We start from the raw sequence: 230686 nt of genomic DNA on the forward strand, positions 1-230686 counted from the left end.
CAGCACAGGGTATTTATTAAATAGTTCAATAAAAACGTCTTTCGTCTGAAGAGATCGATGATAATCGTGATAGCGCTCTTCCTTTGTCTCCCCTTGAATCTGTCCCGATTTCTTTTTTTCATACAGGTCCGTTATAAGCGTTTTTATCGATAGATTGATGAGCTCTTCCTTTAAAGAAATAAGGCAGCGGATCATGATTTTTTCGAAGTTAATAGCTAAATCAATGGAAGGAATGGAATGGAGCAAAGCGGATAGGTCTTGTTCAAAGGAGCGGATGAAGGGTGTATAAAAATCATCAAATAGACCCGTTTCATTAAAATGATTGGCATAAGGGGTGTTTTCATAGGTTTGATGGATTATTTTCTCCGCAAATCGCTGTTCAGGAGTTATAATGGTTTTCATAGCATCTGGTAACCTCTCACAATTAGATTCGTAAAAATTGGCATATGTATCGTAAAACAAGGGTATGATCATAGTGAACGGTTCCTTCGCTGGCCTGCAAACCGGAAGGAACCGAACCTGTCCTTACATCAACCGCATTTAGATGTACATTTGAATGTAGAACATACTGCGATAGAAAGTGCTACTGTAGCTCCGCAAGCCCAAGAAGAAGTCGTAATGGTTGCAGTACCTCCGGCAGGGTTTTCAGCAGAAAGCTTTTTAAGCTCGCTTTCAGGGATGAAACCTGCTGGATCTTCCGTTTTATAGATTTCGATAAGTTCAAGACCTTTTTTCATTATTTTCACCTCCCTTCAAGTTAGGTAAGATCCTTGCGATTCAGGAAATAGACGGCCAATGCTGCAAAGATCATTCCCGATAGAATAAGACCGGTCACCTCCGCCTGATTCCATGCAGGTTGATGAATGACATTGCTTGCTGAGTAAAAAGGGATGTACTCAACCGCTCTCACAAGCCCCGAGAATTTTGAGACGGCCATCCCGATTACCGCCGGCAGCAGAAAGAAAAATCCGATGGCAGAGAATAAAGATGCGATTGTATGAGAAGACAGGACTGTCCACAAAAGGACAAAGCTCCCCACACAAAAGGTATAAACCAAGTATCTGCCAATCACTCCTGTCAGTTCAAGCACTGCATGTAATGCAGTCAGCTCTCCCATTACTCCTAAAAAAATGACTCCAATCATGCCGCTTACAAGCCCCATCAGCAATCCAAGGCCAAGAAGACTCACAATCTTTGAAAAGAGAATCTCCATCCTTGAATAACGATTCGTAAAAAGAATGGCAGAGGTCTTAAACTGAAATTCATCTCCCAGTGATTTTGCTGCAAAAACGATCAGCACATACTGCGCTATATCCGCAAAAAATGCATATACATTTCGTTTTCCAAACGATTCAGGGTTGAGAAATGCTACATAGGCAATCGCGCATGAGAAAAGCGAGGCCAGGATTACACCAAGATAAATACTTGGTTTCCTCATCAGCTTTTTCGTTTCTAATACCGCTAAATTACCCATTCTTCTCACTTCTTTCTGTCAGTTCAAAGTATTGCGTTTCCAGACTTTCCTTCCATTCATACACACTCGAAAAACCAATCCCGCGCTCGGCAATTTTTGAAATCAGAGCTTGGACCTGTTCTTTTTTTATTTGGATTCTGATCCGGTTCTGTGACAGGACAGAAGGCTCGTACCCTTCTTCCTCTAGAAAGGCAGTCAGCAGCATTTCATCATTAGACTCAAATACATAGAACACGGTATCCTGCTCTGTTTCCGTTAAGTGCAGGGTTTTGACAACTTTCCCGTTATTAAGCACGATGACCCGCTCGCAGATTTTTTCGATTTCATCAAGTGAGTGGCTAGAAATCAGCATGGCGATTTTTTTTGTCTCCGCGATGACCTTTAAATAATTTCTCAGATTCCGCATACCGGAAGGATCCAGGCCGTTTGTCGGTTCATCCAGAACGAGAAGCTTCGGATCGCCGATGAGCGCCTGGGCGATTCCAAGTCTTTGTTTCATTCCCATGGAATAATGCTTCACCTTTTTGTTTAGCGCATCTTTAATTTCCGTAAGCTCAGCCGCCTCGAAAATTTCTTCCTTCGTAATGGACTTCGTTAAAGCGCCAAAGAATTGAAGATTTTCGTAGCCGGTCATATTCGGATAGTAGCCGGGGGACTCAATCACACAGCCGATTTCCTTGCGGGAAAACTTTTTACCCGTTTTTACACTCCTGTTATTTAAAAGGATTTCTCCTTCGTAATTTTTAATTAAACCCGTAATCATTCTCATTAATGTAGTTTTTCCTGCTCCGTTGGGACCAGCCAGTCCGACAATTTCTCCTGTACCGATGGAAAAGCTGACGTTGTCTGTAACAAGCTGATTTTTAATGCTTCTGCTCACCTGATCGACTACCAGAATATTGGACATATGATCCTCCTCCTGATGGTTATTCAAACCATAAAATATCCGGAACGATAGACGGTGCATACTGCTTTAGCAGGGAATATCCAAACCCAGTTAACCCGATCATGACACTCATTGAATCGGTTCCGCGGAAAACCCCTTCCTTCCATCGCTTTGATAAGACCTGATCAAAAATCTGCTGAAAGGTCGACAGCGCCTGGCTTTGCAGCTGCTGATCACCGAAGGTTTCGGCTGCGAGCTGAACAATTGAGAGATTCCCAAGATCCCCGTGGCAATAGGATGGATTATGTCCAAACCCATTGCTCAAAGTGGTTGAAAGAGCTGTGACAATTTCCGAGTCGATCTGGTCATCGGTGTAGCCGGAACGCTTCAGCAAGAGCCTGCTTAGAAGAATGCCGGGCGCGCCATGACACCAGCCAATGGACATTCTTGTTTTTTCCGGACTTGAGTACCAGTTCCCGTGCTCCTCTGAAAATAACTCTCTTTCATAGGCTAAGGCTTGCTGGATGGTGTTCAGCACTTCCTCATCCTTTGTCAGCTCATACAGTTTTCCTAGATATGCAGCAATCCCTGCATTGCCGTGAGAAAAACCGGATCCGGGATTGGTCACATCTGATTTCCATGCAATGGATGAGCCGAAGATTTGATGGTTTTTTCTCAAATGAAGGAAATGGGTATGAGCGCAATCAAGGATAACCTCACGATCTCCTGGAGTCAGCTCCTCTTTGTATAAGGAAAGAATAGCCCCTATGCTTCCGGCAGAACCCCCGACCACGTCGTAAACCTTGTCTCCTGATGCCAGGGATTTCAGCTTATTCATATGACGAATGGCGAATTCCTTCATTTCCGGGTCCTTCAACAGCTTTCCTGTATGATAAATGGCATATAAATAACCGCTTAAACCGTTATAGGCTCCAACCAGGTATGGATGCTTAAAATCCAGGCTCTTTATTTCCTGAATCGGAGAATAAATCGTTTGAGCTGCTGCCTTCTTATATTTTTCCATCCCGGTGATCTCACCTAGACAGGCAAGAAAGACAGCGATGCCGCTGTTGCCGTTATAAAGGTCATTTCCGACAGGACCAATCGACCACGTCTCTTCCTCTTTTCCTTCCAGCATCGTGCTGATCCAGGTCCGGTCCAAACCTTCTTCTTGATCCGCAACACTCGTTTCAAGCAGGTGATCGCCAATCCGGCATGCAAGCTCAAGCCACTTTTCCGGCTCCTTTTTATCTGGTTCAAAAGAAAATTGGATCCCTGTTACTTCAGATTCAGCACTGCTCGTCTTTGCTTTAAACGACATGTCAATGATACTCAGCTGTCTTTGCAAATCCGGATCTCCCATACTCCTGATTTTGTGGGCTGCTTCCATTAGCGGGGTCCGGTTAAACGCCTCATCCATCTGGATACGTCCATTCCAGGCAATTGCATTCATATCCGTTCTCGAAGTGAAATACGGAATCGATCCGGTCATGAGATCCATTATTTCTGCTTTCAGCAAAGGTTTTTTCAATCTGCTCGCATGAATGCCGATTCTGTGAAGGAGGATTTCTCTGCTCAATTCATCCCTTAGAAAATCCGGGTGCAGAGCCGTGCTCAGCAGCTGACTGTAAACATATGTAGGCCTCGCTATGTACCTGCTTTGATTTCCCGCGAACCGATTTGAAAGCTCGGCGATCACCAGTTCCTTATTCTCCGCAATCCATTCATAAAGGGCTGTAAATCCGTCTTTGATCTCTTTTGAAAATAGTTCGGAGCGCTGAACCTCTCCCTTTAAGCTCGGATTATTTTGTTCCGAATCAAGGGTGCCGGAATGTTTTTCAATTTTGATCTCATCGGTCAAATTACCGGAAACTGTCAATGAAACAAATGGGGATGCCTGTTCATCCTCTCCGCCAAGTCCGCTGATGTCCACACTGATTTCCTTGCCATCCACTCTTTTCACAATTTTCTGCGGCAGCAATCCAGCTGAATACACAGACCGCGCAAGCTGTTCATGGGCCATGACCTCTGATGTCGAAGCAAAAGGCAAATCGACAATCACGGAATGAAACAGGGATTCAAGATCAATCGGAACAGGGTGCTCGCCGCTGGCAATCAGATTCTCATGGTGAAAATCATTGGCATTAAGGATATAAAAAACGGCAAGCTGATGACCGATTCGTTTATAAAACCGCTCCGCTCCCTCTGTATCCGTGCACTCCTCGTAAGGAACAAATTCCATCCAGCCATACTCACCCCGGTCCATAATCAAAACCGTTTTCAAAGCGAGCATATCGCCTGCCTTCTGTTCGTTCAGCCAGTCAATAAAACGCTGATAAGCAAGCTCGATCTTTACACAGCGTGGTTTGTACACAGCCTTGAATCCTGATGTAAAGCGGACGATGGAAACCGTTTGGCCGCCATTATGGTCATCTCCCAAATTGTTATCAATTGAATCGATTTTTCCAATTCCATCCTTCAGTCCGAATGCTTCCTCCAGCAGAAGCTGATCCTTTTCCGTATGTGCAGCGATTTCCAGGACAAAATTCAAGTAGTTTGCAGAAGCAGAGTCCATCATACGGGTCAATACCGTATATTCCTCATACAAAGACCCGGTAAATTCAGGCTCTTTAAGAAGGGTGCCGGTAAAGTAGAGAAAACGAGCTTCAGAGGTTTCCCCTTCGAGCTTATTTTGAAGACGGGCAATATTCACCTCTAAAATCAGGGTGCGAATCGCAAGATTATGAAGGGTTTTAAAAAGCTCCGATGCAGCCCGTATGATAAAGGTTTGCAGGGACGAAATACTCGGATAGTTTTTTAGTTTCTCTTCAAACAAATCAAGGTGATGCTTCACTACCGGCTTAAAAAAGAAATAGAAAGGGACATGGCTGAATTTCTCGTCAATAAACCAGTCCTGATTTAAATTGGATTGGAAGGTTTGCATGAATTGAGGAATATTCTCTGAAGCTGGATGCGGGGTATGTAGTCGGCTATGCAAATCATTCAGGCTTGTCATACCCACATCACCGATTACCTGTTCAAAATCCTCTGCAGTTTTAATCTCCGGATAAAGAGTCATCCAGTATTGAAGCGTATCCTGAAATTGTTCGCTGTACATGTTTGCGCTCATCATCATTTGCTCCTAACCTTGATAGAGATAGTGGCGGATCCAACCACTATCTGCAGAAAATGTAAAAATTATTGGCATGAATTCTGGCACTCTTTCGTAGCTGTACACACATAACCTTTGTTGCCTAAGTATTTACTTGCAGTTGCACATAGAGAAATCGTAATGATTGTTCCCCCAACTTGAGACATCATATCCTGAGCAGAAATCTCTTCAAGTACGTTTCCAGCAGGATTTTCTACAGATAGGGATGATTTCATTCTTAAAACCGGGTTTTTAAGAAATGCTGCTTTGTTCATCGAATTCACCTCCTCTTTTGCTGTGTTGATTTTCCGTTTTCAGGAAAAGCACACTTTATTTTTAACATCGATAAATCCTCTCTGTCTAACTCTTTTTTTTTTCTGAAAAACAGAAAAATAAGACTATCTTCCTTAATAGAAGGCCCATTTGATTCACAAATGCAAACAATCGTTACTTCCGTACATGACAAATATATAAAAATATTTGTAATATCCTGTCAAAATGAGACAAACTATTTATTTTTATGATGATATGGGTCTGATTTTACAAAAAAGGGGAACTGCCATATAATATAAAAAATCCTTTTCACTTTGTCTAAAGCAACAGGATTTTTTCCAATTTCACTGTCGAACGGATGGATGGTGAAGGGGTATTTCTGATCATTGATTCTCCCTCAGTCGCTGCAGAATTTCACCGCTAGGAATCTTGCTTTAAGTAATCCATTTACCATCAAGGCTTTCTATAAAAAAATGATATAGCCGGACGAGCTTATTTTTCCCACAATTGGAAAAAATGACTTAAGTCACTCCGTCTTTTGATTGATGATTTTTAATCAATATCAGATTATCCTTAAGGTAAGAAAAAGAAGGAGGCGTCTTTTCATGTCATTAGAAATGTGGATCGCGATTGGATTAGCGCTGTTTAGCGGGGTTGCTGGAAGCGTTTATATGAACAACAAAAAAAAGCGATAAAAAAAGCCCGCTACTCTTCAAGCTCGAGTAATGGGCCGGCAAGCTAGTTAATTTCGAGATGTTTTGTGCAGTTATAAAGCCCGCATGACCACTTAGAGTCATCCAGCAGAAGATGGGTGATCGAAGTATTTTTTAGCGGTTCGCTTTCTTCATTCATCGGCGTTAATTCCTTTAGGAGATGTCTGATAAATGAACCATGTGTCACCATGAGAATGTTCTTGCCGGGATGCTTTTCCAAAAGCTCTTCAACAAATTCTACTCCTCTTTTTGTTACCTGGCCCGACTGCTCTCTGCCCAGGTCAAGTTCTCTCCACCCAGTTCCCCATTTTTCCACACGTTCAGCTTCTGTTGTGCCTTCAATTTCCCCGCCACCGGTTTCCCGGATGCGTTCATCTGTTACTACCTCTAGACCACCGAGCTTTTTACTGATAAAATCCGCCGTTTGTTTTGCACGGAGCAGCGGACTTGAATAAAGGAGATCCCAGTCCTCTTCCTTAAGCCGTTCTGCCAGCATTTCTGCTTCTTTAAGTCCTTGTTCATGAAGCGGAATATCGGAGCTGCCCTGCGCTCTTCCTTCCATATTCCATTCTGTTAGGCCATGTCTGACAATTCCTAGCTTAGTCATCATTTCACTCCATTCATTGATTTTCTTCCATGTTATAGACTATTTTATCCCTTTCGGACGGACAAGTCTTCATTGACACATTAAACAGGCCATGATAATATACACAAAACCAAGTAATTTTATAGGATTAATTAAATTATCAAGAGTGAACGAGAGAACTGGCTCTATGACTTCACAGCAACCTCCATTTGGAAAGGTGCTCCTACCAGCAAAGCGCAGTGCTTTGGCCGATAAAGAAATGTTGACCGTAAACTTTCTTAGCAGCCAATGCCAAAGAAGGTTTTTTTTATTTGGCTGGCTCTCAGCTGTGAAACAATCGTTTAAAGGAGGAAGGCAGTTATGAAAGAACTGAAAAGAGTGATTACCGGCGCTCAGTCCTTTTCCATCTATAGAAGTTCTGAACAGGCCATTCTTTTGTGCCATGGCTTCAACGGCACCCCCCAGAGCATGGAATCACTGGGAGAGAAATTTGCCTCATTAGGCTATTCTGTATATGCTCCAAGACTTGCGGGACATGGTACATGTCCGTCCGATATGGAGCTATGCTCAGTTCAAGACTGGTACCGCTCATTGGAAACTGCTTACTTAAAATTAAAGAGCCGATTCAGAAAAGTATTTGTTATTGGACAATCCATGGGCGGCAGTCTGACGATTAAGCTTGCCAGCCAATTCACGCAAATCGATGGAATAGGTCTTATTAATGCAGCACTTGAAGTTCCAGATTACGAAAAGATTGTCGGAGATACTGGTTTTATCAAGGAGGGACGGCCAGATATAAAGGATCCGTCTGTGGAGGAAATTGCTTATGAAAAAATACCTGTTAAAGCCATTTCCGAGCTGAGAAAGGCTATGAATGAAGCAAAAATCAGGCTTGCAGAAGTCTCGTGTCCAGTCGTTGTATTCTGTTCTCCGGAGGATCATGTTGTTCCTGCCTCCTGTTCTGAAAGGATCATGGAGTCCATTTCCGCCAATCGTAAAAAGATGATTAGCCTTCCAAATTCTTATCATGTAGCATCCATGGATTTTGACCAGGATTTGATCGTAAGGGAAGCCAATCAATTTTTCTCCATACAAAAAACAGCCCTTCCTGCCAATAGGAAGAGCATGAACGCCTGAATACTAGGCTGCTTGAATCTTTTGATTGAGCAGTTTCGCTTGAATAAGCCGTCTTCTTACAGCTATTCCAATCCAGCTCGCCAGGACCGCTTTTATAAGGCCAACTGCTACAAATGGCCAGACACCCACAGCGAGTGCCTTGTCCCAAGGCAAACCCAGGACGATTTTTAGCCACACCGTTCCGAAGAGCAGTGTAACCAGCATCCCAATCGTGTTTGCGGCGAGCGCGAACTTGAGCGTAAACTTTGTTTTTTCAAGGAAATATCCTGTTAAAAACGCCGCCGCAATGAAGCCGATTATGTATCCCCCAGTTGGTCCCGCCAATATGTGAAGACCGCCTTTCGCCTCCGCAAAGACAGGCAGACCAATCATTCCAAGACCAGCATATACAGTCATAGCCAACGCCCCGTACCGGCTTCCGAGAATAGTAGCTGCCATTCCTACGGCTAATGTCTGTCCGCTAATCGGAACGATTGGCAGTGGAATTTCAATTTGTGCAAATACAGCGGTAATCGCAGCAAACATTCCGGATAAGATCAGCATGCGCAGTTTTACCCTTTGTTTTTCCATCATTCTCCCCCTCTTTGTTAACTGTTATTTATTTAAAGTTAACATAAGGAATCGATTTCTGTAAAAGTTTTTACAGGATATAGGTTCCGCCATGCCACGTTTTTTCACGGGGCTCCCTATTATTTTTTTGATAGAAAGAAACCGCGTAGATTCCTTTTTCTTGATGATGTTCTGGTTTTCTAAAGCTGACATCTGCTTCTCCTACCTGTATTTTCACTTCTTCTCCGTGCGTTTCTGTTTTCTCAAGCTGAAGCCATTTAGACCATTGGTTCGCAAGCCTCACAGGATTTTCGGAAAGATAGATGACTTCCCGGATCGTGTTTATTCCATTTGGATGAGGCGCAATTGCCCCGGATCGTATCAAATCCTCTTTTCGCTCTTCATCCGAGCCGCTCCATTCAATGAAAAATGGCAAAGGCAGTTCGGATTCCGGGTGTTCGGCAAAAAGCATCCTCCAGGAGATTTCGGTCCCGTCAGCCCTAGTCCGGCTTCCTGAAAAAGGACCTGTCACCGTAAGCCCTGCACCCTTTAATTTTTCGGCTAAATCATCCATCTCGCTGGTTCGAATCGCCATTTGACAAAGGCCTTCATTTTCAAGGCGGCTGCACATTTGAATAAGCGGATTGTCCGACTTTTCAGCCTTGTCCTTATTCTCAATTGCGAGAAATTCAAGATATGCGAGATTAAAATAACTCAAACTGTTTGCTGTCCCCCAGTTCTCATGGCTTCCTCCCTGAACTGTGTGAAAACCGAGCATTTGAAATTCAGCACCCGCTTGCACGGGCGGCTGCTTTACATAATGAACAATATGATCGAGCTTCATCTGCTTCCCTCCCCATTATTTAGTTTAATAGTAGAGGGATTTGGGAGAAATAACAAGAAACCGGACTAGTCTCTATATTCATCTGTTTGGCGCTTCTCCTCAATGAGCAGTCCCCAGGAGCTTTTCCCGCGGTACTCCATTCCCCACCGATCCTTAAGCAAGCTTGCCGTTAGTCCAACAAATAGAAGACCCACTGCAGCTAAAAGAAATTCAATCATCGTTCTCCCCCTTTTAGGTACAAGTGTATGTGAGGGAGTAAGGGGTTATGTTAGGTCGGAGTTGACTTTTCATCCAAAATACTTCAGACAGAAAGAAACAAAAAACGAGCGATTCACTTCTTTTCCGACACCTTTTTTGAATAATAATACAAGTTTATATAAATTTATCTTTATAAAATAACATTAAATCAATAAATATATGCAAAATAACTAATAATCATTCGTTTTTCTCTTTTTCTCCTGCTTATCCTGTGATAACCTTTTCTTGTATTGTAATTTTTTGATAGATACATAGGAAGGAAGGGGAACTATGGGTAAAAAGAGCTTGTCTATTTTAATGGCAATGATGGTATTTTTCACATTCGGTTTCGCCCCCGTACAGGCTATAACAACAAGTGAGTCTGCATCGGCTGTGACGATGAAAGCAAGCCAGTCGCTGATCTCCATGACGGAGGAAAGAGAGATTGAAGTAACAGCCGATCTGGGCTATTCAGCAGATTTAAGTAAGCTCCAATGGACCTTTGGCGGAAAGCCGCTCGATCAGTGGAAGCAATGGGACCCTGCTGCAAAGAAATACTCCGGTTCACCTTACATTACGTTTTCAGAGCCGCCTGCCTACATAGATGGAACCACGAAGATTAAAGCGAAACTGAAGTTCAGCCTCCTCTATGGAACTGAGGATGTCTCCCCAAGAAGTCTTCGTACGCTTTACCCTGCCTTAATCGGAACCTATGAATTATCCGTAACAGATCCTGCAAAGGGTCAAACTGCAAACGTTCCTCTTAAATTGAACGTCTATGATGAATATTTAAAATGGGACGAAATCAAGCCTGCCATCGATAAAATCAGCAAGGAAGCCGTCAACGGCCGCTATGTTTCCTATCAAACGCTTGGGTCTTCATCTGAAGGAAGACCGATGCACTTTATGGTGCTGGCAAAAGATAAAGCCTCCGTTGATCAATATTTACATCAAATCGCCCAGCAAAAACTTGAAAAACCGGCAGAATTGAAGAAAAAAATCGCAAATGGACAGCTAAAGAATTATAAGGTGCCCATCTGGATCAACAACATCCATCCAGACGAGTCACCGGGAGTGGACGCCATTGTAGAGCTGTACCGCATTTTTGCCACAGAAAAGACCAAATCCTTTAAAACAGCCGACAACCAAGGCCGTGAAAAGGAAACAAATATCAATATTGACAAAGCATTAGACAATGTCATTTTCCTCTTCAACTTCACACAAAATCCGGATGGACGTGTGTACAATACCCGTCAAAATGCGAACGGATTTGATTTAAACCGCGACAATACGTACCAAACGCAAATCGAAACTCAAAATCTTGCAAAAGGGCTCTCAAAATGGCTTCCGGTATCCCTGCTTGATTTCCATGGATTTTATGATGAGTTTGTTATCGAACCATGTACCCCTCCCCATAATCAGAATTACGAGTACGATCTGCTCATGGACGGAATGGTCGAACAGGCAGAACAGATGGGAAAGGCGGGAATCGCCAACACAAAATATGATAGCTACTTGATTCCTTTAAAGGATTGGCCGAACAAATTCGATGATGCCACCCCTTCTTACACCTCCACCTACTCCATGTTCCATGGAGCAATGGGACATACGGTTGAGATTCCTGACCTTAATGCGGAATCCTACAAAGCTCTTGTGAATGCTGGTTTAGGTGCTGCCAAGTATGTATCGGAGAACAAACAGGAGCTATTTAGGAATCAGCTCGATATTTACGAGCGCGGCGTCATGGGCAGGGACGACCGGGCTACAGACAAATGGTTCGTCAATCCGGAAGGGGAAGAAATCGGACGTGACCGTAAAGGGAACAAAAGTTTCTTCCCGGATTACTATGTCATTCCTGTAGATAAGAAGCTTCAAAAAAACGTCCTGGAAGCTCATAAAATGGCCGACTATCTGATACGCAATGGCATCAAAGTCAGCCAATCCTCCAAGGCGGTTAAGGCTGGAAAACAAACGTATCCTAAAGGGTCTTACGTCATCGATATGAAACAGGCAAAACGCGGATTCGTCAATGCTGTCCTTTATGACGGCGAGGATCTATCCGATTGGGAAGAAATGTACGCGGAAGTGGTGAACAGCTTCCATGACCTCCGCGGGTTCACCCGAATGGAGGTCCGCTCTGCAAATGCTTTTGCAAAAGGATTGCAGCCAGTGAAAAAAGTGACGGCTCCCAAGACGGAGATAAAGGAAAAAGCGGACAGCTACATCGTTAAGAATTCCAGCAATGAAGCCGTAAAAGCTGTGAACAAGCTTCTCAGAATGAAGGCACCCGTTCAGCAGCTGACGGCTGCGGGCAAGGACTATTCAGCAGGAGATTATGTGATATCCCGCAAAGAATTGGGATTGGTTAAAGACAGCTACTATTTGGATCTCAAACCTTATAATAAAAAAGGAAAAACGAAAGCTCTCAAGCAGCCTAAAGTATTCAGCAGCGGATCGGCCGCTTCGAAATATGTACTAAAGGAACTGGGATTTGAATTTGCCCAAAGTGAAAGCGAAGCCGATGTTATCGTGGATGATTCCGGTCTTGCAGCCAAGGCGCTCATCCAGGCGGGCAAGCCCTATATCGGTATCGGAAGCAGCTCCCTGAACTTTGCTGAGAAAGAGAACCTGCTGCCGGGATTTGATTACTCCACCACAACCGGTTCCCGAGCATCCCATGAAGGCCTTTTGTGGACAGATGTATCAGCCGGCCAAATGATAACAAGCGGATATGCAAAAAAGGAAAAATTATATATTGCCACAGGCTCCTACATTAAAGCTGTACCAAAGGATGCAGCAATTCTTGCAAAAGTTGCAAATCATAAAGACTTTTTCATCAGCGGATGGTGGCCGAAGCATGAGGCTCTGCAAGGGCAAACCATTGCCTTCACGAAAGGAAATATCACTTTATTTGCAAACGACATCACCAATAAAGCACACCCGCAGTACAGCTATCGATTGCTTGCAAATTCTATTTATGCGGCGATGAAATAAATCTATTATAAACACGATAAAAACAAACGTAAAAACCCCCTGCGAGAGGGGGTTTTCCAATTAAAAGATTAAATTCAGGAGCAAGTACATAATTCCAGCAAGCAGGGCTGAAATTGGGAGCGTGATTACCCATGTGATGAGCATCGTTTTAGCCGTCCCCCATTTTACACCCTTTACCCTGTGAGAAGATCCAACTCCTAGAATGGAGGAGGAAATCACGTGTGTTGTACTTACCGGCAAATGGATCAATGTAGCACCAAAAATAATCGCTGCAGATGTTACGTCAGCTGCTACTCCATTAACAGGACGGATTTTCATAATCTTACCGCCGACTGTTTTAATAATCTTCCATCCGCCAACAGATGTTCCCAGTCCCATTACTAATGCACAGGACAATTGAACCCAGAATGGAATTTCTGATGGATCTGTATGAAAGCCATTAGCAATCAGGGCAAGTGTGATAATTCCCATCGCCTTTTGGGCGTCATTTGTTCCATGAGAATAGGCTTGCAGGGCTGCTGTTGCAATTTGAATTCTGCGGAAGCGGTTGTTTGTTTTTGAAAGCTGATGATTTTTTCTGAAAATAATTTTAAAAATACTATATATAATATATCCGATCACGAACGCAAGAATTGGAGATAGGATAAGTCCCTGAATAATTTTAATAAATCCAGCCCAGTTCAAGGCATTAAAACCAGAAGCTGCGATTACTGCCCCGGCAATTGAACCGATCAGGGCGTGCGATGAGCTGCTTGGAATTCCGTAATACCACGTAATCAGGTTCCATGCAATGGCAGCAAGCAAGGCAGCCAAAATAACAACAGAGCCATTCTGCAGGGTGAACGGATCCACGATATCTTTCGTAATGGTTTTTGCCACACCCGAGAAGGTTAAGGCTCCGACAAAGTTCATCACGGCAGCCAAGATTATGGCATGGCGCGGTTTTAATGCTTTAGTCGAGACAGAAGTTGCAATAGAGTTTGCCGTATCATGAAATCCGTTAATAAAATCAAAAGCCAGGGCACAGATGACAATTAGTATGGTAATAATGAGTGTCATTTCCATAATCAGTTATCCGCCTTACGCGTTTTTCATGATAATGGTTTCAAGTGTGTTTGCAACGCCCTGACAGCTGTCTGCAATCTCTTCAAGCGTTTCAAAGATTTCTTTGTGCTGGATGATTTTAATCGGATTTTCTTTTTCCATTGCAAACAAATTCTTCACAGATGTACGCAGCAGATTATCACAATTGGATTCTATTTCTTTAATACGGATTGCGCGTTCACGGACAAGATTGAGCTTGCGATCAGATAATAAATCAATTGCATTCGAAATTTCGATGACCGCTTCATTCAGCTGGACAACGAATTTCCTCATATGGTCAGTAGGCTGAGTGACAGAGTACATCTCAAACAGTGCAGCTGCCTGTTCAAAGCCATCAATCACGTCATCGAGAATCATCGCCAGCTGAAGAATGTCTTCACGCTCAATTGGCGTAATGAATGCCTGATTTAATTCTTTGATAATGTTATGAACCAGGGTATCCCCTTTATTTTCATACTCTTTTACCGTTTCAAAGAATTCTTTTAAATCATGAGCGTTGGAAATTTTATATGTGACGAAATATTCGGATGACTCTTTTATGTTATCCGCAATTTCAATCAGCATATCCGAAAACTTGTCCTTCTTCTTTGAGAAAACCATTTCTCTATCCCTCCATGGAGCCAATTATTTTTTATCTATTTATTTTGCATCCTTAGGCATTATATAAAAATTTGTCGAAACCCGAAACAGTCGCACCTCAACATTTACAAACTTGTAATATAAAACATTTAACCACTTTAACATTTGTTGGTTATAATTTTATCTTTTATCCAGTTATTCAGAACCTTTTTCTCACATACAGGAATACAAAATGCCAAAAAAACCCCGCTTTCATCCTGAAGCGGGGTTCAATACTTTTCTATTCTTTTACAGAGCCGGATGTTAAACCGGAAACGATTCTGCGCTGGAAAAAGAGAACGAGAATGACAAGCGGAACCGTTACTACAACGGTTGCAGCTGATATCTCTCCCCAGGGGATTGTGAATTGTCCTTGGAACAAGGCGATACCTACAGGAACCGTTTTATAAGCTACATCTGTATTAATCGTCAAGGCAAACAGGAACTCATTCCATGCAGCGATAAACACAAGGATGGCCGTTGTGAACAATCCTGGTGCTGCAAGCGGGAAGATGACTCTCCAGAACGTTTGCATAATCGTGGCACCGTCCATTCTTGCTGCTTCTTCAAGTTCGAATGGAATCTTCCTGAAGAACGTGACGAGCAGCCAGATCGATAATGGCAGTGCGATTGTTGTATATGGAATGATTAATCCCAGGTAGGAGTTTGTCAAACCAAGATTTTTCAAAATAATGTAGATCGGAGATATCGTTGCAATCTGCGGAAACATTGTGACGGATAAAACTAAACCGAGAATGACGGTTTTCCCTTTAAACTGCAGCCGCGCAATCGCATAGGCTGCAAAAGAAGCGACAAACACGGTATATAAAGTTGTGCTGATCGATACGATAAAACTGTTCTTTAAGTATGTTAAAAATGGATAATCCACAAAGACCGAAATATAGTTTTTAAAGGTGGGATTGTCAGTTAAGGGAGTAAATGCTTTTTCTCCAAAGAGTTCTGTCGCCGGTTTAATGGATGCAAGCAGGATCCATAAAAACGGAAACATGACGACAAAAACAAAGACTGCTAAAAATACGTAGAATAGGATACCTGGTTTTTTATTCATCTGCTTCTCCCTCCTACTTTCCTGGTCCGTCGTTTAATAAATCTCTTCCGAGGAAACGAATGAAAATCATCGAGATGATGGCGACACATATAAATACGATGACGGACAGGGCGGAACCAGTTCCAAAGTTCTGCTGATTGAACATGTATTTATACGCCAGCAAGGAAATGGTTTCTGTTGAGTTTGCCGGTCCCCCGCCAGTTAATACAAAGATTAAGTCGAATACACGGAAAGCATCAAGTGTTCGGAATAACAAAGCAACAAGCAGGCTTGATTTTAGGAGCGGCAGAGTGATTCTCGTAAACTGCTTCCATTTGCTCGCACCGTCGATGGATGCTGCTTCATATAAAGATCCCGGGATTGTCTGCAGGCCGGCAAGCAATAGCAGTGCCATGTATGGGGTCGTTTTCCATACATCCGTAAAGATTACCGAGAACATAGCTCCCGTATCCGTCGTTAGCAAGTAGGCCATCTTATTAACGATTCCTACCTCTTCAAACATCTTGGCGATGACTCCATTCTGGCCATCATAAAGGAATTTCCACATCAGGGCGGATACTGCGGTCGGGATCGCCCACGGGATAAGGATGGTTGCACGGATGAGTCCTCTTCCAAAGAATGCTTTGTTGATTAAAAGGGCAATGGCCAGTCCAATGACGAGTTCAAACCCTACTGACAAAACCGTGAATACTAATGTATTGCTTAGTGCTTTCCACATTCTCGCGTCAGTCAGCTGATCAGAGTAATGTTTGAATCCAATGAAGTTCGGCTGGCGTATGACATCTTTCAGTCCGTCTGCAAGCCCAGTAATTTTCTTTTCATCCTTAAGCTCCAGATCCTTTAGTGTTGCTTCTGCTTCTTGCGCCTTGCTGCTGATTTCCAGAGCAAGTTTTTTATCTATCTCCACAACGGCTGTTCCTTCATCTACCTTTTCGAAGTTGAGCAGTTTGTCGTTTACGAGGTCATAGTTTTCTTTTACTTTCGGATTATCCTGGAGCTGTTTATCCAAAGACTCCAAATCTTCTTTAATAGCCGTTAGCTCTGGTTGAGGATTTTCTTTTATTTCGCTATCTATCCCGCTTATGAGGAATGGATAGTTGTCCAAATATCTGGAGAGATCGATTTCATAGCCTAGATGGGTTTCCGATTTAGAGGGATCACTGAGTTTAAGATCAAACATACTGAAATAGAATGATTGCAATACAGGCCAGATAGCAATGGCCAGAATGAGAATCAGAGATGGTGCTATTAGTGAGTAGGCCATGAGCCGTTCGGGATTCTTTTTCTTTTTGCGCTTCGTATCTTTCGGTACATGGGCAGAAGTCGACGTTTTCGTTTCCATTTTCTCACTCCCTTAATTTAAATCAGGCGGCTGCTGAGCCAAAACAAAGCGATGGAGCTTGACGAAGATACTCCCAAATAAAACATAAAGCGACTGGCCCTTTGAAAGGGCCAGCGCGCTCTCAAACTAGCAATACACTTATTTGATTTGAGCTTTCATTTCTTTTTCCATTTCCTGAACAGCTTCTTCCACTGTCATGGATCCGGAAATTGCTTTGGAAACGTTAATTTGAATGATTTCAGAGATTTCCTGATAGTTTGCAGCAACCGGACGCGGTACAGCTGCCATTAGACCTTCCTGGAAGTTTTTATCTGCGAAGGTTGGATTCGCTTCAAGAACTTCTTTGTCTTCAAATAATTTGTTGATAGTAGGTGCATGGCCTCCGTGGATCGCATCAATTTTTTGTCCTTCTTCGCCTGCCATAAACTTAAGGAATTCCCATGCTTCTTTCGGATGCTCAGTGTTTTTGTTGATTCCAGCCTGCCAGCCTCCAAGTGTAGCCGCAGAACCTTTATCACCGGCAGGAAGCGGAGCAATCGCAACTTTTCCTGCAACTTTTGATTTTTCTTTATCGTTTGCACTTGCAAACTCATATGGCCAGTTGCGCAGGAAAGCGGTTTGACCTTCAATGAACGCCTGGTCTGATTCAATTTCAGTGAATGTTGTTACGTTCTCAGGGACAAAGCCTGATTTCGCCACTTCCACCATTTTGTTAAGACCTTTGATTGTCTCAGGGCTGTTTACGACAACTTCATTCTTCTCGTTAATGAATTGTCCCCCGTAAGCTGCTACGAATTCAATCGCGTTACAAACAAGTCCTTCATATTGCTTCGCCTGCATGACATATCCGAATTTTGTTCCGCCCTGTCCTTTTTTCGCATTTGCCTGTTTGATTAAGTCATCCCATGTTTTTGGCACTTCATCCTCTTTAACTAAATCGGTACGATAGAATAACAGACCCGCATCGACGAATTTAGGAAGAGCCCATTGTTTTCCGTTAAATTGGGAAGCTGCTAGTGCTCCTTCGTTGTACTCGCTCAAATCGACTTTATCCTGCTGAATGTAACGGTCAAGTGGAAGTACGTAGTCAGCCTGAGCAAATTCAGCCGGCCATACTACATCCATATCGAATACGTCAATTTCAGTAGAATTCGCATTGAACGCGGTTACATAAGCATCATGCTGAGCGCCTGTATCTGCAGGCATTTCACGGAACTCGACATCGATGTTCGGGTACTTTTCTTCGAATGCCTTGACCATTTCAGATGTACCCTTCGTTACGTCTTTACCGCGTGCATAAGTCAGAGTTACTTTTTCATCCTTGCTTCCTTCTTTTTCTTTAGAATCTGTGCTTGATGACTGATCAGAAGAACATCCTGCAAGTGCTAAAGAAAGTGATAGAGCTGTGACAGCTGCAAAACGCGTCTTTTTCATTTTCATTATAAATTCCCCTTTGTTTTTATATTTGTAAGCCCTTACAAAATTAAGGATTTAAGTAGATGATCTTTCTATTATTTCCAGTTTCAAAGGCTCTTCCGGCATAGGGGGGGCATCCTCCTCAGGAAGTACAAGATTAAGCATCAGCTTCATAGCCCGTTCGCCAATTTCGTGAGCCGGCTGACGAATGGTGGTCAGCTGCGGAAGAGTCATTTCAGCAATGGGCTGATCATCAAACCCAATAACCGCTAAATCTTCCGGTACGTTTATGCCCAAATGCCTGGCTTCATAGACAATCCCCGCTGCAACCTGATCGCTGCCTGTAAAAATAGCGGTCGGACGTTCAACCATAGCTGCAATCTTTTTCAAAACTTCTTTCCCATCGTGATAATCGGCTGCAATGCGAAAGGCATATTCATCTCTTATCTGAAGTCCGGCTTCCTTCATCGCTAGCCTGTAGCCTGCCTCTCTCGCTTTTGAGATAAAGCTTCGAAAGCTTCCTTGGCAAAAGGCAATCTTTTTATGTCCTTTATCAATCAGGTGCCTTGTTCCTATGTATCCCCCATACACCTGATCAAGGCGGACATTAGGCGTGTTTGATTCATGATCATACTCGTTGCACATGACAACAGGTCCGTATGACATATAATCCCGAACAGTACTCCAGTCGTTCTCGATGGAAGTAAGAATAATGCCGTCTACTTGCTTAGACTTTACTAAATTAAAAAACTGTCTTTCTGTTTTTCTGTCATATCTGGTCTGGCATACGAGCAGCCTGAAACCATTCTCAGTAGCAACTGCATCAATTCCCTCAAGTAAGTATGAAAAGAACGGGTTTGTCAGCATTGGAATAAATACAGCAATGGTATCTGTTTTCTGGCTTCTCAGCGTTTGAGCGGATGAATTCGGATAGTAATTGAGCTTTTTCATTGCTTCTTCTACTAATCTCTTCTTTTCCTCAGAAACGTAAGGATAGTTGTTCATCACCCTTGAAACAGTCGACCGTGATAAACCTGCAAGATTTGCAACATCTGTAATGGTCGCCAAGCAAGCTTCCCCCTTATCCATTCCCCCCTTGTTTATGAAATCGATTTTTGAAATCGTTTTCAAAATGATTTTATATGATAAAGGGAAAAATTACAACAGTAATTTCTTTGATTTTTTTCAAAATTATAATTTATCAAAAACCAGCTTTCGAGGAGAAGCCAGTTCAGCTTGATTCCTTCATTTATCTCACATATGTAAAGGCTTTCTAATACAGTCCCGTCTATGGGGATTTACAATAAAAACTTGAACCCCCGGGACGCTTTATTAAAGCATTCCGGGGGTTCAATAACGATCATCGTATTGTCGAATTGCAGCGAAAATCAGTCCAAACAATCCACTATCAGAAAGAGATGGCTGTTTTGAAAACTGATTTAATGAATAGTCTCATTGCCAGTCATGCTGCACCCGTCTGCTTAACGAGCGCGAATTTTTCCCATTTCCGGCTCCGCCAGCGGAAAAACATAATAATGGCCCGGGTCCATTCATCCGCTGCAATGGCAAGCCAGATTCCCGCAAGCCCCATGTCCAGCTGAAACACGAAAAGATATCCAAGCGGGACACTCATGCCGACCATTGAGATCATCCCCATCCAAACAGGGAATTGAGCATCTCCCGCTGCCCTCAGTGAATTAATCAAAACGATATTCATTGTTCTTCCCGTCTCAAGCACAGCGCTTAGCAGCAATACGTTTGCTCCGAGCTCAATGACTTCACGGTTATCCGTAAACATTTCCATAAGCGGGTAACGGAGCAAAATGATAACTCCCACCATAAAAAGAGTGACGGCACTTGCCCATTTTACACTTCTCCACACCTGGCCATAGGCTGATTGATTGTGGCCGCCGCCTACATAGCGCCCGACCATGATCGCAGTTCCCATCCCGATGGCAATGGCGAAGAGGAAAATGAACATGGAAAGATTGGAAGCGTACTGCCTTGCAGCAAGCGAAGCTGAGCCGAGAAAAGTAGCGTAAAAAAGAAAGACAATTTGGCATGCCTGATACATGACCTGTTCAAAAGCAGATGGAATACCGATCTTTAAAATTTTTCCGGCATACTCCTTTGAAAAGTTCAAATAATCTTGAAGCTTGATCCGAACCTCCATAATTCGATACAGGAGCCAGAAAAAGACGATTAACGCAGCAAATCGGCTGACAATGGAGGAAATAGCCGCTCCCTGAACGCCAAGCTCCAGAAATCCGAAGTTACCGAAAATGAGCAGATAATTACCTGCAATATGAATGATGTTCATGCCGAGCGAAACAAACATCGCTTCTTTTGTAAACCCATGAACACGGATAATTGCGGCAAGTGAATTAATAATGGCTTGAAGAAAAATTGCACCGCCGACTATATTCAAATAGCCTTGTGCATTGGCTAGAACTTCGCCCGTCAAGTTAAGCGATTGCAGCATCTGACTGCTGAAAAGCAAGAAGCATGCACTGATAACAAGACCAGCGGCCAAGTTCAGCACGACAGCGAGAGCAGATATTTTAGCTGCCTCCTGCATGCGTTTTGATCCGATATATTGTGCAACCACAATGGAAGCCCCGTTACCGATGACCTCAAGAACGAGTATGGCAATATGCAGGAACTGATTGGCTGCTCCGACCCCTGATACCGCATCGTCTGAAATGGCACTCAGCATAAAGGTATCCGCAATCCCCATTAGCATAAATAAAAAGACTTCCAGGAAGATCGGCCATGTGAGGAGAAATAGACTTAGCTCCTTTGCCGGCTTCCTTTCGGACATTAATTCAGGTTGTGTTTGAGCCATGCTGCACCTTCTTTTCAATGGAAAATTTGAACAAATAGTATCGTATCACAGTTCCCCTTTAACCGGCACTTCTTTTTTACGAATTTACAATTTTAATACAAATAACAATTTTATGATTGAGATTCTTGGCAGGCAGGAAAACGGCGGGAAAATTAGCGGGGAATACGATTGTTTGCAGTTTTCATTGGGTACATAGGGTCAGAGATCGGCGAACCATATTATCGGGATATCGACGAGATTAGAATATATAGGCGATTTTATCCAGATATCGACGAAAATTAAAATATATCGACGATTTTTAATCGATCGACGAATAAACCGACTTACACCAAACAAAAAGCGGAATCCGCATGCAATGGATCCCGCTCCAGCTTCTTATTTTCCTGCAAATACATCCTTCATCAGCTTTTCAATTCCAGCAAACATAGAGGATTCCTTTGTATCTGCTTCTTCCTTGTTCTTCTTATGCTTTTCCTTCACACCATTCAACTGGTTTACTGCTACAGTCCCACTCACTTCATGGCCTGCAAGAACAAGCGGGCGCTTCGTTGGGCTTGCTTCGGCAGGAATGAAATCAAGTCCTTCCGGTGATACATCTCCGGCAATATCATCTTCAAAGCTGCGGGTGTTCAGGTAGTTCGCAAACGTTGCTTTCTTCGGTTTTGAAATATCGTACGTCATAATTCCGCCGATTCGCTCAAGTCCAACGAATGCATAAACCTTGCCGTCGGCTTTGCCAATTTTAACATCCTCCGGCTCAGGACCTTTCTTGACGCTGCGCTTGTCCAATTCAATATCATCGTTAGATCCGTTAAAATTGGCAGGGAATCGTTCAGCCGTAACTTTCTCAAAATCGCTTCCGCTGTCATACACAAGCTCCATTGTGTCAGCTTTCCAGATGGAGAATGAACGGCCGCCTAATGTATAAATCGCATCGTTTCCTCTGTCTGTCAGCACTTCAAGCTTGTCATAAGCCGGATTTTTCTTCATTTCCTCAAGCTTTTCTTTCGCTTCCTTTTTGGACATACCCTTAAACAGCTTGCTGTCCAGGGAGATATCATCCTTCACGTCTTTAAAGTCTTTCACATTCTCGAATTCTTCCCATTCTGTAGCATCGCCTTCATTTCCAGTGATCAAATAGCTTGTCCCGTCAATCTTCACCTGGGAAATGGAATCAGGCATATAAGACCCCAGTACAGGAAGGTTTTTCATATTGATTTTACCGTCTTTCGCTGCATCCAGCTCATTGCCTTTTACGGAATGATCCTTGTACCCAAGGAATTTTACAGAAAGGATTTTCCCTTTCTTCACATCAACCGTTGCAATGGCGTTGTTTTCTTGAAGGGTAACGTATGCTTTGCTGCCGTCATCGGAAAGGGCCATGTATTCAGGCTCCAGATCCGCAGCCGCTCCGCCCTCTTTGTTACGGATGTGGACGTCTTTATCAATGACTTTTTGATTATCGAATTTCATGTGCTTCGTTTTTCCGGTTTTATAATCCACAACTGTTACAGAGCCTTCCGGGTCGGTTCCTTTTTCAAGGCCTGCTCTTGGTTCGCCTTCATCCGCAGTCAAAATGGATGAGCCGTCCTTGCTCATTTTAACCATGTCAGGCTGTACGCCTGCATCAAAGGTTTTCAAGATCTTGCCGCTGTAATCCATGACAACGATTTTGCCCGCTTTGGTATAATCCTTTTCCTGAACAGCCGCCACAACGACTTTTTTCTCTGTATTGACGTCAATACTCGTAATATCTCCATATGCAAATGACTCAGAGTTCACTGCCTTCCCCACATCAATGGATGTTTCTTTAGAAAGCTGCTGCTCCCCATTTGCTTTCAGTCCTTTAAGGCTGACGATGTCGATCGTTTGCGTTTTTCCATTTATTAAGTAAAACTTTTTATTACCGGGATTATATTTAATGATTTCTGCAACTCCGCCCTCTTCACTTGTTGCTCCTGTGCTGTAGCCGGCAATCTTCGAAAGATTGATCTTTTGCTCAAATTTATGCGAACTTTCTGCCCCTGCAGAAAAGGATGGAATCAGCAATGCTCCAGTCATTACAGCTGCTGCTAACGGTTTCGTGAATTTCAACTAAAATTCCTCCTTTAAATTAGCCTACTGATGTTCTATGTAAAATAGTGTAAGGAAGAAGTATGGATGTTCCTATACAGACAAGTTAAAGTTATGTAAATGAAAGATGACATTCATAAAAAAAGGATGCCGTGGAAAGGCATCCCAATTGATCAATTTACATATCTCCGGGCACCGGCAAATTCCTCTGCATACCCTTTTGTGCTTATAGGAATCATTTCTACCGTTCTCTCAGAATTAGGGGAATGAATCATCATCCCGTTACCTGCATACATGGATACGTGATGCACCTTGCCTTTTCCTTGATCATAAGCGTAAAACAGTAAATCTCCCGGCTGCAAATCCTCTGCTTTCACCGGGGTTCCTGACCGTGCCTGCACGGAAGAATCACGGGGAATCGATATTCCATGCGATTGATGCAATGTAAATGTAAATCCAGAACAATCAAAGCCAAACCCGCTCATACCAGCCCATAGATAAGGGAGTCCCAGAAACATTTTCCCCGCATTAACAAGGTCCGCACCCGTTGCCTTAGGAATAGCCTTCTCTGATGAATAAGCCTTTGCATCTAATTTGCTGATCCATGCTTTTTTCCCATCAGGAGTCATCACACGGTAGGCATTCTTTGTCTCTTTCAAAAAAGGGAGCCTTGTATTATAGCTGATTTCAAGCTTTTGTTTTCCTTTCAGAAAAGCAGTCGGCTTTGTTACAAGAACGAAAGGCTTATCCTCATGAAACGCAAACGCACGGCTGTAGACCAGCTGTTTAGCCGGCATCCAGCCAGGATAGCCGAGTTCGTTTCTTGGTGTGGACTGTCCTTTAACGGCAACCTTTACCCAATCTTCTTTTCTCTCTAAAATCGTGACTTTATTTCCATATAAGGCTTGAGTTTCAAGCATCCCGTCATCCGATAGCTGAAGCTTTTCCGAAAGTGTCATGGAGCGGGTCCATTTCCACAAGTCAACTGGAAGAGCAGCAGAAGGCTTATCAATTTCTCTTAAAATATTTGGTTCTGTCCAAAGTGTGGCTGCAGATACGTTCACATACGCAGTTTGCTGCTCTGCAGCACTTGCCGGAAAGTGTAAGGTACAAATAGTAAGAATTACACCAAGAATCATCAACCCGAGACGTTTCATTGTTCTCATCACTCCTTTTTTATTGTGAAAGCGAGGCTGTATGAACTCCCAGTCCAGGAGAATGAAACAGCTCCACTTTGCTTCCTTCATATCGCATTCCTTCAGGCTGCTCATTTAGCCAGAGCGGGGCATCCAAGTCAAAATAATGAACATTCGGATGAGCAGCAGCAAAATGTGCTGCAGCACTGACAGATAACGAGGATTCCATCATGCTTCCAATCATACAGGGGATACCATTAACTTCTGCGAGACTCGCAATCTTCCATGCTTCATTAATTCCGCCGCATTTCATCAGTTTAATATTCAGCAGATCGACATATTTTCCGGCAGTGAGTTTTAACGCATCCCTTGCAGAAAAAAGACTTTCGTCCGCCATAATAGGGAGCTCAACACGTTCGGTCACATATTTAAGGCCCTCCCAGTCACTTGCTTTAACCGGCTGCTCAATGAATTCAATTCCCCACCCCATCGTTTCCATTCTCCTGATCAAGCTCACAGCCTGCTTTGGTTTCCATCCTTGATTCGCATCCAAACGGAGACGCGTTTCTTTTGGAATGACAGATCGAATTGCCTCAATCCTTTCAAAATCCAATTCCGGATCACTTCCAACCTTCACTTTCAGGACATTAAACCCTCTGCCTGCCGCATGAGATGAATCCTTTGCCATTTTCTCAGGATGATCGACACTGATGGTCATACAGGTAGTAATGGATTTTCTTCCGCCGAGCAGTCCCCAAAGCGGAACGTTCAGCTGCTTGCTGCGGGCATCAAAAATGGCGATATCGGCTGCTGCTTTTGCACTGGAATTTCCGATGCAGGCGGCTTGTATTCTGCCAAGAGCGTCTTGAAAATCCATGATATTTATCCCTGTCAATGCATCTTTTATAGGACCGCATACCGCTGCCATTATGCTCTCAGCTGATTCTCCTGTAATCACCATTGTCGGGGATGCTGATCCACGTCCAATGATCCCGTTGTCTAAAATAATGGATACGTCGATGCTTTCAATTTCTGTAACCGAACGCAGCGCGGTTTTAAATGGGGCAAGAAGCGGTATTTTCCTTTTGACGGCTTTTATACTTTGAACATACATCGAAACATTCCTTTCTTCGTTATAGAACCGATAAGATTTTAGCGATGAGCATTCCAAAATACGTTCCTAGAAATGATCCCATCAATGCCATAATGACACCGACCGGAATCAGCGCACGGCTGTAAGCAGCAGCAAGCATCGGGGCAGAAGCCATTCCTCCTATATTTGCAAGACTCGCTACACCAAGGGTGAACAAGTCATAACGGAATAGTTTCCCTAGCAAAATCATGACAACCAGGTGGATGGCCATAATCGCAAAGCCGGATAGCAGATAGATCGGTGCCTGAGCGATATTCGAAAAATCTGAGTGAGCAGCAATCATAGCGATAATGATATACAGCATGACATTGGATATATCAAGCGCTCCGGGAATCTTTGACAAAGGTGTGAGGGCAAATACCAAGCCTGCCACTGAAGCAATCATGATGGTCCAGCTCGTCGCATTAATGACATCCCCTACTGCTGGAAGATTGTTTCCTGCGAGAGTTGATAAGGATGAAACAAGGAGGCCAATCCCTAAAAGATAAAGCAGATGCTCGAACTTAATAGACTGCTCTCCTGCCTCTGAAGCGGCCGCGGACTCGTCCATCCCCCTTTGAAAGAAACCAGTATCTGCTTTCGTCCATCTATTGAATCGATCTGCAAAAGGAACGAGCCAGAACATAAGCATGACCCAGACGGCATAATTAATCGTGTCCATCATCAAAGCATAGCCAAAAATATTCTCAGGAACTTCCAAGATCCCTTGAAGAGCAACCATATTCGCGGAACCGCCTGTCCAGCTTCCAGCCAGAGCTCCAAAGGCCTTCCATGTATCCTCCACATAAAATGACTGCAAAAGAAAATAAACAAACACAAAGCCTAGAGCAATACTGAGAACAGCGGCAAAGAATCCACCCAGCATCCGCGGGCCGAGCTGAATCACACTTCGAATATCACATTTTAACAGCATGAGAAAAAGCATGGCGGGCAGCAGCGCACCGCGCAAATTGTCATACGCTGCACCTGTAGATTCGTTGGCGGCAAACAGTCCAAATGTCTGCATCAATGCGGCACCAATGTAAATTAAAACAATACCTGGTATGAACTTAAAAAACTTAAGGTGCTTGAATTTCCTTTCCAATCCAACCATAAGTGCAGCAAAGGCTGTTAACACACTGACATACATAAATCCATCCTGAATCATTGGGAACCTCCTTGAATTCGTGCAGCGGCGTCTTTTAATCTAAAAAACGGCGGCGGCAAGTAAATAAAAAAATCCAGCCCAATGAATGATCATCAGGCTGGATTTTGTCTATGATTAGGTAGACAAAGCAGCAAATTGCTGTTTATATTTCCTTTGAGCATCCCGAAAAGCGACGATGAGCGCCTTTTGGGAAGAGCCAAAGTATCTTTTTTGGATACTCGTTATGATTTCTTCATCTTCTATTAACCGGCCAACAAATATAGACCGGACAAACCTCACAGTCAAATCAATCGTTGCCGAGCATTCTGCGTCGACAATTCGGCTATTTGATGTATCAACAACCACCCCAAGAAAAAACTGGCTGAATACTTTAGAAATAGGATTGTTTTGAGAGACCTGAGCGTCTCCTATTATAAAAACCGTCTCTTCATGGAACAACCGGAACATTCCCTTCCAAAAGAAATCTGCATGCAGGTAAATCAGAGGATCCTCTTGATTAATAGGAATTCTGATTTATGTATGCGGTTTCTTTCTGTTTTTATTATAGCATTTGTTTAATTGTATGAATAGTCGAAATCATTGAGAAAAAATGACCAGTTTGCCTGCTTTAAAGCAGGACAAAGAAAAAAGACCGCTCATTATTGCGATCTTCTTTCTTCCATTTCAACTCCAAGCGGCAGACCGATTGCTTCGAAACGTTCCATAACAGTCGGGAGATCCTCCCTGGCAATATAATTTAAGTGAATATTAAAAGCAGGAAAACCGGCACTTTTACTGATGTGAGCCATCCTCTTCACACGAGGCGAAACATTTTCGAGCCGTTCTTCCTCGTTTCTAAGCACGATCCCTATATACTTCTGGTTTTGCAGAACGTACGGGATAACACCATCAATATCCCGTATCAAAATCTTCATTGGCTGCTGGGGTAAAGGAAATATTGTGATAAATTCCCTTTCAAAAATTAAATAAGGAGACTTGCTTTGGATTCTTGCCAGGCATTTACTAATTGCCCATCCAGCTATTAAGACAACTGCTGCAGAAAGCAGCAGCATCGTTAAATCAATTGAGCCTTCCGGACCCAGGAAATACATACCAATAGGGATTAAAAAGCCTGCCTCAATCACTGCCATTAAGATAAATAACAGCCAAAGTTTTGTTTTGTTTTCATGAATCTCTACTCTGTTCATCAAGTAAATCTCCCGCCAATCTTCATATTCGTAAAATTATTCCAATCCTTCTTTTCCCTGTTTTTTTGTTTTATAATCTCAAACTAGCGGATATTTCCCTTTTTTTTGCTAACAAGTATGAATTCTCCATTAGAAAGCATTACTAATACTATCTAAAAGTCGAAAGAGATTGGGGCAATAACAATTGGATGTATTATACCGATCCATTATTATATTTCTGGCAGGGTACTTTGTACTAAGAGTGACAGGAAAAAAAGCGGTAGCCCAAATGCACAGCTTTGATTTGCTCTATATTCTCATTTTGGGAAACATTATTAGCCAGCCTTTACAAAAAGACCATGTGTGGATGGCAGTTCTCTACACAATCCTTCTAGCCATTTTTTATAAAATCTTCATGAGGCTGTCTCTGCATAACAAGCTGCGGTGGATTTTATATGAGAGTCCAACGGTTTTGATCCGCAATGGGGAGATTGACAGAAAAGGACTGAAAAAGGTACGGATGCCAATTGATGAACTGCTGGCCCAGCTTCGAATTAAAGGGTTTACCGAAACGAAAAACATTGCGATTGCCCTAATGGAGGATTCGGGAGAAATCAGTGTCATTCCAAAAGCCGACTACCGTCCCGTCAATCCGAAAGATTTAAAACTAAATGTAAGTCATGAATTTATCCCGATTCCTCTTATCATGGACGGGCAAGTGCTTGATCATAATTTAAAATACCTCCAGCATAACCGGGAGTGGCTCGATAAAAAAATAAGCCACAAAGGAGGCGCTATCGAAAACGTCCTCTTAGCTACCTATCAAAGCGATGGAAATCTTAATATTGATACGAAGACCTCCAAGGAACATAAACATGATCCGTTTTATTATCAGCCCGGTGAGGATAATTAAAAAGTTACATAAAAAAACTTGCCAAAAACCAGGCAAGTTTTCGAATATGAAGGTGCACATTTCGTTTCTATATTTAGCTTAAGCGGTTAATCGTCAAGAATGCACCTGTCGCTCCCCCGCCCAATAAAACAGCGGCCGCTAAAACTCCGAACAGTTGAAGAGTGATGGTATCTCCTGCGGCTAATGGCACAATAACTTCACTGCTTAAGCTTGTAACAGCAGCCGTTGGAGTAATGACTGATCCAGGAATTGGAGTCGTCTCGTTCAGTAATAGTCGAGATGACGCAAGCAATGCTGCCGTTGTATTCACCTGATAAGCTATACGATAGCGTCCCGTTTCAGGCACTGTAAACGTTTCGCTGGCAGCATCTGCAGCAAATCCATCTAGATCCTGGTTATCCGGAAGCGGTACATTCGTTCCACCCAACACAATGGCAATTACACTTCCGGAAGTATTCGAAGCATACATAGAAGCAGCAGTAACATTTGCTCCCGTTGCGCCTGTCGCTCCCGGCAATCCGTCTGCTCCCGTTGCTCCGGTCGCTCCTGGTGCTCCGTCTGCTCCTGTTGCTCCTGTCGCTCCCGGTAATCCGTCAGCTCCTGGTGCTCCTGGTGCTCCCGGTAATCCGTCTGCTCCCGTTGCGCCTGTCGCTCCCGGCAATCCGTCTGCTCCCGTTGCTCCGGTCGCTCCCGGCAATCCGTCTGCTCCCGTTGCTCCGGTCGCTCCCGGCAATCCGTCTGCTCCCGTTGCTCCGGTCGCTCCTGGTGCTCCTGGCAATCCTGGCTCACCTGCTGGTCCCTGTGGTCCTGCTGGTCCTATACTTCCTGTTGCTCCTCTCGGTCAGAGGATCACCATTACTTCTTCTAGTTCACTATAAATTAATCGATGTGCTGTAACTAGCTGTCCAATTTCGTTTTTACCCCAGACGGATACGGCTGTATCTTCTTCTGCATCTCCGCCAATTGTAAAAACAAACTCAAACAAATCCAGATCTGCAAAATATTCTTTATTAACAATTTGATTGGGGTTAATCATCAGGAGTTCGCTTACATATAGCGTCCTGATTCCATCTAAGTTGTAAAAACCTTGCAGCAAAAACCTGCATTTTTATCCTATTTTGTTCTGTTACCTTAAATCTGCATCACCCGGGTAATTTCGGTATTAATTGATTTGCTTTACCGATGTTCTGTTCATATTTACAAATAAACATTACGCCTGCAGATTTCCTATTGATTGGCCAAAAAACGTGACCGAACAACATTCAGTTATGATGAAGCAAATAAGTTTGATTTTAGTAAAAAAATAGAAACATCTCACTAAAAGTATTAAGAATAAAACCGTGCACATCGGCGGATATACAGGAAAAAACCCGAAAATGCTGAGAGCATTTCCGGGTTTTATTTACCATTCAGGATGTTTAGTTTTTTTCTAACCCATAGATGATCAAATGAATGAGTGCGGGTAACAACTACACAGCCTGACTACCCTTCTTTTTCTGCTGCTCTACAAACAGCAAACCAAGTTCATGATGCTCTCCTTCATACGTAGCCCTCTGTGCATAGCGGATTTCACCATTTAATCCAATGATCTCAAGCTTGCAGAGCGCTCTGTTTTTTTGAAGAGCTTCATAGAATTCATTTGTTGTTTTTACAAAAGAACCATTCACTTTTGTGATCGTTTCGCCTACTTTCAGTCCCATTTTCTCAGCTGGGGATTTAGGCAGGATTCCAAGAATCATTAAGCCTTTGTCTTTTTTTGAGAAAAAGAAAGCAGCGGATTGGTCGTTTATTTTCTGGCGAATGATTAAGAAAATCCGGCCTCCGATGGCGATGATCATTGCGGCAAATGCCAGAGGCAGCCACCATATGGATGCTCCTGCAATGAGTAAAGTGATCACTCCGAGCCATATGATCCGCTTTGCGGTCACCTGGATGCTTTCCTTCGGCAGGGACCCTCGAACCTCTTGATGGAATCCAATAAAAAACGGCACGATGAACAGTGAAAAGCTTTGTCCATTCATTTCGAATACAGGCCACCACGAAAATACAGAGGTTAATGTGCCTCCTGGAACGAATAGGATAAGCGGCAGCATCCAAAGGCGGTTCGCCAAATGTCTTCCGATTGGCAGCCCTCTGCTGCTTTTCAATATGGATGGAGATGTTCGAAGATGGCCTGAGCGGTACACCAACCACCCTTCAGCAATGAGCAGAATTCCTGTAAGGACAGCAAAAACAGCTGAATTCAGCTGATTGATCTCATTAAGGAAAGGCGGAAGGCTATTCTCTGCAAAAGTCATGAGAAGAACTGAGGCCGCAAATGCAAGTCCCATTATGAAGGCTGCAGAAAGCCATTGAAGTCTAAAAAAGGAGCTCAAGACGACGGTGGATGCCCCAATAAGAACAATCATTGGGATTGGAAGCGAAATCCCCGTCAAAATAACGGCTGCAGAAACAATCAGTCCTGCAAAAAGTCCCTTTGTATACGTGAAGATTAAGTCATCATAAATGACCTCTACCTTTGTATAAAAGGAGCTTCGTTCTTTTTTTATCCGAAAGTACCCTGCCAGCAGGGCATAGAGAACAAAATAATATGTAAGCGGGTGCTGCAGAAAATGCACGGCCCCTTCTAGCAGCTCCATGATCCAAGCCATTAAACCTTCACCATCCCGGCCGGAAAGGCTGAACAGATTGTTCAGCTCTGCTTCCAGCAGTATTCGACGCGTATATTCATCCTAGACAGATGTATCTATCATCCATTCTATCAAAAGATGCACGGATTGAATATCGGCCGGAACCGGTTTTAGGACGATTATTTAAGATTTCCCCATAAGGAAGAATTAGAAAGGGAGAAATCAAGCAGCGGTGCTTCAATTTTAATATTGAGTGTTTCTTCAAGCAGCTGCATAGACCGTTTGATATCACTGAGACCCAGGGACAGCCTTTTATAGTTGGATGTCAAGTAGGAAAAATATTCCTGAATGATCTCTTCATCAATTTCCTTCTTTTCCTTTACTTCCGTATAGTTGGCCAGATACATACAAAATAAGTGAAGCCATTTGGATGTTTTCGCATTAGAGACAAGCGATGGCTGTAACTGGCTCTTTAACTCTCCCATCAGCTTGCGGTATATTTGTTCTCTCATCACACTAGCCCTTTTCAATTGTAAACCCCCAATATAAAGTGTGTTGTAGAACAGTGTCTACTTTCATAGTAAATTTAAAAGAGATTAACAACAACTTCCTAAAGATTCATTTTTTATGGGAAATAGCAGAAGAAACCAGCTAAAAGGCATATCTAACTAGGAATTATTGGATTTATCACGATATTTGAGAATAAATTATTTCGTAAGTATGACGTTTTTTACGAATTTTACTTTAAATACAGGTCTTTGGAAGCCAGGCTCATTTTTCCTTCTGTTTTTTTAATCGAACCTGCTCTATGTAAAACCAATTTAAGAATCGTTTTGTAAGTCTTGTTTAATGGTTACCTATTCCTACTCATTCTATCTGATAACCCTCTTATTCGTGAACAAAAAAAAGAACAGACGCGGGTCTGCTCTTTTTTTCTGCCTATTAAAACAAAACTTTCATGGCTGCCTGAAGCTGGCGGTCTTCCTCTTTATTTAATCGCTTGCCTGCGGCTGTTTCATTAATCTTGGAGGAGGTTTTTTCATCCAGAATCCCTGAAGCCTTCATTCCATTTTTCTGCTGGAAAGCTTTAACGGCTTCCTTTGTCGAACTGCTGTAATATCCATCTGTTCGTCCGGGATCGTAACCAAGTGCTTTCAACAGTGCTTGAGCTGCTTTTACCTGCTCCCCGTTTGTATCGGGAGCGAGTGGTTTATCCGTTTGAATCGGGGCAGCGTAGTAATACTCCGGCTGTCTCACCTCAACCGTCGGTGTTACTCCTTTTTTATGAATCCAATTTCCATCAGGAGTGAGCCATTTGTATAGGGTTAATTTAATGTTGCTTCCATCCCCCATCGGTACAGCCTGCTGAACGGTTCCTTTGCCGAAGGAGGTTTCCCCAACAATCGGATACCCGCTCGCCTCTTTTAATGCTCCAGCCAGAATTTCCGAGGCGGAAGCGCTGCCTTTATCGATGATGACGCTGACAGGATATGCCTTCTCTTCTTTCAGAGTAGAAAAATACTTTGTTTTTTCTCCGGTCCGTTCAGCAATCTGAATATATGGGTGCCCTTTTGTTACAAACTGCTTAAGAATGTCTTCCACACTTTGAAGATAACCTCCGGGGTTTCCACGCACATCCAGGACCAGACCTTTAATATTTTGTTTTTCAAGCTCTTTTAAATTCTTCGTGAAATCCTCTGCAGTCTTTTCAGCAAAGGATGTGATCTCCATGTAGCCAACTTTTTTGCCTTCATAGGTTTTCACTTCACTGAATACGGTTTGAACCGGAATGGTATCCCGCTTAACAGAGAAGGTAAGATTCCCGCGTGTTCCAGGACGATTCACTTCAATAATGACATTCGTCCCTTTTTTACCGCGGATCTTGAGGACCGTTTCATTTAAATCCAGGTTTTTAATGGAAGCTCCGTCAATACGGAGAATTTCATCATTTGGCTGAAGCCCGGCCTTTGCAGCAGGAGATCCTTTAAATGGAGAAACGATGATGATATGGTCATCCCGTTTTCCTACCTCTGCTCCGATTCCTTCAAAAGAAGAATCCAGAGAATCGGAGAACTGCTTCGCTGTATCCGGGTCCATATAAACAGAATAAGGATCCTCCAGCTTAGAAAGCATTCCCTGAATGGCGCCCTCCATTAATTCCTCATCATCAATTTTTTCCACGTACTTAGATGAAATGAGCTCGTAAGCTTTCTTGATTTTGTCCATCCCTTGAGCGATTCTGGCACTATCATTTGGAGCGGGTACAGCTGCTGCCGGGAGGACATCCACCTGTTCAACGGCTGAAGGCCCGGTCTGCTTTTCCTTCTCCATAAGTTCAATTCCCGTATACATACTGCCTGCCCCTACCATCATGGCACCTGCAAGCATAAGGGCCGTCATCTTCTGATTCATCAAGCTCCTCCTTTTTGTCTGCCCTTAAACAAACGTTTGATTACAGCTTCGTATAAGGCTCCTACTAGTATATGCCGGGCTTGTACAAAACATGTAAATTTTGGGAGGTATCATGGGTGAACTGATAATCAGGAATAGGATTAGTTATTTGTTTCAATAACATAATGTTATGAGTACGCAGCGCTTAAGTGTCTCGTTACTTCGAGAGCAGGCGCTCGCTTTCTGCTCCAATCACCAGGTTTTAAAAATTATAAAATTAAAAAGAACGACCCGTGTCATTAGACGTTTGGGCCGTTCTTAGGGAGCTTCCTTTTTACGGAAGATATTTTCTCGGATTATCTGCACTGCCTTTACCGGTATATCCACCCGGATGCACCTCAAAGTGAAGGTGTGTTCCAGTAGATCCTCCAGTTGTACCCATGATTCCAATTTGCTGTCCCTGGCTGACAGATTGTCCGCTGTGAACACTGCTTGAATCCAGGTGAGCATAGATCGTTGTATAATTCTTACCATTGATTACGTGAGAAATGAATACGACATTTCCCCAGCTGCTTGAATAGCTTGAACGGATAACGGTACCGGATGCTGCTGCATGTACAGGAACATTTCCGTTGGCAATATCCACTCCGCCATGAAGCTTCTTCTGTCCAGTAATCGGGTGAACACGCATTCCGAATTCAGATGTATGAGCTCCTGAAGCAGGCCAGATGAAAATGGCATTTCCGCTTGGAGCCGGTGCCGGTGCAGGTGAAGGATTGGAGCTGCTGTCAGAAGAACTGCCTGATGGACTGCTTTGACGAGCCTGCTCTGCTTTTTGCTCAGCTGCTCTTGCTGCCGCTTCTGCCGCTTCACGCTGGCGTTTTTCTTCTGCTGCTTTTGCACGCTGCATTTCCTGCTGAACTGCTGCTTCCTGTTCTTTTAAGAATGCAGACTGATCTTCAAGTTCATGCATATCATGCTCTGCTTCTTCATTATCTTTCATTACCTGCTGCATCACGGTATTTTTTTCTGCTGATTTTTTGTTAAGATCTTCTTTAATTGCTTCAAGATCTGTCAGGGCATTTTCTAACTTTTGAAGTGTACTGTTTAGTTCCGCTTCTTTTTGCTCAAGTAGCTTTTTGTCGTCATCATGTGCTTTTAATATATCGTTGTCTGCTCCAATAATAGTAGATACAGCACCGATTCTTGAAATAAAGTCACCAAAGTCCTGAGCCCCAAGAAGCACATCTAAATAGCTTCCCATACCGCCGCTCTCCTGTAATGCACGCGCACGGTCTCTTACAATATCGTTTCTTTCTTTAATTCTTTGCTTCACTTCTTCAATTTGCTTTTTAAGAGAATCGATTTCTACTTTTGCGTTATCAATATCTGCCTGCTTTTCGCGGATTTTTGCATTGGCTGCAGAAATCTCTGTATCCAGACGTTTAATTTCCTCGTTCAGCTTTGCTTCTTTTTCCTTTAATTCCGCAATTTGCTTTTGCTTGCTGGACAGGTCGGATTGAACACCGGATTGCTCATTTTGAATGTTTCTCTGTTTTTCTTGTAATGTTTCTGCCATTACTTGATTACTGTTCAGTGGAATCAGAACGCCGTTTACACTGACAATGGCAGCGACCCCAAAAGTTAAAAGCTTTCTTCTCACCTGTTTTTCCTCCCCTGATATATCTCTATGTAAGGCTGCGGAAGACTGGCTGGATCAGCCAGTCTAAACCCTTTCGCCTTAAACCCTTAAGAATTTTCTAACGGACATCAAACTTCCCCATACCCCAATCAAGGCTCCGATCAGAAGCAGGATCAAGGATACCTGCCACACAAAAGGATTGAATGGGAGAAGCTGAGCAAATGAATCAGCCACTTGAGGTGCAGCCCACGTGTACAGGCTGTTATAGGCAAAAATCAGAATGACAATCGGGATGACCGCACCAAAGGTCCCAAGCATAAGCCCCTCCATAAAAAATGGCCAGCGTATGAACCAGTTGGTTGCGCCTACGAGTTTCATAATTTCAATCTCGTGGCGGCGTGCAAAAATCGTAATTTTAATTGTATTTGAGATAAGGAACATCGCTGTGAATATCAGTCCGATAATCAGGGCAATTCCTATGTTTCTAGCTATATTTAAGCCTTTGAAAAGCTTCTTCACTTCTTCTTTTCCATAGTTCACTTTATAAGCACTATCAAATTGATCAATTTGCTTTGCTATTTTAGCCGTGTCTTGAGGTTCTTTTGCTTTTACAACGAATACATCACGGAGCGGGTTGTCCTGGTCTCTCAGCTCCAGAGCCTCACCCTGTTCACCAAAGCCCTGCTGTATTTTATCAAGTTCTTTTTCTTTGGAAGAAAACTCGACGCTTGCTATATCAGATATTCCTTTAATATTGGTCTCAAGCTTAGACTGTTCCTCTTTGGAGGCTGTCTCATCCACCAGTACTTTAATAACTACATCATTCTCAATGTTATTGGCAAAGTGGTTGAGGTTCATCATAATAACAAGGAAGGTTCCTACCAGAATCAATGTAACGGCGACGGCGCTGACAGATGCAAAAGACATCCATGCGTTTCTGCCGAGGGATTTTAAGGTTTCGCGGAAGTGACGGCCGAGAGTCTTAATCATAGATCCCATACTCCCCTCTGGCCTCATCACGAACAATCTTTCCATCTTCGACTGCAATGACCCGTTTTTTCATCGTGTTAACAATTTCTCTGTTGTGTGTTGCCATAACCACTGTCGTACCGCGGTTATTGATCTCTTCGAACACATTCATGATTTCCCAGGACGTATCAGGATCAAGGTTTCCGGTGGGCTCATCTGCAATGACTACGCCAGGGTTATTGACAATGGAGCGTGCGAGCGAAATCCGCTGCTGCTCTCCTCCTGATAGCTCGTCCGGAAAACTTCTCGCTTTATGTTTAAGCTGAACGAGATCCAGCACTTCCATTACACGTTTTTTTATGTTTTTATTGCTTTCGCCGATTACTTCCATTGCGAATGCAACATTTTCATATACTGTCAGCCGGGGCAGAAGCTTGAAGTCCTGAAAGACAACACCGATGCTTCTTCTTAAGTAGGGAACCTTGCTCTCTTTGAGCTTCCCAAGATTGACGCCATTAATGACGATTTTTCCTGAGCTCGGCTTTTCTTCCCGGTACATCATTTTAATAAAGGTCGATTTACCGGCTCCGCTTGGTCCTACTACATAAACGAACTCACCCTGGTTAATCTTCACATCAATTCCGTTGATGGCGACTACACCATTTGGATAAGTTTTATATATCTTTTCCATTTCTATCATGCAAATCACCCAAAACTAGTTTTTTAGAATCATAAACGCGAATGCGATTTATGTAAGTAATTGTCGATTGTATAAACATAGTCCTATTACCAAATCTTTTCTCACAACGTCCATTATAACACCAACATTCGCCAAAAATAGACCCTTTTATATTACATTTTCATTTCATGTCTGTAAAAGAAGTAATGTTTTTCAATGGTTTAGGGTATATACAATTGCCTATCTGTCAAAATGTCTATGTCATTTTTTCGACATTTTCACACAAAAAAAAAGACTCCGTGAAGGAATCTCTTATTTTTTCTCTGAAAGCCATTCTGCTACTTTCTTAGCATCTTCCCCTTCAAGTATCCCCCGGGGCATGCTGCCTTTCCCGTTTTTAATGATTTGTTCAATTTCTGCCGCATCATGCTCCTCCCCGACACGGGTCAGGTTCGGGCCGGCTCCGCCTTTAAGGTCTACTCCATGGCAGCTGGCACAGTTTTGTTTAAAAAGCTTTTCTCCATCCATTGCCGAAGCTTCCTGTTTAGTTGATGAATCTCCGCCGCCGCATGCGGTTAATGTTAGTGAAGCTGTGAATATAAGGGCAAATGCTTTTCTTTTCAAGGCAGGTGCCTCCCTAATAGAATGATAAAATTATTATAACCTAGTCAGGCCCGCTTGAAACCCTCGCCAAGAACCTCCGAAGCATCCATAACAACGACAAAGGCAGACGGGTCAATCCCTTTTACCAATTGTTTCAGTTTTGTGAATTCGGTCTGGTCTACGACACACATTAAGATCGGCTTCTCCATATCTGTATAGCCCCCAAAAGCAGAGACCTTCGTTACGCCCCTGTCAATCGTCTGCAGAATTGCTTGTTTAACCTCATCTTCATGATTCGTAATGACCATCGCCATCTTGGATCGTCCCAAGCCGATTTGAACGATATCAATCGTTTTGCTCGTTACGTACAGACCAATTAAAGCATAAAGACCGCCTTCGATATCAAAGGCAAAAGTTGCAGCAAGCACGATCATTCCATCGATCATCGCAACACACGTCCCTAAGGTGAGGCCGGTATACTTATGAATAATTTGCGCTGCGAGATCCGTCCCGCCGGTGGATGCCTTCCCCCTAAATACTAATCCAAGGCCAAGCCCCACTCCAATTCCGCCAAATAAGGCTCCCAAAAGCGGATCCATTGTGACAGGGTCCGCGTCCTTTGTGAGAAAAACGACAAAGGGCAGAAATAAGGTCCCAATCAGTGTTTTAAAACCAAATTGACGCCCAAGCAGGATGACACCTGCAACAAACAAAGGGATATTAAAAGCCCATTGCACGTATGCGGGCTCCAGGCCAAAAGCGTCATTCAATATTGTGCTGATTCCGCTTACTCCCCCGGAAGCGACCCGGTTTGGAAGCAGAAAAAGATTAAAAGCAAGCGCCACAATAGCAGAGCCTGCGAGAATATAGACATATTCCAGAATTTTTGCAACGACTGGTTCCTGAGTAAATGACTGCTTCCGCTGTTTCATCTTAATAGTCCCTCCAATGGAATACTTAACCAGACAAGAGTATAGCACCGGAATCCGGCGGTGTAAATGAAGGTAAAATAACGTGGTAAAGGGGTAAAGTGCCAGAGTAGTTTTTCCATGATGCGGTGTGATTATGCTCGTTTTGGAAGGGCAATTGGGGGCAGAAGAATTCCCGCTGATGAGGAATTTGTTCCGGTTAAGCGGATTCTGCCCCTCATGCACCGGTATTCTTTTTTCACGCTATTGATCAATTGACCAACCATTTATCCACTGCAATTGATTAAAATGACCGTCCCCTCTCTGTAAACAACAAAAAACCGGCATCAGCCGGCTTGTCCATAATTTTTTCATATATTTTTCGGAGCTTTTCCTCTTAAACAGGCTAGAAGGGTGAAAACTGCCATGATAAGCATTCCCGTGTCAACGCAAAGGAATCCAATTCCCATTGCCCATTCTGAATCGCGAAAGCAGCGATAGACAATCACACTGAATAAGACTGAACCGCTCAAAGCGATAAAGGCAAGCCCCCATAAATAAATCGTTTTTTTAGCCCATAGCATGAAGATGGCTCCACCTGTACCGAATGCAATGGCTAAAGCATCGTATGACTGCTCAGGGATATCAGCGAGGAATATCCCCCCTGCTCCATATAAAAAACCAAAAAACAACAAAATCGACAAGATTGCTTTCATTACAGTTTTCATCCTCTTCACCTCCCGCAGCCCAGTTTTTACTCTTTTACCCGGTGTACACTCGTAAAAAAACATGTAAATTGTTTACATCCGGCTATCCCGTTCTGGTTTCTGAGCGAATCGTTCCTTTAGCAGGGCTATCACAATGAGTGCAGCTCCTATTGCGACGAGTCCGACAATTCCTCCGAGAGCCCATTCACCCTGCCGGAATGCTTCAATTGAACCAAGTCCTCCTCCTGAGGCAATGCTTGCGGTAAAAAAACCTCCTCCCCAATCCCCTGCTGTGCCATCACTCCATGTCATAAGAATAAATCCTAAACTGCCGAGAACCACCGAAATACAGTACACAAACATTTCCCAGCTGTCAGCCTGAAACATGGCAGCAAACGCCGCTATCCCTATTATTCCGCATAAAATTCCAATCAATGGTTTTTCTAAACATCCTAAACAGCCCATCTTCTTCCCCCTGCCATACAAAATCCCCGATTTAATTCCCTTTATTTTACTTATCCAAACAAAAAAGCACCCGGAATTATCCAGGTGCCAACATGCTTATAGCTTCGATCTCAAATATGAATCAATAAACGGATCAAGCTCTCCGTCCATAACTGCATGGACGTTGCCAATTTCCGTGCTTGTTCTGTGGTCTTTTACCATGGAATACGGGTGGAAGACGTAGGAACGGATTTGGCTTCCCCAGCCGATATCTTTTTGCTCTCCGCGAATTTCAGCAAGCTGTGCTTCCTGCTCTTCAATTTTCTTTTGATAGAGCTTAGCTTTCAGCATTTTCATTGCATGCTCGCGGTTTTTGATTTGGGAACGCTCGGTTTGGCATGATACAACGACGTTGGTCGGAAGATGGGTAATCCGGACGGCTGAGTCTGTCGTATTGATATGCTGTCCACCGGCTCCACTCGCGCGGTACGTATCGACCTTTAGGTCCTCTGTGCGGATTTCAATTTCAATTTCTTCATTGAATTCCGGCATAATTTCACAGGACACGAATGACGTGTGACGGCGTCCTGAGGAGTCAAATGGTGAAATACGGACGAGGCGGTGAACCCCTTTTTCGGCTTTTAAGTATCCGTAAGCGTTGTGCCCTTTGATTAAGAGAGTAACGGATTTAATTCCGGCTTCATCACCAGGAAGGTAATCAAGCGTCTCCACCTTGAAGCCTCTCTTCTCTGCCCAGCGTGTATACATGCGAAGAAGCATAGAGCCCCAGTCCTGAGACTCCGTTCCTCCGGCTCCGGGATGAAGTTCAAGAATCGCATTGCTCTTATCATACGGCTCGCTAAGCAGCAATTGAAGTTCAAAATCATTCATTTTTCCAGTGAGTTCCTTCAGTTCAGAAGCAAGCTCACTTTGAAGGTCATCATCCGGTTCCTCTTTTAAAAGCTCAAGCGTAATGGTCAGGTTCTCGTATGATTCACTCATATCCTGAAACTGATTTACGACATCCTTTAAACCGTTCGCTTCATTAATAACCACTTGTGCGGCATTTTGGTCGTTCCAGAATGCCGGATGAGCCATTTCCTCATCTAGCTCCTGAATGCGCGCTTCCTTTGAATCGAGGTCAAAGAGACCCCCTAAAAGCCGCTAATCTCTTAGCTGTTTTATCTAATTCCTGACGAATTTCTACTAAATCCATTTCAGTCACCTCGGTAAGTTTTTAAGCTACTGTTAAACATAAACCACAGGGGTCGAAAAGTCCAGTAAGGCCTGAAAAACAGCCATCTGGAAAAGTATCTAATAAGAGCATTCCCTCAAAAAAGAAATCACTCTCTCTTCATACTCCTGCTTATTTAATCTATATGCTTCGATGTGGCCGCCCATTTCCGGCTGCCACAAATCTATTCCCTCGTTAGCAAGCTTCATTCTCTCGCTTTCCGTACAAGAGATTGCCGGATCATTTTTCGCGTGGATGATCATCATTTTCTTATTCCTCGTCTCTCTCACGACCTCGATCGGTTTAACAAGATGAGGCTTAAAGCCAAGAAAATTAAGCTTTGTTACATAAGAAGAAACTCTTCCGATAAAACGCGGCAGCTTTGTCCAATATTGAAAGGAATCCAAAACATAGGAATCAAGACTTGCGAATGGACTGTCCGCAATAATCCCTTTCACATCCTCATTCATACAGCCTGCAAGAAGGGAGGTACTCGCCCCCATTGACCAGCCGATTAAGACGATGTGATCCATGTTTTTCTCTGCCTTTACAAATTCAATCGCTCCATTTAAATCAAGCTGTTCCTTCAAAGCGATCGTCGTTTCATTCCCATCAGATTCCCCAGCATTTCTGAAGTCGTACATTAATACGTTGTAGCCCTGGGACTGAAATACTTTTACGAGATCAAAAATCGGAAATGGCATATTATAACGGTTAAGACCGTAAGCATGCGAAAACACCACGACCTTTTTGCTATTCCCTGCTGGCATCCACCAGCCCTTTAAAGATAACCCATCTGAGCTTGAAAACTGAACCTCTTCCGTTCGAATTCCGTAATTCTCAGGATGCTTTTTCAGTGCAATTTTCGGAGGATGCATCGCTCTCCAAATAATATATGAACTCAATCCATAAAACGCGTTCGCTGCAACGATTCCTAAACCCGATCCCACAAAGGCCGCTTTTCTCCAGCGGTTTTGCCTTTGTCTCACCGGGAGTACTGCATGCTGTTCCACTTTCACATTATCCTTTCTACTATCGTTTACACGTTTATATCGCCAAAATCTATTAATTTTATAGGGTCATTGTAAATTTTTCGTAAAGAACATTAGTATACAACATGATTATGGATTTTGCCAATTTTCGACACAGATGGTGAGTTTGTCTGACTATTTTGTCTGACAACCCCTGGTTCCTCATGTTTGTCTGACAATTTCGTCTGACAAAATCCTGGTTCTGACTGTTCGTCTGACTATTTTGTCTGACAAAACCCGGTTCCGACCGTTCTTCTGACAATTTCGTCTGACAAACCCTGGTTCCGACCGTTCGTCTGACTATTTTGTCTGACAAAACCTGTTTCGACCGTTTGTCTGACTATTTTGTCTGACAAAACCTGTTTCGACCGTTTGTCTGACTATTTTGTCTGACAAACCACACTTCCACCCATTCTTCTGACTATTTTGTCTGACAAACCCTGGTTCCGACCGTTCTTCTGACTATTTTGTCTGACAAAACCCGGTTCCGACTGTTCGTCTGACTATTTTGTCTGACAAACCACAGTTCCACCCGTTCCTCAGACAATTTCGTCTGACAAACCCTGGTTCCGACCATACTTCTCACGATCCATAATCTCACTCTTTCGTTTGAAAACTTTAGCAGCCCAAACAAAAAAACAGGACCTATTCCAAAGAATAGGTCCTGGCTGATACTAATTTATTTCCCGCAGCAATTCTTATACTTTTTGCCGCTGCCGCATTCACACATTTCATTGCGTCCGATTTCAACGACTTTGCGGGTTGGTTTTTTCTTTGGGGCTTCGTCGCCTTCTTTAGGATGAACGGCAGTTTGGCCTTTAGCCACTTCTTCACGTTCAAGGTTGTTGCGGATTTCTGCTTTCATAACATATTTAGCGACGTCCTCTTCAATAGACGCGATCATCGCTTCGAACATAGCGAAACCTTCCATTTGATACTCGCGGAGAGGATCGTTTTGACCGTAGGCACGAAGATGGATTCCCTGACGCAGGTGATCCATTGCATCGATATGATCCATCCATTTGGAATCAACCGCACGAAGAACGATAACTTTTTCAAACTCACGCATTTGCTCAAGTCCGAACGCTTCTTCCTTCATATCGTACTTCGCTTTGATCTTAGCGAGGATGACTTCTTCAATTTCTTCGGTATCCTTGCCGCGGATCTCGTTCAGTTCGAGTACGCCTTCATCTAAATAAGTGGCATTTATGAATTCGACGAGTCCTTCGAAATCCCACTCTTCCTCCACAACCTCTTTCGGAGTATAAAGGGCAACCGTACGCTCGATTGTGGATTTGATCATTTCTTCTACAATGCCGCGTAGATTTTCGGAATCGAGCACATCAAAACGCTGTTTGTAGATGACTTCACGCTGCTGGCGCAAAACGTCATCATATTGAAGAAGCTGTTTACGGGCATCGAAGTTGTTGCCCTCAACACGTTTTTGTGCAGATTCGACTGCGCGTGAAACCATTTTACTTTGGATTGGCTGAGTATCATCCATTCCAAGACGGTCCATCATGTTCATCATATTTTCAGAGCCGAAACGGCGCATTAGTTCATCTTCCATGGAAAGATAGAATTGGGTAATACCAGGATCTCCCTGACGTCCGGAACGTCCGCGGAGCTGGTTATCAATCCGTCTTGATTCATGGCGCTCGGTGCCGACTACGGCCAATCCGCCAAGCTCTCTGACACCTTCACCAAGCTTAATATCGGTACCGCGTCCTGCCATGTTTGTCGCAATGGTTACCGCGCCTTTTTGACCGGCAAGCTCAATAATTTCCGCTTCGCTGGCATGGTTTTTCGCATTCAGGACACTGTGCGGCACGCCTTTTTTCTTCAAATGCTGGGAAATAAGCTCTGACGTTTCAACTGCCACAGTTCCGACAAGAACCGGCTGGCCAACAGCATGGCGCTGTGCCACTTCTTCCACAACAGCCAGGAATTTCCCTTGCATGGAGCGGTAAACAAGATCCGCACGGTCATCACGGACGATGTCGCGGTTTGTTGGAATCGCGACAACGTGCATGTTGTAAATGTTGCGGAACTCTTCTTCCTCCGTCTTCGCTGTACCTGTCATACCGGCAAGCTTTTTATACATACGGAAATAGTTTTGGAAGGTAATCGTTGCAAGCGTCATGCTTTCATTTTGAATATCAAGGCCTTCTTTTGCCTCAATCGCCTGATGAAGGCCCTCGCTGTAGCGGCGGCCCTTCATTAAACGCCCGGTAAAGGAGTCAACGATGACAACCTCACCATCCTGTACCACATAATCAACATCGTTTTGCATAACAACCTGGGCTTTCAGTGCCTGGTTAATATGGTGGTTCAGCGTAACATGGGAAATATCAAACAGATTTTCAATGCCAAACGCACGTTCAGCCTTTGTAATCCCATCCTCTGTAAGCTGTACACCCTTCGTTTTGATATCAAACGTATAATCATCTTCCAGCTTCAGCATGCGGACAAATGCATTAGCCTGCATGTAAAGCTTTGTTGATTTGGCAGCCTGTCCTGAGATAATCAGCGGAGTACGTGCTTCATCGACGAGAATGGAGTCGACCTCATCAATAATGGCATAGTTAAGCGGGCGCTGAACCATCTCTTCTTTATAAAGGACCATGTTGTCGCGCAAATAGTCAAAACCAAGCTCATTATTCGTTGAGTACGTAATATCGGCAGCATATGCTGCACGTTTCTCATCTTTCGTAAGCTGATTCAGGTTCAAGCCAACGGTCAGACCTAAAAATTCATAGATTCTTCCCATTTCGACGGCGTCACGGCTAGCCAGGTATTCATTGACTGTCACGATATGCACGCCTTCTCCTGATAACGCGTTTAAATAAACCGGCATGGTGGAAGTAAGTGTTTTACCTTCCCCGGTTTTCATTTCAGATATATTTCCTTCATGAAGGGCAATCCCCCCCATGAGCTGAACTTTAAATGGATACATGCCTGTTACGCGGCGTGAAGCCTCGCGAACGACAGCAAATGCTTCATTAAGGAGGCTGTCTAGCTTTTCTCCTTTTTCAATACGTTGCTTAAATTCAATTGTTTTAGCCTGAAGAGCCTCATCTGTGAGCTGTTCCATCTGAGTACCCAGCGCATCTATTTCATTCGCTATTTTTTCATAGCGGTTCACTGTGCGTTTATTTGGATCGAACACTTTATTCAAGATTCCAAGCATATAAAAACGCTCCTCTGCTGTTAAATATCTACCCGTTCTTTTACAAAATTTGAAAACACATAGAACTATCGTTAATTCTAACACTATTCAAGGCTGTGGACAACATTATCCGGGGGCATCAGTAAAGAATTGGAAGAGTAAAACGCTTCATTTTTTCTGCAGGTAAAAAAAAACTGCCGGCTCTGCATAAAGCCGGCAGTCGTTCTTATAAATTATCCCTTACAATCGGCATGCTCATACAGCGCGGGCCACCCCTGCCACGGGAAAGCTCGGAGCTTGGAATATCGATCACATCAATTCCATGCTCCCGCATAATCCGGTTAGACACATAGTTCCGGTTATAGGTCACCACAACACCGGGAGCGATTGCAAGCGTATTTGACCCATCATTCCACTGCTCTCTCGCTGCAACAATTGCGTCACCCCCGCCGCATGGAATGAGTGTGACATCGTCCAAATCAAGAACTTCCTTTAACGTTTCAATTAAATTTGTCCGGGTGGAAATAGCTACCCTGTTCGGATCTTCGTCATGCTTTTCCAGAATGTAAATGTTCATTTCACCCGCCGGCCCCTGAATCGCAGGATGAATCGTGAATTTATCATAATCCACCATTGTAAAGACCGTATCCAGATGCATGAATGCCCGGGATTTTGGAATTTCGATTGCAACTACCTTTTTCACCTGATCCTGTTTTTGAAACAAATTCACCGCTAACCGTTCAATTCCGCGTGCAGATGTTCTCGCACTCACTCCGATTGCAATCGTGTCTTTGCTTAAAACCAGCTCATCTCCGCCTTCTACCGGAAAATCATAGTCCCGATTCAGCCATACCGGAATTTCCTTTGATGCGAAGCGGGGATGATAGCGGATAATATATTCCATAAACAAGGACTCCCGTCTCCTTGCTCCTTCATGCATACGATTGATCGTCAATCCGTTTCCTATGACTGCTGCCGGATCTCTTGTAAAATACAGATTTGGCATGGGATCCAAGTAGAACGGATATTGGTCCGTCATAAATTCATATAAATGGCGTTTCCGTCCCTGATCAATTTCAGATGTCCGAACTCCTGACATGATTTTAGAAATTAGCTGCCCGCCAGGTAAATCAAGAAGAAACTCTTTTAAGCTTTCACTTGCACCATTAATATTCGACTTGCTCTCTTTTAATAGCTGATCAACAAAATCCTCTTTTGCATTACCAAAATGAAGAGCTTCTTCTGCAAGCTTTTCCAGATAGAGAACCTCCACTCCTTGATCTTTAAGGGTTTCAGCGAAAATATCATGCTCTTCCTGAATAACAGGCAAATAAGGAATATCATCAAACAGCAATTTATGTAAGAGCTCCGGTGTTAAGTTCTCCACTTCTCTTCCGGGCCGGTGAAGCATCACCGTTCTTAGTGTTCCGATCTCTGAAGTGACATTGAGTGTATCCGTACCGGCTGCATTCAGCATTTTACTCATCGTGTTTCTTCCCCCTTTTTCACCTTCATATCTGTACCCGGATTCTCCCTGAGAGTAACGCTAGTTATCCTTTATAAAGAGATGATATTCAGCTGCCCATCATTTGTAATGGAAAAAAAAGCTGAGTCTACAGTAAAAGAGGATGAATTACCCATATTTTTCTTAGTTAAATTTTATTTAAATTCGTGTACTATTTTCATAGAAAGCTAAACGGAGTGGATGAACATGCGTACGTTAAGGATCGTAATTGCAGATGATAAGCTTGAGTCTTTGAAAATCATTCAGCACTACATTGATCAATCAGAGGATTTTAAAGTGGAAGGCATCTGCAGAGACGGACTTGAGCTTATTGAAAAAATCCAGTATTCAAGTCCAGACCTGATCCTGGCTGATATTAACATGCCTAAAAAGAATGGAATTGACGCCATTAAAGAGTGTCTGCAAATCAATCCTGATTTGAAATTTATCTTCATCACAGGATACGATGATTATGCAGTTGAAGCTTTTAACTTATCTGCTGTGGACTATATCGTAAAGCCGGTTAAACCGGTCCGGCTGTTTACAGCTCTATATAAAGCGAAAAATTTGCTGGAACGCCAGGCTTCTTCCCTGCCATCCCCGCATAAACGGCTGAGTCTTAAATCTGCAGGCTCCATTTATTACATTCCCTTTAACGATATTATTTTCATAGAAAAGCTCGGGAAGAAATGCTTTGTTCATACGCCCAGCCAGGTTTATGAAACATATGAGGGCATTAAAACCCTCTATGAGCGGCTGGATCATTCATTTTTCCTCAGCCACCGCTCTTATGCGATTAATTTAAACCGTGTGTCTCATATTACTCCCAGAAATGAAACCTACCAGGTATTTTTCAGCGGGTACTTGCATCATGCTTATATTTCTAAATTAAAGATTAATGAATTCCATTCTAAATTATCTTTATTTATTTAAAGCTGCAAAGCTCTTGTCATCATTTCATACAGGGAAATTGCTGAACACATTTAGAGCATCGAGAGTTGACTATACTTTCGTGCTCTTATTTGTGCTTAAAATGTCTCTTTTTGGGAACAAACGGACGTTTATCCATCCCAATAAGCGTTATATCCCTCCTAAAATGCCTCCAGTCTAATCGACAGAATTTTCAGCTTCTCCTATTATAAAGAAGGAATGGGTATTTTTTACTAAGGGGATGAAACATGAGAAAAACATCATTAGAGCTGCTCCAACCAGGAATCATATTGGCAGAGGATATTTATGCAGACCAAACATTGATTGTTAAAAAAGGAACCTTGACGGACTCTTATTTAGTTGAAAAGCTGAAAAAACGGGGAGTAACTCAAGTTCTGGCATTACATCCGGCAAGTGAATTAAAACCTGCGCTTATGACCCTTATCCAGAGCATTCCTTCTGAAGGCAATACCCATTATGAACAAACCATTCAAGATCTATTTTTTGGATCGCTTTTGAAAATAACAGATGATAAACGCTATGGAATTTCACTGAATCTTAATGAATCCATTTATCTGCTTTTAACCTATTTTACAGAAATTATGAAAATAGATTCCATCTATTCAAAAATGCTTCAGCTGAAGAACAATGATATAAACACCTTCCTGCATTCAGTGGATGTATTTATCCTGTTTACCCTGCTGGCTAAAAAAATGAACCTGCCAGACCTCGAACAGCAAAGTAAGTCTGCCTTGGTCCATGATATTGGAAAAGCAGATTTGCCTGGCATGCTCCTTTTAAAACAAGACAAACTGACTAAACTGGAATTTGACATTATAAAGACTCACCCTTTGCTGGGGTACGATTATTTAAAAGGTCATCCTGAGACTGCCGGATATGCCGAACTTGCGAAAGTCCATCATGAAAGGATGGATGGAAGCGGATATCCTGACGGCTTGCTTGCTGATGATCTTTCTTTAGCTGCCAGAATTTTGATGATTGCAGACGTTTACTCTGCTCTTACCTTAAAAAGAATGTATCGGGCGCCTCTTCCAGCAGAGGAAGCGTTAGCTACTCTTTCCCGTGACGCTCACCTTTACGACCAAGAAGTCCTGAAGCAGTTTATGCATCTGCTCCATATTTACCCTGCTGGAACAGAGGTTGTCCTAACAAACGGATGGACCTGTGCGGTAAAAGGACATACACCCAATTTTCCGTATCTTTTATCTCTGGAAAATTTGGAGAGCGGAGAGCTTTTTCCCATTCCTCCTGACCTTTCACTGAAGGTCGAGAATATCCTCGATTGGAGCGGGGCTGAGAAAAGCGTTTCAAAAAAAATACGTTGGGAACATTTTATCTCTGAATTAGTATCCGGAAATAAGGAGATGGCTTTCACACATTTTGAAGCGCTGGCAGACGGGATGCGGGTAGAGGATATATACAGACTTATCTTGTGCAAGGCTGCCATGGAACTCGCCCAGTCCTATAAAGACCGTTTTCTCAGCCGAACAAGTCTTCACATCGCAGACGATATCCTTTGCCATATTCTGAATAAGAAAAGAGAATGCTACTCAAGCATGATATCCAACCGCCTGAAGGTGATGACCGTTTTCATTGAGAGTGAAACCTTTCATTTTCCCTGCATGATGTTTAACGACTTTTTTACAGCGAATGGCTGGGAGACGGTTAAGCATCTTGGATCTGAACCGCAGGAGATTGTGGATCTGGCTGAAAAAAGAAAGCTAAAATATATTTGCTTTACCGTTACTAATAAGTATTCTCTAGCGACTGTCACTGCACTTGCTGATGCATTAAAAGCAATCAATCCAAATGTAATTCTAATGATTTTCAAGGAATTTTATACGACTGAACCAATTGAAAAGGGAGCAGCCGACTTCCTTGCATCAAGTCCTGAGATGGCTGTGCAGAGACTTTCCCTTTTAGAAAACCCTGATTTTTGGCAGCGGCATTTTAGTGAGAAATTTACTGCTGCAGACGGAGAATAACATGTCCTTCCATATTGAAACCTTTGAAAAAAATGAGAATGAAGATGCATACATAAGCCTGGATCATTCATGGTGTATTCAATTTATCAATGCACAAGGAGCCAAATTATTTAGAGATACTCCGCACAATTGCATCGGCCGAAACGTGATGGATTATTTGAAACATGACGATGCCAGGACGTTTAAAGCTCTTTTTACAGAAGCGATCCAGCACAAAGAAAGCAGCCGCCTGAAGCTTACCTATCAAATCGATGATGTATTGAAAAGGGTCGAAATCTGTGTCTATCCTGCAGAAAGCGGAATCAGCCTTGTATTCAAAGACATGACAGCAGCATACAAAGTTGAGAAGGCCATTCATGCTAAAAATGAAAAACTAACACTGCTAAGCGAGACAGCGAGCGGCATGATTGAGAGCCAGAAACCAACTGAGCTCCTTGACACCCTGTTCAATAAACTTTCCGACTATCTCGACCTGGATGTTTATATTAACTATATGGCGAAGCCTTCTTCAGGAAATTTGGTCCTTGCGAATTATTCAGGAATTACAGCTAAAGAGGCAAAAGCTATTGCGGTAATTGACTTCGGACAGGCTGTTTGCGGAGCGGTAGCTGAGAGCAAGGATGCAATGATTATTGAAAACGTTCAAAGTTCACTTGAAAACAGAGTCCAGATCATCAAAGAATTTGGGATAAAAGCCTATGTGTCCCATCCGCTCGTATCTCATGGCAAATTGCTTGGCACCTTGTCATTCGGCTCGAAAACCCGATCCCAATTCAAAGCTTCGGAAATTGAGCTCATTCAGACTGCTTGTACCCAGCTATCCAATCTGCTTGAGCGGATTTGCATGATTGCCGAACTGAAGAAAAACAATATTGCCCTTACGGAAGCAAAAGATGCCGCTGAGAAAGCAAGCAAAGCGAAATCCCATTTTCTATCAATGATGAGCCATGAATTGAGAACACCGCTTCATACAATAATGGGATTCTCCGATATTCTACTTGATAAAAAGGACGAACCATTAACGAACCGCCAGAAAGAGAAAATCAGTAAAATATCCAACGCAGCGGACCATTTGCTCCACGTCATTAACGATATCCTTGATTTGGTCAGGCTGGAAAAAGGAAAGCCATTCATAAAAAATGAAATCACTCCTGTAAAAAAAATTGTGAAAGACAGCATCAAATGGATCCTTCCTTTTGCAGAAACAAAGGGGATTACAATTGAAACAAACCTTCATGGCCAGGGTGAAATATTTCTTACAGCCAACAAAGTCAGGTTAAAGCAAATCATGCTCAACCTGCTCTCAAATGCCGTCAAATACAATCGCGACCATGGCCGTATCGAGGTAATCGTATCTCAAGAAATAGACTTCGCTCTCATCCAAATAAAAGATACCGGATTTGGAATATCAAAGGAAGATGAACTTCGGATTTTCGATCCATTTTTCAGATCTGACAGCCATTATTGGGATGTGGAAGGTTCCGGTGTGGGATTATCGCTGACAAAGCAGCTTGCAGACGAAATGGGAGGATCTTTAGGAGTAAAAAGCACGCTTGGAGAAGGGAGCCTATTTTGGCTGAAACTCCCCCTTAAATAATCAGGGGGAGAACCCGTTCATCGCTCAGAAAGTAGTTGATTGGCCGCGCGAAGATATTGGACATAATCATTTTTTTCAGGAGCTTCAACCGTTTCCAGCGCTTTTTCAATCCGCTCGAAGTTGTCCATCAGATGCTCCTTTTTCATTCCTCTTGAGGTCAATACATTGTTAAGCCAAACAGCATAATCCGTAAAAATTTTAGGCATCTGCGCTTCATAAGCTGTAGCCAAATGCTTTAAATGATGCTCATTATCTTCCCGGCATTTCCGCTTCCCCGTCTCTCCATATTTTTCGAGCAGCTCAGGGTAATGCTCATATATGCCTTCCACCACTTGCTCTATAATTTCATCTTTAATTTGCGGATTCACGTCGCAACCACCTCATACTTTTTCACAGTCGGCACAATGGCTGCAAGCTCTTGATCAGGGTAGTTTTTCTCATGCTCATGCACCTTTTTAAAGGCGTCGCTTTGGACCCATTTCATATAATGATCTTTCGTTTCCCATTCAATTTGAACCGTAAGCTCTCCCTTTTTCTTTTCATTTTGAAGGAGCTGAAAGGAAAGGAAACCTTCATACTGATCAACCATTTTCGATCTTGTTTTATAAATGGAAATGACCTCATCTGCTTTATTCTCAGGTACGTTAAATGTAGAATGAACGATATACAACGATTTCATCTCCTCTTTTTGTATCCTCTTCAACCTAACATAAAATCAGGCTCGAGAATACAAACTTGACAGGAAAGATTTTTCCAATCTAACTTTCAGTATAAGGTATGAGCAACCAATTTTCTACATGAAAAAGAGGCGCAGACTAGTCGGCGCCTCTTTCTAGTTAAAGCTTATTCGTTCGGCTCAATGACGCCGTATTTTCCATCTTTTCTTTTGTAAACAACATTTGTGCGGTTTGATTCTGCATTCGTAAAGACGAAGAAATTATGCCCCAGCATATTCATCTGAAGAATCGCTTCTTCACTATCCATTGGTTTCAACGTGAAACGCTTCGTTCTCACGACTTCCATGGTGTCTTCATCTTCTTCCTGAGTCTGAACGGCAGTTGGCGTTTCAACCGGATTTCCATTCGCAAACATCAGTTTAGCTGAATCCTGGTCACGGAACTTGCGATTAACCTTTGTTTTGTGTTTTCGAATTTGGCGCTCAAGCTTGTTCGTCACAAGATCGATAGCCGCATACATATCCTCATTATGCTCTTCGCCGCGAAGGACGAGATTCGTCATTGGGATTGTAACCTCTACCTTGGATTCCATATCACTGTAGTAGCTGAGATTCACGTGAACATCTGCATCCACGGACTCCTGAAAGTACCTTTCAAGCTTCCCAATCTTCTTCTCCACGTAATCTCTTAAAGCTGGAGTTACCTCAATATTTTCCCCTCTGACACTGTATCTCATTAAAAACTCCTCCTTTGTAAAGGATATGTAAACTTATTTCTACTTTCCCCTCTTGGATTCCTGCTCAAACGTAAAATTAGTGTGAAGGAATCGTGAAATTTGTAAAATCATGCAGAATGGTTAGGGAATTTGACCTTTTTGAAGAGAAAGAGAGGGTGCGGCAGCGCGCTCCACCCTCCAATGCAGGCCGATATCGGCTGTTATCTGGATATATCGGCTATTATCAGAATATATCGACCGAAATAAAAATATATCGGCTATTTTAAAATTATATCGGCTATTATTTTTATATATCGACTTTTCGACAATTTTCAAGTCTCATCAAACAAAAAAACCGCCTGGATTCCAAGCGGCTACTGCAAAATATACGGCTGAAGTCTTTTTTGAATCCCATCTTTCCATAATACAAATACAGGAGCCAGGCGATCTTTTAAATACGTTTCATACGTCAGCGGCTGAAAAAACATAAATTCCAAATGATCCAGTTCATGAATGACCTCATCAAACCTTCTGATTTCAAGAAGCAGCAACGGATCCTCCTCCGCCACTGAATCCATAATCAGCACGTTTGAACTGTCAATGTGATAAAAAGCCCTCATAATATCAGAAAAAACCTTTTCTGCCTCTGTCAATTCAAGTTTATGAAAGCTCTCCAGCACATAATCCAGCCCTTCTTGAACTGTGTTCAGCAAGTGATAATAGAAATGATACAATTCAAAGCGCTCATATGCGTTCAAGTCATCCACCCTCGATATATAGGTCATTTATACTATATTTTATATCGGTCGCTAGGCGGAATTGTTGATAGTAGAGCGCACATTAAATTAACATTTTTAACCAAAAATAGGAATTTAAATAAATTTGTCAATTATCCAGTGACCCAGAAAGGCAATTTGCACAGGAATCATAATAAGCGGCATGCAGCCATCAAAGCTGCAGCATCTATCTGCACAGCCGTCGAGACAGCCATCTTTGGATTCTTTTTTCTTTTTTTCTTGGGCGATACAGGTTTTTTATATTTATTTTGATTTAGAAAATTCATAAGATCTCCTTTAAAGTGAATCTGGATCGACAAGTTAACCCGTTTTAATTGAATGAAAAACCCAAATACATTATAAGGAAAAATAAAGAAAATTAGCAGTCCAGAAAGACTCAAATCTTCAGTTTTACCAATTTATATTTTTTTGGAAAACAAGAAAACTCCCTGCCCACTATCGGGAAGAGAGTCTCACCTTATTTCCGTTTATCATAAAACATCCCATCCGCTTGAACAGACTGATAGGGATTTACGTATTTGTTCGCCCCATCCTTGGTTTTTTTCAAGCGCTGCATGTCTGCCTGGATGATGGTTTTTACCATGCTCATTTTCTGAACGATCTCTTTGTTCCACTCATTAATCTCATGAAGCTGTTCTTTTTCACGGTCTGTAAATGGTGCTGCAATGTTTTTCATGGCAGCTTCCCGCTCATTAAGCTTGTTGTCGATTTGCCCAATCAAGGTATCCCGTTCATCCTGTTTTGCAGGCTGGTCAAGCAAATTCAGGAGCTGCGCTGTAAGGGTGTGAACCTCAAATACAGAGCTCATTAAACAGAGCCGCCCTGCTTAAATTGCGCTTGGCGGTTCATCTGGATGACTTGCTTCCATGTATCGCGGAAATCGGTTACATACCCTTCTACTTCATCCAGAATGCTTGTATCATTTCCAAGGTTTGCTTCCATAAGACGGCGGTTCATATATTCATAAAGGGACATCATATTTTTAGAAACTTCAAGGTCCATGTTTAATGTCACCATAAGCTCTTGGATGATTTTTTGCGCTTTTAGAAGACTCGTATTTTTTGCTTCGATCTGCTTTTGTTCCATAGCCGTACGCGCTTGTTTAATAAATTTCAAACAGCCATTATACAGCATGAGGGTCAGTTCGCCAGGGGATGCGGTCGTCACAGAATTTTGCTGATAAGCCTGGTATGGGTTATTTACTGCCAAGTTGTTTCACTCCTCATTAATTTCCGCCGCCGAAGTTGGCTAGCTGTGCTGATTGTGCGTTGGCTCTTTGGATGGCTGATTCCATTGCCGAAAACTGGCGCCAATAGCGATCCTCGATTTGGACTAAACGGTCTTCAAACCGGTCAATTTGTGTATCAAGACTGTCTAGGTTTTTCCCGATGGAAAACTTTTGAGTCGTCATCAAGCTGTTTCCAGCCTTTGCTTCAACCTTCGTTATCGTATCTTTTATGGTAGCACGCAATCTCCCGGCGAGACCTGATGTCTCAGGAGTTGTACCCTTCGCGTTAAACAGCTCAAATACAGCACTCGGATTGGCCTGGATTTTTTCGCGCAGCTTTGTTTCATCGATAATGAGTTTGCCTTTTTCCATGTAATTGGACGTCGTTTTTATTCCGATATCCGAAAGCTGGGTATATCCGCTGACATTTCCTGCACCATTAACCGGTGAATAGAAATCCGTTCTCATTTTATTTAAACCAGATGCAAGAATGGAGTCGTTTTTCAGAAGCCCGCTCTTAGCCTTTTCTTCCCACTGCTCAACCTGCTTGTCTGAAAGGGATTCCCGCTCAGTATCTGTCAGCGGCTGATAGGAGCGATAGCGGTCTTCAGAAATCTCACCGTTGATTTTCCCGATAATTTCGTTGTATTTATCTACGAATTTAACGACTGAATCAACAATTCCATCTACGTCTGTTGTACTTGAGATGTTCACGGGCTCTGTTGTCTTTTGCTTTAAATTATATTCCACGCCGTTCATCGTAAACGTATTCGAGGCTTGATCCATTGCATATCCATTTAATTTGATCGTCGCGTTGCTTCCCAGTTTTGTCGGATCCTTCGCAAGGTCGTTTCCTGAAAAAGAAAATCCAAGGCTGTTCATAAAGGACTGTGTATTGGCATCTGTGGAAGAGATCGCCCCGCTCGCCCCTGTTTTGCTGCTTGTCATGATGATACTTTCAAAGGCATCTCCCGTCACTTTAGCCTTTATAGCAGATACACCTAGAGAGGACGAGTTGATTTTATTCAGTACTTGATCAAGTGTATCTCCTTCTGCAATGGAGATTTTTACATCTCTTGGAGTAGAAGTACCAGGATCGGTTACCTTGAATAGAAGCTCCTTTGCACCTGTTTCAACAACTGGAGCTTTCGTTCCCTTCCATGAAGCGGAGGTTGCCAGGTTGGTGACTTCAATAGAAGTAGAAAAATTAGCTCCCGCACTGATCGCTTTTGCACTAACCGCACCCTCATTTGAACTGCTGACTGCTTTCTTATTAAATGTGGATTGAAGCGTTAGTGAATTTTTATTGATTGGACTCAGCATATCGTCCAGTTCTTTAAGGAGCTTGTTCATGTCCCGATAGTTGTCGCGCTGCCACTCAAACGTCGTTTTCTTTTGCTTTAGCTTATCGACACCCATCCGTTCTGCTTTCATTAAATCACTGACCATCGTATCGATATCCATTCCGCTTGCCAATCCGCCGATTCTCATTGCCACTATTGCTCACCGTCCTTTTTAGCTTTTTTCATCTATAAACAATCCAACAAATTCTGTCATCGCTGCATACATATCGAGCACTTTTTTATTGGGGATCTCCCGAACAACTTCTCTTGTCACATCATCCACAACGGTCACATAATACTCGTTGAGCTTTTCGTGAAGCACAAATTCCGTATGAGTATTGGCCGGCGCCATAAATTCATTTAAACTTTCAACAATTTTCTCAAGCTTTTCTTTCGAAACCGGGGGAGTTTCCTTCACTTGATAAGCTGACTCTATATCTTGTACAGGATTTGTTCTTACCGCTTCAGTGTCTTGCATACGAGGCATTGCTTGAGTTGAAATCGAATTTACTGCCATAGTGGACACTCCTCAATTTAATCATCTAAAAGTTATATCGGAGAGTTTGGGGAGTTGTTGAGGGGAAATAGAAAAAACCTCCTATTAGCCCGGGAGGTTTTGCATATAGGGCATATTAAAATTCAGTTTGCTTGCCAGGGAAGCATTTTAAATTGGATTTGCAGCTGTCCTGAATAGGAATGATTTGTTCATCAGCTCTTTTCCCCAAGCCAAATCCTCCCTCTTGCATTTAAGATTCATTATTAACTGCTGAAGCGGAATGTATATAGGGCAGGATATAAGATTCCTTGTAGGGCTTAAACTCCTGTTCATCCAGCACGTTATATGTAGGTATTCTGATTTTATTATTTTGCTTATCCGTTATGACAATATCGTAATACAGCCATGATCTTAAAGTTAATCCTTTGTATTGGATACTTACATCCTTAATTTCTTTAAGGGGGATTGACTTTTTGTCAGATTCAACCCTGCCCTCAGGTCCCGTAATAATTTTGAGGAGAACCTTGTTTTTATTAAAAAACACTGGTGAAGATCGGATAAGAAAATAAAAACCAAAAAACAGACCGGCTAATCCGCCTAAAAACCCCAAAAGGCTGGTGGTCAAGCCTGATGTAACTGCATCAAATGCAAGCCATGCACAAAATAGAATGACAAAAATTGAAACTATCAATCCAATTCTAATTAACCTTGGATTTCCCTTCACTTCGATCTTATCCTGCTGATCCATGCTTCAAATTCATCTCCTTTCTAAATAACCCGTATTACTTGGAAATTGCTTGAATTTTCTCTTATACGCCTCCTGGGCATCAGGTGTCATGAACGGAAGTACGTACTGTTGAATCTGCTGATTGAATGTAAGATCATTCACCAAATTATATGTCTTCATTTGAACAACCTTCCCCTGGTGTGTGTAGATTACCAGATCTTCATAAAAAATGGATCTCACAGAAATCCCTCTCCGTCTAATCTCTAAATCTCTTATATCTTTTATAGCAACTGATTTTTTTCTTGATTGAACTCTTCCCTCTGGTTCTGGAACAATTTCAAATATGACCCTTCTATTTTTAAAAACACCCGGTGAGCTATGTAAAAATATATAAAGCCCCCAAATCATTCCAGCAAATCCACCCACAATTCCAGATAGACTATATTTAGATTCAAACTGAAGAGCATCCAGAAAAACCCATAAACAAAATATAAACACTCCTGCTGATGAAATGAAGAACCAAACTACAAACCTTGAAAAAGCTTTAACCTCTATAGTTGCTGGACTTTGATTGTCAATCAAATGGGTTCTCCCCTCAGAAAATGTAATTTAACCATCGTCTCCTGCACAGTCTTTTTTACTCCTTATCTCACTTCAACTTGCTGCATTCATTTAATATTCTTTTGTGCTAGTGCTTCCGAACCCGAACTTATATATGGAAGAAGATACTTCTTCAGATCATAAATCCTGATAGTGTAACAGGTTATAGGTTGGCATTTTCACCTTTTTATTGTCGAGGGTGTAGATAATTAAATCCTCAAAAACATGGCACGGGGGGTAAATCCGGTTTTTGCTATTTTATAGTCTCTAATGTTCTTTATATCCACCGCTTTCTTTTTAGATTCAATTTTTCCATCTGGTCCGGGAATAATCGTAAAGATGACTCTGCCTTTACTAAAAAGGCCCGGTGCAACATTTATAAACATATATAGTGAAAATACAGCTCCCATTCCTCCCCCAAATACTCCTACGACATCGTAAATAGAGGTAAATCTAATCGCAGTCAAAAATATATTGCAGAAAACAGCATATGAAACGACCGTTGCCATAAAACCGAATAGTAAACGTGTCTTATTGACCCTAATTTTAATTACATCTTGGTTACTCATCATATAACTCCTGTCATTCTATTTAAATAAAGCCGGGCCACTAATGCCTCTCCTTAGGAAACTTCCAAACAATCAAAGTCAAAATCCCAATCAGCACTTGGAAAAAGAGCCAAAATACAAGAAGGGGAAACCAGGTTTCCTCCACCCAGCTCTGGGAGTTTATGAAAAGGATGCCAATAACCAAAAGCAGGATGAGACTGCCTCTTTTGAAAAAAAGGGATGCTTTTATCTCCAATTTTGGCTCTCTTACCTCTTCTTTTTCCTCTTCTATTTCCATATCATTTTCCAATGGTCCATTCATATAAGCGTTCATTATGTAAGATAGATAGTCCGGGACAGAGGTTTGAACAAGCCGGATTTGTTCGCTTTTCGTAATTTCAATGCGCCAAACTCCAGTTTCAGCAGGGACAAATGCTGTTCCAAAGCTGAAAAAATCCTGATCTGTGTACAGGGTCATTGAATTGATTTCCCTATTGTTTGCTTGAAAATCTCTCAGAAATATCCGAAGTTCAGGCGTCGTCTCAGGATCCTCCATGATTTCCTTGTACTCTTCATCCCCTGCATAATGGAGGGAGTTGTAGTAGTCATCGGTCATCGGGATGATCTCATGGGAGCTAGTTGAACTGTTATGCTGATCCAATCCAAAAAATCCGGCAATAATGGATTCAGGTGTCTCACTTTCAGCTATATCCGTATATACATATGTTTTATCTTCAATCAGAGTTTCCATGATCCGATTATCAGAAACCGTAGCCTCCACCCCAGGTTTGTTCAGCTCCATCCACAAATCCGATGCTTGAAGGGATGTTAAATATCGGCTCAGTTCTGCATATTCCCCTTGCAGATCTGCCGTTTTGGCTGCTTTCTTTATTTCCTTCCGCCTCTTCCAGGATACGCTTAAAAATGCGTAGCTTTTATACATGGCTTTAAGCCCTAATGCTCTCGATACAATAAGTATGTCATCCAGCGAATATGTTTCCTGATTCATCATTTTTCACCTCTTAAAATGTAAAAAGCAGATCAATTAATACAACCTGAATAAATAACAAGCAAAAAAAGAGGATACTTAGCGGTCTGCTAAAATACCATGGAAGACGGTACAAAATATTTTGGACATAATAGTTGAGAGAGAAAAAAATAAGAGCACCAATTCTCGCTATATTCAGGTTAAGACTCCTTTCTTTGTGATAAACCATTCCCTCGTAAAAATAGAGTGTCAGCTTAGGCAAAAAGATGGCGGCCAATGCTGCGAGCATATTACTCACAAGCAGGATTGTAAACATTGAACTCGGAAAGGGGAGATTACTGTTCGAGATAGCAAGCCCCATATAAAGGGCAAATAAAACTCCGGTAATATAAGCAAAAATTCTTCTCATCCTTCACCCAACTTTTCTACAAATATTCTTCATTAAATTACCAGTAAAGCAAACCATTAGGAATAATCCATAGGACCTATTCCCTTTTATTACTAGTAAAGAAACCTAAAAAGCACCCGCTTTTTTAGTAGCGAATGCTTTCTAAAGCTATAGTGCTTGAAATACAATATTTTGGTATTTGCCAGCCCCGCCGCTTAAGCAGCCAAAGCCATACATGCCATGAGTAAAAAGGCCATCCTCCGCTATCAGCACCGATTGATTGTTAATGAAAAAATGAAATGAAGATCCGCTGCATTCAATACGAAACGTATACGTCACCCCATGCTCCCACTCAAACGAAACCGTTTTCATTTTTTTGTACCCAAAGTCATTGCGGATAAATGAAACTCTGCCTTCTCCATCAAAACCCGCAAGGTAATGGCGCATAATGCCCTGAGCGCGAAAGAGGAGCAGATGGCTCGTTCCCTCCATAGGGGTAACGTCAACAGAATAAGAGTAATCCGTAGAATAATAGTTCCCTGTATAGGAGGAGCAGCTGTCCGCAGATTTACAAATAAGGGCATCTCCCTCCAAACTCCACTCCCCCCTATGATGAGCAAACGGGGTAACGGATCCAAATTCCTTGCACTGCTTGGAGAATTCGATGGTGTAATCGGCGGCTCCATAAATGTGAAATTCATCGATAAACAGCTTGCCGAAGGCCCGGTTATAGGCTGGGGAGTCGCTGCTGATTTTGTAGCCGATTTCGTCGATGAGGGAGCCTTTTGTATCGGGAATGATGAATGTCACTTCATGCCAGGATTGGTTTTTCATTTGAATGGGGGCCAGGTCCTGTTCTTTTTTCGTATAGGTATCGCGTACGTAAGGGGTGAGAATGATTTTTTCGCCGCGCCATTGATCGAGGAAAATTTGGGCTGAAACGGTTTGACCGCTGTATGCTTTCGGTGAGAAGACCGGCTTGTATTTTTCATCGTTAAATTCTTCTCTTCGGTAAAATGGCTTCCAGAATACACGGCTGCTGTCGCCGGAAATCATACGATCGAAAAGAATTTCCAGACTTCCTTTGTTCTGAAATCCTTTCTCTCGTGAGTGCCTTAGGATGGCTTTGAACGGATTGTTTGTTCGAAACCCATGAGTGGAACCCGGGAGAAGAAAATCAAAGTAAACTTCTCCGTTCTTTACAGCCTCTTTCAAATGACGAGGCGGTTCTTCGCGGCCCACTTGATATTTAAGCAGGGCAAGTTCTTTTACAAATGTGGGGATGTCTAAACTATTCAAGTAGCCTGAAACGCTGGAGGTGATGATCGTGTCGTTGATCGGTTTTCTGTAATGGGGAGGAATTTCCTGTAAACCGCTAAATACTCCGCAGATGGTTCCCACGTTCCCGGCGTTGCAATCCGTATCCCAGCCGCACATTGTGGCGATTTCAACCGTCCTGGCGAGATTGCCGTTTCCGTATAGAAGGGAGAGAATGCATACGCCCGCATTCGGGATGATATGACATTCACCGGGGTACTTATGATAGCCCCACTCCTCCTCCACATAGTGATAACAAAGGCGGAAGTCCTCCGGGTTTCTTTTGTAAAAGGAAATAACCGCTTTTGAGAGCCTTGAATATTCGCATTCTTCCGGAATCTGTGACAGTCCGCAGTCTATAATTTCCTCCATAGAGTCAGCTGTAAAAGCACACGCGATGCACGCTGCAATAAACCGGGCGCCGTACAATCCGTTGCCGTCATGCGAGACGCTCGCCGCTTTCTCTGCGTACTCTGCAGCCTTTTCCGGATTGCCTGGAAAAATTAGACCCCATGTATCGATAAATATTTGCCCGCCAATCTGTTCGGCAAGGACCAGCCCATTGAGTTCAGCCGAACCGGATTGGGGAGCAGGAATTCCTTTTTTTAAATTCGAGTAGGCACGATGCTCGGTACTGACCTGCTCCCCGCCCCACCAAAGCATACCGATGCCTTCCCGGCAGTAATTAAGCCACGCTCTTCCCACATCCTGCGGCTCAAGCTCCCGATCGACGGCATCATCCAGTAATGCTCTTATAAAAAACACCGGTCCATTGGCATCGTCATCCGCTGAAAACATCTGGTAATCCTTTATATATCCCTTAATTTCACCGTAAACGTCCCGTATTTTCTCATACGTCCATTCCCGGGGTTCAACAGGAGCGCCGAGGCGAATCCCGATGTTCATTCCAAGAAATCCTGCATACACTTTTTCGAGGTATTGTTCTGTCTGCAATCAGACCCCTCCCTTTTACTAGGTCAGGTACTTCTTTCTATAGGTATGCAGCTCGAGATCTTTGGATATTATTTTTTTTGCTGTTTCGGCAAACCGGCTGGAAAGGCCGGCAAAATCCATTCGGTTTGCTTTCTCCAGAAGGACTTGATCCTCCTCTTTGATCACTTCATCCCCATGCAGAGCTCCAAGTATAGCGCCGATCATGACACCGATGGAATCCGTATCCCGGCCTGAGTTGATGCCGTCATACATGGAAGGATATAAGGCTCCGTCATTCAGAACGATAAAAGCCAATGCCATCGGAAGCTCTTCAATGGAAAAAAGGCGGCTTGGTGTATAGTGATTGGATGGCAGACCCGCTTTCCCTTCACTTCGGTGAACGTCATCACCCATCGGAGAATAGTCCTTCATCACATGCTGCAGCGAGTTGACCACTTCATCCATAGGTGCCTTTTTATCCCGCAAGCTCCTTGCCTCCCGGGTTACAGCGATAATCGCTTGCTTCGTGCCATCCTTAGCGAGACGAACTGCTGTATCCACAATATCTTCCACCGTTGCCCTATCTTCGAACGCCTTTGCTACACAGGCCGCGAGCACCCCTGCCGCCTCCAGTCCATAGCTGTTCTGATGACCCATAGCAAAAAGAATCGCTTCGTCATAGGCACCTTTAGGATTTCCGGCATTAACGATCCCGACCGGCGCGATATACATAGCCGCCCCGCAATTGACCATATTGCCGATGCCGCCTTCCCTCGGCTCACAATTGGCAAGTGCATGTCGGGTGAAGATGTATTTTTCCGGATAAAAGAGGCGCTCAATCATGAGTGCCTCTCGTCCAAATTCAGGAATATACGTTTTGCGGTAGGCGATCTCTTTTACAAATTCATTCGCGAGATCGTACGCATCCAAATGTCTCTCTTCTTTCATATAAACGCGCATCAAGGCGCCCATCATTAAAGTATCATCCGTGACAATGCTGAATCCTCTTCTCTTCCCCAGTGTCACCGCGGCATCTTCATTGGCTTTGTACCAGGGAATATTGAGGGACTCCACCCGTCCGTAAGCGGCCTTAATTTCCTCATAGGACAATTTTTCAACAGCGGCACCGAGGGCATCCCCAAGTGCTGCTGCATAAATAACGCCTTTCACGCGTGCCTGAAATGGAATCATGATGTTGGCTCCTTACTTCAGTTTTCCGTTCACGAACTTCGTGATCTCATCTCCGCCCGCTTTTTTCCACTCTTCCGCAAACTGATCAAAATCGCTGATTGGGCGTTTCCCTGTGATGACATCGGCTGAAAATTCCTTATACAGGTTTTCCGCTGCATCCCATTTTGCCGAAGACGCTTCATCCAGAATCACTTTGTTATCCTCGCTGTAATACTGCTGCACCAGCTTAGCCGATTCTTCAGCAGGCTTGGATAGAAGCGGCGTTTTCAGCGTTTTTTCCGGTTTAAAATCCGCGGGCTCCCAGAATCGGGCATACCATTCGCTGTAATATTTGTCGGTCAGTTCAATTTGGTTATCTGTAATTTTATAATGCTCATTTTCAAATCCGATGCGATCCAGCATTTGTCCTTTAGGACTGGCAAGGTAATCGAGAACCTTAAAGGCCAGCTCTTTATTTTTAGATTGGGAGGAAATCGCGATCCCGCGGGATTCCTTTGAAATATCCGTTGCACCGTAGCCCTGGAACTCTCCTTTTGCCGGAGGAAGCACGGTCAGCTCTGCCTCTTTGCCATTCACCTGCGTCATTTTCCCGTTATAAATGTCAATTACCTTCCCGTTCGTTCCGACAATTACCCCGGAATCTCCATCGTAAAAGGCTTTTTCCTTTGTATCCCACTGCTTTGTTGCAAACTGCTGATCGAGAAGGCCTTCCTTGTAAAGCTCACTGTAAAATTCAAGCTTCGCCTTTTCCTTCTCCGAGACCTTTGCATACTCAAATGTTCCATCGTTCTTTTTCAGCCATGTTTGGTTCAGCCCGAATGCCATGTTGAAAATATAATCCAGTTCCGCAATATCCCCGGCTGCCGTGATCGCATTTTTCGGCTTGCCTCCGCCAGGTGCCTTTTCAACAAGCTCTTTGAAAAAGGCTTTGTAATTTTCCGGTGTAGGATCTGCCATAAGAGCCTTTGAAGAAGACAACTGGTTGAACCAGTCGCTACGGATGACCGGTGTTTTTAAATCAAGCGGCTTGATCCACAATAGGTAAGGATAATTTTTCATCCTCTTTTCATTGTATGGCTCCATGATGGATTTTAGATTCTTTGATTTTTCAATATAAGGCGTCAGATCCTCCAGCAGGTCCTGATCCGCAATTTGCTGATCGCCTCCCTGAAAATAGATCATGTCCGGAATGTCCCCGCTGTAAAGAAGCAAATTCAGCTTTTCCGCATAATTCCCCTGCGGCATTTGAACAAGCTCAAATTTTACGTCCAGCTTCTCATCCTTTTTCAGCGCTTTCTCCAGGTTGCTGAAATACTTTTGTGTCGCCGGATTGGATGGATCCTCATCCTTTAGAACGAGCTTAATAGTCCCCTTCTTGCTTTCCGTCGTCGCTGCCTGATCATTTGAGCACGCGGCCATCGTAAACATCATGACGGCAGCTGCAAACAAAACTGCTAGTTTTTTCATCCCTGTTCCCCCCTGAAATGGTTTATGAAAGCCCGCCTTAATCCTTCACACCTCCTTCAAATGCACCCTTCGCGTAGAACTTCAAAATAAGTGGATAGAGAATGAGAATCGGCAGCATGGAAACGATGATCATGCCGGCCTGGAGTGAAGTAAAATCAAGACTCGCGATTTTGTCATACGATAATACATTCTGCGCACCAAGCAGGGAGGCATTGTCCTTTTGGACGACAAACTGCCGAAGGACGACCTGCAGCGGCCACTTATTCGGATCCGTGATGTAAATCGTGGCCCGGAAATATTCATTCCAGTGGTACACAGCGTAAAACAGGCCAAGTGTCGCAAGCCCTGGCTTGGAAAGAGGAAGCATGATTTTTGTAAAAATACGAAAGTGCCCGGCACCATCAATTCTGGCCGCCTCCAAAATGCTGTCCGGTACATCCTGAAAAAAGCGGATCAGGATGAACAAATAGTAAACATTGATGGCCTTGTAAAAGATTAGGGACATATACGTGTTTAGAAGACCAAGAACCTTTACAAGCAAATATTCCGGAATAAGTCCGGGTTCAAATACCATGATGATGATCAGCAGGAGGAGGACCGCTCTTTTGCCGACAAAGTGCGTCCTTGAAAGCACATAAGCAGCCATTGCTGTTAGGAAGAGATTCAGCGCCGTTCCTGCAACGGTAAGAAACACGGTATTAAAAATACTTCGGACAATAAGGGGATTTGAAAACAGCACCTGATAGTTAATCAAAGAAAAGCCCTTCGGCAAAATATCCAATCCGCCAAGCGCCTGTACCTTTAATGGATCTGAAAAGGACATCGCAAGAAGATTCAGGATGGGAATGAGCACCGAGACAGATAGCAGAAGCAGGAGCGTATACACCGTTACCGTGAAAGGCGTTAATTTCTTCATTTACCACACCCCTCTTCCGGTAAGCCGCTTCGATATGAAATGCGTTCCGAGAATAAGCACCGTACCGATGACCCCTTTAAACAAGCTCGCGGCCGTTGCATAGGAGTACTGGCCGTTTACGAGACCGATCCGGTATACATACGTGTCCAATATATCAATCACGGAAATCACCGAGTTGTTCATCAGGTTAAACACCTGATCAAATCCGGCATTCATGAAGAAGCCAAGATTCAGGATGAACACGGTGATAATCGTTCCGGACAGCTCAGGAATGGTGATGTACCTCAGCTGCTGGAGGTTTGAAGCTCCGTCAATCCGGGCGGCTTCATACAGGGCCGGACTGATTTTCATAATCGCTGCCAGGTAGATAATTGAATCCCACCCCGCACTTCTCCAGATTTCCGAGAAGACGAGCACCCAGCGGATATGATCCTTGCTTGTCATATAATCGAGCGACGGCATCTGAAAAAAGTTCCGGATCAGGTTAACCCCGCCATCCTCAGGATTCAGAAGGCTTATCCAAATTCCGGCGATGACAACCCATGAAAGGAAATGCGGGAGATAAATAATCGACTGAACCGAATTACGGAACTTCCCATGACGAACTTCGTTTATAAGAATGGATAAAAGAATTGGCACCGGGAAGAAGAAAATCATTTTCATGGAGCTGATGATGATCGTATTTTTCAAAACGGTAAAAAAAGCCGGGGAGCTGAAGAGCACCTCAAAGTGCTTAAGCCCCACCCACTGATGATTCCCAAGTATCCGATAGTCCTGAAACGCAAGCTTCATCCCGATAAGCGGGACGATATGAAAGGTAATGAAATAGATAAGTGCCGGAATCAGCATGACGTATAAAACCCAGTCTCGTTTAATCAGTTTCCATTTTGCTTGCAGCATCCAAATCCAGCTCCTTTTCAGGCAGAGAGTACGTGCACGGTAGAAAATCTGAATCTTTTAAGATCGTAAACCTGTAAAGGGTGATGCCTGTCAATCTATTTCAATGGAGAAAAGCGGAGCATGCTGCTGGGCTCCGTACACATCCCTGTCGCCGATTGTACCTGAGGAAACAGTCCGCGCCATCGTGATTTTTATGCCGAGTGCCTGATCAAAGAACACAAAATGATGGATTTGCGACTCATCCGTACCGTATAGCTTCGAAATGGCAGCAGGTGTAACTTTCCCTGATTTCTTTACTCTTTCGTACGTGCTGGCAGAATCGAATAGAATATCAAGCGTCAGTTCAAACGGACCGGAATTTTTGCTGCGGATCACTTTTGCCAGTTCATAAAGAGCAGCCATCTGTGACCTCCTCATAACGCACGGTAAAGAAATCCCCCGAAGCCTTCATTAAATGATAAATCGAAAATTCATAAACCGGCCCGAATTCAATGTCACTCGGCGCAAACGGGAATGCCAGGTTGCCGGCGGTTGATTTCCGGTTTTCATAGCCGTAATGCAAAAAGGTAGACCGGACCGTTGCACAAATACTGCTCGCAAGCTCCTGGGTTTGCGCCAGCACCTCAAACATCACGCCTACCTCGTGGCCGGAAAAAAGAAAAGGCTCTCTTTCGCCCAGAACCGCATTTTTTCCGTAATGATAGAAACGGATGTCATATTCTTCCGGATCAATTTCCGAGTAATATTCCGCAGTCTGCCGGACCACAAGTTCCTCTACACTTTCAAGCTGCCCTAACAGGAGGGGATCGCGGATACCCGCAAGGACGAAGGTGCGATAGGCTGCCTTCCTTGCTCCTTCAAGCTTAATCCAGTAATCTTCGGACGGGTGATACCGGCTGTTTTTCACCTCCACAACCCCTGGCTCTTTTTCTTCAAAAGTACACTTCTCTAAATCGAGCATGAAGCCCGGACCGTGAAGGATATACGGGTGTTCTTTTTCATAAAATGTATGGGCGGCCACACTGACGGGCGTGCATACTCTCTTTTCATTTAAAGACTGGACTGTAAAGGAATCCCTGGTAATCGTTCCAAGAATGCAATCCTTTGTTGTCCCAGGCTCCGCACAAAGCGCGCCGCATTCTAATATTTTTCCAAGGTGATAGCTCAGCCCTGGATCTTTTCCATGAAAAAGACCAATGGCTGCAAAGGGTGACGGATCATAGGCCCGTCCGCATACAATGATGTCACTGCGATTCTCTAATGCTTCTAAAATTGGTTCATGCCCCATTTGGGCAACGATGGAATGGGTTTGCAGGATCGTTTCTGCGTTTAAGGCAGGAATGTTTGGTGAGAGTGGCTGAATTTGCTGATGCTTATTCGCATTCAAAACAGTTTCTTGAGGAATATCTGCCGGGATAACGGCGAGTTTCGCTGCTAGCTTTTGTTCGGCTAAAATTTCATAAATGATGTCAAGCGTCCAATCAAGATGCGGCTTCGCTCCCGCTCCCCCCGCAGATCCGATAATAATTGGAATTTTTCTTGGGAGACCGTGAATAATCAGCAGCTCCAGATCCTTTTTCGCTGCCCTTCGGCTGACAATTGATACACCAGCGCCAAGCTTATGCGGCCCTGCATCAGTTGAACCGGCATCAACAACGATGCCGTGCAAATCATATTCGAGCCCCTTCAGAAAAGAAGAAGCAGGAAATCCGTACCCCAGCATCCCGCACGGTGAAAGAATCCTAACCAAATCGGCCATAGCTGCGGCCTCCTCATATAGTAATAGACTGCTGTACTACTATATGATATGTAATCGCTTACAAATAATAGTAGTTGTAATTCTTTTTCCAGTCAAGGCTGGGGGATGATTTTGTCGATTAAACGCTCATAATAACGAACAAACGTTCTTTTATTGTTACATATTTCTATATATAATAATTACAGGTAGGAAAAAGAAGGAAGGAAATTGAATATAGAGTCGAACACCATCCTTCTTTTCCAAAATAAAATAAAGGGAGTGTTATTGATGAAGAAGCAAGCTGCACCGTATTTATCTTTTAATGGAAACGCAAGAGAAGCCCTGGAATTTTACAAAGAACTATTCGAAGGTGAAATTTCTGAAATTCAAACCTTCGGCCAAGCCGACTTCCCGACTCCCCCAGAGGCTGATGACCGAATTATGCATGCCCGCTTTACGAAAGGCCCCCTATTTTTTATGGTTTCCGACTCTTTCCCAGGACAGTCCGTAACAAAGGGCTCCAACGTTGCTCTCGTAATCGAGCCTGAAAGCAGCGAAGAAATTGAAACGCTCTACGCAAGACTAAGCGAAAAAGGAACCGTACATATGGAGCTGCAGGACACGTTCTGGGGAGCAAGATATGCGAAGGTTGAGGATCCGTTTGGTGTGACATGGGACCTAAATTTTGAGAAGGCCTAAATATAAATGCAAAGGAAAAGCCAGCTGCCCTTTTTAAGGTGAGCTGGCTTTTTGCAGCATCTAAAAAAAATGTGAATCAGGATGGAGGTGCAAGCTTGGCCCGCCTGCCCACCGCCATTATCCGTTATACACACTTGCACAGGTTCTTGAACTGCCTGCCGTTTACAGTTATCGGCAGGCGGCTTCGAGTTCGAGGCTGATGTTCTCGACAAGTCCTGCTATCGGGTCATGGGTGACATTCACCATGCGCAGCACATCACCGTGGGTGACAACGCCGAGAATCTGTTCTCCAGCGACCTGTGTCGTCATCGTCGGTCCCCACATTGCGAGCACGTCCCGCTCCACGGCGATTCCGCTGGTTACCCCGAGGTTCGTGATCTCAATGTCTGCGTTGGTCGCGGCAAGCATCGCAAACTCCGCGTCATCAGCGGTCGATGGATCGAGCTGCGCAAGCATCAGAGCTGAATCCCGAATCGTCTCCAGATCGCGTGCTGCCTTAAGCTGGTCAGTTGCACACCGCGCGAGATCCCAGAACCTCGTGCCAGCCGAATGATCGAGGACGACCATGGTGGCAGCGAAACGGACGACGACATCTTGTAGTCCGGCAGCTTGGCGCAGATCAATTGGCACGTTGATGCGTATCTGGTTACGATTCGTCGCTTTAAACAACACCATAGCCGCTGCTGCGCATAACGCGGCCTGCACCGTGCAAGATTCAGCACGTGAGCGCTCGACGAGCTGTCGGGTGCCCGCAACGCCGAGGTCTTCGGCTTGAATGTGCGGGGCCAATCCATTGAATGGACGCAATCGTCCCGGAAGAGGCAAGGTCGCTTCCTGTTCCCCGGCCGGTTCCTCAACGCTTTGGGGTGCGCTCTCGACGGTGGCGGACGCCGGGATGAGGTCTGCTAATAAATTCTCCTGCGCCACAGGAAGGTTCGATGGAAGCAGGCTTTCCCCTGCGAGAATCGTCGCCAGGTCCTTTACGGTGCACAAGGCACCTCGTCCATCCGTAATCTGATGAGCGAACGTCATCATGACAGTTGCCCCAGCAACCCCTTTCCCGGGAGGAATCAGCACCGCGCGAGCCAGAGGGCCCGGAGCAGGCATGATTGGCGCCGTCTGCTCAAATGCTGCTTCGTGCTCCCACGTCGTCTCGCGCGCGACACGGACAGGAATCCCTCTGTCGGAGGATCGAAACATAGCGCCGGTGGCTCGGTGATCATCCTGGTCAGGGCGGCAGACTTCGACGGCTAGCAGCGGATGGACCCGCTGCAGCTTCTGCAACGCCTGAGTCAACTCCTCTTCAGAGACGTCACGAGTCAGCACGGCTGTCAGGGAGAATTGGACGGGGTTGCGATACATATACAGATCGATGATGCGTTCGAATGCGCCGAGTGGACGAAGGTACTGATCTGTGGTGTTTTCAAAAACTTGGGACATAGTGATCTACTCCTTTGATCCGTTTTTTATCGTTTCACGAACATACGGGATACTGACGGCCCTTCCAGTTTCAGTGATTCAATCTATAAAATCAGATTCGTTTCAGAAACATCTCTACTTTAATACACATCATAAAATCCGACCGTACCCCCGCCATCCATTAAATCTTGACTTTGTGCTTTCAAAGATGCCTTTGCTTTCTCGTTGCCATGCAGACTTGTATTCAGGTGCTACTTTCAAAATCGGTTCAAACTCTGATGTCAACTCTGATAGTTTCAGGAATCCATTTTCCAAGACGGCTGCTGTTTATAAGGGAATGGACCCAATCGCCGGTATCACTACTAACCATATTTTTTTCATCAAGATTACCTCCTAAATAATCTCATTTCTACTCCGTTACCCCTGTTCGGGATGCATTAACCGCTTTCTTTTCCGGTATTCATGGAGACCAGACAGACTTACGCTGGGCAAATGTAACAGCAAAAAGCCAGCTGACCTTTTTAAGGTAAGCTGGCTTTTTGCAGCATCTTAAGAAAATGTGAATCAGGCTGGAGGTGCAAGCTTTTCCTGACTGCCCACCGCTATTATCCGTTATATACACTGGCACAGGTTCCGGGTTTGGGTTCGTAATAACAGTGATTTTTGAATTGACCGGATTTCGGCTGGCTGTACCAGGTTGGGGGGCATGGTGCGTAGGGGTTAAAATACCATAAGGCATATTTGGCAGGATGATCCCGCCAATAATCCAAATTCTTCTTGGCCAGTCTTTTTTCCACCGACCTCGCCCTGTTATAAAAAACGTTTCCTTTTTGAACCGCCTCAAATGAGTAATTCCCGCCTTGCACCTGGAAGATGACCTGCCGGATCGTTCGGACATTTTTAAAATCCGAGCAGCTGGCTTTTGCACGGTTTACAATGACATTCCCCACATACAGCATCCCCTGCTGGCCTTCCCCTTCCGCCTCCGCTCTCATCATCCTTGCCATCAAGGCAACATCGGCATCTGTGTATTTCACTCTGGGCATTTTTTTCACCTCAGGATAGTTTATGAAGGGATTATGGAATGATGTCTGAATAGCTGGTGGACGGATTTGTCTATCCAATACTTCTGATATCGCCCGACTAAAATTGCAGATTCAAAAAATCCAGCCTGGAATTTGCTTGAGGTAAATTTTACCTTTACTATAAATGTATGAACCTGTCTTGGAGGAATTTATGAAACTACATAAAACTTTGTTAATCCTACTAACTTTATCTGTATTAGCAGGCTGCCGTTTGAACGAATCCTCCAGCATAACCAAGTCTGGTGCTGATCAGGCTGTAAAAGATGAATACACAAAAGGGTATTTGTCTTCTGCAAAAGCTGTTGAAGGAGGCTTTTATCAATTTGAATCGAAAACAGGCGGGTATTCCATGCTCTTTCCGGCGGACGCCGTTATTTCCGAACACTTCGCAAACGAGAAAAAGGAAAACTACTTTGAAGCGATTATGTATAGCGGAACTATTGAAAAAGGGGAAGTAAATACTCAAGTAATCTATGAAGATCTGCCAATCACAAAAGATATCGAAGCGAATTTGGACCTGCTTTCCACTTCCGTTTCTTATGATGGGGAATATAAGGAATCAAAAGTACATGCGAATACCATTTATCTAGGTGAAAAAACAACTGAGCAAGACGGGTTTATTAATTTTAATGATTTCGCATTTATAAAATCTAATAAAGGAAATCAAGCCGTCCGATTTATGTACAGTAGTACCTGCCATCGCGAAGACCAAGCCTGCATCTCCAATAAAGAACTCCAAAAAAAGATAGCACACAAATTGATTTATTCGGTTAAATTCCATTGAACAGGAGGCAGTTCACTTGAGACTGTTGTTAATATGCATCACCATCTGTTTCTTAGTAATGGGAGGATGCCAAAACGAAAAGAAGCCCGCAGAACCCAGTACAGCAGCATTAAAGGATGATTTTACAAAAAGCTATTTAACTTCTTCTAAAGAAGTGGAGAAAGGGTACTATCGGTTTAAATCTAAGACGGGCGGGTACACCATGCTCCTTCCCGTGCAGGCTGTTATATCGAAAGACTTCGGAAATGAAAGGGACGAGGATTTTTATGAAGCCATCATTTATGGAGCAGAAATCGATCAGGCAGATGTGGATACTCAAATTATTTATGAAAACAAACCGCTTACAGCACATATAGAAGAAAACCTCGACTTGTTATCTTCTTCTTCAGGCTATGATGGACCCTATTCAGAATCAGAGAGCAAAGAAATCATCCTCTATAAAGGTGAAGAAACCGATAAAACCGACGATTATCTAACCTACCAATACGTTGGATATATCAAAGCGAAAAAAACAAATCAGGCCGTTCATTTCATGTATGGAGCAACATGCAAAAAAGAAGAAACCGCCTGCCAAAACAAGGCAGAAAATCATAAGGATTCAGCAATGAAAATAATGAATTCCATCACTTTTAGCGAATAAGGAGGCTGAAATGTGAGAAATACACTCCGATATTCTGCAGCCGCCCTACTTCTTACTTTAGGCGGCTGCGAAATAAGCAATCAGCCAGCAGCTGTCCCTGAAGCCAACACAGCTGCATTAAACGATGAATTTACAAAGGATTACTTAACTACTTCAAAAGAAGTTGAAAAGGACTTTTATCTCTTTGAGTCAAAAACAGGCGGGTACACGATGATTTTCCCTGCGGATGCAGTCATCTCCAAGGAATTTAATGAAACAAGAGAAACCTTCTATGAAACCATTGTTTATGGAGCAGCACGGAAAGATGCTGACATCATGGCAGACGCAACGTTTGAAAACAAACCGCAAACACAGGACATTGAATCCAATCTGGACTTGCTCTCTACAGCAGTTGGATACACAGGCGAATATAAAGAATTTAAAGAAAAAGACAAACGGATTTATTATGCCAAAGAACGATCTGAAATAGATGGAGCAATCAGCTATACCTTCTTCAGCTTTATTAAATCTGAAGGAGATTATCAGGCTGTGGAATTCATTTACAATGCAACATGCGAAAAATCAGATGAATCCTGTCCATCAGCGGCAAAAGATCAAGAAAAAATCGCTCTAAAAATTATGAATTCTGTAACATTTAAATAAGACGGGTTTACATTGAGAGGGTGTTCAAGGTGAATTTGGAAAAAAGTATTTCTATGTTGATGGGGGTATTACTTTCCTTTGCCATTTTGGGGGGATGCGGAATGGCAGATCAAAATGAGAAACAGGTTCAAGGAGAAACGAATACGCCCCAACCCTCTGCATTGAAGGACGACTTCACTAAAGGCTATCTAACATCTGCAAAAGAAGTGGAAAAAGGTTATTTTGAATTTAAGTCCCAGACGGATGGGTATACCATGCTATTTCCAAGAGATGCGGTAATCTCTGATGATTTTGGGAACGAAAAGCGAGCGAATGAATTTGAGTCAATTATGTATGGCTATAATCTAAAAGGGGCGTCAATAAGCACACGTATTACATACGAAAATAAACCAAGCACCAGAGACATTGAAGAAAAACTGCGATTGCTGTCTGTGACAGCCGGCTACGATGAATCCTTCAAAAAGATTCATGCAAAGGGGAAAACCATCTATTATGCCAAAAAGACATCAGAATTAAAAAATTCGAATGCTTACGTCAATCTCAGCTTTATCAAAGCTGGAAACAGCAATCAAGCTGTTGAATTCATTTTTAATACAAGATGCAAGAAAAACGACCAAAGCTGTCAATCAAATGTGGAAGATCTAGAGAATGCTGCATTGAAGGTTATGACGTCCGTCCACTTTGAACAGTAGTAATAAGGATAGAATTAAAGAAAAGTTCATCTGAAAGTTCGAGTACCTTTACTATTTGATACAAATATTTTATTTTTCATCGCTTCCAGATCCTCACCTCCTCAAGACTATAAACCTACTTCCTTTATTAAACCTCGAAACAACTAAGTCTAAAAACCTGTGACAACCGATTCAAAAATACCCAATTTCCTGTTTTAGATTGTTGCACAGTGGGAATATGTGGTAGTAATTAGATGTAGAGATTTGTGACATTTGAGGGGGCTTATTATTGAAATTTTATTGCGGTATTTTTGTACTTATAAGTTTATTAGTTATTGGAGGCTGCGGAATGGAAGGAAATCAAAATGATAAACAGGTTCAAGGAGAAACGAATACACCTCAGCCAGCCGCATTGAAGGACGACTTCACTAAAGGCTATCTGACATCCCCAAAAGAAGTGGAAAAAGGTTATTTTGAATTTAAGTCCAAGACGAATGGATATACCATGCTATTTCCAAAAGATGCTATCATTTCAGATAACTTCGGCAATGAAAAGCACGGTAACGAGTATGAGTCAGTTTTATATGGTTCGGAAATAGATGGAGCTGTTATTGACACTCAAATTACGTATGAAAACAAATCAAATACTCAAAAAGTTGAACCCAATTTAAGTCTGTTATCCTCATCTATTGATTATAAAGGAACATATAATGAGTCAAAAGAAAATGGGAAAACAAACTATTTTGCGAAAGACACCATGGATATTGAAAAAGCTACAACCTACACTTACTTAAGCTTTATTAAAGCCGACAAAAGTGATCAAGCTGTGCGGATTGTATATACGGTAACGTGTCAAAAAGAGGATAAAAGCTGTATGTCAAAAGAAAATACCTTTGAAAAAGAAGCAACTAAAGTTATGAAATCTGTTTCCTTTAAACAGGAGTGAAAGTATGACAGACAAAAAGAGTACGAATTCAGAGTTATTATCTACCGAAATGCTGCGGGCGAGAATTGCCAAAATGGAATATAGTATACCTAAAAACCCGACTGAAGAGGATATAGCTAACTTCCAAGAAAAAATCAGGCAAATTTATATTGAAGAAACCGGAAATCCTCCTCCTGTAAATATTGATATTTATCATTCCGGTACAAAAAAATATCAGTCCATCACTGATTCAGGTTTTGATGGGACAGTCATCCACTTTTATGATCCGGAAAAAGGAATCAATCAATCATATACCCTTACCAGAGGAAGTGAAATGGGAGAAGATGCTGGTGAAGGAAAACCTTTGGATTGGCTATATAACGTCTTTGGCATTTATACTGGAAAAAATAAGGAACAATTTGACGATGCAAAGAAATTTGCAGAAGAAGTGAATAGCGAAATAACAGCAAAGACTTCAAAAGAAGGATTAACCAAACTGGATAATTACGGAATCGGGCATTCTCTTGGCGGGAACTTAATCCAGATGCTTCAGCTCAATTCGGGTTCTTTTAAAGAAGTTTATACATTTAATGATGCTCCTCCCAGTGCTTATCAGCTAGCATATATAGACACAAAATTCAGGCGTAATTTAGTACAGCATTTCGGGATCTCAGCTCTCGAATTTGACGAAATATACTCCATCCCAAGCGCCCAACTAGAAAAATTCGCCACCGACTACTACAAAGAACGCGGCAAAAACATCCACCACACAACATCTGCAGATGAAATTCTTTTTGCCATATCTAGTTTTCGAGGCTTTCTGTTTTTCGGAGATCGTAAAATAATTGAGACAAATCCGGATTTTGATGGACTTAAAAATGTGCTTGATAACGTATCCGATGAGGACCTTGCAGTCATTCAAAAGAAGCTGGCAGAGATCGCGCCATATTACGAAAAGGATGGAATTGACGGCATTGTTTTGGGGGTGACTGGCTTCAATAAGAAGTTTTGGGATCAATCTATTGAAACGCTTAAAGATCTTGACCTTACTACTCTAAACCCTGTCGAACGTGCAGAGAATGCGATAACCGTTGCGAAAACGCTTGTTGCAATGAAGGATCATGTCGGGCTGATGATTGATAAGGTGACAAGTCTGAAGGATGAATTGCCTGCCTTATTATCAATCGTCGGAACCGTTTCTGCTGAAGAAAGAGAAAAAATCGAATCGGTTATAGACGGGATGGTCGACAACCTGGAGACGATGAAGGCTGCGATTGAAAACATTGGGGATGTAGCTACTTTAGAAAAGCTTCGAAATGGAGACCTTAAAGGATTTTTAAAGCAGATCGAGGTATTAATGAACACATCGGATATCATTAAAACCGAGTTTAATGAATTTAAGGCCGGGTTTGGTTCCATAAAAACCATTCTTGAAGAACTGATGGAAAAGTTCGGAATGGCAACAGAAGCCCACCTTATGGATGCCGTAATCAGTGCACTTTCATTAGATGGATTTTCATATGAAGGCGACGATATGTTCAAAGCGAAAATGGTAGCCGGCAAACCCATTCTGATTAACCTTTCCTCCGCCCTCCGCCTTTATAAGGAAGGCCTAAACATTTATGAGGAAAAGAATACCCTCCTTAAGCAGATTAAAGAAGCGTATCATCGAGAGTATACAGATGATTATGCACTAAGAAAAGGTACGCTGATGAAGGCGATTGCCTCTACAGAGTCTGATACGGCCTGGGCCCAAAGCAGGCTTGGATACAGTACGACCGTCTATAAAGTAACAAAAATTGATGTCCAGGAAACCATTTATCCGATTCCTCCCGCCAACACCGCAACCTTCCAAGAGCTATTCCACTACCATGAAACCGAACAGGAAGCAGGAGTCAAACAAATCAATCAAATTAAAAATTCTGTTGAAAAATTCTTTCAAGAGGACCAAAAAGTAGCCTCAATGTTTAAGCTAATTTAAGAGAAGAGGGATGAAAATGCCGCAGCTGTCTTTCCTGCATCAGCTCGTTCCGGAACAGGATTTTACACATAAAGCCGGGACCTTCCAGAGTTTACTTGATGAACTAAACGCAGCCGGAACAAAACTCACCCAAACCGTTCAAACCGAAATGGAAGCCCAATCAGGCGAACTCGTCGATAAAATAAGCGAAAAAATCCAGCAGCACCAAAAAATTCAAGAGGATGCCATTTCCAAGCAAAAAGCCTCTATGACCGCTCTGGCCTACCAGTACAGCAGCTTCATCAACAGCATGAACCGGCAGATGACGACGATTTATTATGAAGAGGATAAGGAAGCGGTTGTGTCTGTTTGAATGGTTTTATTTGAGAGACTGTGTTTGTGCAGTCTTTTTTTAATTGAGCTAAGTCCACTAAATGTTTGATATTCGACGTGTTTGATCAGATTTTTCCTTCTATTAATCATCGCTACGATGGTGTTGTTATAGTCTATGAGAGCCTTGGCACGATTTTGTTTGTATAAAGTTAAAATCCTATAAAATGAGGGTTGCCAGAAAATCAGTGGGGCATTTGAAGAAAATTCTTCACTATCAAAAGAGACAGCATGATTACAGCGAAGGTTGCTGAATCTACAGTTAAACAGGAAGAAATTGAAGACCATGTATACCGTTTAACTTTATCTAAAATCTGGAAGAGTCGACTGCTAAATTTATTATTTAAAACTGGCTGTGGTGACACGCACAGCTATTTTAAATTCATATACCATCATTTTTTCCTGTTCCTTACTTCTGAAGAATCTATTTCCTTTTCTTCGATTCGGAATTTTAATACAATATAAGAAAAACTTAAACGCAATCAGAAAGGGGCTAACTCGAATTAATGATGAAAGAGCAAATTACTGACAAAGATCAAATCATCTACAACAACCTTATTGAATTGCACAACTCTATAAGAGATGAATACGGAATCAAATCCTCCGACATTGGAAGCAGACTAGGAAAGACTACATATGATGCCTCTGCATACCTCTCTCCAACTCTAAAAAAATTAATTAAAAATGGTGCCGTTGAAAAAGTGTGCCGCGGCCATTATAAGCCGATTACTTATTCTTGCATTAAACGGAAGCCTTTTTTGTAAATATTAGAGATCAATCGCTATAAGTTTCAGCTATCTTTTATATTTAAAAACTCCGGCTGCAGACCGGAGTTTGCTAGTATATTCATTCTCAAACATACAAAATTACTCCCCATACTCCTCTTTAATTGCTTTTTCAGCACAAAACTCAAAAAATCTGTTTAAAAGCTCATCTACATCTTCTTTCCTTGCAATTGCATCCCGCCAGTCGGCAGGGCTGGCATCCATGTGCTTGGATAAATGTTCATTAGGTTTAACTTTATGCCAAATTCCTGCCATGGTATACGTTATAGAAGCAACCGTATCCGTGTCATCTCCTAAGTTGACTGCCTTTAGAACGGCATCCTTTAAGGTTGAAGTGCTGCCGAGACACCAGATTGCGGCTTCGAGTGTGTGCACAACATAACCGTCAGAGCGGATTTCTTTTTCGGGGAGGCTGAAGAAATCCGGTTTGAAGAGCCGGGAGTAGTGCTTAAATTCCTTAATGTAAGGATGCTCTCTATCATAGTTTTCCCGGAAAAGCTTAGCGATTTGTTCCAAGGCTGTTTTAGGTGAATTGTTATATAATATTCTCAACAGAAATTCAATGTAAATAATAGAGCCTACGATTGCTCTTGGATGTGAATGTGTAAGCTCTGTATATTTTTTTATGGTTTGAACTTTCTCCCTAAAGTCAAAACTCCGATAAATAATAAAAGCCACTGGTCCGATTCTCATAAGAGCTCCATTTCCATTGTCATACGGATCAGAACCCCCGCATTTCTCCGGCGGTACTCCATTTTCAAATCTATGAATAGCCTCAATAGTCGTTCTTCCTATATCGAACATTTCATTGAATGGCGTCCAATAGCCTTTATTCTTATACAAAACAAACTTTCTCATTAAATCTTCGACAGGCTTCTCTTCTATTAGATTTTCGATGAGGCATAGAGTGAGTGAGGTATCATCAGACCACGTACCAGGAGGCTGATTGTAGGTACCATATCCTGTTACGTCTTCAATTTTAAACGATCCTCTTCCTTTAAACTCTGCGGGCACACCTAATAAATCTCCAACAATTCCTCCGTAGAGGGCTGGCATCATGTTCTTTTCAAGTGAATTTTTAAAAACTGTTTACTGTCTTCTCTCCACTTCTCTTCAAGCCTCATAAATTCCCCACTCTCTTTGTGAGACATTAAACTGGAACCTTCACTTACCAATAAACACTCTCTTAAGCTTCTCCACTTCCTCATTTGGAATAGAAACGTTCCAATTCTTAAAAAGCTGGTCAAACTTTTCGAGCAGCATGCTGAAATTATAGACAACCACCAGAGCACTGTTTAATGGGCGGCTTTTTGTTATGGAAACCCTGTCTCCTAGAGGAGATAAGTAGATGACGTGGTATTTATTGCTGTCTGCCATTAAGTTCACAGCTCCAGCCTTTTCCTTTTCTATTGAAAAATAGGACAGGTTCACTTGTTTCTCCAAGATCTCCTTTCCTTCTTTAATATCACTTTCTATATTTCGAAGCGACTGCTTTACTTCATCTTTAGCTTGCAGCGGGTTCATCTGTCCTTCAACTGCTGCCCATAAACTTAATAACCCAGATGTATCTCCCTTAAATTGTCCTAATTCAAAAATGCGGTCTCTTTCTATCTTATTTAGGATCCAAATTTGATTTTGATCATCATTGGTTAGTTTATAGCCGGCATCTTGATTCGGACTGCCATCACTATTCTTAGGGTATAGGATAATTTCAGTTTGTCCGTCATGATTCTCTTTTTGTACTGCGTATTTTTCTTCTAATTTTTTATAGATTTCTTGATTAATCATTGAGTTCCACCCTTTTTCATAGATACTTCTTCAATGAGTTCTTCTCGAATAAGTTCCTCCATTGAATAGGTTCTTCCATCTTCATGGTATTTAAGATATTGAGTTCCACCGCCGGGTCTGTCAAACCACGGAGCAATCTTTCCTCCTGTCACATCAAAATCCTCCAGAACCTTATAAACATAATAATCGGCTTCGTCACTATGAAGAGCAAGGGCTCTTTGTTCGTAGGGGATGCCTTCCGGAGAAAAGAAACCTCCATTAGGTGCGCCATATCGATCCAAAAGCTTCCCCTGCTTCAGTGTCATCTCTGCAGGTTCCCCATCAAAACCATTATTAGGAGGCCACTGGATATTTCCATCCTCCTGATTATAGTATTGAGGATTATCATAGGTCTCTTTATTTTTCATATATTTATCTTCATTAGGCGCAAATTTCCACTTATCCAGCTTCGCCCGATCCGCTTCACTAATTCTTTTAGGTACCGCACTTTCAATCGGGCGCCGGGTCAATGTATAGGGTGCATTTGCCGCCTTCAATTTATCATAATACTTTGTGCCTCCGCCAAGTACACCCATCGTTAAACCGTTGATCAACGCCTGATTGCGCTGCTCATCTGTCAACTTGTTTCCAAGCAAATCCGTTCCAAATACATATTCTCTGCCGCTGTTAAATGTATAAAGACCATAAATTCCTTTTTCCGTTTTATATAGCATATCCATGGCTTTTGTTCCCTGATAGGCATTCAATGCATGATTAATACCGTTGATTCCTTTTGCCGTTTTATAAATTGCGCTGCCGCCTTTGACTGCCCTGCCTGCCCATCCAACAACCGGGATAAAACCGGCTGCTGCCATGGATCCTGCAGCAATTCTTTCGGAGGTGCTAAGCTTCTTGCCTGTAACTGGATCTACACCCTCAGTGGCTCGTTTGTAGTCATAGTATCCGCTGAACTCACCAGTGAAGGTCTTTACGCCATCCCAGGCCTTTTCATACCATTCTTTATTCTTTTCCGCCTCAATTCTAGCTTTCTCTGCAGCAATCTCTTCCCGTATTTCCTTAGCTTTGGATTCCTGGTCTTTAAACGTCTTTACTTTTTCAGATACGGATTTCCGAACATCTTGTATTGCGTTCGCCTGATAGGCTTGTACATTAAAATTAATAGGCTGTATGGTACCGCCTTTTGAAGTTGCCTCCATTATAGCGATATAAGCCAGCTGAACAGCTGACTGTGCATCCATACTATCCATATAACGGCCAATCAGCATTCCTTCGTCCAAATTGTTCAAAGCTTCAGCCGTTTCCGTCCTTTTCTTATCCGCTTTCTTCGTATTTGTCTCAAATGATTCCTTAGAAAATGGAGTAAGTGAAATAATATCTTGTATACTATCAAGAATTGCTTTTAATTCACTATGCTGTGCATCAACCAGCGATTGACTATTTGTCGAACCAGTTTCCAGCTGCTCCTCTAAAAAAGGAAGCACTACCCGGGAGTCATCGGATAAGTTGGCATCGCCTGCATATCCTGGTACAGCCTGATAAAAAGCAAGCAAATGCTCAATCAGCTTTTTCCAGTCCCCTACCAAATCAATTTGAGCCTGATAAAAGCTTTTGATATTTTCAGCGCCAGTTCCCTGAAACTCAGCGTTATCTACCAATGCCTGAAATTTTTTCTCAAGAGAGTTCAGCTTGCCATTTAACGTATTATATTGACTGATTCTTGCATCGATGGCCGTGAACAATTTGCTTGAATCATAAACCTTCCCCATTTGCCACGCTGCCCTTCATCCTAATTTAAGAATGAGTAATTGCCTCATCCTGCTCTTTTAAAGATGTCACATTCACTTTCGTATCCTCAATATTCTTTAAAACTGCCTCTATGTACTCCTGGGCCATCCTGTGAATGGACTCCTCCCGCTGAAGCATGAGGTCGGTAAATAAAAGCTTAATATCCCCCAGTGAAGCAGCATCAAAAGGTTCAATTACAACCTCCTTCAACACGCTTTCCATCTCTTTAAGCTGATTCATTACTGTTGAATGATCAAGTTTAATAGTCGTCATTATTCCACCTGCCTATTTAAGATGTAACCATGCATCCCATAAATGTAACATTCTACTAATTTTATCATTTGTTTACTACATTCCCCAATTGGCAGATAGTCCTGCATTTTATTTAGATTCTTTTTAGTGTAAGGGAAATGGACTAGATTTCTCAAAACAAATTAGGACTATAGATGGTACACAAACAGCAAAAACACCTCTTAATCAACAAAGAGGTGTTTTTAGAGATTAAACCATATTCAGTTATAAACAACCATTAAAACAGGAGCAGATACAGCATCTTCCCCACCGTAGATTTCCAGTACACCACTTGTAAAATCTGCAACGGTGTAGGCTGTGAGCCGAAGCTGAGTTTTTCCTGATTTGTTGATATTTACGAAGGCTGTTGAAGGAAGACTAATTTCTGTGAATCCTTGCTTGGCAGCTGGTACCGGCAGTGAAGCCACAGAGGATGCAGAAGGAACTGAAGTATAATCTCCCTGTTCCAACAGACTGCCAGCTCCAAACACTCCATTTTTTATATCTACTTTAAGCGAGCTCACGGTTCCAGTAAGAGTTTTACGATAGACTTTTAGTTTTACTCCGGTGATGGCGGCTGAATCAGGAATCGTCCCTGTGCGAAGGAAACTTTACTTTGATTGGTTATTGAGAGCAAAATCAACAAAATAGAACTATCGTTCGTATATAATGAAGATGGAGGTGGTAAGAATGGTTACTTTTGAACAACTAACAAGTTATCAACAAAACGTATTACTAGCAAGTATTCTAGGTGATGGTGAAATTACAAAACTCTATAAAAATTCCAGAAGAATTAATAGAAGTTACAGAGAACATTTTTCTATAGAACAAGAAGAGTATAGACTTTGGAAATGCATGGTCTTACCTGGATTGTTGTATAAAAGACCAAAAGGAAATTATATTGTCTCAAAATCGCTTGAGTTATTTAATCATTTGAATGCTCACTTCTATCCTGAAAATACCGAAAAAAAAAGTACCCACTCAACTGTTCCATTACATCACCCATCCAATATTTTTAGCGGTTCTATATTTAGATGATGGATCTCTTTGTATTAGCAGAAGAATCAATCACAATAAAAAGAAAATTATATTGAATCCCATAATCGCTTTATACTTACAATGCTTTTTCGAAGACGAACTAATCATGTTGAAAAATCACGTTGCAAACACCTATGGATTTGAATTTATTCTTTCTAAGCGTAAGGATGGAAAGGGGACTATTTTAAAACTGCAAAAAACAGCGGACGTCTACCGCTTTCTTCAATTTACAGCGAACCAAATCAGCATGGAAAGTATGAGATATAAATTTGATTGGGATATCCGATTTAAGCAGGAATCAGAAAAATATAAAACACTTTATCCAGGATATGAAGTTGTGGCTGCCCATTCAAATAATGTACGTCCATATACTTCAGAAGAAATAGAAAGAATGCTTATTTTAAAAGATGAGGGCGAAACAGATCTTAGGATAGCAGAGGTACTAGGACGAAGTTATTGGTCGGTCGTATACAAACTGGCCGAACTTAGAAAAACAAAAAGAAGACCTCCGAAGAAGTCTTCTTAAATCTCCAATTAACGAAGCAATTGAAGAACACCTTGTGGTTGTTGGTTGGCTTGCTTTGCCGCCATGCTTTTCAGCGATGGAATAGACTATATCTTCATCCTTAAAAGTCTAAGGAGCTGGGCACTTCGAATGGCTGTTACCACCCTACGGATTTCATCGTCATGGTTTTCACTTTAGACGGTATATCCTAGTCGTTGAACCTTCTCCAGAGTTTCCTCACAGGAGCTTGGCTGCTGATTATCCAATCTTTCTTCTTTTCAGCCCTTCACGTCTGCCGTTTCCAGCTGCGTTGTGGGGAAGAAAGCTTAAGGAGGTTCCAGCAATTCACCCAGTTATAATCCAGCTCGTTACCAAGCGGGACGCCCTGCAATCATTATCTCAAAAGTTGTAATACACCTTGAGGCATCTGATTGGATTGAGCCAGCATTGCTTGTGCTGCTTGAGAAAGAATAGAGTTCTTTGTTTGGTTCATCATTTCTTTCGCCATCGTGCGAACATTTACTTTCATAAATGACCAGACTATATCTTCACCCTCCGGAATTCCAGTAGGGGTCGGGCACTTCGGATTCACAATGCTGATGATCATTGCTTCACCTACGGATTTCATCACCATAGCTTGCGCCTTAGATGGTATATCCTAGTCGTTGAACCTTCTCCACTCTTTCGAGACAGGAGCTTGGCTGCTGATTGCCCAATCTCTTCTTTTTTTAAAGCCCTCACGTCTGCCGTTTCCGGCTGCGTTGTGGCAAGAAAAGCTTAAGGGGTTTCCAGCAATTCACCCGATTATGATCTCTAGCCGTTACCAGCTAGGACGACTGTGCTTGTCGCTGCTTATGCAGCTAAAGCATAATCTACGTCGCGAATACGAGATTCTGCGGCAGTTAGGTTTTCTGAAGATGTGCTTAGATTATTAATTGTGTGCTCTAAGCGGTTTTGATTTGCACCAAGTTTGGAGCGCTCAGCAGAAACTTTTTCAATAGCACTTTGAATAGCTGTTACTGCATTTCCTGCTTTTGTAGCAGTACTTACATCTAATGCATTTTCATTAGCTGTGTTATTTGTACCATCTGTTACAGTTGCACTTCCAGTGAAATTAGCTCCAGTTCCAGTAATTCCAAGTGCCGCTGCACGCATATCAGTAAAATCAAGAGTCATTGTTTGGTTTTGGTTAGCCCCTATTTGTGAGCTAAATGATGATTTTGCAGACTCAGCTAATTTACCAGCAGTATTAGTACTTGGAGTTGCATTTGCAGTTGCACCAGTATCTGTCACAGAAGGTCCAGTCAATGATTCTTGGCCTGTTTTTTGCACTAATGTTAAGTTATTACCTGCTACTGTAACGGTGTATTTAGCAGAAAGTGTAGCATTTCCATCAATTACAGTTTTTAAGTTAGCTGCTTGTGCTGCTGTAGTGTCAGAAGAAAAAACACCAGTTGTTGCATTTGTCATTGCAGTTGTTGCCTCAGCAGTAAAGGTTTGACCATCAATAGTGATAGTTTCACCATCTCCAAAGGCTGCACTTAGAGTTAATGTATAGTTACCCGCTACTGCAGAATTAGCAGCTGTTACAGAACCAGCACTAGCATTAAGTAGTTTTTGGCTATTAAATTCAGTAGTATTACCAATACGGTTAACTTCAGAAGTTAATTGGTTAATTTCCTTTTGGATTTCTCCACGATCTGTACCAGTGTTTGTATCATTACCTGCTTGAACAGCTAATTCACGCATACGTTGAAGGATGTCATGAGTCTCGTTTAAAGCGCCTTCTGCAGTTTGGATCATAGAGATAGAATCTTGAGAGTTTCGAGCAGATTGATCTAAACCACGAATTTGTCCACGCATTTTTTCAGAAATAGCTAGACCTGCAGCATCATCACCGGCACGATTAATACGCTGACCAGAAGACAGTTTCTCCATTGATTTACCTTGCGCTGTATTAGCAGATGAAAGCTGACGATAAGTGTTAAGCGCAGCAATATTATGATTAATTCTCATTATTAAATTTCCTCCCTGATTTTCGGTTCCACATCCATGTGGTTATTTTAAGCAGTGTTTAAAGTCGGCCGCCTTTAGGTACTGCTTGTTACATATCTTATATCGACATTCCTTTGCAGGGTTTAATAGTTTTTTGGAAAAAAATAAAAAACCTTGAGTGCTTTTATCAAGGTTTAAGATTTCTTTAAGTTTTTCAGTAAATCCAGAGAAACAGAGGCAGCACTGCTGTTTTCTTCCTGAATCGATAAGTAGATTTCTTTGCGGTGGATGTCTATGTTTTTTGGCGCATTGATTCCTAATTTGACTTGTCCGTCCTGGATGCTGACGACGGTGATTTCGATGTCTTCTCCGATTTGGATGGCTTCGTTTAGTTTTCTTGTGAGTACGAGCATGTTCCTGCCTCCCTATTGCACGATGCTGTGCTTGGTTTTGTAGGATGGGTGGTTCAGGATGACTTGTTTGGCTTGTTTCGTTTGTTCGTTCACGATGATGGGCCCTTGCAGGTTGGCCGTAGATTTTTCGAATGGATCTTGAACTGTCAGGATGACCATGATTTGAACTTGATTAACGTCGTCGATTTTTAATGCTTCCACTGTATTTTCGTCCAGGTCAAACTCGTAGTCTTTGAAAAATAGAAAAGGGTTTGTTACGACGAATGCAAGTTCAGCTGTTGTGGCTGATTGCAGAATTAAGAAGGGAGAGCCTTCTTCTAACGGAAGAATGATAAACTCTTTTTCCGATGCAAATCCAGGGATGCCTGCTGCAAATTTTAGAATTTGAGAGTCATCGACTTCTACTTCCCCATGATATTTTGTCTTAAGCATGTTGTTCCACCTCTTTTTTCATTATACCTTGATGTCGATGGTTACGAAATCAATCGTTAGATTCGGATTTTCAAGCATATCTACTTGGACTTTCCCAGGTGTGTAATCCAGAATTGGTTTATTTTGCTGAACTTCAATGACCGGTTTGCGTGGCTCTATGTCTATTTTCACTTTAGCCGGTTCATAGCTTACTTTTACACTTCCGGCACTTGGAATGAAACCAATATTAAAATCATACATCGGAGATTCGCTGTTCTGTTTGGCCTGATCAGGAATTGGATTGCCTCCATATTCAATGCGCATAAGCTCGTCCCCTTGCGCTGAGACTCTCGCCATTCCATCGAGCCAGTCCTGATAGCCTTGCTGGGCAAACTCCTGAATACGTCTGGAAATGTGCTTTAAATCGACATCTACCCGAGCTTCCGTTGTGTCTATAGAGAGCTGTCCTTTTGTTGTTTCGATGGATAAATCGGCTTTCGGCTGCTGAATGGATAGATCAGCCTTGGGCTGCTGCTGTTCCATTTTTGCTGAAATTGTTGTTAAACCGATTCTGCCCTGTGTGCTTTGGATTCGAATTTGCGGGACCTGCATGTGTTTTCAGCTCCTAAACGAAAAGCTGTCTTAAGAAAGACAGCTCAAGTGTATTATCTTAGGAAATCCATAAGGGTAGGCTGAATGATTCTCGAGCTTACGCTTAGTGCGGCACGGTGGACGCTTTCCTGCATTTTAAGGTCTGTGATGACGCGTTCAATATCGGCGTCTTCGTTGTCTGAAAGAATACGGTTTGCCGTTACTTCCTGCTGGCCGATGCGGTCATCAATCAGTTCAAGGCGGTTGTAGCGCGCTCCGAGTTCTGCACGCTCAGCACTAATGTTATCAAAGTGCTTATCTAAATCTCCGAGAAGTTTTTCGCTGTTACTCATGTCCGCGCCATTAACTGCATCTTCCATGCTTTTCAATGTAGCAAAAAGATTCTTTCCATCCACATCACCGCCAAATGCTTTTAAAGCGTTGACGTTTACCGGCAACTGAACGCCATTGGAGACTGATACCTTAAATGGATTTGTATTTGGAGCAAACATTACGGTTCCATCCGCTGCCACGACCGCAGGCGGTTTATCCGTTGAATCCCCATTAAAAATATAGCTTCCGGCAACCTGTGTGTTAACAACTCCTGCCAAATCTTCCTTCAACTGACCGATCTCTACTCCAATTGCCTTCAGATCCTCAGGGCTGTTCGTTCCATTTTTCGCTTGCAGGAAAAGCTCACGGGCACGTTGGAACACTTGAGTTGCATGCTCCATTCCGCCTTCTGAGTTTTCCATCCATTGATACGCTTCTGACAGATTGCGTTTGTACTGCTCGACCTCGGTCAGTCCAGTCCGGTATTGCATCCCCTTCATGGCGACAACCGGATCCTGTGAAGGTCTAGTGATTTTCTTGCCTGTGGCCAGCTGGTCCTGCAGGTTTCCCATGCGGTCATAGCTGTTGCTGATGTGTCTCAGCGAGTTATTTGCGAGCATTCCTTGTGTTATGCGCATGCTTGGTCACCTACAATCCCATTTTATTAATAATCGTATCCAGCAGCTCGTCCTGCATCGTTATCATGCGGGCTGATGCATTGTATGCATGCTGGAATTGAATCATATTCGTCATTTCTTCATCTAATGAAACGGCACTGACCGACTGGCGGCGAAGTTCAACAGAATCCTTTAATGTGGTACTGTTTTTCAGCATCCGGTCTGATTCCTGGGCCTGAACGGCCATATTCCCGATCATACCTTCGTAAAAATTCTGGACACTTGTGCTTTTTCCGTCAATCGTTACGGATCCGGATTTCACTTTTCCCAGTGCAAGGGCGTTATCCCCATTTCCAATTTCGCCTTTAGAGGCTGCGATATAATCGGTGGATTCCATAATCTTATCCGAAATCCGAATACTATCGGCACCTTGGCCGGGTGTATATTCAAAAAATTTGACAGCAGACTTTCCAGGAGGCGAAGTTGCAAAATCCTTTAGATTCAGACCATCAGCATGAACCTTATTGAATTCTTCTGCAAAAGACTCAGCAAGGCTGTTCAGGTCATTCAGCATGTCGACATATTCGCCTTTTGCTGCTCCAGCGTCTTTATAGCCATGTGAGCTTGCAAGGCCTTGAATCTTACCAGTTTCTTGAATATCCGTTACAGCAACTGAGGTACCACCAATGTTCATTCCTGTAACTAAACCGTCCTCGTAGTCCATGGAAAAAGTAGAACTGTTTAATCCGTCTACAAGCTTGCCTGCTGATGTTCCGTCTTTTTTCAGAATTTCAACAACGGCCATTCCTTCAGCAATCGGAAGAGCATTTCCTCCGCTTTTGATCGGATCGCTTACTTTAATGGGAACTAAAGAAGACAGCTCATCAATAATCCGGTCCCGCTCGTCATACAAATCATTCGGAAGATAACCGTGCGGCTCAATTTCCGAGATTTGTTTGTTGACGTTTTTCAGTTGTGTGGCCAGGGATTGAACCTGAGTTGCCGAGAGGTCCATTTCACTTTTCAGGTTATCTTGAACCTTTTTTAACGAGGTGGAAAGATACTGGAATGTATCCGCAACAGCAATTCCGCGTTCCTTCACGACGGAACGTGCACCTGAGTTTCTTGGATTGGCTGCAAGGTCTTCTAACGACTGCCAGAAACGATCCATCGTTTTGGATAACCCCGTTTCAGAGGGCTCATTCATAATTTCTTCCATGCTTTCAAGCGCCTGAGCCCGAGCCCCATAATAGCCCGTTTTCGTGCTTTCGCCTCTGAACTGAACATCCAAAAAGCTGTCCCGGATCCGCTGAATGCTTCCTCCCTCTACTCCCGTTCCCTGCTGGCCCGGAATTTTCGGCATTTCAAGACCAGGATACGGATAAGCATCCGTTGCTTTGAAGTTTACACGCTGCCTCGTATACCCAGGCGTATTCGCATTCGATATATTCTGCCCCGTCGTATAAAGCGCCGACTGCTGAGCTGACATTCCGCGTTTTGATATCTCCAGTCCTGCAAAGGTTGAACCCATTTTCGATCTCCTCCAGATTTAAGCTTTCGAATCAAAGAGGGATCTTCGATTCGGTTCGATTTTTCTCATTGTATCAGGCCGCTGGTAGTTGGGCGTCTGCTCTCTTGGCATCAGCATATCGAGTGACATGGTGACAAACTGCAGCGCACTTTGAGTCATTTGCTGATTCAGCTGGTTGGCAGCCTTCAGTTTGTCCATGACCTCTTTAAACTCTTCCTTTAATTCAGCGAGGCGCGTCTTTTCAGCACCCTCCGCTTTTTCCGCGCATGCAGTGAGGGTCAAATCCGTATGTCGTCCGAGAAACATAGAGGCTTGAGTGATTCGCTCAGTCTCCGTCTGTTTAATGGACTGCACAAGAACCTGTTCATGCTGCAATACTTGCTTTAGCTCGTCCGTCTGATTGTGCTTCAGCTGATCTGTTTTTTTCAAAGCAGTCTGGTATAAATCCAGATGCAGCTCAAGGAGCCTGTCTAATGTAAGTATGAGCTTGCCAGCCTGCATGGCGGTTCCTCCTCTAAATTACTGTTTATAAAAATCCGCGAACTTGCGGGCGATTTCACTTGGGTTCACTTCATACGTACCATTCTCGATTTGTACTTTCAGCTGATCGATTTTCTCCTGGCGCGCTTCTGCCATTTTATTTGTAGACTGAAGCTGTTTCGCAGCACTTGAAATTTCGATTTTATCTTGTTTTTGCTGAACCGCTTCCTGCTTCATAATTTGCTCTGCATTTTTTTTATAAGGATTGATTCCGTTCACGCCGTAGTTATTGATTTTCATCTTAACGCCTCCATCTGCCAGAGTTAACGGGCTTATTTACCGTTCTTATCGTCGGCTTTCCCCGCTCTTTAATAGCCTTTTTACTTTTTGGGAGAAATGGAGTAGTAGGTTTTTTTCTCCTCATGGGCCATTAGACGCTGATGCTCCTCCTCACGTTGGAGTTGAGCAAGCTGGTCGTACAGGCCTTTAGTACAGGAAGAACATAGTTTCCCTTCCCGTATCATATTTCCGCATTTTTCACATGGATAACCTAGGTTCGGAAAATTAGAAAGCTGCAGTCTTCCAAGCCGGATAAACTTTAGGATTAGCTCTTCAGCCACTCCCGTCCCACTCACGACTTCCTCTATCCTCGCTTTGCGGTTTTCACGCTTTCTTAAAAAACTGTAAACTGTTTCAAATTGTTTTTCTTCTATTTTATAGCAATCCGCGCATACGGTGCGGAATTGTGTCTGAACAAAGAGAGCATTGCATTTCGGACAATTCGCTAGTTCATTCATCAAGGTATCTCCTCTTATCTTACTCTATTTCTAATATCGGCTGAAGGGGCAAAACCTTTAGCCTCTGATTAAAGTAAGCGACGAGACGTTTTTTGCTCCTGCTTCCTTTAGAAGCCTTGCTGCCTGGTAGATGGTATTGCCCGTTGTGTAGATATCGTCAACAATCATAATGGATAGACCCTGTAAATTTATCTCAGGATTACTTCTAAACAATGGCCCTCCGGAAAGGCGCTCTTTTCTGGATTTTTTGGACTGTTTTTCTGAAGCAATTCTTTCTAACGGATGCAGAATCTTGCGTCGGGTAATACGTGCGATCAGCTCAGCCTGATTAAACCCTCTTTCCATCAGGCGTTCAGATGACAACGGGATGGGAACTAAAATCGTTTTTCGGGGAATGCTCTTCGCAGCAGCCCGGATATCCTGTTCAAACAAACGGATGAGTTCCGCATCTCCCCGGAATTTGAATAGATTCATGACTTCTTTTACGGACTCTGTGTAGGAATAGATGGAATGGTTCTGAGTGAACACGTCTTTATACTCCGAGCTCTCGTTCCAGCGGAAACAATCCGGACAGAGTGACGCGTTTTCCATCGGCCTGCTGCATTTGGTGCATCTTGGGCCATAAATTTTTGTTAATTTTTCGATACATGGCACGCAGGCCAACGTATCCGGATCCGTACCAAGCAGGATTCCCCACGTGACCTGCTCCTTCATTTTATTGTGGCAAAGAATACACCAGGTCATCGAAAAGCCTCCCGGTTCATCTTTTTAATATGCAGTCTCGCCTGAATCATCGCATTCGTTTTGCCGTAGTGAAAAAACACGACGTCCCCCGCTGGGTAATCCTGATGGCGTCCCACCCTGCCGGCAATTTGAACAAGAGCGCTTTCCGTAAAAATATCCTCCTCCGCTCCAAATACAGCCACATCGGAATCTGGAACCGTCACTCCCCGCTCCAGAATGGTGGTCGTCACAATCAGTGGAGAAATCCTGTCCCGGAAACGCTGCACTTTTTCTTTTCTATCTGGATCTTCCGAATGGACTCCTTCTATTGAAGGATGGATATTCTGCAGAATGGCTGTGACATGATGAAGGGCCGGGATGTTGGGAACAAAAAGAAAAGCTGGCTTTTCTTCTTCAAGATGCTCCTGAATCCATTTTAGGAGGGGCTTAGGAAGCTTCTTCCGCTGAAGACGCCCTTTATAGCTGCCAATCCACTGAAAGCGCGGTATGGGAAGCGGATGCCCATGATAGCGTCCGGGGATTCGAACCGAGGGAAGCTTGTTTGAAAGAGCTCTTTTTTGCATTTCTTTAGAAGGGGTGGCGGTGAGGAAAATGAGGGAGCTCTCCGGTTTCCTAGCTTTCTGAACCGCTTCCTGCAGCGTTTGATCAGCTGAGAACGGAAACGCGTCGACCTCGTCAATAATGATGCAATCAAACGTTTGTTTAAACCGGAAAAGCTGATGGGCCGTGGATAGAACGAGACTGGAGGATTTGTAGCGGTCCCCACTTCCGCCGTATAAAGCAGCGGCATCGGCGTTTGGAAAGGCCTGTTGGAAACGCGGATACAGCTCAAGTACCACATCCGTTCTCGGTGTGGCGAGGCAGACACGCTTATTCTGCTTTAGTGCTTCTTCAATGCCTTGAAACAAAATTTCAGTTTTCCCCGCTCCGCACACAGCCCAGACGAGAAGCTCTGACTGATTCCCCATTGCATGCTTAATCCGATCAGATGCATGACTTTGAAGAGGAGAAAGCGTGCCGGTCCAGTCTAGACCTGAGGAAGATTGGGTTACCGGAGTGTCCCCCACCCAGCTATAAAGCGTTTCACACTCACTCACCCGCCCCATCATGATGCAGGACCGGCAATAGGTGCAGAGCTTGCCGCATTTGGCGCACTGGAAGGCAGCGAATAGGTGGCGCTGTTTATTGAGGCAGCGCGTGCATTGGAATTTTCCGTTTGTTCCTGTTACACCTTTCTCTTTTTGAATATCTTCGCTTTCGAGCATTTCTAAGGGGAATGGAATTTCAGAGGCCAGGAGGTGGCGGCCTGAGAGGTGGTGCTTTATATCAGTAAGCATAGACGGACTCCTTTTTGAGTCTATTATGAAGAAGGATTATTAGACTGTCTAAGCTGGAAAAGGATAAAATTCCAATTGAAAATTTACTATATCGGTCTCTTTCTTCATTAATTCTTATTTTTTCAAGCTCATTTACTCTTTTGATAAAATCAGAAAAGAATAGTGCGCATCCTTATAAGCATGCTGAAGTTCAATAATAGAGCCTGTTAACCTTGAGAGCGGGATAATAGCCATAATCGAAAGGAGGATTATTGCTGCGAGGAACATTTGTCTGGCCTTTTTGTAAAGGATTACAGCTGCTCCTATGAACAGCACAAGGTTAAACGAGTAAAGACCAATACCTAAACGGGAGAGCCCGATTTCTTGGATTGCATCACGGAAGTTTTGCAAATCAATAAGATTCTCCTTGCTTTCTTTTATCCTCCGAGTATCTCCCTTATGCCCGATCGTCCAAAACACGGTCTCCTTTTCTTTCATTATTTTCACATGGTACCCTCCTGCTTCTTCCTCCCCCATCCAAATAGATGAAACCGCAAATACTGTAGAGTGGCTAGTTATCATGAAAAGAAGCAAACATATTCCGAAGAAGGTTTTCAATCCAGCAGCCTCCAATCAATTTTACATTTATTTCTATATACCCCGATCAATAAAAAAACAACCAGCCAAAAAAGACTGATTGTTTTCCTTATTCCATATACCATCCGAGCCCCAGTGCACCTTCCCCTAAATGGGTTCCGATTACAGCACCAAAGTAGCTGAGGTAAAACTTGACGTGCGGGTATTTCGCTTCAAGCTCTGCCTTCATGGTCTGTGCTTCGTCCGGGCGATTGGCGTGAATCACTGCCGCTCTCATCGGAAGACCAAGCTTTGCGTCCTCTTCAAAAAGCTCATAGATCCGGTTGACCGCTCTTTTCCGGGTACGGATTTTTTCGTACGGTACAATCACTTTATTTTCAAAGTGAAGCAGCGGTTTAACTTGCAAAAGACTTCCAATCAATGCCTGAGCGCCATTTAAGCGGCCTCCGCGCTGAAGGTTGGAAAGGTCGTCCACCATGAAGTAGGCGCGGACGCTTTTTTTCATTTCTTCAAGCCGCTTCATGATCTCTTCCGGATCTTTGCCATCACGCGCCATTTCTGCTGCTTCGATGACGTAGAATCCCTGAACCATGCAGCTGATTTCAGAGTCGAAAGAAAAAACACGGATTTTTTCAGTCATGCTTCCAGCTGTAATGGAGCCGTTGTAGGTTCCGCTGATTCCGGAGGATAAGTGAATACAAATGACCGCGTCGTATTGCTTGGAAAACTCTTCGAAAAGGTCGAGGAATTTCCCGACTGGAGGCTGAGAAGTGGTCGGAAGCTGGTTACGGGATTTTACCTCTGTGTAAAAAGCCTCTGCAGTCAGTTCCAGCTCCTCCTGATATGTCTCGCTGCCAAAAATAACGCTGAGCGGAATAAGATGAATATCCAGCTCTTTCAGCAGCTCCTTAGGTATGTAAGCTGTACTATCGGTTAAAATTGCCGTTTTCATCGTCAAAAGAAACCTTCCTTATAACGTATTTAAATAAATGAGTTCAAATGGATTACTCTCTATTCTATAGAACTTTACGTAAAATTTCATTAAATGTTTCATTTAATTTTGGAAGGGAACGGAAATGGGACTTAATTCTTGGGTGGTTGATTTTCTATTTGTGGATCGAAAGCGGATTTAGAAGCGCGGGATTGTCGAATAGCAACGGGTTAATGTCGTTTATCAGCGGGAATTTGTCGGATAGCAACGAGAATTTGTCGATTATCAACACCAGCCTGTCGAATAGCGACTAGTCGACAAACACCGACTTTTTTCGCCCCAGCCATGCTCCATCCCGCCGCCCCCACGCGCGCAGTTCCACCCCAACCCACCGCAACCGCACCGCAAAAATACACAAAAAAAGCTGAACCCCATTAGGACCCTCGTCCGTCAGGTTTCAGCTTTCCAGTATAAATTCTATAATGGCTTACCTTAGCGTACTTCTACCCAGCCGTTTTTGATCGCTACAACTACCGCTTGTGTACGGTCGTTTACGTTCATTTTTTGAAGGATATTGGATACGTGATTCTTAACGGTTTTTTCACTGATGAATAGAGCTTCACCAATTCCACGATTGCTTTTACCGTCTGCAAGCATTTGAAGAACCTCGCACTCGCGTCGAGTCAGGATATGAAGCGGTCTGCGGATTTCAGGTTGTAGCTGCTGCCCGCTGCCGCCTGCACCTGTTGTAGCCAGTCTGCGGAATTCGTTTACAAGATTGTGCGTTACTTTTGGATGCAGGTATGATCCGCCGTCAGCAACGACTTTGACTGCTTCGATTAGTGTGTCCGCATCCATTTCTTTTAGAAGGTAGCCGCGAGCACCAGTTTTAAGCGCACGGGTTACATAGTTTTCATCATCATGGATGGATAGAATGATTACCTTCGTTTCCTGGTTGGCTTCAACGAGCTGCTTTGTCGCTTCCACTCCGTTTACGTTCGGCATATTTATATCCATAATGACAACGTCCGGCTTATGCTCGTCTACGATACGCATTGCCTCATCGCCGTCGTCACCTTCTGCTACTACTTCAAAGCTTGGTTCGAAATCAAGAATTCGTTTAACGCCTTCTCTGAATAACTGATGATCATCAATAATTACAATTCTAGTTTTCATGGTCAATAATACGCCTCCCAACTCACTTCATTCTAGTCCAATCCTCATACCTACCGTCAATGAGCCTTTTGTCGCTAGTTTTCCGCTTTGCCGCAGCGAAGGAATCCCGCAAGGTCATGACTTTTTGCTTAACGTTTTTCTAATTTCTTTCCTAATTCAATGGTAGAGCAGGATGCTTGCAAATGAAACATCTAAAATATGGAAGGAACTTTAATCATAATGGTCGTTCCTCCACCAATTTTCGACTCAATGTCCATCTTGCCGTCAAGCAGTTCGACCCGTTCCTTCATTCCGACAAGGCCGAAAGATTTATTCTTTTTCTCCTTCAGCTCACTGAAGTCAAAGCCGCTTCCGTCATCCTTGATCAGCAGGTTAACGTATTCCTTGGTAACCTCGACTTTAACCGAGATTTCTTTCGCCTGGGCATGCTTTAAAGCATTGGTGACGGCTTCCTGCGCCAGCCGGAAAAGCGCCACTTCAAATCGCGGCGGAAGTCTTCTCTCCTCCGCTTCGCCAAAGCTTTGAAAAAGCATTTTTGTTTTTCCGTTGTATTCTTCAATCGTATGTAAGTATTTTCTTAACGTTGGAATTAACCCAAGATCATCCAGTGCCATAGGCCTTAGGTCGTAAATAATTCTTCTTACCTCATAGAGAGCATTGCGGACATTTTGACGAAGATTGCGGATTTCCTTGAATCCTTCTTCGGTACCCCGATCCCTGAATATGCGTTCTAGCAATTCAGAGCGCATCATGACATTTGCGAGCATTTGCGCAGGCCCATCATGGATTTCACGCGATACCCGTTTGCGTTCTTCCTCTTGTGCTTCGATGATCCGCAGCCCGAAATCCTGTTTCGCCTGGGCATCCTCAAGCAGCATCCCTACCTGGCGCAGATCCTGGCTTAAGTAATTAAGGACAACCCCAATTTGAGTGACAAGCGCTTCAGACCGTTCGATGATCTCCTGCAGTCCGAGCAATCTTCTCTCCAGCTCGTCCCGGCGGTCGCGAAGCTGTTTTTCACGGTGCTGCATCGTCGTCAGTTCAACCTGCAGGGCATGAGCTCTCTCATACGCTTCCCGAATTTCATTTTCTGTAAACCGATTGAAATTTTTGCTTACTTCTGACAGCCGTTTTCTTGCATGCCTTGCCTGGATCTCAAGCTTGTCCCCCGCATCAATCACATCATTTACCTGTGTTTTAATGAGTGTCAGCTCTTCAACAAGCGACTCATATTGAGTACGCGACTGCTCGCCGATTGCAAAGATTTCCCCTTTGCTTCCGTCCACTGTGGAGATCATCTTATTGAGAATTTCATCCAGGACTACGCTGTCCAGCTTTTTGGTATTCACCAGAAATTACCTCCATTGCTGTAAATGTCATGATTATGTTATGAGATTGTGATTGAAGTCATATATGTGCCGCTATATAATGGAATAATGCAAGCGTAAAAAAACGCTCGCAATTGGCAGAAAAATCTGATGGAACAAGCATACCGGATTTTTTCCGTGTAAGCCAGGAGGTGTACAAACATGCTTTCTATTTATTATACAGCAAAAGGCAGCGGAGAGCATGAGATAACCATCCAAAAATCCCGATTTATCTGCCATATTAAGCGTGTTGAAACAGAAGAAGACGCTCAGGCGTTTATTCAGGAAATCAAGAAAAAGCATCACCATGCCAATCATAATTGTTCGGCCTATTTAATAGGGGAAAGAGATGAAATCCAAAAGGCGAACGATGATGGAGAGCCAAGCGGAACAGCTGGAGTTCCGATGCTTGAAGTACTGAAGAAACGCGGTCTTAAAGATACAGCTGCTGTTGTGACCAGATATTTTGGCGGCATCAAGCTCGGTGCAGGCGGCTTGATTCGCGCATATGGCCAGGCAGTTTCAGAAGGATTAAACCATACAGGTATAGTAGAGCGTAAATTAATGAAAATTATGCATACTAAAATCGACTATACATGGCTTGGGAAGCTTGAAAACGAGCTTCGGTCCTCAGAATACCTCATTAAAGAAATACATTATTTGAACGATGTAGAGATAGAGACTTTTGTTGCTTCAGATCAAACGGATACCTTCACCAAGTGGATGACAGAATTGACAAACGGCCAAAGCGAAATCACGCAAGGAGATGTCACGTATTTGGAAGAAGAGGTTAGTTAGGAGAGTATGGTATGGCAGAATACAGACGCGTAGTCAGAAAGAAGAAAAAGAAAAAATCGGTTTTTAAACGAATTATGTTTTTTTTACTGCTCCTGCTGTTACTTGTCGGCGGATACCTCGCCTTCATGTTCGTATCAGCATGGCAGGCAGCGGACAGATCTTACGAAAGCCTTGAACGGGGAGATAAATCCGCATTAAGGGAACAAGCGGTTGAGCTTGCTAAAGATCCTGTTTCCATTCTAATAATGGGTGTTGAAGATTACTCAACCGGCGGAGAAGGCGGACGAAGCGATACACTGATCGTCATGACGCTGAATCCTAAGGAAAAATCGATGAAAATGCTGAGTATTCCCCGTGATACACTCGTTGATGTAGAAGGTCACGGCGAAACGAAAATCACTCATGCTTATTCATATGGAGGAAAAGAGTTAACGGTCCAGACAGTTGAAGATTTCCTCGATATTCCAATTGACTATTATGCAACGGTAAACTTCAAAGCCTTTAAAAAGGTCATTGATGAGCTTGGCGGCGTAGAAGTGAACGTTCCATTTGATTTTTATGAAAAAAGTGATGTAACAAACAAGCGCATCTACTTTAAAGAGGGTAAGCAAACTCTTGATGGAGAAGAAGCCCTTGCCTATGCAAGAATGAGAAAACGCGATCCGCGCGGAGACTTTGGACGGAATGACAGACAAAAAGAAATCATTACCGCCATCATTAAGAAAGCAACCACTCCTCAAAATATTTTGAAGGTGGATGACATCGCGAATCAGATTTCAGAAAATGTTGAGACAAATCTTCGCATTTCAGAAGCGATGGGCTTCCAGCAATCCTACAGCGGATTTAAAACCGATAAGATTGATCAGCTGAAGATTGAAGGCGAAGATTTAAACTTAGACAGCGGCTATTACTACAAGCCAATTGAAGAAAAATTGGATCTCGTTAAAGAAGAACTCCAGGCGCATTTAGAACACAAAAAGGTTAGCATCCTTGAAGAGCAAAACGAAAATCCTCTTGCGGAAGAAGATTTGGATAGCGGAAACTAAAGACCCATGGCCTCCATTTTTAGGAGGCCCTTTCTATTTCAGCATAATAGTTATTTAGACCCTTATACCGACAAGTTCTTTTTACTCTTGTTTTTTCCTTATTATTCTATAAAAATTAAAACATTAAATTATAAGGTAAATTTCTTAACAAATAAAGACAAAAACTTTAACAATTTGTAAAAATGTGCGAATTTATACAGACATAGTATGACCTTTTTGTTAAAATAAAGACAAAAATAGCCTCTGATACCAATTCAGAGGCTATTTTTTTGGGAAAATACTCATGGGAGGGAATACCAATCAAACGTAATAAATTGGTTCGTTCGTTCGTCTGTCTTAGCGTTTTGGCTACTATGCCTATTCAGCCAGGTACTGCATCTGCAGCTGAATATCCTTATACAGGAGTAACAGTTTCTGGAAGCACCAGTATTCATCGAGGTGCAGAAAAAGATTACAAGATTACTAAGACCATCTCTTCATCTGAATCTGTAGCTGTTTTAAATGAGTTCACAAATAAAGCGAATGAAACATGGCTTCAAATCAATCATGAAGGAACGACCGGCTGGGTAATGGAATCCCAGATTAAAGAACTTGATAACCCTGTACCTTTCGCATTCATCGCAAGTGACGAAGCAGCGGTTCACCGCAGTGCAGAAAGCTCATCAACTGTGTCTGCCGAACCGGGAAAAAATACGATGGTTGAAATCTCAAGCAGTTTTGTAAATAAGGAGCAGGAAATTTGGTATCAAGTAAAAACCGCTGACTGGTCAGGATGGATCCATTCCGATCAAATCAAGTTTAAACCGGAAGCCTTTACCGCTTACAATACAAGCAAAAATCAGGAAGTAAGAAGCGGAGCTGCTCCCAATTACAGACTGCTGCAAACCTTAAAGCAAAATGAATCCATAAAAATTACGGATTTCTTTATTAACTCAGCCTCCGAGCCTTATTACGGAGTGGAGCTTTCCAACGGTACGAAAGGCTGGACGAAAGCCCAAACACTTACTTACTCTTACAAAGCTGCACCCGCTGCCATTCAAAAAACGGTTTATGCAAAACTGAACCCTACGAGCATTCACCGTTCAGCCGATTCTGCTGAGCGTAAAGTTTACGAGACTCCTATGAATGAAGAATTAGAGATTAAGAGTGAATTTACAAACAAAGCAAATGAAAAATGGTACCAGGTTGAATATCAGACCGGAAAATATGGCTGGGTAAACAGCGCACATACCTCCACATCTCAGACCATTAACGGCACCTTTTATGTACAGGTGACAGAAGCCAATGTCCGCTCTGGTGCGTCAACCGATTACCGAAAGCTCAGTGCTTTAACAAAGGGAACCGCAATAAAAGTGGTGGATCAATTCACTAACAAAAGCGGTGAAAAATGGTACAGAGTCCAGCTCGGCAGCAGCACCTACGGTTGGGTTTCCGCCTCCCTTTTAACTGAGAAAGCCGTATATCTTAATACAAGCATGTACATCGGTACATACAAATCAGAATTAAGAAGAGGCGCAGAATTCAGGTATGCTGTGACTGAAAAACCTGCATATGGAACTAAAGTTACCCTTCTGTCGCAAATAATAAACGGCAACGGGGAAACATGGCTGAACATCCAAACTTCCAGCGGAAAAAAAGGCTGGATACCGCAATGGGAAGTCTATAAATCTCTCACCGACCGGACCTTTGTTTATGCGAAGGCTTCCGACAGCGTGCGGTGGTCAGCATCTTCCTCCCAAAAAGCAGTAGCTTCCGTTCACACAGCCGACTCACTCGTCCTTCTTCGGGAATTGAACGGCTGGTACAACGTTGAGACGTCCAAAGGAGTGCGCGGATGGATTCCGGCTGCAAGCACAGTTGCGACACCGCCCGCAAATGTCCTCGTTCCCCGGGTAACAACGATAGGCAAAAGCACAGAACTGTCTTGGCTAAAATCGAAATCGGTAAAGGTTAACTTTGACTTCCTTTCAGATCGTACTGCTTACATCAGTACAAAAGGACTTGCACTAAGGGTTCCCGATACAAATGTAGAAGGAGTTACCATCACCCAGGTTGATGGCGCGATCAAAGTAACGCCTAAACCAGGCTATTCCATTACCGTTCATGATAAAAAGGACCGTTTTCAGCTTCTGATCCATGAAATTGGGGTAGCCGGGAAAACGATTGTCCTTGATGCGGGTCATGGCGGGAGCGATTCCGGTGCAGTAGGTCCTACCAAGCTGTACGAGAAAGATGTGACGCTTGCTGTCACAAGATATTTGGGCGATATTCTGAAAGCAAATGGAGCGAATGTCATTTACACGAGAACATCAGACATTTATCCTTCTCTGGATGATCGTGCGGAGCTTTCCAATAACTCAAGTTCAGATATTTTTCTGAGTATTCATGCCAATGCCAACGTAAACCGCAGTGCAAAAGGTACAGAAACCTATTTTAACGTTGCCACCAATCCGAATGGCCAAAAGAGCAAAACACTCTCTACGAACATTCAAAGAGAATTGGTAAATCAAATCAATACAACCAACCGGGGAGTTAAAGAAGCAGGCTTCGTTGTTATTAGAGAGAATGAAGTGCCAAGTGCTTTAGTGGAGCTCGCTTTCATCTCCAATCCAACTGAAGAAACGATGCTTCGGTCTGACGCGGTGAGAAGAAAAGCTGCACAAGGCATCTACAACGGAATTGAAGACTACTTTAATGGAGGCAACTGATCCCGATGAAAAAAATGAAAATTGCCTTAATTTTTGGCGCAGGAATCATTGCAGGGAGTATTTTTACTCCCCTTGCCACCTCACAAGCAAGCAGCAATCTTGTACTGGCAAGTGTAGAGTGGGTCACATCTCAGCTGACACCGATTAATAACCGGGTTGCGAGCCTTGAAAGAGAAGTTCAAACTCTAAAGCAAATGAATACAAATCCTGCATTGCCTTCAAAAGTGTATGTAAAAGCTGTAATCGCTGACGTCCACTCCGGTGCGATGGAGCATTACAGAGTACTCGCTAGTATTCCAGTTTCACAGATTCTAAACGTTTCTCAAGAAATCACTTCTGAGGACGGAAAGTATTACAGAGTGGAATACAGTACTGGCAATACCGGATGGATCCCTGCTTCTGAAGTCAGTACCGCTCCTGTTGCCAAACCAGCTTCCTTTATTGTCAAAACTCCAGGAGCTGTATATAGCGGAGCATCTGTTACAGGCTACAAAAAAGTAGGTTCGGTTTCTGAAGGACAAACCCTTAAGTATGTGAACGCCTTTAAAAACCGCTCCACAAAAGAAGTCTGGATCAACGTTCAGCTTTCAAACGGAACTAAAGGATGGGTCAAGCAGCAATCCGGCGAGGTGAAATAACGCCATGAATACGAAAACTCTTGTTGGAGGGGCGCTGCTGTCAGCAGCCCTCCTCTTCGGATTTAGCCCGGCCGGCCAAGCCTATGAAAAACAAACGTATGCAAATGAAACAAAAGTTCAGCTTAAGAAAGCCCCAGCTCTTCAAGTTCAGCTCAACGGACTTTTTGAAATGGAAAACCTGACCTCAAGAGAAAAAACACTTCTCGTTCCATCTGCAAATGTGACCCTTTCTGCGAGCAGCGGAACCGCTAAGCTTACTGCAGGGTCGGACTCCTATTCAGCCGGTGCAGGGTTTAGAATTTCAGAGATTGCGAACCCTCCTGAAAAATATGTGAAATTTACAAGTCCTACAGAAGTGCGGACGGGAGCTGGCGACAGTTTCGCCTCCCTTCGCACAATGAAAAAGGTTGAGGCGGCAGAATACCTTTCTGAAACCGACAGCTCAGGAGTAAAATGGTTCAATGTAAAGCTGCCAGACGGCAAACAAGGATGGGTTTCATCCAATACATCGATTGTTGAGTCTAGCCCGCTAAGCTTATCCTTATTCAAATACAGCACCCTGCAATACCGGGGAAGCTTTGAAGCAAAAGCGGACGGCAATTTGGCAGCACTCTACAACCTTTTAAGCCTTGAAGATTATCTGAAAGGCGTTGTTCCGAATGAAATGCCGGCAAGCTGGCATCCTGAAGCCCTTAAGGCCCAGGCTATCGTAGCACGAAGCTATGCCGTTAACAGTATGGGACTCTCCAATACGGCGAAAAGCCAGGTCTATAATGGCTACACAAAAGAGGATCCACGCTCAAACGCAGCTGTCACCGCAACAGCCGGTGTCATGGCGAAGCATAATGGCAAGCCCGTGCAAACGTTCTTCTATTCGACAAGCGGCGGACAAACGGCCAATGCATGGGACGTCTGGGGATCCAGTCAAACCACCTTCCCATATTTAAAAAGTGTAGCAGATCCATATGAATCATCCATCCACAGCAGCTGGACGGACACCTTCCGCTCCTCAACCATTTTAGGGAAATTCGGCTTCAATCCGGATACAACCGTTCTGTATGATATTAAAGCCATACCAACGGGCCAAAATGGAGAAATCGGCAAGGTGACGGTTACGACATCTGCCGGAAGCAAAACTATCAGCGGAAAAGAAGGCGAGATCAGGTCGCTTTTCCCAGTGGCCAAATATTACAACCAGCTCCGATCTAACTGGTTCACTATGAACCCTGTTAAATCATATACAGTAAAAGGCACCGGCTCCGCCGTACAGGAGCAATTTTCCGTAGCAGGGAGCACCGTCATGGCAGCGGATGGAACAACATCCACAGTTCAGGGAGCACAGGTGAGCATCCAAACGGCTTCCGGTGAAGTCACGCAAGAATCCGATCCTGCAACAATTACCATCAACGGCAAAGGCTGGGGACACCGCATCGGCATGAGCCAATACGGCGCCAACGGCTTTGCCCAAAAGGGTTACAAAGCAGAAGCAATCGTGCAGCATTACTTTCCTGGTACGGTAGTGGGGAAATAAGAGGTATGTGTGGACAGCCCTGGTATTTGGGGCTGTTTTTTTGTTTGGGTTTGTGGTGGGGCTGGGGGTTTGCACTGACCCCCGTTTCGCTAAAGCACGAAACCTCCGTCCCCGCTTCTCACCAGGCCTTGCCCCCCAGCACTTGTGGCGGTTCTTGCTCTTTCCCCCACTGCGTTACCATGATGAGGGTCAGTGCAATGCACTGACCCCCGTTTCGCTAAAGCACTAAACCTCCGTCCCCGCTTCTCACCAGGCCTTGCCCCCCAGCACTTGTGGCGGTTCTTGCTCTTTCCCCCGCTGCGTTACCATGTTGGGGGTCAGTGCAATCAAAGGTATCCTCTTTTCAAAAAACCAGCACGGCGCCTGACCCGCGCTCTATTAACGAACTAAAGCTCCGGCACCTTCTTTCTAAACCCTTGGTACATAAGGCATTACAGTTCCATGCCTCTGTCCCCAATTGCGGTGAAGCATCGCGGGACTGGCACCGTGCCTGACCCGCTGCTTACTGCCAGACTAAAGCTCCGGCACCATCACCCACAAGCCCTTGCAGCTCAAGGGCTCAGAGGTCTCGCCCTCCTTCCCCACTTGCTTTAAAGCACAGCGGGACTGGCACCAAGACCAGCACTTTCCACCACTATTACAAAGCCAAACCACCTCCCCCCCTCCAAAACAAAAAAACCCCCGCGCACCCGCAGGGATTCTCACTCCACTATTTAAGAATATCCTCTTTCGGAGACTCGTCTCCGTTTATGACATAGTACCGGTCTCCATGCTTTTGAAGAATCCAAAAGTAGTTTCCGCCTATTTTTGATTCTTCAAGCACGACGGTCCAGTCTTCTTTATATTCTTCTTTCAGCATATTGACTGCTTTTTCCTTGAGCTTGCTTTTTTCAATCGGAGTAAAGGTGAATTTTTCGATTCCTCCGACTTGTTTCACTTTGTCGGAAAACATAATTTTGCTGATTTCCATGTCATCTTTGCTGATTCCTGATTTGCTGAAATGCTCGTAAAACTTATTCATATCGTCATTTTGAGCATCCATATATACGTTTTTAACTGTTTCTGCTGCGGCTGCCATTTCTTCCTTTGCATTGGCTTCGGGGTCTTGGCATGCTGCCATGAGAACGATGGATAGGATTATCCATACGCTTAGGATCCATTGCTTTTTCATCTGATTCCGTCCTTTTAACATATGATATCTCTATTATAGAGCGGACGGTACAAAAGAACTAGGTCATCTATTGTTAAAATTATGTAAAGGGACCTCCCAATGGAAGGTCCCTTTACAATCAGGATGGCTGTTCGTCCAGCCTGTTTTTTCGGTGTTTCGAAATCATCCGGTATAGTAAAAGCAACACATATGGGGTCAGCAGAATAATCAGTACGGATACCCATAATGTGTTCAGAAGGAAATCAGCAAATCCGCCAATGACGACCCGCGGAATGTTGACCGTAAAGAAAACGAATAAAGCTAGAAACAGCGGGTTTTTTGGAAGACGGATAAAGATCATATAGACAAGCTGAATGACAAATCCAACATAAATCGTTCCAATGATAACCCCTGCATAGCCGAAGTTTGCATACGCTTCTGCTGCGAACAGCGTATTCAGCACTCCTGCCGTTCCCTCTTCTACCCGCTGCGGATAGAAGACTTCCATTGCTAATCTCGCTGATCGTATCTGTTCCATATCATAGAGTCCGATCAATGATGAAGGAAGGCTTCGTCCATTTAAAAGATCCAAGCGGTCTGTAAACAAATCAAGGTGCAAATAAAACGGAGCGACCTGGGACAATAAAATCCGGCCAATCGGTCCCCTGTTATAGGATAGGAAGCTCGATGGATCCGTTACCCCTTGAATGAATACATACATCACTACTAGGAGTACGACTCCAAGGCCGCCAAGTACAGCTAAACGGAACCAGGTCAGTTTGATGATCTTCAAGTAAATCAATAGCAGGAGCACCATGATCATGTAAAAGAAAATCGGTGCCTTTGATAAATCGTATACTGACAGGAACAGCGCTCCCCCGGTTGTTAGAGCAAATAAGAAAAACCACCGGTACTGTTTCCGCTGAATAAAATAAATGAAGGTGATCATCGACAAAATCGGTGCCAGCGCAACTCCAAAGACATTGCGGATAACCGTGCTGCCTTTAAAGTCATGAGAAGCCGTAATTCGAAGCTGAGCAAGATTATCAGAACCCTTCAATAGCTCTAACAAAGGGATTGTGTCAATTTTCAGGATCGTATAGCCAATCGCTCCCATTGAAAGCATCGTGAAAAACGCATACAGGTAAAACATCTGGTTTCCGTTTTCCTCACGATAGACAGGGGCCTCCATATAGCTCCTGAACTCTTTTTGCCCATCAAAGGATGCAAGCTTGCTCACTAAGAACATCGTGAGCGGCATGGCAACCATGATGAAGCAGATGAAGAAAAATCCCTGATAGCGGAAATAATCATCGGATAGCAGCTCAATCATATAGTGCTCATCAATATTGAGCACAATCAGCAGAGAGCCTATAAAGGTGGAGGCAAGCAGAGAATAATAAAAGGTAATGGATATTAAGTTTGGGGTTAACAGGGACATGGAGCCTGATACTTTTCTAAACAAGATAAACGATAGAACCAGTACCGCAGCCCAAATCAAGAAATAAACCATAATACGACCGTAACTCCTTTGTTTAAAAGATAAGCGGGCACCACGATGCCCGCTCTAAATTTACTTCTTGAGGTGGTCGACCAAATGCTTTGCACTGTCTCCGTCGCCAAAAGCCGGCTCATAAGCGGATGTGTACTCGCTATTGACTGCTTCCAAAATCTTCTCCGTGTCAGAACCAACTAAGATGTTTCCTTTGTTCTGAACCGTTTCAATCCATTCTGTTTCTTCTCGCAGTGTTACACAAGGGATTTGCAGGAAGTAAGCTTCCTTCTGCACTCCGCCTGAGTCTGTAAGAATTTTCTCTGCTTCGCTTTCAAGACGAAGCATGTCAAGGTACCCAACCGGCTCAATCACTTTAAGGTTCGGTACGTCCTCAAGATTAATGCCGTAGCCCTCAAGCTTATGCTTTGTACGAGGGTGAATTGGCCAGACAAGCGTCTTATCAATTTGCTTGAACGCATCCAGAATGTTTTGCATTTTCTCCGGGAAGTCCGTATTCTCTGCACGGTGCAGAGTTACAAGGTGATAGCCTTTGCTCTCTAAGCTGTGCTGTTCAAGGATTTTGGAATCTGTTGCAAGCTTTTGATTGTACATAACGGCGTCATACATCACATCGCCAACGTTGAAGACGTTATGTGTAACATTCTCGTTTTTCAGGTTTTGAATTGCTGTATCTGTCGGGCAGAACAGGTACTCAGATACGTGATCCGTCATGATGCGGTTTACTTCCTCCGGCATTTTTTTATTGAAAGAGCGAAGCCCCGCTTCAATATGGATAACCGGAATATGCATTTTGGATGCCGCAAGTGCACCAGCTAACGTTGAATTCGTATCACCGTAAACAAGAACGTAAGCAGGCTCTTCCTTCACTAATACCTCTTCAATTGCCGCTAGCATTTCACCAGTTTGTTTTCCGTGCGAGCTGGAACCGACGTTCAGATGATAATCCGGCTTCGGAATATTCAGCTCATCGAAAAAGATGTCTGACATGTTTTTATCATAATGCTGTCCCGTATGGACAATAATTTCGTCAAAGGATTTGCGAAGCTCTCTGGATACAGGAGCTGCTTTAATAAATTGAGGTCTCGCCCCGATAATTGTTACAACCTTCAAGCTGCTTCCTCCGTTCTTCCCTTTTTACGCAGAGTCAGTAAAACTCCGCCGTTAGTAAGCAAGAAAAATGCCCAAGGCACAAGTACAAGCCAAACGCTTAAGTCTGAGAAATCCAATATGTATTGGACCGCTGCAATGGAAAGGATGCTTGTGATGAACATGAAAATCAGTTTGCCTACCGGTGTTGGTACGTGGTAGGTCTTTTGGCTTCTGATGAAGATGGCAACCGTAGCATATGCATAGGAAATTGTCAGAGCCAGTGCAGCTCCCCACAAGGAGAAAACCGGAATTAACGTTACATTTAGTATTATGCTAATAACAGCAGCTATACCAAAATGAAGCGAAATGGGCTTAGTTTCTTTTTTAATAAATAACCCTACTGAGATAATTAAATAGTAGAAGTTTAAAAAAGCTCCAAGACTAAGTAAAGGGATATAGACACTAGCTGGGTTAAATTCCGGTTTTGCCTGGAAAACGGCAAGGAAGATAGACGGAATAAAAGTAGCAATCCCCATTAACCCGACCATACCAATGGCAAAAATGATGACGTAAACACTCCCAAAGATGTTCTTTGCCTCCGGTTTGTCTTTAATTGACATAGAGTAGGGCCGCCAAGCCATCTGGACTCCCGTTGTAAGAAGCGTAATGACTGTCGCAAATTTAAATGCCGCCCCGAATAAGCCAGCCGCATCCTTACCTTCAATATGAATCAGGAAAAAGCGGTTTGATGATGCAATCAGCCAGAACGCCAGTGAAGCAGGAACCAAAGGAGCTGCATAAATCAAAATTTCCTTGATGATCTCTTTATCAAATCTAATGGAAAGCAGCTTTTTAAACTGCGGAAGGAAAAATACAATGATAATTCCTGCTGCAATCAGCCTTCCATACATAATCATGTCAATTTCCTGAGCTGTAAATTTGAGAAGGAGATAAGAAAAAAGTGCGACCATTCCAAGTCTTGCAACCGTGGCGATGACAACGCGCCAGGTTAAGAACTCAAATCTAAAATAGGTCAGGAGCAGGGTAAGAACCGCTTCTAGAACGAGAACTAAAAATGCCAGCTGTACCGTCTTTTCAAATCCTGATGAACCGGCTACAAGTTGAGAGGCCCATCCGCTGAAAACAAATGTCAGTAAAAATAAGCCAAGGGCTACGCAGAAACGGAAGAGCAGTACATTTCGTACATAATCCATTTTGCGATGAGCATGTTTCTTTTCGAAAAAGTAAAAAGCCAAGGCAGAGTCTGTTCCAAAAATAATAAAAAACGTCATCAGATTGGTAAAGGAATCAATCGTTTCAAATACTCCAAATTCAGCTCGACCAAGCATGATGCCGTAAACCGGAGTCATTATGAACGCAATAAGCTTCGTCCCAACATTCATTAAAGCATAAAGGAGGGCATCCCCTCCAAAACGCTTGAGTTGCTTTAGCAAGTTACAGCAGCTCCCTCTTATCTACCGGTCTGAGGAATTTTGCAGGGAGTCCTTTGACGACGGTTTCGGCTTCTGTGTCTTTGGTGACTAGAGCGCCGGCTGCGACGAAGGTTTCTTCTGCGACTGTGATGCCTGGCAGGATGATGGAGGCACCGCCTACGCGGGCTCCTTTTTTAACGGTAGCGCCTTTGATTTTGTCAAAGCGCTCTTCTGTGCGTCCCATGAAGTTGTCATTCGTTGTGGTTACGCATGGTGCGATGAAGACAAAGTCTTCTAGCTCTGTATAAGCGGTAATGTATGAGTTCGATTGAATTTTCACACGGCGGCCGATTTTGACGTGGTTTTCAACGGTTACGCCGCGGCCGACGATGCATTCATCTCCGATTTCTACATTTTCACGGACACTTGCAAGGTCCGCAACCAGCGTGGAATGGCCAATTTTTGCACCCGCGTAAAGAACTGCGTTGCTTCCGATCGTCACATTGTCGCCTAGTTCAAGCGGTGCCATTGCACTTGTTAGTTTGACTGTACTTGTTTTCCCCGGAGTCGGCTGCTTGCCGATTACTGCTCCATCAGCAATGCGTACGCCGTCTCCAACAACCGTTCCTGCATAAATGGTCACGTGGTTTCCAATGGAAACATTCTTCCCAATCAGAACGCCTTCCTCAATCACATTAAAGTGGCCAAGTACAACGGAATCATCCAATTTCACCGAGTTGTTGATTACATTCATCGAACAACGCTCCCTCTTACAGTTTTGTATAGTTAGCAGGCTTGTTCTCTACATGTTTCATCGCATTACGCGTGTCAAATAGGGAACGGCTGTGTTTTCCGATCATTTCATAATCAAATGTGCTGTGATCTGTTGTCAGAAGAACCAGATCAGATTCTTCAAGCAAGCCTTCCGTCATTGGAACCGTTTCTACTACTCCCCCGCGAAGCTTGAAAGAAGTAACGAATGGATCCACCACTCTTACATCAGCACCCTCTTCAAATAGGGAGTCTAGGATGTGAAGAACTGGAGATTCACGAACATCGTCGATATCTTTTTTGTATGCTACACCAAGAACGGTTATTTTTGCACCGCGCATAGCTTTTCCATCTCTGTTCAATAGACGCATGCTGCGCTCTACTACGTGCTCAGGCATTGCGTTGTTGATCTCGCCTGCAAGCTCGATTAGACGAGTGTGGTAATTATATTCACGTGCTTTCCAAGTCAGGTAGAATGGATCGATTGGAATACAGTGTCCGCCAAGACCAGGTCCCGGATAGAATGCCATAAATCCGTAAGGCTTCGTTTTTGCTGCATCAATCACTTCCCATACATCGATGCCCATACGTTCGCAAAGGATCGCCATTTCATTCGCAAGAGCGATATTGATGTGGCGGAACGTGTTTTCAAAGATTTTCTCCATTTCAGCAACCGCCGGACTGGAAACTTCAAATACTTCCCCTTCAAGAACGTGACGGTAAAGGGAAGAAGCCACTTTCGTACAGTTCGCTGTAATTCCGCCAACTACTTTAGGCGTATTTTTCGTTTTGAATTCTTTATTACCCGGATCCACACGCTCTGGAGAATACGCTACGAAAATATCTTCTCCAATTACATAGCCTTTATTTTCAAAAGCAGGGACAACGATTTCTTCTGTTGTTCCAGGGTACGTTGTTGATTCAAGAACAACAAGCATTCCTTTATGTGCAAAATTTGCAATTGCGTTAGAAGAGCTTTCTACATAAGAAGTATCCGGCTGCTGATGGTGATCAAGCGGTGTTGGAACACAGATTGCCACTGCATCTACATCCTGAATTCTTGAGTAGTCTGTTGTCGCTTCAAGAAGACCGTTTGCAATGATTTCCTTCAGGTCTTCGTTTACAACGTCGCCGATGTAGTTGTTACCGTCGTTTACCATGTCAACGCGGGATTGCTGTACATCAAAGCCGATTACTTTATAGCCGGCTTTCGCTTTTTCAACCGCAAGCGGAAGTCCTACATAACCTAATCCAACGACACCAATCGTTGCATTTTTTGATTCTATTTTCGAAAGCAACTCATCAATATGAGCTCCCATAGTCGTTCATCTCCTTAGAATATCTCACTCTTATTTCGTTACTGCTGGTTTTGAAAGAAACACTTTTTTGCCTGTTTCGGCAGACTCTAAAATCGCATTGATCAGCTGAATCGGAGCATGTCCGTCAAGACCTGTGACGATTGGGTCACGGTCTTCCTTAACCGCTGCCGCCATATCCTCTATGATCCACTGATGTCCAGGCTTACCGAACGGATCCGCTTCAATTTCCTTCATAGCGGATTCACGGTCTTCATCCGTTTCCCCTTCAAAATCCCACGTCTCAATAAAGTTCGCATTGCGTCCGCTGATTTTGGCGCTGCCTGTCTCTCCAAATATCGCCAATGATTCTTCAAGGTTCTTCGGATAAATCGTTGTAGCTGCTTCAATGACTCCAAGAGCTCCAGATTCAAACTCTACCACACTGACAGCCAAGTCTTCGGTTTCGATTTTACGGAAACGTGTAGTCGCCATAGCCTGTACACTTTTCACAGGTCCCATGAACCATAGAAGCAAATCGAGATTATGAATCGCCTGGTTCATCAGAACGCCGCCGTCAAATTTCTTTGTACCGCGCCATGGAGCCTGATCATAATACTCTTGACCGCGGTTCCATCTTACGGTTGCGTTGGCATGGCTGAATTTCCCGAACTTGCCGGCATCCATTTGCTCGCGGAGCTTGCGGATGGCCGGACGGAAACGGTTAGGATGGACAACGGAAAGCTTCACACCGTTTTTCGCTGCCGCTTCCATGATTTTCTCGCTGTCATCATCTTTTAGCGCCATCGGCTTTTCAACGACAATATGCTTCCCGTAAGACGCCACAAGGGACGCAAGCGGCTCATGCAGTCCGGATGGAGTACAGATGTTCACGACATCCAGGCCTTCCTGCTCCTTCAGCATTTGCTCAAGATCGGTATACGTGTTGACTTTGCCTTCGTATTCAGCAAGGCGATCCGGATTTGTATCACAAACCGCAATCAGGTTTGCCCCGGCTGCATCCTCAATCGCCTGGATGTGTTTTTTCGCAATGAAACCCATTCCTACTACTGCAAAATTAACCATGAATCTCCGCTCTCCTTGCATCACCTATATATTTCGCCAGCATCAGGCCAAGCAATGTTAAGAACAAGCCCAAAATAAAACCGACGATAGCATTAGCTTTTGCGTTGTTGTCTTGTTTTGCTACTTCTTTGCTGAGCATTTTTGGCTCTTTGAATAAAAGCAGGTCCGTTTTATTTCCCTCTATTGAATCATCATAATCAGAAATTAATTTTTCTTCTTTTGATACCGCATCTGCCAGAATGGTTAACTCTTCACTGTTCAGGTTTCCATTGTCAGATTGAATTTTGTCTGACATGACGCTATAAGATTTTTCAACTGATTCCAGTCGTTTTTCATACTTTTTTTGTTTATTTTCTGTTAATGCATAGCGTTCATTATATTCCTTTAACAATTCAGCATTATATTCTTCCGATGCCTTATTTAAAAGATCCTCTACTGAAGCTTTATCTTTGCCCTTTACAGAAAACTCCACTTTTGATTGACCTAATACTTCAATTTTAAGCTTATCACCAAATTTTTCTTGATAAACTGATTCAAGAAGCTCTGGATCCGTTAAATAATCTGATTTCGTAGTAGACGTATAGAAATTCGCTTTTCCTTCATACCCTTTGCTCACCGCAATGGATAATCCATAAGCAAGAATCGCAGCCACAACGGGAATTCCAACAATGAGCCATTTCTTTTTCCAAAAATACATTAAGTATTCATAAAGATAGTCACGTTTTTCCATGCGTTAACTCCTTGTGAGATAGTAAATGCGGTTAGCCTATACAAACAAACAAGCCCCTTTTACCGGTAGGATTTCCCGGCAAAAGGCGACTTATAGCGTTTTAGTTATAAAATTTTTCGATGCACTCGACTACGTAAGTTTGCTGTTCTTCCGTAAGCTCTGGGAACATTGGAAGGGAAATTGCTTCTCTTGCAGCCTTATCGGACTCAGGGAAGTCTCCTTCTTTGTAGCCAAGCTCTGCGAATACAGGCTGAACATTCAATGGCAGCGGATAGTAGATCATCGTTGCCACGCCTTGCTCTTTCAAGTACGCTTGAAGCTCATCACGGCGGTCAACACGGATTGTGTACTGGTGGAACACGTGATGGCGGTCGCTTACCTCGATTGGTGTAACGACTTTATCCTGAAGCTTGTTCTTAAGAAGTGCTGTGTAGATATCTGCACGTGCACGGCGCTTTTCGCTCCACTCATTCAAATGAGGGAATTTAACGTTCAATACAGCAGCCTGCATTTCATCAAGACGGCTGTTATATCCCAGCACGTGGTGGTAATATTTCGGCTTGCTTCCGTGAACGCGGATGACGCTCATTTTTTCAGCAAGGTCCTCATGCTTTGTTACGATCATACCTGCATCGCCGTAAGCACCAAGGTTTTTCGTCGGGAAAAAGCTGTATGTAGCCGTATGGCCATACTCCCCTGTGTGCTTTCCTTTATAAGTGGCACCGATTGCCTGAGCTGCATCTTCTACAACAAAAATGCCGTGCTTGTCCGCAATTTCCATAATGCGGTCCATTTCAGCCATTTGTCCGTATAGGTGAACAGGGATAATCGCTTTTGTTTTAGGAGTGATTTTCTCTTCAATCAGCTCCGGGTTAATATTGAATGTTACCGGATCAATATCAACGAATACAGGCGTTGCTCCGCAGCGGGCAATGGCTCCAGCTGTTGCGAAGAACGTAAACGGAGTCGTGATTACTTCATCACCAGCCGTTACGCCGCATGCCTGCAAAGAAATATGTATAGCGTCACTGCCGTTGGCTACGCCTACTGCATATGGTACGTTACTGAATTCAGCTACGTCAGTCTCCAATTTTTTCACATTGCTTCCCAGGATAAAACGTGTAGATGTCATCACGTCATCCAGTGCTTTCAGCATTTCGTCCCGCAAATTGGAATATTGTTCGGAAAGATCTAACATAGGCACTTTCATACAGTATCTTCTCCTTAGCATCATCTAATTTTCAGTACCGGAAATCGCTGCTTTAATACCAGCAATCTGGGCGGTCTGTTTTTTTTCATACTTTCTCATTTTAGCATAATGGAGCAGGTTTTTGTCAGAGAGAGGCGAACGTCATACAATTGTTAAAGCTGTATTATGTTTAACATGACCTTGTTTCATTCTGCTTACTCCTGTCACGCATTTTTGCCAGCAGAAACGACCTTTTTCTCCCTTTGTCAAATAGATAAATTTCCACCTAGTACACAATATCACATGTGCCTTGAAATTAAAACAGTTCATACCAGGGTTGAAAACCTTTCCAATGCATTTTTTTCAAATAAATCCAAAGAATTTCAGGGATTATGTTATAATGTGCATGTTTAATAGGAAGAGAATCGATAAACTGCAAAAAAATGCAGGAGAAAAATCGACCCTCAGACAACACAGTCTGAAAGGAAACTTCAAAGTGGGAGCGCGTCTAAGATGTCAATTATTTATGAAAAGTACATGGAGCTCAAATCAAAAAATCAAATAAAGAAGCTTCATAAGATAGTAGAAAAAATCAATGCCCTGGAAGATACGTACAAAGGATTGACCGATGATCAGCTGCGTATGAAAACCTCCGCCCTCAAAGAATCCCTCCAAAACGGAAAATCGATGGAAGATATCCGTCCCCATGCATTTGCTTTGGTTAGAGAAGCGGCTAAACGCACAATTAAACAGCGCCACTATGACGTTCAGCTAATCGGCGGACTCGTGCTATCCGAAGGAAACATCTCACAAATGCAGACAGGTGAAGGGAAAACCCTAGTCGCCTCTCTTCCAAGCTTTCTTTTTGCTCTTCACGGAAAAGGTGTTCACGTCATTACCTCAAACGAATACCTTGCGAAGCGCGACTTTGAACTGATTGGACAAATCCACCGATTTCTCGGTCTTGAAGTGGGCTTAAACCTGTCCGAAATGGATACAGAAGAAAAGAAGCAGGCCTATCTGTGTGATATTACGTACGGAACAGGAAATGAATTCGGATTCGATTACCTGCGTGATCACATGGTCAATCAGCCTTCCGAAAAAGTTCAAAGAGGACAAGCCTTTGCCATTCTCGATGAGATTGACAGCATTTTGATCGATGAAGCAAGAACACCACTCATCATCGCGAACAAATCCGGTGCTTCTATCGAGCTTTTTGAAATTACTTCCATGATCGTCAAGTCCTTTAAAAAAGGCGAAGAAATTGAAGTTGACCTCCCTTCCCGCCAGGTTCATTTAACGGAAAAAGGGATTGAACGCATTGAAAAGACGTTTGGAGTCGATAACCTTTACTCAACCGATCATCAGGTTCTCTTCCATTATATAAATCAGTCCCTTCAGGCTGAATTTATCCTTCGCCGCGATGTAGATTACATCGTGAAGGAAGGAAAAATCGAGCTGGTTGATGCCTTCACCGGACGTGTAATGGACGGCCGAAACTTGAGCCACGGGCTTCATCAGGCAATTGAAGCAAAAGAAGGTCTTGAAATTAATGAAGAAAATGTCACTCAGGCAACGGTTACCGTTCAGAACTATTTCAGAATGTATTCCATTCTTTCCGGAATGACCGGAAGTGCGATTCCTGCCCAAAAAGAGTTTATGGATATCTACTATCTGGATGTTGTTGAAATCCCAACCAACCGTCCAAAACGCCGTAAAGACGAGCCTGATCTTATCTATCAGACACTAAACCAAAAATATAAACGGATTGCCGATGAAGTGAAACACATAAGTGAGACAGGTCGGCCTGTGCTTATTGGAACAACCTCTATCCATCAATCCGAGATGCTTTCTGCCTACTTAAAAAAGGCAAAGGTCACTCACCAGCTGCTTAATGCCAAAACAGAAGAACAGGAAGCCAAACTGATTGCTATGGCTGGACAGCGAGGCCAGGTAACGATTTCCACGAACATGGCCGGCCGTGGAACAGATATCCTGCTCGGTGAGGGAGTTGCCAAGCTCGGCGGACTCCACATTATTGGTACGGAACGACATGAAAGCGAGCGTGTGGATATGCAGCTCCGCGGACGTGCAGGCCGTCAGGGTGATCCAGGTTCCTCTCAGTTTATTGTGTCACTCGAGGATGACCTCTTGAATCAATACGATGATGAAGAACTGGAAAAGTGGCTTAAAAAGATGAAGGCCGATGAAACCGGTCTAGTCATAAGCCCTGATCCGCGCAAGTTTATGGATAAAGTACAGGAAACCATTGAAAATCAGCATTTCTCAGGACGCGTTCATTTGCTGAAGCTTGAAGACCACCTGGATCAGCAGCGTAAAGCGATTTACGGGATTCGAAACACTCTACTTGACAGCGAGGAGCTTTCCTCCTCCCTAATTGAACAGTTCAGAACTGTTTACCAGGAGACACTGGATGAGCTGTGTCCTCCTAATAAAACACCTGAGGAGTGGGATACCCCTGCCCTTTACATGAAGCTTCAATCCATCTTCCCTCTCTCCACTGATGCCGCCTCACTGGCAGGAAGAGAACGTGAAGACATAGAGGACATGCTTGAAAAAGATGTAAACGCGTATCTATTAGGACTAAGCAAAGTAGATGAAGACGAAAGCATTGCCCAGCAAGCAAGAAGCTTCTCTCTTTCCTTGCTCGATCAGGCATGGATTGCCCATCTTGATGTAATGGATGAGCTGAAGGAAGGCATACACCTCCGTTCGTATGGGCAGGAGGATCCGTATCGCCTGTTCCAGCTTGAGTCGCATCATTCCTTTGAAGAAATGCTGAAGGAATACCGCCATGCTTTATTTGCAAAAATCCAATTCATCCTGCCTAACACTCAGGAAATGGAGGGAATTCAATCATGACAACCAGCACAGCGGACCAAACCGCCCTTTCCTTCCACCCTTCCTGGGAGGTAAGCAAGCAGGAGCATTATGTTTATCAATATCACCTTCTTCAGCTCGACCCGCTTGAAGAGAGCCAGCTCTCTATCTCAGGTCTAAAGCTTGAAGCATACGATGACTTCTTTTCTATCACTTCTTTTATAAGAAGCACAGTCAGCAAACCGCTTCAATTCGAAATGCTGCAGCTCCTTCTATTGGATGAAAATCAGGAAGTCGTTGCACGCGAGACATTTGATATGGAGCATTTTGGAGAACTTCCTCCAAACACAGCGCGTCCATGGAGATTCCTTTTCGGCATGGACACCCTGCTGGAAGGAAAAGAAATCCCGGCCGACAGCTGGACGATTGCGTTCGAGCTGAAAAAGAAAAATGAACACGTCCTAGACCTTGATCCATCCTGGAAAGAAGGGCTCACACCTGAGCAGACAAAGCACCTTGAACAAATGGTGCTGGACTTGCCGCCGATGGGAGCAAACGAACTGAACATGATGGGACTCGAGGCCGCCCTCAGTCCGGCAGGCGACTTAAAAATATCTCTGCTGATCCGGAACGGCAGCCTGAATAACGTAAAACTTGAGCAAATCCCTCTAACAGTTGAAGATGCTGCCGGCGACATCGTAGCAAACGGTCTGTTTAAAACCGAAGGCCTCGAAGTTAAAGGCAACACAAGCAAGCCTTGGAGCTTTGTTTTCCCGAAGGATATTATTAGAAAAGAAAATCCCGATTTCACTACCTGGCGCCTTTACCCGCCACAGGGGTGAGAATTGGACTGGCAGCAGGAATCCTTTTGAAGGGTTCCTGTTTTTTTGTTTGTGGGTGCTGGGATTTGGTTTGCTGAGTGGAGGGTATATTCTATTTCGTTTACAGGGTGTGCAGTTGCACTGACCCTCCATACTTTAAAGCAACGGGGGCCAGAGGTTAAAACCTGCAATCTTTTTCGGGACAAGGGCTTAGCAGGAGCAGGGACGGAGGTTTAGTTCTTTAGCATAGTGGGGGTCAGTGCATTGCACTGACCCCCATTGCACTAAAGGAGCGGGGGATGGAGGACAAAACCGCTGAACCCTTGATATAAGCGAGCCGCCGGAATGCGGGGACGGAGGTTTAATGCTTTAGCAAGGCGGGGGTCAGTGCATTCCCCAAATAAAAAACAAAAAACCCCAAAGCCCATCTCAGGCTCTGGAGTTTTTGAAAATTAAGACGCCTTCCGTCTCTGTCTCATGCTGTAATCGCGTACCCAAATCGGGATTCTCATCATAAGGCTGATAAGAAGGACGATGAGGACGAGGACAGCGGCGGATTTGTCTGCAATTTGGGCTGCATCTTCCACAAGTGCTTCGGACTGTACGTACCATAGGTGGACAGGCAGCGTTCCCCCTTGGGAAAGCGGATTGAAGTCCCACATAACACCTGATGTACCGGTTCCTCCAGCAAGCAGGATAACAGCGGATTCTCCGAAAGCACGGCAGGCTGCTAAACTGACTCCTGTTAAGATCCCTGAAAGAGCAGCAGGAATGACCACTTTTACAATGGTAGTAGATTTCGTTGCACCCATGGCGAGAGATGCTTCGCGCAGCTCAGCGGGGACAGAGGTAATAGATTCTTCTGTTACCCTTGTGATAACAGGAAGGTTTAAGAGGGATAGCGCAATTCCCGCTCCTAAAATCGTTAAACCGATATCAAAAATATCAACGAACAGCACATATCCAAAAAGGCCAAAGACAATGGATGGAACGGAGGCTAAGCTTTCAACACACGTCCGAATAAATTCGGTCACTCGATTGGCAGGTGCATATTCAGCAAGATAAATTCCGGCTCCGACTCCAATTGGCAGGGAGATCACCATTGCGATGATCAGTACGTAAATGGAGTTGAACAGGAAGGGTCCGACTCCTCCCCCAGCCAAAATCTCATCCGGCAGGTTCACTAGGAAATCCGGTCTTAAAATCGGAAGACCCTTTGCTAAAATGGTGTAAAGCAGCCACGCGATTGTTAGGACAATGACACCCGCTACTCCCCAAAGAATACCGGTCAGAACGCTGTCCATCATGTATCGGGACTTTTTCTTCGGAAACTGAATTCTTTCCTTTGTCATGGTTAAGCCCCCTTTGTTCTGATTTTGCGGATAACCAGAATCATGATAGTTGAAATGATCAGCAGCAGGAAGGCCATCATATAAAGGGCGTTGTTCCAGGCAGAACCAAATTCAACATCAATAATTTGGTTGACAATTGTTGTCGTTAATACAGCAGTTGGTGTGTACAAATCCGTCGGAAGCTGTGCCGTATTTCCGATAACCATAACCACCGCCATCGTCTCTCCGATCGCTCTTGCCATCCCAAGAATAATCGCCGTCAGAATGCCCGGGCTTGCTGCAGGCAGGATTACGCGGAATATGGTTTGCAGTCGCGTGCTGCCCATCGCGTAACTCGCTTCTCTTAGTTCGGTCGGAACCGCGGCAATCGCATCATCACTGATTCGAGTAATTGTCGGAAGTACCATTAAAGTAAGAACAATGGCAGCTGCAAGAAGACCATCTCCGACTAACGCACCTGTTGCACTTCGGATGAAGGGTACAAGGATCGTCAACCCAAGATATCCATAAACGATTGACGGAATTCCGACAAGCAAATCCAGCAGGGGACGGAGTATTCTTTTAAGCCAGTCCGGCGCCACTTCTACTGTAAAGATTGCTAATGCCAGAGAGATAGGTGCTGCAAATACAAGGGTTAATGCAGTTAAAGACAATGTGCCGAGAATGAAAACTGCGGCTCCGTATTTCTCTGCGTAAGGATCCCATGTAAAAGAAAAGAAAAACTCCATCGGAGACACGTCATTAAATACCTGCAGACCTGTTTTTCCAATGAATAAAATGATTGAGAATAGAACAACACCGAGTAACAGTGCGCTGCCCAATGTATAAACGTAGAACGCTCTGTTTTTAGCATAACTTGATTTTTTAATAACGGCCTTTTCGCTAATTTCCGCAGGCGGCGTCATGATATCCTGTTCGATCTTCGCCATTTTGGTGATCCTCCATGATTATGCAAAGCCAGCCCTAATAGAGCTGGCTTCTACTATTTGAAAGGGAGATAAAGAGTTTTTCAGCCGGAATAGCTGACGGACATAAGCGCATGAAATCCGCACACCACTGCAGACTTCATGCAAGTCCTGTAAAGCAATGAGTGAATCCTCGAACCTTATCAGCAGATATTAGAATCCTCTGTAAGGAAGGAATTTAAGCTTTTTCAAAGAGCCATTTTGGAATTTAGAGCTTTGGATATAAGAAATGAACGCAGCGTTAGCACCTTTAGCAGGTCCTTTAGTCAAGAAGTAGCCTACACCGTAAACTGGGTACTTTTTGCTTTTTACGTTAGTAGTTGTTGCAGCAACGCCATTGTAAGAAAGAGCTTTAATGCTTCCTTTTACGTAAGCAAGGTCAACATAACCGATTGCATTAGGGTTGGATCCAACAGCAGTAGTCATTTCTCCGCTTTTACCAACCTCTTTGTAGTTCCCTTTTGTCATGAAGCTTTTGCCTTTAAGAGCTTTTGCCTGATAGTTTACACGAGTACCAGAACCTGTTTTGCGGTTTACAACAACGATTGCTGCATCCTTACCGCCAACTTGCTTCCAGTTTGTGATTTTTCCAGAGAAAATGCCTTGAAGCTGAGAAGTAGAAAGATTTTTAACTTTGTTAGATGTATGAACAATTGTAGCAAATGGGATTACCGCTACTTTGTAAGCAGTCAAGCCTTTGAATGCGTTGAATCCAGGAACAGCTTTCGTTGCGTCCCAGTCGCAGGCACCGATTGTTGCGCTTCCTTTAGATACAGACTGAGGACCTGCAATGGAAGAAGAACCGGATACGGATACAGATACTTTTGGATTTGATTTTTTGAATTCTTTTGCACCTTGGGAAGTAAGGGGAAGAAGAGCCGTTGAACCAGCTACAACTACCTTTCCAGTTGCTGATGCAGCATTTGCTGATGTTGCGCCAAAAGTAAAACCTACAGATACAACTGCCGCTAAAGTAAGGGTGGATACACGTTTCATTAAATTCATTTGATTCATCTCCTAATAAAATTATTTTGTTACGATTTTAAAGCTTCCGTCTTTCCAAACAACCAGTCTTTCACCGTAAAGTCCTGGAGCTGTTGCAACAACCTGTCCATCTTTAGATACCGCAAAAGAAGTGATTTCCAAAGGAGTAGACGCAATCTTCGTTAATTTCATGTCCGAAGGGTTCACTTCATAGATAACAGACATGTTATTCTCTGAAGTTAAAATCATTAGCTTGCCTTCTTGTGTAACCGTTACAAATAAAATGTCTTTGTCTTTTACAAGCTGGCTGACCGTATTGTCAGCACGAACCATTGTCAGCACAGGCAGATCTTCAGAGTCTGGCATTGCGCTAAGGTATACGATGCTTCCGTCTTTCAGGAAAGAAGGGTATACTTTGTTATCTTTTGTTGTAGTGACTGCAGCTGCTGCAGGTGTTTTAGCCGTTAAATCAATCGTGTAAAACTGCGGCTCTGTGCCTTCTGTAAGGATATCCGTTACATCGGTTCCGCCATCGCCAGTATCCGTTGTTTTCGTTTCAGCCTCTTTACTTACTACATATAGAAGTTTTGATCCGTCTGCAGAAAGTCTAAGATCTGTTTTATAGATTTTAGTATCGGATGGGATTTCTTTTAGTGCTCCCGTCGCAATATCTACAGAGAATACTTTGTCATTCTTTTCACCTTTAATGAAGTAAGCTTTTTTGCCGTCCTGTGCCCAAACGAAATCTACTTTAATGTCATCGTCTAAGCTAACGTATCTGGACGTGCCAGTTGTAAGATCAATCAGCGTGATGATACCTGTTTCGTCAGAGTGGATTGCATACATTCCGTCTGGAGAAACCACCACATCTGTAGCGTTGATTGTACTCATTACTTTTCGTGTGTTCACGTCCATAATGTATGTGCGGGATGCATTTTCGTCTTCATTTGTAACCATCACTTGGGAACCAACCCATGCCGGGTTATAAGTGTCACCGGAAACAAGTTTCGAAGTGAAAAGCATGTAGCTTCCATTTTCCGCTTTTTCCATTTGACCGCCGAGTGCTTTGACCATATCCATCAAATCGGCGTAAATCACGCCTTTAACCGATACTGGATACACGGACAAATTGACAGTTTCCCCATTAGCTGTTATACTATTTTGGTGAATTTTAAATGTAGCAGTTTGTGAGCCTTTTTGAAGCGTCACAGCTGTACCCTTCACCGTAACCTTTGCAGAGTAAGCCTTTGCGATGTCTTGAACGGAGTATAGGTACTTACCATTTACACGCAAAGTTTTAGCTGAGTGAAGCTTGCCCTCTACATTCATCTTGGATGTGGATGTTTTAAACATTCCTTTTTCGGATATTAATAGATTAGCGTCTATTAATAGATCTCCGCCTAGCGCTTGGACGAAATTCTTCGCTGCCATGAAGAGTGTCTTTCCTGCCATCGCAGGCGGATTTTCTAGCTTAACCTTTTTGCCATTAACGATTGCCTGGCTGGAACCAGATTTTACTTTAATGGTTTTCATGTCTTTCCCGCTGCCTTTGGAAACGACATAATATTGTGACTTCTTGTCGTACATGACTTTTGCCGATAGAGCTTTTGCAAGGTCGCTTACAGAGTGAAGCTTTGCTTTGCCTACGACTGCCGCATGAACAACTTTTTGCTTGCCGTTTACATATACAGACTCTTTCATCGTTTGCTGTACTGCACTTGCTGCCTGAGCTTCATTTATTGCTACAGGGGAAAATGCACTGCCTGCAAGAACGGCAGAAGCAATCACTAGGCTAGTAAATTCGCGTCTCATCCATTTTACCTCCAATTTTTTTGTTACTTTTGACTGAATTGGGTCCCTCCTAATACTTGGTCACCTCCTCATTTTTTACCAACTACTACATAACAAGAGTAATTATATTCCCGTTTTGTTAAGGAAGTTTAATTCTATTTTTAAGATTGTAAATTTGTGGTGAATTTGATGTAAAAAATTGACGAATTGTTGTCAAATTTGTAACAATTCACTCTTTTTCTGATTATGTCTATTTACCTATATAAAAAAGACCGCCTTTTTCGGCGGTCTTTTTCAGTCGATGAACATTTGGGTCCAATATTTCTCTTTATAACCGGTCCCAATCTGTCCGAATTCTTTTTTCAGGATATTGGCGCGGTGTCCCGGACTATTCATCCAGCCTTTCACCACATCGTGAGCTCCTGTATACCCTTTGGCAATGTTTTCACCTGCATATCCATAGTTGACTCCAAACCTCTGCATCATATCAAATGGAGATCCATAGGTTGGGGAAGTATGGTTAAAATAATTTTTACTGTACATATCTTCGGATTTTTTTCTCGCTACCCCTGATAGCTTCATATTCAAAGTATATATGGAAAGTTTATTCTTTACCCGTTCAAAATTGGTCAGCAGAAAAACTTCGTATTCAAGCTGGCTGATCCCCCGGCTTTTCGCATCAGCCTTTACATATGTTTTTTTCTTCAGGCTTGATTCTGCTGCACGGAGATAGTTTCCCGCTACAGCAGGAATGGCTTCATATTTTCCAGCCGCTTTAATGGCAGCTGCCCGCTCTGAGAGCCTCGATAGCTTGGCTATATCCGTACTTCCGCTTGCACCCCTGGTCAAATTGAGTCCAATTTTATAAATCAGCCGGTATTCGGAAATCTCGTAAATTACGCGTTCCTTCGCAATTTTTGCCGGCCTTATGTATTGCTTCAGCAAATTCTCTCTTGTACGTTGGCCGGACACTCTGCCGATCGCTTTTTCAGCTTCGGCTATTTGAGCTGAATAGCTATCATAGGCGTCATTCATCAGATAAAGATCGCCACTTTTTATGATTTCTTGAAAATAAGCCGTTTCGACCTTCAGCTTTTCACCCTCCTGCTTCGCAGAAGACAAAGAGTCAGCAGCCAGTCCCGTTTGGGGCATGGTGAAAAGGACAGCTGTAAAAAAAATAAATAAGAACGTTTTTGTGTATTTCATGCCTTTCCCTCCAATTCTATCAGTCTATTCATTATACCATCTCAAGAAATTGCCGGCCGTTTGCATTTTTTTACATTGTCATCAAAGCATTATTGCCTTTAGAATAATACGAGATCTTTTTGGCAAAATAACAACTAGCAGGTGATGATATGACAAAAAGAAGAATTCTGTATTTTGATTGGCTGCGTGTTCTGGCAACAATAAGCGTCGTTGTTCTTCATGCAGCAGCTCCATTGCTTTATGAATATGATAAAATCCCTGATTATGAATGGTGGACCGGACATATATATGATTCCGTTACCCGCTGGTGTGTGCCGATCTTCTTCATGATGAGCGGAGCGCTCATGCTGAATCCTGCAAAGAAAGAACCGGCGGACCTTTTTTTCAGGAAACGGGCTTCTAAAGTATTAATTCCTTTTGCCGCTTGGACTGTTTTTTATTTGCTCATTCAAATGAAAACGGGAGACATTGAAAGGACCCCAGCTGCTGCCGTAAAAGCCATTCTTTCCGATACGGTTTATTATCATCTGTGGTTTTTATATGTGATTATCGGATTGTATCTCATTACCCCAATCCTGAGAGTTTATATTTCCAACGCTTCAAGGAGGAATATCGAATTTTTCCTAGCCCTGTGGTTTGTTTGTACAGCTGGTTTCAGTCTGATCAGCAAATTTTTCGAAGTGAAAATGGGATTTGAAGCCTTCCCGGCAAGCGGATACATAGGCTATTTCGTATTAGGCTACTATTTTTACCATTACAGCTTTAGCAAGGCGGCTAAGAACATCTATTATGTGATTGGAATTGCCGGTGTGTGCACGACACTCTTTGTCACTCTGTTTTTAACAAAAGAGAACAATGGAACATTTGACGGATTCTTCTATCATTACTTGAATATATCAACAATCTTTATGTCTGGTGCTTTCTTTATGTTTTTCAAAGATCTGCAGGAGAAGACAAACCCATCCAGCGGCTCTTACAAGTGGCTCAGCCCCATTAATAAGGCCAGTATGGGGATATACTTGATCCATCCCTTTGTGTTCCTGCTTCTGGAGAAATTCCTGGGGTTAAGCGCCTTTACATTAAACCCTCTATATGGGATTCCGCTTATGGCATTTCTGGCGATTTCCATTAGTTTTGTGATTACGAGGATTTTGCAGCGTGTGCCGGTTGTAAGGAGTATCGTTCCGAGTTAAAACGATAAGGGTAACCTCTTTGAAGAGGTTACCCTTATTCATTAGTTGCCCCCAAATACAGGCGAATAGGAAGTTCCGGTTTTTTTCACATAATACCCGCCGCCAATCTCATAGCGGTCGCTTTTAATTTCGTGTACCCTGTAGCCGGTATTTTTATCAAGGGTTTTTAACACTGTACCGTTTGAACGGTACATGGTAAGAGGCTTTACACTCTCCACATATCCAAGGAAAAGCTTGTAGCCATCCTTCTTGTTCTTTACCTCTCCATCTTCAATTACAATCGTTAGTAGCTTGTCTTCAGATGCATAGCCTGCAAATTTGTTTTTGCTATCCGCCGCAACCGCGATCACGAGTTTTGTTGCTGCTGGATCGTGTTTCACATACACACCGCCGCCTACGTTATACGACCCGTTATTTGTTCCGTATACCCTTAGTGCAGCACCTTTCGTATATGTTTTATATAGCTGCTCCTTGCCGCTGACTAATTTATAGGAGCTCACATTTTTCAATAGCTTGATTCTTCCGTATCCTTCTTTTCTATTCGGGTTGATCGATAGGGGATTTGCTGTTTCAATTCTGAGCGGTTTCAGGTTGGACGAAGCCATATAGCCTGTTTTGCCATTTACTTTTACATAATAGTAGCCAAACAAATTATTCCGGTTATCGTCTTCAAATAACTCATCACTTAAAATTTCTACCGTAGCATTTGGACCAATCTCAGCTAATTTAGCCATCTTCGTATTCGGTTCCTTGCGCAAATTGTTGATTAGCTCTTTCGTAATGACCTTATCTCCCTTATTTAAGTCACCTGCAGACGCCGTATATCCGTATGCCCACTTCATTGGAGCATTACCAGGCTTCCAGTTTGGATCATAGTTTGTCACTGGAAACGGAGTTGTTGCAGTATTGCCAAACCTAACGATGTTTCCATAAACCAATTCCTGATATGTAGATCCTGGGTGTTGTGTCGGATCGTTTTTACCAGAATTCCCATTATAGTTCCGCACAGCAAAATACCAATGCTCCAGAATGTCAGGAGATTGATTTTCAATGACAGGATTAGTCTGAATAGTATATTTCTCTTTTAGAATGCTGACGCCTTGATCAATATTATACGCAGCATCTGTTTTCAGGCGTTCCCGATCAATTTCAGGATGATCCCCGGGACTGAGGGTTACTTGCATAATACCGATTCCGCCATCCGATGTAACCAGCGGTGCTCCGTTTTTACATTGATACAAGCCTCCGCTTTCCTTAGAGGCAATTCCTTTAACGATTTCAACAGGTACATCATATTTTTTAGCTGCATCAGCTAACATATTTTTCATCTCAATGACCGAAGGCTCGCTGCATGAACCAGTTTCAGCCTGTACTCCTGCCGGTGTCCATAATAAAGATGTGGCCAGTACAGCTCCTGTTAATAATTTCACTATTTTTACCCCCTAAAGTTTCTTCTATCATTCTATCATGTAATAATTACCAATAATAGTAAAAAAATAAAAGCAGATGCTCATTTTAGCACCTGCTTTCCAGTAGAATTATAGGTTTAATTTTGCTTTAAGCGCTAGCTTGCGCTCTTTTAAATCGGCATTGATTTTAGAAAGACTGTGGTATCCGCCTGCATGCAGAGCGTTCCCGTCTGCTTTAATTTTAGAAGCACGCGTTTCCAGTCTTGATAGAGTTTCAAAATGTTCAATCGCCGTTTTTACAGATCCCTTAGCAATGAGGCTGTCAATATCATTCATGAGACGATACATGGATACCTCATATTTTGTTGTTTCTCGAGCGATTTTCGCTTGGGTAACAAAGCGGTCATTGAACACTTTGCGGTTTGATGCACCGTAAATTTTTCCGATAACACTTTCGGTTTTACGAATCTTAGATGATAACCCATCATAGATACTATTCGTTTCAGCATCCAAACGCTGTCCGCTAATTAGTTTGGACGTGAGTTCATTTGTTTCTTTTTCAAGATCCATGCCCGTTTTTACAGCATCAATCACTCTTGCAGAACGATTCATGTATTCTGTAAAACTAGCATCCTTGCTTTTTGCCTTCAACCTATTGTATTCCCCGATTAAAGAAGAATCCAAACCGTTAATTTTATCAGCAGTCGAGTATTTGGACTGTAAATTGCTAGCTAGCTCTTTTGCAGATTGTGTATAGTTCTCAGTCGCAGCAGCTAGTACAGTTCCTAGCGTAGAATGTCTTTTTGCGCTAACGTATGCATTGCGCCAGTAGCTCTCTCCAAGTGAACTTGTTGTTACACCTTTTGAAGAGGATGCGTGAATGAATTGGTTGCCTCCAATATAAATTCCTACGTGGGAAACGGAAGGCTTGCTCATCGTTCTGAAAAATACGAGATCTCCAGGCTGTTTACTGGATACACTCTCCATACTGCTTGAATTGTACATTCCATCAGCCGTGCGGGGTACAGATAATCCTGCTTTATTAAATACATAGCCTACAAACCCTGAGCAATCAAAGCCGGATGGAGTGGTTCCTCCCCATTTGTACGGTACTCCTATGTATTGCTTGCTTATATTTATGATATTAGTTTCGAATGAAGTAGATGCAGCTTTCGCATCGTTGGCTGGCAGATACGAACTGAATAATAGAGATGTTGCTAATCCAAGAGCAATAATCGGTTTCTTCATGTTCTTCCTCCTTTGGCACAAGATTAGTATACATGACGGATGAAGGAAGTAGTATAACAGTTCTATTACATAATTCCGTAATGTTACAATAGCATTACAATAAAGTGATTTTACGATTAATTATGTCACGTTTCAGCAAATTTTTTTGTCAAAACCCGGTTAAATAGGTGCTTTTAGAACCTAGTACTAAACGAGTCTCATACAAAAAGAGAAGGTCAAAAGACCCCCTCTTTTCATTATCTATCTAAGCTCATTTTCAATTTGTTTCAGTGTTGTTTCAAATCCTGGCAAATCCGGATATTTTCCTGGATACAATTGGTTTCCAGCTTTTTTTACAGCGGCTGATCTTTCAGTCAATCGGTCATAAAGATTAAACTTCTCTTGCAAAATGACCGGATCAGTTCCTTTTGCTTTCAATTCTTTAATTTCTGCAAGAAGACGGTAGCGTGATATTTCATAGATCACGGTTTCCTTGGCAATTTTTGCAGGAACAAGATATTTTTGGCCAAACAAGCTTCTTACACTGCCGCCATATACTTTACCAATGGAAGCTTCTTCTTTTTTCAGCTGCCTGGAAAGCTCATCATAAGCGGCTCCAGTTTCATCATTCAGTGTTCCGTTTGCAGCAAATGACTGCAGCTCACTGCGCTCTTTATTTAGAAGATCCCCTGCTTTTACAGCATCAATAAAGTAGGCAGCCTGCAGCCGAATCTGTTTAGCATTCCTTACATTTTTCATGGCATTTTCTTTATAATAGGCAGGCAAATTAGAGGCAATGCCCTCTGCCTTTTTCACTTCATAATCGGACTGATCATACAGCTTTTTCATAGAAGCCGATATGTATACGTTCGCTTGTGACATTATGTTCGCTGTGTAATACGGCTTTAATTTAAAACTTGACTGCAGATAGCTGTTTACTTGCGAAACCTGCTGATCATACGTTGAACCAACCCGCTGCTGGTACAGCTTATGGCTCTCTTTCGCAGCGTAGAGCCCTACATCTTTGTTTTCCTCCCATACCTTGCTGAAATTTTTCAGCGGAACACTCGTATCTCCTACAAATGGAGAGATTTCAAGCGTGAAAGCAGGGCGCTTGTATGTCTGCAGGAACCAGTCTGTAAATCCTCCTCCAGACGGGTTAGGTCCAGGATATACGAGCCGGTATCCAGTCATTCTTCCAAGCTGCTTCGCGTAGTTCAAATCGCGCGTATAGCGGGCACCGGTTTGGTAAAAATTCCAGAACAGGATTTCTCCGCTTGAATGATAGCTTAGCGACATTTCAGGGTCAATGTCCTTCATAAACCCCAGGACCACTTTGGTTTCAGCAGTCGATGCCGGACTGTAGCCTTTAAAGTTTTCTGAAGCGGGCTTGCCCGGGCTGCAGCAGATCGACGACCATTTTGCATCATATTGACGGTTCAGGTCGACCCCTTTTGCGTTTGCTTTCCAGTGTTTAAAATCCGCGCTTCCTCCATTCATCTTTAACGCAGATGACTGACTGGAGGCCGGAAGTGATTTCACGCCATATTGCTGAAGTGAAACTCCGTCAGGATTCACCATGGGCATAAACCAAATCGTAGTTTGGTCTAAAATTGACTTAGCTGATAGGCCATTGATTGTTGAGTTACTGTAATAGGCTTTTGCATATTGATCAATCATCTTCATATTGAGACTGGTAGTCATCCACTCTCTCGCATGGTGTGAACCGTTTACAAAAACCTGCGCAGGGCCTTTCCCGATCGAGACAGCGTAAAGATCACGTCCATATTCCGATTTTCCAACTGATTTGTAGCTCACTAAGTGAGGATATGTGGCAGCAAGCGCTTGTAAATCCTTTTTCATTACATCATACGTATAGACCTGATTAGCATTGACAGAGAACGGGGCAGCAGAGGCTTTCTCTTCTGTGCCAGTGAAGCTTATGCAAAAAACAAAGGCGGCAATCATCCAAATTAATTTTCTCACTCTCTCGTTCCTTTCCGCTTTTTCTATCTCTCTAACAATCTACCATGAAATGTAGTCATTTCCAGACTTGACTTCAAAGGGCCGACCGTGTATTTAGCGGAGGAAAAAAAGAACCCGGGAACAGGGCTCCCGGGTTTTCATTAATTTTTATTATAAATCATAGATTGCTTATTGTATTCTAGATAAAAACCATTTCCTATATCTAATTTATTACCATCGACATTCAGAATTTCATATTCCTCTCCCGCCTGCAGCTTCATGACAGGAAGAGCTTCCCCATATTGGAACATCATCGAGTCTGATGTAAGTTCGACAGTTCCTACATAATAGGAGACATCACTGGTTTTTTGAACTTTGTAGCCATTTCCTACATCGTAATATTGATCATTAAAGCTATAAACCCGAATTTCTTCTCCCGGCTGGATAGTCCTAAACACTTCTCCATTCGGCTTCAAGATTGGTGCATTACTAAGTGTAAAAACTCTTCCCACATAGGTTGAAATTTTATGCGGTTCATTGTAAAAGTAATGGTTATTTCCTACATGATAGTAGTTTTTATAGGTTCCATATACACGGTAAAAGGAATCACCAGGCAGCTGTTTAACCGGCACCATGGAACTTCCTTCTTTTTTGTACAGCAGCAGCGGCTGTTTAGAGAACACTCGCGCAACCGGGAATGGTGAATCGGATGTTAAGACATTTGGTATCTTAATTTCCCCAGGTTTTAACACATGTTCTTCCGTTAAATCATTTGGATTTAATCTCCAAAGATTAGACCGGAGGTTATAATATAGTTTTCCGTTATTATCTTTTGCTAAGTCGAATACATCACGTGTATCGTAGCTTGTAATCTCCAATGTATCTGTATCCACTTTAAACAGCATTCCCTGGAAGGTTCCATACAGATCACCGGAATGGTCCTGCATTAAGCTTTCCGTCTTATACATGCCCTGTAATTGGTTAGGCGTGATTGGGTAAAGATTCGGCATCCCCTTCTCTGGATCGTAAACGAGAAGTTTGTTATCCACAATCCCCCATAGTCTCCCATCCGGTGTTGTAGTCAGTGCAGAAATTTTGATTGCATAACCGCCAGGAAGTTCGATTTCTTTTTTGGAATAATTGGAACTGTTTGTGTCAATCGCAAACAGTTTAGCCGTCTCTTTTGAAAGATTTCCGCTTCCATCATACGCACTCGTTCCTAAATACAAGGTATGGGATTGATTGTTGTAAACCATGGCCGATGCACTTTGTTCATATGGGAGCAGTTCTTGATGGATAATCTTCTGCTGATTCAAATCATATGTGAGGAACATTCCCGTTTTTTGCCCTCGTTTAGGGACAGTTCCAGTGTATAGTCTATTCTTTTCATCATCTGCCGCCATCGCCTTTGGACGGTCTTGTCCATCGTCACCTAAATCCATTATTTTCTTAGGATTTGAGCCCGGAGTCCATTCCTTTGAAGTATCGTATTCGTAAACGTGAGCATTTGGATAAACACCAAAAAACATTTTATTTTTCAAAGAAATCATATCCTCAACTTGACCTAACCCATCATACATTTTGGTGGTCTCAGTTTCAGGGTCAAACACCCCAAGTTTGCCGGAAATAAACCCCGAGCTGTAAATATCTCCATTTACCCCATTTCCAACACTATAAATTTCTACTGCCTGAGGCGGGAGATTAAGAGTGGAAGTACGGAAGCGCTTCTGGGTTAAATTATATTCATAAAATCGGCCGCTATTTCCAGCAAGCCCTAGAAGATGAGGCTGTCCGTTAACATTTAGAATATCTAGCGATACGGCTCCAGTACGGGAAAAATACGATTCCAGTTCCTTGCTGCTCCCATCAGATGGATTGAACTCATATAACTTACTTTTAGAACTGTAAAAAACGTTTTGGCTGTTCCATGCTGGTGATACACCTCGTGAGTCAGCTGGAAGCACGTGTTCTAATTGGCTGCTTTCCTTATTCAAAACAAGAAGCGTACTTTTGTTTTCCATTTTCGCGTAAACTTTTCCGCCTGCTATGTCCAAGTCATAAACGGATGCCGCCGATTTATATTCTTCAGGCAGTATATCTGTTTTTTCATTAGTATTCAGGTTCCACTTAATAAGAGCGGCAGGAGAACCAATTCCTACATATAACGTTTTATTTTCTTCATCATATTCGACGCTTCTTGCATACTTGCGTCCTTTCATAACCACACCAAGGCTTTTAAAACCCTGGTTATCATTATATGTAAAGACTGTGCCGCCATAAGATGTTACACCAAACACTCGATTTTCCTTAGTATCATAAGTCAGATCCCAGATAGTTGTATTGGAAGCCGAGGAGGCTTTACCTAAGTTTGATATTTCCTTCGTATCGGGATTGTAACGATATAAATGCTCATTAGGAGTAGATCCAACCCAAACCTGTCGATCTGGGCCCACCTCAATCGACCAAGCAGCAGCAGCACCTTCAAGATTTTCCATATCAACTACTTGTTTTGTCTCTAAATCCATAACAATGAGCTTTGCTGGCTCACCTTGCAGCAGTGCATAGTAAAGCGGCCGTCCTGACTGATCCTGGCCAGCTTCACCTCGTATCACATTCACATATTGAACTTGCGGGCCCATGTTTTCAAATGGTCCTTCCGTGGCAGATGCGGGGAATGCGAGCAATGAAATGAGGAGCAGGGCAGATAATGACATACGAAGTAACTTCACAATAATATCCTCCAAAACCTTTCTTTAATCCAATTTCCCTCCCAGAAAATCCGATTATTTCTCTAATATGTATATTCTACCAAACGATAGGATTTATGTCTTAGGAATTTGGAAAATCACTTTAAAATTATTGGGAGGAAATGTATACTTTTAAAAATATCAAATTCAGGTAAATTTTTCACTTCGGGGAGTTTAAGGTTTTGTAAAGATGCCACATAAAAAAACCCCTCACACTGATGTCAAGAACAGCATGAGGGGCTCCCGCTTTATGGAAATTTGAAAGGGGAAACAAGTTAGGTGAAAGAATCTAAATGCTAAGACGTATGTTGTTTAGGATTTCTGTCTATCTGCGTCTATGTATGTGGCATACAAAATATCACTCGATACTTTCGTCCTAATTGTATCATAATTTTTTCCTCAATTGTTAATAATTTTTTGCAGTTTTGGCTTATTGAAGGAAAAAATTATTCTTTCTGGATTTGTAGTACTCCATGTTTTCTTCAGAAGACCAAAGATTCGTATTCATAAGCGAAAAGTCCAGCTTGCAGGTATCGTCTGGTGAATTGGAAATAAGCTGTTCCAAGAGCTTCACATCATTTTTTAACCCTTTAAATGAATCATACTCTCTGGACTTATTGGGCCGGCCGATATGATGCTGAATATAATCTTCAAGTGTGGAGCTGCTGATATCCGAAAAACTTGTGCAGCTCGTATAATTTACACAATATCGTATAAATAAGGTCACAGCATTCTCTGCTTTCCTGCTTTTTAAAATTTGATTCTCTCTCATAACAAAATCCATTTCTCTCCGTATTGAATAGCTCCTGAGCTGCTTATCATTCATTCGCTGACCAAACGGGGTTAACTCATTACTCATTCCTATGCACCCTCCATTAATAAACCTGAGCCGCATAAGCTTAAACAAACCAAATCAACCTTCTTTGGTGTAAGCACTTATTTCCTACGGCGGCCTGACGATCCTAGCATTATAAATGCCTTAGACTCACGGCTTTGCGTCCCTGCTTTTCAGCAGGTTTGCCTTTATACTGGTAAATTTATTTCAATCCAATAGTGACTATTATACTATATATATGGAATATTATCTATATTCTACATGAATTATCCTTAAATACAGATCAAAAACCCCTGCCGATTGAACAGCAGAGGTTTTCTTTTGAAACGATTCGCAATTATTTTCCAGCGCTCTGATCCGTAATACGGCCTTCTACAGCAGGCTTAATACCAGGATTAGCTCTTAGATACTGACTAAACGTCTCCCAGTCTGTAAAACCTGGTTCACTGACCCGGCCTTCATCGTAAGCTTTTTTAAACATGGTGTAATTGTCTCCGCCAGCTGCAGTAAATGCGTTTGTAGCTACTGAATACGATTTAGCTGGATCCAAATCGGTATAGTTCGTTCCATCCTCTTTCACTTCTACTTTTACGACACGCTGACCAGCAGGCTTTGTGCTGTCAAATGTGAACTTCATTCCTGCAACGTGAAGGAATGCTCCCGCTTCTTTCGGAGCCAGTTCTACACTATGCTCAAGTGCAGCTTTAATTTCGTCACCTTTAAGGTTCATAATTGCAAGGGAGTTCCCAAAAGGCAGAACTGTCAGGATTTCACCCATTGTCACATCTCCTGCATCAATGGATTCACGAATTCCACCCCCGTTTTGAACAGCGATTACGGTTTTAGGATTGATGGATTTGGCTCTTGCAAGCATCCCATCGGCAATAAGGTTTCCAAGGTTCGTTTCCTTCGTACGGACATCTGCACGAACTCCATTAAGAGCAACTTCTGATTTTGCTACAACTTCATTTTTAACCTTATCAATAGCCGGTCTGTACTTTGTATTAAGGACAGAAGCCGCTTCCTCATCTTCTTTAATCACAAATTGATCCCCTGATTTTTGATCAATATCAATCAGTTTGCCAGCTTGCTTAATTACCTTTCCTTTTGTGTCAAACTCTACATCAAGCACACCAAGATTCTTGCTTAGCTCACCAGTCTGAACAATAACCGTTGGCTCAGCACCTGTATTATCCATAACCGGTGCGCTCAGCATGGTATGAGAATGGCCTCCGACAATTACGTCAATTCCTTCTACTTCTTTTGCGAGGGTTACGTCGTTATCTCCGCCGCCATCCTGGTAGCCGATATGAGTTAACGCAACAATTTTGTTGATGCCTTGCGCTTCAAGCTGCTTAACCGCTTCTTTTGCTTCAGCGATGTAATCTTTAAATACAACCTCTTTACCAGGACTTGAAATAGTGGATGTTTCAGCTGTTGTCAGACCGAAAATCCCCACTCTTTCTCCATCTATATTCTTCACAATGGCGCTGTACGATTGGCCATCCTTCGGTTCAGCTGAAACATCAGATCCGGCATAAGCTTTCATATTGGCATCTTTAGAGAAATCAACATTTGCACTGACAAATGGAAACTTTGCTTTCTTAACAAAATCGGAAAGCACAGATGTTCCAAGATCAAATTCGTGATTACCAAATGTCATCGCATCATAATCAAGAAGATTCATTAGCTCAAGGTCAGCCTGGCCTTTAAATTCGTTAAAGTAAAGCGTTCCGGAAAATACGTCTCCAGCGTTAAGAAGCACGGAATTTTTCTTAATTGCTCTCGTTTCTTTAATGGAAGTGGCAAGTCTTGGAGCACGGTCCAGGTTTGCATGCGTGTCATTTGTATGCAAAACGGAAAGCTCAAAGTTTGTTGGGAATAGAACTTTATACTGAGTTCTCAAGTCCATTTTTTCCTTCATTAGAGTTGGTTCAAGGGAAGCATCAATTAAAGAGTAGAATTCTTTTAGCAATTGATTGTCAGGATATAATTTCGTAAGCTCTGCTCTTAAATCAGCACCTTTCGTTTCAAGCATGCTGATAATAGCAAACATTTTATCAGCTGTTGCTTGGTCTTTAGCGGAAAGCGCAGCCTTAGCTTTTTGATGATAATCATAGCGGGTCATTTCATAGGAGAAGGATTCAGTCGTCAGTTTAGCAGGCAAGACGAAGCGAGTATTCACAACTTCTCTTGATTTCGGGCCATAAACCTTTGAAACCATTTTTTCAAACTGCATCGTATGCTTTCTTAAATCATCGTATGCTTTTCTAAGCTCGGATGGAGACATTACCAGAAAATTCGCTTTTACCTTGTATCTTGCACTGTCCAGTTTTTCACCGTATTTAACTGCATCAATTATGTAAGCTGCACGCAAGCGCTGAATCTCAGAGAACTCAAGACGATCGTTCATGAGCCTTTTAATGCGGGGACTGCTAAGCTTTGAAACTTCTTTTTTCGCTGCAGCAATCGCTTCTTTGGAGTTATTATAGCTTTTTAGAAAACTGGGAGATAATAGCAAATCTCCGGATTCGTCAACCTTGTAAAACGTGGATAGAGAATTGGAATAAAACTCAGCGGTTTTTACTGCCTGCTCCGCCTTTGTGCTTGATGCTGCCTGAGCTGGATTAACAGCTGTGACAGTGGAAGCAGCTAATACAGCAATACTTGCTTTCACAAATTTACTTTTCGGCATAGTATATGTTTCCTCCTAAAGTTTTCTAGTAAGCATGACGATAATTCATAATCTACTGAAAGAAAGAGGGCTAATAGCTTACCATAATTTGAGTCTATCGTAATAGCGGTTCCATTTCTATGTTATAAATGTAAATTATGTATTTCATTTGTAAATATACAGTTCGCTTGATAAACACCTACCATCATAAAAATATAAAGTTTTCTATAATATTTTCTTAACATTTTTTCAAATAAATGGTGACGAAAGAAACAGGATTCATTATAATGAGAAAGGCCCAAGGTATACTTACCTATAAAATGGCCTATATCCATATGGAGTTATTCCATAAGTTTCATAACAGAAGGAGAAAAAGAAAAACAGATGAAGAAAATTTTAGCTTTCATGATTCTATTTTGCGTGATTGTACCAACAAGCACATATGCCCAAACTGCTCAAAATCCGTATGTACAGCAATACTTGGATAAAGGTTACCAATATGAACCTTTTTTGCAAGATTACAAGGTTAATAATGATTATTTAAACTTCTCCACTGCTAAAAAATTCAATGCTAATAAATTCATTTGGGATTCGAATGGTATTCCTATGGTAAAATACGATACCCGAGTTGAATATAACCCTGTTACTACTGCTCAAGCTGCATTGTATTACCACGGTAAATACCTCATCTCAAAAACAAAAGCAGATCGCGACTCCTTTATTAAACTTTCAGATGCTTTATTAAAAATGCAGTCAAAAGATGGGGCCTTTAGATACAGTTTTTCTCACCTCATTCCTCACCTTAAGACCCGCTATCAAAAAAATTGGGTGTCTGGAATGGCACAGGGCCAGGCATTAAGTGTATTTTCTCGCGCATATGAGATTTCCAAAGATGTTAAGTATAAGAGGGCCGGGAACGCTTCATTGAATTTCCTTTCAACACCAATTTCAAAAGGAGGAACAATGACAGACCTTTCCCACATCAGTTCCAAATGGAAGAATGATATCTGGTTTGAAGAATACGTAACCAGTCCAAACAATTACACGCTGAACGGATTCAACTACACGCTGCTTGGCCTTTATGATTGGGGATACAATCCTGCAATGGCCACTCATGGCGGGGCAAAAGCAAAATCTCTTTTTCAGCAAGGACAAAATTCAGTAAAGAAAATCCTGAAAAAATATGATGTCGGCGGCTATACATCCTATGACCTCAGCCACTTAACAATGAAGCAACAACCACACGTTGTTATTGAATATCACAGAGTGCATATATACCAAATGTATGTACTATACAAACTTACAGGCAGTGCTTACTTCCTCGATTACTATAACAAATGGAAAGCTTATGTGGATGCTGTGCCTCTTCCGTTAGCGAAATAATATAAGGGATGGTGTCTGTCACTGCTAGTGATAAAGACACCATCCTTTTTTACTTTCCTTATATTCTTCCTTAAAAGGCACATGGGCTTTTTTCTATATACCCAAATTGATTAACTTGAGGTGAAAAAATTGTTTATTAATTATTACAAACTATTAGATGTATCGATTAACGCTTCTCATGAAGAGATAAAAAAAGCCTATAGGGTAAAATCAAAAATTTATCATCCTGATTCGGGAGGAAATGATAAAGATTTCATTTTATTAACGAAAGCTTATGATACGTTAATTAACTCGAAGTTACGCTCTGCATATAATGACGAATTTAACAGTTATTACGCTAAATCAAATGGACAAACTAACAAATCTAATTTTGAATCCAAAAAAAATTCGGAAAGCAGTAATCATCAAGACCAACATCGAGAAAATTTCAATCAAGAGAATAATAGGGACCATGCCACTCATCCAAATCAAGACAAGAATAAATTTATGAAATCTCGTAAAAAAAGTTTACAGCTAAAGATTTCATTTGCATTGAATGTATTATTCTTCATTTTGATTGCTTGGTTAGTTAACGAGTTAAATACTCAAGATCATGTTGTTTTTAGTTTGGAAGACAAAATAGAGGAACTTACAAATGAAAAATCAGATCTTATTACGGAAAAGGATAAGCTTACGTCCTCTATTGAAAAAATGAATACATCCTTAGCTAATCAAGTTAAAGAGCTTCAAGAAAAACAGGATAGCTCTGAAGTAGTCGATGTTGCTGTAAGTGGAACCAGTCTAGAGTCTAGTGAATCAGAGATTATAACAGAAGAAACAAAAGCAGCAAATGCTCAACCAGAAGAAGGATATTTCACTTTAGGTTCAAGTGTAGAAGTAGTAAAGCAAGTAATGGGCGGACCACCTACCAGTATAAGTGAGTATTCAATGTCATATGACCTTTCTACAATTGATCTCGAAGACGGAACCGTTTCAGGCTGGTCAAACCTTAGTGACAACCTTATGGTGAAAATGGAAAAAACAAGTGAACAAAAAGCTTTTCGGTTGGGAAGTACAGTCCAAGATGTAATCAATACGATGGGAACGCCTACGGGCTATTCAGATTATTCCTTATCTTACGTCCTTTCAAGGGTTTCCATAGACAATGGAATTGTTACAGGATGGAGTGATTTGAGTTCGAACCTGAAGGTACAGTAATGGGGATTTGCTGAATAAAAGATGATCTTTAAGGTATTGAGTGTCTGGAAACGAGTATATGTTAGGTAGATTATAGTAGATGGTATTCTAGTTTTAGTATCTATAAAAACAATAGCTATAAATTACAATTCTAATATCTACACCTTAGCTTGTTAAAGCATGACTCTCAAGATGAAGAACCGACTCACACCAGTGCTATAATTATGCCGTGAATTTCATCAGCCTAAATTCCTGATATCCCCTTGTACCCCATCAACTATTCCTGCTTAACATCAAAGGAGATTAGTTTTGTCGTGAGTTTACTCCAAGGATTCAACCAAATTCTCCAAGTAGCCCATATTAGTTTGGAGCTGTTCCCTGTAAAACTGCTGCGGCAATAAAGAAATAAATCTTTTTACTTGCCCTTTATCTATTTTAGTGACTTCTTCGATTGCATCATCCAATAACTGTTTTGCTAGTTCGCCTTCCGTTAATATGTTAGATTCATTTAATGGCCGTTGGTTGGTTCTTTCATCCAGGCTGACAATGATAGACTGTTTGGGATTACTGTATATCAAGAAATCCCTTAGCAGCTGATAAGCATCTGCCAATGACTTGCTTCTTCTCTCTGTAGTACTTGATTCTCTAACGAGTTTCAAACTGATAATACATACACTTCAGCTCATTAACTCTTTAAGCATTCCCTTCTCAAATAAATCCAGCTGCTTTTGTTCCTTCATTTCTTATATATTCATTTTGTATGTATCCCTAATTAAAAAAATTCCCTAACTCCGCTTTGAAATTAGGGCTTAAATATCTTTTCACTTATATAATCTTTTATAATATTTATTTATCTTTCTCATTAATTGATTTATAGAAAAAAAACAGCAGAGATTTTTTCTCTACGGAACTTTTTGAAATCCTTGATATGGTGACTAATACCTACTTTAAATTTTCTCCAACAAGTAACTTCCCAATATTATAAATTGAATCGGGATCATGCCTAATGTAAAACAGCCATTCGTGCAGCCGCAGCTATCCAGGCACCCGTTTGTGCAGCCGTCTCTTCCCCTGTCGTCAGGCTTTTTCTTTTGATGGTTAGAATTCTTGTAATCCTGCAGGTTTGTTCACCTCACAAGGCAGTATGTATTAAGGTTGGATCCTGCCATTCGTAAATTTTCGGTTCCATGCCTCCTGGGCATGCGGATGCATGTGGGGAAGTACATATTTTTCTATATGGTTCTTCACTTCTAGGGGTTTCAATGTATTAAAGGTGTGAAACCTTATGACCCGGTTATCAAATGTAGTGACAATCAGCTCTTCGTAAAAAAGCCCTTCAATGCTCGGCCTGTAATTATTCAAACGGATATCCTGTATATCCTTGAAAGCAACTTGTTTTTTTTGATCTGTTATATACCCGTTTTCCCCTTCGTTTATGTAGTATAAAGTGGTGCCTCTTTTAAAAAACGACGGTAGCCATAGAATAGTTGTGAGCATCGAAAAAGGAAGAACCAGTAATCCTACTAATATATATATTAGTGAGTAAGATGATTTAAACTGAAAACCATTACCGATTAGAAAAATACCCACTGCAATGCCTCCGACTGTCACCAGAAGCAGCCATGCAAAGAAAAACGGTTTCATTTTTATTTTTATCAGGCGGTTGTGCGAAAGTGTTGTTTTCAAGATATCCTCCTGTGACTATTAAATTGACAAAGTGGTGTTATTTCTAAAGAGAATAGAATTAAGCAGCTCTGGGGTATAGCTCTTTAATTGAAAATGATTGGTGACGGATCCATCGATGAACCAGTGCATTCTTGCCCCTTTTAACACAAAAATCAAATCAAAAATGTTAGGAATATTTCCTGTTGAATATTCAAAAAAAGCCAAGCTGTCCAATTTGCCTTTTTTAGTTTTTAAATCCTGAATAAACTCATTAAAAAGTTCATCTGCTTTGTCTGCTTCAAATTCCTCATCTATTTCATTACTGGCTATCTTCAACATCTTTTCAAAATCATCTTTGTTTCCAAGTGATCTGGAATAGCTCATTTCGACTGTACTGTCAATGGCCATAAAACCTTTTAAATCTGTAAGCATTTCTTCTTCAGATACATAAAGAGTAAGTTTATTAACAAGTTGGTCATGAATCATTTGGTGAGAATGAATGGATTCATTGCCAAAATTATAAGATATTCCAATATCCTCTGTATCTGTTACTTTGGATGCCCTCAAAGAATATTTGGCATGGCTAACGGTTTCAATATAGGAAGAGTATTCCTTCTTTAATGTATATTTGTTCTCACTGTAGTTCAATAGGTCTTTAGCCAGCATTGACCGGCAGGCAACCTTCAGCATTAAATCAAAATCTTCATCTTCGATATTTGGAAAATAGGTATTTTTTATATTTTGTCCTTGTTCGAAATGACCTTCGCTGTATAAACCAAACAAAAGTTCATCTACACTCAGTGTGAGAGTATTCATTTTTTTCACTCCTATCCGAATAGTGGTTTACTAAAGAAATTACCAGCATCTTTAACGAGGGAGGTTGCTGTATCCGAAACCTTTTTTAACCCTTTGTCAATTGCTTTTTTTCCCTCATTGACAATTTCGTTTCCTTTTTCGAGTGCGTCATCTACTTTACTTGCAACTTTCCCTACCGTTTCCATCGTACCTCTGAAACGTTCAACGCCAGAATGGATCTGGTCTTTAAAGACTAAAGCAACATCTTCTGCAATCCATTGAGTATTTTTGGCTACAACATCTCCTACCATTCCTCCAACAGCTGCTCCAGCTGCTCCAAATACAATTGTTCCTCCTGGACCAAGAATAGTACCTGCCGCACCGCCAAGGGCTGCCCCGGCAACTGAGAATCCAGTTACAACTCCAGTTTTGTAAACAGCTCTTCCAACAGCTTTTGCATTTTCCCTTTTCAGAACTTCTACGTTATTACCATATTTTTCGTAGTTACCAGCAATATCCAGACCCATTCCGGTAAATTCTGTTCCAGCAGTAATTAATGCTGTTAACGGGGCGGAAGTCTTGGCAAATTTCCAGCCTGTTTTCATAACCTGGCCAAAGGTAAACTTTTCTCCTGCTTCGTTTGCCAGCCCTTTAACAAACCCCTGAACAGAATTCGTATAATTCACAACATCTTGAGGGAGATATTTAGCAAATTTCATATGCACGAGATCTGCCAAGGAGTTATTCGCAAATTCTTTTTTCAAATATTTCAGCCCTAAAAAGCCTCTTGCCGCATTTCTAAATTCAGAGGCATCTATTTTGGCTGCCATTGCTGCAAAAGGCCCGTAATGCTTAAATCTCCATAACCCATTTGCTCCTTTTGTATAATCCGTCAGACCTGTCAGCAAGTACTTCATTTGATTAACAGCAACCGCTCCCATTCCAGTAACCGTTCCATACTTCTCATACATCCCATATAAAAACTGCAAGGTATTATCCGCTTCTGCCATTTTTTCAGAGACTTTACGAAGATCCTTATCAATATCATCCATTTTGTCTATTAACTGGTCTCCAGCAGTTCCATAAGCATCAACGACTGAGAAACAATGTGCGAACCGTGGATCTGCATTCAAAATGGTCCTGGAAAGAGCATTTTTTAAATCTGTATTTATATCCTCAATGAGTGCTAACTCATTTACTACAGAATTCGCTAAACTTTCCAACTTGTCAGGTTCTATTTGAATTTTTTCAGCCATCTATCAATTTCATCTCCTGTTAAGCAGTAGTTGGTTTCTTACACGAAAGATTGTTTGATGCAAGTTCTTTTGCACGTTCTGCTGCTGCAATTTCAGCATTCGTTTGTTCAATGAGAGCAGCTGCTTTATGAAGCTGTCCGCTTGTTTCTAGTAATTCTTGGGCGAACCAATTATATTTCTTAAGCATATCCTGAAACTCTTGATCAAATTGTTCTCTTGTCTTACCCGACCAGCTTGAAATTTCTCTCATCGCTATATTTCTTATAGCAAACTCAGAGTCTTTCACCTTTTCAGAAGCATCCGCATACTTTCTCGCCAAATCAGTAACATGATTTGAATCCATAACCTCACCTCTTTAAAGTAATTCCATCTATTTAATGAAATTGTTTTAACCTTTGTACAAACATGACATAGATTTGAAAACCGACTACTCCTCCCATTAACTTCCCAAAAATATAGGATATAAAACCTAATTTATACAAAATAATGAAACAAAATCCATTATAAGGAAAACAAGAGGTGAATAGTAGTTCTAAAAGACTCAATTCTGGATTGTTAATTCAGGTTAAATAGAACTAATTTACATTTAGAAATAATTGTTGGACGTTAATTCAAATACAACCCCCTCCTAAGTGTACTGGCATATACCAGGTAATGAGTGTCCCCATCCTATGGTTGGGCAGTTTTTAATCAAATATTTTTAAGTTGCTAATCTCGATAAAGTTTATTTTAAATAACTTTGAGCTTTATTATAAAAGTATTAGCGAAGCGATTTGTGCTAATTATAATTTTTATTGATTAATAAGCTAAAACTATTTAATTATTTCATTCAGAACAAGCAGTTTGTTTCGCGCTATCTGCTACTAAAGATGGAGCGTAACCATCAGCAACTACTTCGCCTGAAGTATCTCCGAAAGTGAATGCTCCTACAGAGAATCCAGTTTCAGATACAAGTTTGTTAGCAACGATTGCTACTTGACCAATCTTAGCAGAAGAGTCAGTTTTAGATACTTGAGTACCAGCTTTCAAAGTTCCAGTGATAACTGTTTCAGTATCCTCATTAACTTTGTAAGAGACAGCTGCAAGTGTTTCAGTAGTTCCACCATTAGTGATTGAGAAACTATGAGGCTTTCAAAAATTTGCTCCGCATTATCTGCGCATAAATTGGATTTTCCAGAATACTTTTTACCGATTTATGGGACCATTTTTTCCCTCTGGGAGTTAGTCCAAATTCCTCTTCTAACAAGGTAGCTATGCGTCTCATACTGTATCCTGATAGGTAAGCAAGTAATGCCAACCGGTAAGCTCGAAGTTGTGCTACCTGATTAAGAGTTGCACCATTCTCTAATGTCGCAGGCAAAAGCTTTCCTTCCTTATTTCGAATGTAGCCCAAAGGTTTGAAAGTTGAACTGTAAGCGTTCTGACTTATCACTTTCACCTTTTTTGTATGCATGATTACTGCTCTAATTCGTCTTCTATCCACCTGAGCAGCTGCGGCTTCCTTTATAAAAACTTTTAAAAACTGGTCCGTTTCGGTAGTTCTGTTTTCTTGGACGAAGTCAATCCTTTTAACTTTACCTAATATCTCACCAACTAACTTAATACTATGGTATAAATCCCTCGACAGCCGGTTCTGGGTATATAAGACCAACACATCTATATCATTATTGTTAACCTCATCTAACATATTTTTCAGAGCAGGTCTTTCCATAGTAGCACCTGAAAATCCGACATCCGAAAAGGATTTAACAAGGTCATATCCTTAGTGATATACGAGAAACAGATATGCAGGTGTGCATTATTTAACTCTTCTAAGCAGACTTTACAATTCTTTAAAAAACCCAACAACAAGAATGTAAATGCTATGTAATAACTTTTGAAGCAGCTAGAGTGGTCTAACTCTTTAAAAGAGCACATTTGGTTTCTTGAAAACAGTATCCAGTATAGATGAAATTTTACTTTCATCAGTTAATTTTCAGTCATGTTAACTTTTTTAACTTTTGAGTAATATTAACTTTAACTTTTGGCAATGATATTGATGGAGGAAAGAAGGTAGCTCCATCTTATATTTTGAATAACCAAAGTATAGTTAATGCTGTTTTGAAGTTAACTAACGAAACAAACTAATCTTTATAAATAAATCCCCCCTATTCCAACCTTGTGAATTACATTGCCTTTCTATACTCTGATTGCGAAAGGTCAGTCAGAACTATTACACGAGAATGCAAAAAAGCGGACAGCAATTGTGAAGGTTTGCTGTCCGCTTTGGTATGTCCTTTTTTTTAAAAAGATATGCAGTGTAAAAAATTTTAATATCAAATTTATTAAGGGATATACTGTTTAATTTGCGTTAAATAAAATATGTTCTTACTTAATTTCTTTCCAGTGCTTTAATTAAAATCCGGCTTAGAGTCTTTTCACATATATTTATTTTACTTCACTCTTTAATCCTGTATATAAACAAAAGAAAAGCCCCGCAGAGATTAATCTCCACAGAGCCTTTCTACATAATCGGTTGGTGACACTCACCGTCCATAATCCATTAATTAGACAGCAGCTGGTGTAGTAACATCAACCTTAACTGGTGCAGTAGCGTTACCAGCAGCGTCTTTTACTACTACATATACATCGTATGCAGTATTATCAGCAGTAAATGTTAGTGTTTTCGTAGCTTCAGCGCCCGCAGTAAGTGCAACTGTAACATTATTTGCTACGATTGCAGCTTCTGTAGGTGCAGTTGCACCATCAGCTACTACTAAGAAGTATGCAGTTCCAGCTTCATTAGATTGCACTTTCATTGTAGCTTGTTTTGAAGCAGTAGCTCCAGGAGTTGCTTTCGGGTAAGTAGCTGCTAAAGTAGGAGCAGTAATGTCTCCTAGAGTAACTTCAGTTGCAGCGAATGCATTTGAAGCATTACCTTTAGAAGCAGCATCTTTGATGTAAACTGGAGTAGATTTTGATGCAACAGTTACTTTACCAGCGAAGTTATTATAATCTGCACCAATTAGGTCGATAGTCAAAGTATCACTGTCTGCAGCGATTGCAGTGTTGTAGTCTACACCAGCTACAAGAGTTTTACCAGTAGCGCTATCAGTGATAACCAAATCAGTTGCAGCTAGAGAAGCATTAGTAGTAGTTAATTCTTCATCATACTGGATTGAAATGTTATCAACCGTGTTTGCTACTTGTTTAATTTCCAATTTACCAGTTGTTGAATTTTTAAGAACGCTTGGAGCAATTCCATCAACAGCAGCTACTGAAATAGAATCAGCATTTTTAGCTCCATATACATTAGTCAAAGCATCAGCAGCAACTGTTACAGTTGGTGTTGCAGATGTTGTAAACTTAGTAGCACTATCTTTAAGTGTAAGTGTTACAGTGGATTTTCCATCTTTATTTACATATGAAGCTCCACCGAATACTTGTGCACCGCTAATTGTAAAGTTATCAGTGTTTAAAGAACCCTGTAGTTCTTGGTCAACTTCAAAAGTAACTTTGTTAGTTGAAGTAGTTTTTGCTGTGTTAGCAACTAAAGTTGCACCAGACTCAGTTCCGATAGTAACTTGTTTGTAAAGTTCATTGAAAGTATTTCCAGAAGCATCTTTCAGTGTACCAGATACTCTCAAAGTAGTTGCAGTTGTTTCTCCAGTTCCACCTAATTGAATTTCAACTGTTTTAGGGTTAAGAACTACTACTTTGCTATCTGTAGGGAAGTCAACTTTAGTTCCACTTCCATTACGAAGCTCGTATTTAGAAAGATCAGTTAAACCTTCCGCAGACATTGCTTCATTAAATGTAACACGGATTTTTTTATTATCAGTGCTTCTTAATGCATTTCCTGTAATATCCCAAGAAGTTGTATCAGCAATAACAACAGCTGTATCTTGAGAAGTTAATTTGTTTTCCAAGAAAGATGCATCTTTAATTTCTTTTACAGTTAGTGAATAATTTCCACCCTTTAGTGAAGAAGGAAGTGTAATTGTTGCTTTCTTAGCTGAATAACTTACTGTAACTGTATTTAAGAATTCACCTTTAGTATTAACAAAGTCATAATCATCAGATGAAAGTACAGATCCAGAACCATTTTTTAGAATGTAGTTAGAAAGTTTTTGTGCATCAGTTGCGTTAACATCTTCATCGAATGTTACTTCAAGTTTCTTATCAGAAACTGCTTTAACACCTGTTACTTTTGGAGCTGCTTTATCAACTACTACTGTTGAAGAAAGCTCAGTTGAAGCTACATCATTACCCCATCCATCTTCAAGAGCGTTAGCTTTAGTATTCAAGAATACTTTGGCAGTTCCTTCAGGAATTGGAGTTCCAAATGCAACTGTGTAAGTATCAGAATATCCATTTACAACAGTTCCAGTTACTGGAGTAAGAGCTCCACCAACATAAGCACCACTGTTGTTAATTGTGTGGTACACAGAAACATCAGAAGCTGTTTTCACAGATACTGGTTTAGAAAACTTAAGCGTAACTGTGTTTGCAGTTGCCTTTTCAACAGATGCAGTAGGTGCTGTTGCATCTTTTTGGTAGTCAAAAGATTTAACTGCTTTTTCAATTTTTAGGTTGGCATAGTCTGCTCCACCTTGAATTTCAAGCTCTTGAGTTCCGATAGTTGGTTCAATTCCGAATTCTACAGTCGCAGATTTTTTGTCAGCAGACAATGTAACTGTTGTAGAGATAGAACCGTTACCAAGTTTTACTGTTGGTACTGTTTTAAGTGGCTCAGAGAATGAAACTTTAACAGTACGTGGTGCTACTACATCAACTTTAGTTGCAGTTGGAGCAGTTGCATCAAAGAACTTTACTTCTTTTTCAGTTGTAGCAATTACAGTACCTTTAGTATCTTTAACGTTTTTAACTTCTAGCTTGTAAGTTTCTTGGTTTTGAGCTTCAGTTCCAAGAGTTACGATAGCAGACTTTTTGTCGGCTTGTAGTTCAACGCTTCCTACAGTAGCTGCTCCACCTGTTGTTACAGCAGTCATTTTGTAGTTAGCAAGTGCTTCTACATCAGTTTCAGTCATTTCTTTGTTGAAAGTTACAAGAACTTCTTTATTGTTAATCGCACAAAACTCACGTCAAGTTCAACTGTACTGACGTGAGTTTTTTTCGTTACTCCCCATATCTTCGCAATAGAAAAAATTAACTAACTATAGTTGAAAAGTAGATTATCATCTATACAAGTTCCCGTTCATAGGAAGGATTTGGTTTTTGTTTAACAGTAAAACTACAGGGGATGTACTTAATCTTTGGGGAAAGCGGGGCGGAATTACTTCGCCCCGTTTGTCCTGATCTTTTCAACATGCTGAATGATTTGTGAAAAAACCTTCTCAACACGATCTCGATCTTTGGTTGGATAGTAGATGGCAAGTGATCCATTCTGCCCCAAGAAAGTATGAATCTCAATTTCATCAACTGCCAACATACTTTCTATCTGGGAAGCAACTAAGGTCATGTAATTTACACTACCTTTTAGTATCTTGGTATCCATCATCTCATCGACTGATTTTACATCAGCCTGAAAAAATAGTCTGGCTAGTTTATTCGCCTCCTTATTCCTTCGCGCAGTTACTCCAGGAATAAATCGATTATCCTCAGGGTCCCTCTCAATCATCAAATCATCTATATCCCTCGATACTGTAGACTGATTTGTTTTAATCTTGTAGTGTTTCCTCAGTATTTCCACTAGTTCTAATTGGGTTTGAATAGGAAATCGACCAACTGCATCTACAATCCTTTTCTGCCTTTCCCTTTTTTTCACTTGCATTCCCTCAAATGTTTCTTTATCCATTCTGAAACCTCCCAAAAAAAATTTTAAAAAAACGCTTGACAGCCCTTTTATTTACTCCTCGTCTAAATAATCTTCATAAAAGTGCCTAATTTCAGTTATACCAAGGGTTTGAACATTAGTAAGACCTACTCGAAAGCAACCCCTGGCTCTTAGCATTATCAATAGCTCTAAAATATGAAAAATAGGATTCATTATGAATAAATTATAGCATTAATGTATATTATTATTCATTTTTATTGCCAATTTACAGAATATCAGTTTTGATATACTCAATTTAGTGGATGACCACTTCTAATTTAAATTGGAGGCGACAAGCAGGAAATGTATAACTCTGATCTTATCAAAAAGCATCTGAACTACTATGCTTCAAAGCTACAACTGCCTGTGTTGCCTTGCAGCGGAAAGATTCCAAAATTGCCTGGCTGGCAAAATCGTTCAGTTCCTTCAGAAGAGGAGATGGCACAATGGCTTAAAACCTTTCCTGATATGAATATCGGCCTCGTGCTCGGAGCAGCTTCTCGACTCATTGGAATCGACGTAGATGGGGATGAAGCAAAACAACTTTTGCTCGAATGGGCTGCAGGTGATTTACCTGAAACTTGGACTTACCAAACTCCAAGCGGTGGTCTTAGGCTTCTGTATCGATCTCCTGAAGGAGTTTCACTAAAAAAAGTGGTCAAAACACTTGATGGAAAACATAGTGAACTCGCTCTCTTGGGTGAAGGTCAACAAACCATACTTCCACCATCGGTCTTTGAAGGAAAATCTTACAAGTGGAAAAAGAATCCTGCAAAACAGCAATTGGCGGATGCCCCTAAGTGGATGATTGATCGCATGCTTGGTCTTGTCAAAGAGAATAAAGCTGTAACTGCAAAAAAAGCCCCGTTTGTTACGAAGCAAGCAAAGGACGAGGTTCTAAATCGGTTGTCTAAAAAATGCGGTGTGTTCAAAAAATGCTTGAAAGATCAAAAAGACACTGGCCTCTCAGAAGATGATTGGCACCTATGGACTCGACTATTAGTCCAAGCAGGACATAAAGATTCTGCAAAAACCTTCTCACAAGCATCTTTGAAACACGATGCCAGGAGCGAGGAGCGACTTAAACAGCTCATTGATAATTCAAAAAAGGATTCACCTATGGTTCGGTGTAGCTCATTTGGATGTAGCGAAGAACAGATGGAAATATGCCACGGTCGAGTCAATGTAAACGATAACGGGGAGGCAACCAATTCTCCAGGAACTTTTATCAGAGAGTTTAAAAGTGCACCTTCACTTCCTACCCATCCGATTTACAAGCCATATCTTCAGGCTATGGAACAAATTGAGGAGTACACATTGGACGAGAAAGGACGTCTTATCACTTTCGATAAAAAGGGCAATCCATTGGAGGTATCGAATTTCGTAGCCCGTCCAACACTTGAAATCATTCGTGACGATGGTTTGCAGGAGAAGCGTATGTTTCGAATTGAAGGTGTGCTGAATGGCGGCGTTCCGCTCCCAGCAGTCGACATATCTCCCAAAGATTTCGTATCTATGAATTGGATCATGGACAATTGGGGCATTCAAGCTTCCATTAAACCAGGGTATGGAAAAAAAGATATTTGTCGTGATGCTATTCAAAATATGGGTGTTTCAACTGAAAAACATCGTATCTTCACACATATGGGGTGGCGAAAACAAAAGGATGACAATTGGATTTATCTGCATTCAGGTGGATGTATTGGAGCTGAAAACATCAGTATTGAAATCGAGAAGGAGCTTGATCGCTACATATTACCTAATGTAGTATCAGATCCAGTCAAAGCAGCTCGTGCAAGTCTAAGACTACTAAAAGTAGCTCCTTTGCATATCACTATCCCATTACTAGCGATTACCTATCTTGCTCCACTTGGAGAACCTTTCAGACAAGCAGGAATCGAACCAAACTTTGTGGTTTGGTTACATGGAACAACAGGCTCAAGGAAAACATCATTAGGACAACTCTTCTTGTCTCACTTCGGTAAATTTGTTAGCAAGAATCCACCCGCTAGTTTCAAGGATACGGCCAATGCCCTTGAGCGTAAGGCCTTTTCAACCAAGGACTCATTGATATTAATAGACGATTTCCATCCGGAAGCGAGTCGATCTGAATCACAAAAAATGATGCAAATCGCCCAACGAGTTTTGCGAATGTATGGAGACAGAATTGGACGTGGTCGTTTGACCTCTCTTATTGAGTTCCAAAGAACCTTTGCTCCTAGAGGTATGGCAATTGTAACTGGAGAAGACGTGCCAAAAGGAGAATCCTCGGTTGCACGCTTTATCGAAGCAGAGATTCAAAAAGAAGATGTTAATCTCGAAGAATTAACGAAAATGCAAAATTTTTCACCCTTTCTAGCAGAGGCAATGGTAGGGTACATCAAATTTCTCACCCCTCAGATGAATGATCTTCCCTCCTTACTTAATAAGAGGTTCATAGAAAAAAGGGATGACTTTCAAAAAAATGCAGCGCATGGTCGACTAGGCGAGTCAGCCGCTTGGTTGATGGTTGCTTTTGATATGATGCTAGCCTATATGGAATCAATTCAAGTGATTTCTTCTGAGAAAGCAAAGCAGTTTTCTGCCAATGCAGAGAAAGTTTTGAGGGAATCGATTGCTAAGCAAAATGCACTAGTTTCACAAGAAAAACCCGAGGAGATTTTCCTTAATGCCTTAAATGAGTTATTCGCCACTCATAAAGTTAGGCTTTCTCCACTTGCAAGAGGTTTAGAAAGTGAAGATGCTTTGGTTTCAACTCAAGGAGAAAGAATCGGGTGGTTCGATAAGAATCATTATTACTTATTGCCTGATGCGACTTACAACGCTGTCAATGCATTCTTATCTAAAAGAGGAAAGACTTTGCCCTGTTCAGAGCGCACTCTATGGAAGCATCTAGATCAAGCCAAAATGATTAAGACTGAGAAAACGGATGATGGGAAAATTCACCGGTGTGTGAAGAAAACAATCCCTAAAGGGCATATGGATCAAAGCAGAAGACCCTACAGGCCTCGACTCGTTCACCTTTTTTCTCATGTGCTTAATAGTGATGAAAATTAAAAAAGCCTGATGGAAGGCTACAGTCTGCAAATAAATTTTTCAAATAAATCTATGGAGGATGTTTCCGAATGACAAATAAAAACGAGGTCAATAAATCAGTTTTTGAGGACGATATTTTTTCAAATGAACATGATGAATTAGATTCTGGAGATTATGTAGGGCATGACCCATACGACCCAGAGCCCGGCGAGGAAGATTATATTGATGATAGCGAAGTCGTATACGAGTTTACAGATGAAGATGACTTTGAAGGGCAAGATGAATTCTCACCTAGTTTAGAGACAGAAGAGGAGTCTCTTGAATACTGGGAAGATGATGATCATGATGCTTTCAGTGATGATCATACAGAAATGAAAGAGGTAGATTACGATGATGGCGACGAAGGTGCAGACGAATTAGATGATTTAGATGATTTTGACTCTGATGATGATTCATTCGAAGATGATGAGAATCCTTTTGATGACGAAGAAGATGCTGATGACGAAGAAGATCTTTTTGCAATGGCCAAATCTAAAAGAACACCGCATTTACCTGAATCTGAGTATCCTGGAGTAGTTGGTAAAGTAAAAGTCGAGAAAATGCCTAAAGGAAACTTTGACAAACCATGGGTGAGAACAACGATTCCTTTTCAGATTAAACATCCCAAGACAGATGAAATCATCACTGTCCCTTTCTTTGCCAATAAAAGTACAAGCAAGAATAGCCGACTCTATCCAGTAATCAAGGGAATTTTGGGGCAAGTCCCACAACAAGAGTATTCTTTAAAAGATCTAATAGGTAAAAAAGTTTACGTGGTAATTGAGCACCGCGAAGACGAGACGGGAGATATTTGGGAAAATGTTGTTCAAGTCCGTCCACTCCGTTCAAGAAAGAGATAGTTCTAATCCTTGGGATAACGGGGCAAAAATTGCCCCGTTTGCCCTCATATTTTCCATTAATCGCTTTGAAATAGAAGATAAGCATATATTATTTCATTGATGGAATAAATTAGGAGGTAAGATACTAATGTTGTTATTGAAAGCCATTGAACTTCTTAAACAAAATTTAATTGACAAAGGCAGGAGTAAAGAGACAATACGAGGTTATATCATGGATATCACAATGTTAGACCGTTTCCTAACAGCAAAATACAATTGTCCGACATACCTTGAAGATCTGTCTGAAGAGGATATTGAGTCGTATTTGCGTATGCTGAGGCAAGAAAAGGAGTATCAGGCAGCAAGCGTCAATCGTCACTTAAACTCTATTCGTGTTCTTTGCAAGCTGGCTTATAAAAAGGATTGGCTAAAGAATGATCCCTGCAGAAACGTCGAGCAACTAAAATGCCAGCGAAAGGAGCGTACCTATTTGAGTGAAGAAGAATTGGATACCCTCCTTGGTGCCATAAAACATCCACTCGTTCAACTTGCTGTTCGAACAATGGCCTATACAGGGCTTAGGGTGTCAGAATGTACAAGCCTGAAACTTGATGACGTAGACTTAACAAATGGCATCATTCACGTAATAGCTGGGAAAGGCAATAAAGATCGATTGGTTCCCATCAGTGAAGGACTAAAACCACACTTGGTTGAGTATGTAAATGGTTGGAGAACACAGGTACCTTCCCATAAATTCTTTGCAACAAAAAAGACTGGCGAAATTTCACACCAAACAATCAACAGAATACTTCATGAAACGACCTACGAACTAGGATGGAAGAAGAAAGTCACTTGTCATATTTTACGACACAGCTTTGCTAGTTTTCTAGTCTCCAAGAACGTAAATGTTGTAAAGATTAGCAAACTATTGGGACACGCTGATGTTCGTACCACCTCAGTATATATGCACACGAATACGGAGGAGCTAAAAGAGGCGGTAAATTTAATTTAATGCTTACTATTCCACATTAGAAAGGATGATACCTATGGCAATTCAAGAAAAAGACAAACCTGTATTTGATGAAAAGGTGCAAGGAATTCTTCGCTCTCTTGCTAATGGAAAAACACGTGAGGAAATCGCTGATGATGAAGGAAACAAAAACTGGAAGTCTGTGGATATGTATATGAGAAGACGGAACTTCCAATGGGATGGACACAAGCAAACATATGTCCCGAAGGTTATGGAAAAGAAAGAATGGCAGCAACTTGATGCTTCTAAAGCAGGACAAGTAATTTCCCTATTGTCCAAAGAAGGAGCTGATTTGCGTTCCGTTGCTGGAAGGCTTGGATTCAAAGATCACAAAGAACTTGCCATTTATATGAATTCTAAAGGATATGCATGGGTTACCGATACGAACAACTACCTCAAACAAATGGGAAAAGTTCTTCAGCCTGAGGAGCCCAAAATAGAGAAAGATATAATTTCTCCTTTATTAGAGGAAACATCATTAAATGATGGAGTAAATGCTGTACACATCCATCAGTTTTTACCCATCTTGCAACTTTTAGAAAAGCATCAAGAACGTTTAAGTGATTTAATCATACCAGGATCTCAAGTAGGCACAATTCCAAGATACATCGTTCCAGGGATAGCAACCACAAAAACCATTCATATGATGAATACCATCGTCCAGCTCGTTCTTGACTTTAGTCGTGAAAAAAATATTACACAACGAGAAATCTTTGAGGTAGCCCTTATTGAATTCTTTCGTAAGTACGGTTATGAAAATGAAATTGAACGTCTTCTAACCTGATGAATGCGTTTAGATCAATTTGTTTCTAGCACCCGCCTAAATATCCAGGAAGTGATATTCAGGCGGTATTTTTTTTATTAATACACACGCAAATAGTTCCTTTTCTTGATGGGAAAACGGGGCGTATGAAAACTTGCCCCGTTCGTCCCGTTTTTACAATAGGGAATAAATTGCAGCTACTTTAGGATTATTATTATCAATTATCATTATGGTAATGGTTCATAAGGTAGTCCTTGATGCTCTCATTAACAAGCTTGGTAATGGATTCGATCTTTCCATTCTTCTGAAGCATATGAACGATTTGATGGACATTCATTTCTAAATAAGTCGTCACCCGAACATGGGTTTCTGCAAAGGTCTTTTTCCTCTCTATGGTTTCTTTCGGGACAAATGGTTTGCCATTCAGTATGAAAACCTGATTTTCCTCTTTATCATCTTCAATTGGATCTGACTCATGGTCTTCTGGTTGAAACCCTTCCTCATCGTATTCATATCCTTCTTCCAGATCTTCATATTCCTCTTCTATGTCCTCATACTCTTCCTCTCTGATCGGTTCATTTCCCCTGTTCTTATTGAAGTCGTACTGGAAGTTTCTTTTTCTTCTTGTAAATTGACTCATCCGTTAACCCCTACCCTCACGTTAATATTTACGTCTACGGATCCGTATACTTTTTTGTAGACCCATTATTTTATTGTTCGGGTATCTCTGTATAAATGCAGAAAAAAATTTGTGGATGGATTTGAGGAAGCAGGAAGAAGAATTCCTCCTGCTCATTTGATTAACTCATGTAGGATAGGTAGATGCTGCTCGTTTACTGCTGAAGCCATTTTTCTAAGCGGTCTCCAATTGATCCTTCTAAAAAGTAGACAAGGTTCATCTGATGGTCATTCATGAACCCGATCCGGAAATACACGCAACCCTTGCATTCTTCCCTTTCTACAAACTCAATGTCTAATAGATTCTGGAGAAGGAATTGGTCATCTTTTTCGGTTTCCAGGATGTAGATGCAGGACGATGAGCTCAAGCAAAAGTCTTCCAGCGATTCGCCTGTCCCCTCTGCCTTATACCAGTCCAGAAATTGCATTTTGACAATGTCGATGAAAAGGTGAGGAAATGTACCCTTTGTTTCAAGTTCGCTTATATTCAAAAATCTCGTGACTCTTTCCACCTGCCTATGCTCCCCTTTACAGTTTGTCGACTGCATCCTGTTTCTCCTGTCTTGTGGTTTGGATGTAGAACTTTGCGGTCATGTTGATTGTGGAGTGTCCAGCCAGCTTACTGACAGTTGTGAGATCCACTCCTTTTCGCAAGAGCCTGGTCGCAAACGTATGCCGGAAGAGATGAGGATGCAGCTTCATCTTCAGTTCATCCGAACAGTTGGCCAGCCAGTCCCGAACGGCATCCCTGTGCATCTTTGGCGAACGCTGACTGACCAGCAGGTATTCACTATCAGCAAAATTAGACTGCTGCCTTTCTCCTTGCATGTATTGTTTAATCAATTGAAGAACATCCTGCCTTAAACTAATCTCTCGAATCTTACCGCCCTTCCCTTTAACCGTTAATACAGCGGTCAGATTATCAATATCCATCAATTTAACACTGACTAATTCAGAAACCCGAAGACCTGTATAAAGCAGAAGATACCCAATCAGTCTATTTCGCTGCGTGACCTTTGCCCGATCCTCCAGAAAAAAGAGGAATCGCTCAACCTCTTCTTCTGAAAGAGCGGAAACCACGTGCTCACTTCCAGCCGCAACTTGGACCCGATCCCGTTTTAGCTGGATGAATGACTCACTCACCAAGCCCCTCTTTTCAAGAAAATCATTGTAAACCTTCAAGCTATTGATTTTTTTATTAATGGTGGTGACCGCCAGACCAATTTCTATTAGATGTTGCTTAAACCGGACAAACGAAAATCTCGTAAGAGGCTCATCAGAATCATTACCCTTATCCATTAAGAATTCATTAAATCCTTTTACATCCCCAACATAGGATTCAACCGTTTTTGCAGCTCTTCCTTCTTCCTCCAGCCATTGCCCGAACAGTGATTGCAGCTCATTCATCCGTTTCTCTCCTAACGAAAAAGAGCCCTGAACACTTTTTAAGTATTCAAGGCTCTTACTTATGAATCCATTTTATGATTTTTTTAATCGTACAAGTCGAACATGGCTGTTGGCATAGACAAGGGTAGATCTTCAAATTTTATCTCCTCCCATTTTCATTATTTATCTTGATTCTTTAATGACTTCCTTTGCCACTTCGGTTGCCACAGCGACAATAACCGTTGCCACTACCTTTTCCCACATTCTTCTTCACCTCCTTTCAAGATGAAGAACCGACTCACGCCAGTACTATAATTATGCAGTGAGTTTATCCACTTCAAAATGATGCCTTTTTCATACCCTGCATCAACTCCTCCTAAATGGTCCTATGCCCGTTTAGTTTTGACGTGAGTTAACTGTTAGAAATGTCGTGAGTCTACTCGAAAGACTCTACCAAATTTTCCAGGTAGTCAATATAGGTTTGTACCTGTTCTCGATGAAACGGCTGCGGCAGGAAGGAGATGATCCGTTCCACTTGTCCCTTATCAATTTCAATCACTTCTTGAATGGCATCATCCAGAAGCTGTTCAACTAGTTCATCTTCCGTTAGGATGGTATTTTCATAGAATCCTGTCGATTCATCCACTTCTCTGAATTGTACTTCTCCATTGATCACGATTTTATGATATTTTGCCATCATCCATTCCCCCATCTACTTTTTGTCTTATTACGGCCTCTCCATCTTTTAGGAGTACCTGCAGGTACCATTCTCTCGTTTCCGAATCCATTACCACCGCCCCGATCCACTCCGTCCCTTCCTCATGTTCATATATCATGGTCTCAAACAGAAGTTTTTCAGGAAGGTCTCTAAGCAAAACGGCTGGAACAAAGCAATCCATCACTTCATCCTTAAACAGAATGACTCCCTCACTGCTTACATCTGAGTCATGAATGTTTAAACCAATTAGAGGAGCAAGCGTTCCGATAAACCAATCTAACTCTTTCCCTTCTTCCTTTTCCATTCAGACATACCCCTTTTCTTTCAGTGATACGAAGCTTTCCTCACAAACAATCAGATGGTCTATTACCTCAATCCCCACAATCTTTCCTGCCTCCACTAGCCTTTTCGTAACCTCCACGTCCTCCCTGCTTGGTGTTGGATCTTGGGAAGGATGGTTGTGTCCGACAATGATGGAAGCTGCGTTTGATAGAATAGCGGCCTTCATCACTTCCCTGGGATGTACAATACTGGAATTAAGACTTCCAACATGGCAAATGTTAATGGCCGTTGGCTGGTTCTTTGTATCCAGGCATATCACAATGAACTGCTCCCGATCACTGTCGATCAGGAAATCTCTTAACAGCTGGTACGCATCTGTTGGAGACTTGATTCTTCTTTCTTTGTAAAGCACACTTGATTCCCTTACGAGTTTCAGGCTGACGATGCTCACCCGTTTCGCTGACTGATTCTTTAAGCATCCCTTCTCAAACAACTCCAGCTGCTTTTGCTTCTTCATTTCATATAGTTTCAATTTGTATGCCTCCCTAAATTAAAAATGCCCTAACTCCGCTTTGGGAATTAGGGCTTCATATCTCTTCACTTATATAATATTTGTTTATCTTTCTCTTTAATCCGTTTTATAGACAAAAAGAAAAGCCCCGCAGAGATTTCTCTCCACGGAGCCTTTCGATATACTTCGGGGTGGTGACAGGCACCAGTCCTTTTAATTAATTCTTCTGATTATTAGTTAGCAGGAATGCTTACAGTCAAGTCTTGAACGTTAGTGTTAGCAGTAGTTGAAGTAAATTTCACTACTCCAGGAGCTGGATGATTTATTGTATAACCAGCTACAACATCAGTAATAAGTTGTATAGCAATTTTATCTGCTACATCCACCGCACTATCACCAGCTGCAACTGCTACAGTGTGATTAGTTTCATTAACCACAACAGTAATGTTACCAGATGCTGTTGCACCTGTATTAACAGTTAGGTTAACTTCTTCAGTAGAAACACCATTTACACCCTGTACAATCGACGGGGTTGCTGTTACTCCTATTGATACGCTATTCTCGTCTTATACCTTTTATATTTCTCGGCTTTATAACGAGCCTTCACCGTGCAGGCGGCTTTCACCGCACACGGCGATCCATCAGCAGCATTGATAATGTACATAGAGATAGCCAACACTCCTAAAAATGCTGGCCATCTCCTACTCATTTTAGGGAAATAAGTTTCAGATATACATACCACTGACTGAGTTCCTTCGCTCCGATCCGTTTTATCCTCTTGCTGTGTTACCACAGCAATACATTCGGCAGATCATCGACACTACTACGAACTCGCCGCCATCTTACTAGCTTCTTCGGTGTTAACCCACCTCTTCCAGCAAGACTTCAAACGTTCCATTACTTCCATCCCTCATTTTGATAACCTTAGATCTCCACTACCCAGGAATAAGAACGAACAGTTTAACAGTCAATTGTTCTGATCGCCATTGTATGATTTCGTATACATGGATGGTATCCAAGCTCCTAGCTATTCGTGAATTCCACTACCTTACCCTGCTTCAACATGGATTCGTCGCCTGATCATAGTTATCTTTTAAAGAGCCCCGCCTCACTTCTGTGAGTACGACTTCACCTGACTTCTTCCCTTTGGCTGGTTAAGGCCTCACTGGATGCAGGAGGATTAGGCACATGACTCAGACTGTTGTCATGTTAAGGAATTTCACCTTATATTTGGAAGTAATAGTTAGAATAATCGCCTCATGCGTACATGAGGCGTATTCCACTTATTTCACTTGCAAAGCAAGCTTATAAAGTAACGTTTCGTTTATTTTTATTAAGAAGCAGTAATAATTTGTTCAGCAGATGCTGGTTTGGTTGTAGTTGCTTTAACACGAATTTTTGCAGTTTCATTTACAGCAAAGTTTTTGCCGTGAACACTTGCAAGAATTTTCCCATTTGTATCTGCTGTGAAACTAGTCCAAACACCAGTTGAAGTTTCTACTTCATATACTGTTCCAGCTGTTAAACCTGTGATGTCATCATTAGCAGCTGAAATTGCACCAGTTGGAGCAGCAGCTTCTTTAATGTCAGCAGCTGTAACGTTTAGAGTTGTTGTAGCACCTTTATTAGCACTACCTGTTTGTTTTGTACGAACTTTAATGCTGTCACCAATGTTTGTAGCAATAGCTTGGTTAGCAGATGTAAATGTAGTGTAAGAACCACCATTTACACTATATTCCATTGCAGTAGTAGAGCCAGTTAAAGCAGTAGTTCCTGCAGCTGCTCCTTTACCAATCGTTACACTTGGAGCTGCTGGAGTCACAAGTTCAAAAGTTTGAGAAGTTTTTGCATTACGAGCAAGATCCTCAATTGATCCTACTACAGCTACAGTAGCTGGAAGAACGCTAGTGTTGCTTGAATCACTTGAAAGTGTAAGTGTTACAGTGTTGTTAGTCACTTGGACTGCTTTTACACTACGACCAGCTACAGTGAAATCTGATTCTTGCACTGATGCTGCATATAGATTTTCAGAGAAAGTAAGCACAAGTGCGTCATCATTTGCAGCAGTAGCATCATCTGTAAACACTGCATTTGTAATAGATGGAGCAAATTTATCTTTAACGTCTGCACCAGTTACAGCAGACAATGAAACTTTAGTTCCAAAGCTGTTAACCGCAGACACAGTAGCTGAAGCTGCTGTAGAAATTTCCACTGGTGTAGCAGTAAGATCTGAAGAAATATCTCCATTTACTCCAGTAGCAGTTGTTAAGGTAATTACTGATTTTCCATCAATTACTTCATTTGAAAGGTTAACTGCTGCTGTAGCAGGGTTAGTTCCAACAGTTACAAGGAAATCATCTGCTTCTGCATTTGTAATTACTTCCTTGAAGTATAATTTCACTGTATTTTTACCTGTTACTTCTGCTTTATCAAACAATGGAGCAGTTGCAGTAGAAGGAGCAGTTACAGTTGTAGTTGGTGCAAGAATTAAGTTACCAGCAGCGTCTGCTACTCGTAAAACTTGAATGTTAGCACCAGCTGGAGTTGTTTGAACACCAGTTGTTACATCAGTAAAGTCTAAAACAACAGATTTGTTGCTGTTAGTAGCAGTTAGTTTAACTTTGCTATCAAGAGCATCTGTGCCAGTACCAAATAGGTAGTTCGCTTTATTCTCGATTGAAGCTTTATCCATTGCTTCAGAGAAGTTGATTTGTACCTTTTTGGATGATAGAAGTTGTACTGGTGTAGTAGCCAATGTTGGGCGAACTGTGTCAGCAAGGGCTACAGCTTTTGTTACTTCAGCTAATTTATTTCCTGAAGCATCTTCAATCCCTTTAACAGTAAGGTTGTAAGATCCACCATTCAATTGATTAGTAGTAGTAATTCTGTAAATGTTTTTAGAAGCATCTACAAGTGCAACACCTTGAATAGCAACTGTGTCACCAGCAGAATCTTTCAAAGTGTAGTTAGAAGGAGTTGATGCTCCAACAACTGATTCGTCAAATGTTACATCAATAGTTGTACTAGTTTTACCTTCAACGCCAGTGATAACTGGAGCTGTTTTATCCGCTGTAAATGTTCCAGCAAGTTCAGCTTCAGCAAATTTATTGCCAAAAGCATCTTGTACTTGTGTTCCATTGTCAGCTACATAGTCAACTAGAATTTTAACAGCACCTTCAGGAAGCTTTTGACCTGGTTGAAGGTTAAGAATAATTTCTTTACCAGAAACAGTTCCTTTAATCAATTCATAACCTGCTGCTTTAGCAGTGTGGTAGAATTTAACATTAGAATCATTTAGGTTAACAACATCTTCAGAGAACTTTACTTTCACTTGAGTAGCTGATAAAACTTCAACGGAAGCAGTTGGAGCTACAGTATCGGCAGTGTAAGTGAATTCTTTGTTAACATCTTCTACTTTGAAAGTAGCAAAGTCAGTACCACCATTGATGTTCAATGTATGTTTAGAACCGTTTTCTGGAGTAACGCCGATTGTAAGATCAACATAGTCGTTACCAGGAGTAAACGCAGTGTTTACGATAGAAGTAGCGCCATTGTTAAGTTTGAAAGTTGGAACAGTTGCAAGTGGCTCTGAGAAGCTTACACGAACAACTTTAGGAGCTACAACTTCAATAGAAGATACTTCAGGAGATTTAATGTCAACAAACTTAACATCGTTTGTAGTTTCAGCTACTAATACTCCTTTAGCATCCTTAACATTCTTAACAGTTAGTTTTGCAGATGTAGATTGAGCACGAGCAGCTGCAAGAGTTAGAACTACTTTTTTGCCTTCTAGATCAGCAGAAGATACAGTAATTGCATTTCCTGAAGAGTCTTTAAGTTCGTAGTTAGCAACTGTTTCAGCTAGGGTAGTGTCAAGATCTTTGTTGAAAGTTACTTCAACTTGTTTAAGGTTAATCGCACTTACACCCGTAACTGCAGGAGTCATTGCTTTATCATATTTAGCAAGAATTACTTTCTTGTTTTCTTGAAGTGCAGCGTTGATTTCTGTGTTTGCAGGATATTTTCCTGGGAAGTTTTTGTTTCCTGCTTCTTTGATTGTTACAGCATTAGCTTCAAGAGTTTTTAGCACCTCAAGTTGTGCTGGAACTTCAGCAAGTTTGCCGTCTGTGATCAATTTGTCGATTTCTTTGTGAAGAAGGTATTGAGATACTTCGTAGATTACAGATTCTTTAGCTAGTTTACCTGGAAGTACATATTTAGCTTGAACCGCTTTACGAGCTTCTGGGCCGTAAACTTTACCAGCAGAGCGCTCTACAGCACGAACTGCGTCAGATACAGCGTTGTAAGCAGTTACTGTAGCGTCTTCAATTTTGTTGGATTTAAGAGCTGTTTTAAGAACTTCTACTTTCTTCTCTAGGTCTGTGCCAACTTTAACAGCGTCAATGATGCGAGCAGCTTTGATGCGGTTTTGTTCAGCAGCAGCTAGTTTAGTAGCCCATGCTCCTGTTGGTTTTACAGCTTGAGCAGCTTTAACAGCAGCAGTAGCTTCGTTGTAAGCTTTAGTGAACTCAGCAGATACAGTTACTTGCTCAGCTTTAGAGATCATGTAGAAAGGCTTAAGTTTTGCTACAGCAGCCTCAGCTTTTTTAACAAGAGTTTCAGCATTAGATGCAGCAGCAGCTTGAGCTGGGTTAGCAGCTACTAGTGAGCTAGCAGCTACAGCAGCAGCAAGACCTAGCTTTACAGTGTTCTTTTTTGACATTTTAGTGTGTTCCCCTTTCAAATTGTGTTTAAAGTATTTTGTATATTGATAAACTGACAATTATGTAGACTGGCATAATCCCCAGTTACCAAAAACGAACTAATAGGTATGTATATCCTCCTATACCGTAGTAAATTATTACATACTTTGTCTGATATTTCAACTTGTAATTAGATAAAACTAATAAAAAAGTGCTAGACAAAGGAAATACTTAGCAAGAGGAATACCTATTGACAATCATATTACAAAATATTTTAAAATGCTAGCAATTTCATGTAAATTTTTCATATTCTTTGTAAATTATTCTTAACAAAGAAAAAGATTCCATGGAAATTTGTTGAATGCTGTCGAATACTATTTCAAGCCGTAATAACTTTTGTAAAGATTTAATACGGGAACCTGCAGGGTACGGCCTTTTATGGCTACAGATCTCACATCCGCGTAGTCTTTTAATCTGCTTCTCACCCATTCTACTCTTTCCCCATTTTTCGGTCCTGTATACAGGGGCAAAAGTTTCGAAATTGCCGCTGTTACATGGGGAGCTGCCATGGAGGTGCCGCTGTAGGATACATATTTCGTTGTATTGACAGTTGATAGAATGTCCACGCCAGGGGCTAAAATATCCAATCCTTTCCCGTAATTGGACCATTCAGGCATTCGATAGTACTTGTCGACCGCCCCAACGGCAATTGTATAAGCAGATGAAGCCGGGTAGTCAACGATTGAGCCCTCATTTCCGCTTGCAGCTACAATGGTGACGCCTTTATCATAGGCGCTTTTCAATACTCTTTCTGTTACTTCATCTTTGCTTGCGTGAACGCCCAGACTGATATTCATGACTTCGGCCCCGTTATTAACGGCCCACGCAATTCCAGCTGTAATATCTGAGAAATATCCGCCGTATTCCCCTTCAAATACCTTTACGACCATGAGCTTGGCATTAGGAACCATACCTGTTACGCCAAATGTATTGTTGTTGGCGGCAATAATTCCCGCGACATGCGTTCCATGCTGGTCCTTTGCCGTGTCTGTAGCCGTTTTCGGAATTTCTTTTCCGTACAGGTACGTAATTTTGGACTGCACCCGGCCTTTAAGATCCTCGTGATCGGATATCCCTGAATCAATAATAGCAATTTTGCATGCACAGTCTTTCGCATTCAATCGGTAAGCCTGGGATTTCTTCACCCCCCATGGTGTCGTTTGTTTGTAGGACGCAGCTGTTGTTTTTCTGTCAATTCCGGCGCTGATAATGGCTGGGTTGTTTTTGAGTTCCTGCAGGGACTTTTCCCCCGTTAGGACCGCATAATAATGCCCATCCAATGAAAAGCTTCTGATGATGCTCCACTCTTTTAAAGAAGCAGCCAGATCGGCAGGTTTTTTGGACAGTTCAACAAGATAGCGCGATGTATCGGCATTTGCCTGCGGAGCCGGTACAGCCAGCGCAGAACCAAACAATAGACAGCTTATGAACAGAATCTTGACGATATTCCTCATTTTTTTCACTCTACTCTCTCAAGTTAGTCGTTCTTTTCTCTTATATACTAATCGGATACCATAAAAAAAACTAGATGGAAAATTCCATCTAGTTTCGGTTCGTAATGTTTTTTCGTCCAACTGAATAATATTCAACCGGATACTGGGCTGCCTGTTCAAGAGAGTAGCAGTTGCGTCCGTCAAAAATAATCGGCTCATTCATTTTCTCAATATAGTCATTGAAGGTAAGAGCTTTTACTTGATCCCACTCTGTTACGATCATCGCAAAATCTGCTCCCGCAATAGCTTCATCCGGGCTTTCTACATAGAGAGTCTCGGATGGAAGAAGCTTTTTCGCATTGTCTGCTGCAATAGGATCATAGGCAACGACGGTTGCTCCTTCATTCACCAATTCATGGGCGAGAGTGATGGATGCTGCTTCACGCATATCATCTGTGTTCGGCTTGAACGCAAGGCCAAGCATAGCCACGCGTTTTCCTTCCAGGCTGCCAAAACGCTGCTTTGCTTTTGTCACAAGCATGCGCTGCTGTTCACCATTAACTTGAATAACGGATTTCAGCAGGTTGAAATCATGCTGAACATAGCTTGCGATTTGGACAAGCGCGCTTGTGTCTTTCGGGAAGCAGGAGCCGCCGTAGCCGATTCCCGCTTTCAGGAATTTGCTGCCGATCCGGTCATCGAGTCCCATGCCTGCCGCGACATCCTCAACATCTGCCTCAAGCTTTTCGCAAAGGTTGGCGATTTCGTTGATGAAGCTGATTTTCGTCGCAAGGAATGCATTGGATGCATACTTGATCATTTCCGCGCTGCGGATATCCGTTTTGAAGATTTCAATCCCGAATGGGCGGTTAATTTCCTCTAAAAGAGCCGCCGCTTCTTCGTTATTGGATCCAATGACGATCCGGTCGCCTTCAAACGTATCTTTTACAGCGGATCCTTCACGAAGAAATTCCGGATTGGAGACAGAGTGAACCTTGTAGTCCTCTTTCAGATGCTCTCTTACAATCGACTGAACGCGCTCATTTGTGCCAACCGGCACGGTGCTTTTTGTTACAACGACCACATCATTTTCAATGTTGTTCGCAATATCAATCGCTACCTGCTCAACAAAGCGGAGATCAGCCTGGCCATCTTCACGCTGAGGCGTGCCTACAGCAATATAAATAGCTTTAGCACCGGCAAATGCTTCTTTATGATTCGTTGTAAAATGCAGTCTTCCCCGGTCAATGTTCGCTTTCATCAATTCATCAAGACCCGGCTCATATATCGGAGATAAGCCTTGTCTCATGCTTTCTACTTTTTTTTCATCGATATCGACACATGTTATGTCATGGCCGATTTCAGACAGACAGACGCCCGTAACCAGGCCTACATATCCTGTCCCAACTACTGCTATTTGCATGATGTCAGATCCTCCAAATTGCTGGTCTCTCCAGCAGGTTTACTTTTTCACTACCTCTTCCAGATAGCTGTTCACTTGATCTCTCAAATCATCGCGCTCAAGGGCAAAATCTACAGTTGCTTTAATAAACCCAAATTTGTCGCCGACGTCATAGCGCTGGCCGTCAAAATTGTATGCGTAAATTGGCTGGCTTTCGTTCAATACCTTCAGTGCATCTGTCAGCTGAATTTCTCCGCCGGCTCCCGGTGGCAGCTCCTCAAGAATGCTGAAAATTTCAGGCGTTAAAATATAGCGGCCCATAATGGCATAGTTAGAAGGTGCTTCTTCTCTCTTCGGCTTTTCAACCAATGTATGTACTGAAATCATTTTATCTCCATTCGGCGTTTCCTGCGGAGCGATGATTCCGTATTTGGATACATCCTCATCAGGTACCTGCTGCACGCCAACGACACTTCGCTGATGCTGATCAAAGGCATCAATGAGCTGCTTCGTGCACGGAACTTCCGAACGGACAATGTCATCACCAAGCAAAACGGCGAAAGGCTCGTCTCCAATAAAACGGCTTGCACAGTTAATCGCATGGCCCAATCCCTTAGGCTCTTTTTGGCGGATGTAATGAATGTTGGCAAGGCCGGAGATTGCCTGAACCTCTTTAAGAACCTTGTCTTTCCCTTTTTTCGCAAGCGTTTCTTCCAGCTCGTAGGATTTATCAAAATGATCCTCGATTGCGCGCTTTCCGCGTCCGCTCACGATAATAATATCTTCAATACCTGAGGCAACCGCTTCTTCAATAATGTACTGAATCGTTGGCTTGTCTACAATCGGAAGCATTTCCTTCGGCTGTGCTTTTGTAGCAGGCAAAAAACGTGTACCTAAACCTGCAGCTGGAATAATGGCTTTTCTTACTTTCGTCATAACAATTCCCCCAATTGTGTCCTCATTTTTTATTTAAATAGGTCTTTTTGACAGCATTCCAAGCGTATCCCCCAAAACAAACAGCGGAATAAGGGAGGCTAAGCTTCTCAACCTCGCGATACACCTTCCATGTCTGTTTAGCCGCTTTAACCTTGTTGCTTGATATGGATCCTGGTACTAATCTATAGTAGGCAAGGGTTTCCTGAATTCCATATGCCGTGATTCCTTTTTTCAGGATGGAGAGCCAAAGAGCAAAATCCTGCCTGGTTCGGATATTTGGCATTTGGATCGGTCCGGTTTTCTCCAAATCGACAACAGCAGTCAGACAGCCGATGATCGTATTTTTCAGCAAACCGTGGTAACCAATTGCATCGGGAATTTCAACAATTTGATTCAGCTTCTCTCCATCTTCGTTCATAAGCTGATACTTCGTAAAGGTAAACGCATAGTCATTCTCTTCCATAAACCGAATCTGCTTTTCCAGTTTTTCCGGATGCCACAAATCATCGCTGTCCAGGAAGGCTGCGTATTTTCCTTTTGCCATTCTGAGCGCGGTGTTTCGCGCAACCGCTGCCCCGCCATTTTCAGCGAGTTCAACCAGCCTAATGCGCGGATCTTTTTCGGCAAAGCCTCTAATGAAATCGCGTGAGTGATCCTTCGAACAATCATCCACAATGAGCATTTCCCAATTCCCGTAAGTTTGAGCCTGTACAGAACGGATCGTATCACCGATGGTCTTCGTGCTGTTGTAGGAAGGCGTAATAATCGAAACGAGGTGCTTTTCCACTTCGTAATTACCTTCTTTCTAATGTTCTGTCGTATATGTCTGACATGAGCTCCGCATTTTCTTCCCAGCGGTATAAAGAAAGAACATGCTGTCTTCCCTTTTTGCCCATCTCGATTCCAAGCTCCGGCTCTTCAATGAATAGCTTCATTTTTTCTGCCAGCGCTGTGCTATTTTTCGTAGGGACGATAAAACCGGTTTCTCCGTCCTTAACGACCTCAGGCAATCCGCCGACATTCGCGACGACAACCGGAACCTCGCACGCTTGAGCTTCAACAGCCGCTACTCCAAAGCTTTCGCTGTCCAGTGTTGATGGAACAAAGAACACATCAAAGGAATTAATCAGCTCCGGCACTCTGGCATGCGGTACTCTTCCGTGGAAAACGGTTTGCGAATCAATGCCAAGCTTTTTTGCAAGAGCCTGGTATTCTTCAAGCTTCGGACCAGGTCCGACAATTTCCAGATTGGTCATTTCAAAGGCTTGGGGCGGCACCATCTGCTTAAGCTCCGCGTAAGCCTCAAGCAAATAACGAATTCCGTACTTTTCTGCCATCGTTTTAACAATCCCGAATGTTACTTTATCATCGGGCTTGCGGTTTGGCATCGGCTTGAATTTTTCCATGTCCACTCCGAACGGGGTCACGTCGATATGCTTGTCCGTATACTGTGCCGTCACTTCTTTCATAACATGGCTTGTAGAACCGATGACGTCAGCCTTGCTTAAAGCATATTTCACCATGTATGTATTTAGTTTGCCCTCTTTTGGAAAATCATATATATCCATGCCCCATACAGAGATCATATACGGATGGAAGTTGGTCATAGCACCAACCAGACCATAGCTTGATACGTAATGGCTATGCAGAATATCAGGCTGAAAACTCTGCAGCTGCTTCTTAATTTCCGGTACAGTCAGAAAATAAGAAAGCTTGTTAGAGAATTTCAGCTTCAAATAATGAGTTTGTACGTTAGGCCACTGGGAACGATCCTCATGATCGGTGTGGCTGTCAAAGCTGATATTTAATACTTGATATCCTTTGTTATTGTAAAAATCCAGCCACTTTTTCGTGTGGACGTTATTTGCTGGAGCTAAAATGGCAATCTTCATTTTCTTCACCTCTTATTTACGGATGGCTGTCAGATCGTGCACAACCTTCTGAACTCGTGCATCCCAGCTGTTTTTTTCAAATGCATGTTCCTGGATGGATCGGACGAGCTCCTGATGAACTTCCGGTTTTAAAGCTTGATGAACGGCCTCTGCAAAATCCTGCTTGTCCACTGTTGAAACGATTCCGAATTGGTTATCTTCAAGGAACCTCGCATGTGCATCACAGTTTGTCGCAACAATCGGCAGGCTGTAGGAAAGGTATTCAAACAATTTAACCGGCATGGCAAAATCATGATACGTATTCTTTTCTCTCGGGATCAATGCAAGATCTGCACTTTTGTATACTTCCTTTAATTCATCTCCGGACAAATGCTGAATGGAAATCCAGGGCTCATCCTGGAATTTTTGCACTTCAGGGTACTTCTTAAATTCTCCCTCACGGCAAATGAATTCAAGCTTAACGTTCACTCCGCCTTCATTTAACAAGCTGAATGCTTCAAGCATGGTTAATATGCCAACTGTGTCTGTAATACCGCCTACATAAACAGCTGTTGGGATGGAACTAGTGTTATGCTCCAAGGCAGGGACCTGTTCCATTCCAGGCGGAAGTTCGTCGAATTCCTTTTCCCATTTTACAAAGCGGTTCATTTCTAATGAAGGAAGATACATTTTATCCACTACTTTATGATACGTGCTGAGCTCTCTTCTGTAAATATTTCTCATAACAGGGGTTAAAAATTTATAACCAAACGGCGGTACGTACATATCATCAAACTGCCAATAGACGTCACGGTAGAAACAGCCAATCGGAACATGGTTTTCCTTTAGCTTTTTCCAGAAAGAAAAATCCATTCCAATCCCGCGGGGAACATGGTCCTTATCTGTGAGCCAGTAAGGCATTGTGCTGTTTTCCATATAGCAGAATACAGCATCCTTTACATCGTGGTTTCCCAGGTATTCACGAATTCGTTCTTTACGGTCCTTTGTTTGGCCTGAGATGACGATGATTTTAAGATTTTCTTTTTCCCCATAACGGGTAAAGGCTTCAACTAATCGTTTCGGCCGGACTCCCGAACCGCTTTTCGGGTTTTTTTGAAGCTCATATGGAAAGTAAACGATGGCGTGTTTCATGATAATCTCCTCTATGGTTACGTTTTACGCTATTTGGTTTTACTCACTCGTGCTTGAACTATAATCAATTCGCTGCACACCCGGGCTTTTTGTACGAAAAATGGAAGTTCGCACAACTATTTATTTTATTTGCATTTGATTGTCTATAATTGTCCATAAAAAAACCCCCCGCTTCGCAATCCAATGAACCTGGTTTATGCGAATAGCAGCGGGAGATGACAGTTACTCATTTTGATGCACTTTTATAAAATTCCAATGTGTTGGCAAGACCCTGAGGCAAGTTGACCTCAGCATTCCAATCAAGAGCCAAAATGGTGTCGCTGTTCGATAGCACGCTATCCCGTATATCACCGCTGCGTTCTTCTTTAAAAATCGGTTCAAGGCTGTTTCCAGAAATTTCGTTCATTAGGAAGAACAATTCCTTGATCGTAATTTTATCAGCAGAAGATACGTTTAAGATTTTATTGTCGCCGCTCGTTAATGCTTTCACATTAGCTTGCGCAACATCTCCTACATAAACGAAGTCACGTGTCTGCTCTCCGTCTCCGAAGATAAACGGTGCCTCTCCGCGGGATAGAGCCTCTGCGAAAATGGCAATAACGCCGCCTTCACCAAGTGCGTCCTGGCGCGGGCCGTACACATTTCCGTAACGGAGAATGGTGTAGTCAATTCCATACAGGCTTTGCGCCATTTGCAGGTATTTTTCAACGGAAAACTTGGAAACACCGTATGGAGCCAATGGCTTCGTAGGGTGATCTGCGTCAACCGGAAGGTATTCCGGATTTCCGTAAACAGCTGCAGATGATGCAAAAATAATTTTCCGGACGCCGTGTTTCTTCGCACTTTCGATCACGGAAAGAGAGCCGCGGATGTTGATTTCTTCATCCTTAAACGGATTGTCAATCGAACGCGGAACACTTACCTGTGCCGCCTGATGAATGATGGCTTCAGGCTTAAATTTTTCAACCGCTGCATCAAACTCAGGAGCGTTAATGCTGCTTACCATATATTGAGCTTTTTGGTTTACATTTTGCTGTTTGCCTGTGCTAAGATCATCCACAACCATTACGTCATGCTGCTCCTGCACTAATAAATCCACGATATGCGAGCCGATAAACCCGCAGCCACCCGTTACTAAAACTTTCATAACTTTAGGAAATCCTCCTAGACTGATCTTATCTAGCGCCTTCACCAGTAAAGATGACACGTATTGTTTTGAAGATTATTTTCAGATCAAGTACAAAACTCATGTTTGAGATGTAGTACAAATCATGCTGAAGCTTTTCTTTAGGAGTGATATCGTATCCTCCGTTTACCTGGGCCCAGCCTGTCAAGCCTGGTTTAACGCCAAGGCGCTGAGAAAAACCGGGGATTTCACGTTCAAATGACTCCGCAAACATCGGACGTTCCGGTCTTGGACCGATCAGACTCATATCGCCTCTAAGGACGTTATAGAACTGAGGAAGCTCATCAATCCGTGTCTTACGGATAAATGCTCCGATCTTCGTTACACGCGGATCATTTTTCGATGCCCATTGTGCACCGTTCTTTTCAGCGTCCGTTCTCATGGAACGAAGCTTGATTACGTTAAATTTATGTCCCTTCAAACCGACGCGCTCTTGAAAAAAGAGTGCCGCACCAGGGGATTCCAGCTTGATCGCAAGCATGGTAATTAAAACGATTGGGCTTGAAAGTATTAGGCCGATCATTGCTAAAATGACATCTGCAATTCGTTTTCCGTATTCGTTATATGCTGTTTTTTTCGGGTTTATTTCTGCTGTTTGTGCGTAGGCAACGGATTGATACTTACGATACAAATTGGACTCTGCCCGATTAATCGCCACCAAAATCACCTCTAAATTTCTTTCGGTTCACTTTATGTTAGTGTTTCCTGCTTTTTCTGCTTGTTCCAAAGAATTCACTCATAAGAACAATATCACTACTTAAAAAAAAGGTCAATAAAATTCAGGATGTGGTTCCGCTCTCTGCAAAACCGTTCATTTCTTGGACATAATTTACTTTTCCCAGGGGAAAGCTGTAAAACTGAAACTGATAATTCAGCCATTCCCTTGATTGCGCATCCGCATACTTCAAGAACCGCCTCATTAACCGTCTAACCTTATTGTTTGAGTAAACCCCATCTTAATGCGTGCAGATTGCAGAGAAAATCACATTAATTTGGAAAGCAAATGCAGCGGGCAGCTGCCCCTCAAACAAGCCTGGAATTTCCATACATAAGGATATGACGATGCAGATCTGAAATGGTTGCAATCACAGTGTAAATTTTTTGTAAATAAGTGTGGGAAATATCCTTAAAAGAGTTCGGTACTGCATCCATTTTTACGCGCTTAACCTGCTGTTTTTTTTACGAGGTATGCACGCTAAGCTTCTTTACCCAATATTTCATTTTTCCTAAACCAGCTTCCACATCATTTTGCAACAAATACTTTTGTCAGATAGTCCGCCCAAGCCTTTTGTCCTCTCGGAGATGGTGCTGTCTCATCTTCATTTAAATAGGAGAGAAGATCTTCCGAATCTCCTGGCGGCCAGTTTTCCCAGTGGTTGAGATAGGCAATTCCATTTTCTGTTGTATAATTTTTAAGTTTCTCAACCTCTTTAGGATAATATTTGGCGTCATACAGAGGATAGGACGGCTGGATTATGATGATGCAATCCTTGTTAGCCGATTGAATGCATTTTTTTAACACCGTTATGTGTCCGATCTATGACAACCTCTCCATTGTCCTCGAGAATAAACGGTTCGAGGAGCAGCAGATCTGGCTTTGCTTCAACAGCGTTACTAAAAGCTTTTCTGACAAAACTTACATTGAGGTTTTGTCTTTTAAGAAAATGGATTGCATTTGATGAATGCCGGGAGGATAATGCTCCTTTAGCTTTCGCCGAACCTGATCTGACCATGAATTCTTTTCCCCATTTGATGTATCGGATCCAAACAGGACGAGTTTAACTGGCTTTCCTCCTTTTCCGCATTCATGATTACCTCTGCTGCAGGGCGGGGCAAATTTTTTGTTAAATTTACAGCAACGAGCTCAGGCTGTATGCTGTTCGTACTTTCTAAAGCCGGCGTGCTCGCAACTCTCTGTGAAGCAGCCGTTGCTGTCTGTCTTTGGATTTTATCATCCCAGTATATTTCCCCTGCTGATATGCTTGCTGCAGATACGATTGCGGTAAGGATGAGAGCCGTCTTTTTCAAAGGTCTAATTAACTTTTGATAGTATACTACAAAATGGGGAAATATTGGGTGTTTTGTCGAACTTTTTACATAGTTTACAAATGGGGGGATAGTAAAAAAGCCAAGCCATAATGGCCTGACTTTTATCCAGCGCTAATTAACTCTCTCAGCTGCTGCTCATCTTCATTTAAATTATTGATGATTTCATCCGGCAGAGGAGTATACCCGCCATCTTTAATGATTTTTTCCGCTTTTTCCTTAAGGCGGTCCAGCTCCGGTAATTTCGACTTCGCTTCTTCTGCCTTTCCTGACTGAGCAAGATTAAACAGATTATTCATTAAACGGTGTCTTGAAATGTAGTAAATGGTTCGTTCGATTTCTTTTTTTCCGGGCTGGACGAATAGCTTTTGCAGCTCCTCCCGGGCAGATGAGCCGGACACTTGTCCAATTCGTTCTTCGGTTTCTTTAATATGCTTTGATAAGTAATCATACATATTATTGGCATAGTAGATATTTTTGTCATTATTAATGAGGATTTTATACCCGTCTACATACGTAATCGTATATTCACCCTCTGTTCTCGCTTCTTTCTTGCGCAGGTAGTTGCCGATTGCAGGGTCCAGGGCAGGGTAACCGCCGGTCTCTTTAATTTGAGTCGCTCTTTTTTTGAGACGGTCCAGTTTATTCAAATCCGAATCGATGGTATAGGCTTCCTTATAAACACTATTCTCCATGGATGAAAGGAGCCTGTACTGGGAAACTTCATAAATCGTGCGCTCGACTTCGACTTTAGCCGGAGCCACATATTTTTTCAGTAACGCTTGGCGGTTATTGGAACCCGGTACTTTTCCAATAGAAGCTTCGGTTGACCTAAGGGATGCAGTAAAAAAATTGTATTGGGAATGAATAGCTGTAATTTGTTTGCTGCTGATCGCTTGTTTGAAGGATCTCGTTTTCGCTGCAAGCGTGTTTCCGTTTTTAACGGCATTTGTATACGCAGGAGACTCTGCAGCCAGGGCAGCAGGCATGGACAGTGTGCTTATGAGCAGAATGGTTCCTATACCAGCCAGTAATGCTTTTTTCACTATATGTTCCTCCTAGAATGTTAGTCAGATTATCACCGAAGTTGGCTCTTTTTTAAAGTATATAGTGTTTCCGGCTCTTTTTACAGGGTTTCGTCTTTCTGGAGAAAATTAAAGGGGAGAAAAAGAGGTGTGGCTGATTCCTGCTGCAGGTCTCCTTCTCAAAGAGCTACAATCATCCTAACCTAATTTTTAAGTACATAAAAAAACCCAGACCACTCACAAAGCGAGTGGTCTGGGTTTACAGAAGGACCATTAAATTATTTTATGGTTAGTTCATAAGGGGACATACTCACCCGGTTCATTGCTTCTTCAACCTTCACGTAGTAGGTTCCTTTTTTAAGGCTGAGCTTGAACAGTTCGGAATCTCCTGTACCGTATTGGTCAGCTGTCCAAATTGCTTTTCCTTTTGAATTATAAAGGGTTACTTTGCCGTCTGTACCAAATGGAGTTTTGAGAGCTGCAGTCAGCTTTTTGTCCTTGGTTAGGACAAGCTTATACGTATCAGAATCCTTTGGTGAGTGGAAGTAGCCTTTTGCTGATCCGTTCTTCATGGAAGCCGGCTTGCTTGGGATTCCTTTTTTCACAACAGAGCCGCTGTCCTCATCCTTCCCGCCCATCTTGGCAAAGGTTAGTTTGTAAGGAACAATGGTTGTTTGTGTCCCCCAGTAATTCAATGCCACTGCAAAATAGCCTTTTCCTTTCTTTCCTTCGAGCGATCCCGATTCAGGATCATTATCAAAGCCGTAATCGGAAATAATAAAGTTCCCTTCCTCCTCAGGTTCAAGCTTTCCGTTTCCATTTGTGTCTTCAATGGTAACCAATACCGGGTCAATGGCAGCCTTAAGGTTTTCAGCGACCTTAGCGCCCGTGATTTTCTCTGGCATTGGCTGGATGGCATATCCATATAAACCGCTCGCTGCCGGTTTGAAATAAAACATATCCATATCGCCGATTGAAGAGAAGTTTCCTTCAACCGAGGTTAAGCCAATTGGTTTTGCTTGAGCATAATCATCATTTGTTTCATATTTATCAGCTGTGTTTTTATGTGTCGCTTTAACCGTGAATTCATATGGATAGAGTGAAGCCTGATAATTGATATCCGCCATTTTCAAATAGTAGGTTTGCCCTTTTTTCAAGCCTGCTTCATATTTAGCAGCAGGGCCGTAACTATTTCCCGTCAACTGGATGTTTGTAGCAAGCGGAATCAGATCCTTCACTTTTTCATCGTATCGGTAGATATCCATAGCAGGGACATAGGATTCCCTTCCGTTTGCAAATGTAAAATCGTAAATCGCATGCTCGTCAGGGGTGAATGCATACCAATCCTCATCCCCCATGTACTGAATGTATCCTTTTGACGTGCTCCCTGTCTTATAAGGAAGGGCGCTGCTTAATACACGCTGGATATACTCCTCAAAAGAATCAATTGGAGATGAATCATCCACGATTATTTCACTTCTTTTAATAGCGTCCGTGGCACTTAATGGTTTTTCCCCTTCAGCAGAACCCCCTCTCATTTCAGGGAAGTTATCTTCATCCGCCTCTATTACCTGGCTGGATAAGGAAACTTCATATGGAAGGTGGGAAGAGAAATTGCGATCCAGGTCAATGACCTGTTCTCCAGTCATCATCATCCACATCCAAGCATCCATGCTTGGTTTATTCGATACCTCAATCAAGTATTCGGTGTTCTGGCTTGCCTGGAAGATCACTTCTTCCCCTTGTCCCGGCCCTTTCGTATCCGCCATTCCAATTTCGCTCGTGAATTTTTCTCCTTCCTCCTCGACCATCATGGAGATTTTCAGATTCGAATCAATTCCAGCGACTCCTGATAAAGCAAATTTCATCATTTCCCCAGCTTTGACTTCGACTGTTTTAAATGAGAAGTAATCGCTGTCTCCTTTGAGGGCAGGCTTAGACGGATTTTCTTCCTGTCCCTGGTCTTTCGTGCCCTCATCTGCTGGAGGCATGTCGGCCGACTCATCTGTAAAGTAAAAAGGTTTATCTGATTGATAAGGAAGGACCGAAACCTTTTCAGGTGCTTCCATGTTATTCGTGTCTTCGAGCTTCGTATTGTGTGTTTCAATGGTCAATCCATACTTAGAGAGATCGGCCTCACTATAATTGCCGTATGCATCCTTAACAGATACGAGCAGGACGCCATCTTCTTTTGCTTCAAAAAGCGTTCCTTCGGTTCCATTATCTCCTTGGTCATTGATTTTTTGAGTGGAAGCAGCTTTCGTTTCCTTTCCCTTATAAAACTCAAGGCCAAGGACATAGTCATAATTCGAGGACCCGGTCAATTTCGTTTGAACAAACTCACCTTTTTTGACATTCAGCTTGTAGAGATCCGTTTGATTCATTTTCTTAAAGGAGCCGGAAACCGTATTTACTTTCCCATCCTCAGCAGCAACCGCTTTTGCAGCACCGAGCTTTTTATCTGCCGGAAGCTTCGGATTGGCCGGAACCTTTTTCACATCATATTTCAAAGCAGCAACTGGATCAATCAGGCCGTTTCCGTAGGAGATGTCATATCCCTTCGTCCCAAGATCCTTCGCTGTTTTGTTTAAAATGTAATTAATTTGATAGGGCGTAAGCTTTGGATTTTTGCTGAGCATTAAAGAAACGACACCCGCTACAGCCGGAGATGACATGGACGTCCCGCTCATTTTTCCGTAGGAAGAGCCTTTTTCAAAATCAAAAAGGGTGGAATATACATCCTCTCCAGGTGCGACCACATCTACTGACGGACCGAAAGTCGAGTAGCCAGAAAGCTTATTTTTGCTGTTCGTGCTGCCGACTGCGATAACCCCTTCGAAGGATGCCGGGTATTCCTGTATATTCAGTCCGCTGTTTCCAGCAGCCGCAACAACGGTAATGTTGGCATCAATCGCTTTTTGAACGGCATCCTCAATGATTGGCGATGGGAACCAGGAACTCAAGGAGAGATTGATGACTTGAGCCTTTTGTTCAATGGCCGTAAGAATTCCCTGGGCCACGACATAGTCATTAGCAAAAAAGGATCGGTTAAATACGTCGATCGAAAGAATGTCTGCATTAGGGTTGATGCCGTATCCGCCAGTCCCGTTGTTCTTCTCAGCAGCAATAATCCCTGAAACATGAGTCCCATGAACGTCAACCAACCCGTTTTGGGCAGGATTCATCACATTTTTATTGCCTTTTATCTTGTTTTTCAACTCAGGGTGCTTCGCATCCACGCCTGTGTCAACGACGGCAACCCGCACTTTATGTTTCCCGGCCAATTTTGACGCTTCCGGGATATTCAGTGTATTTAAGTGGTACATTACAGAGGCCTTTAAATCCGGCCCTCCTGCTTGTTTCAGTAAAGCGCTTTTAGAAATAGATGACACTCCTGGCATCGAGGCATAGTTTTTCGCCGCATCCTCCATGGAGATCTTTCCATTCACCTGAACAATATCATAACCGAGTGCTGCTACCCGCTGGATGAGCTTTCCTCCAGCACGCTGGTGAGCCTGAGCGGAAATCGGTGTTTTGTATTTAATCATTAACGTTTTATCCGCAAACTTCTGATCTTTTTCTTTTTTTACACTGCTTGTTTTCCCCTGTTTGCTTTGATGCTGTTTTAAAATCTCTTTAATAGCAGCTTCTGATTTGGGTCCTTTTTCTACGGCCGCTGCAGATACTCCCGGCAGTGCGCTGAAGATGAGTGCTGCTGTTACAATGCCGCTTAATGCCTTTTTTAATGGTTTTCTCACAATTTTACCCCCGTCTTTTTGTCAGTGGAAATATTCTCCACTAAAACAAATACGACGCCACCCACATTTTACCTTTTTATTATTTGAGTCTTTTTTGTGACAGGTTTTGTGCAGGAAAGACGGAAATTTCCCGGGGAATGAAGAAGGAGATCAAAAAAAGTCGGATTGCAGGTATTGGTGCAGTCCGACTCCTGTTAATTTTTCTGGTAGATCATTCGGTCGCTGTTGAAAATAACATAGGCACCGCCGCCAAGCTGCAGTCGGTTGTCCTTCACTTCATATACTCTGAATTGAAGATTCGGACTTAAAGATTTTAAAGCTTTTCCATCCTGATATAGAACGGCTTTTTCTGTCATCTTAACCATTCCCTCATAATAAAGGGCAGCATGATCTTTCCTAATGGTGTAGCCACCGCCCACTTCAAAGCGGCCTTCCTTCCTATCATAAACCTTGATAGCTTCTCCTTGCTTCAGCATGCGGCTCACAGTCCCATCCTGAGAATAGAGCGGCATTTGTTTTTTAATAAGCACTCTTCCTTCATAGACACTGACGTCTTCACGCTTCATATAATAGGTTCCGCCCACATTCAGCCAATCTTTCCCTGCGCCATACACACGAATGGACTCTCCCTTTTGTGCTGTGCGGAATAGAGTAAGCTTTCCAACGGCTTCAAGATTATAAATTCCGGCTTTCGTCCGGACTGTCGCTCTTCCTTCCGGCAGGGATTCCGCCTTAATGGCCTCTGGCTTCTCTAGCTCTGTTTCCGGTTCATCCGGAGTATCAGGTTCATCCGGTGTTTCCGGCTCGTCCGGGGTCACCGGCGGAACTGGGATATCTTCCACTGCAGGCTTCCCTTTTGTAAAGCTCCAAATGTCCGATTCGGATATACCGGTAAACTTGTCGCTCGCTGCTGCATACCAGGAATAAACGGTTCCTTCTGTCAGGCCGTTCCATTGAATGGATGCAGAATCCCCGCTTTTCACATTTTGAATTTCACCGATCTTTTCATCTGTGTAGACATTGACAGCAAAATAGTCGGTTGCCACTCGTTTATCCTGTGGAGTTAAATCAAGATTCAGCACGAACTCGTCCTTATTTGGAAAATCTGCCGTATTATAAAAATTGTAATCTTTCATATACGGAGAGTACGTATTGACGATGATCCGGTTTGAATCCGCATCAAAATGAAGAAGTCTCATATAGCCTTGACCGCCTTCAGGACCTGCCTGATAGTCGGCAAGCATTTGAGGCACCGCACGATCCGGCTTGCCGTCCCCATTGTCATCGATTTGATCAACCAGGAGACGGGCTTCATGATAGTGTCCGCTTAGAACAGCTATAACGTTTTTATTAGGTACAACAATCTCATTGAACAGCTTATCACCTAAAGGATGTCTGACTCCTGTCGCCATCATATATTCATGGAAGTTCAGAATGGCTTTCCGGTCTGGATGTTCACTTAATACTTTGTTCATCCAGGCAATTCCTTCTTCATCGATTCCCCAGCCCATATACAGCATAAGGTAGTCATTTCCATTCGCTGAAATCAAGTCATAGTGCCCTTTATTATTTTGGAAGGATTCACCGTAGTATGGCTGTTTTTTATAACGGTCTTCCCCGAAGTATTTCCAGAATTGATTGTAATCACTTGTTTTGTGATCAACATCATGGTTGCCGGCAAGCACCCCGTATGGTACCTTCGCATCCTCCAGCGTTTTCATATACTGATCGGCCGCTTCCCATTGATATTCCTGGTTCGCCATATTCACAAGATCGCCAGTATGCATCACATATTTTATTTTCATCTTTTCCTTGTTTTCTGCTATCCATTTTGTCTGAGAATTATAGATTTCAGGATAGCTTTCGGAATAGTACTGCGTGTCTGACATCCATACAAATGTATAGTCATAGTCATTGGACGATGCAGGGATTTCATCCTGAATCATGACATTGATTTTGCTGTCCTTCACAAACTCTCCTGCTGCTGCATTTCCTTTTAAAATGAAATCCTCTTTGCCCGCAACAGAATAGTCAATAACAGACCAATGGGCATTACGATGATTCCATGCATACATCGTCACTTTTCTGCCCTCTATCGAATGGCCTTTCCAGGAAAGCTCGATGCGGTCCTTAGCATCCAATTGACCCTCCACTTTTACATCAAAGCGATGATAGGGAAATTGTGTCCCTGAGTCTGTCGTGACGTATTGGTTATCCGCTTTCGAGACGAGTGCCCGTTCTTCATCTGACAGTGGCGTTTCCCCTGCCGGCACAGCTGTTGCAGGAGGCTCAATATCTACTGCATTTTTGAACGCTTCCACCTGTGTAGTCTGGCTCGCGTTATACGTATATCCTTTATAGAAGGAAACGTTCATGGTATCGCCTGTCGGATCGGCAGTCCGAACAGAAAGAATCGGATTGTTATCTGCTGTCGCATTCATTTCCGGGCTGATTAATTGAGGCGGATCCGGATTTTCAGAAACCGTTTTGAACGTAATCGTTTCTTCTTTTAAATTTCCGGCCTTGTCCTCCGCCTTAATGAACAAATTATGGCTGCCCGGGGTCATGGCTGAAGCAGATGCCTGCTGCGGAAGCTTTACGTCCTTGCCGTCTAGTTTCACTTCCGATTTCTTCAAGCCTGATCCCGCATCAGTGACCGCGGCATCTATAGAAAATGCCCCTTTATATTCTTTTCCTTCTATTATAGTAGGTTTTATTTCAGGTGCTGTGTTATCAACGATGACTTTTCTCGTTAACGTCTGGCTGCCATCTTTTATGCTAACCGTATGTTCCCCGTCGGCAGCCGTTTTTGTATTCCACGTATAGGCTTTTGCCTGAAGGTGCTCATCGGTTAAGTTAAAATGAAAATCAAAAAATTTGGAAGCACCTGCCCCATCTCCGACATTCAAGTTGTTTTCAGGATTTGAATGGACAGGATCTTTAATGATAGTGCCGTCTCTAAGGACAAGCCTCGGATTTTTCATATCAAAATCGTCGCGGTTCTCTGCAGATTCAAGATCAAATGGACTCGCTTTTGTTCCTGAACGGACAGTTAGTACGTTGTCCCCTGCCTTAAGGCGGTTCGGTTCAATTGGAACGTAAATCGTCTGCCATTTAATAATGAAATCATCAAAAATCCGGAGAACATCGTCCCCCATCGTCATTCCGTTTTGGAAGAAGGTATTCACATTATTTACATCAATCGCAAAATACGCCTCGTGCTCCAGAGAAGAAGAGCCATTTCCCTCGAATGCTTTTCCATCAAGCATAAATTGCGCGTCTCCTGGAGCCGCTCTTAACAATTTGTCTCCGGCGACATACTCCCCATCCTTCACATTCAGGCGAAGTGCAGAGGCATCAAGACTGCTTTTGATATTCACCCGGACAGGTTCTGTCTTCGTTTCGTTTTTCCCATCCGAAACCGTAAAATAATAGTCCAGCGTTTTCTTGCCGATTAAATCCGGCAAATAGACGGTATGGTGATATAGCGTATCATTATAGTCCTGTTTTATAATCGATTCCTTATAGATTCCATTGTCGGTTTTAACGAATAATTTTACGGATTTAACCTCTTCATTATCCAGCGCTTCAGCAGTAATAGCAAAGTCACTCAGTTCGTCTGTACTTGTTTTGTCCGTTAAATCATTGATTGTTGGACTGGTCTTATCTTCAATCAGCTGAACCGGCTTAGATGGAACCTGATATTCCTTAACTACTCCCGGCGTTGCCTTTTCTTTCGCGGCGTTCACCTTTAATTGTTTCGTTGAACCATCCTGAGGAAACGTATAATTAATTCCTTTATCAGTGGCTGCATCGTTGACGTTCGGAACATCATTGTAATACGCAACATTCAGTTCCCTTCCGCTGTTTGTCGCGACGACAAGACCTCTCATCAGCGTGTTGGACATTCCGTCGCTGTAAATTTTGACGAGGTTTTTGTTTTCCTCTAGATTACTACCGTAATTTTTATTAAAGTCTGCAGCCGTTTTATCCTGATTTGCTGCGTTTATAATCCAGAAAACGAGTGTTTCCCCTGCCGGAATTACGGCTTCATCCGGAATGGACGGCCATACAATATCTGTTGCCGCTTCAGCACCTGAGCGGTATTGAATCTTATAATCTTTAAAGTTCAGTTCTTCGTTTGTGTTGTTATAGACCTCAATAAATTCATAGCCATCCGAGCTGCCCACGTTCGTTGAATTCGGCACAGCTTCTGTTATGAGAAGGGGAGGCACATTTGCAGGATTGGCGTTCGATGGAGCGATGGTAATCGTCGCCTCTTCAGTTTGCGCCGTATTTTTTCCGTCTGAAGCACTCACGTAATAGACCAAATCCGCCACAGCATCACTGCCGTCGATCTGGCCTGTGTAGGAATCTGGTTTATCAGGTGACGCTGTCATCGGAACAGCTTTAAACTCCGATTCACCCGATTTTTTATAGTGAAGCTGAGTCTGTGACACCAGTCTGTTGTCTTTAATCTCTGCTCTAATCGAAATCGGAGAATATGCAGACCCGTTTGCAACCGGTTCGAGTTTAATGCTTGGAGCTTCTGTATCCGGTCCTGCCGGTTTATAAGCCTGTTCTTCCTCGATGGTTCCTGGTGTCGGCACTGCAAGTGTTTTGAACGTTTTCATTGCAGTCCCGGACTCCGGTGCCTTGAAATGGATATCGGCTCCTTCATCGTTTGATTCGTTGGGAAGGTAAGAAGCGGATACAACAGGCTGGCCGTTCTCATCTTTTATTAGGATGCCGCGGTCACCTGTATTTGCAAATCCATCAAAATTACCTTTAAATGCAACCAGTTCATCAGCTAAATTCACTTTATAGTGCTCATTAAATTGGTTTGGTGCCACTCCTGCCTTGTTAAACCATAAAACAGCCGTTTTCCCCGGTTTAATCGTGACCGGAGGCATTGGAGTAATTTCGTAATCAGATCCAGGTGTCTTTGGATATTGATAAACAAATTTAAATTTGCTCAAATCCATCTCTGCATCGGTTGGATTATAAAGCTCTATGTATTCAAACGAATCCGTACCTTTATTATTTGGAGAGATCTCCGTAATCAAAAGCTGCGTTGCCCTCACTTCCTGCTCTGCTGCCTTTACAGCACCAGCAGGTATTGCACTTACAATTGTTGATAAGGTAAAAATGAATACAAGAAATCCAGATAAAAGCTTGTTCTTCCTCATGATTAACCCCCGCTATTCTCGTAATATCGCCATAATTTTACATATGGATTACTAAGATAGCTGGGGGAATTTTTAAAACATTCATAAATATTGATTAATTTTACAATGTAAAAATTAACAATTTTCCGATTGACTTTTTAGATTAATACTTGGTTTTGTTTACGTAGCAAGTATTCGCTAGGTAACTAATGGTGGAGTTTATAAAGCCGGTCAAACTTACTATTTAGACAATCTCGCATCTTATTTAGCCGGTCGGAACCGGAATTTGTCCGCTGCATTTTATTTGTCCGATGGCACACTTTATTTAGCTGTCCCGCTTTGCTTTTTAGCCGTTCTTTACACTTTTTTGGCCGATCGGAACTGGAATTTGTCCGTTGTATTTTATTTGTCCGGTGGCGCACTTTATTTAGCCGTTCCACTCTGCTTTTTAGCCGTCCTCCACACTTTTTTGGCCGATCGGAACCGGAATTTGTCCGTTGTATTTTATTTGTCCGGTGGCGCACTTTATTTAGCCGTTCCACTCTGCTTTTTAGCCGTCCTCCACACTTTTTAGCCGATCGTCCCCTTAATTTGTCCGTTGCATTTTATTTGTCCGGTGGCGCACTTTATTTAGCCGTCCCGCTCTGCTTTTTAGCCGTTTTCTACACTTATTCGGTCGGTCGTACCCTTAATTTGTCCGCTGCATTTTATTTGTCCGATGGAACACTTTATTTAGCCGGTCCGCTTTACTTTTTAGCCGTTCTCTACACTTTTTTAGCCGGTCGTACCCTTAATTTGTCCGCTGCATTTTATTTGTCCGGTGGCGCACTTTATTTAGCCGTCCCGCTCTGCTTTTAGCCGTTCTCCCCACTTTTTTGGCCGATCGGAACCGGAATTTGTCCACTGCATTTTATTTGTCCGATGGAACACTTTATATAGCCGTTCCACTTCACATTCTAGCCGTCCCCTACACTTTTTCAGCCTCCCGCGAACGGAGTTTGTACTTTTAACCCAACCAAGATTTACAGACTAACTTTCCACAACTCCTTCTTGTCATGAAAAAATAGTGCCCCTGTATGATCCGCCGTTACTTGATCCGTACCATTCCGTATAATGGAAGTTTTGTAGCTTTTCATATCCAGCTTAAACAGTACCTTCTCCACGGTTCCATATACATTGCCGTCTTTTCCAATGGCAAGAGATGCGTGAGGTGTGTAGCCGGAGACGCTTTTCACGACCGGACGCTGGATGGTGACACCTTTTCCAGGGGTATAGATAAACACGTTTCCATCCGCTATTCCGACGATTCGGCCATCCTTGGCAGCGGTAAGGGCTGAGATATATTGTACGTGCTTAAACGGAAGGCGGATGATTTCAGGCTTTGCCATTAAATTGCCTGCCGGAAGCGCAAACAGCACAGCGTTTGTTTTGTTCTTATCTACATTTGATTTCCCGAAAATGGAGGTTCCGGCGTATACTTTTTTGCTCCCGGAATGATAAGCAAGGGAGACGATGCTTTGGTCCTTTATAATTTGATGGCGGATAGAAGCTTTTCGGCTCGCTGTATCATAAATGGCAAGGGCTCCTCCGTTTTTCCCTGCTCTCGGTGCGGTTCCAAAAACGATTTGTTTTGAACCGGGTACAGCTGCAGCTGCCATTGGCCGGTCCTGGCCGCTTCCATCAAAAGCTGCGACCTGTTTAGGATTTTTTCCGGCAACCCAAGCAGCAGATGGATTGTATTCCAATATTTTCGCACCGGGATAGACGCCAAAGTACAGCTTTCCATTCGCTGAAGTCATGCTCTCCATTTGGCCGATCGCCTCTTGAATGACACTTGTTCCAGTTGAAGGCTGGTATGTTCCCATCTTTCCGTTCAAAAATCCGGAGCTGTATATTTTCCCGTCCGCGCCTGCTCCGATTTTATGTACCTCTACCGCTTGCGGAGGCAGGGCAAGATTTAGGTTTTCATAGGATTGGCTTGAGGCTTTGTAGGTAAAATAGCGGTCGGCATTTCCTACCTTGCCTGTTAAGACGGCTTCGGATGAACCTGGGAATACAACGAAATCAAGGGACACGATACTGGTTGGAATTCGGTTATTTACCACAAGCTCCGATTTTTTCGAACTTAAATCATACCGGTACAGGGATGTGCCATTTGCATAATAAACGGCATTTTCTTTAGGGGATTTAGGAGATACCCCTTTAGAGGTTCCCGCGAGCTCACCTGTCAGCTTCTTGCTTTTCGCATCAAATACGAGAATCTTATTTTCTGGATTGAGCTTCACAAAAACAAGCGAGCCAACCACTCTAATGGAATCAATCTGCTTCTGTGACATATACCTGGATGGAAGCATGCTCTGCTTTTTCGCTGTTTTCATGTCATATGAAACGAGCGTTGCAGGTGAGCCGGTTCCAATAAACAGCTGCCGGTTTGCATCATCCGCTGCCACGCTTTTCGCATCCTTTTTCCCGGATACGACCGTTCCGAGATCTTTAAATTTGCCGGATGCATAGCTGAATAGCCTTCCTTCATTGGCAGAAACTCCATAAACCATCCGGCTCTGTGCACTGTATGCAAGTCCCCAAATCGTCGTTCCATTTTTCGCGGTTGCTTTTCCCGCTTTCACAAGCTTCATAGAATTCGGATCATAACGGTAGAGCAGTTCCCCTGGAGTGGTGCCGATCCATACTTGCTCGGAATCGGCCTGTATAGACCAGCCGGCCGTTGAACCATCCAGAGACTCGGAATCCACCACTTTTCCAGTGGATAAATTGGTGACAATGAGTTTGGCCGGAAGACCCTGCAGCACGGTATACATGAGCGGCTCCCCTTTTTTATTCATGGCACTCGCTGCTGATGTCACATTTAAATTGGTGATTTGAGGTCCTATTTTTTGAAAAATTGGAGCTGAACTTGCTTTAGGCTGCAGCAAAAATCCTAAACAACACGTCATAATCCATGCACTAATCAAAATTTTTTTCATTTCATCAGTTCTTCCTTCCTGTATTTCCCTTTAGTATTCTAGTATTTTACAAGTTTTTATAGACAATTTTACTTAGATATGGCAAAATTTCATCAGTAACGCTAACTGTCAATCCCTACTTATGTATCGGTTTAAATAGACTATTATGAATGGAACGAGGGAAAAAAGCTTGAGAGCGAAAAAACAGAATAAGAAACGGAGAACGTGGCTATGGGTCACTCTATCCGTCATTGGGGTTTTACTGCTGGGAGCTGGTTTATACGCGGGATATCTAATTAAACGAACAAATGATACCGTTACCAATATTCAGGAAGAGGTCAAAATCGAAAAGACGAAGCCTATTGTGAACCTCGAAAAGAGAGATCCCATCTCGATCCTGCTTATGGGCGTGGACGAACGGAAGGATGATCCCGGCCGCTCCGATTCTCTTATCTACATGACGGTCAATCCGAATAAAAAAGAAATGCACATGGTCAGTATTCCAAGGGATACGAGAACGGAAATTGTCGGGAACAATACGACGGACAAAATCAATCATGCTTATGCATTTGGCGGTACAGCGATGACCATTGCCACTGTCCAAAAATTCCTCGGAGTCGATGTCGATTATTTTGTAAAGGTCAACATGGAAAGCTTTAAGCAGATTGTTGATACAGTGGGCGGCATCGAAATCGACAACCACCTTGCTTTCACCTATGAAAATGAAACCTTTGAAAAAGGTCCGATTACGCTGAATGGCGAGCAGGCACTTAAGTATTCGAGAATGAGATATGAGGATCCGGATGGCGACTTCGGCCGTCAGCTTCGTCAGCGTAAAGTGATTGAAGCGGTTATTGCCAAAGGAGCCAATATCCAATCCATTACAAAATTCAGCGATATGCTGAGTGTCGTCGAAAACAATGTGAAAACGAACCTTTCCTTCGATAATATGTGGGATATGGTTTCAAATTATCGAGATGCGAGCAGCAAAATGGTTCAGCATTCAATTGACGGTAAAGGGACAAAAATTGATGGTGTGTATTACCTCGAGGTGCCTGAAGAAACGCGTACTGCTTTAACAAAAGAACTGCAGGAGAGCCTGGACATCACTCCAAGCACAGCCAGCACCAACTAAATCCGGTAGAAACCGGATTTATTTATTTTAAACTAGGTAAAAAGACTCATTTTATAATAATTCTTTCTTCTTCCTCTAGCGCAAAATTCCTAATCCCACTTATAATATCCTAGCAGACTTCAAAATCCGACAAATTTCTACTATGGTGATTCCATTGACTCCACACTTTAAAAACCCGCTAGCATGGCTGGGAACCATCACATTAACGATACTCGGCATTCTCGGTAACTATTTCTCGATCGAAATGTTTTTTGGCATTGATTTTTTATTTGGATCCATCTTTGTTTTCATCATCATTTACACATATGGCTTTAAACCTGGACTGGCTGCCTCCCTATTGGCAAGCCTTGTCACCTTCTCTTTGTGGAATCATTTTTTTGGCGTTTTTATTTTGACAGCTGAATGCCTCATCGTTTACTTGCTTCACCGCAGGAGAGGTCTGAATGTCGTCATTCTCGATGCATTGTATTGGTTTGCCATCGGAACCCCGCTCATTTTTCTTTTCTATTACGGGGTACTTGGCACTGAGGTCCTGGACACCGCAATTGTCGCTCTGAAATATATAGTCAACGGAATATTAAATTGCCTTATTTTTTCAATCCTTCATCTAATTTATCAGCAGTACATTTTGAAAAAAGCACGAACAAAAAGCTTTCAGGAGCTCCTTTTTATCACCTTCACCTCCGTCTTTCTTATTCCTTCCATGTTCCTGCTTGTCTATGAGGGGAATAAAGTATACCGAAGTGAACTCACGGATATTAGAGAAATCGCTTCCGTAAAAACGCAAATGATCAGCGCCTCTTTAACGAGCTGGGAGTCCACTCACCGAGCATCATTAAATACATTGAGACTCTATATCGCAAGCAGCGGCAATATGGATAATCATTTGAAAGACCTTGGCCGCACGCTTCCGTTCGTTCAGGATATCTATGTTTTTGACCATCGGAAGGAATTGGATTACCTCTACTCAGAAGCTTCAAATCTCCCGTTCTATGACGTGACCATGCTCAAGCTGACAGAGCTTCACCCTTATGTAACGGACGTTTACTTTAATCAATTCACTCGAGAGCAGATGACGAGCATTGTTGTGCCTATTCATGAAAAAAATTACACGGGCTTTGCCGTTGCAACCTATAAGCTAAAGGATTTGCTGATCATGCTGAATCGAATGGAGCCGCATGAAAACATCGAGGTCAGCTTATATGATGAGCATACCTTGACGATGTATGATTTGAGCCAGCTGAAAAACGGCCAGCTTTCAAGTGACGTCAATTTATCAAAACCGTTTATTATGCAGCCTGCTGAAGAGCTGAATACGAATAAAATGAAGCGCTGGAAGCAATCATTTTTAGCAGAAAAAGCGGATATCCCTTTTATCCCCTGGCACCCCTTTACAACGGTAAAGATTGAGCCGTATCAAAATGATTTGTACCTAAGCTATATTAAGCTGTTCGGACTGGTCCTGACTATTATCGGCTTCTCAATTTTTATCGCCTATTGGCTGAGCAATATGCTCGTATCATCCATTCGCAGGCTTTCTTTCATTACAGATCAGCTTTCTGCCTCAAAAGTGACATCTCAGAAAATACGATGGCCTAGAACGAGTATTACAGAGGTTTCCAGGCTAATCAAAAGCTTCGAAACGCTGATTAGTGATTTTAACCGGGTCATGCTTGAGCTCAGAAACAAACAAAAGAAGCTCGAGTACTTTGCCCATTTTGATGTCCTAACCAATATGCATAACCGTTATTCCTTTTCGGAACAGCTGGAAAAAGAGCTGAGTCTCGCCTCTCAGTTTGACCGTTCCGTTGCCGTTATGTTCTGTGATCTGGATCGCTTTAAGCTCATCAACGATTCCCTTGGGCATGATACCGGTGACGAATTACTGAAGGAGCTTGCTGATACAATCCGCGGCATTTGCGGGGAACGCGCGATATTATGCCGCCATGGGGGTGATGAATTCCTGATCGCCCTTCCCGCAAACGGAGAAGAATCCATTGAGTCTATTTCTAAAAGATTGCTTGAAGAAATCTCAAAGCCCATATCCATTGGTGAAAATGAAGTCAGTGTAACATGCAGCATCGGAATCAGCCTTTATCCGAATCACGCTGATACGATTGATGACTTGATCTCAACTGCTGATATTGCCATGTATAGTGCGAAGGAAAAGGGAAAGAACACCTTTGAATTCTTTAATCCGGAGCTGAACAACAATTTAGCACGAAGAGTCCAAATAGAAAATGAACTGCTAAAGGCGCTGGAGCTTGGGGAATTCACGCTTCATTACCAGCCGCAGGTGTCGCTTGCAACTAGGGAAACGACCGGTCTTGAGGCGCTGATCAGATGGAACAATCCCCGCCTCGGCAGCGTGTCGCCAGCGGAATTTATCCCTGTTGCCGAGGAGACCGGGATGATCCGCAAAATTGGTGAATGGGTCATCGACCGCGCAGCAAACGATTTGAATCAGCTTAAACAAGCAGGCTGCGGCAATCTGAATGTAGCCGTCAACATTTCCATCAAGCAGTTTTATCACGAATCCCTGCCTGCTTTTATCCTGGATAAGCTTCATGAGCACAGCATTCCTGCCCAGCAGTTTAAAATTGAAATTACCGAAAGCGTCGTAATCGACCATTTTGATCTCGTTTTAAAGCAGCTCCGAACACTGAAGGAAGCAGGCATTGCCATCGCGCTCGATGATTTCGGGACAGGATTTTCTTCATTGAATTATTTAAAAATCCTTCCGATCGATATTGTTAAAATCGACCGCTCCTTCATTCAGGACATTCTTAGCAATGAACAGGATGCAGCCATCGTTCAAGCCGTCATTCAAATTGCCGAAAGCAAGAGCCTGACGGTGATCGCAGAAGGCGTGGAAACGAATGAACAAGCCGCCTTCCTCCACTCGATCGGCTGTCCTCAGGGACAAGGCTATGTGTTCAGCAGACCGCAGCCAATCGAAGAGATTATGAAACAACTAAAAACGAAAGGGTGACCGATACGGCTCGGTCACCCTTTTTTCTATTTGAACGGATACTTGTCATTCCAAAAGTTATGTTCAATTAAAAACCTGCGCCGCTGCTGAAGGGTCATAGCAAGCTGAGAGGTTTTTCCAATCTTACTTGTTATGTATTCTTTTAACAGAGGGATAAACAACTGATCTCCATTAGACAAAATCACAACCGATTTGTTTTTAGATGACCGAACTTCCTTCACATGATCCACCGCGAGCCAGATAACCTGATCACTTTTAGGTGACATGGTTGGAAACATATAGATGTCATTGAACTCACATACACATACCGGCAGCAGCTTCTGTCCCACCAATATTTCTCCGGATGCCTTTAAACGACCCTTATAGCTGCTTCCATAAAATACACAGTTAAACTCAATCACAAACGTTGCGGGTTTCTTGATGATCAGCTTCTCATGCTCTTCATGAATAATCGTATACACATGACCATACTCATCCCATTTCGATTCAAGAGCCATGGTCTTCTTTTGAATAAAATATTCCTCAACGATTTTCATTTGTTCTCCCCCTTCTGCTAATTTAAGATAAATGGTATGATATGGACAGGCAGTTTTCTGCCGCACCCATCTCTTAACACGCTTCCTTGCAGGGCTTGAGTGTTAAGGGATTTTTTGCTTTTCCTAAGCTTCATTTCGTTTCACCCCCTTTAACGGAATGTTCAAATAGTATCATATAACTATTTTCAAATATCATTATATAGGACTTTTATAACACTAAATATGTTATTTTTGTAAATAAATTGTATATTTTGTTTCGAAAATCGGAGGTAGCCATGATGACCGACACTTATTGGAAAACAGTTACCGGGGAGAACTCCTGGAAACGGTACATCTCTTCACTGCTCGTCATCCTTTTATTTATCGTCCTCGGAGGAGCGGTATACGCCATTGGCCTTTTACTATTAACAGCCCTTGACGGCAATCCGGATACATACTTTGACACAGTCCTTGGCAGTGCGGTCGGACTCTCCCCATTCATTGACTTTGTCCTGCTTCATGCCACCTATTTATTCTGGCTGCTCGGATTGTATATAGCGATAAGATTTATCCATAAACGCACGCTCCGGTCTCTCATTACCCATCGCGAACGACTGGATTGGGGAAGAATCGGCTGGGGATTCGGAATGTTTATCGGAATCTACCTGATCCTCAATGTAGCCGATTGGCTCCTATTTAAGGATGGCCTTGCATTGAATAACGAGACATCCCCCTCTCAATTTTTAATTCTTCTCGGTCTGGTACTGGTTTTCACACCGATCCAAACAACCGTTGAAGAGCTATTCTTCAGAGGGTTCCTCGTTCAATGGCTTGGAAAAGGATTGCGCCATCCCATCCTGATTGCCCTGATCATCGCTCTCGTATTCGGATCCCTCCACTTCGCCAACCCCGAAATGGGCAGGTCCGCGCTGCTGGTAGGATTGGAATACATCGTCGCCGGATTCATGCTCACCTTTATCGCACTGAAAACGGGCACAGCCGAGCTCTCAATCGGTGCCCATGCAGCAAACAACATCTTTTTATTTCTATTTATATCCGATGAGCTCTCAGTTGGAGGCAAACTGCCGGCTGTATTCTCCGTATCAGGTGACGTGGATCCCGTTTCGTCACTGATTGGGACGGTGATTATATTTGGGGGGTTTTATTGGCTGAGTGTGAGGAGGTATGGGGTTGGGCGGGGTTGAATGGTAGCTTGGTTTGAGGGTTGCACTGGTTTTGAACTGGGTTTGCACTGACCCCCGGTTCGGTAAAGCACTAAACCTCCGTCCCCTTCGATCGCTGAACTTAGTGCTGGATGGGATGGCAGTGATGCTGCTCTGTCCCTTGATGCGGTGGTGCAGCGGGGGTCAGTGCATTGCACTGACCCCCGTTCTGATAAAGCACTAAACCTCCGTCCCCCCATCATCCAAACTCAATATCCATGGGAAGCGGCGGCTTCTTTCCTCTGACCCCTGCTGCGGTGATGCGGTGGGGGTCAGTGTCGGTTTTAAGGGTTGAATACCAGACTAGCGGGGTCTGTCCCCCACTCTGCTAAAGAGTGAAAGCTCTGGCACCGCCTTCTGTAAACCCTTATGCAACAAGGGATTGAAGAAACGCTCCTCTGTCCCCTTTTGCGGTGAAGGATGACGGGACTGGCACGGTGCCAGTCCCCACTTTCTCTGCATCACGAAAGCTCTGGCACCTCGCCTGATAACCTCTTCTCCCACAAGGCTTTAAGGCGCCCTGCCTCTGTCCCCACTTGCGGTGAAGAAGAGCGGGTCAGGCCCCTCCACTCCCCCCCACGGCTAGCCCCCTGCATACTCCAACCAAACACAATAACCATGCACAGCCCTATCCCCTCCTCCATACGATAACCCTATACCAAATTGGGTTAGTTTTGAGGAGGACTCTATTTGAAGAAGGCTTTATCCTTGCTGATTATTTCGCTTTTTTTGCTAAGCGGCTGTGTGATTAATGAGAAACCGAAGACGGTTCAAACCGTTCAAGAGCCCCCTGTTGAAAAAGAAAGCCCGCCTGTTCAGAAAGAAGAAGAGCCGGCTCCAGAGCCAGTGCCTGAACCAGCCCCTGCACCTGAGGCGCCGCCTGCTGCGGAGGAGCCTGCAGCACCTGCTGTTCCTGATGTGAGCGATGCGGAGATGCAGTATTTGGATCAGGTTAGTCCAATGCTTGAACAGCTGTCTGCAGGGCTTTATGCTTTTGGGGAGCTGAATATGCAGGCAAGCGGGGATCCATCGCTTCTGACCGATTCGGGCTGGACGAAGGAAATGGCGAAAGCGTTGGTGCAGATGCAGAGTGCGAGCGATGATTTGAAAAGTCTTCAGCCGCCTCCGGGAATGGCGGAGGTTCATGATTTGTTCCTTTTGGCAGGCAAGGAGATTGATTATGTTGTAGCGCATTACCCGGGTGCTGTTGATTCGATGGATATTGCTGCGATAGAGCAGTGTACGGAGGCGCTATTAAATGTCGGAATGTATATGGATCAGGCTTCGGCATTGCTTGGGAGTACTCCACAATCCTATTAGAAAAAGCCAAGATGTCTTGGCTTTTTTCATATACTCAGGATAATCCGGATTGTCGTGCCCTCACCTTTTTTCGATTGTATTTGCAGGACATCCTTTCGCTTATAAAAAAGTTCAAGTCGGCGGATTACGTTTCGGAGGCCGATTCCGGTAGAATGGCCGCTGCTAATTTCATGAGCATGATCCTGCTGATCAAAAATCTTCTGCACCTGATCCTCTGTCATCCCTTCGCCATTATCGGTAATTTCAATAATCGGCGTCCCCCTGTGCGAGAAAATCCGAAGGGCAATTTCCCCGCCGGACTCATTGTTCTCCACTCCATGAATGAACGCGTTCTCTACGAGCGGCTGAAGAGTAAGACTCGGAATCTCCTTTTTCAAACAGGTTTCATCGATTTCCATTTTAAAGGCAATTCGATCGGCAAATCTGGTTTTTTGAATGTAAAAATACTCCTGAACCACGCTTACTTCTTCAGAAAGGGTAACCGTTTTGTTGAGATTGCCAAGGCTGTAGCGGAGCAGCTGGGAAACGGATTCAATTAGACGGCTTGTAACCGGGGCATCTTCTAAGTAGGCCATCCGGACAACTGTATTGAGTGTGTTAAAAAGAAAATGCGGGTTGATCTGGTTTTGCAGGTGCTTGAGTTCAAGCTCCTTCAGCAGCTGATCGAGCTCTGATTTTTCCTCCATTTCTTCAATAAGACGCTTTAAATTATCCTTCATATGGTTAAACGACTCTCCCAGAACACGAATTTCGTCCCTGGATTTGACGGCAATGGACGGTCCTTCAAAGCGGCCGGAAGCAATCTCCTTCGCTGCATCAGACAGCTGCCGGATGGGCCGGGTGACGCCTCTTGAGAAAAAAAGAGCCAAAAGCAGCGCAAGAAGCAACGTGGAAGAAAACAGGCTGATCGTGAACCATTGAAACGCCTGGTTGCGCTTTTCCATATCCTGATAAAATGCACGGTACTCAGAAAGCTCCATGTTTAGAAGGGTGAGGGTGGATTCCTGCAAATAAGAGGAGATATTCTGAACTTCCTTTAAGTGCCTCAGGTAATCCTCAATTTGACTCGTTTTCACTTCCTCAATGGTCGCATCACTTTCTTCCAGCAAGCTCTTCATCATGTTTCGATATTTCAAAAGCTCAGGATCGCCTACTCCCGCAGGTTTTTCCAGCTCCAGCCGATTGTAATTTTTACTGAAGGATTTTTTGAGCTGATCATACTCCTGTACAAACTCCCCATCTTTTTCGACGGCGAAGCCATTAATTTTTTCATAAATAGAGCTCGCCTGCTGGGAAATTTCATTAAACAGAAGAAACCCCTGAAAGCTTTGGTGATACTCGGAAACCATCCGATTGCTGCTGAAATATATAGAGAAGGTTACGATATTGAATAGCGCGACAAAAACTGAAAAATAGATAAGGAGCTTGCTGCGAATCGATTTCATTGCTGGGCCCCCTCTGGCTTGCCCGGAGTGAGCGGCAGGTCGTACTCTCGAATGATGGCTGTATCCGTATGCTGAATCGGCTCCGGACTGAGCCCTTTTTTGATTTGCAGCAGCGTTTCGACCCCTTTATAGCCCATTTGATACGGATATTGAACGACCGTCGCCTGGATGGTGCCCTTTTCAATGTATTTTAGCGTCTCCGGCAACGTATCGAAGCCAATTACATACGTCCGCCCGTCCTTTTTCAAATACTCCGCTACCTGCGCAATGCCGATCCCATCCAGAGCGCTCGTCCCGTAAAATGCATTGAGTTCCGGATATTCCTGAAAAAATTCGTATGCCGCCTTTACCGCACCCGCCTTCGTAATATTGGACTCTTTTTGAGCTGCGACCTTGATACGGGACTGTGATTTAATGGCATCTAAAAACCCCTGCACCCGCAGCTTCTGATGGGACGCCTCGAAACTCCCGGTAATAATTCCAACCGTCTGAGGCCCCTTCGTATCAGCTATCAGCGCCTTTCCCGCAAGAAAACCTGCATAATAATTGTCCGTCCCGATATACACCGACCGCTCACTGTTGGGCGCATCCGTATCAATCGTTACAACCGGAATACCCTTTTCTACTGCTTTATTTAAAAGCGGCGTAAACTCCTGATCGACAATCCCCTGTGTCAGCAGTCCATCGACCTGTCCCGCAATCGCCATATCAATCGTTTTCAAATGCTCATCTATATTTGCCTGCTTCGGACCAAGGAATTCAAGAGAAACCCCATGTTCCTCCGCCGCATCCTGAGCCCCTTCCTCGACCAGACTCCAATACTCGTTATCCAGCTCCTCAGGAATGAGGACAAAATGATACGTGTGCTTTGAATCTGTCTTCCCTGCTGCAATTTCCGTCACATGAAAGGTTTCCTTTCCAAAGTAAATCGTCATGGCAGCCGTTGCTGCAAAAATGAGAATAGCAGAAAGGTAGAGAAATCGTTTGAGATACGCCATGAGGTTCTCCTTGTAAGCGTTTTATTTCTATTGTAGGAGATTTGGCGGGGGTTGGGAAGGGGGAGTTTTGGGGGGATTGTGGTTGGTGTGCACTGCTGGAGCACTGACCCCCGCTCTGATTAAGGACTAAAACTCCGTCCCCCTCTCGTTTTTTCCGTTGTGCCGCATGAGGTTCGGCGGTTTGTACTCTGTCCCCTGATGCGGTGACGGGATGGGGGTCAGTGCAACGCACTGACCCCCGTTCTGATAAAGCACTAAACCTCCGTCCCCCTCTCGTTTTTTCCGTTGTGCCGCATGAGGTTCGGCGGTTTGTGCTCTGTCCCCTGATCCGGTGAAGCGACGGGGGTCAGTGCAACGCACACACAAAAAAAAGAAGGGTCCCCCCTTCTCACCTGCTGCGTGCAGCGTCTCTCATTTTCATGATGGAATAGCTTGTGATGGCTGCGATGATGGCGCAGGCGAATCCTGTGTACATGAATCCCATTTGGGCGGTTCCCGCCTGAAGCTGTAGAGTTAAGTAGTAGCCGAAGAAGACGAGGACTCCGAGGAGAGAAACGTTGCGAACCAGCTTTAAGTAGGATATATAGGATGCTCGGTCAAAATTAAACATAGTGATTACCTCTCAATCAAATATTCTTGTAAGAGGATAATTACCCGTTTTTGCAAACCTTAAACATCAGATTGATTTTTTTGCTGGCCCCTTCGGTTTTTCCATTTGTTCAGGAGAATAATGATGATGACAAAGTATATTCCACTGGCAATAAGCAGTGATGTTGTGTCAGTTCCGAAAAATTTATAAAGAATGGGTCCGCCGCAGACAGCTGCAATCAGGTACCACATCCAGAAGGATAGATTGTTCATGGGGAGCCTCCTGTTTTGTTTTCTTCTATTATACAAATTAAATCGATATACCACAAAATCATTGGAAATTTAAGGAATCACGTTATACAATCCTCTATATTCGGGTATGTATCATTAACGACTAAAGGAGGGCAAAACCATGGTTAAAACCGGTGATGAAATACAATGGGCGGAGGTTTTGGCAAGGCTTCAGGATGAATTGGCAGAGCTGAACGAAGATTTTAACCGGAATTTTATTAAGCCGAACATTGTCCTGTCCGGGAAAACGGGCGTTGGGAAGAGTACGTTAATCAATGCGGTATTTGGTTTTAATGAGGCGGAGACCGGTGTCGGCAAGCCGGTTTCACAGGCACTGATTGAGTATCGGATTCCGGAAGCACCGGTTCACCTCTTTGATACAAAAGGGATGGAGCTTGACCTGGAGCAGCGTGAGATCTCACGCAAACAGATTGTCAGCGAAATTCGGAAACGGGCTTCTTCTACAGATGCGGCGGACCACCTTCATATTATGTGGTATTGCATTTCTAATGAAAGCAGAAGGCTCGAGAGTACGGAAATCGAGTGGATCCGCAGCTTTTCCGAATACATGCCGGTCGTCATTGTTTTAACGCAAACCTTCGATCAGAATGAAGCGTTTCTAAAATTTATAAAAGAAGAGCTCCCCCACCTTCCGATTTGCCGGGTACTGGCAAAGGAAAAAGTATTGCTGGGCGAGGTGAAAATTCCTCAGCATGGTTTAACCGATTTGATCGACAGGACGCTGGATATCATTCCGGAAGCGACTAGACGGGCGTTTACGGCGGCTCAGAAAATTGAAGTAGAACGGAAAATTGATTCAGCAAAAAAGCTGATTCAGGAGCGGCTCGATTCAAACAGCCCGGTGAGCTATAAAAATCTCGCCCATGCGGCTGAAGCATTCCCGATCGGCATGGATATGATGGGCCGAAGCGCTGTTTACTTGTATATGGCAAAAGACATTATGACAGTCATGGGCATTCCCGTAAACCGCAACTTCCTGAAGTTCACTAAGGAAGCAAGGCCGCTCCTGCAATCCATTCTGCTTCCATTCGTTGCCTCTGAAGGCGGGCGCGCAATCGGCAAAGCTGCCCTTAAATACGGTACGAAACAGCTGAGCAAGGAAGGCGCCTCCACCCTAGCCAAGCTCGCCGGAAAAACGGTCGGTAAAGCCAATCTGCTTCTTTCTCCGATTGTCGGACTCGTCGCAGGGAGCTTCAACCGGAAAGTTACCGAAGCCATCGCCAACTCTTTTATTAATACATGTGCGGACTTTTTAAGACAGGAAATCAGCTACAAGGACTACTCCACTACTGAAATTATGGAGAAGCTTTCAATTGGGATGAAGGTACGGATGAATGAGAATAAGGAGAAAATTGAGGAGCTTGCGGTGAAAAGCTAAATTTGCATAATGTTTTATCGAAAAAGCTCGCCATTTGAATCTATAATCACTATAGAGCTCCGGCCACCAGGTCCTGAATCAGCCTGCTATTTAAGCAGGCTGATTTTTTCTCGTGTTTTAAGCACTAGTTTTATAGGATAATCTATTTATCTTTTCAATAATTTGGGTAGAAACATTAAATGATGATCAATTTTATTGCAAAAGTCACACCGTTTTTTTCTAATATAAGGTAAATTACCTATTCAACCTATTTTATGCCATCGTATATCATTGAATAATGCTTCCATATTTTGACGAAATTTCACCTTACCAATAGAGAATAATTTTCCAGGGGTTACGGATCATACCGTCCTATTTATCCTATCTATATGAACAATTAAGAATAATAGAGGAAAGCTTGAAACCACTAAACCAAAACCAGAAGGAATTCAGCAGCAAAAATCAAGATGTGCAAGGAACCTAAGCTGACAGAAGACACCAATAAAGGGTATCATGCAGTTTTTTATTTTGTTATTCACTAATAAAATCAACCTTATGATACAAAGCATTAAACCATAAATATCCTGCATGAATTCTATCCTTGGGGTAACGTTACTATACATATTATTAGGAGAATAACTTAATGGGGTTTGCAATCTTAATAGTAGTTGAAATAGGTATCCTTATTATCCTTTGTTCTCAATTTGCATATGCTCTTGCAATACTTATTATAGGGAAAATACAAATAGAATACTATGAATGGGGAATTTTTAAGGAGCCGGAAAACTGGTTTCAGAAAATAGTAAATTTTATTTTGAGACTATTAGTTGGCATTGGACCTTATATCTATTACAAAACTGCAAATCGTTCATGGATCGTATCTAAATTACTATATTCCTTATTTCTGCTCTGTCTTATCATATCTGGGATTATTTGTTATTATATTTTATCACGCTTAGGAAATTTAATTACCGGTTAAGAACAATTAATGCAATAAGTGAATTCTTAATAGGATTAGTGAGAATTCACAGGATAATAGCAAATCCCCTTATAAATAAACACAACTATAGGAGCTCAAAAGATGATTTCCACAGGCCTAATCAAAATTATAGAATTATGTATGTTAGCCATATTAGCTGGTCAATTTGGCTATGCCTTCGCTATTTTCATTTTGGGAAGGGTGCAGATAGAATATTTTGAATGGGGGATATTTAAAAACAGCAATAATATTTTCCATAAGTTTATTAACTTCTTTTTGTACTCGATAGTTGGCCTAGGTCCATTTCTTTTCTACAAAAGCCAAAAACAATCTTGGATCTTATCCAAATTACTATACATTCTTTATCTCATACTTGTGGGAATCATCGCAATTATCTTATTTAATGTAATCAGTCGAACTCTTTATTTTTTTAGCTAGCATGAGAAAATTAACTGCGGGAGATTTTGTATGAATACTGAAATTTCTCTATTGATATTAGAAAATACACTAATTGCCCTTTTGGGGGCTCAGAATGTTTATGCTTTTCTTATTCTATTAACAGGGAGTCTTGTTTTAGATCCGTGCGAAAATGGAATCCATAAAGAAGGTTCAAAAAGAACGGGGCTTGAACATGTTTTCTTGATTGTCGGGGTAACGTTATTTGGAATTGGACCCTACATTTATAGAAAACTGAATCAACACTCTTGGTTGATAAAAAAGCTTATTTTCATGCTCTTTTGTATTGGATTATTTATTGGAAGCATTATTCTATTTGCAATCATTATGTCTAGCGTAAAATATGTACTGACTGTATTTAGTTAATTTGACTTAACAACTATGGAGTGAATGCAATGCTTCTCATACCCGAAATCATCAAATATACCGTCCTTATTCTCTCTTCCGTTCAGTGTACTTATGCGGCTTGCATTATTTTGCTTGGGGATACCCTTTATGAACAATTTGAAGATGGTGTAGTATACAATCCCAAGAATATTTTCTCGAAAACATGGAATTTTGATCTTCGTTCTTTTAGGCGTCGGTCCTTATCTTTACAGAAGAAAAGCTCTGCATCTTAATTGGTTCGTTAAAAGAGTCGTTATGGGCTGGTGGGTTTTATTAATGATCATAGGAACGGTTATTATTAACCTTTTTATTTTCAGTATTATTTATGTGCTGCACTGAGAAATCCCGAGTTCCATAGCAGGTCGTCAGATACATATAAATGATCGGGTTGGAAACAGCGTATTGTATACTCAAGCGATTTTACAGGAATTGTACTTTTCAGGTTCACCTTGATTATTATTTATTTGGCCTTTAAGCTCTTTGCATGAACTCCCGGTCTGTTCGTCATATTGAACAAATTGATTATACGAGCCAATGTGTTGACGAACTAAAAAACTGGCTCTATTGGTCCCTTTACAAAGGTTTTGTCGAAAAATATTTGTCGAAATTGTTCTTTTTATAGCAAAAACCAATTCGTTATATGGTATGATGGTACCAAAATGACGAACAGGAGTGGAAAAATGATCGGAGAGCGCATTCGCAAATACCGCAAAGAACGTAACCTATCCCTTACAGAACTGGCTAACCGTGCAGGCGTAGCGAAGTCTTATTTAAGCTCTATTGAACGAAATCTCCAAACGAATCCATCTGTGTTATTCCTGGAAAAAGTCTCTTCTGTTTTAGGCGAGTCCGTGAATACACTTGTTAATGATACAGAAGAAAGTTCGGGTTTGGATACGGAGTGGTCAGGTTTAGTGAAAGAAGCTATGCATTCTGGGGTAACGAAGGAGCAGTTCAAGGAGTTTCTTGAATTTAATAAATGGAAAAATAAGAACGCTCAATAATAAAACAGACAGCCTAAATTCAACGATTTAGACTGTCTTTTCATTTTCAGCAAGTTTTTTTGGTTCCTCGAGTCTTGCCATTGCTCTCCAGATTGTGACTCCTGAATACCCTAAAAGCAGGATACCGGGAAGCACAAGCAGGAGTGCACTTCCTTCTTTCGATTTAGCGAAATCGATAAAATAGCCCAGGTAGGGAATGGTCACACCTGAATATTCCGCAACAACATTGTCAGACAAGACTGGATCCGTGTCGGCCGTTTTGTTGTTGTCCCCTTTTGTCTTATACAAAACCTGGTCTCCACTTTTAATAACGTCGATAATTCTGTGCGTTACAAGGGTTGTTTCGTCCATCTTGAATGTGATCACATCATTTTTTCCGAAGCGCTTCATATCCCCGCCCGGTTTGACAGCTATGATGGATCCTGTATGAATTCCTGGCTCCATTGATCCTGAAAGAACGGTCTTCATCTGGTACCCAAGAAGCTGCGGTTCACCGCCTGACGCTTTTGAGGATACGACAGTTGCAATCATTAAGAGGAGGACGATAAATAAAAGTGCTGTAATGCTCGTGCTAATCACCTTTTTAATTGCTTTCAATCTGATCACCTTCCAGACTGGTATTCTCTTCTTTAGCCGGCACAGTCTCTTCTTTTGTCACTGGCTCTTCTGCTTTCACATCGTCCGGTTTCGGTTCTTCAACGGTTGGATCTTCATTTGGTTTCTTTTCATCCGGTTTCGTTTCATCAACAGGATTGGTTTCTTTTTCAGGTTTTGTTTCTTTTTCTTTATCCTTTTCCTCTTTTGCTTTCTCCTCTTCTTTAGGAGGCGGGCAGACTAGGGTAATAGCTTCACTTGTAAATGTGGCTGTATGCTCGTAATCTTTATTAAATCCCGGCCGCTGTTCTGCGACGACTTGATACGTCCCTTCCTTTTCAGCTAGGACGGAAAGGCTGCCGGATTGATTGCTTTCAATTTCATGGAGGGCTTGATTAGTCAGGATCTCATTTCCGTTGAAGAGAACGTCAAACGTGGTTGTACCGATCATCGTAAATCCGCTGTTTTGTATGGTAAATGGAAGGTTCACAGGTTCGCAGGATTTAACTTCCGATTCCTCATTTTTAACAAAGGACAGAACACTTCCATCCCACCAGGTACCCGCTTGAATATCCATAGTGTCTTCTATGGAATCGCTGAAATACGCATTAGTTGGCTGGGATGTCAGGTTGGTCGCGCAATACATTCCTGTTACCCATAAAGCTGCAGCTTGTGTGATATAAAGGTATTTTTTATTATGATCATGAAATTTACGTTTCCTTGAGTGACGAATGACAGTCATCCCCCATTCTGCAATATTTCAATAAGTACGTGATAAAGCTTTGAAAGGAAGACGGGATAATCCCCGCCTTCCCTGCCTTTATAAAAATTATTTTTCTACTCCAGCGCCTTGCTTTCCTTCGAAGGACCACTTAAGGTGAAGCTGGTCACCTTGGAATTTGTTTTGATCCTGTCCGTTATCAACAAATTGGAACTGAACTTTTAGTTCATCAGTTGTTCCAGCTGCCAATTTACCGCCTTTTTCACCAAACCATTCAGAGAAGAAGTTCCCATCAATGGCATCAGGAGACATATTTTTGAGCTGGTCAAGTGTCGTCCACCAAACAACTGTATCGACTTTATCTTTATTCAATAAGAAGTTTACGCGGATATGCTTCCCGAAATCCTCTCCAGCGTTGTCACCTTTCCAATCTGTTAAAGTGTAATCCGTTTTCATAAGAATTTTGGCAATATCCAGTGTTCCGTCATTTTTCAATTCGAAAGAACGGTTCATCCAATCACCAGGTTTAATGTTGCCAACTTGAATGACAGTAGTAGGATTTGCATTTAAATCCAAAGTTCCAGAAGCAAATGATCCGGAAGCATCCGCTTTATCACTGAAGAACGCATATGTACCGCCCCCAACTAAAGACAAACCAAGTGCAGCTGAAGCAAGACCCAAACCAAGTTTTTTACTGAAAGCCATTTAAAATTCCTCCCATACCCTTTTAGTTTTTTATATTGAACTTCTTCAATGAAGAAGCATCAATCTTATTACCTGCAACCGGTTCATTTGGTTTGGTTCTCAGGAGTTTAATGGATAGATAGAGTAGGAGGATTCCTGGGATGACCATAAACAGCAGGCTGCCGAATTTTGAATTTACCAGGATGAATAGATAGCCTAGGAATGGAATGGTTAGGCCTGTATAGATGCCTTTTATTTGCTGTGGTTTTACTTGTTCCAAATCAGAGCCATCATTGTTATCGCCTTTCGTGCGGTATTGCTCCCTGTTTTCCTTCCTGACTACCTCCACTACTCTGTGAGTAATGAGGGCGTGGTTCTCTACCTCAAACGTGATAACGTCCCCTTTGCTGATTTTTTCATTAGGGCCCGGGGTTTTTATGAGGATCACAGATCCTGTCCAGAAGGTTGGTTCCATCGAACCGGATAGTACATTTTTGATCTGATAGGGAAGAATCGTTTGTTTGTTCCCAATAAAGAACAAAGAGAGCGTAATGATTAAGACCCATAAAAATCTTTTTACGAATTGGATTTTCACAAGTCCAGCGCCTTTCTTCTTAAGTGTTCTTGATAAAGAACCTTACACACTGAGTATATCGTATGACCCACAAAACGGAAAGTGGTCTTTTGCACCAAAAAGTTCTTTTTAACGAATATTCTCTGTTGTTTCCTTCGCTTTTCTTCATTTTTCTAACTTTTTCATAATTTTTTCGTTTCTTTTGTTTTATATAAAGAACAAAATTGGTTGCATTTTGATTCTTTAGACATGGTATTACCTAACTAAAAACCGGCTCTATTAGAAGAGCCGGTTCTCATCCATTACTTTTCGTTCATCAATTTTTCCATTTCATTCAATGTTTCCTCAAACACTTGCATCGCCTGATCAATCGGTTTGGATGTGGACATGTCCACTCCGGCACCCTTCAGGATGCTGATTGGATCGGAGGATCCGCCTGCAGTCAGGAAGTTATCCTTCACGCGCTTAACAGCCGGTGCGCCTTCGTCCGTGATCTGCTTGGACAGAGCCGTTGAAGCTGCGAAGCTTGTAGCGTATTGATACACATAGAAATTGTAGTTATAGAAGTGAGGGATGCGCGCCCATTCCATTGGGATCTCTTCATCCGCCGCCATCGCTTTTCCGTAATACTTCTTATTGATGTCCCCGTATACTTTCTTATACGTTTCTGCGTTCAGCGCTTCGCCTTTTTGGTCCAGCTCATGAATCTCTTTTTCGAATTCAGCAAACTGAGTTTGACGGAATAGCGTCGTACGGAAGTTTTCAAGACGCTGATTCAGCAAGAACATTTTTTCTTCTTTCGTTTTAGCGTTTTTATATTCACTGTTCCAGAGCAAGGCTTCATTCAGCGTGGAAGCGACTTCAGCTGTGAAGGTTGCATAGTTGGAGTTGAAATAATTTTGTTTTTCGCTCGACATGTAGGAATGAACGGCATGTCCTAATTCATGGGCAATTGTGGATACGTCATCCTTCGTTCCCTGATAATTTAACAGGAGGTATGGATGTGAACCGTAGGAACCCCATTGGTAAGCGCCTGTTGCTTTATCATCGGTAGAATAAACGTCAATCCAGCGCTGATCAAATGCTGTTTTCAATGTATTTACATAGTCTTCGCCCATTGGCTTCAGACCTTCGAGCACCATTTTCTCTGCATCTGCATATGGAATGTAGGTTTCGTCTGCTTCCACAATCGGTGTATAGATGTCGTACATATGAAGCTCATCGACTCCGAGCATTTTCTTCTTCAATTCCATATAGCGGTGCATTAAAGGCAATCCTTTGTTAACGGAAGAAATCAGCTGATCATATACTTTTGACGGGACATTGTTTGGCACAACAGCCGCTTCCAAAGCAGATTTATAATTTCTCACTTCAGCACCGATATTATGGCTCTTCACTTGAGCCGTCAGTGTTTGCGAGAACGAATCCTGGAATTTTCCAAGCGTTTGATAATACGCTTCATACGCTTGCTTGCGAACATTGCGGTCCTTGCTTTCCATATAAGAAATGAAGTTGGAACGTGTCAGCTGTACGTCCTTCCCGCTGGAGTCCTTGATCATCGGGAACTTCACATCTTTTGCAAGCATCGCATAAACACCTGAACCCGTATCATTCAATGGAGATACCTTCGCAAGCAGCTCTTCTTCCTGCTTTGTGAGGGTGTGGTCTTTCGTGCGAATCATATCTTTAATGAAATATTTATAGGGTGCCGTCATTTTATTGCGAAGGAAACGTTCAATTTCTTTTTTCGGAATGCTGACGACTTCCGGCTTGAACCATGAAGTATTAGCTGAAACCTTCGCGGACATTTTTTCCGCACGGTCCGTCAAAGCCTGCAGAGACGAATTAGACTGGTTCACATCGAACGAAAGGTTTGCGTAAACATAGGCTTTATCGGAAATAACGGATAGCGCTGCATAGTCCTTTAATGCATTTGTAAGATTCAGAGCGGATTTCCCAATCTTGCCCTGGTGGTTCTTTTTGAACTTCGCAGACAGATCTTCGGCTTTCTTTACATCCGCTTCCCACGCTGCTTTGGATTTGTACATATCTTCCAAATTCCATTTATACTCTACTGGAATTTCATCGCGGTTTTTGTAATTCGGTTTAGCTTGCTCTTCGGCATGGGCAACCGGAGTGCTAAGTACGTTGTACGGTACCACTGCTGAAACGGCGATCGCAGCCGCTGCCACAGTTGTTATAAGCTGTTTTTTCATGAAAAAGACCCTCCAAATTATGTATATTTTTCTATAACACCCTTATATTTCAACAAGAATTTACATTATTCCTTCTTTTCTGAAAAAATAGTTATTTGGTTTTGGAGTTTTTATTTAGGTTTCCTTTAAATGGGTGGAATTATTACAAACGGTGGAGGGTGGGGGAAGTGTTAACTACCAGAGCTCTTTGCGGGGGACGGGGAGCGAGGTCTGTCCCTCACTCTGCTAAAGAACCAAAGCTCCGGCACCAACTCTCCAAACGGTTGGTATATCTGGCTCCGCGGTCCACTTCCTCTGTCCCCGGCTGCGGTGAAGCATAACGGGACTGGCACACTAGCGATGCACCACTTGAAAATTATGGATAATAAACAGAAAGATCCTTTACAGAACGCAAAAAAGCTCCTAATGTAGAAGGGACCATACTTGTTCCCAACTCTACGAAAAGGAGCTCAACCGTGAGTAAAAGTATAGGTCAATTATCGCTTATTTGTCAATGCCTCTCCCTCTTACCAATGGAGGATTTTGAGTGTCCTCTTTTGGATTACGACAAGGATAAACTTTCAACCAGTGCGCTCATGAAAATCATGGTCTGTGCCCAACTAGACCAGTGGAATTCATACTCTATGATGGAAGAGAAGCTCCGGGCAAATCCGGAACTCCGCGAACATTTGGGAATAAAAAAAGGAATTAGCGGAAGCCAGCTTAGCCGCCGAATTAATGATCTGCCAACGGAGCTCGTTCAGAAATTATTTGTCAAGGTCATCGAGAAACTTAAACTCCTTTCTAAAAAATGCAAGGGAAGCGACCGAAACGTAGGCCGGCTCGCTATCGTTGATTCAACTGAATTGCGGCTGCCTCATCAACTTTGTAAATGGACGCGCATTTCAAAAGGGCACACGGCGGTAAAAATGCACACTCGATTAAACGTCGTTTCCTCAACCACCGTCTTTCCAGATAAAATTGTTCCTTCCACCGGCAAGGTGGGGGATGTGGAAACCGGTATTTATATGGTTGAAGACCCGAATGTCACGCATTTAATGGATCGAGCTTATCCTTCCACTAAAAATCTCATGGATTGGCAAAAAAGAAAGATTAAATTCATTGCTCGGGTCCGAAAGAACCTCCGGCTCTATACTCAGGAGAGTTACAAAACCACGCACCCAAGGATTTTGCGAGACGAAAAGATTCATTATGGGGTAACGGAAGATCCGCTTCGGTATGTAGAATTCATTGATGAAAAGGAAAGGGTGTACCGGATTTTAACCACACGATTTGATTTGACAGATCAAGAAGTTATGGACACCTACAAGCAGCGGTGGATGATTGAGCTTTTCTTCAAATGGATTAAGGGACACCTGAGACTAACGAAAGTTTGGAGTAAAAAACCGCAAGGGATTTGGAACCAGATGTTCCTAGCCCTCATCGCGTATGCTGTAACTTTGATGATGCGGATCACGATGTCTCCCTCTCATACTCAATGGGAATTTTTCCGGATTTTACAATGTTACTGGTTTCAACCGGTTTGTAAAGTTATTGAGGCCATTAAGAGACCGAAGAAGAAATCGAAAGGGAGGCAAAAAGTACCGGATCAGCCTCACTCAGACAACCTGGAAGAATTGTTCATTGGAACCGTAGCCCACTATAAAGCCCCTGGTAAAAAATAAGCAGGTTTTTCAATAGTTAAAAAATGGGAACGAGGTCATTTACTGTCCATACTCTCCTTTTTTCATTCCTCTCATCAAATCAACTGTAAAATTATTGAATATATTCAATTTAAACCCTTGCGTGCAACGCTAGTGGGCCTGTCCCCATAAATTTTACCGTACTAAAGCTCCGGCACCGATCCTGGAAACCGTTGGGGCATAAGGGCTCATCGGACATGCCCTATGTCCCCTGATGCGGTGAAGAATGAGGGGACTGGCACCGTGCCAGTCCCCTTAAATTTTACCGGACTAAAGCTCCGGCACCATTCAGGCAAACTGTTGGGGCATAAGGGCTCATCGGGTATGGTCTCTGTCCCCCGATGCGGTGAAGAATGACGGGACTGGCACCTGGCCGCCGCTGCAGCCAGATAACCCCCACAAAAAAACGCTTGGATTCAATCCAAGCGTTTTTTGTGCTTTATTACTTGCCTGCTTTATTCGTAATAATCTCTTCTACCGCTTCCATTACGGACTTTTCAACATGCGCAAGGCGCTGCTCGGCATCCTCAAGGGATGTGCCTTTGACAGCGAAGTAGAATTTGATTTTCGGCTCCGTACCGGATGGACGCAGGCAGAACCATGTGCCATCTTCAAGGAAGTATTTAAGAACGTTGGATTTTGGAAGATCGATTTCTTCTTTTTCTCCGGAGACGTTCAGCTGTCTTTCACTGGTTTTGTAATCCTCAACAATGGTTACCTTTTTGCCGGCGATTTCAGCAGGAGGGTTCGAACGGAAGGCAGCAAGGATGTCCTGAATCTGCTCAGCACCTTCTTTTCCTTTCAGCGTCAAGGATTTCAGGCCTTCTTTAAAGTAGCCGTATTGTGCGAAAATCTCAAGCAGCCCCTGATACAGCGTCATACCTTTCTTTTTATAGAAACCACATACTTCAACAGCTAGCAATGCAGCTTGAATCGCATCTTTATCACGTGCAAAATCACCGATTAAATAGCCATAGCTTTCCTCATAGCCAAACTGGAACGTATACTGGCCGGACTCTTCGTATTCACGGATTTTTTCCCCGATAAATTTGAACCCGGTAAGAGTATCGACCGTTTCAAGATTGAAGGAAGATGCAACTTCCCGGCCAATTTCTGACGTAACGATTGTTTTCAGCACAATGCCGTTGTCCGGAAGGATGCCTTTTGCTTTTTTCTCGGACAGCAAGTAGTGAAGCAGAATCGCACCCGTTTGATTTCCTGTCAAAACGACGTATTCATCCGCTTCGTTTTTAACAGCAATCCCAAGGCGGTCTGCATCCGGATCCGTTGCAATCAGGATGTCAGCTCCCGCTGCTTCTCCATCGCGGATCGCCAATTCAAATGCCGCATGCTCTTCTGGGTTAGGAGACTTAACCGTTGAAAAGTTCGGATCAGGAAGCTCCTGCTCCTTCACGACTATTACATTTTCATATCCAAGTGCAGCGAGTCCGCGTCGCACCGGCTTGTTCGCCGTTCCGTGAAGCGGTGTGAAAACGACCTTCACATCTACCTCTTTAGAAAGCTCAGGATTTACAGAAATAGATGTCAGCTTTTGCGTATATTTCTCATCGATTTCATCACCGATGATTTTGATTAACCCGGCTTCCTTCAGACTTGCTTCATCCTTTACCTCAATGGATAGCTCGTCCTCAAGCTCATTTACCTTTGCAATGACTTCATCTGCCGCAGCAGGAGGAAGCTGGCCGCCATCTTCGCCGTATACTTTGTAGCCATTGTATTCTGGAGGATTGTGGCTTGCCGTTAAAACGATTCCCGAAAAAGCATTCAATTCGCGAACCGCGAAGCTCAGCTCAGGAGTAGGACGAAGTTCATCGAATACGTATGTTTGAATACCATGAGTCGCAAGCGTTTTCGCTGCTTCCATCGCAAACTCAGGAGATTTGTGACGGGAATCATACGCGATCGCCACGCCTCTCTTTTTCGCTTCCTCACCGAAAGATTCTATGTATTTTGCCAAGCCTTCGGAAGCTTTTCGAACTGTATAAATGTTCATCCGGTTTGTGCCGGGTCCTATTTCCCCGCGCATTCCGCCTGTACCAAACTCAAGATCCTTGTAGAAGCAATCCTCCAGCTGTTTTTCATCATCTTTGAAACTGACTAGCAGATCCAATAATTCAGGATCAAGATTGGTTTGGTTCTTCCAGCGCTCATAGCTTTGTGTCCAGTTCATCATTTACCTCCTGAAGTGCTAAGTTTTATCCTTCTATACGGTTTCTCCATCCATGCTGTTCTCTCCTGCAATTTTCCTTGAAAAAGAAGCGCATGATCTCACTTATTTTATCATAAAAAACATGATGGGGGCGGGTTTTGACTAGGGTGGGGCATTAGTCTGAATCCAGTCAGTCGAACGTTGTCTGGATATGTCGAATTGCCCGTAATCGACACATTTGTGCCCGTTATCGACACGCTTGTGCCCGTTATCGACAAAATTTCGCCCGTAAAATCCATGCCACCTGGCATGCGATCCACCTCTTTGTGCCCGTAAACCCTGTTCAACCCTGATCTGCTTTTAACATCCATTAAACCCGGTACAATCAATCTTTTTAACATCTATCCCATTCCCCAATTCACAGAAAAAAAAACCGCCCCAGTCTCCCGGGGCAGTCGCATTTGAACATTATTCTGCGAGCGGAACGACCGCATAATCAATCTGCTCGTTCAATTGCTCTGTATACGTCCGTTTTTGCTCATCAGTCCAGTTCAGACGGCTGGCCATGTAGCTGATTACCGGTTCTTTATAGCTTCTAACCCAATCAATATTGAAATAAACGGCTCCGGTACGGCGAACGAAGAAGTCAGCCGGTGTTGCTGCAAGTTCTTCCGTGATTGCGTATTCCGCAGCAGCAAGAACGTAAGCCGGAATGTTTAGGCGTGCTGCCTCGTCCTTCACACTGTCCAGGATTTCAAGCACCTGGTCCACGTTTGAACCGTAGCGCTGGGCAAGCCGCTCTGCTTGCTGTTCAGTTAATCCATGCTTTTGTCCTGCTTCTGTTTTGACTTTCTTAAATTGCTGGAAGCTGGATGCGCCGCCTACATGGCCTCCAGATACAGGCATATTTTTCGTTTTGCATTTGCCGAAATCTTTTCCGGTTTCGTTATTCAAGCGTTCTGCTACAAGGTTCACAATATGCTCCGCCATTTTCCGGTAGCCAGTCAGCTTCCCGCCTGCGATGGTAATCAGGCCGGAATTGGAAGTCCAAACCTCGTCTTTCCTGGAGATTTCGGATGGATCTTTTCCTTCTTCATGAATAAGCGGGCGTAATCCTGCCCAGCTGGATTCAACATCTTCCACTTTAATTTCCAGACTCGGGAACATGTAGTTGATGGCGTCCACCACGTATTTGCGGTCTGCCTCTGTCATTCTCGGCTTCGCAATGTCGCTTTTATAGACGGTGTCCGTCGTTCCTACGTAAGTTTTGCCTTCGCGCGGAATTGCAAACACCATCCGTTTATCCGGTGTGTCAAAATAGACAGCCTGCTTCAATGGGAACCGGGATTGATCGAATACCAGGTGAATTCCTTTAGTAAGCTGAAGGTGCTTGCCCTCTTTGGAATGATCTTTTTCTCTCAGACCGTCTACCCAAGGACCAGTCGCATTGACGATTTTTTTGGCGTGGACGTCATACGTTTTGCCTGTTAGCACGTCCAAAATTTTCACGCCGATCACTTTGCCTTTTTCATATAGGAGGCTATCGACCTTCGCATAGTTAACCGGCTCTGCTCCGAATCGAACGGCTTCTTTCATGACTTCGATCGTTAAACGGGCGTCATCTGTTTTGTATTCTACATAGCGGCCTCCGCCAAGCAGATCCTGCTTTTTGACAAGCGGTTCTCTTTCCAGTACTTCATCCGCTGTCAGCATTGTGCGCCATTCGCTTTTCTTAACGCCTGCCAGGAAATCATAAACACGAAGTCCAATGCCTGTTGAAAATTTTCCGAAGGTACCGCCTTTATGCATTGGAAGGAGCATCCATTCAGGTGTTGTTACGTGCGGTCCGTTTTCATAAACAATCGCGCGCTCTTTCCCAACCTCCGCCACCATTTTCACTTCAAATTGCTTTAAGTATCTTAAACCGCCGTGCACAAGCTTAGTCGAACGGCTTGATGTACCTGCAGCGAAATCCTGCATTTCCGCGAGGCCAATCTTCATTCCTCTGGATGCCGCATCAAGTGCAATGCCGGCACCTGTAATGCCTCCGCCGATCACGAACAGGTCGTATTGCTCCGTTGTCATTTTTTCAAGCTGCTTTTCTCTATCTAAACTAGAAAAACTCATCATGTTAGCCTCCCTGTATTTTTTGGCAGAAGATGAAGGCGCAAAAAAAGAGACCGCAACGAACCAAAACAATGTCTCCACTGTTTTAGCGCTGCGGTCTCTCCTTATCTCCAACCGTACTGTCATTAACTTGAGTTTATTATAGCACAGGTTTGAATTATTTGAAAGCCCTGGCAGCGTTTACTGCTTTTTTCCAGCCCTCGTATAATTCTTCCCTATCTTTCTCTTCCATATCCGGCTCAAATGTGTGATCAATTGCCCATTTATCGGAAATCTCGGATTGATCCTTCCAGAAGCCTACAGCAAGTCCCGCCAGATAGGCAGATCCAAGCGCCGTCGTTTCATTGATTTCCGGACGTTCCACCGGCACGCCGAGTATGTTGCTCTGGAATTCCATAAGGAAGTTGTTTTTAACAGCTCCCCCATCGACCCTTAACGTTTTAAGAGTGATCCCGGAATCCGCTTCCATCGCATCCAGAACATCACGCGACTGGTAGGCAAGGGATTCGAGGGTTGCGCGCACGAAATGTTCTTTTGACGTTCCGCGTGTCAGCCCGAAAACCGCTCCTCTCACATCGCTGTCCCAGTATGGCGTTCCGAGTCCTACGAAAGCTGGTACAACATAAACACCATCTGTCGATTCAACTCGTGATGCATAGGATTCGCTGTCTCTCGCATCTTTGAACATGCGCAATCCGTCCCGCAGCCATTGGATAGCAGATCCCGCAACAAAGATACTTCCTTCGAGAGCGTATTCTACTTTTCCATTTACCCCCCATGCAAGGGTTGTAAGCAGGCCATGTTCAGATTTTATCGCTTCCTCGCCAGTATTCATCAGCATAAAGCAGCCAGTACCATAGGTATTTTTGGCCATCCCTTTTTCAAAGCATGCCTGTCCGAACAAGGCGGCCTGCTGATCTCCGGCTGCGCCGGCAATCGGAATTTTATTTCCGAAGAAGTGATAATCAACTGTTTCACCATAAACTTCAGAGGATGGTCGTACCTCCGGAAGCATGGATTTTGGCACACCGAGAATCTCCAGCAGCTCATCGTCCCATTTCAAATCGTAAATGTTGTACATAAGGGTTCTTGATGCATTGGAATAATCGGTTACATGCGCCTGTCCGCCGGAAAGCTTCCAGATCAGCCATGTATCAATGGTTCCGAAAAGCAGATCGCCTTTTTCCGCTTTTTCGCGGGCACCCTCTACATTGTCCAATATCCACTTCACTTTTGTTCCGGAAAAATACGCGTCGATCAGGAGTCCGGTTTTGTCACGGAATTTATCGTTCAAATCCTGAGCCTTTAATTCTTCGCATATCGGCACCGTCTGGCGGGATTGCCAGACAATGGCGTTGTAAACAGGCTGTCCTGTATTTTTATCCCATACTACAGTTGTTTCCCGCTGATTCGTTATTCCGATTCCGGCAATCTGTTCTGCCGTAATGTTTGATTCGGATAAAGCAGATGCGATAACCGCAAGAACTGTGCCCCAAATTTCATTGGCATTATGCTCCACCCAGCCCGGCTTCGGAAAGTGCTGGGTAAATTCCTTTTGTGCTGTGTGGACAATCTCTGCATCCTTGTTAAAAAGAATGGCCCTCGAGCTCGTAGTCCCCTGATCAAGAGATAAAATGTATTTTTCCATCTTCGTTTCCTCCCTTTGGCATTTTTAAGCGGTTTGTCTTACCGTACTTTTCCCCCGTTTTGTCATGGCATAAGTTATTGCAAGAAGTCCAGCCAGGATAACGGTTACAATCCAGAATGATGAATTCATAATTCCCTTAAATGCGAAGTTGTAAAACACGGCCCCAAAAGCTCCTCCTGCAAGAGGTCCTATAACCGGCACCCATGCATAACGCCAATTGGAATCGCCTTTCCCAGGAATCGGCAGGACAAAATGCGCAATTCGCGGGCCAAGATCCCGTGCGGGGTTGATCGCGTATCCAGTGGTCCCCCCCAATGATAAACCAATTGCAACAATGAGAAAACCGACAACCAGAGGATTTAATCCGTCTGTAAACTTATTCGCTCCGATTGAAAGGATTCCAAGAACCAATATGAAGGTTCCAAGTGCCTCACTAATGAAATTAGCAAAAACATTTGGTATGGCCGGTCCTGTTGAAAATACGCCAAGCTTTGTTCCCGGGTCTTTCGTTTCTTGCCAATGCGGCAGGTAATGAAAATAAATAAGAGAAGCCCCAATAAATGCCCCAATCATTTGTGCCAGGATGTAAGAAGGTACAAGATTCCAGGCGAAGTCCCCTGTTAAGGCAAGACCGATGGTGAGCGCAGGATTTAAATGAGCCCCGCTGATTCCGCCTACTGCGTAAGCTGCCATTGCGACTCCCAACCCCCAGCCCATCGTGATAACGATCCAGCCCGAGTTTTCAGCGAATGACCCTTTTAAATTGACTCCTGCACACACACCTGCGCCGAACACGATTAATATCATTGTTCCTATTAGTTCACCCAAAAAAGCAGACATCTAAATCCCCCCATGGTGTAAGTCTTAGTCAATTGGTGAGGAGAGCGTTTACAGATAAACGATTAAATTTAAGCAAAAAAATCCACAACTCTCCCCTTACAAAAGTAAAGAACAGTTGTGGATCTCCTCGTCTCCGTCACATAAATTAACTTGTCCATAATATTAAAACTTATTGTAAGCGTTGTCAAGCGATTGGAGTAATTTTTTGTCGAACTATTGGACCAACTTTTGATAAATTGAAATCTATCACATAACGCGCACCGAGACTTGCATTTATTCCGGGTGGATATGCTCGATACCATGTAACTGCAGTAATTGGCGCCGTTAGATTATTTCACCTTCAAATAGTTGTTGTTGCATTTCGAAGGTGAAATATGGTGACTTTGTCTGCACCTTTACGATCAGGTCCAGGTTTCAACCTAAGTTTTTCTCCATTTCTTTCCACAGTGCCGTCTCTGAACTTGTTACAGCTGCAGCACCTGCTTTAAGAGCAGCTTGCACCTCTTGCTCGGTCTTGACAAAGCCTCCTGCAAGAATTGGTATATCGGTTTCTTTCCGGATTTCTTCTATCAAATTCGGGACAACACCCGGCAGTACCTCAATAAAATCCGGCCTCATCCGTTGAATGAGCTCCAAGCTTTTCGCAAGTGCGCTCGTATCCAGCAGGAACAGGCGCTGAATCGCAATCAGGCCGCGCTGCTTCGCTTTTGAAATAACGTTCGATCTTGTCGAAATCAATCCTGCCGGCTTAATTTCCTGGGAGATAAATTCTGCTGCATACTCGTCATGCTTCAGGCCCTGAATCAAATCAACATGAATCAAAAGCTTCTTCTCTGCTTGATCAGAAGCCTTCACAATCCCTTTCAGCTGACCCAGATGAGTATCAAGCAGAACCCCGTATTGATACTTGCTTCCTAAAAACTGATCAAATTGCTTCATATTCCGTATCGCAGGCAATAACGTCTGCCCTTCAAATCCCATTTCCCGCACACTCCTGCCAGCTTATCTTTTTCTAAGTATCCTCTAGTATGTATTTTTTTATTTTAGCATATGCCGGTGGAATACAGGAAAAAAGTCCGCTGCAGCGGACTTTTTGCATTATCTATTTTTATACTGCAATGAATACAAATCACGTCTTCGATCCTTAAGCTGGCGCACTGTTCCGGATTGGCGCTGCCTTCTTAAAATTTCTAAATCAACATCCCCGATTACGACCATTTCAATATTCGGATTGCACTCTCCGACAATCCCATCTCTGGCATATTCAAAGTCAGATGGGGCAAAAATCGCAGATTGAGCATATTGAATGTCCATGTTTTCAGTTTGCGGAAGGTTTCCTACCGTTCCTGAAATGACAGTGTATACCTGATTTTCAACTGCACGTGCCTGTGCACAGTAGCGCACTCTCAGATAGCCTTGGCGGTCCTCTGTACAGAACGGAGTAAAAATAATTTTAGCCCCCATATCTGTTGCGATTCTTGCGAGCTCAGGGAACTCAATATCATAACAAATTTGAATGGCTATTTTTCCGCAGTCTGTATCAAATACTTTCACCTGATCTCCGGCACTAATTCCCCACCACTTGCGTTCATTCGGCGTGATGTGAATCTTGTACTGCTTTTCAATCGTTCCATCGCGCCTGAACAGGTACGCGATATTATAAATATCACCATCATCCTCTTCAACCACGTGGGAGCCCCCGATAATATTAATGTTGTACTTCACCGCAAGGTCTGTAAAAAGTGAAATGTAATCCTCCGTGAACTCTGTCAGCCTTCTGATTGCCTGGCTTGGCGTTTTATCATGGCCAAACGACATAAGCTGTGTTGTGAAAAGCTCAGGGAAGACGGCAAAATCAGCATCCGCATCTGAGGCCACATCCACGTAATACTCGGACTGTTTCGCAAACTCATCAAAGGACTCAATTTGCTTCATCATGTATTGCACAACACAGATCCGGACAGGGAATGACGTTTTATAATACCGTTTAGTGTTCGGCTGATAATCTACATTGTTCCATTCCATCAATGTTGCATATTGGTTCGATGCTTGATCATCCGGCAAGTAGCTAGGATTGATCCTCATTAGAGTGAACCCATTCATTAGCTGGAATGAAAGCACCGGGTCATAGATGCGGTGGTGAATAACCTCTTCCACATATTCCCGCGGCGTCAGCTCGCCTGCATGTTTATGAAAATTGGGGATACGGCCCCCAATAATGATGCTTTTTAAATTTTGAAGACGGGCAAATTCCTTGCGGGCTTCATAAAGCCTGTAGCCGATACTCATCCTTCTGAATTCCGGATCAACCATGACTTCAATTCCATATAAGTTATAGCCATCAGGATTATGATTGGTGATGTACCCATTGTCTGTAATGTCATCCCAAGTATGGCGGTCATCGTATTCATCAAAGTTTACAAGCAGACTGGAGCACGAACCAATAATCTGTCCTTCAAATTCTGCACAAAACTGGCCTTCCGGGAAATGTTCTAGATGGCTTTCAAGATGCTCCCGTTTCCACGGGTCCATCCCTGGAAAGCATTTTCGCTGCATGCTAATGATTTCATCAATGTCTTTATGCTGTATATTGCGGATAATCATTTTCTTTTCGAATTTAGATAAGTCCAATTTTTCGGTCATGACGACATCTCCTTTACCATTAGAATCATTTACCCGCTATCAGCGCCTTTTTAAACGTTCTTTATGCTTTCCAGGTTTCCAACAAGCAGCTTGAACTCCAGTTCTGCCATCGATTCAAGACGGTGATCCATTTCTCCAAACTCAAGTCCGCCTGTAATTTTATTCGGAACAATCACACAGGCCATTCCCGCCCGTTTTGCAGCAGCCGACCCATGGACAGAATCCTCAAAAGCAATGCACTCCTCCGGTTTGACGCCGAGGCATTCAGCTGCTTTTAAATACAGATCTGGATTAGGCTTTACTTCTTCAACATCATCACTCGTCCTGATGCACTCAAAATACTCGAATAAGCCGATATTTTTCAAATGAGTGCTGACCCATTTGTAATTGGAACTGGATGCCAGTCCGATTTTATAGCCTAGTTCCTTCGCTGCTGCCAGGTATTCCTCCACACCCGGTCTTGCGAGCTCTTTACTGATTCGTTCATTGAAGCGGTTCTCTCTGTCTTGCTGGAGTGCGCTGTGGTCAACGCTTTTTTTCAGCTGTTCTTCCAAATATGTAAATGGCTTAAATCCGGATTGAGTGCCGACCCCTTGTACCCAAAGTTCAAGCGGAAGACTGGATCCCTGCTCCTTAAACATCTCTTGGAGCACCTCGTAGTGAAGGGTTTCCGTATCCAAAATTAAACCGTCAAAATCAAACACAATCGCTTTATACAAAAAAATCAGCTCCTTTCCCTATATTATGAACCGTTTCACAAAAAAAAGAAAAGGATAACCGGGAGACCCGGCTACCCAATTCCTTTTGTTACTTATGCTGATTATCCTGGTTTGAGATGTTTGAAAGGGCGCTTCCTGCTGACTCATTTGAAAGCTGATTGACGGAAAGATCACCTAGGGCAACCATACCGACAAGATTGTTATTTTCAACAATCGGCAAACGGCGGATTTGATTCTGAGCCATTAGCTGGGATGCTTCCTCATAGCTCATGTCAGAACGGCCGGAAACTACTTGAGATGTCATTACATCTGACACCTTCGTATTGGAGTCTCTGCCTTCAGCTGTTGTTCGAAGCGTAATATCACGATCTGTAATAATCCCCTTCATTTGGCCATTCTCCACAACCGGAATAGATCCCACATTGTGCTGGCTCATCAATTGAGCTGCCTCTTGAATGGACTGGCTGGATGTTACGCTTGCTACGTTTTTTGACATAATGCTGCTAACTTTATTCATGATTACCCTCCCCTTTCGCTAATTAGTATGAGCATTTTCAACGCTAAGATTGTGTAGTAAAAAATCTCAATTAGCTAAAGGATTTTATAAAAAAACGGCGAACGCATTATACGTCCGCCGTTCTTTTAGAATTTATATACCCTTGCTTCCCAAGGTCTCATTGTAAAACCTTCGTAAGTTCCTTCATGCTGTCCTTCATAATTCGCAACAAGCAGCTCCGGTTCTTTAAGTTCAAAACCTTCAGGAAGTCGAAACTCTGGATTATTTCCCGAGAAATTTGCTGCAACAAGCAGTTTTTCCCCATTGTATTCTCGAATAAAGGCGAAAATCTCCGGGTCCTCCTCCAAAATCAGCTCATAGGAACCGTACACAATAATTTCATGGTTCTTCCTTAACTTGATCAGGTTTTTATAGTAGTGGAAAATGGACGCGGAATCCTCCAATGCTGCCTTGGCATTGATTTCCTTATAATTTGGATTAACCTCTATCCACGGTGTTCCTTCTGTAAATCCTCCATTTTTAGAATCATCCCATTGTATAGGCGTTCGAGCGTTATCACGGCCTTTTATATAAATGGAATTCATGACTTCTGCGGGATCCTCTTTATTCTCAATGACACGTTCTTTATACATATTATGTGTTTCAATGTCTTTATACTGCTGGATGGAATCAAAACGAACATTGGTCATACCGAATTCTTCACCCTGATAAATATAAGGAGTTCCTTGCATCATGTGCAAACAGGTAGCAAGCATTTTCGCGGACTCCACCCGGTAGCTGCGGTCGTCTCCAAAACGGGAAACAATTCTCGGCTGATCGTGATTGTTCCAGTATAAACTGTTCCAGCCCTTGCCCTGCATCCCTTTTTGCCAGCGCGATAATGAATGCTTTAAATCCCTTAGATCCAGAGGCTTCACATGCCATTTGCTTTTTCCTGGCTCCGTATCAAGATCCATATGTTCAAACTGGAATACCATGTTTAATTCGTTCCGCTCAGCATCTGTATAAAGAATGCCTTCGTCAGGGGAAACACCAGGCATTTCTCCGACCGTCATTACATCATAGTGAGAGAGAACTTCCTTGTTCATTTCCTTTAGAAATTCATGAATGCGCGGACCATTCATAAAATGCTGCCCGCCCGGTGCGAATGGCTTCCCTTCCGGATTGTCCGCATCAGGCAGACCCTCTTCCTTCGAAATAAAATTGATGACATCCATCCGGAATCCATCAATCCCTTTATCAAGCCAAAACTTCATCATCTCATAAATTTCATTGCGGAGATTCGGGTTCTCCCAATTCAAGTCCGGCTGCTTTTTTGAAAACAGATGAAGAAAATATTCATCTGTCGCTTCATCATACTTCCATGCTGAGCCGCTAAATACCGATTCCCAATTGTTCGGTTCCTTGCCGTCTTTTCCGGGACGCCATATGTAGTAGTCCCGATATGGATTGTCTTTCGATTGACGGGATTCCGCAAACCAGGCATGCTCATCCGAAGAGTGGTTAACAACCAGATCCATTACAAGCTTTATCCCTCGATCATGCATTTCCTTCAGCATCTCATCCCAGTCATCCATCGTACCGAATTCGTCCATGATCCTGCGGTAATCACTGATATCATAGCCATTATCATCATTCGGCGACTGATAAACTGGAGAAAGCCATACTACATCCACACCCAGTTCCTTCAAATAATCAAGCTTGGAAATGATGCCTTTGATATCGCCGATTCCATCTCCATTGCTATCCATAAAACTGCGCGGATAAATTTGATAAACAACGGCTTCTTTCCACCAATTTTTCTCCATAACTCCCAACTCCTAAGTCAGATTTTTCACTGAATTTCTCTCTGTAATCCTGTAAGCCATAAACCTGCTCTCCGGCTGATTTCCATCTATCATCTTCATAAGCATACGAACCGCATCCGTACCCATCTCCTGAATAGGCTGGTGTACTGTCGTCAGGGGAGGAATGGACATCGTCGCTATGTCCGTATCATCGTAGCCGATAACCGATAAATCATCCGGCACTTTCATTCCCTTTTCATAGCAGAAAGATAAAATGCCCAGCGCCATTTCATCACTAGCTGCAAATACAGCGGTTAGCTCCGGATTACTCCGATAAAGCCGTTCCATTGCTTCATACCCGCTTCTAAAACCAAAATCACCATATTCAATGAGCTCTTCCTCAAAAGGAATACCATTCTCACTAAACGCTTTTTTCAAGCCCTTAATCCTTGGGATCCCGGAAATCGGGTCATGCTTCGTTCCGCTGATCATCCCAATCCTTTGGTGGCCATTTTCTATTAAGAATTGGACAGCTGAATAGGATGCCGCTTCGTCATCTACTTTTATAAAAGGGATAGAAGGCACATGGGATGTTGTAGCGATAACAGCCGCGGGAATACCAAATCCCTGCAGCGTTTCGGCATATTCATCCGTTAATAATTCACTGGCGAATAAAATGCCTTCCACTTGTTTCTCCCTTAAGAGCTCCAAGTAATCCTGCGTTCTTTTTCCGTTCGAATCGGTATTGCAGACTACTACGCTATAGCGCCGATTATGGGCCTCATCCTCAATCCCCTGAAGCAGCTTGGCTGCAAAATGGCTAGACAGCTGCGGCAGCAAAACGCCGATTGTACTCGTCTTTCTGCTAACTAAATTCCTTGCCACTGCGTTTGGCTTATAGCCGAGATCTTCTATAACCTTCATCACCTTTTTCCTTGTTTCAGGTGAATAGCCGGGTAACCCATTCACAATTCTGGAAACAGTTGCAACAGATACCCCTGAATCCCTGGCTACATCTTTGATCGTTGGTCTCAAATTAAAGCACTTCCTTTTTGGCACGTAAACGTTTACGTCATATTTTCATTGTAGTTCACTTGTGAAAACGTTGTCAACATTCAAGAAGAATCTGTGTTTACAATCTTCTTATCCCTGTACTATAATTTTCTTGTCTAATACTGTTGGTGAGGAGACCTCTATGCCTGAAAATAAATCATTAGAAAATTGGCTTTTATTTGCTTGGATCGCTTCATTCGTATCCACTCTTGGCAGTCTGTACTTCTCTGAAATCGTCGGTTTTGTTCCATGCGATCTATGCTGGTATCAGAGAATTCTCATGTATCCCCAAGTCATTATACTTGGAATCGCTATAGCGAAGAAAGACTATAGCGTCGCTCTATATAGCCTGATTCTCTCAAGCATCGGCGCACTTATTTCCATCTATCATTACAGCCTGCAGAAAATACCCTTTTTGGCAAATCACGCAGGATCCTGCGGAAGAATTCCCTGCACAGGCGAATACATTAACTGGCTCGGTTTCATCACCATTCCATTCCTTGCCTTAATCGGTTTTACAATGATTATCATCTCAAGCATTATGATTCTGAAAATCAGAAAGGCAGGTCGCTAACTTGAAAAAAGTCCTAATTTTCGCCGCTATTTTTATTGTTCTATTCGGGGCATTAGCCTTTTTCACAAACTATCAAAAACAGGAAACTGCTAAAAACAATCCATACGGAAAGACCACATTGGATCCATCCACCGAAGCCCTGCTGGATGACCCCAACTATCAAAACAACATCCTGCCAGACGAACTCGATAAAAAAATTAAAAGCGGCGACGACTTCATTGTCTACTTCTACGCTTCCGACTGTCCGCACTGCAAGCGTACAACCCCAGTTCTTATGCCGCTTGCTAAAGACATGAACATTAACATTGATCAGTTTAACCTGAAAGAATTCCCAGACTACTGGGACACATACGGCATCACCGGAACGCCAACACTCGTCCACTATAAAGACGGTAAAGAAGCAGCTGCTTCCGAAGGCGAAAAAACAAAAGAAGAGCTGGAAGCGCTATTGAAAGAATGGTCAGCTAAATGAAAACAGCCCGTGCTGAGCGGGCTGTTTTTTGATTTGATTGGAGGAGGTTAGATTGAGGGGGGGAATTTTGTTTTTCGGGGTGTACTTGGGTTTTGGGCAGAACTTGGTTTTCGGGCCGATTTGCTTAGTTTTCAAGCCGTTCCTCCCTTGATATCAGCCGGGTTCCCCCACTTTCCGGCCGTTCCACCGCTCTTTCCAGCCAAACTTATTTTTCCAGCCGACTCGCTCCATTTTCAAGCCGTTCCTCCCTTGATACCAGCCGGGTTCCCCCACTTTCCGGCCGTTCCACCGCTCTTTCCAGCCAAACTTATTTTTCCAGCCGATTCCTCCATCCTTCCTTCCAGCCAAACTCTTCCTCTCCCACTTTCCTCACCAAAGTCCCAATAAAAAAAGCCCCTTCCCCAACCGGAAGAGAGCTTTTCATCATATTAGATAATTATTGGCGGATCTTGTGTAGCAGCTGAAAAGATCCCGCTCGATGCCGGCGGTTAGAAAATCGCTCATGTTCAGTGGGAGATTGTAGCCATAACTCCTGAGTATTTCACGGTTTCGGTCGTACAGTCCCGCATATTTTTGTTTTTCTTCCTCGTCTGCTTGTTTAAGAACGGCGATTAAGGTTTGCAGGCTTGACATAATTTCAAATGCTTCTTTTAACGTGCCATTATAGATAATGGTTTCTTCCGTTGGTTTCAGCACGGACATTTTTTCAAGTTTTACGATAGTTTCATCAGAGAAGTAGATTGGAAACACTTCTTTGTACATTTCTTCAACCAGCTCTTCGATGAATTGTTCCTGTTCATTTGTTGATGCCGATACGATTTTCATATACCCCACCCTTTGAAGCGACTTTTCGTAACATTAGAATATCATAGGACCGAGCGGCAAAAGACAGGTAAGTGTTTCCTCGTTTGCCGTGAGGTGGTTTTGTCCGGTATACTCACTCTAGAAACTGCTAAGATAAGGGGAAAATGGATGAAAAAACGAGGTACATGGCTGGAGTATAAAGTCACTGATCTTGCACCTGTATATGTGAATGAATTCCTGATCCAAACAGCCGGTGCGTCAAAAGGAGTCATTCATCATTACCGGAAAGCAAACGGCTTAAAGGTTAATGGAACAATTCTTAGTGCGGAAAATCCGCTCGTCCATAATGGCGACATTGTCAGCCTTGAGGTTTTTAAGGCTGAGAAAAATGATATCGTTTCAGAATTCATGGAGCTTGATATTTTGTTTGAAGATGATCATATCATTGCTATCAATAAACCGGCAGGCATGAAGACCCACCCGAATTCTCCTGGAGAAACCGGCACACTTGCGAATGCTCTTGCTTTTTACTATATGATGCAGGGAGAGGATGCTGCGGTTCGCCATGTTCATCGGCTTGATGAGGATACGTCAGGGGCGATTTTATTTGCGAAGCATGCACTTGCCCAAGCTATTATGGATAAGGCCCTGCAGGAGCATTTCATTTCCCGCACTTATGTTGCTGCTGTTCAAGGGGTGCCAAGACCTAAGAAAGGAACGATTTCCCAGCCAATCGGCAAGGATCGCCATCACCCTTCTAAAAGAAGGGTATCCACCGGAGGCCAGCCTGCTGTTACCCATTATGAAATGGTGCAAAGCAGTTCTTCCGGAGCCGTATTAAAGGTTCAGCTTGAAACCGGGAGAACCCATCAAATCCGGGTACATCTAAGTTATATCGGGAACCCGATCATTGGAGACAGGCTGTACGGAGATCCTTCTCACTTAATAGAAAGACAAGCACTGCATGCAGCACACATCCGCTTTCACCATCCTATTACAAATGAAAAAATCGATTTAACCGCTCCGTTTCCTGCTGACATGAAACGCTGGGAACCTTAAAAAAACCGCCCTGCTTCAATTGAAGCGGGGCGGTTTTCATACTTTTAAAAATCAAAGTTATCAGGATCTGGACCTACCCGCTTATCTTCATTCAGCGAGTCGATTTTTTCCATGTCCTCTTGAGTCAGTTCAAAATCAAAGATATCTGCATTTCCTTGAATGCGGTGTTCTTTCACGGATTTAGGAATGGTTACGACACCGCTTTGAATATCCCAGCGGAGAATAACGTGTGCCACGGACTTGCCATGTTTTTCAGCAATTTCCTTCAAAACCGGTTCCTCAAATAATTGTCCTTGCATTAGAGGAGACCATGCTTCCACCTGAATGCCATTCTCTTTACAGAATGCCCGGACTTTTTCCTGTGAAAGCTTCGGATGGAACTCAATTTGATTAACCATCGGAACCACTTCAGCATCCTTCATTAAATCTTCCAAATGGTGGACGTTGAAGTTGCTCACGCCGATCGCTTTAATTTTGCCGTCTTTGTATAGCTTCTCCATCGCTTTCCAGGAATCTTTGTATTTCCCTTCAACAGGCCAGTGGATTAAATAGAGATCCAAGTAATCCAGTCCCAATTTTTCCATGCTGTCTTCAAATGCTTTCAATGCAGAATCGTACCCTTGATCTGCATTCCACAATTTTGTTGTAATGAAGAGTTCTTCGCGGGGAACACCGCTGTCTTTGATCACTTGTCCAACGCCTTCTTCATTTTTATACGCCGCTGCAGTATCAATGCTGCGGTATCCTGCTTTAATGGCAGCTTTTACGGAGCTTACCACTTCGTTCCCGTCTTCAACTTTCCAAACACCAAGACCGAACCATGGCATTTTCACTCCATTATGAAGTGTGGTTGTTTCTTGTAAACTTTTAACCATTTAAGTTAGCTCCCTTCCCTTACCAGATTTCGTTTTTAATTATCCTTTATCGAAATAGAAATATCAAAAATGATGCTCGTCGAATATTTAGAAAAATAGATTTATATCTTATTTTTACTTTTCATTTACGTTAGACCCCTTATCTAACAATAGAAGTATCGAAAATATTTCTTTTATTACACAAAAGAGGACTATTGCTCTACGTTGTGTTACACAAGGAACTTGTCTAGACATATCGGTTTATTTTCAATTGGATACGGAACTGGTTCCGTATTCTTTGAAAAACGTTTGCAATCTCTTTAATTATAAGGGTTAAAGGTACAATGGCATGTTAGATTTCGCTCATATATATATACATTTATTGGATTGCGCAATTATGTAATAGAGTCTATATTTTGACTTGTGCTACGGTGCACTTACGTCACGGTTCACAAAAATCTTTTTAACGAGGTGGAAGATGAAAAAGTCACAACGCATCATTAAAGGAGTTATCTCCGCTTCCCTTGCAATGGGAATGGCAGCAACAGCTCTTGCTCCTAACGCACAAGCTGTTACACAGCCAGAAGCAGATACACCCCTAGCGAAAGACAAGCTGGAAAAGCTATCAGTTAAAGGGATCGAAAAGCTAGACAACGGGGTGAAATTTGACCTTGGAAACAAAGACGCATATATTCGTCTGTTTGCAGATGATCTTGCGAAGGTATCCATCCTTGAAAAAGGAAAAGAGGAGTATACTTCCCGCGGAATCGCAAAGAAAGATTGGAAGACTCCAAGATTCACAGCCAAAGATAAAGGCAATGTGTACGAGCTAAGAACAAAAGAACTTATTATTCATATTAAAAAGGATACATTCGGCGTAAAATTCATGGATCACAAAGGAAACGTGATTAATGAAGATTACATGGAAAACGGAAGCACATCCGGCTATGAAAACGGAAAACCTTACGTTTACAAAAAAACCGATAAAAATGAAGCATTCTACGGCTTCGGCGAGCAAGCTGGACTGAACTTGAATCAGCGAGGCGAAAGCATCGGAATGTGGAATACAGATGCTTACGGATATGATAAAGATACAAAATACATCTACACAAGCATCCCTTTCTTTATTGGTCTTAAGAATGAAAAAGCATACGGAATTATGTTCGATAACACTCACCGTTCATACTACGAAATGGCTTCAGAATCTGATGACTACTATTACTTCTACGCCAACGGAGGAGATCTGACGTACTACTTCATGAATGGTCCTGAAATCTCTGACGTGGTTGACCGCTACACTCAGCTTACAGGAAAGCACGAACTTCCTCCTGAATGGTCCATGGGACTTCACCAAAGTAAGTGGGAATACAATGCAGATGAAATCGTGAATGTAGCAAAAACTTACCGTGATAAAAAAATTCCAGTAGACACTATGCACTTTGACATCGACTATATGGATGGATTCCGCGTATTCACATGGAACGACACGTTCAAAGATGCTCTAAAACAAGTTGAAGCTATGGAAGGTTTCCATACTATAGCAATCAATGATCCAGCTGTAAAAGTGGATGAAAACAATAAGTCTTACCAAGAAGGCACTAAAAACGATTACTGGGCTAAAAATGCAGACGGTACTCCATTCGTTGGACCTGTTTGGCCTGGAGATTCCGTATTCCCAGACTTCTCCAAACAGGAAGTTCGCGATTGGTGGACGAAAAACCACAGCGCCTTGTTTGACGAAGGTATTGACGGAGTTTGGAATGACATGAATGAACCAGCTGTATTCCTTGACGATGCAAAGCATAATCATACAATGCCGCTTGATTCTTATTTCGGATACGACGATAACAAAATTCTTCACACTGAGTACCACAATATTTACGGCCATGACGAAGCAGAGGCTACTTATAATGCTTGGGCCATGCACAAACCAAACGAGCGTCCATTCGTACTGACTCGTGATATGTATGCTGGAACTCAGCGTTATTCAGCACTATGGACTGGCGATACAGTTAGTACATGGGAGCATCTGCAAATGTCCCTTCCAAGCCATATGAACATCGGAATGTCCGGTGTGCCAAACGTTGGAACAGATATCGGCGGATTTGCTAAACGTCCTACAGCAGAAATGTATGCCCGCTGGATTCAAATTGGATCTCTGTATCCATTTGCCCGTATCCATTACGATAGTGACAAAAAGTCTGAAGTTAAACAAGGTCAAGAGCCATGGGCATTCGGACCAGAAGTTGAAGCAATCAGCAAAAAGTACATCGAACAGCGTTACAAATTGCTTCCATACCTATACAACGCGTTCCAAGATGCTTCTGAGACAGGTAAGCCGGTTCAGCAGCCGCTTGTGTACCAATTCCAGGAAGACGAAAACACTTACAACATCGCAGATCAATTCATGTTCGGTGATTCTCTGATGGTTGCACCTATTGTAAAAGAAGGACAAACTTCCCGTAACGTTTACCTTCCAGAAGGCCACAAATGGATCGACTATGTTTCTGGAAAAGAATATGAAGGCGGTCGTACGATCCATGTAAGTGGAAAGCTTGACGAAATGCCAATGTTCGTGAAAGTGGATTCCATGATTCCAACACGTGACGTACAGCAATACACTGGCGAAAAACCGCTTGAAAACCTTGTACTCGACACATACCTTGACAAGAAAGCTGAATACAGCTTCTATGAGGATGATGCTGCTACACTTGATGCCAAGAAAAAAGGTGAATTCAACGAAACGAAACTCACTGTAGAACGCAAAGGCAAGCACAACGTTACATTCAGCCAAGACAAACTTGCAGCGAATTACAAAGATTCAAAACTTGAGCAGTACACACTTAAACTTCACAATGCAGAGAATCCTAGAAGAGTAACAGCTGGAATGAAAAAATATAAAGCTGTAAACACAATGGATAAGATGACAAACGCAAGCCGCACTTACTTCTTCGATGAGAAGACTAAGACGCTTTACGTTAACATCCCTGCTGGTGAAAAGAGAGATGTAAATATCCGTTAATCATGATTAAAGAGACTGCTGGTGTACTACCGGCAGTCCCTTTTCTTATTATGGAGGTAATTCTTTATGAAAGGCCACATTCGCACCCTTGCTATATTAATCCTTACATTGGCGGTGCTCGGCATGTTTCTTCTTTATTTTTCCCTTCAGCCCAAGCCTGATTCTTCACCAGAAAAGGAAGTTGCTGCAAAGCTAGATATTAATAAGGCACGGTTTGCTCCTGGGGAAACCGTCTCTTTCTCTTTAACACTCCCCACAAAATCAAAGCAGACAACGGCAACCATCCGTTACTACCACCTGGATTCTCCAGTTGATTCCCAGACTGTTCCTCTAAGTCAAAGCAAAACAAACTGGGACTGGTCTCCTCCTAAGGATGACTATAGGGGATATTTAGCGGAGACGGTTATTGACGGACAGCGGTTTACAATTGGGATAGACGTATCAAGCGATTGGAGCAAGTTTCCCCGTTATGGATTCTTGTCAGATTTCTCTGATAAGGCTAGTGAAAAATCCTCATCAGTCTTAGAGCAATTAAATCGCTATCATATAAATGGTCTTCAATTTTATGACTGGCAGTACAAACACCACAATCCGCTTAAAACCGAAAATGGCGGGATTCAGCCAAAGTGGGAGGATATCGCAAATCGGGAGGTTTCTGTCGCTGCACTAAAAGACTATATTGCCAGCGCTCAAAAGTTCAATATGCAAACGATGGCTTACAACCTGATATACGGCACATATGAAGATGCCGGACCGGATGGAGTCAAGGATGAATGGAGAGTCTATAAGGATGAAAATCACGCCGAACAAGACATTCATCCGCTCCCGGAGGACTGGAAAAGCAATGTGTATTTACTGAACTCAGGAAACCCGGAATGGCAGCAATACATTCTTTCAAAGCAAAACGAAATTTATCAGCATCTTGCGTTCGATGGGTGGCATATTGACCAGCTGGGCCCTAGGGGGCAGGTATATGATTATGATGGAAACCGCCTGAATCTTGAAGAAGAATTTGACGAATTCCTTCATCACGGAAAAAGCAAAGCACCTGATAAATCCCTTGTCATGAACGCCGTCAATCAGTATGGCCAGAAACAAATCGGAACCACTCCCGTTGACTTTATGTACACGGAGGTATGGGATGAATATAAACAGTATAAGGATCTGAAAAAAATCATAGATGACAACGCTGACTATTCAGACGGGAAAAATACGGTTCTTGCAGCTTATATGAACTATAACCTCTCAAAAGAAAAGCCAGGAAACTTTAATGTACCTGGTGTGCTGCTTGCAAACAGCGTCATCTTTTCCTCAGGAGGCTCTCATTTGGAACTGGGAGAGCATATGCTTTCGAGTGAATATTTCCCGAATGAAAATTTGAACATGACAGAACGCTTCAAAGAACAGCTTATTCCCTATTACGATTTTCTCGTTGCCTATCAAAACCTGCTCCGGGGAGATGGATTGAAGGAACTGCCGCTAAAAGCTTCTTCTGATATTGGAATTACCTCAGAACCTGAAAAGGGAAAGGTATGGGGATTCTCAAAATCTGACGGGAAGAACCGTATGATTCATATGATTAACTTCACTAAGGCTGACTCGATGGAATGGCGTGATACGGAAGGGACCCAGCCAGAACCAGACACAATTAACGGGATTGAATTGAATGTGGAGGAAGACAGGCCAGTCAAGAAAGTTTGGGCTGCATCACCCGACTCCCGTCAAGCTGCTCCTGTTCCCGTACACTTCTCGCAAAAAGATGAGAATGTAGCCATTACCGTCCCTTCGCTCACATATTGGACGATGCTTGTCATGGAATATTAACCGAAACAAAAAGCCGTTCCTCTAAGGAAACGGCTTTTTTATAGCAGTTGAATAATATCCCGGATTTCCCGGAGCATTCTCTGTTTGGTTGCATGATCTGAGAGGGTAACCCCATATAAAAACTGATGGGATACGGTATCAATTCCGCAAATTTGAAAGATTCCATAATCCATTGCAGTTTCCATGGCCATGGTCAGCTGAGATGGCTTTAGTTTCTGTTCCGGCTGTCCGGTTGTCTGAATGATCAGCCCTTTTTTTCCTTTAAGCAGTCCCTCTGTTCCGTTTTTAATCATTCTAAAAGCAAATCCATTCGAGAACACCCGGTCGATATAACCTTTTAAAATAGCAGGCATGCCTGACCACCACGTCGGAAAAATAAAAATGATCTGTTCTGCCCAAAGCAGATAGGACTGCTCTTCCAATATATCAGCCGGAATTTTTGTCTGATAAAACTCAGAGTAATTATCCTCGTGAAGTACTGGCTGAAATCCAATCCGGTACAAATCCCGCACTCTGATTTCCGACTGCAGCACCTTTAATTCATCGATTATTGCTTCCAGTATCGCCCCGTTGAAGCTATCGAGTTTTGGATGAGCGAATATAATCAGTGTTTTCATAAGCGAAGACTCCCTTGAGGAACAATCCGCACATATGTCCGGTCATTCTAGATACCTGCCTGCCCGTATTATTCACTCAAACCCTAAGCTTATTCATTTTTTTCATTTACAAGGTACTTCGCCTTTGAATCCACTTGTTCTACAAAAGCAGATACCTGCTGGATGGAGGCACTGATTTGCTCAATAGCCGAGGCAGCTGCGGCAATCTTATCTTCATTGTCTTCATGTTGATTTTGAAGGGATCCGATAACCTCCCCAACTTCTCCGCCTCTGCCTGCCAAATGATCGAAACGCTCTGTCACTTTCGTTAAATGGTCTTCACTCTCCGTCTGAATGTGCGCCATTTTATCAAAATCAGCAGTCGTTTTTGAAATGACAGCAACACTCTCATTAATCATGTCAGATGTTTTATGAAGAGACTGTGAAACCTGTTCTTTTGCATTCAGAATTTCCTTTAAAATGTCCTGAATGATATGGGAAGATTGGGAAGATTGCTCCGCAAGCTTTCGAACCTCATCCGCTACCACGGCAAACCCTTTTCCGTGTTCCCCTGCTCTTGCTGCCTCGATGGCCGCATTCAATGCAAGCAGATTTGTCTGATCAGCAATCGTTCTGATGGCAATCAGGACCTTTTCAACCTCAGATGTTTTTTCCGTAAGAAGCTCCACGTGTTTAATTGAATTCCCTGATGATTCTTTCACTTCATTAATACTGTCAATGGCATTCGTTAAATGCTGTTTATTAATCTGAATTAATCCATTGATCCTTCCGGAATAATCTGAAATCCGGTCAGTAAGATCCTTAGAGGACTCAAGCTCCTGGACCATCGACTTCATATCTGAAGAAGTTTTCCTCATATCCTCCTGAAAATGAACGGAATCCGTATGAATAGACCGGATGGCATCATTTATCTGAGTGATTCCTCCGCTCGTATCGGAGATATTCATATTTAATTCTTCTACATGGCTGCCGATTTCGGACGATGTTACTTGATTTTTCTTCAGCACTTCATTCATTTGATCCTTCAGCAATTCACTTTCCGAAAGCATTCCATCAAACCGTTTCGTGCTGTTTGACAGCAGCAATCCTACAAACAGGAATTGAACACCGTAATAAACGGCCGTCAGGATACTGCGCTGCATGCTTGTCTCGATGTCCATCGGATCAGCAAGATACAGATGGGCAAATTGCGCAGCGACAATTAAAGGAAGGGAAACGTAAAACGCCTTTTTCATCAGTCTGGAATCGGCAAAAAGTGCCGCGATACCGAGCGGGACCAGCCATACGAACGGAACATTCACCCACGAATCGGTATTCAGCAAAAAGGCAAAGACCGTCATGGTCCAGACTGCCAATCTCTTAAACTGTTCATCATTTTTCTTAAATTTATAGTGCAGGGCAGGATACAAAAACAAAAGGAACAGAAAATTATAGGCAACATTCATGAAGGTAATCTTCGGAATGCCATAGAGGATCTTCTGGATAATACTGTTGGCAAAGAAAATAATTCCTGCAATTAAAAACAATCTAAACAATATAGCTGATACATTTTTAAGATTCCGCTTTTTCAAATGAAACTCTTCCACCTTGAAACCCCTTCTTTCATTTCACATTATCATTTATATCGGCATATTTTCCAGAAATTCCACATTTTATGTAGAAACTAATAGGTATATAGTCCATAATACCATTAGGCTATAAAAACAGCTATTTTCAAATAATGGAGGATCTTATGAAAGCAAAAAAAGTATTATTTTCAGTGAT

General features: G+C 42.8%; 202 protein-coding genes, 3 pseudogenes and 2 riboswitches (2 of these 207 cut by a window edge). Of the genes and pseudogenes, 47 read left to right on the forward strand and 158 right to left on the reverse strand.

Going from position 1 to position 230686, the window contains the following annotated elements:
* From AS29_RS07670 to AS29_RS07700, 7 genes are all read right to left on the reverse strand, one after another.
* A protein-coding gene (locus AS29_RS07670) for a type 2 lanthipeptide synthetase LanM family protein (RefSeq protein WP_035404658.1) crosses the window boundary here: on the reverse strand, positions 1-402 show its 5' end (the start). It extends 2526 nt beyond the left edge of the window; only the first 402 of its 2928 coding nucleotides appear in the window; its start codon is at positions 400-402; the stop codon falls past the left edge of the window.
* A 128-nt stretch (positions 403-530) separates the two neighbouring features.
* Positions 531-737, reverse strand: a complete 207-nt coding sequence (locus AS29_RS07675; RefSeq protein WP_035404660.1) for a class II lanthipeptide, LchA2/BrtA2 family — start codon at positions 735-737, stop codon at positions 531-533.
* A 20-nt stretch (positions 738-757) separates the two neighbouring features.
* Positions 758-1474 (reverse strand): ABC transporter permease, encoded by a 717-nt coding sequence (locus AS29_RS07680; protein ID WP_035404662.1) that lies wholly within the window; start codon positions 1472-1474, stop codon positions 758-760.
* Entirely contained in the window at positions 1467-2381 is a 915-nt protein-coding gene (locus tag AS29_RS07685) for an ABC transporter ATP-binding protein (RefSeq protein ID WP_035404664.1), read from the reverse strand. The genes AS29_RS07680 and AS29_RS07685 overlap by 8 nt, the downstream gene beginning before the upstream one ends.
* Before the next feature lie 19 nt (positions 2382-2400).
* Positions 2401-5490 (reverse strand): type 2 lanthipeptide synthetase LanM family protein, encoded by a 3090-nt coding sequence (locus AS29_RS07690; RefSeq protein WP_035404666.1) that lies wholly within the window; start codon positions 5488-5490, stop codon positions 2401-2403.
* 68 nt (positions 5491-5558) lie between these two features.
* The gene (locus AS29_RS07695; protein WP_035404668.1) at positions 5559-5786 is read right to left on the reverse strand and encodes a plantaricin C family lantibiotic; all 228 of its coding nucleotides are present in this window, start codon (positions 5784-5786) and stop codon (positions 5559-5561) included.
* A gap of 736 nt (positions 5787-6522) precedes the next feature.
* The gene (locus AS29_RS07700) at positions 6523-7104 is read right to left on the reverse strand and encodes a histidine phosphatase family protein (protein ID WP_035404670.1); all 582 of its coding nucleotides are present in this window, start codon (positions 7102-7104) and stop codon (positions 6523-6525) included.
* A gap of 133 nt (positions 7105-7237) precedes the next feature.
* Positions 7238-7341, forward strand: a riboswitch (SAM riboswitch).
* A 102-nt stretch (positions 7342-7443) separates the two neighbouring features.
* Here AS29_RS07700 and AS29_RS07705 point away from each other — a divergent pair.
* Positions 7444-8220 carry an alpha/beta hydrolase gene (locus AS29_RS07705; protein ID WP_035404672.1) on the forward strand — a complete coding sequence of 259 codons (777 nt, stop codon included), beginning with the start codon at positions 7444-7446 and terminating at the stop codon, positions 8218-8220.
* A 3-nt stretch (positions 8221-8223) separates the two neighbouring features.
* On the opposite strand, the gene AS29_RS07710 is transcribed toward AS29_RS07705, so the two are convergent.
* The 3 genes from AS29_RS07710 to AS29_RS21325 form a co-directional block, all read right to left on the reverse strand.
* Positions 8224-8790 (reverse strand): biotin transporter BioY, encoded by a 567-nt coding sequence (locus AS29_RS07710; RefSeq protein WP_035404673.1) that lies wholly within the window; start codon positions 8788-8790, stop codon positions 8224-8226.
* 70 nt (positions 8791-8860) lie between these two features.
* Positions 8861-9613, reverse strand: coding sequence for a VOC family protein (locus AS29_RS07715; protein ID WP_051860508.1), 753 nt, complete (start codon positions 9611-9613; stop codon positions 8861-8863).
* A gap of 65 nt (positions 9614-9678) precedes the next feature.
* Positions 9679-9831, reverse strand: a complete 153-nt coding sequence (locus tag AS29_RS21325; RefSeq protein WP_156505891.1) for a hypothetical protein — start codon at positions 9829-9831, stop codon at positions 9679-9681.
* A gap of 310 nt (positions 9832-10141) precedes the next feature.
* Here AS29_RS21325 and AS29_RS07720 point away from each other — a divergent pair, with 310 nt between their 5' ends.
* The gene (locus AS29_RS07720) at positions 10142-12844 is read left to right on the forward strand and encodes a M14 family metallopeptidase (RefSeq protein WP_035404674.1); all 2703 of its coding nucleotides are present in this window, start codon (positions 10142-10144) and stop codon (positions 12842-12844) included.
* Positions 12845-12904: 60 nt separating this feature from the next.
* Here AS29_RS07720 and AS29_RS07725 read toward each other — a convergent pair whose 3' ends face one another.
* The 13 genes from AS29_RS07725 to AS29_RS07790 all read right to left on the reverse strand — a co-directional run bounded on the left by AS29_RS07725 (position 12905) and on the right by AS29_RS07790 (position 27934).
* Positions 12905-13909 (reverse strand): inorganic phosphate transporter, encoded by a 1005-nt coding sequence (locus AS29_RS07725; RefSeq protein ID WP_035404677.1) that lies wholly within the window; start codon positions 13907-13909, stop codon positions 12905-12907.
* A 15-nt stretch (positions 13910-13924) separates the two neighbouring features.
* Positions 13925-14548, reverse strand: coding sequence for a DUF47 domain-containing protein (locus AS29_RS07730; RefSeq protein ID WP_035404679.1), 624 nt, complete (start codon positions 14546-14548; stop codon positions 13925-13927).
* A gap of 259 nt (positions 14549-14807) precedes the next feature.
* Positions 14808-15635, reverse strand: a complete 828-nt coding sequence (locus AS29_RS07735) for a carbohydrate ABC transporter permease (RefSeq protein ID WP_035404682.1) — start codon at positions 15633-15635, stop codon at positions 14808-14810.
* 13 nt (positions 15636-15648) lie between these two features.
* Positions 15649-16977 (reverse strand): carbohydrate ABC transporter permease, encoded by a 1329-nt coding sequence (locus tag AS29_RS07740; protein ID WP_082883776.1) that lies wholly within the window; start codon positions 16975-16977, stop codon positions 15649-15651.
* Positions 16978-17115: 138 nt separating this feature from the next.
* The gene (locus AS29_RS07745) at positions 17116-18417 is read right to left on the reverse strand and encodes an ABC transporter substrate-binding protein (RefSeq protein ID WP_035404686.1); all 1302 of its coding nucleotides are present in this window, start codon (positions 18415-18417) and stop codon (positions 17116-17118) included.
* A 51-nt stretch (positions 18418-18468) separates the two neighbouring features.
* Positions 18469-19461, reverse strand: coding sequence for a LacI family DNA-binding transcriptional regulator (locus tag AS29_RS07750; RefSeq protein ID WP_035404689.1), 993 nt, complete (start codon positions 19459-19461; stop codon positions 18469-18471).
* A 394-nt stretch (positions 19462-19855) separates the two neighbouring features.
* Positions 19856-21214, reverse strand: a complete 1359-nt coding sequence (locus AS29_RS07755) for an MATE family efflux transporter (protein WP_082883785.1) — start codon at positions 21212-21214, stop codon at positions 19856-19858.
* Positions 21215-21613: 399 nt separating this feature from the next.
* Positions 21614-23332: a choice-of-anchor I family protein gene (locus AS29_RS07765; RefSeq protein WP_051860509.1), complete on the reverse strand. Its 1719-nt coding sequence runs from the start codon at positions 23330-23332 to the stop codon at positions 21614-21616.
* A 152-nt stretch (positions 23333-23484) separates the two neighbouring features.
* On the reverse strand, positions 23485-24468 hold the full coding sequence (locus AS29_RS07770; RefSeq protein ID WP_035404699.1) for a C40 family peptidase: 984 nt from the start codon (positions 24466-24468) through the stop codon (positions 23485-23487).
* A gap of 19 nt (positions 24469-24487) precedes the next feature.
* A complete protein-coding gene (locus tag AS29_RS07775; protein ID WP_035404702.1) occupies positions 24488-25561 on the reverse strand; it encodes a dipeptide epimerase in 1074 nt (357 codons plus the stop codon).
* A 19-nt stretch (positions 25562-25580) separates the two neighbouring features.
* On the reverse strand, positions 25581-26747 hold the full coding sequence (locus AS29_RS07780; protein ID WP_035404706.1) for a DUF819 family protein: 1167 nt from the start codon (positions 26745-26747) through the stop codon (positions 25581-25583).
* Between the two features lie 114 nt (positions 26748-26861).
* On the reverse strand, positions 26862-27185 hold the full coding sequence (locus AS29_RS07785; protein ID WP_035404709.1) for a DUF3870 domain-containing protein: 324 nt from the start codon (positions 27183-27185) through the stop codon (positions 26862-26864).
* A gap of 200 nt (positions 27186-27385) precedes the next feature.
* Entirely contained in the window at positions 27386-27934 is a 549-nt protein-coding gene (locus tag AS29_RS07790) for an STM3941 family protein (protein WP_035404711.1), read from the reverse strand.
* 184 nt (positions 27935-28118) lie between these two features.
* Here AS29_RS07790 and AS29_RS07795 point away from each other — a divergent pair, with 184 nt between their 5' ends.
* Positions 28119-28826, forward strand: coding sequence for a DUF421 domain-containing protein (locus AS29_RS07795; RefSeq protein ID WP_035404712.1), 708 nt, complete (start codon positions 28119-28121; stop codon positions 28824-28826).
* A 73-nt stretch (positions 28827-28899) separates the two neighbouring features.
* Here the strand turns inward: AS29_RS07795 and AS29_RS07800 are convergent, their stop codons facing one another.
* From AS29_RS07800 to arcA, 16 genes are all read right to left on the reverse strand, one after another.
* The gene (locus AS29_RS07800) at positions 28900-29604 is read right to left on the reverse strand and encodes a BclA C-terminal domain-containing protein (RefSeq protein ID WP_231889915.1); all 705 of its coding nucleotides are present in this window, start codon (positions 29602-29604) and stop codon (positions 28900-28902) included.
* A gap of 63 nt (positions 29605-29667) precedes the next feature.
* Entirely contained in the window at positions 29668-29922 is a 255-nt protein-coding gene (locus AS29_RS07805; protein WP_051860510.1) for a hypothetical protein, read from the reverse strand.
* 373 nt (positions 29923-30295) lie between these two features.
* Positions 30296-31477, reverse strand: a complete 1182-nt coding sequence (locus AS29_RS07810) for a PDZ domain-containing protein (RefSeq protein WP_035404718.1) — start codon at positions 31475-31477, stop codon at positions 30296-30298.
* Between the two features lie 158 nt (positions 31478-31635).
* On the reverse strand, positions 31636-31986 hold the full coding sequence (locus AS29_RS07815) for a swarming motility protein SwrAA (protein WP_051860511.1): 351 nt from the start codon (positions 31984-31986) through the stop codon (positions 31636-31638).
* A gap of 412 nt (positions 31987-32398) precedes the next feature.
* Complete coding sequence (locus tag AS29_RS07820) at positions 32399-33868, reverse strand: S41 family peptidase (RefSeq protein WP_035404720.1); 1470 nt, start codon at positions 33866-33868, stop codon at positions 32399-32401.
* A 313-nt stretch (positions 33869-34181) separates the two neighbouring features.
* Positions 34182-35510, reverse strand: coding sequence for a murein hydrolase activator EnvC family protein (locus tag AS29_RS07825; protein ID WP_035404722.1), 1329 nt, complete (start codon positions 35508-35510; stop codon positions 34182-34184).
* Between the two features lie 78 nt (positions 35511-35588).
* Positions 35589-36479, reverse strand: coding sequence for a permease-like cell division protein FtsX (gene ftsX / locus AS29_RS07830; protein WP_035404723.1), 891 nt, complete (start codon positions 36477-36479; stop codon positions 35589-35591).
* Positions 36472-37158 carry a cell division ATP-binding protein FtsE gene (gene ftsE, locus AS29_RS07835; protein ID WP_035404725.1) on the reverse strand — a complete coding sequence of 229 codons (687 nt, stop codon included), beginning with the start codon at positions 37156-37158 and terminating at the stop codon, positions 36472-36474. The genes ftsX and ftsE overlap by 8 nt, the downstream gene beginning before the upstream one ends.
* A gap of 291 nt (positions 37159-37449) precedes the next feature.
* Positions 37450-37761 carry a cytochrome c551 gene (cccB, locus tag AS29_RS07840; protein WP_035404727.1) on the reverse strand — a complete coding sequence of 104 codons (312 nt, stop codon included), beginning with the start codon at positions 37759-37761 and terminating at the stop codon, positions 37450-37452.
* 44 nt (positions 37762-37805) lie between these two features.
* Positions 37806-38672 carry a YitT family protein gene (locus AS29_RS07845; protein ID WP_035404730.1) on the reverse strand — a complete coding sequence of 289 codons (867 nt, stop codon included), beginning with the start codon at positions 38670-38672 and terminating at the stop codon, positions 37806-37808.
* 347 nt (positions 38673-39019) lie between these two features.
* A complete protein-coding gene (locus tag AS29_RS07850; protein WP_035404732.1) occupies positions 39020-39376 on the reverse strand; it encodes a hypothetical protein in 357 nt (118 codons plus the stop codon).
* A 72-nt stretch (positions 39377-39448) separates the two neighbouring features.
* Positions 39449-39820: a hypothetical protein gene (locus AS29_RS07855; RefSeq protein ID WP_035404734.1), complete on the reverse strand. Its 372-nt coding sequence runs from the start codon at positions 39818-39820 to the stop codon at positions 39449-39451.
* A gap of 96 nt (positions 39821-39916) precedes the next feature.
* Positions 39917-41015 (reverse strand): peptide chain release factor 2 gene (gene prfB, locus AS29_RS07860; protein ID WP_231889916.1). Its coding sequence is split into 2 segments (ribosomal slippage): positions 39917-40951 and positions 40953-41015, totalling 1098 coding nucleotides; the frame shifts between segments, so codons are not numbered across the junction.
* A gap of 98 nt (positions 41016-41113) precedes the next feature.
* Positions 41114-42046, reverse strand: a complete 933-nt coding sequence (locus AS29_RS07865; protein WP_051860512.1) for an alpha/beta hydrolase — start codon at positions 42044-42046, stop codon at positions 41114-41116.
* A 697-nt stretch (positions 42047-42743) separates the two neighbouring features.
* Positions 42744-45254, reverse strand: a complete 2511-nt coding sequence (gene secA / locus AS29_RS07870) for a preprotein translocase subunit SecA (protein ID WP_035404740.1) — start codon at positions 45252-45254, stop codon at positions 42744-42746.
* 205 nt (positions 45255-45459) lie between these two features.
* Entirely contained in the window at positions 45460-46710 is a 1251-nt protein-coding gene (gene arcA / locus AS29_RS07875; RefSeq protein ID WP_035405036.1) for an arginine deiminase, read from the reverse strand.
* A 234-nt stretch (positions 46711-46944) separates the two neighbouring features.
* On the opposite strand from arcA, the gene AS29_RS07880 reads away from it, so the two are divergent.
* The 3 genes from AS29_RS07880 to AS29_RS07890 all read left to right on the forward strand — a co-directional run bounded on the left by AS29_RS07880 (position 46945) and on the right by AS29_RS07890 (position 51270).
* Positions 46945-47670: a LytR/AlgR family response regulator transcription factor gene (locus AS29_RS07880; RefSeq protein ID WP_035404742.1), complete on the forward strand. Its 726-nt coding sequence runs from the start codon at positions 46945-46947 to the stop codon at positions 47668-47670.
* A gap of 245 nt (positions 47671-47915) precedes the next feature.
* A complete protein-coding gene (locus tag AS29_RS07885) occupies positions 47916-49673 on the forward strand; it encodes an HD domain-containing phosphohydrolase (protein ID WP_035404745.1) in 1758 nt (585 codons plus the stop codon).
* A 1-nt stretch (position 49674) separates the two neighbouring features.
* On the forward strand, positions 49675-51270 hold the full coding sequence (locus AS29_RS07890) for a PAS domain-containing sensor histidine kinase (protein ID WP_035404748.1): 1596 nt from the start codon (positions 49675-49677) through the stop codon (positions 51268-51270).
* 17 nt (positions 51271-51287) lie between these two features.
* Here AS29_RS07890 and AS29_RS07895 read toward each other — a convergent pair whose 3' ends face one another.
* The 20 genes and pseudogenes from AS29_RS07895 to AS29_RS07990 all read right to left on the reverse strand — a co-directional run bounded on the left by AS29_RS07895 (position 51288) and on the right by AS29_RS07990 (position 68260).
* Positions 51288-51638: a hypothetical protein gene (locus AS29_RS07895; RefSeq protein WP_066099005.1), complete on the reverse strand. Its 351-nt coding sequence runs from the start codon at positions 51636-51638 to the stop codon at positions 51288-51290.
* Complete coding sequence (locus tag AS29_RS07900; protein WP_035404751.1) at positions 51635-51940, reverse strand: antibiotic biosynthesis monooxygenase family protein; 306 nt, start codon at positions 51938-51940, stop codon at positions 51635-51637. The genes AS29_RS07895 and AS29_RS07900 overlap by 4 nt, the downstream gene beginning before the upstream one ends.
* Positions 51941-52113: 173 nt before the next feature.
* The gene (gene hpf / locus AS29_RS07905) at positions 52114-52683 is read right to left on the reverse strand and encodes a ribosome hibernation-promoting factor, HPF/YfiA family (RefSeq protein WP_035404754.1); all 570 of its coding nucleotides are present in this window, start codon (positions 52681-52683) and stop codon (positions 52114-52116) included.
* Between the two features lie 353 nt (positions 52684-53036).
* Positions 53037-53420, reverse strand: a complete 384-nt coding sequence (locus AS29_RS07910) for a hypothetical protein (protein ID WP_035404757.1) — start codon at positions 53418-53420, stop codon at positions 53037-53039.
* A gap of 496 nt (positions 53421-53916) precedes the next feature.
* Positions 53917-54267 carry a flagellar protein FliT gene (locus tag AS29_RS07915; RefSeq protein ID WP_035404759.1) on the reverse strand — a complete coding sequence of 117 codons (351 nt, stop codon included), beginning with the start codon at positions 54265-54267 and terminating at the stop codon, positions 53917-53919.
* The gene (gene fliS, locus AS29_RS07920) at positions 54267-54668 is read right to left on the reverse strand and encodes a flagellar export chaperone FliS (RefSeq protein ID WP_035404761.1); all 402 of its coding nucleotides are present in this window, start codon (positions 54666-54668) and stop codon (positions 54267-54269) included. The genes AS29_RS07915 and fliS overlap by 1 nt, the downstream gene beginning before the upstream one ends.
* Before the next feature lie 16 nt (positions 54669-54684).
* Positions 54685-56178, reverse strand: a complete 1494-nt coding sequence (locus AS29_RS07925; protein ID WP_035405038.1) for a flagellar hook-associated protein 2 — start codon at positions 56176-56178, stop codon at positions 54685-54687.
* A 24-nt stretch (positions 56179-56202) separates the two neighbouring features.
* Positions 56203-56547, reverse strand: a complete 345-nt coding sequence (flaG, locus tag AS29_RS07930; RefSeq protein WP_035404762.1) for a flagellar protein FlaG — start codon at positions 56545-56547, stop codon at positions 56203-56205.
* 229 nt (positions 56548-56776) lie between these two features.
* The gene (locus tag AS29_RS07935) at positions 56777-57250 is read right to left on the reverse strand and encodes a DUF5381 family protein (protein ID WP_156505893.1); all 474 of its coding nucleotides are present in this window, start codon (positions 57248-57250) and stop codon (positions 56777-56779) included.
* 33 nt (positions 57251-57283) lie between these two features.
* Entirely contained in the window at positions 57284-57835 is a 552-nt protein-coding gene (locus tag AS29_RS07940; RefSeq protein ID WP_035404763.1) for a DUF5381 family protein, read from the reverse strand.
* Between the two features lie 156 nt (positions 57836-57991).
* Positions 57992-58425 (reverse strand): annotated as a pseudogene (locus AS29_RS07945) (DUF5381 family protein).
* A gap of 37 nt (positions 58426-58462) precedes the next feature.
* On the reverse strand, positions 58463-59410 hold the full coding sequence (locus AS29_RS07950) for a hypothetical protein (protein ID WP_156505894.1): 948 nt from the start codon (positions 59408-59410) through the stop codon (positions 58463-58465).
* A gap of 13 nt (positions 59411-59423) precedes the next feature.
* On the reverse strand, positions 59424-59798 hold the full coding sequence (locus AS29_RS07955; RefSeq protein WP_035404767.1) for a hypothetical protein: 375 nt from the start codon (positions 59796-59798) through the stop codon (positions 59424-59426).
* Between the two features lie 147 nt (positions 59799-59945).
* Positions 59946-62048, reverse strand: coding sequence for an ADP-ribosylglycohydrolase family protein (locus AS29_RS07960; protein ID WP_035404770.1), 2103 nt, complete (start codon positions 62046-62048; stop codon positions 59946-59948).
* Between the two features lie 18 nt (positions 62049-62066).
* Positions 62067-63218, reverse strand: a complete 1152-nt coding sequence (locus tag AS29_RS07965) for an ADP-ribosylglycohydrolase family protein (protein WP_035404771.1) — start codon at positions 63216-63218, stop codon at positions 62067-62069.
* Between the two features lie 12 nt (positions 63219-63230).
* Complete coding sequence (locus AS29_RS07970) at positions 63231-64685, reverse strand: extracellular solute-binding protein (protein WP_035404773.1); 1455 nt, start codon at positions 64683-64685, stop codon at positions 63231-63233.
* Between the two features lie 37 nt (positions 64686-64722).
* Positions 64723-65601, reverse strand: a complete 879-nt coding sequence (locus tag AS29_RS07975) for a carbohydrate ABC transporter permease (RefSeq protein WP_035404774.1) — start codon at positions 65599-65601, stop codon at positions 64723-64725.
* Entirely contained in the window at positions 65602-66501 is a 900-nt protein-coding gene (locus tag AS29_RS07980; protein ID WP_035404777.1) for an ABC transporter permease, read from the reverse strand. It lies immediately after the preceding gene.
* A gap of 90 nt (positions 66502-66591) precedes the next feature.
* On the reverse strand, positions 66592-66903 hold the full coding sequence (locus AS29_RS07985; protein ID WP_035404779.1) for a DUF4387 domain-containing protein: 312 nt from the start codon (positions 66901-66903) through the stop codon (positions 66592-66594).
* The gene (locus AS29_RS07990; RefSeq protein WP_035404781.1) at positions 66887-68260 is read right to left on the reverse strand and encodes an acyclic terpene utilization AtuA family protein; all 1374 of its coding nucleotides are present in this window, start codon (positions 68258-68260) and stop codon (positions 66887-66889) included. The genes AS29_RS07985 and AS29_RS07990 overlap by 17 nt, the downstream gene beginning before the upstream one ends.
* A 267-nt stretch (positions 68261-68527) precedes the next feature.
* Between AS29_RS07990 and AS29_RS07995 the strand changes: the two genes are divergently transcribed.
* Positions 68528-68938, forward strand: a complete 411-nt coding sequence (locus tag AS29_RS07995; protein ID WP_035404783.1) for a VOC family protein — start codon at positions 68528-68530, stop codon at positions 68936-68938.
* Between the two features lie 168 nt (positions 68939-69106).
* Here AS29_RS07995 and AS29_RS08000 read toward each other — a convergent pair whose 3' ends face one another.
* Positions 69107-70378: a hypothetical protein gene (locus AS29_RS08000; protein WP_035404785.1), complete on the reverse strand. Its 1272-nt coding sequence runs from the start codon at positions 70376-70378 to the stop codon at positions 69107-69109.
* A 584-nt stretch (positions 70379-70962) separates the two neighbouring features.
* Positions 70963-71403, reverse strand: coding sequence for a cell wall hydrolase (locus AS29_RS08005; protein ID WP_035404787.1), 441 nt, complete (start codon positions 71401-71403; stop codon positions 70963-70965).
* Positions 71404-71593: 190 nt separating this feature from the next.
* Between AS29_RS08005 and AS29_RS08010 the strand changes: the two genes are divergently transcribed.
* The 8 genes from AS29_RS08010 (at position 71594) to AS29_RS08050 (ending at position 78218) form a co-directional block, all read left to right on the forward strand.
* Positions 71594-72226, forward strand: coding sequence for a hypothetical protein (locus tag AS29_RS08010; protein WP_156505895.1), 633 nt, complete (start codon positions 71594-71596; stop codon positions 72224-72226).
* Positions 72227-72242: 16 nt separating this feature from the next.
* Positions 72243-72866, forward strand: a complete 624-nt coding sequence (locus tag AS29_RS08015) for a hypothetical protein (RefSeq protein ID WP_035404789.1) — start codon at positions 72243-72245, stop codon at positions 72864-72866.
* Positions 72867-72878: 12 nt separating this feature from the next.
* Positions 72879-73508 carry a hypothetical protein gene (locus AS29_RS08020; protein ID WP_051860516.1) on the forward strand — a complete coding sequence of 210 codons (630 nt, stop codon included), beginning with the start codon at positions 72879-72881 and terminating at the stop codon, positions 73506-73508.
* Positions 73509-73609: 101 nt separating this feature from the next.
* On the forward strand, positions 73610-74200 hold the full coding sequence (locus tag AS29_RS08025) for a hypothetical protein (protein ID WP_156505896.1): 591 nt from the start codon (positions 73610-73612) through the stop codon (positions 74198-74200).
* A gap of 328 nt (positions 74201-74528) precedes the next feature.
* Positions 74529-75125 carry a hypothetical protein gene (locus AS29_RS08030; RefSeq protein ID WP_066099017.1) on the forward strand — a complete coding sequence of 199 codons (597 nt, stop codon included), beginning with the start codon at positions 74529-74531 and terminating at the stop codon, positions 75123-75125.
* Positions 75126-75129: 4 nt separating this feature from the next.
* Complete coding sequence (locus AS29_RS08035) at positions 75130-77085, forward strand: DUF6792 domain-containing protein (RefSeq protein ID WP_051860518.1); 1956 nt, start codon at positions 75130-75132, stop codon at positions 77083-77085.
* A gap of 16 nt (positions 77086-77101) precedes the next feature.
* On the forward strand, positions 77102-77437 hold the full coding sequence (locus tag AS29_RS08040) for a hypothetical protein (protein ID WP_035404791.1): 336 nt from the start codon (positions 77102-77104) through the stop codon (positions 77435-77437).
* A 523-nt stretch (positions 77438-77960) separates the two neighbouring features.
* Positions 77961-78218 carry a hypothetical protein gene (locus tag AS29_RS08050; RefSeq protein WP_051860519.1) on the forward strand — a complete coding sequence of 86 codons (258 nt, stop codon included), beginning with the start codon at positions 77961-77963 and terminating at the stop codon, positions 78216-78218.
* Between the two features lie 102 nt (positions 78219-78320).
* Here the strand turns inward: AS29_RS08050 and AS29_RS08055 are convergent, their stop codons facing one another.
* The 5 genes from AS29_RS08055 to AS29_RS08075 all read right to left on the reverse strand — a co-directional run bounded on the left by AS29_RS08055 (position 78321) and on the right by AS29_RS08075 (position 82573).
* Positions 78321-79298, reverse strand: coding sequence for an ADP-ribosylglycohydrolase family protein (locus tag AS29_RS08055; protein ID WP_035404793.1), 978 nt, complete (start codon positions 79296-79298; stop codon positions 78321-78323).
* Positions 79299-79403: 105 nt separating this feature from the next.
* Positions 79404-80027 carry a hypothetical protein gene (locus tag AS29_RS08060; protein ID WP_035404794.1) on the reverse strand — a complete coding sequence of 208 codons (624 nt, stop codon included), beginning with the start codon at positions 80025-80027 and terminating at the stop codon, positions 79404-79406.
* A complete protein-coding gene (locus tag AS29_RS08065; RefSeq protein WP_051860520.1) occupies positions 80024-81793 on the reverse strand; it encodes a T7SS effector LXG polymorphic toxin in 1770 nt (589 codons plus the stop codon). Before AS29_RS08065 ends, AS29_RS08060 begins: the two co-directional genes overlap by 4 nt.
* A gap of 25 nt (positions 81794-81818) precedes the next feature.
* Positions 81819-82085 (reverse strand): DUF5344 family protein, encoded by a 267-nt coding sequence (locus AS29_RS08070; protein ID WP_035404795.1) that lies wholly within the window; start codon positions 82083-82085, stop codon positions 81819-81821.
* A 239-nt stretch (positions 82086-82324) separates the two neighbouring features.
* Positions 82325-82573 carry a hypothetical protein gene (locus AS29_RS08075; protein ID WP_035404796.1) on the reverse strand — a complete coding sequence of 83 codons (249 nt, stop codon included), beginning with the start codon at positions 82571-82573 and terminating at the stop codon, positions 82325-82327.
* Positions 82574-82793: 220 nt separating this feature from the next.
* Here AS29_RS08075 and AS29_RS21720 point away from each other — a divergent pair, with 220 nt between their 5' ends.
* Both AS29_RS21720 and AS29_RS08080 read left to right on the forward strand, forming a co-directional pair.
* Positions 82794-83141 carry a hypothetical protein gene (locus AS29_RS21720; RefSeq protein WP_156505897.1) on the forward strand — a complete coding sequence of 116 codons (348 nt, stop codon included), beginning with the start codon at positions 82794-82796 and terminating at the stop codon, positions 83139-83141.
* On the forward strand, positions 83041-83667 hold the full coding sequence (locus tag AS29_RS08080) for a DNA endonuclease (RefSeq protein WP_156505898.1): 627 nt from the start codon (positions 83041-83043) through the stop codon (positions 83665-83667). The genes AS29_RS21720 and AS29_RS08080 overlap by 101 nt, the downstream gene beginning before the upstream one ends.
* A 373-nt stretch (positions 83668-84040) precedes the next feature.
* Here the strand turns inward: AS29_RS08080 and AS29_RS21725 are convergent.
* The 16 genes and pseudogenes from AS29_RS21725 to AS29_RS08165 all read right to left on the reverse strand — a co-directional run.
* Positions 84041-84157, reverse strand: a pseudogene (locus tag AS29_RS21725) (flagellin); the annotation flags it as partial.
* Between the two features lie 341 nt (positions 84158-84498).
* Positions 84499-85662, reverse strand: coding sequence for a flagellin N-terminal helical domain-containing protein (locus AS29_RS08090; RefSeq protein WP_035404798.1), 1164 nt, complete (start codon positions 85660-85662; stop codon positions 84499-84501).
* A 173-nt stretch (positions 85663-85835) separates the two neighbouring features.
* A complete protein-coding gene (gene csrA, locus AS29_RS08095) occupies positions 85836-86054 on the reverse strand; it encodes a carbon storage regulator CsrA (RefSeq protein WP_035404800.1) in 219 nt (72 codons plus the stop codon).
* Between the two features lie 12 nt (positions 86055-86066).
* Positions 86067-86486: a flagellar assembly protein FliW gene (gene fliW / locus AS29_RS08100; RefSeq protein ID WP_035404801.1), complete on the reverse strand. Its 420-nt coding sequence runs from the start codon at positions 86484-86486 to the stop codon at positions 86067-86069.
* A 21-nt stretch (positions 86487-86507) separates the two neighbouring features.
* Complete coding sequence (locus AS29_RS08105) at positions 86508-87077, reverse strand: DUF6470 family protein (protein ID WP_035404802.1); 570 nt, start codon at positions 87075-87077, stop codon at positions 86508-86510.
* 53 nt (positions 87078-87130) lie between these two features.
* Positions 87131-88027, reverse strand: coding sequence for a flagellar hook-associated protein FlgL (flgL, locus tag AS29_RS08110; RefSeq protein WP_035404803.1), 897 nt, complete (start codon positions 88025-88027; stop codon positions 87131-87133).
* Between the two features lie 10 nt (positions 88028-88037).
* Entirely contained in the window at positions 88038-89537 is a 1500-nt protein-coding gene (gene flgK, locus AS29_RS08115; protein WP_035404804.1) for a flagellar hook-associated protein FlgK, read from the reverse strand.
* 18 nt (positions 89538-89555) lie between these two features.
* Entirely contained in the window at positions 89556-90038 is a 483-nt protein-coding gene (locus AS29_RS08120) for a flagellar protein FlgN (RefSeq protein WP_035404806.1), read from the reverse strand.
* Positions 90039-90056: 18 nt separating this feature from the next.
* Positions 90057-90317: a flagellar biosynthesis anti-sigma factor FlgM gene (gene flgM, locus AS29_RS08125; RefSeq protein WP_035404807.1), complete on the reverse strand. Its 261-nt coding sequence runs from the start codon at positions 90315-90317 to the stop codon at positions 90057-90059.
* An 80-nt stretch (positions 90318-90397) separates the two neighbouring features.
* Positions 90398-90814: a TIGR03826 family flagellar region protein gene (locus AS29_RS08130; RefSeq protein ID WP_035404808.1), complete on the reverse strand. Its 417-nt coding sequence runs from the start codon at positions 90812-90814 to the stop codon at positions 90398-90400.
* A gap of 57 nt (positions 90815-90871) precedes the next feature.
* Positions 90872-91558, reverse strand: a complete 687-nt coding sequence (locus AS29_RS08135) for a ComF family protein (protein WP_035404810.1) — start codon at positions 91556-91558, stop codon at positions 90872-90874.
* Positions 91555-92895, reverse strand: coding sequence for a DEAD/DEAH box helicase (locus AS29_RS08140; RefSeq protein ID WP_035404811.1), 1341 nt, complete (start codon positions 92893-92895; stop codon positions 91555-91557). The genes AS29_RS08135 and AS29_RS08140 overlap by 4 nt, the downstream gene beginning before the upstream one ends.
* Positions 92896-93027: 132 nt before the next feature.
* On the reverse strand, positions 93028-93381 hold the full coding sequence (locus AS29_RS08145; protein ID WP_156505899.1) for a hypothetical protein: 354 nt from the start codon (positions 93379-93381) through the stop codon (positions 93028-93030).
* 199 nt (positions 93382-93580) lie between these two features.
* Positions 93581-94423, reverse strand: coding sequence for a DegV family protein (locus AS29_RS08150; protein ID WP_035405051.1), 843 nt, complete (start codon positions 94421-94423; stop codon positions 93581-93583).
* Between the two features lie 471 nt (positions 94424-94894).
* Positions 94895-95578 carry a response regulator gene (locus tag AS29_RS08160; RefSeq protein WP_035405052.1) on the reverse strand — a complete coding sequence of 228 codons (684 nt, stop codon included), beginning with the start codon at positions 95576-95578 and terminating at the stop codon, positions 94895-94897.
* Positions 95579-95769: 191 nt separating this feature from the next.
* Complete coding sequence (locus AS29_RS08165; RefSeq protein ID WP_035404817.1) at positions 95770-96927, reverse strand: sensor histidine kinase; 1158 nt, start codon at positions 96925-96927, stop codon at positions 95770-95772.
* Positions 96928-97107: 180 nt separating this feature from the next.
* On the opposite strand from AS29_RS08165, the gene AS29_RS08170 reads away from it, so the two are divergent.
* The 5 genes from AS29_RS08170 (at position 97108) to AS29_RS08190 (ending at position 103666) form a co-directional block, all read left to right on the forward strand.
* Complete coding sequence (locus AS29_RS08170; protein ID WP_035404818.1) at positions 97108-97743, forward strand: YigZ family protein; 636 nt, start codon at positions 97108-97110, stop codon at positions 97741-97743.
* An 11-nt stretch (positions 97744-97754) separates the two neighbouring features.
* Entirely contained in the window at positions 97755-98789 is a 1035-nt protein-coding gene (locus tag AS29_RS08175; protein ID WP_051860521.1) for an LCP family protein, read from the forward strand.
* A gap of 269 nt (positions 98790-99058) precedes the next feature.
* Complete coding sequence (locus tag AS29_RS08180; RefSeq protein ID WP_156505900.1) at positions 99059-101497, forward strand: N-acetylmuramoyl-L-alanine amidase; 2439 nt, start codon at positions 99059-99061, stop codon at positions 101495-101497.
* Between the two features lie 5 nt (positions 101498-101502).
* Positions 101503-102135 carry an SH3 domain-containing protein gene (locus AS29_RS08185; RefSeq protein WP_035404820.1) on the forward strand — a complete coding sequence of 211 codons (633 nt, stop codon included), beginning with the start codon at positions 101503-101505 and terminating at the stop codon, positions 102133-102135.
* 4 nt (positions 102136-102139) lie between these two features.
* A complete protein-coding gene (locus tag AS29_RS08190; RefSeq protein WP_035404821.1) occupies positions 102140-103666 on the forward strand; it encodes a SpoIID/LytB domain-containing protein in 1527 nt (508 codons plus the stop codon).
* 709 nt (positions 103667-104375) lie between these two features.
* Here AS29_RS08190 and AS29_RS08195 read toward each other — a convergent pair.
* From AS29_RS08195 to AS29_RS08235, 9 genes are all read right to left on the reverse strand, one after another.
* A complete protein-coding gene (locus AS29_RS08195; protein ID WP_156505901.1) occupies positions 104376-104837 on the reverse strand; it encodes a hypothetical protein in 462 nt (153 codons plus the stop codon).
* A gap of 118 nt (positions 104838-104955) precedes the next feature.
* Positions 104956-106329: an oligosaccharide repeat unit polymerase gene (locus AS29_RS08200; RefSeq protein WP_051860522.1), complete on the reverse strand. Its 1374-nt coding sequence runs from the start codon at positions 106327-106329 to the stop codon at positions 104956-104958.
* Between the two features lie 60 nt (positions 106330-106389).
* On the reverse strand, positions 106390-107442 hold the full coding sequence (gene wecB / locus AS29_RS08205) for a non-hydrolyzing UDP-N-acetylglucosamine 2-epimerase (protein ID WP_035404823.1): 1053 nt from the start codon (positions 107440-107442) through the stop codon (positions 106390-106392).
* Positions 107439-108875 carry an oligosaccharide flippase family protein gene (locus AS29_RS08210; protein WP_035404825.1) on the reverse strand — a complete coding sequence of 479 codons (1437 nt, stop codon included), beginning with the start codon at positions 108873-108875 and terminating at the stop codon, positions 107439-107441. The genes wecB and AS29_RS08210 overlap by 4 nt, the downstream gene beginning before the upstream one ends.
* 1 nt (position 108876) lies before the next feature.
* A complete protein-coding gene (locus AS29_RS08215) occupies positions 108877-109608 on the reverse strand; it encodes an acyltransferase (protein WP_035404826.1) in 732 nt (243 codons plus the stop codon).
* 16 nt (positions 109609-109624) lie between these two features.
* A complete protein-coding gene (locus tag AS29_RS08220; RefSeq protein ID WP_035404827.1) occupies positions 109625-110944 on the reverse strand; it encodes a nucleotide sugar dehydrogenase in 1320 nt (439 codons plus the stop codon).
* 30 nt (positions 110945-110974) lie between these two features.
* On the reverse strand, positions 110975-112006 hold the full coding sequence (locus tag AS29_RS08225) for a Gfo/Idh/MocA family protein (protein ID WP_035404829.1): 1032 nt from the start codon (positions 112004-112006) through the stop codon (positions 110975-110977).
* Positions 111999-112736 carry a hypothetical protein gene (locus AS29_RS08230; RefSeq protein ID WP_035404830.1) on the reverse strand — a complete coding sequence of 246 codons (738 nt, stop codon included), beginning with the start codon at positions 112734-112736 and terminating at the stop codon, positions 111999-112001. The genes AS29_RS08225 and AS29_RS08230 overlap by 8 nt, the downstream gene beginning before the upstream one ends.
* Positions 112737-112836: 100 nt before the next feature.
* Positions 112837-113946: a DegT/DnrJ/EryC1/StrS family aminotransferase gene (locus AS29_RS08235; RefSeq protein WP_035404833.1), complete on the reverse strand. Its 1110-nt coding sequence runs from the start codon at positions 113944-113946 to the stop codon at positions 112837-112839.
* A gap of 492 nt (positions 113947-114438) precedes the next feature.
* On the opposite strand from AS29_RS08235, the gene secA2 reads away from it, so the two are divergent.
* Positions 114439-116808 (forward strand): accessory Sec system translocase SecA2, encoded by a 2370-nt coding sequence (gene secA2, locus AS29_RS08240; protein ID WP_051860523.1) that lies wholly within the window; start codon positions 114439-114441, stop codon positions 116806-116808.
* On the forward strand, positions 116805-117608 hold the full coding sequence (locus tag AS29_RS08245) for an accessory Sec system S-layer assembly protein (protein ID WP_051860524.1): 804 nt from the start codon (positions 116805-116807) through the stop codon (positions 117606-117608). The genes secA2 and AS29_RS08245 overlap by 4 nt, the downstream gene beginning before the upstream one ends.
* A gap of 431 nt (positions 117609-118039) precedes the next feature.
* Here the strand turns inward: AS29_RS08245 and pstA are convergent, their stop codons facing one another.
* The 5 genes from pstA to AS29_RS08270 form a co-directional block, all read right to left on the reverse strand.
* The gene (gene pstA / locus AS29_RS08250; RefSeq protein WP_051860525.1) at positions 118040-118939 is read right to left on the reverse strand and encodes a phosphate ABC transporter permease PstA; all 900 of its coding nucleotides are present in this window, start codon (positions 118937-118939) and stop codon (positions 118040-118042) included.
* A gap of 2 nt (positions 118940-118941) precedes the next feature.
* Positions 118942-119868, reverse strand: a complete 927-nt coding sequence (gene pstC / locus AS29_RS08255; protein ID WP_035404834.1) for a phosphate ABC transporter permease subunit PstC — start codon at positions 119866-119868, stop codon at positions 118942-118944.
* Positions 119869-120057: 189 nt separating this feature from the next.
* On the reverse strand, positions 120058-120909 hold the full coding sequence (locus AS29_RS08260; protein ID WP_197491587.1) for a phosphate ABC transporter substrate-binding protein: 852 nt from the start codon (positions 120907-120909) through the stop codon (positions 120058-120060).
* 21 nt (positions 120910-120930) lie between these two features.
* Complete coding sequence (locus AS29_RS08265) at positions 120931-122700, reverse strand: stalk domain-containing protein (protein WP_035404838.1); 1770 nt, start codon at positions 122698-122700, stop codon at positions 120931-120933.
* Between the two features lie 273 nt (positions 122701-122973).
* A complete protein-coding gene (locus AS29_RS08270) occupies positions 122974-123885 on the reverse strand; it encodes a CAP domain-containing protein (RefSeq protein ID WP_051860526.1) in 912 nt (303 codons plus the stop codon).
* A gap of 149 nt (positions 123886-124034) precedes the next feature.
* Here AS29_RS08270 and AS29_RS08275 point away from each other — a divergent pair, with 149 nt between their 5' ends.
* Positions 124035-125078, forward strand: coding sequence for an acyltransferase (locus AS29_RS08275; RefSeq protein ID WP_035404840.1), 1044 nt, complete (start codon positions 124035-124037; stop codon positions 125076-125078).
* A gap of 41 nt (positions 125079-125119) precedes the next feature.
* On the opposite strand, the gene AS29_RS08280 is transcribed toward AS29_RS08275, so the two are convergent.
* The 6 genes from AS29_RS08280 to AS29_RS08305 all read right to left on the reverse strand — a co-directional run bounded on the left by AS29_RS08280 (position 125120) and on the right by AS29_RS08305 (position 135956).
* Positions 125120-126508 carry a transglycosylase SLT domain-containing protein gene (locus AS29_RS08280; RefSeq protein WP_051860527.1) on the reverse strand — a complete coding sequence of 463 codons (1389 nt, stop codon included), beginning with the start codon at positions 126506-126508 and terminating at the stop codon, positions 125120-125122.
* Between the two features lie 108 nt (positions 126509-126616).
* The gene (locus tag AS29_RS21890) at positions 126617-127735 is read right to left on the reverse strand and encodes an NlpC/P60 family protein (protein ID WP_066099008.1); all 1119 of its coding nucleotides are present in this window, start codon (positions 127733-127735) and stop codon (positions 126617-126619) included.
* 240 nt (positions 127736-127975) lie between these two features.
* Positions 127976-129700 carry a M14 family zinc carboxypeptidase gene (locus AS29_RS08290; RefSeq protein WP_082883778.1) on the reverse strand — a complete coding sequence of 575 codons (1725 nt, stop codon included), beginning with the start codon at positions 129698-129700 and terminating at the stop codon, positions 127976-127978.
* Positions 129701-129840: 140 nt separating this feature from the next.
* Complete coding sequence (locus AS29_RS08295; RefSeq protein WP_156505902.1) at positions 129841-132408, reverse strand: hypothetical protein; 2568 nt, start codon at positions 132406-132408, stop codon at positions 129841-129843.
* 448 nt (positions 132409-132856) lie between these two features.
* Positions 132857-133285, reverse strand: coding sequence for a swarming motility protein SwrAA (locus AS29_RS08300; RefSeq protein WP_035404843.1), 429 nt, complete (start codon positions 133283-133285; stop codon positions 132857-132859).
* Positions 133286-133370: 85 nt separating this feature from the next.
* Positions 133371-133458, reverse strand: a riboswitch (cyclic di-GMP riboswitch).
* A gap of 140 nt (positions 133459-133598) precedes the next feature.
* Positions 133599-135956 (reverse strand): 5'-nucleotidase C-terminal domain-containing protein, encoded by a 2358-nt coding sequence (locus AS29_RS08305; protein WP_051860528.1) that lies wholly within the window; start codon positions 135954-135956, stop codon positions 133599-133601.
* A gap of 363 nt (positions 135957-136319) precedes the next feature.
* Here AS29_RS08305 and AS29_RS08310 point away from each other — a divergent pair, with 363 nt between their 5' ends.
* Both AS29_RS08310 and AS29_RS08315 read left to right on the forward strand, forming a co-directional pair.
* On the forward strand, positions 136320-137318 hold the full coding sequence (locus AS29_RS08310; protein WP_051860529.1) for a D-glucuronyl C5-epimerase family protein: 999 nt from the start codon (positions 136320-136322) through the stop codon (positions 137316-137318).
* A gap of 129 nt (positions 137319-137447) precedes the next feature.
* Entirely contained in the window at positions 137448-138515 is a 1068-nt protein-coding gene (locus tag AS29_RS08315) for a J domain-containing protein (RefSeq protein ID WP_035404844.1), read from the forward strand.
* A gap of 299 nt (positions 138516-138814) precedes the next feature.
* Here AS29_RS08315 and AS29_RS08320 read toward each other — a convergent pair whose 3' ends face one another.
* From AS29_RS08320 to AS29_RS08360, 9 genes and pseudogenes are all read right to left on the reverse strand, one after another.
* The gene (locus AS29_RS08320) at positions 138815-139105 is read right to left on the reverse strand and encodes a hypothetical protein (RefSeq protein WP_035404845.1); all 291 of its coding nucleotides are present in this window, start codon (positions 139103-139105) and stop codon (positions 138815-138817) included.
* Positions 139106-139643: 538 nt separating this feature from the next.
* A complete protein-coding gene (locus AS29_RS08325; protein WP_035404846.1) occupies positions 139644-140180 on the reverse strand; it encodes a DUF5381 family protein in 537 nt (178 codons plus the stop codon).
* An 18-nt stretch (positions 140181-140198) separates the two neighbouring features.
* Positions 140199-140975, reverse strand: a complete 777-nt coding sequence (locus tag AS29_RS08330; RefSeq protein WP_035404847.1) for a hypothetical protein — start codon at positions 140973-140975, stop codon at positions 140199-140201.
* Positions 140976-140986: 11 nt separating this feature from the next.
* Positions 140987-142210: a hypothetical protein gene (locus tag AS29_RS08335; protein ID WP_035404848.1), complete on the reverse strand. Its 1224-nt coding sequence runs from the start codon at positions 142208-142210 to the stop codon at positions 140987-140989.
* A gap of 19 nt (positions 142211-142229) precedes the next feature.
* Complete coding sequence (locus AS29_RS08340; RefSeq protein ID WP_051860530.1) at positions 142230-142553, reverse strand: WXG100 family type VII secretion target; 324 nt, start codon at positions 142551-142553, stop codon at positions 142230-142232.
* Between the two features lie 777 nt (positions 142554-143330).
* Complete coding sequence (locus AS29_RS21895; protein WP_269449391.1) at positions 143331-143663, reverse strand: recombinase family protein; 333 nt, start codon at positions 143661-143663, stop codon at positions 143331-143333.
* 12 nt (positions 143664-143675) lie between these two features.
* Positions 143676-143957, reverse strand: a pseudogene (locus tag AS29_RS21900) (recombinase family protein); the annotation flags it as partial.
* Between the two features lie 799 nt (positions 143958-144756).
* On the reverse strand, positions 144757-147240 hold the full coding sequence (locus AS29_RS08355; RefSeq protein WP_035404851.1) for an Ig-like domain-containing protein: 2484 nt from the start codon (positions 147238-147240) through the stop codon (positions 144757-144759).
* A 245-nt stretch (positions 147241-147485) separates the two neighbouring features.
* Positions 147486-148007 (reverse strand): hypothetical protein, encoded by a 522-nt coding sequence (locus AS29_RS08360; protein WP_035404853.1) that lies wholly within the window; start codon positions 148005-148007, stop codon positions 147486-147488.
* Positions 148008-148328: 321 nt separating this feature from the next.
* Here AS29_RS08360 and AS29_RS08365 point away from each other — a divergent pair, with 321 nt between their 5' ends.
* The 4 genes from AS29_RS08365 (at position 148329) to AS29_RS08380 (ending at position 153753) form a co-directional block, all read left to right on the forward strand.
* The gene (locus tag AS29_RS08365) at positions 148329-151082 is read left to right on the forward strand and encodes a bifunctional DNA primase/polymerase (RefSeq protein WP_035404855.1); all 2754 of its coding nucleotides are present in this window, start codon (positions 148329-148331) and stop codon (positions 151080-151082) included.
* A gap of 68 nt (positions 151083-151150) precedes the next feature.
* Positions 151151-151960 carry a hypothetical protein gene (locus AS29_RS08370; RefSeq protein WP_051860531.1) on the forward strand — a complete coding sequence of 270 codons (810 nt, stop codon included), beginning with the start codon at positions 151151-151153 and terminating at the stop codon, positions 151958-151960.
* 127 nt (positions 151961-152087) lie between these two features.
* Positions 152088-152951, forward strand: a complete 864-nt coding sequence (locus AS29_RS08375) for a tyrosine-type recombinase/integrase (RefSeq protein ID WP_035404857.1) — start codon at positions 152088-152090, stop codon at positions 152949-152951.
* A 34-nt stretch (positions 152952-152985) separates the two neighbouring features.
* Positions 152986-153753 carry a hypothetical protein gene (locus tag AS29_RS08380; RefSeq protein ID WP_035404859.1) on the forward strand — a complete coding sequence of 256 codons (768 nt, stop codon included), beginning with the start codon at positions 152986-152988 and terminating at the stop codon, positions 153751-153753.
* A 196-nt stretch (positions 153754-153949) separates the two neighbouring features.
* Here the strand turns inward: AS29_RS08380 and AS29_RS08385 are convergent, their stop codons facing one another.
* The 18 genes from AS29_RS08385 to AS29_RS21575 all read right to left on the reverse strand — a co-directional run bounded on the left by AS29_RS08385 (position 153950) and on the right by AS29_RS21575 (position 171783).
* Positions 153950-154372 (reverse strand): hypothetical protein, encoded by a 423-nt coding sequence (locus AS29_RS08385; RefSeq protein WP_035404860.1) that lies wholly within the window; start codon positions 154370-154372, stop codon positions 153950-153952.
* 193 nt (positions 154373-154565) lie between these two features.
* Entirely contained in the window at positions 154566-154922 is a 357-nt protein-coding gene (locus AS29_RS08390; protein WP_156505903.1) for a hypothetical protein, read from the reverse strand.
* 16 nt (positions 154923-154938) lie between these two features.
* On the reverse strand, positions 154939-155817 hold the full coding sequence (locus tag AS29_RS08395; protein ID WP_035404862.1) for a tyrosine-type recombinase/integrase: 879 nt from the start codon (positions 155815-155817) through the stop codon (positions 154939-154941).
* Positions 155818-156232: 415 nt separating this feature from the next.
* Entirely contained in the window at positions 156233-156493 is a 261-nt protein-coding gene (locus AS29_RS08400) for a hypothetical protein (RefSeq protein ID WP_035404863.1), read from the reverse strand.
* Positions 156477-156818 carry a hypothetical protein gene (locus AS29_RS08405; protein ID WP_035404864.1) on the reverse strand — a complete coding sequence of 114 codons (342 nt, stop codon included), beginning with the start codon at positions 156816-156818 and terminating at the stop codon, positions 156477-156479. Before AS29_RS08405 ends, AS29_RS08400 begins: the two co-directional genes overlap by 17 nt.
* Positions 156819-157313, reverse strand: coding sequence for a JAB domain-containing protein (locus tag AS29_RS08410; RefSeq protein ID WP_035405070.1), 495 nt, complete (start codon positions 157311-157313; stop codon positions 156819-156821).
* 227 nt (positions 157314-157540) lie between these two features.
* On the reverse strand, positions 157541-157693 hold the full coding sequence (locus AS29_RS08415) for a hypothetical protein (RefSeq protein ID WP_156505904.1): 153 nt from the start codon (positions 157691-157693) through the stop codon (positions 157541-157543).
* Positions 157694-158640: 947 nt separating this feature from the next.
* Positions 158641-162030 (reverse strand): Ig-like domain-containing protein, encoded by a 3390-nt coding sequence (locus AS29_RS08420; RefSeq protein WP_051860532.1) that lies wholly within the window; start codon positions 162028-162030, stop codon positions 158641-158643.
* 354 nt (positions 162031-162384) lie between these two features.
* Complete coding sequence (locus AS29_RS08425) at positions 162385-163524, reverse strand: S8 family peptidase (protein WP_051860533.1); 1140 nt, start codon at positions 163522-163524, stop codon at positions 162385-162387.
* Between the two features lie 88 nt (positions 163525-163612).
* Positions 163613-164926 carry a UDP-glucose dehydrogenase family protein gene (locus AS29_RS08430; protein ID WP_035404866.1) on the reverse strand — a complete coding sequence of 438 codons (1314 nt, stop codon included), beginning with the start codon at positions 164924-164926 and terminating at the stop codon, positions 163613-163615.
* A gap of 39 nt (positions 164927-164965) precedes the next feature.
* On the reverse strand, positions 164966-165841 hold the full coding sequence (gene galU / locus AS29_RS08435) for a UTP--glucose-1-phosphate uridylyltransferase GalU (RefSeq protein ID WP_035404867.1): 876 nt from the start codon (positions 165839-165841) through the stop codon (positions 164966-164968).
* Positions 165842-165863: 22 nt separating this feature from the next.
* Entirely contained in the window at positions 165864-166628 is a 765-nt protein-coding gene (locus AS29_RS08440) for a glycosyltransferase family 2 protein (protein WP_035404868.1), read from the reverse strand.
* A 7-nt stretch (positions 166629-166635) separates the two neighbouring features.
* The gene (locus AS29_RS08445) at positions 166636-167733 is read right to left on the reverse strand and encodes a glycosyltransferase (protein WP_035404869.1); all 1098 of its coding nucleotides are present in this window, start codon (positions 167731-167733) and stop codon (positions 166636-166638) included.
* A gap of 12 nt (positions 167734-167745) precedes the next feature.
* Positions 167746-168864 (reverse strand): glycosyltransferase family 4 protein, encoded by a 1119-nt coding sequence (locus AS29_RS08450; RefSeq protein WP_035404870.1) that lies wholly within the window; start codon positions 168862-168864, stop codon positions 167746-167748.
* 226 nt (positions 168865-169090) lie between these two features.
* A complete protein-coding gene (locus AS29_RS08455) occupies positions 169091-170011 on the reverse strand; it encodes an NAD-dependent epimerase/dehydratase family protein (RefSeq protein ID WP_035404871.1) in 921 nt (306 codons plus the stop codon).
* Between the two features lie 28 nt (positions 170012-170039).
* The gene (locus AS29_RS08460) at positions 170040-170708 is read right to left on the reverse strand and encodes a sugar transferase (protein ID WP_035404872.1); all 669 of its coding nucleotides are present in this window, start codon (positions 170706-170708) and stop codon (positions 170040-170042) included.
* 585 nt (positions 170709-171293) lie between these two features.
* Positions 171294-171572 carry an SGNH/GDSL hydrolase family protein gene (locus tag AS29_RS08465; RefSeq protein ID WP_035404873.1) on the reverse strand — a complete coding sequence of 93 codons (279 nt, stop codon included), beginning with the start codon at positions 171570-171572 and terminating at the stop codon, positions 171294-171296.
* The gene (locus tag AS29_RS21575; RefSeq protein ID WP_035404874.1) at positions 171544-171783 is read right to left on the reverse strand and encodes a hypothetical protein; all 240 of its coding nucleotides are present in this window, start codon (positions 171781-171783) and stop codon (positions 171544-171546) included. The genes AS29_RS08465 and AS29_RS21575 overlap by 29 nt, the downstream gene beginning before the upstream one ends.
* A 140-nt stretch (positions 171784-171923) precedes the next feature.
* Between AS29_RS21575 and AS29_RS21580 the strand changes: the two genes are divergently transcribed.
* Positions 171924-172097 carry a hypothetical protein gene (locus tag AS29_RS21580; protein ID WP_197491589.1) on the forward strand — a complete coding sequence of 58 codons (174 nt, stop codon included), beginning with the start codon at positions 171924-171926 and terminating at the stop codon, positions 172095-172097.
* Between the two features lie 103 nt (positions 172098-172200).
* Here AS29_RS21580 and AS29_RS08480 read toward each other — a convergent pair whose 3' ends face one another.
* From AS29_RS08480 to AS29_RS08495, 4 genes are all read right to left on the reverse strand, one after another.
* Positions 172201-173142 carry a hypothetical protein gene (locus AS29_RS08480; RefSeq protein WP_035404876.1) on the reverse strand — a complete coding sequence of 314 codons (942 nt, stop codon included), beginning with the start codon at positions 173140-173142 and terminating at the stop codon, positions 172201-172203.
* 257 nt (positions 173143-173399) lie between these two features.
* Positions 173400-176879 (reverse strand): S8 family peptidase, encoded by a 3480-nt coding sequence (locus AS29_RS08485; protein ID WP_051860534.1) that lies wholly within the window; start codon positions 176877-176879, stop codon positions 173400-173402.
* 194 nt (positions 176880-177073) lie between these two features.
* Positions 177074-182068 carry a lamin tail domain-containing protein gene (locus AS29_RS08490; RefSeq protein WP_051860535.1) on the reverse strand — a complete coding sequence of 1665 codons (4995 nt, stop codon included), beginning with the start codon at positions 182066-182068 and terminating at the stop codon, positions 177074-177076.
* A 1001-nt stretch (positions 182069-183069) separates the two neighbouring features.
* The gene (locus tag AS29_RS08495; RefSeq protein WP_035404882.1) at positions 183070-185031 is read right to left on the reverse strand and encodes a hypothetical protein; all 1962 of its coding nucleotides are present in this window, start codon (positions 185029-185031) and stop codon (positions 183070-183072) included.
* 169 nt (positions 185032-185200) lie between these two features.
* Between AS29_RS08495 and tagU the strand changes: the two genes are divergently transcribed.
* Complete coding sequence (tagU, locus tag AS29_RS08500) at positions 185201-186145, forward strand: polyisoprenyl-teichoic acid--peptidoglycan teichoic acid transferase TagU (protein WP_035404884.1); 945 nt, start codon at positions 185201-185203, stop codon at positions 186143-186145.
* A gap of 154 nt (positions 186146-186299) precedes the next feature.
* The gene (locus AS29_RS20985) at positions 186300-189137 is read left to right on the forward strand and encodes a bifunctional diguanylate cyclase/phosphodiesterase (RefSeq protein WP_197491590.1); all 2838 of its coding nucleotides are present in this window, start codon (positions 186300-186302) and stop codon (positions 189135-189137) included.
* A gap of 26 nt (positions 189138-189163) precedes the next feature.
* Here AS29_RS20985 and AS29_RS08510 read toward each other — a convergent pair whose 3' ends face one another.
* On the reverse strand, positions 189164-189673 hold the full coding sequence (locus tag AS29_RS08510) for a competence protein ComK (protein ID WP_035404886.1): 510 nt from the start codon (positions 189671-189673) through the stop codon (positions 189164-189166).
* Between the two features lie 278 nt (positions 189674-189951).
* Between AS29_RS08510 and AS29_RS08515 the strand changes: the two genes are divergently transcribed.
* Both AS29_RS08515 and AS29_RS08520 read left to right on the forward strand, forming a co-directional pair.
* On the forward strand, positions 189952-190857 hold the full coding sequence (locus AS29_RS08515; RefSeq protein WP_035404887.1) for a CPBP family intramembrane glutamic endopeptidase: 906 nt from the start codon (positions 189952-189954) through the stop codon (positions 190855-190857).
* A 708-nt stretch (positions 190858-191565) separates the two neighbouring features.
* Positions 191566-192195 carry a hypothetical protein gene (locus AS29_RS08520; protein WP_035404889.1) on the forward strand — a complete coding sequence of 210 codons (630 nt, stop codon included), beginning with the start codon at positions 191566-191568 and terminating at the stop codon, positions 192193-192195.
* A gap of 26 nt (positions 192196-192221) precedes the next feature.
* Here the strand turns inward: AS29_RS08520 and AS29_RS08525 are convergent, their stop codons facing one another.
* From AS29_RS08525 to AS29_RS08545, 4 genes are all read right to left on the reverse strand, one after another.
* A complete protein-coding gene (locus AS29_RS08525; RefSeq protein ID WP_035404891.1) occupies positions 192222-193640 on the reverse strand; it encodes a sensor histidine kinase in 1419 nt (472 codons plus the stop codon).
* Positions 193637-194638, reverse strand: coding sequence for a sugar-binding protein (locus AS29_RS08530; RefSeq protein ID WP_035404893.1), 1002 nt, complete (start codon positions 194636-194638; stop codon positions 193637-193639). Before AS29_RS08530 ends, AS29_RS08525 begins: the two co-directional genes overlap by 4 nt.
* A gap of 388 nt (positions 194639-195026) precedes the next feature.
* Entirely contained in the window at positions 195027-195248 is a 222-nt protein-coding gene (locus AS29_RS08540; RefSeq protein ID WP_035404896.1) for a hypothetical protein, read from the reverse strand.
* 59 nt (positions 195249-195307) lie between these two features.
* Positions 195308-195499 (reverse strand): hypothetical protein, encoded by a 192-nt coding sequence (locus AS29_RS08545; protein WP_035404898.1) that lies wholly within the window; start codon positions 195497-195499, stop codon positions 195308-195310.
* Positions 195500-195638: 139 nt separating this feature from the next.
* Here AS29_RS08545 and AS29_RS08550 point away from each other — a divergent pair, with 139 nt between their 5' ends.
* The 4 genes from AS29_RS08550 (at position 195639) to AS29_RS08570 (ending at position 199721) form a co-directional block, all read left to right on the forward strand.
* Positions 195639-196916, forward strand: a complete 1278-nt coding sequence (locus AS29_RS08550) for a GTPase (RefSeq protein WP_051860537.1) — start codon at positions 195639-195641, stop codon at positions 196914-196916.
* A 622-nt stretch (positions 196917-197538) separates the two neighbouring features.
* Positions 197539-197874, forward strand: a complete 336-nt coding sequence (locus tag AS29_RS08555) for a hypothetical protein (protein WP_035404901.1) — start codon at positions 197539-197541, stop codon at positions 197872-197874.
* A 468-nt stretch (positions 197875-198342) separates the two neighbouring features.
* Positions 198343-198696, forward strand: coding sequence for a hypothetical protein (locus tag AS29_RS08565; RefSeq protein WP_035404904.1), 354 nt, complete (start codon positions 198343-198345; stop codon positions 198694-198696).
* A gap of 701 nt (positions 198697-199397) precedes the next feature.
* Positions 199398-199721 (forward strand): helix-turn-helix domain-containing protein, encoded by a 324-nt coding sequence (locus AS29_RS08570; RefSeq protein ID WP_035404906.1) that lies wholly within the window; start codon positions 199398-199400, stop codon positions 199719-199721.
* Between the two features lie 27 nt (positions 199722-199748).
* On the opposite strand, the gene sipW is transcribed toward AS29_RS08570, so the two are convergent.
* The 5 genes from sipW to pepF all read right to left on the reverse strand — a co-directional run bounded on the left by sipW (position 199749) and on the right by pepF (position 204510).
* Positions 199749-200318, reverse strand: a complete 570-nt coding sequence (sipW, locus tag AS29_RS08575) for a signal peptidase I SipW (protein WP_035404908.1) — start codon at positions 200316-200318, stop codon at positions 199749-199751.
* On the reverse strand, positions 200305-201057 hold the full coding sequence (gene tapA, locus AS29_RS08580) for an amyloid fiber anchoring/assembly protein TapA (protein WP_035404910.1): 753 nt from the start codon (positions 201055-201057) through the stop codon (positions 200305-200307). Before tapA ends, sipW begins: the two co-directional genes overlap by 14 nt.
* An 87-nt stretch (positions 201058-201144) precedes the next feature.
* A complete protein-coding gene (locus AS29_RS08585) occupies positions 201145-201741 on the reverse strand; it encodes a CalY family protein (RefSeq protein WP_035404912.1) in 597 nt (198 codons plus the stop codon).
* Positions 201742-201763: 22 nt separating this feature from the next.
* On the reverse strand, positions 201764-202315 hold the full coding sequence (locus AS29_RS08590) for a signal peptidase I (protein ID WP_051860538.1): 552 nt from the start codon (positions 202313-202315) through the stop codon (positions 201764-201766).
* A 281-nt stretch (positions 202316-202596) separates the two neighbouring features.
* Positions 202597-204510, reverse strand: a complete 1914-nt coding sequence (pepF, locus tag AS29_RS08595) for an oligoendopeptidase F (RefSeq protein ID WP_035404914.1) — start codon at positions 204508-204510, stop codon at positions 202597-202599.
* A gap of 455 nt (positions 204511-204965) precedes the next feature.
* On the opposite strand from pepF, the gene AS29_RS08600 reads away from it, so the two are divergent.
* A complete protein-coding gene (locus AS29_RS08600) occupies positions 204966-206174 on the forward strand; it encodes an IS4 family transposase (protein WP_051860539.1) in 1209 nt (402 codons plus the stop codon).
* A gap of 460 nt (positions 206175-206634) precedes the next feature.
* On the opposite strand, the gene AS29_RS08605 is transcribed toward AS29_RS08600, so the two are convergent.
* The 10 genes from AS29_RS08605 to AS29_RS08650 form a co-directional block, all read right to left on the reverse strand.
* Positions 206635-208383, reverse strand: a complete 1749-nt coding sequence (locus tag AS29_RS08605; RefSeq protein ID WP_035404916.1) for a phospho-sugar mutase — start codon at positions 208381-208383, stop codon at positions 206635-206637.
* A gap of 447 nt (positions 208384-208830) precedes the next feature.
* Positions 208831-210489 (reverse strand): FAD-dependent oxidoreductase, encoded by a 1659-nt coding sequence (locus AS29_RS08610; protein WP_156505906.1) that lies wholly within the window; start codon positions 210487-210489, stop codon positions 208831-208833.
* A 157-nt stretch (positions 210490-210646) separates the two neighbouring features.
* Complete coding sequence (gene glpK / locus AS29_RS08615; RefSeq protein WP_035404920.1) at positions 210647-212137, reverse strand: glycerol kinase GlpK; 1491 nt, start codon at positions 212135-212137, stop codon at positions 210647-210649.
* 24 nt (positions 212138-212161) lie between these two features.
* Complete coding sequence (locus AS29_RS08620; protein WP_035404921.1) at positions 212162-212977, reverse strand: MIP/aquaporin family protein; 816 nt, start codon at positions 212975-212977, stop codon at positions 212162-212164.
* Between the two features lie 414 nt (positions 212978-213391).
* Complete coding sequence (locus AS29_RS08625) at positions 213392-213958, reverse strand: glycerol-3-phosphate responsive antiterminator (RefSeq protein WP_035404923.1); 567 nt, start codon at positions 213956-213958, stop codon at positions 213392-213394.
* 117 nt (positions 213959-214075) lie between these two features.
* Complete coding sequence (locus tag AS29_RS08630) at positions 214076-215620, reverse strand: bifunctional GNAT family N-acetyltransferase/carbon-nitrogen hydrolase family protein (protein ID WP_035404925.1); 1545 nt, start codon at positions 215618-215620, stop codon at positions 214076-214078.
* 50 nt (positions 215621-215670) lie between these two features.
* Complete coding sequence (locus AS29_RS08635; protein ID WP_035404927.1) at positions 215671-216339, reverse strand: HAD family hydrolase; 669 nt, start codon at positions 216337-216339, stop codon at positions 215671-215673.
* Between the two features lie 88 nt (positions 216340-216427).
* A complete protein-coding gene (locus AS29_RS08640; protein ID WP_035404928.1) occupies positions 216428-216856 on the reverse strand; it encodes a CBS domain-containing protein in 429 nt (142 codons plus the stop codon).
* Positions 216857-216981: 125 nt separating this feature from the next.
* Entirely contained in the window at positions 216982-218664 is a 1683-nt protein-coding gene (locus AS29_RS08645) for a glycoside hydrolase family 13 protein (RefSeq protein ID WP_035404930.1), read from the reverse strand.
* 12 nt (positions 218665-218676) lie between these two features.
* Positions 218677-219678 carry a LacI family DNA-binding transcriptional regulator gene (locus AS29_RS08650; protein ID WP_035404932.1) on the reverse strand — a complete coding sequence of 334 codons (1002 nt, stop codon included), beginning with the start codon at positions 219676-219678 and terminating at the stop codon, positions 218677-218679.
* Positions 219679-219838: 160 nt separating this feature from the next.
* On the opposite strand from AS29_RS08650, the gene AS29_RS08655 reads away from it, so the two are divergent.
* Both AS29_RS08655 and AS29_RS08660 read left to right on the forward strand, forming a co-directional pair.
* Complete coding sequence (locus tag AS29_RS08655) at positions 219839-220270, forward strand: disulfide oxidoreductase (protein WP_035404934.1); 432 nt, start codon at positions 219839-219841, stop codon at positions 220268-220270.
* Between the two features lies 1 nt (position 220271).
* Positions 220272-220742, forward strand: coding sequence for a thioredoxin family protein (locus AS29_RS08660; protein ID WP_035404936.1), 471 nt, complete (start codon positions 220272-220274; stop codon positions 220740-220742).
* Between the two features lie 153 nt (positions 220743-220895).
* Here AS29_RS08660 and AS29_RS08665 read toward each other — a convergent pair whose 3' ends face one another.
* Both AS29_RS08665 and AS29_RS08670 read right to left on the reverse strand, forming a co-directional pair.
* Complete coding sequence (locus AS29_RS08665) at positions 220896-221090, reverse strand: hypothetical protein (RefSeq protein ID WP_035404938.1); 195 nt, start codon at positions 221088-221090, stop codon at positions 220896-220898.
* Positions 221091-221165: 75 nt separating this feature from the next.
* The gene (locus AS29_RS08670) at positions 221166-221567 is read right to left on the reverse strand and encodes a DUF5365 family protein (RefSeq protein ID WP_035404940.1); all 402 of its coding nucleotides are present in this window, start codon (positions 221565-221567) and stop codon (positions 221166-221168) included.
* Between the two features lie 147 nt (positions 221568-221714).
* Here AS29_RS08670 and AS29_RS08675 point away from each other — a divergent pair, with 147 nt between their 5' ends.
* A complete protein-coding gene (locus AS29_RS08675; protein WP_035404941.1) occupies positions 221715-222605 on the forward strand; it encodes an RluA family pseudouridine synthase in 891 nt (296 codons plus the stop codon).
* 44 nt (positions 222606-222649) lie between these two features.
* On the opposite strand, the gene AS29_RS08680 is transcribed toward AS29_RS08675, so the two are convergent.
* A complete protein-coding gene (locus AS29_RS08680) occupies positions 222650-223480 on the reverse strand; it encodes an aldo/keto reductase (RefSeq protein WP_035404942.1) in 831 nt (276 codons plus the stop codon).
* Between the two features lie 457 nt (positions 223481-223937).
* Here AS29_RS08680 and AS29_RS08685 point away from each other — a divergent pair, with 457 nt between their 5' ends.
* Positions 223938-226481: a glycoside hydrolase family 31 protein gene (locus tag AS29_RS08685; RefSeq protein WP_035404943.1), complete on the forward strand. Its 2544-nt coding sequence runs from the start codon at positions 223938-223940 to the stop codon at positions 226479-226481.
* Between the two features lie 66 nt (positions 226482-226547).
* Entirely contained in the window at positions 226548-228305 is a 1758-nt protein-coding gene (locus tag AS29_RS08690; protein WP_035404944.1) for a glycoside hydrolase family 66 protein, read from the forward strand.
* A 38-nt stretch (positions 228306-228343) separates the two neighbouring features.
* Here the strand turns inward: AS29_RS08690 and AS29_RS08695 are convergent, their stop codons facing one another.
* Together AS29_RS08695 and AS29_RS08700 are read right to left on the reverse strand one after the other, a co-directional pair.
* Positions 228344-228922: an NAD(P)H-dependent oxidoreductase gene (locus AS29_RS08695; protein ID WP_035404945.1), complete on the reverse strand. Its 579-nt coding sequence runs from the start codon at positions 228920-228922 to the stop codon at positions 228344-228346.
* Positions 228923-229011: 89 nt separating this feature from the next.
* Positions 229012-230367 carry a methyl-accepting chemotaxis protein gene (locus AS29_RS08700; RefSeq protein WP_442854522.1) on the reverse strand — a complete coding sequence of 452 codons (1356 nt, stop codon included), beginning with the start codon at positions 230365-230367 and terminating at the stop codon, positions 229012-229014.
* A gap of 287 nt (positions 230368-230654) precedes the next feature.
* Here AS29_RS08700 and AS29_RS08705 point away from each other — a divergent pair, with 287 nt between their 5' ends.
* A protein-coding gene (locus AS29_RS08705) for a M14 family metallopeptidase (RefSeq protein ID WP_035404947.1) crosses the window boundary here: on the forward strand, positions 230655-230686 show its start. It continues 1201 nt past the right edge of the window; 32 of the gene's 1233 nt are visible here — the first part of the coding sequence; it begins with the start codon at positions 230655-230657; the stop codon falls past the right edge of the window.

Origin of the sequence: Bacillus sp. SJS (assembly GCF_000732485.2) — a bacterium.
Lineage (GTDB): Bacteria > Bacillota > Bacilli > Bacillales > Bacillaceae > Metabacillus_B > Metabacillus_B sediminis.

What these genes read in the sequence shown, in the direction of transcription:
- AS29_RS07675 (WP_035404660.1), bottom strand. Translation starts at nt 737, where the DNA reads ATGAAAAAAGGTCTTGAACTTATCGAAATCTATAAAACGGAAGATCCA.
- AS29_RS07680 (WP_035404662.1), bottom strand. Translation starts at nt 1,474, where the DNA reads ATGGGTAATTTAGCGGTATTAGAAACGAAAAAGCTGATGAGGAAACCA.
- AS29_RS07685 (WP_035404664.1), bottom strand. Translation starts at nt 2,381, where the DNA reads ATGTCCAATATTCTGGTAGTCGATCAGGTGAGCAGAAGCATTAAAAAT.
- AS29_RS07690 (WP_035404666.1), bottom strand. Translation starts at nt 5,490, where the DNA reads ATGAGCGCAAACATGTACAGCGAACAATTTCAGGATACGCTTCAATAC.
- AS29_RS07695 (WP_035404668.1), bottom strand. Translation starts at nt 5,786, where the DNA reads ATGAACAAAGCAGCATTTCTTAAAAACCCGGTTTTAAGAATGAAATCA.
- AS29_RS07700 (WP_035404670.1), bottom strand. Translation starts at nt 7,104, where the DNA reads ATGACTAAGCTAGGAATTGTCAGACATGGCCTAACAGAATGGAATATG.
- AS29_RS07705 (WP_035404672.1), top strand. Translation starts at nt 7,444, where the DNA reads ATGAAAGAACTGAAAAGAGTGATTACCGGCGCTCAGTCCTTTTCCATC.
- AS29_RS07710 (WP_035404673.1), bottom strand. Translation starts at nt 8,790, where the DNA reads ATGGAAAAACAAAGGGTAAAACTGCGCATGCTGATCTTATCCGGAATG.
- AS29_RS07715 (WP_051860508.1), bottom strand. Translation starts at nt 9,613, where the DNA reads ATGAAGCTCGATCATATTGTTCATTATGTAAAGCAGCCGCCCGTGCAA.
- AS29_RS21325 (WP_156505891.1), bottom strand. Translation starts at nt 9,831, where the DNA reads ATGATTGAATTTCTTTTAGCTGCAGTGGGTCTTCTATTTGTTGGACTA.
- AS29_RS07720 (WP_035404674.1), top strand. Translation starts at nt 10,142, where the DNA reads ATGGGTAAAAAGAGCTTGTCTATTTTAATGGCAATGATGGTATTTTTC.
- AS29_RS07725 (WP_035404677.1), bottom strand. Translation starts at nt 13,909, where the DNA reads ATGGAAATGACACTCATTATTACCATACTAATTGTCATCTGTGCCCTG.
- AS29_RS07730 (WP_035404679.1), bottom strand. Translation starts at nt 14,548, where the DNA reads ATGGTTTTCTCAAAGAAGAAGGACAAGTTTTCGGATATGCTGATTGAA.
- AS29_RS07735 (WP_035404682.1), bottom strand. Translation starts at nt 15,635, where the DNA reads ATGAATAAAAAACCAGGTATCCTATTCTACGTATTTTTAGCAGTCTTT.
- AS29_RS07740 (WP_082883776.1), bottom strand. Translation starts at nt 16,977, where the DNA reads ATGGAAACGAAAACGTCGACTTCTGCCCATGTACCGAAAGATACGAAG.
- AS29_RS07745 (WP_035404686.1), bottom strand. Translation starts at nt 18,417, where the DNA reads ATGAAAATGAAAAAGACGCGTTTTGCAGCTGTCACAGCTCTATCACTT.
- AS29_RS07755 (WP_082883785.1), bottom strand. Translation starts at nt 21,214, where the DNA reads ATGTCCGAAAGGAAGCCGGCAAAGGAGCTAAGTCTATTTCTCCTCACA.
- AS29_RS07770 (WP_035404699.1), bottom strand. Translation starts at nt 24,468, where the DNA reads ATGAAACGTCTCGGGTTGATGATTCTTGGTGTAATTCTTACTATTTGT.
- AS29_RS07775 (WP_035404702.1), bottom strand. Translation starts at nt 25,561, where the DNA reads ATGTATGTTCAAAGTATAAAAGCCGTCAAAAGGAAAATACCGCTTCTT.
- AS29_RS07780 (WP_035404706.1), bottom strand. Translation starts at nt 26,747, where the DNA reads ATGATTCAGGATGGATTTATGTATGTCAGTGTGTTAACAGCCTTTGCT.
- AS29_RS07790 (WP_035404711.1), bottom strand. Translation starts at nt 27,934, where the DNA reads ATGAACAGAGTAGAGATTCATGAAAACAAAACAAAACTTTGGCTGTTA.
- AS29_RS07810 (WP_035404718.1), bottom strand. Translation starts at nt 31,477, where the DNA reads ATGGCTTGGATCATGGAGCTGCTAGAAGGGGCCGTGCATTTTCTGCAG.
- AS29_RS07820 (WP_035404720.1), bottom strand. Translation starts at nt 33,868, where the DNA reads ATGAATCAGAAGATGACGGCCCTTATGCTTGCAGGTGCCATGATGGTA.
- ftsX (WP_035404723.1), bottom strand. Translation starts at nt 36,479, where the DNA reads ATGATTAAGACTCTCGGCCGTCACTTCCGCGAAACCTTAAAATCCCTC.
- ftsE (WP_035404725.1), bottom strand. Translation starts at nt 37,158, where the DNA reads ATGATAGAAATGGAAAAGATATATAAAACTTATCCAAATGGTGTAGTC.
- AS29_RS07845 (WP_035404730.1), bottom strand. Translation starts at nt 38,672, where the DNA reads ATGAAACAGCGGAAGCAGTCATTTACTCAGGAACCAGTCGTTGCAAAA.
- AS29_RS07850 (WP_035404732.1), bottom strand. Translation starts at nt 39,376, where the DNA reads ATGAAAACTGTAATGAAAGCAATCTTGTCGATTTTGTTGTTTTTTGGT.
- AS29_RS07855 (WP_035404734.1), bottom strand. Translation starts at nt 39,820, where the DNA reads ATGGGCTGTTTAGGATGTTTAGAAAAACCATTGATTGGAATTTTATGC.
- secA (WP_035404740.1), bottom strand. Translation starts at nt 45,254, where the DNA reads ATGCTTGGAATCTTGAATAAAGTGTTCGATCCAAATAAACGCACAGTG.
- arcA (WP_035405036.1), bottom strand. Translation starts at nt 46,710, where the DNA reads ATGCTGAATGCAGCCGGTACGGATACACTCAATGTCACTTCAGAGATC.
- AS29_RS07880 (WP_035404742.1), top strand. Translation starts at nt 46,945, where the DNA reads ATGCGTACGTTAAGGATCGTAATTGCAGATGATAAGCTTGAGTCTTTG.
- AS29_RS07885 (WP_035404745.1), top strand. Translation starts at nt 47,916, where the DNA reads ATGAGAAAAACATCATTAGAGCTGCTCCAACCAGGAATCATATTGGCA.
- AS29_RS07890 (WP_035404748.1), top strand. Translation starts at nt 49,675, where the DNA reads ATGTCCTTCCATATTGAAACCTTTGAAAAAAATGAGAATGAAGATGCA.
- hpf (WP_035404754.1), bottom strand. Translation starts at nt 52,683, where the DNA reads ATGAGATACAGTGTCAGAGGGGAAAATATTGAGGTAACTCCAGCTTTA.
- AS29_RS07915 (WP_035404759.1), bottom strand. Translation starts at nt 54,267, where the DNA reads ATGAGCTCTGTATTTGAGGTTCACACCCTTACAGCGCAGCTCCTGAAT.
- AS29_RS07925 (WP_035405038.1), bottom strand. Translation starts at nt 56,178, where the DNA reads ATGAGAATCGGCGGATTGGCAAGCGGAATGGATATCGATACGATGGTC.
- flaG (WP_035404762.1), bottom strand. Translation starts at nt 56,547, where the DNA reads ATGGCAGTAAATTCGATTTCAACTCAAGCAATGCCTCGTATGCAAGAC.
- AS29_RS07950 (WP_156505894.1), bottom strand. Translation starts at nt 59,410, where the DNA reads ATGAATCAGGAAACATATTCGCTGGATGACATACTTATTGTATCGAGA.
- AS29_RS07955 (WP_035404767.1), bottom strand. Translation starts at nt 59,798, where the DNA reads ATGAGAAGAATTTTTGCTTATATTACCGGAGTTTTATTTGCCCTTTAT.
- AS29_RS07965 (WP_035404771.1), bottom strand. Translation starts at nt 63,218, where the DNA reads ATGATTCCATTTCAGGCACGCGTGAAAGGCGTTATTTATGCAGCAGCA.
- AS29_RS07970 (WP_035404773.1), bottom strand. Translation starts at nt 64,685, where the DNA reads ATGAAAAAACTAGCAGTTTTGTTTGCAGCTGCCGTCATGATGTTTACG.
- AS29_RS07975 (WP_035404774.1), bottom strand. Translation starts at nt 65,601, where the DNA reads ATGAAGAAATTAACGCCTTTCACGGTAACGGTGTATACGCTCCTGCTT.
- AS29_RS07980 (WP_035404777.1), bottom strand. Translation starts at nt 66,501, where the DNA reads ATGCTGCAAGCAAAATGGAAACTGATTAAACGAGACTGGGTTTTATAC.
- AS29_RS07985 (WP_035404779.1), bottom strand. Translation starts at nt 66,903, where the DNA reads ATGGCTGCTCTTTATGAACTGGCAAAAGTGATCCGCAGCAAAAATTCC.
- AS29_RS07990 (WP_035404781.1), bottom strand. Translation starts at nt 68,260, where the DNA reads ATGGCCGATTTGGTTAGGATTCTTTCACCGTGCGGGATGCTGGGGTAC.
- AS29_RS07995 (WP_035404783.1), top strand. Translation starts at nt 68,528, where the DNA reads ATGAAGAAGCAAGCTGCACCGTATTTATCTTTTAATGGAAACGCAAGA.
- AS29_RS08000 (WP_035404785.1), bottom strand. Translation starts at nt 70,378, where the DNA reads ATGTCCCAAGTTTTTGAAAACACCACAGATCAGTACCTTCGTCCACTC.
- AS29_RS08005 (WP_035404787.1), bottom strand. Translation starts at nt 71,403, where the DNA reads ATGCCCAGAGTGAAATACACAGATGCCGATGTTGCCTTGATGGCAAGG.
- AS29_RS08010 (WP_156505895.1), top strand. Translation starts at nt 71,594, where the DNA reads ATGAAACTACATAAAACTTTGTTAATCCTACTAACTTTATCTGTATTA.
- AS29_RS08025 (WP_156505896.1), top strand. Translation starts at nt 73,610, where the DNA reads ATGGCAGATCAAAATGAGAAACAGGTTCAAGGAGAAACGAATACGCCC.
- AS29_RS08030 (WP_066099017.1), top strand. Translation starts at nt 74,529, where the DNA reads ATGGAAGGAAATCAAAATGATAAACAGGTTCAAGGAGAAACGAATACA.
- AS29_RS08035 (WP_051860518.1), top strand. Translation starts at nt 75,130, where the DNA reads ATGACAGACAAAAAGAGTACGAATTCAGAGTTATTATCTACCGAAATG.
- AS29_RS08040 (WP_035404791.1), top strand. Translation starts at nt 77,102, where the DNA reads ATGCCGCAGCTGTCTTTCCTGCATCAGCTCGTTCCGGAACAGGATTTT.
- AS29_RS08050 (WP_051860519.1), top strand. Translation starts at nt 77,961, where the DNA reads ATGATGAAAGAGCAAATTACTGACAAAGATCAAATCATCTACAACAAC.
- AS29_RS08055 (WP_035404793.1), bottom strand. Translation starts at nt 79,298, where the DNA reads ATGATGCCAGCCCTCTACGGAGGAATTGTTGGAGATTTATTAGGTGTG.
- AS29_RS08060 (WP_035404794.1), bottom strand. Translation starts at nt 80,027, where the DNA reads ATGATTAATCAAGAAATCTATAAAAAATTAGAAGAAAAATACGCAGTA.
- AS29_RS08065 (WP_051860520.1), bottom strand. Translation starts at nt 81,793, where the DNA reads ATGGGGAAGGTTTATGATTCAAGCAAATTGTTCACGGCCATCGATGCA.
- AS29_RS08070 (WP_035404795.1), bottom strand. Translation starts at nt 82,085, where the DNA reads ATGACGACTATTAAACTTGATCATTCAACAGTAATGAATCAGCTTAAA.
- AS29_RS21720 (WP_156505897.1), top strand. Translation starts at nt 82,794, where the DNA reads ATGGTTACTTTTGAACAACTAACAAGTTATCAACAAAACGTATTACTA.
- AS29_RS08080 (WP_156505898.1), top strand. Translation starts at nt 83,041, where the DNA reads ATGCTCACTTCTATCCTGAAAATACCGAAAAAAAAAGTACCCACTCAA.
- AS29_RS08090 (WP_035404798.1), bottom strand. Translation starts at nt 85,662, where the DNA reads ATGAGAATTAATCATAATATTGCTGCGCTTAACACTTATCGTCAGCTT.
- csrA (WP_035404800.1), bottom strand. Translation starts at nt 86,054, where the DNA reads ATGCTCGTACTCACAAGAAAACTAAACGAAGCCATCCAAATCGGAGAA.
- fliW (WP_035404801.1), bottom strand. Translation starts at nt 86,486, where the DNA reads ATGCTTAAGACAAAATATCATGGGGAAGTAGAAGTCGATGACTCTCAA.
- AS29_RS08105 (WP_035404802.1), bottom strand. Translation starts at nt 87,077, where the DNA reads ATGCAGGTCCCGCAAATTCGAATCCAAAGCACACAGGGCAGAATCGGT.
- flgL (WP_035404803.1), bottom strand. Translation starts at nt 88,027, where the DNA reads ATGCGCATAACACAAGGAATGCTCGCAAATAACTCGCTGAGACACATC.
- flgK (WP_035404804.1), bottom strand. Translation starts at nt 89,537, where the DNA reads ATGGGTTCAACCTTTGCAGGACTGGAGATATCAAAACGCGGAATGTCA.
- AS29_RS08120 (WP_035404806.1), bottom strand. Translation starts at nt 90,038, where the DNA reads ATGCAGGCTGGCAAGCTCATACTTACATTAGACAGGCTCCTTGAGCTG.
- flgM (WP_035404807.1), bottom strand. Translation starts at nt 90,317, where the DNA reads ATGAAAATCAATAACTACGGCGTGAACGGAATCAATCCTTATAAAAAA.
- AS29_RS08130 (WP_035404808.1), bottom strand. Translation starts at nt 90,814, where the DNA reads ATGAATGAACTAGCGAATTGTCCGAAATGCAATGCTCTCTTTGTTCAG.
- AS29_RS08135 (WP_035404810.1), bottom strand. Translation starts at nt 91,558, where the DNA reads ATGACCTGGTGTATTCTTTGCCACAATAAAATGAAGGAGCAGGTCACG.
- AS29_RS08140 (WP_035404811.1), bottom strand. Translation starts at nt 92,895, where the DNA reads ATGCTTACTGATATAAAGCACCACCTCTCAGGCCGCCACCTCCTGGCC.
- AS29_RS08150 (WP_035405051.1), bottom strand. Translation starts at nt 94,423, where the DNA reads ATGAAAACGGCAATTTTAACCGATAGTACAGCTTACATACCTAAGGAG.
- AS29_RS08160 (WP_035405052.1), bottom strand. Translation starts at nt 95,578, where the DNA reads ATGAAAACTAGAATTGTAATTATTGATGATCATCAGTTATTCAGAGAA.
- AS29_RS08170 (WP_035404818.1), top strand. Translation starts at nt 97,108, where the DNA reads ATGCTTTCTATTTATTATACAGCAAAAGGCAGCGGAGAGCATGAGATA.
- AS29_RS08175 (WP_051860521.1), top strand. Translation starts at nt 97,755, where the DNA reads ATGGCAGAATACAGACGCGTAGTCAGAAAGAAGAAAAAGAAAAAATCG.
- AS29_RS08185 (WP_035404820.1), top strand. Translation starts at nt 101,503, where the DNA reads ATGAAAAAAATGAAAATTGCCTTAATTTTTGGCGCAGGAATCATTGCA.
- AS29_RS08190 (WP_035404821.1), top strand. Translation starts at nt 102,140, where the DNA reads ATGAATACGAAAACTCTTGTTGGAGGGGCGCTGCTGTCAGCAGCCCTC.
- AS29_RS08195 (WP_156505901.1), bottom strand. Translation starts at nt 104,837, where the DNA reads ATGAAAAAGCAATGGATCCTAAGCGTATGGATAATCCTATCCATCGTT.
- AS29_RS08200 (WP_051860522.1), bottom strand. Translation starts at nt 106,329, where the DNA reads ATGGTTTATTTCTTGATTTGGGCTGCGGTACTGGTTCTATCGTTTATC.
- AS29_RS08215 (WP_035404826.1), bottom strand. Translation starts at nt 109,608, where the DNA reads ATGAATGTAATCAACAACTCGGTGAAATTGGATGATTCCGTTGTACTT.
- AS29_RS08220 (WP_035404827.1), bottom strand. Translation starts at nt 110,944, where the DNA reads ATGGGAGCTCATATTGATGAGTTGCTTTCGAAAATAGAATCAAAAAAT.
- AS29_RS08225 (WP_035404829.1), bottom strand. Translation starts at nt 112,006, where the DNA reads ATGGTTAATTTTGCAGTAGTAGGAATGGGTTTCATTGCGAAAAAACAC.
- AS29_RS08230 (WP_035404830.1), bottom strand. Translation starts at nt 112,736, where the DNA reads ATGGAAAAACGTGACTATCTTTATGAATACTTAATGTATTTTTGGAAA.
- AS29_RS08235 (WP_035404833.1), bottom strand. Translation starts at nt 113,946, where the DNA reads ATGAAAGTGCCTATGTTAGATCTTTCCGAACAATATTCCAATTTGCGG.
- secA2 (WP_051860523.1), top strand. Translation starts at nt 114,439, where the DNA reads ATGTCAATTATTTATGAAAAGTACATGGAGCTCAAATCAAAAAATCAA.
- AS29_RS08245 (WP_051860524.1), top strand. Translation starts at nt 116,805, where the DNA reads ATGACAACCAGCACAGCGGACCAAACCGCCCTTTCCTTCCACCCTTCC.
- pstA (WP_051860525.1), bottom strand. Translation starts at nt 118,939, where the DNA reads ATGACAAAGGAAAGAATTCAGTTTCCGAAGAAAAAGTCCCGATACATG.
- pstC (WP_035404834.1), bottom strand. Translation starts at nt 119,868, where the DNA reads ATGGCGAAGATCGAACAGGATATCATGACGCCGCCTGCGGAAATTAGC.
- AS29_RS08260 (WP_197491587.1), bottom strand. Translation starts at nt 120,909, where the DNA reads ATGAATTTAATGAAACGTGTATCCACCCTTACTTTAGCGGCAGTTGTA.
- AS29_RS08265 (WP_035404838.1), bottom strand. Translation starts at nt 122,700, where the DNA reads ATGAGACGCGAATTTACTAGCCTAGTGATTGCTTCTGCCGTTCTTGCA.
- AS29_RS08270 (WP_051860526.1), bottom strand. Translation starts at nt 123,885, where the DNA reads ATGAAATACACAAAAACGTTCTTATTTATTTTTTTTACAGCTGTCCTT.
- AS29_RS08275 (WP_035404840.1), top strand. Translation starts at nt 124,035, where the DNA reads ATGACAAAAAGAAGAATTCTGTATTTTGATTGGCTGCGTGTTCTGGCA.
- AS29_RS21890 (WP_066099008.1), bottom strand. Translation starts at nt 127,735, where the DNA reads ATGAAGAAACCGATTATTGCTCTTGGATTAGCAACATCTCTATTATTC.
- AS29_RS08300 (WP_035404843.1), bottom strand. Translation starts at nt 133,285, where the DNA reads ATGAGTAATGAGTTAACCCCGTTTGGTCAGCGAATGAATGATAAGCAG.
- AS29_RS08305 (WP_051860528.1), bottom strand. Translation starts at nt 135,956, where the DNA reads ATGCCGAAAAGTAAATTTGTGAAAGCAAGTATTGCTGTATTAGCTGCT.
- AS29_RS08310 (WP_051860529.1), top strand. Translation starts at nt 136,320, where the DNA reads ATGAAGAAAATTTTAGCTTTCATGATTCTATTTTGCGTGATTGTACCA.
- AS29_RS08330 (WP_035404847.1), bottom strand. Translation starts at nt 140,975, where the DNA reads ATGAATACTCTCACACTGAGTGTAGATGAACTTTTGTTTGGTTTATAC.
- AS29_RS08335 (WP_035404848.1), bottom strand. Translation starts at nt 142,210, where the DNA reads ATGGCTGAAAAAATTCAAATAGAACCTGACAAGTTGGAAAGTTTAGCG.
- AS29_RS08340 (WP_051860530.1), bottom strand. Translation starts at nt 142,553, where the DNA reads ATGGATTCAAATCATGTTACTGATTTGGCGAGAAAGTATGCGGATGCT.
- AS29_RS21895 (WP_269449391.1), bottom strand. Translation starts at nt 143,663, where the DNA reads ATGCATACAAAAAAGGTGAAAGTGATAAGTCAGAACGCTTACAGTTCA.
- AS29_RS08355 (WP_035404851.1), bottom strand. Translation starts at nt 147,240, where the DNA reads ATGACTGAAACTGATGTAGAAGCACTTGCTAACTACAAAATGACTGCT.
- AS29_RS08360 (WP_035404853.1), bottom strand. Translation starts at nt 148,007, where the DNA reads ATGGATAAAGAAACATTTGAGGGAATGCAAGTGAAAAAAAGGGAAAGG.
- AS29_RS08365 (WP_035404855.1), top strand. Translation starts at nt 148,329, where the DNA reads ATGTATAACTCTGATCTTATCAAAAAGCATCTGAACTACTATGCTTCA.
- AS29_RS08370 (WP_051860531.1), top strand. Translation starts at nt 151,151, where the DNA reads ATGACAAATAAAAACGAGGTCAATAAATCAGTTTTTGAGGACGATATT.
- AS29_RS08375 (WP_035404857.1), top strand. Translation starts at nt 152,088, where the DNA reads ATGTTGTTATTGAAAGCCATTGAACTTCTTAAACAAAATTTAATTGAC.
- AS29_RS08380 (WP_035404859.1), top strand. Translation starts at nt 152,986, where the DNA reads ATGGCAATTCAAGAAAAAGACAAACCTGTATTTGATGAAAAGGTGCAA.
- AS29_RS08385 (WP_035404860.1), bottom strand. Translation starts at nt 154,372, where the DNA reads ATGAGTCAATTTACAAGAAGAAAAAGAAACTTCCAGTACGACTTCAAT.
- AS29_RS08395 (WP_035404862.1), bottom strand. Translation starts at nt 155,817, where the DNA reads ATGAATGAGCTGCAATCACTGTTCGGGCAATGGCTGGAGGAAGAAGGA.
- AS29_RS08400 (WP_035404863.1), bottom strand. Translation starts at nt 156,493, where the DNA reads ATGGCAAAATATCATAAAATCGTGATCAATGGAGAAGTACAATTCAGA.
- AS29_RS08405 (WP_035404864.1), bottom strand. Translation starts at nt 156,818, where the DNA reads ATGGAAAAGGAAGAAGGGAAAGAGTTAGATTGGTTTATCGGAACGCTT.
- AS29_RS08410 (WP_035405070.1), bottom strand. Translation starts at nt 157,313, where the DNA reads ATGAAGAAGCAAAAGCAGCTGGAGTTGTTTGAGAAGGGATGCTTAAAG.
- AS29_RS08420 (WP_051860532.1), bottom strand. Translation starts at nt 162,030, where the DNA reads ATGTCAAAAAAGAACACTGTAAAGCTAGGTCTTGCTGCTGCTGTAGCT.
- AS29_RS08425 (WP_051860533.1), bottom strand. Translation starts at nt 163,524, where the DNA reads ATGAGGAATATCGTCAAGATTCTGTTCATAAGCTGTCTATTGTTTGGT.
- AS29_RS08430 (WP_035404866.1), bottom strand. Translation starts at nt 164,926, where the DNA reads ATGCAAATAGCAGTAGTTGGGACAGGATATGTAGGCCTGGTTACGGGC.
- galU (WP_035404867.1), bottom strand. Translation starts at nt 165,841, where the DNA reads ATGACGAAAGTAAGAAAAGCCATTATTCCAGCTGCAGGTTTAGGTACA.
- AS29_RS08445 (WP_035404869.1), bottom strand. Translation starts at nt 167,733, where the DNA reads ATGAAGATTGCCATTTTAGCTCCAGCAAATAACGTCCACACGAAAAAG.
- AS29_RS08450 (WP_035404870.1), bottom strand. Translation starts at nt 168,864, where the DNA reads ATGAAACACGCCATCGTTTACTTTCCATATGAGCTTCAAAAAAACCCG.
- AS29_RS08455 (WP_035404871.1), bottom strand. Translation starts at nt 170,011, where the DNA reads ATGAAAGTTTTAGTAACGGGTGGCTGCGGGTTTATCGGCTCGCATATC.
- AS29_RS21575 (WP_035404874.1), bottom strand. Translation starts at nt 171,783, where the DNA reads ATGGTCAGATCAGGTTCGGCGAAAGCTAAAGGAGCATTATCCTCCCGG.
- AS29_RS21580 (WP_197491589.1), top strand. Translation starts at nt 171,924, where the DNA reads ATGCTGTTCGTACTTTCTAAAGCCGGCGTGCTCGCAACTCTCTGTGAA.
- AS29_RS08490 (WP_051860535.1), bottom strand. Translation starts at nt 182,068, where the DNA reads ATGAGGAAGAACAAGCTTTTATCTGGATTTCTTGTATTCATTTTTACC.
- AS29_RS08495 (WP_035404882.1), bottom strand. Translation starts at nt 185,031, where the DNA reads ATGAAAAAAATTTTGATTAGTGCATGGATTATGACGTGTTGTTTAGGA.
- AS29_RS08510 (WP_035404886.1), bottom strand. Translation starts at nt 189,673, where the DNA reads ATGAAAATCGTTGAGGAATATTTTATTCAAAAGAAGACCATGGCTCTT.
- AS29_RS08515 (WP_035404887.1), top strand. Translation starts at nt 189,952, where the DNA reads ATGACCGACACTTATTGGAAAACAGTTACCGGGGAGAACTCCTGGAAA.
- AS29_RS08525 (WP_035404891.1), bottom strand. Translation starts at nt 193,640, where the DNA reads ATGAAATCGATTCGCAGCAAGCTCCTTATCTATTTTTCAGTTTTTGTC.
- AS29_RS08530 (WP_035404893.1), bottom strand. Translation starts at nt 194,638, where the DNA reads ATGGCGTATCTCAAACGATTTCTCTACCTTTCTGCTATTCTCATTTTT.
- AS29_RS08540 (WP_035404896.1), bottom strand. Translation starts at nt 195,248, where the DNA reads ATGTTTAATTTTGACCGAGCATCCTATATATCCTACTTAAAGCTGGTT.
- AS29_RS08545 (WP_035404898.1), bottom strand. Translation starts at nt 195,499, where the DNA reads ATGAACAATCTATCCTTCTGGATGTGGTACCTGATTGCAGCTGTCTGC.
- AS29_RS08550 (WP_051860537.1), top strand. Translation starts at nt 195,639, where the DNA reads ATGGTTAAAACCGGTGATGAAATACAATGGGCGGAGGTTTTGGCAAGG.
- AS29_RS08555 (WP_035404901.1), top strand. Translation starts at nt 197,539, where the DNA reads ATGGGGTTTGCAATCTTAATAGTAGTTGAAATAGGTATCCTTATTATC.
- AS29_RS08565 (WP_035404904.1), top strand. Translation starts at nt 198,343, where the DNA reads ATGAATACTGAAATTTCTCTATTGATATTAGAAAATACACTAATTGCC.
- AS29_RS08570 (WP_035404906.1), top strand. Translation starts at nt 199,398, where the DNA reads ATGATCGGAGAGCGCATTCGCAAATACCGCAAAGAACGTAACCTATCC.
- tapA (WP_035404910.1), bottom strand. Translation starts at nt 201,057, where the DNA reads ATGACTGTCATTCGTCACTCAAGGAAACGTAAATTTCATGATCATAAT.
- AS29_RS08585 (WP_035404912.1), bottom strand. Translation starts at nt 201,741, where the DNA reads ATGGCTTTCAGTAAAAAACTTGGTTTGGGTCTTGCTTCAGCTGCACTT.
- pepF (WP_035404914.1), bottom strand. Translation starts at nt 204,510, where the DNA reads ATGAAAAAACAGCTTATAACAACTGTGGCAGCGGCTGCGATCGCCGTT.
- AS29_RS08605 (WP_035404916.1), bottom strand. Translation starts at nt 208,383, where the DNA reads ATGAACTGGACACAAAGCTATGAGCGCTGGAAGAACCAAACCAATCTT.
- AS29_RS08610 (WP_156505906.1), bottom strand. Translation starts at nt 210,489, where the DNA reads ATGAGTTTTTCTAGTTTAGATAGAGAAAAGCAGCTTGAAAAAATGACA.
- glpK (WP_035404920.1), bottom strand. Translation starts at nt 212,137, where the DNA reads ATGGAAAAATACATTTTATCTCTTGATCAGGGGACTACGAGCTCGAGG.
- AS29_RS08620 (WP_035404921.1), bottom strand. Translation starts at nt 212,977, where the DNA reads ATGTCTGCTTTTTTGGGTGAACTAATAGGAACAATGATATTAATCGTG.
- AS29_RS08625 (WP_035404923.1), bottom strand. Translation starts at nt 213,958, where the DNA reads ATGGGATTTGAAGGGCAGACGTTATTGCCTGCGATACGGAATATGAAG.
- AS29_RS08630 (WP_035404925.1), bottom strand. Translation starts at nt 215,620, where the DNA reads ATGACCGAAAAATTGGACTTATCTAAATTCGAAAAGAAAATGATTATC.
- AS29_RS08640 (WP_035404928.1), bottom strand. Translation starts at nt 216,856, where the DNA reads ATGAATAAAGTTAGCAGCATTATGTCAAAAAACGTAGCAAGCGTAACA.
- AS29_RS08645 (WP_035404930.1), bottom strand. Translation starts at nt 218,664, where the DNA reads ATGGAGAAAAATTGGTGGAAAGAAGCCGTTGTTTATCAAATTTATCCG.
- AS29_RS08655 (WP_035404934.1), top strand. Translation starts at nt 219,839, where the DNA reads ATGCCTGAAAATAAATCATTAGAAAATTGGCTTTTATTTGCTTGGATC.
- AS29_RS08670 (WP_035404940.1), bottom strand. Translation starts at nt 221,567, where the DNA reads ATGAAAATCGTATCGGCATCAACAAATGAACAGGAACAATTCATCGAA.
- AS29_RS08675 (WP_035404941.1), top strand. Translation starts at nt 221,715, where the DNA reads ATGAAAAAACGAGGTACATGGCTGGAGTATAAAGTCACTGATCTTGCA.
- AS29_RS08680 (WP_035404942.1), bottom strand. Translation starts at nt 223,480, where the DNA reads ATGGTTAAAAGTTTACAAGAAACAACCACACTTCATAATGGAGTGAAA.
- AS29_RS08685 (WP_035404943.1), top strand. Translation starts at nt 223,938, where the DNA reads ATGAAAAAGTCACAACGCATCATTAAAGGAGTTATCTCCGCTTCCCTT.
- AS29_RS08690 (WP_035404944.1), top strand. Translation starts at nt 226,548, where the DNA reads ATGAAAGGCCACATTCGCACCCTTGCTATATTAATCCTTACATTGGCG.
- AS29_RS08695 (WP_035404945.1), bottom strand. Translation starts at nt 228,922, where the DNA reads ATGAAAACACTGATTATATTCGCTCATCCAAAACTCGATAGCTTCAAC.
- AS29_RS08700 (WP_442854522.1), bottom strand. Translation starts at nt 230,367, where the DNA reads ATGAATGTTGCCTATAATTTTCTGTTCCTTTTGTTTTTGTATCCTGCC.